178 protein-coding genes and 7 pseudogenes (2 of these 185 running past the window's edge) are annotated in these 230,686 nt (G+C 64.1%); 84 read left to right on the forward strand and 101 right to left on the reverse strand.

Going from position 1 to position 230,686, the window contains the following annotated elements:
- The 11 genes from ACUXVA_RS28810 to ACUXVA_RS28860 all read right to left on the reverse strand — a co-directional run.
- Positions 1 to 819 carry the 5' portion of an acetyl-CoA carboxylase biotin carboxylase subunit gene (locus ACUXVA_RS28810; RefSeq protein WP_445489621.1) on the reverse strand. Its footprint begins 567 nt before the window's first position, so 819 of the gene's 1,386 nt are visible here — the first part of the coding sequence; it begins with the start codon at positions 817 to 819; its stop codon lies beyond the left edge, outside the window.
- On the reverse strand, positions 816 to 1,058 hold the full coding sequence (locus tag ACUXVA_RS28815) for an acetyl-CoA carboxylase (RefSeq protein WP_445489623.1): 243 nt from the start codon (positions 1,056 to 1,058) through the stop codon (positions 816 to 818). The genes ACUXVA_RS28810 and ACUXVA_RS28815 overlap by 4 nt, the downstream gene beginning before the upstream one ends.
- Before the next feature lie 403 nt (positions 1,059 to 1,461).
- The gene (locus ACUXVA_RS28820) at positions 1,462 to 1,797 is read right to left on the reverse strand and encodes a Rieske 2Fe-2S domain-containing protein (RefSeq protein WP_445489625.1); all 336 of its coding nucleotides are present in this window, start codon (positions 1,795 to 1,797) and stop codon (positions 1,462 to 1,464) included.
- An 11-nt stretch (positions 1,798 to 1,808) separates the two neighbouring features.
- Positions 1,809 to 2,828 carry a 2Fe-2S iron-sulfur cluster-binding protein gene (locus tag ACUXVA_RS28825; protein WP_445489627.1) on the reverse strand — a complete coding sequence of 340 codons (1,020 nt, stop codon included), beginning with the start codon at positions 2,826 to 2,828 and terminating at the stop codon, positions 1,809 to 1,811.
- Positions 2,829 to 2,838: 10 nt separating this feature from the next.
- Positions 2,839 to 3,639 carry a toluene monooxygenase gene (locus ACUXVA_RS28830; protein WP_265082491.1) on the reverse strand — a complete coding sequence of 267 codons (801 nt, stop codon included), beginning with the start codon at positions 3,637 to 3,639 and terminating at the stop codon, positions 2,839 to 2,841.
- Positions 3,640 to 3,867: 228 nt separating this feature from the next.
- The gene (locus ACUXVA_RS28835; RefSeq protein WP_445493367.1) at positions 3,868 to 4,173 is read right to left on the reverse strand and encodes an MmoB/DmpM family protein; all 306 of its coding nucleotides are present in this window, start codon (positions 4,171 to 4,173) and stop codon (positions 3,868 to 3,870) included.
- An 11-nt stretch (positions 4,174 to 4,184) separates the two neighbouring features.
- Entirely contained in the window at positions 4,185 to 4,439 is a 255-nt protein-coding gene (locus ACUXVA_RS28840) for a toluene-4-monooxygenase system B family protein (RefSeq protein ID WP_265082489.1), read from the reverse strand.
- A gap of 26 nt (positions 4,440 to 4,465) precedes the next feature.
- A complete protein-coding gene (locus tag ACUXVA_RS28845; RefSeq protein ID WP_265082488.1) occupies positions 4,466 to 5,947 on the reverse strand; it encodes a YHS domain-containing protein in 1,482 nt (493 codons plus the stop codon).
- Positions 5,948 to 5,972: 25 nt separating this feature from the next.
- Positions 5,973 to 6,755, reverse strand: coding sequence for a hypothetical protein (locus ACUXVA_RS28850; protein WP_445489630.1), 783 nt, complete (start codon positions 6,753 to 6,755; stop codon positions 5,973 to 5,975).
- A gap of 213 nt (positions 6,756 to 6,968) precedes the next feature.
- The gene (locus ACUXVA_RS28855) at positions 6,969 to 7,760 is read right to left on the reverse strand and encodes a 5-oxoprolinase subunit PxpA (RefSeq protein ID WP_445489632.1); all 792 of its coding nucleotides are present in this window, start codon (positions 7,758 to 7,760) and stop codon (positions 6,969 to 6,971) included.
- A gap of 96 nt (positions 7,761 to 7,856) precedes the next feature.
- Positions 7,857 to 8,783, reverse strand: a complete 927-nt coding sequence (locus ACUXVA_RS28860; protein ID WP_445489634.1) for a LysR family transcriptional regulator — start codon at positions 8,781 to 8,783, stop codon at positions 7,857 to 7,859.
- A 205-nt stretch (positions 8,784 to 8,988) separates the two neighbouring features.
- Between ACUXVA_RS28860 and ACUXVA_RS28865 the strand changes: the two genes are divergently transcribed.
- Positions 8,989 to 10,088 (forward strand): IS3 family transposase gene (locus ACUXVA_RS28865; RefSeq protein WP_445489636.1). Its coding sequence is split into 2 segments (ribosomal slippage): positions 8,989 to 9,253 and positions 9,253 to 10,088, totalling 1,101 coding nucleotides; the frame shifts between segments, so codons are not numbered across the junction.
- A gap of 79 nt (positions 10,089 to 10,167) precedes the next feature.
- Here ACUXVA_RS28865 and ACUXVA_RS28870 read toward each other — a convergent pair.
- The 25 genes from ACUXVA_RS28870 to ACUXVA_RS28990 all read right to left on the reverse strand — a co-directional run bounded on the left by ACUXVA_RS28870 (position 10,168) and on the right by ACUXVA_RS28990 (position 57,004).
- Positions 10,168 to 23,169 (reverse strand): filamentous haemagglutinin family protein, encoded by a 13,002-nt coding sequence (locus ACUXVA_RS28870; protein ID WP_445489638.1) that lies wholly within the window; start codon positions 23,167 to 23,169, stop codon positions 10,168 to 10,170.
- A 192-nt stretch (positions 23,170 to 23,361) separates the two neighbouring features.
- Positions 23,362 to 24,336, reverse strand: coding sequence for a FecR family protein (locus ACUXVA_RS28875; RefSeq protein ID WP_445489640.1), 975 nt, complete (start codon positions 24,334 to 24,336; stop codon positions 23,362 to 23,364).
- 123 nt (positions 24,337 to 24,459) lie between these two features.
- A complete protein-coding gene (locus ACUXVA_RS28880) occupies positions 24,460 to 25,026 on the reverse strand; it encodes an RNA polymerase sigma factor (RefSeq protein ID WP_445489642.1) in 567 nt (188 codons plus the stop codon).
- Entirely contained in the window at positions 25,023 to 25,685 is a 663-nt protein-coding gene (locus tag ACUXVA_RS28885) for a TonB family protein (RefSeq protein WP_445489644.1), read from the reverse strand. The genes ACUXVA_RS28880 and ACUXVA_RS28885 overlap by 4 nt, the downstream gene beginning before the upstream one ends.
- A 662-nt stretch (positions 25,686 to 26,347) precedes the next feature.
- Positions 26,348 to 38,761: a filamentous haemagglutinin family protein gene (locus ACUXVA_RS28890; RefSeq protein WP_445489646.1), complete on the reverse strand. Its 12,414-nt coding sequence runs from the start codon at positions 38,759 to 38,761 to the stop codon at positions 26,348 to 26,350.
- Between the two features lie 155 nt (positions 38,762 to 38,916).
- On the reverse strand, positions 38,917 to 39,894 hold the full coding sequence (locus tag ACUXVA_RS28895; RefSeq protein WP_445489648.1) for a FecR family protein: 978 nt from the start codon (positions 39,892 to 39,894) through the stop codon (positions 38,917 to 38,919).
- Positions 39,891 to 40,499 carry an RNA polymerase sigma factor gene (locus tag ACUXVA_RS28900; protein ID WP_445489650.1) on the reverse strand — a complete coding sequence of 203 codons (609 nt, stop codon included), beginning with the start codon at positions 40,497 to 40,499 and terminating at the stop codon, positions 39,891 to 39,893. The genes ACUXVA_RS28895 and ACUXVA_RS28900 overlap by 4 nt, the downstream gene beginning before the upstream one ends.
- Complete coding sequence (locus ACUXVA_RS28905) at positions 40,496 to 41,092, reverse strand: secretin and TonB N-terminal domain-containing protein (protein ID WP_445489652.1); 597 nt, start codon at positions 41,090 to 41,092, stop codon at positions 40,496 to 40,498. Before ACUXVA_RS28905 ends, ACUXVA_RS28900 begins: the two co-directional genes overlap by 4 nt.
- A gap of 454 nt (positions 41,093 to 41,546) precedes the next feature.
- Positions 41,547 to 42,014 (reverse strand): hypothetical protein, encoded by a 468-nt coding sequence (locus ACUXVA_RS28910; RefSeq protein WP_265082472.1) that lies wholly within the window; start codon positions 42,012 to 42,014, stop codon positions 41,547 to 41,549.
- Between the two features lie 11 nt (positions 42,015 to 42,025).
- A complete protein-coding gene (locus ACUXVA_RS28915) occupies positions 42,026 to 42,820 on the reverse strand; it encodes a trypsin-like peptidase domain-containing protein (RefSeq protein ID WP_445489654.1) in 795 nt (264 codons plus the stop codon).
- 9 nt (positions 42,821 to 42,829) lie between these two features.
- Complete coding sequence (locus tag ACUXVA_RS28920) at positions 42,830 to 43,219, reverse strand: hypothetical protein (RefSeq protein ID WP_265082470.1); 390 nt, start codon at positions 43,217 to 43,219, stop codon at positions 42,830 to 42,832.
- 6 nt (positions 43,220 to 43,225) lie between these two features.
- A complete protein-coding gene (locus tag ACUXVA_RS28925) occupies positions 43,226 to 44,041 on the reverse strand; it encodes a lytic transglycosylase domain-containing protein (protein WP_445489657.1) in 816 nt (271 codons plus the stop codon).
- Between the two features lie 19 nt (positions 44,042 to 44,060).
- Entirely contained in the window at positions 44,061 to 44,573 is a 513-nt protein-coding gene (locus tag ACUXVA_RS28930) for a YbjN domain-containing protein (RefSeq protein WP_445489659.1), read from the reverse strand.
- Positions 44,574 to 44,584: 11 nt separating this feature from the next.
- Complete coding sequence (locus ACUXVA_RS28935) at positions 44,585 to 45,631, reverse strand: peptidylprolyl isomerase (protein ID WP_445489661.1); 1,047 nt, start codon at positions 45,629 to 45,631, stop codon at positions 44,585 to 44,587.
- Entirely contained in the window at positions 45,628 to 46,221 is a 594-nt protein-coding gene (locus tag ACUXVA_RS28940; RefSeq protein ID WP_265082466.1) for a hypothetical protein, read from the reverse strand. Before ACUXVA_RS28940 ends, ACUXVA_RS28935 begins: the two co-directional genes overlap by 4 nt.
- A gap of 2 nt (positions 46,222 to 46,223) precedes the next feature.
- Positions 46,224 to 48,092 (reverse strand): putative porin, encoded by a 1,869-nt coding sequence (locus ACUXVA_RS28945; RefSeq protein ID WP_445489663.1) that lies wholly within the window; start codon positions 48,090 to 48,092, stop codon positions 46,224 to 46,226.
- A gap of 59 nt (positions 48,093 to 48,151) precedes the next feature.
- The gene (locus ACUXVA_RS28950) at positions 48,152 to 48,868 is read right to left on the reverse strand and encodes a TonB C-terminal domain-containing protein (protein WP_445489665.1); all 717 of its coding nucleotides are present in this window, start codon (positions 48,866 to 48,868) and stop codon (positions 48,152 to 48,154) included.
- Positions 48,865 to 49,347 carry a hypothetical protein gene (locus ACUXVA_RS28955; protein WP_265082463.1) on the reverse strand — a complete coding sequence of 161 codons (483 nt, stop codon included), beginning with the start codon at positions 49,345 to 49,347 and terminating at the stop codon, positions 48,865 to 48,867. The genes ACUXVA_RS28950 and ACUXVA_RS28955 overlap by 4 nt, the downstream gene beginning before the upstream one ends.
- Positions 49,348 to 49,352: 5 nt before the next feature.
- A complete protein-coding gene (locus tag ACUXVA_RS28960) occupies positions 49,353 to 49,757 on the reverse strand; it encodes an ExbD/TolR family protein (protein ID WP_265082462.1) in 405 nt (134 codons plus the stop codon).
- A 5-nt stretch (positions 49,758 to 49,762) separates the two neighbouring features.
- Complete coding sequence (locus ACUXVA_RS28965; RefSeq protein ID WP_445489668.1) at positions 49,763 to 51,730, reverse strand: DUF2341 domain-containing protein; 1,968 nt, start codon at positions 51,728 to 51,730, stop codon at positions 49,763 to 49,765.
- A gap of 20 nt (positions 51,731 to 51,750) precedes the next feature.
- The gene (locus tag ACUXVA_RS28970; RefSeq protein WP_445489670.1) at positions 51,751 to 53,445 is read right to left on the reverse strand and encodes a ShlB/FhaC/HecB family hemolysin secretion/activation protein; all 1,695 of its coding nucleotides are present in this window, start codon (positions 53,443 to 53,445) and stop codon (positions 51,751 to 51,753) included.
- Positions 53,446 to 53,745: 300 nt separating this feature from the next.
- Positions 53,746 to 54,762, reverse strand: coding sequence for a FecR family protein (locus ACUXVA_RS28975; RefSeq protein WP_445489672.1), 1,017 nt, complete (start codon positions 54,760 to 54,762; stop codon positions 53,746 to 53,748).
- A gap of 217 nt (positions 54,763 to 54,979) precedes the next feature.
- Positions 54,980 to 55,522 carry an RNA polymerase sigma factor gene (locus tag ACUXVA_RS28980; RefSeq protein ID WP_445489674.1) on the reverse strand — a complete coding sequence of 181 codons (543 nt, stop codon included), beginning with the start codon at positions 55,520 to 55,522 and terminating at the stop codon, positions 54,980 to 54,982.
- Between the two features lie 103 nt (positions 55,523 to 55,625).
- Positions 55,626 to 56,363: an energy transducer TonB gene (locus ACUXVA_RS28985; protein ID WP_265082456.1), complete on the reverse strand. Its 738-nt coding sequence runs from the start codon at positions 56,361 to 56,363 to the stop codon at positions 55,626 to 55,628.
- A complete protein-coding gene (locus ACUXVA_RS28990) occupies positions 56,360 to 57,004 on the reverse strand; it encodes an STN domain-containing protein (protein ID WP_445489676.1) in 645 nt (214 codons plus the stop codon). Before ACUXVA_RS28990 ends, ACUXVA_RS28985 begins: the two co-directional genes overlap by 4 nt.
- A 322-nt stretch (positions 57,005 to 57,326) precedes the next feature.
- On the opposite strand from ACUXVA_RS28990, the pseudogene ACUXVA_RS28995 reads away from it, so the two are divergent.
- Positions 57,327 to 57,545 (forward strand): annotated as a pseudogene (locus ACUXVA_RS28995) (transposase); the annotation flags it as partial.
- A 761-nt stretch (positions 57,546 to 58,306) separates the two neighbouring features.
- Entirely contained in the window at positions 58,307 to 59,026 is a 720-nt protein-coding gene (locus ACUXVA_RS29000) for a hypothetical protein (protein ID WP_445489678.1), read from the forward strand.
- Between the two features lie 496 nt (positions 59,027 to 59,522).
- Here the strand turns inward: ACUXVA_RS29000 and ACUXVA_RS29005 are convergent, their stop codons facing one another.
- The 4 genes from ACUXVA_RS29005 to ACUXVA_RS29020 all read right to left on the reverse strand — a co-directional run bounded on the left by ACUXVA_RS29005 (position 59,523) and on the right by ACUXVA_RS29020 (position 75,168).
- Complete coding sequence (locus ACUXVA_RS29005) at positions 59,523 to 72,671, reverse strand: filamentous haemagglutinin family protein (RefSeq protein ID WP_445489680.1); 13,149 nt, start codon at positions 72,669 to 72,671, stop codon at positions 59,523 to 59,525.
- 148 nt (positions 72,672 to 72,819) lie between these two features.
- Entirely contained in the window at positions 72,820 to 73,842 is a 1,023-nt protein-coding gene (locus tag ACUXVA_RS29010) for a FecR family protein (protein ID WP_445489682.1), read from the reverse strand.
- Complete coding sequence (locus ACUXVA_RS29015; RefSeq protein ID WP_265082448.1) at positions 73,826 to 74,428, reverse strand: RNA polymerase sigma factor; 603 nt, start codon at positions 74,426 to 74,428, stop codon at positions 73,826 to 73,828. The genes ACUXVA_RS29010 and ACUXVA_RS29015 overlap by 17 nt, the downstream gene beginning before the upstream one ends.
- Positions 74,425 to 75,168 carry an STN domain-containing protein gene (locus tag ACUXVA_RS29020; RefSeq protein WP_445489684.1) on the reverse strand — a complete coding sequence of 248 codons (744 nt, stop codon included), beginning with the start codon at positions 75,166 to 75,168 and terminating at the stop codon, positions 74,425 to 74,427. The genes ACUXVA_RS29015 and ACUXVA_RS29020 overlap by 4 nt, the downstream gene beginning before the upstream one ends.
- Before the next feature lie 251 nt (positions 75,169 to 75,419).
- Here ACUXVA_RS29020 and ACUXVA_RS29025 point away from each other — a divergent pair.
- Positions 75,420 to 75,506: pseudogene (locus tag ACUXVA_RS29025) on the forward strand (transposase); the annotation flags it as partial.
- A 272-nt stretch (positions 75,507 to 75,778) separates the two neighbouring features.
- Here ACUXVA_RS29025 and ACUXVA_RS29030 read toward each other — a convergent pair.
- Positions 75,779 to 76,465: a GntR family transcriptional regulator gene (locus ACUXVA_RS29030; RefSeq protein ID WP_265082446.1), complete on the reverse strand. Its 687-nt coding sequence runs from the start codon at positions 76,463 to 76,465 to the stop codon at positions 75,779 to 75,781.
- 120 nt (positions 76,466 to 76,585) lie between these two features.
- Here ACUXVA_RS29030 and pxpA point away from each other — a divergent pair, with 120 nt between their 5' ends.
- The 11 genes and pseudogenes from pxpA (at position 76,586) to ACUXVA_RS29085 (ending at position 88,383) form a co-directional block, all read left to right on the forward strand.
- The gene (pxpA, locus tag ACUXVA_RS29035; RefSeq protein WP_265082445.1) at positions 76,586 to 77,305 is read left to right on the forward strand and encodes a 5-oxoprolinase subunit PxpA; all 720 of its coding nucleotides are present in this window, start codon (positions 76,586 to 76,588) and stop codon (positions 77,303 to 77,305) included.
- A 63-nt stretch (positions 77,306 to 77,368) separates the two neighbouring features.
- Entirely contained in the window at positions 77,369 to 78,451 is a 1,083-nt protein-coding gene (torT, locus tag ACUXVA_RS29040) for a TMAO reductase system periplasmic protein TorT (protein ID WP_265082444.1), read from the forward strand.
- Positions 78,448 to 79,983, forward strand: coding sequence for a sugar ABC transporter ATP-binding protein (locus ACUXVA_RS29045; RefSeq protein WP_445489687.1), 1,536 nt, complete (start codon positions 78,448 to 78,450; stop codon positions 79,981 to 79,983). The genes torT and ACUXVA_RS29045 overlap by 4 nt, the downstream gene beginning before the upstream one ends.
- A complete protein-coding gene (locus tag ACUXVA_RS29050; RefSeq protein WP_445489689.1) occupies positions 79,980 to 80,999 on the forward strand; it encodes an ABC transporter permease in 1,020 nt (339 codons plus the stop codon). The genes ACUXVA_RS29045 and ACUXVA_RS29050 overlap by 4 nt, the downstream gene beginning before the upstream one ends.
- A gap of 44 nt (positions 81,000 to 81,043) precedes the next feature.
- Positions 81,044 to 82,513 (forward strand): NAD-dependent succinate-semialdehyde dehydrogenase, encoded by a 1,470-nt coding sequence (locus tag ACUXVA_RS29055; protein ID WP_445489691.1) that lies wholly within the window; start codon positions 81,044 to 81,046, stop codon positions 82,511 to 82,513.
- 17 nt (positions 82,514 to 82,530) lie between these two features.
- Positions 82,531 to 83,913: an aspartate aminotransferase family protein gene (locus ACUXVA_RS29060; RefSeq protein ID WP_445489693.1), complete on the forward strand. Its 1,383-nt coding sequence runs from the start codon at positions 82,531 to 82,533 to the stop codon at positions 83,911 to 83,913.
- 31 nt (positions 83,914 to 83,944) lie between these two features.
- Positions 83,945 to 84,826 (forward strand): 5-oxoprolinase subunit B family protein, encoded by an 882-nt coding sequence (locus tag ACUXVA_RS29065; RefSeq protein ID WP_445489695.1) that lies wholly within the window; start codon positions 83,945 to 83,947, stop codon positions 84,824 to 84,826.
- Positions 84,823 to 85,797 carry a 5-oxoprolinase subunit C family protein gene (locus ACUXVA_RS29070; RefSeq protein ID WP_445489697.1) on the forward strand — a complete coding sequence of 325 codons (975 nt, stop codon included), beginning with the start codon at positions 84,823 to 84,825 and terminating at the stop codon, positions 85,795 to 85,797. Before ACUXVA_RS29065 ends, ACUXVA_RS29070 begins: the two co-directional genes overlap by 4 nt.
- 25 nt (positions 85,798 to 85,822) lie before the next feature.
- Positions 85,823 to 86,062 carry an acetyl-CoA carboxylase gene (locus tag ACUXVA_RS29075; RefSeq protein WP_265082439.1) on the forward strand — a complete coding sequence of 80 codons (240 nt, stop codon included), beginning with the start codon at positions 85,823 to 85,825 and terminating at the stop codon, positions 86,060 to 86,062.
- Between the two features lie 3 nt (positions 86,063 to 86,065).
- Positions 86,066 to 87,442 (forward strand): acetyl-CoA carboxylase biotin carboxylase subunit, encoded by a 1,377-nt coding sequence (locus ACUXVA_RS29080; RefSeq protein WP_265082438.1) that lies wholly within the window; start codon positions 86,066 to 86,068, stop codon positions 87,440 to 87,442.
- Positions 87,443 to 88,165: 723 nt separating this feature from the next.
- A pseudogene (locus ACUXVA_RS29085) lies at positions 88,166 to 88,383 on the forward strand (DNA-binding protein).
- On the opposite strand, the gene ACUXVA_RS29090 reads toward ACUXVA_RS29085, so the two are convergent.
- Entirely contained in the window at positions 88,348 to 89,442 is a 1,095-nt protein-coding gene (locus tag ACUXVA_RS29090) for an integrase arm-type DNA-binding domain-containing protein (protein WP_445489699.1), read from the reverse strand. The pseudogene ACUXVA_RS29085 and the gene ACUXVA_RS29090 overlap by 36 nt on opposite strands.
- Before the next feature lie 678 nt (positions 89,443 to 90,120).
- Here ACUXVA_RS29090 and ACUXVA_RS29095 point away from each other — a divergent pair.
- Complete coding sequence (locus ACUXVA_RS29095; protein ID WP_265082436.1) at positions 90,121 to 90,444, forward strand: hypothetical protein; 324 nt, start codon at positions 90,121 to 90,123, stop codon at positions 90,442 to 90,444.
- Between the two features lie 273 nt (positions 90,445 to 90,717).
- Here ACUXVA_RS29095 and ACUXVA_RS29100 read toward each other — a convergent pair whose 3' ends face one another.
- The 4 genes from ACUXVA_RS29100 to ACUXVA_RS29115 all read right to left on the reverse strand — a co-directional run bounded on the left by ACUXVA_RS29100 (position 90,718) and on the right by ACUXVA_RS29115 (position 92,051).
- Positions 90,718 to 90,852 (reverse strand): hypothetical protein, encoded by a 135-nt coding sequence (locus ACUXVA_RS29100; protein WP_265082435.1) that lies wholly within the window; start codon positions 90,850 to 90,852, stop codon positions 90,718 to 90,720.
- A gap of 14 nt (positions 90,853 to 90,866) precedes the next feature.
- Positions 90,867 to 91,073, reverse strand: a complete 207-nt coding sequence (locus ACUXVA_RS29105) for a hypothetical protein (protein ID WP_265082434.1) — start codon at positions 91,071 to 91,073, stop codon at positions 90,867 to 90,869.
- Positions 91,070 to 91,288 carry a hypothetical protein gene (locus ACUXVA_RS29110; RefSeq protein ID WP_445489701.1) on the reverse strand — a complete coding sequence of 73 codons (219 nt, stop codon included), beginning with the start codon at positions 91,286 to 91,288 and terminating at the stop codon, positions 91,070 to 91,072. The genes ACUXVA_RS29105 and ACUXVA_RS29110 overlap by 4 nt, the downstream gene beginning before the upstream one ends.
- Positions 91,289 to 91,877: 589 nt before the next feature.
- Positions 91,878 to 92,051 carry a DUF3606 domain-containing protein gene (locus ACUXVA_RS29115; protein ID WP_265082432.1) on the reverse strand — a complete coding sequence of 58 codons (174 nt, stop codon included), beginning with the start codon at positions 92,049 to 92,051 and terminating at the stop codon, positions 91,878 to 91,880.
- Positions 92,052 to 92,487: 436 nt separating this feature from the next.
- Between ACUXVA_RS29115 and ACUXVA_RS29120 the strand changes: the two genes are divergently transcribed.
- The gene (locus tag ACUXVA_RS29120) at positions 92,488 to 92,748 is read left to right on the forward strand and encodes a BrnT family toxin (RefSeq protein WP_445489704.1); all 261 of its coding nucleotides are present in this window, start codon (positions 92,488 to 92,490) and stop codon (positions 92,746 to 92,748) included.
- Positions 92,696 to 92,983 carry a BrnA antitoxin family protein gene (locus ACUXVA_RS29125; protein ID WP_445489706.1) on the forward strand — a complete coding sequence of 96 codons (288 nt, stop codon included), beginning with the start codon at positions 92,696 to 92,698 and terminating at the stop codon, positions 92,981 to 92,983. Before ACUXVA_RS29120 ends, ACUXVA_RS29125 begins: the two co-directional genes overlap by 53 nt.
- A gap of 51 nt (positions 92,984 to 93,034) precedes the next feature.
- Here the strand turns inward: ACUXVA_RS29125 and ACUXVA_RS29130 are convergent, their stop codons facing one another.
- Complete coding sequence (locus ACUXVA_RS29130) at positions 93,035 to 93,445, reverse strand: DUF805 domain-containing protein (protein WP_265082430.1); 411 nt, start codon at positions 93,443 to 93,445, stop codon at positions 93,035 to 93,037.
- Between the two features lie 551 nt (positions 93,446 to 93,996).
- Here ACUXVA_RS29130 and ACUXVA_RS29135 point away from each other — a divergent pair.
- Complete coding sequence (locus ACUXVA_RS29135) at positions 93,997 to 94,260, forward strand: hypothetical protein (protein WP_265082429.1); 264 nt, start codon at positions 93,997 to 93,999, stop codon at positions 94,258 to 94,260.
- Between the two features lie 31 nt (positions 94,261 to 94,291).
- Here ACUXVA_RS29135 and ACUXVA_RS29140 read toward each other — a convergent pair whose 3' ends face one another.
- The 5 genes from ACUXVA_RS29140 to ACUXVA_RS29160 form a co-directional block, all read right to left on the reverse strand.
- Positions 94,292 to 94,771 (reverse strand): RidA family protein, encoded by a 480-nt coding sequence (locus ACUXVA_RS29140; protein WP_413776455.1) that lies wholly within the window; start codon positions 94,769 to 94,771, stop codon positions 94,292 to 94,294.
- Between the two features lie 12 nt (positions 94,772 to 94,783).
- Complete coding sequence (locus ACUXVA_RS29145; protein ID WP_445489709.1) at positions 94,784 to 96,433, reverse strand: AMP-binding protein; 1,650 nt, start codon at positions 96,431 to 96,433, stop codon at positions 94,784 to 94,786.
- 141 nt (positions 96,434 to 96,574) lie between these two features.
- The gene (locus ACUXVA_RS29150) at positions 96,575 to 97,396 is read right to left on the reverse strand and encodes an alpha/beta hydrolase (RefSeq protein ID WP_265082427.1); all 822 of its coding nucleotides are present in this window, start codon (positions 97,394 to 97,396) and stop codon (positions 96,575 to 96,577) included.
- Positions 97,393 to 97,899 carry a MarR family winged helix-turn-helix transcriptional regulator gene (locus ACUXVA_RS29155; RefSeq protein ID WP_265082426.1) on the reverse strand — a complete coding sequence of 169 codons (507 nt, stop codon included), beginning with the start codon at positions 97,897 to 97,899 and terminating at the stop codon, positions 97,393 to 97,395. The genes ACUXVA_RS29150 and ACUXVA_RS29155 overlap by 4 nt, the downstream gene beginning before the upstream one ends.
- Positions 97,900 to 98,069: 170 nt before the next feature.
- Entirely contained in the window at positions 98,070 to 98,240 is a 171-nt protein-coding gene (locus ACUXVA_RS29160; RefSeq protein WP_265082425.1) for a hypothetical protein, read from the reverse strand.
- On the opposite strand from ACUXVA_RS29160, the gene ACUXVA_RS29165 reads away from it, so the two are divergent.
- The 6 genes from ACUXVA_RS29165 to ACUXVA_RS29190 all read left to right on the forward strand — a co-directional run bounded on the left by ACUXVA_RS29165 (position 98,229) and on the right by ACUXVA_RS29190 (position 103,505).
- Complete coding sequence (locus ACUXVA_RS29165) at positions 98,229 to 99,401, forward strand: ABC transporter substrate-binding protein (protein WP_445489712.1); 1,173 nt, start codon at positions 98,229 to 98,231, stop codon at positions 99,399 to 99,401. The genes ACUXVA_RS29160 and ACUXVA_RS29165 overlap by 12 nt on opposite strands.
- A 254-nt stretch (positions 99,402 to 99,655) precedes the next feature.
- A complete protein-coding gene (locus ACUXVA_RS29170; protein WP_265082423.1) occupies positions 99,656 to 100,576 on the forward strand; it encodes a branched-chain amino acid ABC transporter permease in 921 nt (306 codons plus the stop codon).
- An 11-nt stretch (positions 100,577 to 100,587) separates the two neighbouring features.
- Complete coding sequence (locus ACUXVA_RS29175) at positions 100,588 to 101,562, forward strand: branched-chain amino acid ABC transporter permease (RefSeq protein ID WP_265082422.1); 975 nt, start codon at positions 100,588 to 100,590, stop codon at positions 101,560 to 101,562.
- Positions 101,559 to 102,308 carry an ABC transporter ATP-binding protein gene (locus ACUXVA_RS29180; protein WP_445489715.1) on the forward strand — a complete coding sequence of 250 codons (750 nt, stop codon included), beginning with the start codon at positions 101,559 to 101,561 and terminating at the stop codon, positions 102,306 to 102,308. Before ACUXVA_RS29175 ends, ACUXVA_RS29180 begins: the two co-directional genes overlap by 4 nt.
- Positions 102,308 to 103,006 (forward strand): ABC transporter ATP-binding protein, encoded by a 699-nt coding sequence (locus tag ACUXVA_RS29185; protein WP_265082420.1) that lies wholly within the window; start codon positions 102,308 to 102,310, stop codon positions 103,004 to 103,006. The genes ACUXVA_RS29180 and ACUXVA_RS29185 overlap by 1 nt, the downstream gene beginning before the upstream one ends.
- Before the next feature lie 43 nt (positions 103,007 to 103,049).
- Positions 103,050 to 103,505 (forward strand): cupin domain-containing protein, encoded by a 456-nt coding sequence (locus ACUXVA_RS29190; protein ID WP_265082419.1) that lies wholly within the window; start codon positions 103,050 to 103,052, stop codon positions 103,503 to 103,505.
- Between the two features lie 227 nt (positions 103,506 to 103,732).
- Here ACUXVA_RS29190 and ACUXVA_RS29195 read toward each other — a convergent pair whose 3' ends face one another.
- The 5 genes from ACUXVA_RS29195 to ACUXVA_RS29215 form a co-directional block, all read right to left on the reverse strand.
- Positions 103,733 to 104,983, reverse strand: a complete 1,251-nt coding sequence (locus ACUXVA_RS29195) for a flavin-dependent oxidoreductase (protein WP_445489718.1) — start codon at positions 104,981 to 104,983, stop codon at positions 103,733 to 103,735.
- Between the two features lie 229 nt (positions 104,984 to 105,212).
- Positions 105,213 to 107,564 carry a bifunctional salicylyl-CoA 5-hydroxylase/oxidoreductase gene (locus tag ACUXVA_RS29200; RefSeq protein ID WP_265082417.1) on the reverse strand — a complete coding sequence of 784 codons (2,352 nt, stop codon included), beginning with the start codon at positions 107,562 to 107,564 and terminating at the stop codon, positions 105,213 to 105,215.
- Positions 107,565 to 107,833: 269 nt separating this feature from the next.
- A complete protein-coding gene (locus ACUXVA_RS29205; RefSeq protein ID WP_265082416.1) occupies positions 107,834 to 108,670 on the reverse strand; it encodes an enoyl-CoA hydratase family protein in 837 nt (278 codons plus the stop codon).
- A gap of 32 nt (positions 108,671 to 108,702) precedes the next feature.
- Entirely contained in the window at positions 108,703 to 109,464 is a 762-nt protein-coding gene (locus ACUXVA_RS29210) for an SDR family NAD(P)-dependent oxidoreductase (RefSeq protein WP_445489720.1), read from the reverse strand.
- A gap of 89 nt (positions 109,465 to 109,553) precedes the next feature.
- Positions 109,554 to 110,582: an AraC family transcriptional regulator gene (locus ACUXVA_RS29215; protein ID WP_445489722.1), complete on the reverse strand. Its 1,029-nt coding sequence runs from the start codon at positions 110,580 to 110,582 to the stop codon at positions 109,554 to 109,556.
- 257 nt (positions 110,583 to 110,839) lie between these two features.
- Between ACUXVA_RS29215 and ACUXVA_RS29220 the strand changes: the two genes are divergently transcribed.
- The gene (locus ACUXVA_RS29220) at positions 110,840 to 111,289 is read left to right on the forward strand and encodes a cupin domain-containing protein (protein ID WP_445489724.1); all 450 of its coding nucleotides are present in this window, start codon (positions 110,840 to 110,842) and stop codon (positions 111,287 to 111,289) included.
- Between the two features lie 112 nt (positions 111,290 to 111,401).
- The gene (locus tag ACUXVA_RS29225; RefSeq protein ID WP_265082414.1) at positions 111,402 to 112,904 is read left to right on the forward strand and encodes a flavin-containing monooxygenase; all 1,503 of its coding nucleotides are present in this window, start codon (positions 111,402 to 111,404) and stop codon (positions 112,902 to 112,904) included.
- A 25-nt stretch (positions 112,905 to 112,929) separates the two neighbouring features.
- Here the strand turns inward: ACUXVA_RS29225 and ACUXVA_RS29230 are convergent, their stop codons facing one another.
- Positions 112,930 to 114,099 carry an acyl-CoA dehydrogenase family protein gene (locus tag ACUXVA_RS29230; protein ID WP_445489727.1) on the reverse strand — a complete coding sequence of 390 codons (1,170 nt, stop codon included), beginning with the start codon at positions 114,097 to 114,099 and terminating at the stop codon, positions 112,930 to 112,932.
- 216 nt (positions 114,100 to 114,315) lie between these two features.
- On the opposite strand from ACUXVA_RS29230, the gene ACUXVA_RS29235 reads away from it, so the two are divergent.
- The 5 genes from ACUXVA_RS29235 (at position 114,316) to ACUXVA_RS29255 (ending at position 120,393) form a co-directional block, all read left to right on the forward strand.
- A complete protein-coding gene (locus ACUXVA_RS29235; RefSeq protein WP_265082413.1) occupies positions 114,316 to 115,146 on the forward strand; it encodes an alpha/beta fold hydrolase in 831 nt (276 codons plus the stop codon).
- Positions 115,143 to 116,426 carry an acyl-CoA dehydrogenase family protein gene (locus tag ACUXVA_RS29240; protein WP_265082412.1) on the forward strand — a complete coding sequence of 428 codons (1,284 nt, stop codon included), beginning with the start codon at positions 115,143 to 115,145 and terminating at the stop codon, positions 116,424 to 116,426. The genes ACUXVA_RS29235 and ACUXVA_RS29240 overlap by 4 nt, the downstream gene beginning before the upstream one ends.
- A 179-nt stretch (positions 116,427 to 116,605) precedes the next feature.
- Positions 116,606 to 118,126, forward strand: a complete 1,521-nt coding sequence (locus ACUXVA_RS29245) for a class I adenylate-forming enzyme family protein (RefSeq protein WP_445489730.1) — start codon at positions 116,606 to 116,608, stop codon at positions 118,124 to 118,126.
- A 192-nt stretch (positions 118,127 to 118,318) separates the two neighbouring features.
- Entirely contained in the window at positions 118,319 to 119,413 is a 1,095-nt protein-coding gene (locus ACUXVA_RS29250) for an NAD/NADP-dependent octopine/nopaline dehydrogenase family protein (protein ID WP_265082410.1), read from the forward strand.
- Positions 119,410 to 120,393 (forward strand): 3-hydroxybutyryl-CoA dehydrogenase, encoded by a 984-nt coding sequence (locus ACUXVA_RS29255; RefSeq protein WP_265082409.1) that lies wholly within the window; start codon positions 119,410 to 119,412, stop codon positions 120,391 to 120,393. The genes ACUXVA_RS29250 and ACUXVA_RS29255 overlap by 4 nt, the downstream gene beginning before the upstream one ends.
- Positions 120,394 to 120,585: 192 nt before the next feature.
- Here ACUXVA_RS29255 and ACUXVA_RS29260 read toward each other — a convergent pair whose 3' ends face one another.
- Positions 120,586 to 121,632 (reverse strand): peptidase M29, encoded by a 1,047-nt coding sequence (locus tag ACUXVA_RS29260; protein ID WP_445489732.1) that lies wholly within the window; start codon positions 121,630 to 121,632, stop codon positions 120,586 to 120,588.
- A 141-nt stretch (positions 121,633 to 121,773) separates the two neighbouring features.
- Here ACUXVA_RS29260 and ACUXVA_RS29265 point away from each other — a divergent pair, with 141 nt between their 5' ends.
- Positions 121,774 to 122,757 (forward strand): flavin reductase, encoded by a 984-nt coding sequence (locus ACUXVA_RS29265; protein WP_265082407.1) that lies wholly within the window; start codon positions 121,774 to 121,776, stop codon positions 122,755 to 122,757.
- Between the two features lie 80 nt (positions 122,758 to 122,837).
- Here ACUXVA_RS29265 and ACUXVA_RS29270 read toward each other — a convergent pair whose 3' ends face one another.
- Positions 122,838 to 124,541, reverse strand: coding sequence for a YHYH protein (locus ACUXVA_RS29270; RefSeq protein WP_445489734.1), 1,704 nt, complete (start codon positions 124,539 to 124,541; stop codon positions 122,838 to 122,840).
- 284 nt (positions 124,542 to 124,825) lie between these two features.
- Here ACUXVA_RS29270 and ACUXVA_RS29275 point away from each other — a divergent pair, with 284 nt between their 5' ends.
- Positions 124,826 to 126,181, forward strand: a complete 1,356-nt coding sequence (locus ACUXVA_RS29275; protein WP_445489736.1) for a malonyl-CoA decarboxylase — start codon at positions 124,826 to 124,828, stop codon at positions 126,179 to 126,181.
- A gap of 54 nt (positions 126,182 to 126,235) precedes the next feature.
- Here the strand turns inward: ACUXVA_RS29275 and ACUXVA_RS29280 are convergent, their stop codons facing one another.
- From ACUXVA_RS29280 to ACUXVA_RS29320, 9 genes are all read right to left on the reverse strand, one after another.
- Positions 126,236 to 126,997, reverse strand: a complete 762-nt coding sequence (locus ACUXVA_RS29280) for an ABC transporter permease (RefSeq protein ID WP_445489738.1) — start codon at positions 126,995 to 126,997, stop codon at positions 126,236 to 126,238.
- Positions 126,994 to 127,779, reverse strand: coding sequence for an ABC transporter permease (locus ACUXVA_RS29285; RefSeq protein ID WP_265082403.1), 786 nt, complete (start codon positions 127,777 to 127,779; stop codon positions 126,994 to 126,996). The genes ACUXVA_RS29280 and ACUXVA_RS29285 overlap by 4 nt, the downstream gene beginning before the upstream one ends.
- Positions 127,776 to 128,627, reverse strand: coding sequence for an ABC transporter ATP-binding protein (locus ACUXVA_RS29290; protein ID WP_445493368.1), 852 nt, complete (start codon positions 128,625 to 128,627; stop codon positions 127,776 to 127,778). Before ACUXVA_RS29290 ends, ACUXVA_RS29285 begins: the two co-directional genes overlap by 4 nt.
- Before the next feature lie 211 nt (positions 128,628 to 128,838).
- Positions 128,839 to 129,102, reverse strand: a complete 264-nt coding sequence (locus ACUXVA_RS29295) for a DUF3297 family protein (protein WP_265082402.1) — start codon at positions 129,100 to 129,102, stop codon at positions 128,839 to 128,841.
- Positions 129,099 to 129,575 carry a glutathione peroxidase gene (locus tag ACUXVA_RS29300; protein WP_265082401.1) on the reverse strand — a complete coding sequence of 159 codons (477 nt, stop codon included), beginning with the start codon at positions 129,573 to 129,575 and terminating at the stop codon, positions 129,099 to 129,101. Before ACUXVA_RS29300 ends, ACUXVA_RS29295 begins: the two co-directional genes overlap by 4 nt.
- Positions 129,576 to 129,592: 17 nt before the next feature.
- Positions 129,593 to 130,996 (reverse strand): amidase family protein, encoded by a 1,404-nt coding sequence (locus ACUXVA_RS29305; protein WP_265082400.1) that lies wholly within the window; start codon positions 130,994 to 130,996, stop codon positions 129,593 to 129,595.
- 656 nt (positions 130,997 to 131,652) lie between these two features.
- Positions 131,653 to 132,219 (reverse strand): c-type cytochrome, encoded by a 567-nt coding sequence (locus ACUXVA_RS29310; RefSeq protein WP_265082399.1) that lies wholly within the window; start codon positions 132,217 to 132,219, stop codon positions 131,653 to 131,655.
- Positions 132,220 to 132,299: 80 nt separating this feature from the next.
- On the reverse strand, positions 132,300 to 133,559 hold the full coding sequence (locus tag ACUXVA_RS29315) for a PQQ-dependent sugar dehydrogenase (RefSeq protein ID WP_445489742.1): 1,260 nt from the start codon (positions 133,557 to 133,559) through the stop codon (positions 132,300 to 132,302).
- A gap of 144 nt (positions 133,560 to 133,703) precedes the next feature.
- Entirely contained in the window at positions 133,704 to 133,955 is a 252-nt protein-coding gene (locus ACUXVA_RS29320; protein ID WP_265083607.1) for a DUF6894 family protein, read from the reverse strand.
- Positions 133,956 to 134,154: 199 nt separating this feature from the next.
- On the opposite strand from ACUXVA_RS29320, the gene pqqA reads away from it, so the two are divergent.
- The 14 genes from pqqA (at position 134,155) to ACUXVA_RS29390 (ending at position 148,351) form a co-directional block, all read left to right on the forward strand.
- Positions 134,155 to 134,235, forward strand: coding sequence for a pyrroloquinoline quinone precursor peptide PqqA (gene pqqA, locus ACUXVA_RS29325; RefSeq protein WP_265083606.1), 81 nt, complete (start codon positions 134,155 to 134,157; stop codon positions 134,233 to 134,235).
- A gap of 70 nt (positions 134,236 to 134,305) precedes the next feature.
- Positions 134,306 to 135,256 carry a pyrroloquinoline quinone biosynthesis protein PqqB gene (gene pqqB, locus ACUXVA_RS29330; RefSeq protein WP_265082397.1) on the forward strand — a complete coding sequence of 317 codons (951 nt, stop codon included), beginning with the start codon at positions 134,306 to 134,308 and terminating at the stop codon, positions 135,254 to 135,256.
- Complete coding sequence (pqqC, locus tag ACUXVA_RS29335; RefSeq protein WP_445489745.1) at positions 135,253 to 136,017, forward strand: pyrroloquinoline-quinone synthase PqqC; 765 nt, start codon at positions 135,253 to 135,255, stop codon at positions 136,015 to 136,017. Before pqqB ends, pqqC begins: the two co-directional genes overlap by 4 nt.
- Positions 136,018 to 136,026: 9 nt before the next feature.
- Positions 136,027 to 136,344, forward strand: a complete 318-nt coding sequence (gene pqqD / locus ACUXVA_RS29340; protein WP_265082395.1) for a pyrroloquinoline quinone biosynthesis peptide chaperone PqqD — start codon at positions 136,027 to 136,029, stop codon at positions 136,342 to 136,344.
- Entirely contained in the window at positions 136,341 to 137,549 is a 1,209-nt protein-coding gene (gene pqqE / locus ACUXVA_RS29345) for a pyrroloquinoline quinone biosynthesis protein PqqE (protein ID WP_445489747.1), read from the forward strand. The genes pqqD and pqqE overlap by 4 nt, the downstream gene beginning before the upstream one ends.
- On the forward strand, positions 137,539 to 138,534 hold the full coding sequence (gene pip, locus ACUXVA_RS29350) for a prolyl aminopeptidase (protein ID WP_445489749.1): 996 nt from the start codon (positions 137,539 to 137,541) through the stop codon (positions 138,532 to 138,534). Before pqqE ends, pip begins: the two co-directional genes overlap by 11 nt.
- 68 nt (positions 138,535 to 138,602) lie before the next feature.
- Positions 138,603 to 139,271 carry a DUF4286 family protein gene (locus ACUXVA_RS29355; RefSeq protein WP_265082393.1) on the forward strand — a complete coding sequence of 223 codons (669 nt, stop codon included), beginning with the start codon at positions 138,603 to 138,605 and terminating at the stop codon, positions 139,269 to 139,271.
- A 237-nt stretch (positions 139,272 to 139,508) separates the two neighbouring features.
- On the forward strand, positions 139,509 to 140,141 hold the full coding sequence (locus tag ACUXVA_RS29360) for a hypothetical protein (RefSeq protein ID WP_265082391.1): 633 nt from the start codon (positions 139,509 to 139,511) through the stop codon (positions 140,139 to 140,141).
- Positions 140,142 to 140,152: 11 nt separating this feature from the next.
- Complete coding sequence (locus ACUXVA_RS29365) at positions 140,153 to 140,602, forward strand: DsrE family protein (protein ID WP_265082390.1); 450 nt, start codon at positions 140,153 to 140,155, stop codon at positions 140,600 to 140,602.
- 243 nt (positions 140,603 to 140,845) lie between these two features.
- Positions 140,846 to 143,698 carry a bifunctional transaldolase/phosoglucose isomerase gene (locus ACUXVA_RS29370; RefSeq protein WP_445489751.1) on the forward strand — a complete coding sequence of 951 codons (2,853 nt, stop codon included), beginning with the start codon at positions 140,846 to 140,848 and terminating at the stop codon, positions 143,696 to 143,698.
- A 16-nt stretch (positions 143,699 to 143,714) separates the two neighbouring features.
- On the forward strand, positions 143,715 to 146,261 hold the full coding sequence (gene zwf, locus ACUXVA_RS29375; RefSeq protein ID WP_445489752.1) for a glucose-6-phosphate dehydrogenase: 2,547 nt from the start codon (positions 143,715 to 143,717) through the stop codon (positions 146,259 to 146,261).
- Positions 146,261 to 147,004, forward strand: a complete 744-nt coding sequence (gene pgl / locus ACUXVA_RS29380) for a 6-phosphogluconolactonase (protein WP_445489757.1) — start codon at positions 146,261 to 146,263, stop codon at positions 147,002 to 147,004. Before zwf ends, pgl begins: the two co-directional genes overlap by 1 nt.
- Positions 146,997 to 147,545 carry a gluconokinase gene (locus ACUXVA_RS29385; RefSeq protein WP_445489759.1) on the forward strand — a complete coding sequence of 183 codons (549 nt, stop codon included), beginning with the start codon at positions 146,997 to 146,999 and terminating at the stop codon, positions 147,543 to 147,545. Before pgl ends, ACUXVA_RS29385 begins: the two co-directional genes overlap by 8 nt.
- Positions 147,542 to 148,351: an HAD family hydrolase gene (locus ACUXVA_RS29390; RefSeq protein WP_265082385.1), complete on the forward strand. Its 810-nt coding sequence runs from the start codon at positions 147,542 to 147,544 to the stop codon at positions 148,349 to 148,351. Before ACUXVA_RS29385 ends, ACUXVA_RS29390 begins: the two co-directional genes overlap by 4 nt.
- Before the next feature lie 65 nt (positions 148,352 to 148,416).
- On the opposite strand, the gene ACUXVA_RS29395 is transcribed toward ACUXVA_RS29390, so the two are convergent.
- Entirely contained in the window at positions 148,417 to 150,219 is a 1,803-nt protein-coding gene (locus tag ACUXVA_RS29395) for a glycoside hydrolase family 15 protein (RefSeq protein WP_265082384.1), read from the reverse strand.
- A gap of 4 nt (positions 150,220 to 150,223) precedes the next feature.
- Positions 150,224 to 152,182, reverse strand: coding sequence for a 4-alpha-glucanotransferase (gene malQ / locus ACUXVA_RS29400; protein WP_445489762.1), 1,959 nt, complete (start codon positions 152,180 to 152,182; stop codon positions 150,224 to 150,226).
- 198 nt (positions 152,183 to 152,380) lie between these two features.
- Between malQ and ACUXVA_RS29405 the strand changes: the two genes are divergently transcribed.
- The 6 genes and pseudogenes from ACUXVA_RS29405 (at position 152,381) to treY (ending at position 166,430) form a co-directional block, all read left to right on the forward strand.
- On the forward strand, positions 152,381 to 154,333 hold the full coding sequence (locus ACUXVA_RS29405) for an alpha-1,4-glucan--maltose-1-phosphate maltosyltransferase (protein ID WP_445489764.1): 1,953 nt from the start codon (positions 152,381 to 152,383) through the stop codon (positions 154,331 to 154,333).
- A gap of 12 nt (positions 154,334 to 154,345) precedes the next feature.
- Positions 154,346 to 157,653, forward strand: a pseudogene (gene treS, locus ACUXVA_RS29410) (maltose alpha-D-glucosyltransferase).
- Positions 157,650 to 159,794, forward strand: a complete 2,145-nt coding sequence (gene glgB / locus ACUXVA_RS29415) for a 1,4-alpha-glucan branching protein GlgB (RefSeq protein ID WP_445489766.1) — start codon at positions 157,650 to 157,652, stop codon at positions 159,792 to 159,794. Before treS ends, glgB begins: the two are co-directional and overlap by 4 nt.
- Before the next feature lie 2 nt (positions 159,795 to 159,796).
- Positions 159,797 to 161,875, forward strand: coding sequence for a glycogen debranching protein GlgX (gene glgX / locus ACUXVA_RS29420; protein WP_445489768.1), 2,079 nt, complete (start codon positions 159,797 to 159,799; stop codon positions 161,873 to 161,875).
- On the forward strand, positions 161,872 to 163,638 hold the full coding sequence (gene treZ / locus ACUXVA_RS29425; protein WP_445489770.1) for a malto-oligosyltrehalose trehalohydrolase: 1,767 nt from the start codon (positions 161,872 to 161,874) through the stop codon (positions 163,636 to 163,638). The genes glgX and treZ overlap by 4 nt, the downstream gene beginning before the upstream one ends.
- Positions 163,638 to 166,430 (forward strand): malto-oligosyltrehalose synthase, encoded by a 2,793-nt coding sequence (gene treY, locus ACUXVA_RS29430; RefSeq protein ID WP_445489772.1) that lies wholly within the window; start codon positions 163,638 to 163,640, stop codon positions 166,428 to 166,430. Before treZ ends, treY begins: the two co-directional genes overlap by 1 nt.
- Before the next feature lie 235 nt (positions 166,431 to 166,665).
- On the opposite strand, the gene ACUXVA_RS29435 is transcribed toward treY, so the two are convergent.
- Positions 166,666 to 166,977, reverse strand: a complete 312-nt coding sequence (locus ACUXVA_RS29435) for a polyhydroxyalkanoic acid system family protein (protein ID WP_265082378.1) — start codon at positions 166,975 to 166,977, stop codon at positions 166,666 to 166,668.
- A gap of 161 nt (positions 166,978 to 167,138) precedes the next feature.
- On the opposite strand from ACUXVA_RS29435, the gene ACUXVA_RS29440 reads away from it, so the two are divergent.
- A complete protein-coding gene (locus ACUXVA_RS29440; protein ID WP_265082377.1) occupies positions 167,139 to 167,303 on the forward strand; it encodes a DUF3309 family protein in 165 nt (54 codons plus the stop codon).
- 182 nt (positions 167,304 to 167,485) lie between these two features.
- On the opposite strand, the gene ligD is transcribed toward ACUXVA_RS29440, so the two are convergent.
- Entirely contained in the window at positions 167,486 to 170,206 is a 2,721-nt protein-coding gene (gene ligD / locus ACUXVA_RS29445; protein WP_445489774.1) for a DNA ligase D, read from the reverse strand.
- Positions 170,207 to 170,345: 139 nt separating this feature from the next.
- Between ligD and ku the strand changes: the two genes are divergently transcribed.
- Together ku and ACUXVA_RS29455 are read left to right on the forward strand one after the other, a co-directional pair.
- Complete coding sequence (gene ku / locus ACUXVA_RS29450) at positions 170,346 to 171,233, forward strand: non-homologous end joining protein Ku (protein WP_265082376.1); 888 nt, start codon at positions 170,346 to 170,348, stop codon at positions 171,231 to 171,233.
- Positions 171,234 to 171,247: 14 nt separating this feature from the next.
- Positions 171,248 to 171,496 (forward strand): hypothetical protein, encoded by a 249-nt coding sequence (locus tag ACUXVA_RS29455; RefSeq protein WP_265082375.1) that lies wholly within the window; start codon positions 171,248 to 171,250, stop codon positions 171,494 to 171,496.
- 5 nt (positions 171,497 to 171,501) lie between these two features.
- Here ACUXVA_RS29455 and ACUXVA_RS29460 read toward each other — a convergent pair whose 3' ends face one another.
- The 13 genes and pseudogenes from ACUXVA_RS29460 to ACUXVA_RS29520 form a co-directional block, all read right to left on the reverse strand.
- On the reverse strand, positions 171,502 to 171,792 hold the full coding sequence (locus ACUXVA_RS29460; protein WP_265082374.1) for a DUF6496 domain-containing protein: 291 nt from the start codon (positions 171,790 to 171,792) through the stop codon (positions 171,502 to 171,504).
- Positions 171,793 to 172,013: 221 nt separating this feature from the next.
- A complete protein-coding gene (locus ACUXVA_RS29465; protein WP_265082373.1) occupies positions 172,014 to 172,703 on the reverse strand; it encodes a response regulator in 690 nt (229 codons plus the stop codon).
- Positions 172,700 to 175,420 carry a DUF4118 domain-containing protein gene (locus ACUXVA_RS29470; protein WP_445489778.1) on the reverse strand — a complete coding sequence of 907 codons (2,721 nt, stop codon included), beginning with the start codon at positions 175,418 to 175,420 and terminating at the stop codon, positions 172,700 to 172,702. The genes ACUXVA_RS29465 and ACUXVA_RS29470 overlap by 4 nt, the downstream gene beginning before the upstream one ends.
- 83 nt (positions 175,421 to 175,503) lie before the next feature.
- Entirely contained in the window at positions 175,504 to 176,106 is a 603-nt protein-coding gene (locus tag ACUXVA_RS29475; RefSeq protein ID WP_265082372.1) for a K(+)-transporting ATPase subunit C, read from the reverse strand.
- Between the two features lie 10 nt (positions 176,107 to 176,116).
- Entirely contained in the window at positions 176,117 to 178,237 is a 2,121-nt protein-coding gene (kdpB, locus tag ACUXVA_RS29480; protein ID WP_445489780.1) for a potassium-transporting ATPase subunit KdpB, read from the reverse strand.
- A gap of 21 nt (positions 178,238 to 178,258) precedes the next feature.
- Complete coding sequence (kdpA, locus tag ACUXVA_RS29485) at positions 178,259 to 179,962, reverse strand: potassium-transporting ATPase subunit KdpA (RefSeq protein ID WP_445489782.1); 1,704 nt, start codon at positions 179,960 to 179,962, stop codon at positions 178,259 to 178,261.
- A 13-nt stretch (positions 179,963 to 179,975) separates the two neighbouring features.
- A complete protein-coding gene (locus tag ACUXVA_RS29490; RefSeq protein WP_265078519.1) occupies positions 179,976 to 180,065 on the reverse strand; it encodes a K(+)-transporting ATPase subunit F in 90 nt (29 codons plus the stop codon).
- Between the two features lie 348 nt (positions 180,066 to 180,413).
- On the reverse strand, positions 180,414 to 181,184 hold the full coding sequence (locus tag ACUXVA_RS29495) for an SDR family NAD(P)-dependent oxidoreductase (RefSeq protein ID WP_265082370.1): 771 nt from the start codon (positions 181,182 to 181,184) through the stop codon (positions 180,414 to 180,416).
- A gap of 187 nt (positions 181,185 to 181,371) precedes the next feature.
- Positions 181,372 to 182,517 (reverse strand): pimeloyl-CoA dehydrogenase small subunit, encoded by a 1,146-nt coding sequence (pimD, locus tag ACUXVA_RS29500; protein ID WP_265082369.1) that lies wholly within the window; start codon positions 182,515 to 182,517, stop codon positions 181,372 to 181,374.
- Between the two features lie 189 nt (positions 182,518 to 182,706).
- Positions 182,707 to 183,897: a pimeloyl-CoA dehydrogenase large subunit gene (gene pimC, locus ACUXVA_RS29505; protein ID WP_445489785.1), complete on the reverse strand. Its 1,191-nt coding sequence runs from the start codon at positions 183,895 to 183,897 to the stop codon at positions 182,707 to 182,709.
- Between the two features lie 175 nt (positions 183,898 to 184,072).
- Positions 184,073 to 185,260 carry an acetyl-CoA C-acyltransferase gene (locus tag ACUXVA_RS29510; RefSeq protein WP_265082367.1) on the reverse strand — a complete coding sequence of 396 codons (1,188 nt, stop codon included), beginning with the start codon at positions 185,258 to 185,260 and terminating at the stop codon, positions 184,073 to 184,075.
- A pseudogene (gene pimA, locus ACUXVA_RS29515) lies at positions 185,257 to 186,940 on the reverse strand (dicarboxylate--CoA ligase PimA). The gene ACUXVA_RS29510 and the pseudogene pimA overlap by 4 nt, the downstream one beginning before the upstream one ends.
- A gap of 232 nt (positions 186,941 to 187,172) precedes the next feature.
- Complete coding sequence (locus ACUXVA_RS29520) at positions 187,173 to 189,260, reverse strand: 3-hydroxyacyl-CoA dehydrogenase NAD-binding domain-containing protein (protein WP_265082366.1); 2,088 nt, start codon at positions 189,258 to 189,260, stop codon at positions 187,173 to 187,175.
- A gap of 125 nt (positions 189,261 to 189,385) precedes the next feature.
- Here ACUXVA_RS29520 and ACUXVA_RS29525 point away from each other — a divergent pair.
- From ACUXVA_RS29525 to ACUXVA_RS29570, 10 genes and pseudogenes are all read left to right on the forward strand, one after another.
- Positions 189,386 to 190,253: pseudogene (locus tag ACUXVA_RS29525) on the forward strand (IclR family transcriptional regulator).
- A gap of 75 nt (positions 190,254 to 190,328) precedes the next feature.
- The gene (locus ACUXVA_RS29530) at positions 190,329 to 191,141 is read left to right on the forward strand and encodes an ABC transporter ATP-binding protein (protein WP_265082365.1); all 813 of its coding nucleotides are present in this window, start codon (positions 190,329 to 190,331) and stop codon (positions 191,139 to 191,141) included.
- Positions 191,138 to 191,851 (forward strand): ABC transporter ATP-binding protein, encoded by a 714-nt coding sequence (locus ACUXVA_RS29535; RefSeq protein WP_445489788.1) that lies wholly within the window; start codon positions 191,138 to 191,140, stop codon positions 191,849 to 191,851. The genes ACUXVA_RS29530 and ACUXVA_RS29535 overlap by 4 nt, the downstream gene beginning before the upstream one ends.
- A gap of 10 nt (positions 191,852 to 191,861) precedes the next feature.
- The gene (locus ACUXVA_RS29540; protein WP_445489790.1) at positions 191,862 to 192,740 is read left to right on the forward strand and encodes a branched-chain amino acid ABC transporter permease; all 879 of its coding nucleotides are present in this window, start codon (positions 191,862 to 191,864) and stop codon (positions 192,738 to 192,740) included.
- A gap of 2 nt (positions 192,741 to 192,742) precedes the next feature.
- Positions 192,743 to 193,777, forward strand: a complete 1,035-nt coding sequence (locus tag ACUXVA_RS29545) for a branched-chain amino acid ABC transporter permease (protein ID WP_445489792.1) — start codon at positions 192,743 to 192,745, stop codon at positions 193,775 to 193,777.
- A 185-nt stretch (positions 193,778 to 193,962) separates the two neighbouring features.
- On the forward strand, positions 193,963 to 195,192 hold the full coding sequence (locus ACUXVA_RS29550; protein WP_445489794.1) for an ABC transporter substrate-binding protein: 1,230 nt from the start codon (positions 193,963 to 193,965) through the stop codon (positions 195,190 to 195,192).
- Positions 195,193 to 195,342: 150 nt separating this feature from the next.
- Entirely contained in the window at positions 195,343 to 196,572 is a 1,230-nt protein-coding gene (locus ACUXVA_RS29555; protein WP_445489796.1) for an ABC transporter substrate-binding protein, read from the forward strand.
- Positions 196,573 to 196,720: 148 nt separating this feature from the next.
- Complete coding sequence (locus tag ACUXVA_RS29560; protein WP_265082361.1) at positions 196,721 to 197,950, forward strand: ABC transporter substrate-binding protein; 1,230 nt, start codon at positions 196,721 to 196,723, stop codon at positions 197,948 to 197,950.
- A 161-nt stretch (positions 197,951 to 198,111) separates the two neighbouring features.
- Positions 198,112 to 199,341, forward strand: coding sequence for an ABC transporter substrate-binding protein (locus ACUXVA_RS29565; protein ID WP_445489799.1), 1,230 nt, complete (start codon positions 198,112 to 198,114; stop codon positions 199,339 to 199,341).
- Positions 199,342 to 199,553: 212 nt separating this feature from the next.
- Positions 199,554 to 200,759: a CaiB/BaiF CoA transferase family protein gene (locus ACUXVA_RS29570; protein WP_445489801.1), complete on the forward strand. Its 1,206-nt coding sequence runs from the start codon at positions 199,554 to 199,556 to the stop codon at positions 200,757 to 200,759.
- Between the two features lie 62 nt (positions 200,760 to 200,821).
- Here the strand turns inward: ACUXVA_RS29570 and ACUXVA_RS29575 are convergent, their stop codons facing one another.
- The 3 genes from ACUXVA_RS29575 to ACUXVA_RS29585 form a co-directional block, all read right to left on the reverse strand.
- Complete coding sequence (locus tag ACUXVA_RS29575; RefSeq protein WP_265082359.1) at positions 200,822 to 200,980, reverse strand: hypothetical protein; 159 nt, start codon at positions 200,978 to 200,980, stop codon at positions 200,822 to 200,824.
- A gap of 53 nt (positions 200,981 to 201,033) precedes the next feature.
- Positions 201,034 to 202,566, reverse strand: a complete 1,533-nt coding sequence (locus ACUXVA_RS29580) for a hypothetical protein (RefSeq protein WP_445489803.1) — start codon at positions 202,564 to 202,566, stop codon at positions 201,034 to 201,036.
- Positions 202,567 to 202,640: 74 nt separating this feature from the next.
- Positions 202,641 to 203,582: a hypothetical protein gene (locus ACUXVA_RS29585; RefSeq protein ID WP_445489805.1), complete on the reverse strand. Its 942-nt coding sequence runs from the start codon at positions 203,580 to 203,582 to the stop codon at positions 202,641 to 202,643.
- A 184-nt stretch (positions 203,583 to 203,766) separates the two neighbouring features.
- On the opposite strand from ACUXVA_RS29585, the gene ACUXVA_RS29590 reads away from it, so the two are divergent.
- Positions 203,767 to 204,378, forward strand: a complete 612-nt coding sequence (locus ACUXVA_RS29590) for a glutathione S-transferase family protein (protein ID WP_265082356.1) — start codon at positions 203,767 to 203,769, stop codon at positions 204,376 to 204,378.
- A 185-nt stretch (positions 204,379 to 204,563) separates the two neighbouring features.
- On the opposite strand, the gene ACUXVA_RS29595 is transcribed toward ACUXVA_RS29590, so the two are convergent.
- From ACUXVA_RS29595 to ACUXVA_RS29610, 4 genes are all read right to left on the reverse strand, one after another.
- The gene (locus ACUXVA_RS29595) at positions 204,564 to 205,061 is read right to left on the reverse strand and encodes a TPM domain-containing protein (RefSeq protein WP_445489808.1); all 498 of its coding nucleotides are present in this window, start codon (positions 205,059 to 205,061) and stop codon (positions 204,564 to 204,566) included.
- A 2-nt stretch (positions 205,062 to 205,063) separates the two neighbouring features.
- Positions 205,064 to 205,921, reverse strand: coding sequence for a TPM domain-containing protein (locus ACUXVA_RS29600; RefSeq protein WP_445489810.1), 858 nt, complete (start codon positions 205,919 to 205,921; stop codon positions 205,064 to 205,066).
- Positions 205,922 to 205,940: 19 nt separating this feature from the next.
- Positions 205,941 to 206,558, reverse strand: coding sequence for a LemA family protein (locus tag ACUXVA_RS29605; protein ID WP_445489812.1), 618 nt, complete (start codon positions 206,556 to 206,558; stop codon positions 205,941 to 205,943).
- Between the two features lie 76 nt (positions 206,559 to 206,634).
- Entirely contained in the window at positions 206,635 to 207,636 is a 1,002-nt protein-coding gene (locus ACUXVA_RS29610) for an NAD(P)H-dependent flavin oxidoreductase (protein ID WP_445489814.1), read from the reverse strand.
- 68 nt (positions 207,637 to 207,704) lie between these two features.
- Here ACUXVA_RS29610 and ACUXVA_RS29615 point away from each other — a divergent pair, with 68 nt between their 5' ends.
- From ACUXVA_RS29615 to ACUXVA_RS29645, 7 genes are all read left to right on the forward strand, one after another.
- Positions 207,705 to 209,267 (forward strand): AMP-binding protein, encoded by a 1,563-nt coding sequence (locus tag ACUXVA_RS29615; RefSeq protein WP_445489816.1) that lies wholly within the window; start codon positions 207,705 to 207,707, stop codon positions 209,265 to 209,267.
- Between the two features lie 260 nt (positions 209,268 to 209,527).
- Positions 209,528 to 210,223 carry a winged helix-turn-helix transcriptional regulator gene (locus tag ACUXVA_RS29620; protein ID WP_320109718.1) on the forward strand — a complete coding sequence of 232 codons (696 nt, stop codon included), beginning with the start codon at positions 209,528 to 209,530 and terminating at the stop codon, positions 210,221 to 210,223.
- On the forward strand, positions 210,165 to 211,451 hold the full coding sequence (locus ACUXVA_RS29625; protein WP_445493369.1) for an MATE family efflux transporter: 1,287 nt from the start codon (positions 210,165 to 210,167) through the stop codon (positions 211,449 to 211,451). Before ACUXVA_RS29620 ends, ACUXVA_RS29625 begins: the two co-directional genes overlap by 59 nt.
- A gap of 120 nt (positions 211,452 to 211,571) precedes the next feature.
- The gene (locus ACUXVA_RS29630; RefSeq protein ID WP_445489819.1) at positions 211,572 to 212,957 is read left to right on the forward strand and encodes an MFS transporter; all 1,386 of its coding nucleotides are present in this window, start codon (positions 211,572 to 211,574) and stop codon (positions 212,955 to 212,957) included.
- A 185-nt stretch (positions 212,958 to 213,142) separates the two neighbouring features.
- On the forward strand, positions 213,143 to 214,564 hold the full coding sequence (gene glgA, locus ACUXVA_RS29635; protein ID WP_265082350.1) for a glycogen synthase GlgA: 1,422 nt from the start codon (positions 213,143 to 213,145) through the stop codon (positions 214,562 to 214,564).
- A gap of 150 nt (positions 214,565 to 214,714) precedes the next feature.
- Positions 214,715 to 214,888 (forward strand): hypothetical protein, encoded by a 174-nt coding sequence (locus ACUXVA_RS29640; RefSeq protein ID WP_265082349.1) that lies wholly within the window; start codon positions 214,715 to 214,717, stop codon positions 214,886 to 214,888.
- A 26-nt stretch (positions 214,889 to 214,914) separates the two neighbouring features.
- Positions 214,915 to 215,193 (forward strand): DUF1488 domain-containing protein, encoded by a 279-nt coding sequence (locus ACUXVA_RS29645; protein ID WP_265082348.1) that lies wholly within the window; start codon positions 214,915 to 214,917, stop codon positions 215,191 to 215,193.
- A 72-nt stretch (positions 215,194 to 215,265) separates the two neighbouring features.
- Here ACUXVA_RS29645 and ACUXVA_RS29650 read toward each other — a convergent pair whose 3' ends face one another.
- The 4 genes from ACUXVA_RS29650 to ACUXVA_RS29665 form a co-directional block, all read right to left on the reverse strand.
- A complete protein-coding gene (locus ACUXVA_RS29650) occupies positions 215,266 to 215,649 on the reverse strand; it encodes a RidA family protein (RefSeq protein ID WP_265082347.1) in 384 nt (127 codons plus the stop codon).
- A gap of 122 nt (positions 215,650 to 215,771) precedes the next feature.
- Positions 215,772 to 216,290, reverse strand: a complete 519-nt coding sequence (gene hutX / locus ACUXVA_RS29655; RefSeq protein WP_265082346.1) for a heme utilization cystosolic carrier protein HutX — start codon at positions 216,288 to 216,290, stop codon at positions 215,772 to 215,774.
- A 134-nt stretch (positions 216,291 to 216,424) separates the two neighbouring features.
- The gene (locus ACUXVA_RS29660) at positions 216,425 to 216,760 is read right to left on the reverse strand and encodes an antibiotic biosynthesis monooxygenase family protein (protein ID WP_265082345.1); all 336 of its coding nucleotides are present in this window, start codon (positions 216,758 to 216,760) and stop codon (positions 216,425 to 216,427) included.
- 95 nt (positions 216,761 to 216,855) lie between these two features.
- Entirely contained in the window at positions 216,856 to 219,186 is a 2,331-nt protein-coding gene (locus ACUXVA_RS29665) for a TonB-dependent hemoglobin/transferrin/lactoferrin family receptor (protein WP_445489823.1), read from the reverse strand.
- A 262-nt stretch (positions 219,187 to 219,448) separates the two neighbouring features.
- Here ACUXVA_RS29665 and ACUXVA_RS29670 point away from each other — a divergent pair, with 262 nt between their 5' ends.
- The 7 genes and pseudogenes from ACUXVA_RS29670 to ACUXVA_RS29700 all read left to right on the forward strand — a co-directional run bounded on the left by ACUXVA_RS29670 (position 219,449) and on the right by ACUXVA_RS29700 (position 225,352).
- Positions 219,449 to 219,655, forward strand: coding sequence for a hemin uptake protein HemP (locus ACUXVA_RS29670; protein ID WP_265082343.1), 207 nt, complete (start codon positions 219,449 to 219,451; stop codon positions 219,653 to 219,655).
- Positions 219,656 to 219,662: 7 nt separating this feature from the next.
- A complete protein-coding gene (locus ACUXVA_RS29675; RefSeq protein WP_445489826.1) occupies positions 219,663 to 220,628 on the forward strand; it encodes a heme/hemin ABC transporter substrate-binding protein in 966 nt (321 codons plus the stop codon).
- Position 220,629: 1 nt separating this feature from the next.
- Positions 220,630 to 221,727, forward strand: a complete 1,098-nt coding sequence (locus tag ACUXVA_RS29680; protein ID WP_265082341.1) for a FecCD family ABC transporter permease — start codon at positions 220,630 to 220,632, stop codon at positions 221,725 to 221,727.
- Positions 221,724 to 222,536 carry a heme ABC transporter ATP-binding protein gene (locus ACUXVA_RS29685; protein WP_265082340.1) on the forward strand — a complete coding sequence of 271 codons (813 nt, stop codon included), beginning with the start codon at positions 221,724 to 221,726 and terminating at the stop codon, positions 222,534 to 222,536. Before ACUXVA_RS29680 ends, ACUXVA_RS29685 begins: the two co-directional genes overlap by 4 nt.
- 75 nt (positions 222,537 to 222,611) lie before the next feature.
- A complete protein-coding gene (locus ACUXVA_RS29690; RefSeq protein WP_265082339.1) occupies positions 222,612 to 222,974 on the forward strand; it encodes a response regulator in 363 nt (120 codons plus the stop codon).
- Between the two features lie 79 nt (positions 222,975 to 223,053).
- Positions 223,054 to 224,342: pseudogene (locus tag ACUXVA_RS29695) on the forward strand (amidohydrolase family protein).
- A gap of 143 nt (positions 224,343 to 224,485) precedes the next feature.
- Positions 224,486 to 225,352, forward strand: a complete 867-nt coding sequence (locus tag ACUXVA_RS29700; RefSeq protein WP_265082338.1) for an IclR family transcriptional regulator — start codon at positions 224,486 to 224,488, stop codon at positions 225,350 to 225,352.
- A 15-nt stretch (positions 225,353 to 225,367) separates the two neighbouring features.
- Here ACUXVA_RS29700 and ACUXVA_RS29705 read toward each other — a convergent pair whose 3' ends face one another.
- Positions 225,368 to 226,714 (reverse strand): hypothetical protein, encoded by a 1,347-nt coding sequence (locus ACUXVA_RS29705; RefSeq protein WP_445489830.1) that lies wholly within the window; start codon positions 226,712 to 226,714, stop codon positions 225,368 to 225,370.
- Between the two features lie 22 nt (positions 226,715 to 226,736).
- On the opposite strand from ACUXVA_RS29705, the gene ACUXVA_RS29710 reads away from it, so the two are divergent.
- Positions 226,737 to 228,002, forward strand: coding sequence for a glycosyltransferase family 4 protein (locus ACUXVA_RS29710; protein ID WP_445489832.1), 1,266 nt, complete (start codon positions 226,737 to 226,739; stop codon positions 228,000 to 228,002).
- Here ACUXVA_RS29710 and ACUXVA_RS29715 read toward each other — a convergent pair.
- A complete protein-coding gene (locus tag ACUXVA_RS29715; protein WP_445489834.1) occupies positions 227,936 to 229,084 on the reverse strand; it encodes a glycosyltransferase in 1,149 nt (382 codons plus the stop codon). The two genes, ACUXVA_RS29710 and ACUXVA_RS29715, sit on opposite strands and share 67 nt — an antisense overlap.
- Positions 229,077 to 230,099 carry a polysaccharide deacetylase family protein gene (locus ACUXVA_RS29720; RefSeq protein ID WP_265082334.1) on the reverse strand — a complete coding sequence of 341 codons (1,023 nt, stop codon included), beginning with the start codon at positions 230,097 to 230,099 and terminating at the stop codon, positions 229,077 to 229,079. Before ACUXVA_RS29720 ends, ACUXVA_RS29715 begins: the two co-directional genes overlap by 8 nt.
- On the opposite strand from ACUXVA_RS29720, the gene ACUXVA_RS29725 reads away from it, so the two are divergent.
- The gene (locus ACUXVA_RS29725; protein WP_265083934.1) at positions 230,032 to 230,292 is read left to right on the forward strand and encodes a hypothetical protein; all 261 of its coding nucleotides are present in this window, start codon (positions 230,032 to 230,034) and stop codon (positions 230,290 to 230,292) included. The two genes, ACUXVA_RS29720 and ACUXVA_RS29725, sit on opposite strands and share 68 nt — an antisense overlap.
- A gap of 25 nt (positions 230,293 to 230,317) precedes the next feature.
- On the opposite strand, the gene ACUXVA_RS29730 is transcribed toward ACUXVA_RS29725, so the two are convergent.
- Positions 230,318 to 230,686 carry the end of an O-antigen ligase family protein gene (locus ACUXVA_RS29730; RefSeq protein WP_445489837.1) on the reverse strand. The gene runs 1,029 nt beyond the window's last position, so the window shows 369 of its 1,398 coding nt (coding positions 1,030–1,398); the start codon falls outside the window, past its right edge; its stop codon occupies positions 230,318 to 230,320.

A 230,686-nucleotide genomic window follows, 5' to 3' on the forward strand; every position in this document is an offset into this window, starting at 1 on the left:
GGTTCCGGCACCGCGATATTTCACTTCCCGCGCGAGTGCCACAGCGCTGGCGCAAAGCTCCTGGCGAACGCTGTCCGGGAGCAGGAAGGCTTGCGCTTCTTCCCACACCTTCTGGCGGCGGCGCTGCAGCGAGCATTCACGCTCGTAACAATGCACGACATTCTCGCCGTCGCCGAGTATCTGCACCTCGACATGGCGCGCACGAGCGATGACCTTCTCCAGATAGAGTCCGCCATCACCGAAGGCAGCCAGAGCCTCGGCCGACGCAAGCGGGTATTGGCTCTCGAGCTCGGCCATGTCGTTGGCAATGCGGATGCCGCGGCCTCCACCGCCGGCAGCAGCCTTGATCATGATCGGAAAGCCTGTCTTGTCGGCAATTTCCCGTGCGGCACCGATCCCGGATACGCGCCCATCGCTGCCGGGCACTGTGGGAACCCCGGCCCTTTTGGCGACTTCGCGTGCGGCGACCTTGTCGCCGAGCAGGCGGATTGCATCGGCCCTGGGGCCGACGAAGATTATCCCCGCCGCTTCGACCGCATCGGCAAAATCGGCGTTCTCGGACAGAAATCCGTAGCCTGGATGAATTGCGTCGACGCGGGCGCTCTTGGCGGCACCGATCACGGCGTCGATGTTGAGATACGACTTCTTGGCGGCCGGAGGGCCGATGTCGATCGCCTCATCGGCCAATTTCACGGCGAGCATGTCCGCATCGGCGGCGCTGTGGACCTGCACGGTCCTGATGCCGAGCGCCTGGGCCGCCTTGATGATGCGAACCGCGATCTCGCCCCGGTTCGCGACGAGAAGCGAGCGAATGGTCATTCGTCCACCTCGGCGATCACCTGGCCGGCCATGACGGGGTCTTCATTTTCGGCGACAAAGCGGATCGCCTTGCCATCGACGCCGGCATGAACGGCATGAAAGGTCTTCATGACTTCGATCAGACCGATCGTGTCGCCGCTCGACACGGCGTCGCTGTCCGACTTAAAGGGGGGCTGATCAGGGGCCGAAGAACGATAAAATGTTCCAGGCATCGGAGCTCGTATTTGCTTGGTGCTCATCAGACGATCCTCGGCTAATATGAGGTTGAAACGGTCGACCGGTTACCTTCGGCGCTTTCCGGAGCCGTTCATCCATGCGTCCCGCAGGGCGCAAGTCTCGTACGCATCCGTTCCCTGATCGGACGTCAGACGACATCGACATGCCGTTCGAGGACTCGCGGCCGGTGCAGGCATGCCGCCGATGAGGTCCCGGAGCTCCGGTCCACCCGCGGCTGCGTAATCCACCGCATCCGATGGCCCCGCTTCCAGCGCCATCCGGCTTTCACTTGGACCAGTCACCGCGATCTCCCATCTTGCACCTCATCACTCGCCGACCGCCCGGGCCTGGGCGCCCTTCGCAGTTACTCCGCCATTCTCCCGACGCGCGATTGGCCGATTTCCGTCAACTCGCGGGACCATGTGCTCAGGAATGCGCAAACTTCGGCTCCACGCCTTCGACGTCGACATACACAACGTCATCTTCGACCTTGATCGGATAGATCGCGAGCTCGGCATGATCGGGATTGATGCCCTTGCCCTCGACGACGTTGAACCGCCAGAGATGCGCGCGGCAGGTGAGGATGCAGCCGCTCAACTCGCCTTGCACCAGATCCACTTCCTGATGCGGGCACATCGCCTGCGTCGCGACCAGTTGCCCCGCGTCCGTATGCACCAGGAGGACGTCGATCCCACCCACGGTGTAGTTCATCATTTCGCCCTGCCAGAGGTCGTCGAGCGTACATACGCGTTGAAATGCCATTCTCGTCTCGTTCAGAAAAATCGATCGAAATGGATGCGTTCATGTGGGACCTGCTTCTCGATCACGAGCATCCGCAGGGTCGCGTCGACCATCGGTGGAGGGCCCGACAGGTAGTATTCGTTATCCGCCCAGGGGCCGCTGAAATCGCGGCCGACGACGTCGTGCACAAAGCCGGTGGGACCGCCCCAGCCCTGCGCGCTGTCCTCGGGCTCGGATACGACGATGATCTGGCGGAGTTCGCCGAGGTCCGGCGCGAGGTCCGAAACGTTCTTCAAGCTTGGGACATCGACGAGCCTCCGGCCGCCATAATAGAAGCGAAGCGTCCGGTCCTGCATCATGCCGGAAACAGCGAGGCCGCGCGCCACGGACAACATCTGCGAGAAGCCGGCGCCGCCGGCGATGCAGATGACGTCTCGGTCGATCTCCGGCCGCGCGTAGGCTGTGCCGTAAGGCCCGTCGACATGGATCCCGGTCCCGGTCGGCAAACGAAACAGCGGGTCGGAAAACGCGCCTCCAGGCACGCGCTTCACGATGAAACGCCATTCGCCACGGTTATTCGGCACGTTGGCCATCGAGTACACCCGCTTCGGGCCGTCCGCTGTCAGCGACAGCAGTGCGTATTGCCCCGCGCGAAATTCGGCAGGCGTTTCCGACAACAGGACAAACTCGCTCATATCGGGCGTGAGTTGGATGATATCGGAAAGCTGGGCTTCGAAGCGCCTCGGCAGATGTTGCGACACATACGTGTCGTCGGTTCGGACCTTGATCGTACAGGCGCTGCTTGCCGACACGCGGCAGGCAAGATAGCGCCCGCGAGCACGATCACGCTCCGATTCCGCCGGCGTAAGGTCGGCCGGCACGACGAGATTGCCGGAGATCAGCTGGAACTTGCAACTGCCGCAGGCCCCCGCGTTGCATTCGTAGGGAAAGCCCACCCCCGCGCGCAACGCCGCGCGGAGCACGACGTCGTCAGATCCGACGTCGAACCGGCCCTTGCCGTCAGCGATCTCAATCGGAACCACGTCTGCCACTCCTACCGTCCTACGCAGCCAAGCCGACGCTCGCCCAATATTGACGCATATTCGCCAGCGCCGTCTTCTTGGCGGTCGGGTTGTCCGGGATGGCGTCGCAATACGTGCTGATGGCCTTGTCGGCCAGCGGCACCCATTTCCTCTCCCATTCGTTCAGAACGGAGCGGTTTGCCGGCTCTTGCATCGCCATCTCGATCAAGGCCGAGGTCCAACGTTGCGAGCGCGCGCTATCCCGCATCTGGGCGTCCGTCAGCAGAGGCAGCAGAGCGTCCTGGTTTCGCCTGCCCCCGATCGCCAACTGCTTGAGTGCGGCCTCCTCAAGTGCTGGCTTGAAGATCGCGTTCATGACGAAGAAGTTCTGCCCCCAATCATAGGTCGCCAGCATCTTTTCAGCGAGCTCACGGAAGCCCTGCCATTCCGGCCCGGTCTCCCAGTTCTTGCGTTCGTCCCGCGCAAAGCCTGCGTAGGGATGGGCGTTGGCGAGCTCGCGCGTCCGATAGGCGATTCGGGACAACCATCGCAGTGCATCGCCGCCCTGGAACATCGCAGCACCGCAGATCGTACTGGCCGGCGCGATGCTGGCGAGATAGCCGCAATTCATTTGAATGGCGTGCAGCGGATAGCGCAGCGGCGTGTAGAGCTTCGCAAGCAGCGGCACCCAGGCTTGAGGCAAGGCGGCGTCGTGCTCGTCGCGGGCGAATTGCTCCAGCAGGCCGTCGACATATGATTCCTGCCCGTCCTGCTGGATATTGTAGGTCCGGTAGACCGTCTCGTCGGGGTCACGAAAGGCGTTCCAGTTCTCGTGCTTCAACGGCGATCCGAACAGGTTCTTCGTGAACCAGTCGCCCATGAAGCCGTCGACATCCCAGGGATGCTCGGCGTCTCTGGTGTGCCACAACAGATTCGTCGACACGATTTCGTACTCGCTGGGCCGCCGACGTTGTGTCGCGAGATGGCTCCAGGTCTTGAGCGGGCGCAGTTGTGCTACTTCGGGCATGTTTGATCCCTGTCAGTCTATGCGTTGGTCGGTGTCGGACGGTTAGAACGACTGCTCGTAGTAGAACCGGATTGAATCGTCGCTCGTCTCGACCTGCCCTGCAAACGATGGCATGTTCAATTCGATCTCATTCATCTGAAACGGGCGCCCCAGCTTTGACTGGATTGTCTCCCGCCGCAGAATGCATTCGCCCTCGAGTTCGATCCGTATGTAGGACGCTCGCGAGCTCACCAGGACCTGCTTGCCCGGATTGTCGTCCTGAACCGCCTCGACGATCGCGTCGGCCATCTCCCCGGCCTGAATGACGGGACCGACGAGATTGCGTGATTTCGGAGTTGTCATTGCCATCTCTCCTGCTTTCACGCGAAATAGAACTTGACGCAGTCCATCGGCTCGAGCCCGCTGTCTGACAACTTCATGTCCAACGGAAAGTGTTTGTCGCTGCCTTCCTTGCGGGCGTAGATCGTCTTCCCCGGCTGGTCGGCAATGTGAATGCCCACGGCGTTGACCGCCGCTGCCTGGCCCACCTCGGCCATCGTCTGCTCGGTGTCGACGGGAAGCAGCTTCAACACGAAATCGCCCTCGAAATTGCATACTAGCGGAAACAGTGCCACGATTGATCTCCTTGCCTTCGTATGACCTAGGCGGCCTCGCCCTTTTTGGCGGTAGCCCAGCTGAAATCGTGCGCGTCCTGGCCGCCGTCGCTGATGACGCCGAGGCCCATATAAGCGAGCACGCCATCCAGATTGGCCGGCTCGATGCTGCCCGACAGGAAGCGGTCCACGAGAGATTGGTGGCGGGCGTAGCGCTGCGGATCCTGCTCGAAGATCCATTGATCCACTTCCGAGCCGAAGTGATACTTGCGCCCATTGTAGGTGAGCTGGCGGTCCTGCAACGTCCTGCCGGGCGTACCGACGATCGGATTCTGAGAGATGTTGCAAATCACCGGCAACGTGCCTGGTACAGTCTTCTCGAAGCGGCCGGCCCTGACGTTTTCGCTGATGGTGTCCCAGCACTTGCCGAACGTATCGTTCCACCCCGGATACTTCTCCTCCAGCCAATCGCGCTCGTCGGGGCTCACGCCGGCGGCCGGCGACCACCACAGCGTCGGGCGCCACGACCAAGTGCCCAGCTGCTGACCGTGATGGTGCTCGTCAAGATCGCGCATGAAGATGTCCCAGTACCAGGGCTTCTCCAGACCGAGATCCTCCAGCGAGCGCGCGAATTGAGTGATGATCCACTCCTGCATGAACTCCTTGAAAGACCCCTCGCGCTTGTCGAGCGGCAGGTAGTAGTCCATGGGAATGCCGGTCAGGATCGCGAACAGGCGCGACGAGCGCCAGAACGAGATATCGACCATGCGCTGGGCTTCGGCCTTCTTGCCCTGCTCGATCAGAATCTTCAGCGTGGGCGTCCCGATTTGAGCATGACGCGCCTCGTCCGATTGGATGCTTTGGATCAGCTTGGCAAACTTGAAATCGCCAGCATGCGTCGCGTCGGACGCAAGGCCGATGAACTGAAGGTTGGTGAAGCCGGTCTCGAACGAGAAGTTCATCGCCAGCGAGGTATCGATGACGTTGCGGGTCATCATCATGTCGTCGAAGAAGCGGCGGGCTGCGAGCGTCACCCAATTGTTGGTGTTCATCGAGCGATGAGCCCAGTCGAACTGCCGATCCTTCGAGACGTACTCATGGGCGAAATAGAGCTGGATCTGGCCATGGCGGACTTCGTCCAACATGCCGAAGGTCGCCATGTTGCGCATGCCGCCCGCGCGGCCAAAGCGCAACAAGCGGGCGTTCTGCAGCGCGGCGTTATACTCGACCACGGAAACCGCTCCGTAGTGCTCCTTCAGCGTGGCGACCCAGCCCGGGTCTGCCGATGTGAACAGGTCCATGCGCTCCAGCGCGGCCTTGACCGAGTATGTGCCCGAATCCTTCTCACGCTGCATGCCGACATATTCGCGATACGTGACCTTGTAGGGCTCGTCATAGGTCGCCCAGATGTGCTCAGGGATGCCTCTGGTACCGGCATATTCCTCTGGAAAAAGCTCGCTTTCAGGGACGTATTTCGGAGTCCAGTTCGTGTCGCGGGCCAGGTCGTACCAGTCTGAACGTTCGAGCATCGTTGCTCCTCCGTAAGTGGGCTGTTCACACGCCGTGCGGTTTGGTGTTGAGCGGCCCTTCGCCGCCCGGGTAGCAGAACGTGATATCCGGCGAGTAGAAGCCGAAGGTCACATCGAGCGGCTGCTTGGGACGCAGCGCATAGACCGGATGCGACTTGTCGAGAAACTCGATCGCGTTAACCTTGAAGTCGACGGCGGCCTTCATCACGAAAGGATATCGGCCGCTCACCAGAACCCCATCGACGCGGGTGACGTATCGCAACTGACCGTTCGCGTGAGCGCCGGCACCGACCCTGGCGGTGCTGCTGGTGCGGATCACCGGTTTGCCGCCGACGAGGGTGGTTGCGATCAGCTCGTCGCCCTTCCATTCGAAAACCGTTTCGCCGGCGGCGGCCGGGACGCCACGCTGCAGAGCGTAGTCGATCATGTCCGGCGAGCTGTTGAAATAGTGGGTCCACCAGCGCCCTGGCGTACCGGGCTGCGCATCCAGCCCTTCCAGATCAACGCCGAGATAAGTCAGCGAATAGGCCCCGAAAGATCCTGGAAGCCCGCCATTGGACGTCTGCGCGGGATCGTCCACGATATACTGGTTCAGATAAACGCAGCCACGCGCTTCGGGCTTCAACCCTTCGGGAACGAGCGACCTGGTCGCTGCCGGATCCTCCGGGACCCAATCGAGGTACAACATCCGGGCATTTGCAATGAGTTGCGGTGCGACCAACGGATTGCTTGGCATCTTCCCGTCCTCTTCAGCGGCCTTGCTAGTTTGTTGCCGGAAGTAAACCTGAGGAACGCTGAAGCGGTCCAATCGTATTTTCAAATACCAGGTCGATGAGAGAAGCTATGAAACGCGTTTGACGAACTGGCTGCTAACTTTTTGATCGTGCGCGCTGAAAATCGATGCAAACCACGCAACGACGAAATCGCCCACGCCGTCGCTTCGGCTGGGCGATATCGTCTGTCAGATCTGACGACACGTCGTCAGGCGCGCGATGAGTTCAATCGATACGCGACACGCTGCTCAGGCAGCGCTCCGCGCTCCCGCTTTTCCTGGCGCGGCGATGGCGACGCCGTTCGCGGTGAGAGCCTCGCGGATCGCGACCAGCAGATCGACCGATCCAGGCGTGTCCGAATGAACGCAGATCGACTCGAATCCCACTTCGATTTCGGGACCATCGACGGGCTTGACCTTGCCCTCCAGACACGCGTGCACGACCCGCTCCGCAACCGATTTCGGATTGTAGTCGTCCGGCTTGCGCGTAAAAACGATCTTGCCGGTCGTGTCGTATTCCCGATCCGCGTAGAATTCACGGACGACAGGCTGCCCAAGCATTTTCGCGATCCTGTAGGTCTCCGACGCGCCCATGCAGTAGATAAATGCATCCGGCGCCACACGCCGCATCATCTTGACGAAACCTATCGAGGCGGCCTCGTTGGCTGCGAGCTCCATATAGAGTGCGCCATGCGGCTTCACGTGCTGAAGCGTTCCGGCATGCAGGCCGACGAATTCCCGTAAGGCGCCGACCTGATAGATGATGTCATTCACCATCTCTTCTGTGCTCTGAACGATGCGGCGGCGACCGAAACCCTGAAGATCGCGGAAACCCGGATGCGCGCCGATCGCGACGTTGTTCGCCGTCGCGAGACGGACTGACTGGTCTATCAGATTGGGATCGCCGGCATGGAAGCCCGCCGCGATATGGGCCGAACTGATCATCGTCATCAGTTTGGCGTCATCGGTAGCACCCAGCTGCCAATTTCCGAACCCCTCTCCCATATCGCAACCCAGATCGATCGTCGTTTTCCGGCTCATTGTCAGTCCTCCTGCTGAGGCAGAGATACACGGCCGGCATCGGGATTAACAATCAGAAGGGACGATCTTGAAATTCCGGAAAACTGATAATGAACGCTAATGCGGGTCAGCTAACGTGGCGTCTACGATGCCAGAACCATGCCGGCATACATCGCAGAACAGTTGAGCGTCGCGGTTAAGGCCCGCCGCACGGTTCCAGGCCAGCCCGATATCCATACTTGGTATCGGATCGGCAATATCCACGGCGACCAGCCGAACGCCATCGAGCGACCAGGGACGATAGACCATGTCAGAGAGCACGGCTACGCCGTGCCCCTCCGCAATCACGTTACGTATGGCCTCCATCGAGGAGGTCCGGAATATGACATTCGGCTCGAAACCGGCCCGCTCAAAATAGGTCTGCGTCGTCCGCTCAGCGTCATCGACCGTCAACATGATGTACGGCTCGCGCTCGATATCGCGCAAATTTACGACCTTACGCTCGATAAGCGGGTGATTGGCAGGAAGCCAGAGCCGCCGCTTTGACCTCACGAGTAGCTCGCTTTCGATTTCGCTGACGTGCTCGAGCGGCGACAGAAGGCAGGCCGCGATCTCCAATTCTCCGGACATCAGTTGGTGCTCGATCTTCGGCCGCTCCAGTTCGACCAGCTTTACTTTAATGCCGGGGAAGATCCGAGCAAATCGCGACAACAGTGGCGTGATGAAATAGCCTGCGACCGTATGCGTGCAGGCAAGCGTCAACTCGCCGTCCAGGTCACGGCGCACTTTCTGCGGGGCGAGCATCGCGTCCACGGCGACCGCCAGCACCTTCTGAGCGTGTTCGAGGAAGACGGCGCCCTCGTAGGTGAGGGATACGCCTCTCGGCGACCGACTGAACAGCTTGACGCCCACATCCATTTCGAGTGTCTTGATCGCCTCGGTGACCGCAGGTTGCGAGGTGAACAAGGCTGCGGCTGCCTTTGAAATCTGCCCGCTTTCGGCGACTGCTATAAAGACACGGAAGTGGCGTAGAGATACTCTCATTGAGTTGATCCCGTTTTTCAAAAATGACTCACGCCGACAAAATGAAGCCTCTGCAAATGTTATGCCGCCGCGCGGAGCGGAGGATGATCGAAGTAGGCTCGATCATGGGTGGCGCCGTCAAGGCTCTGACGTGCCCCCACCAAATTAGGCCAGTTTGATCTGGAATTTTCCATTTATGATCCCCTGACGGGGAGAGGAGAGTTCCATGAAGGCATCGAAGTTTTCAGAAGCGCAGATCGTATTCGTTTTGAAGCAGGCGGAAGATGGCTCGGCAGTCGCGGAGGTCTGCCGCAAGGCCGGGATCAGCGAGGCGACTTTTTACAACTGGCGGAAGAAGTATGCAGGCCTGATGCCCTCGGAGATGAAGCGCCTGCGTCGGCTGGAGGAAGAGAATGGTAAGCTGAAGCGGATCGTAGCTGACCTGTCGCTGGACAAGGCCATGCTGCAGGATGTGCTCTCAAAAAAACTCTGAGGCATGGCCGCAAGCGCGAGCTTGTCGACAGGGTGTGCGGCGACTGGAAGGTATCGATCAGGCAGGCCTGTTCGACGCTCCGGATCGATCGCGCACTTTACGTCTACAAGTCCAAGCGCGGCGACCAGGCCGCTCTCAAGAGCCGGATCAGGGAGATCTGCGAGACGCGGGTGAGATACGGCTATCGCCGGGTCCATGTCCTCCTGCTGCGTGAGGGCTGGGACGTCAACGTCAAGCGTGTCTACCGTCTTTATAGGGAGTTGAGCCTGCAATTGCGCCACAAAACGCCGAAGCGTCGCGTGAAGGCCAAGCTGCGTGAGGATCGAACAGATGCTGTCCAGGTCAACGAGACCTGGGCGATGGACTTCGTGCACGACCAGCTCGCCACCGGCCGCAAGATCCGCGTGCTGACGATCGTCGATACCTTCAGTCGTTTTTCGCCCGCCGTCGATCCGCGTTTCAGTTATCGCGGCGAGGACGTTGTGCTGACGCTGGAACGCATCTGCAAGACCGTTGGCTACCCCAAGACCATCCGTGTCGACCAGGGATCAGAGTTCATCTCCCGCGATCTCGATATCTGGGCTTACCAGAAGGGCGTCGTGCTGGACTTCTCGCGGCCAGGCAAACCGACGGACAACAGCTTCATCGAATCCTTCAACGGCAAGTTCAGAAGCGAATGCCTGAACACGCACTGGTTCCTGAGCCTTGACGACGCACGGCAGAAAATGGAGGATTGGCGTAGAGACTACAACGAGGTCCGGCCACATAGCGCGATCGGTAACAAGGCGCCGATATCGCTGTTGAATGGCTCATCGGCGCCCCCGCCGGCGTGAGCCTAACCCCGGAAAATTCCAGCTCAGGCTGGCCTAGTTTTGGGGAGCACTTCAGGGCGGCACCGAGACGATCATTCGGTCACGGCCTTTCATACTCGCGCTGTTCGGCCTCGGTGAGAGCTTTCTGCTGCTGCTCGTTCAATCGGCCGTTTCCGACCATCTGCAGATTTCCGCTCGGGTTATAGCTTCGCTCGTCACGCCGGGGCTGCTGCTGCCTGCCCTCCTCTTCGGATCCTCCTCCGTTGCCGCCGCCATAGCCCAGCACTTCGACGATGATCACCGAGGGCTGAGTGTTGCCGCTCCCTTGATTCGGTGTCGCCGTCTGTTGGGTCGCTGCCGTCGCATTCGACGTCGACAGGGCGGCGCTGATACTCGGCGCCTGCACGGTCGGGATACCCGACGACGTGCCCTGCACCTGGATATTCGCCGCATTCAGAATTTGTAGCGCCGCCAGATTAACATTGCCGGAGACGCGGATGCCCGCTTCGCCGGCGTCGATGGTGCCGAGCGGTGCGATCAGATCGACGTCGCCGGCTTTCACCTCCGGGATCGGGTTGAGCGTCGCGATGCCGGCGCCCGACGACGGCACCTGCGACGACAGGCTGACATTGCCGTAGCTGTCGTAGACGCGCCTCGGCGGGGTGTAGACCACGGTGGTCTTGGAGCCGCGCCCGGCATTGATGTCGCCTTCGGCAGACCAGGCGACGATGTTTCCGCCGAAGGTGGTCATGATGCGCGACAGACCGAGCAGGATGCTGCCCTTGCTGTACATCTGGATGTTGCCTTGGCCCAGCGTGACCAGCCCAGCCGACGCTGGCGGCACTTGTCCCTCGATGCCGATGATGGACCGTCCACCCGGTGAGAGCATCTGGATATCGCCGCCCTTCTGGGTGCGGACGCCGGAGCCGCCATACATGGTGATGTCGCCTGCACGCATGACAGGCTGTCCATTCCCATCCTGCCCCGGGAACAGCGCGGCGATGGCGTTGCGGCCGCGCAGATAGCTGCCGTAACGGGTGCTGGTGCTGTCGTTATATTCACGGCCGCCGGCGGTGAGTTCGGCGAAGTAGACCTGACGCAGGAAGATGCGCTGCCGCTCCGGCGCCAGGGTGCCAAAATAGGCCCGCGCCTCCGCGTCGGTGCCAGCAAAGCCGTAGCGATCCTTCAGCCAGGCCGCGAGCTCCTTCTGATAGGTCTTGGCGACCTTGCCGGGCTGCTCGGCCAGCGGCACACCTGCCACCGCCAGCCGGGCCGGATCGAGATAGAGCGACGCTAGGGCTTCGTAATCCGGTCCGGTCGCGCCGACGCCGGCCAGCAGCGCGATGCTGGCGCCCGGGCGGGTATCGCCCGCCGCGATCGCGCCGAGGCTGGTGATCGCACCCTTGTCGGCCTGGTACAGGTTGCGCCCCGCCGAGATTTCGAGCGCGCCGGGGCCGGCGATGTCGATATTGGCGTAGAGGATGTCGCGCCCCGCCGAAAAGATCGAGACGTCGTCGGGATCGCGGTGCACGATCAGGTTGCCGTGCGAAGCCCCGGTGATGGCGGTTCCATCTATCGTCACACCGGGCGCAAGGCCGGCAGCGACGATATCGCGGCCCGCTCGCACGACGACCGGCGCCGATGCATTGAGCCAGGTCGTGCCGCTCCGAAACGTCACCGTCTCGCCGGTGACGAGGCCGACGATGTCGCCTTGGCGGGCGTAGAAGCGCACGGGATCCGCATCGGCCGCGCGGTCGAGCGCGATTTTCGCATCGTTGGGGCCGAACACGAACAGCGACCCGTTGATCGGGTTGTTGGTGTTTGAGTTTGGATCTCGGATGCCGTTTGGCGACGCGTTGGTCACGATCAAGTTGATGTTGCCGTCAACGGCATTTTCGTAGCCTGCGAAGGCCGGATTGAACGGCGTCGGCAGTGCCGTGCCGGTACCGGACAGGCTGAACGCATATTGCCCGGCATAGATCGAATCCGACGCCAGCATCTCCAGCGAGCCATAGGCCGAGGGCGCCAGGGCGACCGTGACGACGGAGCTTACGAACGGCAAGGCGTCGCGTCCGTAATAGATGCTGCCGCCGAGCGCCGCCGCCCGCAGGATCGATGGATAGGTGAACCATCCGTCGGTGCTGTTCTGGTCGCTGTTTCGATTGGCAGAGCCGTTATAAATCCCCTCGGTGCTCGTCGAGGTGGTGGGCGTCAGATTGCCGCCTGCCGAGATCAGGTTGATCGCGGTGTGCTCGGTCCACAGCGTGAACCAGCTTCCGCCGCCGCCGGCGTAGTTGTTGCCGCCGGCCGAGAAGGCGGAATTGTTCGGCGTCACCGACCGGCCGGGATCGCCGGCGCCGCCGAGCACGAGATCGCCCCGGCTCTGCAGATAGACCACGGAATCGCCGGGGACCACCGTGATGCCGGATGTCGCCTGGGACCACGTCGCAGCATAGGGCTCGGCGCCCCGGATATCGGCGCTGTCGCGCACTCCGTAGATCAGGTTGATGCCGCCGATCGACGCCGCAGTGACGCTCATTGTGCCGCGCAGATTGATCAGCGAGCCGCCGAGGGCCTGCTTCTGGCTCGTGTAGTAGGTGATTGCGAGATTGGGATTGAGCGCGCCGGCAATCCGCATGTCGATGTCGCCGCCGCCGGTCAAGGCGAGCGATCCGTCGGCGCCGACGCGGCCGGTGCTGCCGACGGCAACCACCAGACCCTGGCTTCGATCCGCGCCGTTGGTCTCGCCGCCCGGGGCGCTGCGCTGCGTGATCGCGCCGGCATTGCCGCCGACGCGGACGGCGACATTGCCGCCGCCCAGCGCGCCGATGCCGGTGAAACCGACGAGATCGGGGATTTTGGAAATATAGCTCGTGTTCGGCGCGTAGGCGCCGAAATTGATCCACCACGAGGTCGCAATCGTATCTCTGACCGCCGCCGTGCCGCTGCCCTGGCGCCACAGCCAGTTGCCGGTCAGCACGCTCGACGGGCTTGCCCGGTTGGACTGACCGTAGATGTCGCCGATCAGATCGCCGCCCGCCGCGATCAGGACGTTGCCGCCGTGGTCCGGGTACCAGGCCTTATAGGACGCCAGTGCGGCGGTCGTGTAATCGTCATTGGAGCCGCCGAGCAGCGTGCCATCGGCCATAACGCCGCGGTCGAGCGTGTAGCTCGGATCGACCGCCGTCGCCGTGCCGGCGGTGTAGACGCCGTAGAGCGACTGCAATTTGACATTGCCGGCGGCGACCAGCGACAGGTCGCCGGCGCCGGTGCGGACCACGCTGAACGAGGGCGCGACCACCGTGGTCGTTGACGGCAGGCTGATCTTGCCGAGGTTCTTCTGATCATAATCCGCGAAATTGGATGGCATGCCGAAATCGGCCCAGGTGTAGTTGGAGTCGCCGTAAAGCGTGCCGATTTGGCGCATTGTCAGATTAACCAGTTGGCTCTGCTGATATCCGTCTGGCAGACCGTCGAACGCCACGATGGCCGCCACGCCCTGCGCGGTCAGGCCCAACTCGATATTTCCGAGCGAGGGATCCCAGAAATTGGCCGGCATCCCGTAGTAGAATACGATGTCCGACCATGGGCCGCCCAAGAGCGTCGCGATTTGGTCTTCCGACTTTCCAATCAGGTCGTTCAAGGTCAAATAACCGTAGTCGGCGCTGATTGCCGCGAAAAGAGCCTCCGCTCCCGCCTGGTTCAAATTGAGGACATCGCCAGCCGAGGCGTACCTCGCGACGTAGTGGGTGTCGGCCAGAATGATATCGCCCTTGCCGAGGGCGTTGCGCGCCCGCACATTGGCCGAGCCGAGATCGGCGCCGGCCACCAGCGTCAGGTCCGACGAGCTCGCGCCGGCGGCGAGCATCCGGGCCAGCGCCCAGTTGCGGCCCTGGCTGCCGTTGGTGGTCCCGCGCAGCTCCACCGCATTGCCGTCGACGAGCTTGACATTGGTCTGGGCCGGGATCAGCGACCCGGCGGCGAGCGTGATCTGCGCGGTGGAGGTCATATCCACCGGCAGCGGCACGCCCTTCGGCCAGACCAGCGCCGCAAAGCTGGCGGCGCTCGACAGCACCGTGCCGGCGCCGAGCTGCATGCCGGCGGAGAGCGTCACTGCATTCGGCAGGATCGTGCCGGCGGCATAGGCCACCGAGCCGTCGGCATTGTAGATGGTCGCCTGCACCACCGTGCCCGCCGACAGAGCCAGCGAACTGCCCAGGGTCGCGCGCACCGGCAGCACCGTGCCGGCCGGCAGCGGAATCGCGCCGGTCCTCTCGGTGCCGAAATAGGCCGCAAGGTCGTAATTGAGCGTGACGCCGGCCTTGAACTCCGTTCCGGCCTCAAGCGTGACCGCGGTGGGCAGCACCAGATCGCCGCCATAGGGCACAACGCCCTGCTCGAGCCGCCAGCCCTTGACGTCGTCGGGCGTCGTCGTCGGCGGCGCGAAGCCGTCATTGATGGCGCCGCGGATATTGAGATTGCCGATGGCGCGGAGGTTGAAGGCGCCGGGCTCGCCGAAGCCGCGCAGAGCGGGATCAATGCGGTTGGCGTTCGGCCCGTAGCGATAGCCGGACAGATCGAGATCGCCGGCCACCGTCAGGTCGCCGTTCGGATTATCGGCGCTGACCTTGCTGACGATATCGACGCCGGGACGCAGGTGATAGTTGCCGAGACCCGCGAGCCTGGCGCTCAGCGAAGTATTGGCGCGCGCGGCGGTGATGAAGGCTGTGTTATGCGGATCGATGCCACCGGCGATGATCTGGTCGGTCAGGGGATCGACGATACCGTCGAGATAAGCCTGCGTGATCTCCTGCGGCTTGTAGCCGGTGACGTCGGGCGCGGCAGCGAGCGGCGCGTCGTCATAGATACGGAACGCATTGACCGCGACGGTCTTGGCGCCCCGGATCAGCGGTGTGCCCTGCACATTGACGGCGACGTCATTGGCGCCGTTCCCGGCGCTATCGAGACCGCCCTGCCCGCCGCTGCCGCCGAGGCGCGGTGCGTTGAGCGTCAGCGTGCCGCGAGCAATTCCGTCATTGCGATAGGCACCTGCGCCGGACTCCACATTGGTGCCGGCGCGCAAATCGACGGCCGCATTACTCGTCAGCGTCAGCGTGCCCCTGCGCGTTGTCAGGTCTATGACGGCGCGGTTCGGCGCCTCGATGATCTTGCCATAGCTGTCGAAGCGCATCCCGCTGCCGTGGGCGTCGAGCGTGCCGTTGATGGTCAGGTCACCCATCGCAGCCAGCCGGATGGTGCCGACCTGATAGCCGCTGGCGTCGATGGTGCCGTTGACGGTGAGGCTGCCGCCGTCGAGCGTGATCTCGACGTCGCGCGCCTTGACCTCATTGCCGACGACGAGGCTGCCCTGCTTGATCTGGAAGCGGCGCGCGCCGAACAGCTCGCCGGCATTGAGCCGGGCATTCAGCCCCGCGAAATCGGCCAGCGTCTGCGCATAGACGCCGAGCTCGGCCGCATCGTAGGGCACATAAGTGCCGCCGGCGTCGTAAGTGCCGGTCGTGCCGCCGCGGAACGTGCCGGCGAGAGCGACATGGCCGGCGCTTGCGCCGAGCGCGGTGACCGTCGCCGCTCCGCCGCGATTGTGGCGCGCCGACAGATCGATCACCGATCCCGCCGCCTGGCTGATGTTGCCGGCGCGGCTGGTCATCGGCAGATCGCCGCCCCAGCCGTATTTGGTGATGTCGAAGAAGGCCACGGCGCGGCCCGACAGATCGAGTCGTGAATTGTCGCCGAGCACGATATCGCCCTCAGCCGTCATCTCCAGCCGCCCCGACGGCAGCACGACGCTGCTGTCGACGAAGACATTGGCGCCGGTCAGCTTCAGCGTCGCGCCGAGCGCATCGACACTCCCAGCTATGCCGCCCGATCCGACAACGCGGATATCGCCGCCGGCGGTGATGGTGTTGACCGAGCCGGCCGCGCCGGTGAATAGCGGCGTCGTGATCGTGAGATTGCCGCCGCTGTATTGATAGCCGGTCACCGCGTCATAGGCGCCCCGCCGGGCATAGACACCGAGCGTACTCTTGTTGCTCGAAGTCACAGAGCCTGCGGCCGCGATGTTGACGTTGGCGAAGCCGAGCGCGATGCGGTTGTCGACGACCGTGGTGCTGGGTTGGGTGTTGGGACCGTAACCGAACACGACCTGGTTCGCCACGATGTTGAGCGTACCGTCGCCGAGCCTATCGGCCATCGCCGCGCCCGGCGCCAGTGACGAGCCGGTCCAGACGAATTCACCGGCGCGGATCGTGGCGGTGCTGCCGGCCGCGCCGTAGCCGTAGATTGCCGGCGTCGTCAGCACCAGACGGCCCAGCGTCGATGCGTCGAGCGAGACGTCACCGAACACGTTGATCGCGTCACTCGCAGTGAGCGTGAGCGTCTCCAGCGCCGGCGCACCGATCGCGGTGTTGCCCGCCAGCAATCGCGCCAGCACGGCCTGGTTAAGGGTCAGCCCGGTCGGCAGGCGAGCGGCGGCCGCGGCTGTCGCAATACTCGCATCGGAGCCGAGATTGATCGCCGACAATCCCAGCACGAGATTGCGGGTTCCGTAGGAGACGTTGTCGGCGAAGGTGACGGTGCCCGCCGTCATCAGGCCGATGGTGCCTTCGGAGGCGATCGTCGTGATCCGGTTGCAGGCGGCGGTGACGCAGGCGCCGATCTTGATGTCGACGTCGGCCGACTCTGTCTCGCCCCGCAGCAACGTGATCACGCCATTGGACACGATCAGCGTGCCGGCGTCCACAACGTAGGGAGCACTGGTGTCGGTGCCCGGCGATCCGCGACCGATGGTGCTGATCGTCGCGCCCTCCTCGATCGTGATGGCGCCCCTCTCCTGGCGCCACGACCTTCCTCTCGAGTTGAAGACGATCTCGGCCGCCGACAGACGGGCGCCGCTGCGCAGGACGATATCGCCGAAATAGCCGTCGTTCAGCATCAGCCGCGCCGCGTCGAGCTTGCTGAGTTCGTCGGCGGAGACCGAGGCCGCCACCATGCCGGCGGTGGCTCCCTGGCCGGTCGCGAGGATTTCGCTGATGCCGGTGATCCCGACAGCCCCGCTATAGCCATTGCTGCCGGCCTTGGCCCGGATGCGCAGCGCGCCGTCGAACAGCAATTGCATGCGGTCATCGGCGCCGCGCGCCTTGGCGAGCTGCATGGTCAGCCCGCCGGCATCGGCTGTGATCCAGTCGCGCGAGACGCTGTTGAGCGCGGCATTCGCCAGCACGTAGGCGTTATAGGTCGTCTCATTGTAGGAGGAATGCGTGCGGACCTTGTCCGCCGCCGTGATGATGACCCGGTTCGGCAGCGAGGCGCGGATCGCCGTATTGGCGACGCCGAGATAGGCGCTGACGATGTACGAGCCGCTGCCGGTCGCAGCGACGCTGGTCGCGGCGGGATTGACGCTGCTCCCCAGCTCCACCCGATAGGCGCCCGGCAGCAGCGCATAGGTCGCGGGCATCAGCGTGTAGGTGCCGGCGGCAAGACCCGGCACGCCCTCGGGAATGCTGATCTGGCGGCCCACGGACGGCAGGCCGAAGCCCGCTTCCTGCACGACCGGCGCATAGCCGACCGAGCTGCTCGGCACGATCGCGTAGACCTGATTGCCCTTGGCGCTGTAGCTGTAACCGGGATTGGCATTGACCAGCGGCGTGGTCAGGATGTTCACTGAGCCGCCGCGCCCCGAGACGAAGCCGGCGCCGGTCAGGTCACCGCCGCCCGACAGGTCGATCAGCGAACCGGAATCGGCGTCGATATGCAGGCCGTTGAGGGTGATGGCCGGACCGGAAGCCGCGACCGTCGCGCCATTATAGGTGTAGCTGACGCCGTCGACCGTGCCGCCATAGGGCATCACCAGCCCGACGCCGCTGACCGAGGTGATGCTGCCCGGCAGCAGATGGATCGTATCCGTCTGCGGAACGCTCCCGCTCGAGACGCCGCCGAGCACGATTCGACCGAACGGCGCGCGCACCACGCCGCCCTGGTTGATCGTATCGGCGGCCAAAGTGAGGAGGCCGAAGGCGGAATAGGGCACGTCGGGATCGGTGTCGCCGTAGCGCAGAATATTCAGCACGCTGCCGACGAGAAGCTTGGCGTCGCTGCCGGCGATGTAGCCGGCGGTGATCGTCCCGGTTGCCCGGCTCGCCGGATAGATCTGGGCGGCCGTCACGGTGATATTGCCCGGCGTCTGCAGCAGGGCGCCCCGCGTCTGGGCTCCCGCGAGCATGCGGACATCGCCTCGGCTCAGAAGATCGACCAGCGCGAAGCCGCGGCGATCGAGGGTGTAGCTCTCGGCCTGGGTGTTGATGATCTTGTTGACGCCGAACACCACGCGGTCGCGGATATCGATGAGATCGGCGGCGACGGAGAAGACCGCGCTGCTCGACTGTTGCGACGGCGCGCCATAGCCCTCGTCCCACCGCACCGCGGGCAGCGTGTACATATCTTTGCCAATGCGCGTCACGCCGGCCAGCCGCACAGTGGGCGCCGCCAGCGAGACCCTTGAATCCGCGCCGGCATCGGCGCCGAGCGCGAAGGCGCCGGCATAGAGGCTCAGGCTCTGGTTCATGGCGAGCGTCACGTCGCCGTCGAACGAAATCAGGCCGTCCGACAGCAGCGACAGCGTGCCGAAGCCGCCGGCTTTGATGCGGTCGACGCCGAGCCGCGCAGTGCCGGTCACCAGGCCGGCTTTGGCCTCAGCCATCGAGCCGGCGCCGGCGATGGCGCTGTCGCCCTGAACGTCGGCGATGACCAATTCACGATGCCGCAGCACATCGCCGGATGTCGATAAGCTCAAATATTTCGCCGCCTCAAGCGCCAGCGCCAGCGTGCCGCCGGCGGCGTTCGCGCCGCCGGCCGCGGCTCGCAGCGCGCCGTCGAGATAGAGGCCGTTGCTGGACTTGATGACGATGCTGCCGCCGTTGCTGGCAACCGCGAGCGGCGTGCTGGCTCTCGGCAGCCCTGATCCGGCAATGTCGAGCACCGCGCTGGCGCCGGAGGCATCGAGCCGCGCGCCGGGCCGGATCACCACGAAGGCATTCGGCGTGAAGGATTCTCCGGTCGCCTCCCAGTCCACCGCGCCGCCGATCAGGATCGAGCCGCCATTGCCGACCACGCCATAGCGCTCGCCGCGCGCGTTGGTCGCCGTGACCGCGCGGGCCGCGACATCGAGCACGGCGTGTTCGCCGATCCAGAACAGGCCGGCTTTGTTGTCGCCGGTCCCCTGATTGAGGCTCGCCGCAGCCTGGGTCAGGCTGATGGTGCCGCCCGGCGCGGTCAGCGCGCCGTCGATGGTGAAGTTGGCGCCTTGCAGGCTGATCGACTGGCCGGCATCGACGCGGATCACAGCGCCGGTCTGAATGGTGATCGGGCCGCTCGCCGTCGTCAGGGTCCCCTCGCCGACATTGGAGCGCAAGGTCAGGCTGGCGCCGCCGCGCTGGGTCAGGCTGCTTTTGCCGGCGTCTTCGATCCATTCGGGCGGAGTCCAGACGCTCAGGGCGAGCGAGGGATCCTCGCCGGTGGCGACCGAGAAGGCCGCGTCCGTCAAGCGATAGACCGGCATCACCACATCGAGCCGGGCGCCGGCCGCGACCACGACACCCTGCCGGCCATTGATGTCGTAACTGGAGAACCCCGACTGCAACAGCGACGCGTCGATCTGCAGGATTTCTTTGACGGCCCCTGCGCGCTGGAGCACCGTGCCCGCCGCGATCAGCGTTCCGGCCGCGATCGTGCCGTCCGACGGCGCCAGCGTCCCGGCCGCCGCTGTCCGGGTGAAGGGGGTAACCGACGGCAGGCCATTCGGGAACGCCGCAGCCGGCAAGGTGTAGCCCGCCAAATAGCGCATATTGTTTGCAGCGATGCTGACGACCGTCCCCGCCGGGAGAGTCACGACCGTGTTACTGTAGATGTTGTAAGATGGGCCATTTTGGTTCGCGCCCGTTTTGATTGTGTAACTGTACATGCTTAAATTTGGCGCCGGTGGCGTCCAGTCCGCTGCCAGCGTCACGTATTGGATGCGCGCACCGCCGGTCAATGTATCGCCGGGCATGAACCAGGTGGCCTGATAGGAGTAACTCGCCGGCAGCACCTCGCCGGCCTTGACCAGATAGTCTTTGGCCAGCACCAGATCGGCCGGCGCCGTCTCGCCGGCGCCAAGCACGCCATTGGTCGCCAGCACCTTGCCGCCGATGGCGATCGCCGTGCCGGATTCGATCTTGAGCGTGCCGCCGCCGCTGACGCCATAGGCGCGGATCGTGCCATCGAGGGTCAGCAGGCCGTTGGCCGTCACCACGGAATTCTGCTGGTCGGCGATCAGCGTCACATCGCCGCCGCGGCCGCCCTTGGTCTTGCCGTTGGCGAGGATCGCCGCGCCCGACGAGACGTCGATGACGCTACCCGCCTGCAACGTCACGTCATGGGTCGAACGCAGCGTGACCGACCCGCCGTTGATGAAGGCCTGCTTCGGTTCGTCCTCAGAATCGAGCCCGGCGTTGACCCACAGGCCGCGCAGATCGAGCGTCGCGCCGGCTTCGAGGGTGATGGAAGACAGGCCATTCTTCAGCAGCGCCGCATAGGCGCCGCGGCCGCCGGCAGCGGCGCCCGCCAACACATTGTCGATCACCAGCGAGCCGCCGCGCGCGGTGACATCGGCCTTGATGTCGACCACCGCCGCGTTGAGGTTGATCTTGCCGCCATCGACGAGCGTGATCGGGCGATCGATGGTGATGCTGCCGGAGGTGCCGATATCGAGCCCGCCGAGATGGGCTGCATTGATGCGGTCGGCGTCGAACCAGGCGGTGTTGGCGCGGACCGACGGCAGCAGGTCGGAGGCGGACAGGCCGGCGCTGATATCAGCCACATCGGTGAAGCGGACATCCGAGCCGTAGGCGGCAACCTGATTTGGCGTCGCGTCATAGCGGGCGAGGCCGAGCGTACCTTGCAACGGCGCGGCATTCTGCGCCTGCTTATAGCCGTCAGAGAGGCCCGCGGCGCGCGCGCTCGACTGGCGTGCGCCCTTGACGACATCGGCAATGATCTCCGCTTCCATGATCGCGGTCGGCGTCGACAGGTTGAGACGGCCGGCATCGCGGCCGACGGTGTAGCCCTCCTCCCAGCGCCATGACGACGAACGGTCGAAGATCGAGGTCCAGATTTCGGTGAGTTGATCCGAGACCTTGCCCTGGATGTTGTGGGTGCGCACGAAACCGCCGGCGGCGGCGATGAACTTCATGCTGGCCGGCGCATTATCGAAACTGTATAGGCGACCGTCGCTGCCGATCAGCCTGGTCGAATAGATGCGACCGCCGTCATAGCTGACCGATCCGCCGGCAATGTTGAACTTTGCGCCCTGCTGCGCGATGACTTCCGGCGCTGCCAGCGTGACGGTGCCGCCGAGCGCCGCCCATTCGCCGATGGTGTGGGCGGTGTTGGCGAGATAGCCGCCGACTTCGAGCAATCCGCCTTTGGTGTAGTAGCGTTCACCGGTATAGCCGCCGGTGCCCGCGGGCACGAAAGTGAGATCGCGGACGTCGATCCAGACATTCTTGTTGACCAGGGCGCCGCTGTCGCGATTGACTGGCGAGTCACGGAGTTCATTGCCCTGGACGTTGACCAGCACCTGGTTGTCCGACATCGGCCGCACCACGCCCTGCACGCCGGAGACATCGACGATCGAACCGGCTCCGGCGAAGATGCGCGTGCCGGCGCTGACGGCGACCTGACCGCCTTGCGCCATGGTGAGCGAGCCGTTCTGGAAGTTGACCAGCCCCCCGGTGACGATCTCGACGCGCGACTGGTCGCGCCGATCGTTCGGTCCCGAGGCGGCGATTAGCCCATCGCGCTGCGCATTGAGCGCGGCATCCTTGGATTCCAGTTCCGGCACGATCCAGCTGAGACTCTTGCCGGTCATCGTCACGCTGCCGCCGGCATCGCTGGCTGCGTTCAACAGATGGATGGTGCCGCGCTGGTTGACCGACGTCGTGGAGAGCAGCACGCCGTCCTGCGTCACGCCCCGGCCGGCCAACGTGATGTCGCCCTGCTGCGACAGCACGATGCCCGTATTGGTCACGCGGCCGGCGGAACTGCCAGGCCGGATCGCCGGCGCGATCTCGCTGCCATTGGTGGTCGAGAACTGGTTGGCGTCGGTGCCGAAGCCCTTGCGCAGAATGAAATTATCGCCAGCCGCCAGGATGGCCTGCCCCTTCGGCGTGGTGATACCGCCGGCATTGCTGACCTCGCTGCCGATCAGCAAGACGTAGCCGCCGCCCGACGTCACCGAAGCGGGCGCCGACGTGGCGATCGAGGCGCCGGCCTCGACCACGACCTTGCCGCCGGCCGCCGTGAAGCTCGGCGCGTAAATGTTGTCGGTTTGCGTCGAATAGATGCCGCTGTTGCGGAACTGGGTATTGCTGAGATCGGCGGTCGAGGCGATCAATGAGCCGACATTGACCTGGCTGTTGCCGCCGAAGATGATGCCGCTCTGGTTGATGACGTAGACTTGGCCGTCGGCCTTGATGCTGCCGAGGATCTGGCTCGGGCCGGTCGATGCGTCGACGCGGTTGAGCGCGACCCAGTTGCCGTTGCCCTGCTGGTCGAAGGTCAGCGTGGTGCGGGCGCCGACATTGAAGGACGTCCAGTTCAGGATCGCCTGCTGCGTCGTTTGCCGGATATTGACCTGGGTCTGCCCCGCACCATCGATGCCCTGGGTCGGCGCATTGGCGCCTGACCAGGTCGCGAGATTGTTCGGCAACAGGCCACCGGCGCCGACGCCGTTCGGCACCGCGACAGGCGCGATCAGCGACGTCTGCTGCGCGGCCGCCGCCGACCGTGCGGCGGCCTGGATACCCTGCATGTCCTGTACTGCGCGCGCCGCGCGTGCCAGCGAATCCCGCGTCTGCTGCACCGCCGCCGCGGCCTGCTGCGCCGCTTGTGCCGCCGCGCCCGATGCGAGGTTCGGAGCCGAGACCGCGCCGGCGCTGCCTCCGCCATTCAGGGCGCGAGCATGAACCTCTGGCGACGCCGCCAGCATTGCAAGTGCGCTGGCGCCAACCATCAGCACCGCGCTGTGACGAAGAAGTCCATCAGACATGGACCGTATATGCCAAATCAACGCGACAGCCTCCCGAACAGAGGTTTGCGACTTGCGGTCACGACGGGACTTAGCTGGCATGCTGGCTCCAGAAGGCATGAGCTGTCCGACAACCCGTCAGCCCCTTATTAAGGAGACACCTCTCGACGCCGAACCCCTCAAGGATTTTTTCTAACGGATCTCGCGAACCAGCTAGCCGACCAACGCAAGGCCGCCGGGCAGATTCCGGACGCGCAGGCTGAAGGCTTTCTGAATCTGGGTAAGTGCCTGATCGGGCTCAACGATGTTGAAACGCCCGCTGACCGACAAGCGTCCGATGTCCGAACGGAACAACACGATCCGACCAGGACGGTAGCGATTCAGTTCATTCACAAAGTCCGACAGCGGCGTATTTCGGCAGATGATCAACCCGTCCTGCCAGGCCCCCGCGATGGCCGGGTCGACCGCGGCCACCTCGCCGAGGCCACGACTGTCGTAGATCACGCGCTCGCTTTGCTTGAGCCGAACGGTTTTCGCGTTCCGCGTCACTTCGATCTGATCGGAGAAACATGTCACGCAGACTGATGCGTCATCGAGTCGCACATCGAAACGTCCGCCGGCTCCGTGGGTCCGACCGTCGGCAGCGAGCACGTTGAACGACGACGCGTCCGCCGTGACACGAAACGAGGCCTCCCCGGCCACCAGCTCGACCGATCGGTCGTGGTCGCCACCCTTCATGACCAGGCTTGTCTTGGTGTTCATCTGAACCGATGCGACATCGGCAATGGCAATCTGCCGCTGTTCGCCCGTTCCGGTCCGAAAATCGGCTTCCAGTTCGGCAAGTGATGGCCACAGACGCAAAGGCGGGCGAACGATCGCGACGCCGGCGACCGATGCAGCGAGAGCGCCCCCCAGCACCATCCGGCGGGAAACATAATGGCGCGCGCTGCGATGCTTCGCCGCGCGCACCTCGTCCTCGCGCACTTGCAGTGCCGCGGCGCCGAAGGTTTTCCAGAGCTGCCGGGCGTCCCGAAAGGCTGTCTCATGCGCCGCGCTCTGTGCGCACCATTGGCGCAATCGTCGCGCATCCGCCGCAGTTGCTTCCCGCGAAACAATACGGCGAACCCAGGCATGCGCCTCCAACTCCAATGGAGTGACGCAGTCCATATCGGAGCGGCCATCAGACATTGTGGGTCACGTGCCCCTGAACTGCGTCGTCGCCACTCGCCGGCGAACTTTCAATAGTCGTCATATCAATGATATAGACACCTCTGACGCGGTGATCCCGCATGTTTTTCTCAAGGATTCGGTTCATTTTGCCCGGCCCGCCTTGAAGCGTCTCAGACAATACTCGTGCGCTGACCGAAGCTCTTTCTCGACCAGACTGAGGGAAATCCCGAGATGCGCGGCGATCTCAGACTGAGTTCGACCGTCGAGACGGACCGCGATGAGGATCTCTCTTGCTCGCGGTGACAACCCCATCAGGATCGCCTTGAAGCGCGCAATGTCCGACCGTCCTTCAATTATACGGAGCGAATCCGGATTCTCATCCGGAATTTCGAGAATGCCGTCGATCTCTGCATCGGACAGCCTTCGGCTCTCGGCCCGCCGCTGATTGAGTGCCGTGTTGATCGCAGCCCGCAGCAGATACGCCATGGGATTGCGGATCGTCTCGTTCGCATTTTCGCGGTCGAGCGTGAGGAACGTATCCTGCAGCGCCTCGTCGGCCCAATCACCGGAGCCAAGACGGCGTGTCAGGCTTTTTTTGAGATCGCCGTAACGATCGACTAGCAGTTCGCGCAGCGTCGATGAGTCGCGGGACGGGCCAGGCGTTTCCACGCCAGGTGCCGGAGCTCCGAATTTCGCGTGCTTGATCACCCTCGCCCCCCATCGCGCCAGGGACAACTCGGGCTGCCCCCCGGAGAATACGGCAGCACGACCATCGCAAACGGCTGTTGCATTCGAGCCGGTGGCGGCGCTTTGAGCGACACTTGAGCCGCGACCGCGACGATCGCCGCGTCGCGATCCGGATTTCCGGTGGAGCCCAAAAGCCTCACGCCGGTCAACGCGCCACCCGGATCGATCCGGAAACGCACGGCCGCTCGATAATCTCCCAGTTTCGTCCTACTGTCGGCGCAAAGCGCAGTTTCCACCGATCGTTGCAACAGCGCCGAATATCGGCGCTCGGATTCGTCCAATGACGATAGCGCAGCTCGCCCTATTTCAGCGGGATCGCGCCGAACTTGCCCAGTTCGGGGGGGCGTCATGACGACGAACGCATTGCTGGAGGTGTATTCGACGGTCAGCCCGGTTCCCTCCAGGAGCCTCCCGAGTGCAGCTTTCGGTGTCATCTCCCCCGTAACCGGAGACGACACACGACCATCGACGAGCTTGCCATCATAGGCGGCAAACATCCCCGTGTTGTTACAGAAGGATTCAAGCGCGGAGCTGAGAGACTGCGAGGGCAGATCGAATCGGCTGGTTTGTAGATCCCCGGCGAGGGCTGGTACGGTGAGAGCCACGAGCGAGAGCGACATCAGCGGAGCCGCCCCAAGCATAGCAGTTCGATATCTCACGCCAAATCTCTCGGTACAAATGCCGCTCGATCAGGTCGCGATTGTTCGCTCGAGCTACACGGGACCGTTGATAGCTCTTGATGACAATAGAATGACAATCGAGTGTCAAACAATCGAACCCGCTCGATCTACCGATCTGCGAGCTCCGGCGGCACGCCAACGCGAATAGCGGCGATAATGCATCCCAACCCGCCGGATACGATCAGATCGTACTGCTCGCGCACGTGTCCGTAAGCCTAGCGGTTGCGACAACGAGACGGCACCACGGGGGACCAACTAAAAACCGGAACTGTCCACCATGGTGTGACCGCTCAATACCAGCGCGACCGGCACGGGCACCCGCGGCATGATATCTGGCAATGGGCAAGCAGAATGACCGGCTCCATCTCCGGAACATCGGCCAAGGTCGGCATCAGTTCATCCACGCCGAGGCTCCGCCCCCTTCCCGCGAACTGCGCAGTCTTGTCGTCCCACCAATCATGCAACCGCCCGACAATATGATCATCCATCCACTGCGACGAGAGCAAGGTCGCTCAGTCTTCCCATTTCCTCAACGGACGAGCGGCCGGCTTGCGCCGACCGCGCGAAATGATGGCGCTTCGATACAATCCAGATAGACACCTTTAATTTCGTTGAACGACCAGCGCATCCAGCCTGTCGCGCTCTTCCTTGGTCAATCGCCTCCGCTGTTCATCGCTCACCGGGCCATTGCCGAGCATATGTATGGCGCTGTTGGGATCGTATTGATCTTCGCTGCTGCGCCGTCGTCGCTGGTCACCCGGAGCCGCGCCTTCGGCTCCGCCAGGGCCGCCAGCCCCCCCGCCATAGCCGAGCACTTCGACGATGATCACCGAGGGACTGTTGTTGGCCGCCGGCGCAGGGGTCGTCGTCTGCTGTGTCGCCGCCGTTGCGTTGGATGTCGACAGTGCAGCGCCGATGCTTGGCGCCTGCACCGTTGGGATGCCCGATGACGAGCCCTGCACCTGGATATTGGCGGCATTGACGATCTGCAGCGCGGCCAGATTGATGTTGCCGGAGACGCGGATGCCGGCTTCGCCGGCATCGATGGTGCCCCGCGGCGCGATCAGGTCGATGTCGCCGGCCTTCACTTCGGGGATAGGGTTGAGCGTGGCGATACCGGCGCCGGCGGAGGGCACCTGCGGCGCCAGCGTGACGTTGCCGTAGATGTCATAGACGCGCTTCGGCGGCGTGTAGAGCACCGTGGTCTTGGAACCGCGGCCGGCGTTGATGTCGCCGTTCGCCACCCAAGCGATGACGTTGCCGCCGAACGTGGTCATGATGCGCGACAGGCCCAGCAGCACGCTGCCCTGGCTGTAGATCTGGATATTGCCGGTGCCCTGCGTCACCAGGCCGGCCGTAGAAGGCGGCGCGACGCCTTCTACGCCGACCACCATCTTGCCCGATGGCGCCAGCAACTGGATGTCGCCGCCGAACAGGGTCTGCACGCCGGCGCCGCCGAACATGGTGATGTCGCCCGCCCCTGCCGCCGCATTCGGGAACAGCGCTGCAATCGCCGCACGGCCGCGCAGATAGCTGCCATGGCGGGGGCTGTTGGCGTCGTTATATTCACGGCCACCCGCTTTCAGTTCGGCGAAGTAGACGGAGCGCAGGAATATCTGCTGTTGCTCCGGAGCCAGCGCGCCGAACGCCGCGCGGGCCGCCGCATCGTTGCCTTTGAAGCCATAGCGCTGCGTCAGCCAGTCGGCGAGTTCCTTCTCGTAGGTTTTGGCCACCTTGCCGGAGCCGTCGAGCGGCGTTCCGGCCGGCAGCAGATTGGCCGGATCGAGATAGCGCAACAGCGCCTGATAGTCCGGCTCTGCCGCGCCGGCGCCAGCCAACATCGAGATGCTGGCGCCGGGACGGCTGTCGCCGGCGCTCACCTGGCCGACCGAGACCACGCCGGCCTTGTTGTCCATCTGGATGTTGCGGCCCGCGGTGATCTGCAGTGCGCCGGGGCCGACGACATTGAAGCTGCTGAAGATGATGTCGTGCCCGGCCTGCACCAGCGACAGATCGGTCTCGACATTGTGCACGAACAGGTTGCCGGTCGAGGAGAAGTAGGTTTGGAGATTGGTGTCCGCCACATCCTCGGTGGTCCCGAGCGCGGTGCCGCTGCCGACGATGTCGCGGCCGGCCATCATGCGCACCGGACCTGCGCCCTGATACCAGACCTGCCCGGCCCGCGTCGGATCGTTTTTGGTGAAGGTCAGGATGCGGCCGCTGCTGACGCCGACCAGATCGCCATTGACGGCGTAGAACCGCGCCGGATCGAGGTTACCCCATTCCGCGCTGGCGGTGTTGGGCCCGAAGGCGAACAGCGGATCGATGCCCTGGCTCTCCAAAGCCACGTTGCCCGCGGCCGAGAGATTGCTGAATGTCCTTGTGCCGGTTGTCGGATCGATGACGGTGAAAGCCGGATGGAACGGGGTCGCCAGCGACCCTGCCGATGCACTGGTCCGGGCCACGGTGTAGCCGCCCACATAGATCGATCCCGACGCCAGGAATTCGAGCTTGCTGTTGGCCGAGGGCGCCAGCAGCAGCGGCGAATAGACGGTCGCGATGGGGTCGTTTCGATTGGAGATCGCATTGCCATAGTAGAAGCTGCCGCCTGCCGCGACGGCGGTGAGGATCGACGGATACATGATCGCCGAGTCGGTGGAGGGCAGCTGGGTCCCGAGGCTGATCGGCACCAGGTCGCCGCCTGCAGAGAACAGGTTGATGGCGCTGTGGTCGGTCCACAGCGAGAACCAGGTTTTGCCGCCGGCCGCGCCGTCGCGTGCATAGGCTGGACCATAGGGTGAATCGATCACGGTGGTGACGCGGCCGGGATCGCTGGCGCCGGACAGCACCAGATCGCTGCCGGTGCTCAGCGTGAAGGTGGAATCGCCGGGCGCGAGGAGCAGACCGCCGAAGGCCAGTGCCCGCGACGCATTGAACACATCAAAGGCCCGGCTTTCGCGCGGCGACTGATCGATCGGCTGCACGCCGTAGGTCGGGCTGACCATGCCCAGGGAGGCTGCGGCGATGCCGGTGTCGCCGCGCAGGTTGGTGACGGTGCCGTTGAAGCTGGCGTCCTTGTACAGCGAGGCCGGGTTGAGCTTGCCGCCGACGCGCAGATCGAGGTCGCCGCCGCCGGTCAGCGTCAGGCTGCCATCGGCGCCGACGCGGCCGGTGCTGCCCACGGCCAGCACGAGACCCTGGGTGCGCTGGTTGCTGTACTGATCCTGCGCGCTTACGCCATCCGGTGAAACGACGTTCCTGCCCATCAGTGTGACGATGCCGGCATTGCCGCCGACATCGACGCGGAGATCGCCGCCGCCCAGCGTGCCGAAGCCGGTGAAGCCGACCAACGTGTCGGCCCGGGTGACGCCAAGGATCGACGGGGCGACGTAGCTGCCGAAATTGATTGACCAGGCGGTGGCTTGGTCGGCGCCGCCGCCGAGCGTGGAGCCGGTGCCCTGGCGCCACAACCAGTTGCCGATCGGCGCGCTGTTATAGCCGATATCTCGCGCGTTCGGACGACCGACCCCGCTCGTGAAGACCGGCAGGGTCATCAGATTGCCGGTGAGGTCACCAGCCGCCTTGATGGTCAGGTTGCCGCCACCGGTCGGATACCAGGCGCGCGCCAGGCTGTCCGTCCCGCCGTCGACGAGTTTCTCATAGCCCTTGTTGAGGTCGCCGAGCACCGTGCCCGACGCGGTCTTGGCCCGCGGCAGATTGTAGGGGTCGCTGGTGCTGGTCGGGGTCGAGGACGAGGACGAGGACGAGCCGGCGGTATAGACGCCGTACAGCGAATTCATCTGCAGGTTGCCCGCCGAGAGCAGGTCGAGATCGGCGGCGCCGGTGCGAACCACGCTGAAGCGCGTGCTTCCGGGCAGAAAGTCGAACGTAGGATTGGCGGACAATCCGCACGCAAGCGCATCGTCCGAACAAATGGTTGATCCGAGCAATTTGACCAGATCAGGATCAGTGATCGGCCTGCCGACAAAGTCGGCCGGATCGCCGTCAGCGATGTAGTTATCCCAGCCATATTGGGACAGGACGAAACTTTCCGGGGTAGGCTTGCCGTAGAGGCCGTAGTGATTGTCGGCCAATCGCAGATCGCCATACGTCGCATGCGGATCGGTCAGGCGACTGTCGGCCGCCTTGGTATCGGCGCCGGCGACCAGCCGCATCGACCACGACTGCGACCCTTCCGGCAGCATCGCCGCTACGCCGTATAATTTACCGGCAGCGCCGGGCCGTAGATCCACAGACGTCACGCCACCCGGCAGCAGGACATTGGTGCCCGCGGGCAAGATCGCGCCCAGCGGCAGCGCGAGATCGCCGTTCAGCAGGCCCGGTATCGGCAGCGCGACACCCTTCGGCCAGATCAGCGCCGCCAGCGACGCGGAGTCCGGCAGCTTCATGCCGGCGTCGAACTGCGTGCCGGCCGGCAGCGTGACGGGCGCGCTGACGATCGAGCCTGCCGCAAACAGCAGGTTGCCGGACGCATCGCGCACATTGGCACTCAGCACGGTTCCTGCGGCCAGATTCATCAGCGTGCTCAATGAACTCGCCGTCGGGATCACCGTGCCCGCACCGAAAGTCGCCGCTTGCATCGGCAGATCGAAATTCAGTGCCTTGCCGCTGATGAATGTGGTGCCGGTCGCGAGCACCACGCCGGTGCGCGGGATGGTGATATCGGCGCCGGTGAACTCCTTGCCGGGCAGCAACAGCCAGCCAGTGTCATCCTGCGTCCCTGGCGGCGTGGTGAACCCGTCGCTGATGCTGCCATAGATATTGAGGTCGCCGCCGGCACGGATCACCAGCGCGCCGGGTTCGCCCGAACCGTAGATGCCGGGCTGCACCTGGCTGTTGGGGTTGACGCTGGCATAACGATATTTGGACAGATCGAGATCGCCTGTCACGACCAGATCGCCATCCGGAGTCGCGCTGACGATTTCCACGCCGGGACGCAGATGGAAGGCGTCGGAATAAGCGCGCAGACCGGCGAGCTTGTTGTTCATCAGGTTGCCGTTAGCGAGCGCGGCCTTCATGAACAGCACACTTTGACCATCCTTGATATCGAGATAGTCCTGCGTGATCTCCTGATAGGGACGTCCGCTGGCCGCGGGACCGGTGATGGACTTCGCGTCGCTGTAGGTCCAGGTCGCGTTGACGGCGATCGAGCGCGCGCCGCGAATATCCAGCGCGCCACTGGCATCGATACGGACGTCGCCACTGGTCTCGCCGGTGCGCCCGGCGTTGAGCTCAAGCGTACCGCGCGGCAGGCCGTCATTCTGGTAAGCAGCACTTCCCGTCTTTGCATCGGTGCCATGGCGCAGATCGATCCGCGCACCCGACGCCAGGGTGAGCTGGCCATCGCGCGACGTCAGTTCGACGATAGCGCGGTTCGGGCTGTCGATGATCTTGCCGTAGCTGTCGACGCGGAGCACCGTGCCATGAGCATCGAGCACCGCCGATCCCGTCAGGGTCAGGCCGTTCTTGGCGGCGAGGCGGATGGTGCCGACGCTCTCGCCGCTGGCGTCGATGGTGCCGGCCACTGTGAGCGCACCGTTGTCGAGCGAGACATTGATCTCTCTGGCCTTCAGCTCGTTGCCGATGGTGAGATCGCCCTGCTTGATCTGGAAGCTGCGCGCGCCATAGACGCCGCCGGCATTGAGCCGCGCATTGAGCGCGGCGAAATCGCCGAGATTCTGCGCACGAACGCTAATGCTGCCGGCGCGATACGGCACCAGCGTGCCGCCGGCATCGTAGCGACCGAAGCTGCTGCCAAGAATTGCGCCCTGCAGATCGACGGTTCCGGCCACGGCATCGAGTGCGATCGCGGTGAGGCTGCCGGCATTGTTGAAACGCGCCGACAGATCGATCACCGAACCCGCCACCTGGCGGATGTTGCCCTTGCTGCTGTCGAGCGTGACGTCGCCGCCCCAGCTGTATTTCCTGACATCGTTGAACACGACCTCACGGCCGGCGACGTCGATCCGCGATGCCCCGGTCAGGGTAATGTCGTTGCTGGCCTTCAGCGTCAGCTTGCCGCTCGGCAGCACGATCGTGGTGTCGAGCGCGATGCTGTCGCCGCTCAAGGTGAGTTGCGCGCCGAGCGTGTCGGTGGCGACCGCGCCGGGCGTACCCGCGCCAAGCAGCCGCAATGCGCCGCCGGCGGTGATGCTGTTGACCGAGCCGCCCTCGCCGGTCACCAAGGGCGACGCGATGGTGAGGTTGCCGCCGCTGTAGCTGTAGCCCTGGCCGGCGACATAGGCGCCGCGCGACTGATAGACTGACAGGTTGCCCTGCTGGTTGGCGCTGACGCGGTCGGTCGCCGACAGATTGACATTGGCGAAGCCGAGCGCCAGCCGGCCGTCGACATCATTTCCGGTCGGGCGCGAATGGGCGCCGTAGCCGAACACGATACGCTCTGCATCGATGTTCAGCGTGCCGCTGCCGGTGCCCGCGCCACCCGCGACCAGTTCGCCCGGCGCCAGCGTCGATCCGCGCCAGATGAAGTTGCCGGTGCGGATGGTGGCGACGTCGCCGGCATTGCCGACGCCGTAGATCGCCGGGGTGCCGAGCACCAGATTGGCCAGCGTCGATTTGCCGGTGGCGGGATCGACGGTGTCCAGCGTCACGGTGCCGAAAATGTTGACGGCATTGGACGCCGACAGCGTCAGCGTCTCGAGCCCCGGCGCGCCGTAGCGGGTATCGCCGCGCAGCAGGCGATCGAGCAGCGCCTGGTTCATCGACAGCCCGCTCGGCAGGATATTTCGCGCTGCTGCGTCAATCAACACCGCGCTGTCGCCGAGATTGATCCGGCTGACCGAGAGCGTGAGATTGCGGGTGCCGTAACGCACGGCGTCGTCGAGCTGGAACTGGTTCGGCGTCACCAGCGCGATGGTGCCTTCCGAGTAGATTTCGGTCTGGCCGCTGCAATTGCCGCTGTCACAGACGCCGATGCGCACGCCGCTGGCCAGGATCGCATTCGCCGCCGCCGTGTTCGGCACCAGATCGAGCATGCCGTTGGAGACCATCACCTGGTTGCCGGTCGCGGCATAGACATAGCCGTCCCGCGAATCGTAGGCCGCCGCGCCCTTGCCGATGGTGTTGATATGGGCGCCCCGCTCGATGACGATGCCGCTTCCAGTTAGGGTGCTGCCGCTGTTGGCCATCAGGAAGACTTCGGGTGCCGACAGCAGCGAACCCGAACGCAGATAAATAAATTGTGTGGAGTCGGCGCTATCGACGAGCCGGCCGCCCTGCCCGTAAGTGACATACTGAATGCCGCCGACCACGATGCGCGACGCACCGAGCGAATTGAGCATCGATGAATCGATCGACAATCCGGCAAAGCCGGCCGTTGCGGTGCTGCCTGCCGCCACGATCTCGATATCGGAGCCGCCGCCGGAATTTGTCGCGACCATCACGGCGCCGCCATGGCCGCCCCTGGCCGCATCGAACCGCGCCGTGCCGTTGAAGCGCAGCGCGTCGATCCCGGCGCCGGGATTGAGGTTCAGAACCAGACTGCGCGCATCGACCGGCAACATCGCCCGCGGCACGCCAAGCTTCACCGCATCGGCGACCACATAATCGGCGAAGCTGGTTTCGTTGTAGGTCGAATAGGTGCGCAGCGCGGCGCCCGGCGTCACCACGATCTGGCTGGGGAGACTGTCTTTGATGGTCGTATTGGCAATGCCGAGTTGGCCCAAGGCCATATAGGAGCCGTTGCCGACCGCATTGGCCCCGGCGACGACGGCGCGCGATGGCTGCGCGCCGATCTCGATGCGGAACGCACCGGGCAACAGCGCATAAGTCGCGGGCATCAGCGTATAGGTGCCGGCCGGCAGCCCTGGCACGCTGCCGTCCAGGGTGATCTGGCGCCCGACAACCGGATCGTTCGCGGCATTTTCGGACCCCACCGGGGCGTAGTTGCCCTTGAAGCCCGGCACGATCGCATAGACCGTATTGCCGGGCGCGCTGAATCTGTTGCCGGGATTGGCGTTGGCGAACGCCGTCGTCCGAATATCCACCGAGCCACCGCGGCCACTGATGAAGCCCGCGCCGGTGAGATCACCGCCGCCGGACAGATCCAGCACCGCGCCGGATTCGACCACCGCGCTCTGCCCGCCCAAAGCGATACCGACTGTCGGTACGCCGCTGCCGCCCACGAAGCTCGCACCGCCGGCGCCGATCAGCATCACATTCTTGCCGTTGTAGCTGTAGCTCAGACCGTCGATGGTGCCGCCATAGGGCATCACCAGTCCGCGACCGCTGACCGAGGTCAGGCTGCCCGCCAGCAGGGTGACGCGCGTGGATTTGCTGTTGTTATAGCCGCCGGTTCCGATCGTCAGCTTGCCCAATGGCGCACGAACGACGCCGGCCTGCTCGACCACGGCCGCGGCCAGGGTCAGGTCGCCGAACACCGAGTACGGTACGCTCGGTATCTCGGCCGAGTTCGCCTCGATGCGCAGTGTCTGCGCGGGATCGTAGCCGATGACCCCGTTGCGATTGCCAAGGCCGACCTGGACCTGCGCGACCGTGCCGGTCGTCGGATAGACCTGCGCTGCGCGCAAGGTGACGCTGCCGGGGCTAAATAGCGACGTGCTGATCAGACCGACCATGGGCCGCACGCCCTGCACGAAGCGCAGATCGCCGTCGCTGTGCAGACGGGTCTTGCCGAAGGTCAGATTGACGGTGTCGCGAATGTCGATCAGTTGCGCGGCGACATCGAGTTGCACGTCGTAACGGGTCGGGTCGGCAGTGAAGACCGGCGTGCGGGATTTCTGCTGGTCCGGTTCCTTATAGACGTAGTTGATCTGGCCCAGCCGCGCATAGGCGGCGGCCAGCGAGATCCGGGCGTCCTGCGCACTGCCGCTCACCGGCATCATCATGTCGCTGTAGAGGTTCAGGTTCTGCCCGACCCGCAGGGTAACATTGCCGTCGAAGCCGATGGCACTGCTCATCACCGACAGATTGTCGAAGCCACCACGCGCCACGGTATCGGCACCGAGTCGCCCATAACCATAGGCCAGGGCCGGATCGGCCGCGCCGGCCTGCAGCCCGGCATTCAGCACCGAGTCACCCTGCCGATCGACGAGCACGATCTGACGCAACGCCCGATAGGCCGGATCGGCCAGCGGAAGATTCACCAGGTCACCGCTGGTGATGCGATATTCCAGCATCTGCAGCGCCACATTCAGGCTGCCGCCCGCGGCGCCGGCGCCGCCGGCGCGGGCCATCATCGTGCCGTCGAGGAACAACCCGTTGTTGGAGACCAGCGAGATGCTGCCGCCATTGCTGGCGACATCGACCGCGCCGAGGCCGGCGACATCGAGCGTCGCCGCAGTGCCGGAGGCGTTGAGCACCGCGCCGGGACGCACCACGATGAAGCTGTTCGAACTCGTCGCCTGCCCCAGCGCGCTATCGATCTCGCCGCCGATGACGATGCTGCCGCCGTTGACGACCAGCCCGTAGCGCCGGCCTTTTGCATCGAGCGCGGTGGCGGCCTGCGCCGCCACGTCGAGACGCGCGCTTTCGCCGATCCAGATCGAGCGGTTGTTGGTCGTCGCCGCAACCTGATCGACCTGCGGTCCCGCGAGATCAATGGTCCTGAGCGATATATTGCCGCCCGCGGCATGCAGCGTGCCGTCGACCGTCAACTGACCGACACTGCTCAGGGCGATCGACTTGCCGGGATCGACGGTGATGACGGCATTCTTGCCGATGGTTAGACCGACCGACGGCAGGTCGCTCGCCAGCAGCCGGCTGTTGCCCGCCTGCAGCGTCAGGCTGGCGCCGCCGCGCTGGGTCAACACGCCTGTCAGGCTGTTGGCGGTGTAAACCGGCGGCATCCACACTTCGAGGCCCGCTGTCGTCTGATCCGATGCCGGACGATAGGCGGGCATCGTGACATCCACGACGGCGCCATCGGCCACCGTCACGCCGCGATTGCCGATGATCGCGTAAGAGCCGAATCCCCTGGAAAAGAAATCCCCGGCCAGCGTAAGCATGCCGGCGGTGATGTCGGTGGCAGCGCCGATCGCGACGCGATCGGTCTGCAGGGTCAACGTGCCGCCGCCGTTCATGCCATAGCCGCGCACGTCGCCGGCAAGAGTCAGGTCACCGGTCGAACCGACGCCGTTGAGATTGGCCCTGAGCGTAACGGAGCCGCCCCGCCCGCCCTGGATCTTGCCCGTGCCGAGGATTGCAGCGCCCGACGACACGTCGATCAGCGCACGGTCCTCCAGCACCACGTCGCGGGTGGATCGCAGCGAAACCGAGCCGCCGTCGAGGTGAGCGAGCACATCCGGATCGAGACCTCGGGAGTCGAGGCTTTCGACGCCGCTGACATCGAGCACCGCGCCCGCCCGTACCGCGATCCGCGACACCCCGTTCGTATCAAGGTTGACAGTGCCCAGGACCGCGGAGGTGAACACATTGGTGGCGTCGATCGCGCCGCCATGGGCCGTGATATCGGCCTTGATCTCGACGATCGGCGCAATGAGGCCGAGCGTGCCGCCATTCGCCAGCGTGAGATCGCCATCGATGGTAATGGCCCCGCGGGTGCCGATCTGCAGACCGCCGAGCCTTTGCTCGGAAAGATGCCGAGCATCGAGCCATACGGTATTGGCGCGGCCTGCCGGCAGAGCATCCGCAGCACCGAGCCCCGTCGTCACAACCGGGATATCCCCGATCCGGACATCGCTATTGTAGAGATTGGGCTGACCGAGCGCGGTGTATTGCCCGATCCCCAGCGTGCCGGCCAGCGGCGCCGCATTCTGCACCTGCTTGTAGCCGTCGGTGACGGCCGCTGCGCGCGCGCTGGACTGGCGCTCGCCCTTGATGACATCGGCAATAATCTGCGCCTCGAACATCGCGGTCGGCGTCGACAGGTTGAGCCGGCCGGCATCGCGGCCCACGGTGTAGCCGGCCTCATAGCGCCACGACGACGAGCGGTCGAAGACGCTGCTCCAGATCTCGGTGAGCGAGTCCGCGACCTTGCCCTGAATGTTGTGCGTGCGGACGAAGCCGCCGGCAGCCGCGATAAACTTCATATCGGCCGGCGCGTTGTCGAAGCTATAGATCCGGCCGTCGGTGCCGATCAGTTTGGTCGAATAGATCCTGCCGCCGTCATAGCGCACCGAACCGCCGGAGATGTCGAATGTTGCGCCCCGCTGCGCGATCACGTCCGGCGCCGCCAGCGTAATGGTGCCGCCGAGTGCGGTCCATTCGCCGATCTTATGCGCAGTGTTGGACAGGTAGCCGCCGAGTTCGAGCAGACCACCCCTAGTATAGTAGCGATCGCCGGCATAGCCGCCGGTTCCGGCCGGCACCAGCACGAGATCGCGGATGTCGATCCAGACATTCTTGTTGATCAGCGCGCCGCTGTCGCGGTTGACCGGCGAATCCCTGAGCTCGTTGCCCTGGACGTTGACCAGCACCTGGTTGGCCGACATCGGCAGCACCGCGCCCCGCACGCCGGAGACGTCGATGCTGGAACCGGTTTCTGCAAAGACGCGCTTGCCGGCACTCACGGCAACCTGGCCGCCTTGCGCCATGGTCTGCGACTGGTTCTGGAAATTGACCGTGCCGCCGGTGACGATCTCGACACGCGATTGATCCTGTCGGTCGGCAAGAACCGACAGATTGTCGAACGCACCCACGGCGCTGCCGGCGCGCAGCAGATTGGCCGCCGCCGAGGCGGCAATCAACGCATCGCGCTGGCTGTCGAGCGCAGGCTCGCTGCTGTCGAGTTCGGGCTCGATGGCCGTCACGCTGCCCGCGGCAAGCGTGACGCTGCCGGCGCCGTCAGCGGCCGAATTGGCCAGGTGGATGGTGCCCCGGGTATTGGCCGAGCTGCTGGCGCGAAGAACCCCGCTCTGCGTCAGTGTCCGGCCGGCCAGCGTGATATCGCCCTCCGGGACGAGGATCAGGCCGCTGTTGCGGACGCTGCCGTTGGCGCTTCCGGCATTGATGGTGGTGGATATCTCGATGCCGCGCGTCGTCGATGTCGCGTTGCCTTCGGTGCCGAAGCCGGGGCGCAAGATAAAGCTGTCGCCGGCCGCGAGCAGCGTCTGCCCCTTCGGCGTCGAGATGCTGCCGGCATTCTCGACCTCGCTGCCGATCATCAGCACAGTGCCGCCGCCCGACTTCACCTTCAATGGCGCATGCGTCGAGATCTCGGCGCCGGATTCCACAACGACCTTGCCGCCGGCAGCGGTGAAGCTTGGCGCGTAGCGGCCGTTGCCGGTCTGGGTGCTGTAAATGCCGTTGCCGAGGAATTGCGCGTCGGTGATATCGGCCGACGACGCAATCAGCGAGCCGACATTGACCTGCGCGCTGCCGCCGAAAATGATGCCGCTCTGATTGATGACATAGACCTGGCCATCGGCCTTGATGGTGCCCAGGATCTGACTCGGCGCGATCACGTTGTTGACGCGGTTGAGCGCGACCCAATTCGCCTGCCCCTGCTGGTCGAAGGTCAGCGTGGTGCGCGCGCCGACGTTGAACGACTGCCAGTTCAGGATCGCCTGCTGCGTCGTCTGGCGGATGCCGACCTGGGTCTGGCCGGAGGCATCGACCGATTGTGTCGGCGTATTGGCGCCTTGCCATGTCGTCACCGCATTGGCGACGCCGTTGCGGGCCAGGCCGGAATCGGGCACCAGGCCGCCGGGCGCGAGACCGTTGGCGATGCCGAGCGGCGCCGTGGTGGACAATTCGCGCGCCTGCGCCGCCGCCCGCGCGGCGGCCTGCACCGCCTGCATCGCCTGCACCGAGCGGCTCAGCGCATCCTGGCTCTGTTTCGCCGCCGATACCGCCTGCTGCGCCGCCATCGACGCTGCATCGGCCGCAAAGTTCGGAGCCGAGAGGGATGGGTTGCCACCGTTCAAAGCGCGCGCAAGGACTGCCTTTGGCGCGACGGCCAACAGCGCTGCGGAGCAAACCCCCGCCAGCAATCTGACATGGCGGTTCTGGCGACCGGAAAAAGCGGCGCGAAAGTCAGGGCTGCGGTTCAGCATCGAATTCTCTCTCGGCAGGCGGACAAGTCCTAACGCATCGGCGCCCCTCCCGCGGAGGAGCAAACAGATGCCTCATCTTGTTTGACACCGGTCGAAAATCGAATCTGAACCAAAATCTTGATGACAGTTTTGTATCAACCCGCTCTGGCGAAATTTCAGCTCAACAGGATCACGCCTCCCGGAAGCGTGCGCGCGTTCGCGCCCGTTGCCCGTTCGATCCAGCCCAGGATTTCGTCCATGCGCTCCGTGCGGAAACGACCGCTAATCGTCTTCTGGCCGAGAGTTGCGTTGAGAACCATCACGCGCCCAGGCCGATAACGATTGATCTCCGCGACGGCGTCTGAAAGCGCCGTACCTCGGAACACGATGTAGCCGTCTTGCCAGGATGTCGCTTCCTGCAGATCGGCGGTGGCGGCAACGCGAAGGCCATCGCCGTCGTAGACAACCTGCTGTCCCTGACTGACCGTTGCCGAGCGCTCGCCCACCGTCACTTCGACATCTCCCGCGACGCAGGTGACGGACGTCTTCTCCGCGAGACACAGTACATCGAAGCGGGCTCGATCCGCGACGATCCGGCCATGTCCAGCAAGCACGGTTAGCGCCTGCGAAGAATGCTTCGGCATCGTGAAAGAGGCCTGACCGGAGATCAATCGAATACCGGGACCGGCCGATGGATCTGCAGTGACCGCAATGGCGGTCTGCGTGTTCAGCCGCACCGATATATCCGTGACGCTCACCAGCCGCTGCTCGCCGGTGGCCGTACGATAGTCGGCCCGCAGCTCCTCCAGTGACGGCCAAAGATCGAGTGGCGGCTTGACGACGGCAGTTGCTGCAATCGATGCCGCGAGCGCACTGCCGCCGACCAGAAGTGCGCGACGCGTGGTGATGCCAGCAGCCCGGCGCGACCAGACCGGCGCGCCATGCAAGTCGACAAATGCTCGCCCCCCGACGCCGAGCTGCCGCCATACACGGACCGCCTCGGCAAAGGCCGCATCGTGCGCCCTGCTCTGCATTCGCCAACGCTTCAACGCCTCGGCATCCACAGTCGTGGCGTCGCCCGAAACGAGCTGCCTGACCCAGCGCCGCGCATCCCGCTTCAACAGATCGACCTCTTCGTTCGCGTCGTTGTTCATCGATTTGCCGGCTTCCGCCGCATCGGCGCCTTGTGATCCAATCCAAACGCCTCCTGAACAGAAGACATTTCTCGCGGCTTCGATCTGAACCGGTCGGGCTTCATTTTTTCCAGCCGCGCCGCACAGTAGTCATGCGCCGCCTGAAGCTCCCGCTGCACAAAGCGTTCGGACACGCCGAAGCGCCTGGCAATGTCCCTTCGCGGCGTGCCTTCAAGTCGCGCGGCCAAAAAGATGGCTTGCTGCCGAACCGGCAGCTCCGCGATGATCTTCACCACCTCATCGAGTTCGTTGCGCGCATCCAGCACGCGCTCGGAATCCGGCGAGTCGTCAGCAACTTCTAGTAATTCTTCGATTTCGGATGCCGCCAGCCGGCGGCTTTCGGAGCGCCGGTTGTTGGACGCGATATTGATCGCGATACTGTAAAGATAGCTGTCGGCACTACGCACCGATGTCAATTCGCCGCCGCGTTGCAGCCGAAGCCACGTGTCGTGAAGGGCATCATTGGCGAGATCAGCGGACCCCAGATAGCGCGTCAACCGCTTCCTGAGATCGGTGTAGCGGGTCAGCATATGTCGCTGAAGGGCAGCCCAACCGACCTCCGTCATTGCGCCGTCCTCGCCGGTACTGCGCCGGGAACGCTGCATTGGGCGATCAGATCAGGCGTGACGAGGATGACGACAGGCTGCTTGAAACCGGGAGGCGGCGCCTCGCCCACCGCAAGTCGCGCCACAACGCTGCTGAAGGCCGCATCTGTTGCCGCGTCCCCCGTCGAGCCAAGCGGCGTCACGCGCGTAACCGTCCCCGATCCGCCGATCCAAAATCCGAGCGCGATCCGGTTGCCATTTGACCGGATGAGCTCATCCGCACAGAATTCACGTCGAAGGCCAGCCTGAATGCGTCCGTAATAGTCGCCCGCCGGCGATTTCGCTTCGAACTGCGAGACATTCTGCGCAGACCGCTCTGGAACCAGCATCACACCATCTGCGGTCATAAACTCCGCCGTCAAGCCGGTACCCGAGAGCAATTGGCTGAGCGCGGCGGCAGGCGGAAGGCGCCCCCTCACCGCGGTGGATCGGCGACTGACTGCAAGACCGGCGTCGTAGATCACTTGCCATCCCGACATCACGCTATAGGCTTCGATCGCGGATTCCAGCTTTTGGGCGGGAATTTCAAAAGTAATGGGCCCGTTCGGCACCATCGACGTCTCCCGAGACTGCGCTGCCACTGCAGGGCCAGACAAGCTTCCGCATGCAGCCAGAAGCAGTGACAGAACACCGAGGATTCTCTCGATAATCGCATTCGGTCGTAAGGTTCCATGCCGAATACAATAACGACACGTCAACAGCATCTTCTCCAAAGCGCTTCACAGCGAAGAACGCACGCTTAATGCCTCTTGCTGACAGTCTTGTGTCAAGAATGGAAAGCAACTGGACTGCTTCCGGCTCGATAGACAAGCCTGGCAGCAATCCGGTCCATATCTTCGCTGCTTACGGCCACGATGAACCGGAACTCTTCTCGGCGTGAACTCCTTCAATCAATTGGTCTCAAGAGCGCTGACGGAACATGTTGCTTTAGGGTAGACAATGGTCCGACAATTTGATGTCGCACTCATTGGCCAGGCGCGGGGGCAACCTGGCCGTTTCCGCCATGGATCAGTTCGCAATATTGAGCGAGAAACGCAGATTGATCGGCTGCAGCATTTCAGGCGGTGGCGCTTCGCCTATATTGCCGCGCGTCAGCACCGCACGCAGATCGGTATTGGCGCGCTCGTCCTTGAAGGCGGCAAACGACACCCGTTCGACCGATCCATCCGGATTGAGCCAAGCCTTCACGACCAGCGACGTTGGCGGTCCATCCTGCTTTCCGTTGGTTTCCTTCAGCCATGCACGAAACCGGTTGGCGACTGCGTCGTCGGCGGAGATCCATTCCTCAAAGCGATATTTGACCAGCTTCGCGAACTGCCCCCAGGCCGGCGGTGCCGTATCCGGGCTGCGGTAGTCCAGGCCCTGGGCAACCGGGCTTGATGCGGGGACGGACAGCAGTCCGATTGATGCGAGCAAAGCGTAGATCCGTGCAAATCGCGAACGCCGCGACGCCGATGGACCGCGAAACAAAGCCATGAAAAAACTCCTCAATTGACGCAAATGACGCGCGCCGAGATGCTGGCGGCACGGTGGGCGCGTGATGCAGATCCACTGATCTGCGGCCGGTCGTCCTGCTGGAAACGTATATCGCTCGCAGCCAGGAACGCCTTGGCGGCGGTCGAGCCGACGGCAAGCACGCGATTGATCGCCGTGCGCCGACTGACGACGCCCTCGATCAGGCCCCGCGAATCCAGGACGGGTGCGCCGCTGCTGCCGAAGGTCAGCGTCGACTGCAACGCGATATGCCCGGACTCGCCGCTGCCGGTGGCCGGACTGACCGATGCATTGGCGAGCACGCCGCCGCGCGCGAGCATCGTCGGCAGGCTCGCATAGTCGGCCGCGAACACGATGTCATTGGTCGATGTCACAATGCTGCGGGGAAACACCGCCGCCAAACCGCGGGTCTTCGCGGTGTGCAACAATGCAATATCGTAGGGCGTCGACACGGCAACGATGCGCGCCGAGCTCGTGCGCCCCTCTTTCTGAACCATGATACGGCTGCAATCCTGGACCACGTGTCGCGCCGTCAGCATGTGGCCGATGTCATCCACATAGAATCCGGTGCCGGCGCGCTCGCCACGATCGGTCGCAGGGAGCGCGGTGCGCGTTAACGGCTTCGGCGACGCATTCGGCGGTGCCTCGCCGCGCGTCGGCAGCAGCGGCTGCGATTGCGCAGGAGCGCCGCACATCAGCAGGAACGAGATGACTATCGTAACGGCGACGGACAGCCAGCAGCGGTAGCGAAGCCCCCGCTCCTTCGCATTGATGCAAAACACCCTCACGCGATACACCTAGCGGCGGTTGGTCGGCGAGGAAAAAGCCGGCGGCGGCAGGCGGAACGGAACCACGGAGCGACCGTAATTCTGCCCGTACTGCTGCTGTACGCCGGGCAGATTGACCACGCCGATCTTGGTGTCGCCCGAGCGGGCGTCGATTGGCGGAAGGTTGAGACTGGGATTGACCTTCTCGACATCGCGTTTCATCGTCTGGTTGAGACAGCCAAAGCTGCGCGAGCCGCCGATTTCGACATCGACGCAGCGCTCCTGGACCATCGGCCGCGGCGGCGGCTGCCCGCCGATGATGATCTCCGGCTTCTCCGGCTTGGGCGGTTCGGGCAGCTGCTGAGCCGCGACCGGAATCACTTGAAACAAGAGCGTCAACGCGATGAGTCCTGATTTCATGCTCGGCTACCTTGCCATCGGCTTCGCGCCGACCTGCATGACCATCTGCGTCAGCCGGTTGTTCAGCGCGGCGAAATCGACTCGGCCGGCGCCACCCAACGTAAGGCAGCGTCCACGGCAGCGCGCCATGGAGGCCATCGGCGAGCCGAACGTGGCGGTCGGCACGATGCCGGTCACCTGATATCCCTTCGCCACGAGCCGGGCGCGAGCGCGCAGGCAATATTCGACCGACAGATGCGAGAAGCGCGTCTCGCCATGGCCGGCACGATATTTCATCAGCGCGGTGCAGAGATCGCCGCCTGCCCTGTTCCAGGCCTGCGAGAGATACAGGATGCCGTAGCGGATATTGATCTCGGGCACGGCGAATTCCGCCATGCTGCCCGAAAAGCCCAGCATCCGCGCCGTGGCCGGCATCACCTGCATCAGGCCGATCTCGCCGTCGGCCCCGATCCGCGTCGGATCATAGCCGCTTTCCACACCCATCACCGCCTCTGCCACATCGGCCGGCAGGCTGGTGCTGCGCACTTCACGCTCGATGATGGAGCGATACAGCGCCCGGTAATTTCCGACAACCGGCGGCTTGGGCAACGCGACCAGCGCCGCCGTTCGCTTGTCGGCCGGCGGCGCATCATTGGTTGTAGCGGAGGTTTCGGCAGGCGCCTTGCCCGGTTGCTGGAGCGATGCGGGATCCGGCTCGGCAAGCGCAGGCGCGACGACCAAAGCAAGGCATGACGCCAGGCCGATCAGCCACGCCGATGCACACGCGCGCCGCCTGGCGGCGCCCGTGCGTCTAGCGTCGTTGCTGATCGGCCGTGCGTTCACCACAATCAATCCGATCGGGTCAAGCGACGCGTGCTTCGGGGGCTGGCGCATCGTCCGCCGGCGTTTCCGCGGTCGCCTGCGGTACCGCCGATCCGAGTTTCTGCAATTCGTCGCGCAAATACGGCACCAGCGCCTGCACCAGATGATCCCATATCTCCAATTGCGCCTTGATGAAATTCGGCATCACGCCGCCGATCATCGAGACGTCCATGACAAGCGCGAGAAAGCCCGGAACGACCTGCAGCCGGCCGAAGCGGCGCAGCGCATTCCAGCGGTTGACCACGTCGAGCGGCAGTTCGCCTTCGATGTTGAGCCAGGCACTGAAGGTGAAATCGACGAATTGATCCTTGCGCTCGGCGAGGCGATTGCCGGGGCGGATATCGAATGCGAAGCCGGCCGTCGACGAGCGCAGAATAGCGATGTCGCTATTGGCATCGGTGACGAGCTCGACGCGGTAACCTGCGCTTTGCAGGATGTCGCGCAGCGACTCCGCGGTGACGCTGGTGATGGCGCTCTCGGTGATGGCGGTCATGGCAGGTATCCTCAGTTACGAGATTTGTTGTCGAACAGCTTGGCGAGCGCGAGTTCGTTGATGATCGGAGGCTGCTGCTTCAGCAGTTCGGTGAGATAGGCCCGGCGCAAAGCGGCCGCGCGTTCGGTCCTGATCTGCCGGACCAACTGATCGCGCACCTCGGGAAGCGTGCGGGTATAGGACACCTTGGTATCGACCAGACGGATGACGTGGTAGCCGTCGTCAAGCTGGATCGGCTCGGAGACGGCGCCCTTGGCGAGACCGACAACCTGGCTGCGGATCTCCGGACGAATCTGGTCCTCCGGCAAGAGGCCGAGATCGCCACCACGTTCGGCACTGTCCGAGGCGGCACTATCCGAACGGGCAATGGCAGCGAAATCCGCGCCTGCCGTCTTCAGCTTCTTCTGGACCTCTTCGACCTTCTTCTTTGCCGCATCCGCCGTTGCCTTGTCGGCATCTTTGGCCAACGGCACGAAGATCTGCGCGAGCTGATACTGGCGCGGCACCAGCAAGGAGGCGCGATTGGCGTCATAGACCTTCTGCACCTCGTCGTCGCTGGGGAAGCTGGCGGGAGGCGTCGATACCGACTGCAGGTACAGCTCGACCATGGCGCTCTCGCGTACCCCTTCGAGCTGGGCAGCAACTGCCGGCTGCTGATCCCACTTCTTGGACGACAGCTCCTGAAGCACCAGGCGGTTGGACAGCAGCAAGCGCACCACCTGGCTCGGCTGAGCCGGATCCTGTGCAAGCGCGGCCTGCTCGCGCGGGCCCAGCGCAGCGATATAGGAGCGCATGTCGTCGGCGCTGACATCGTTGTTGCCGACCCGCGCGACGACCTCATCGGACGCACGTGCCGGTGCCGTTGCAACGGTCGGTGCCTGAGCGACCGCGGCCGCTACAGCCGGTGCAGCCTTCGGCTTGGCCGGGGCAACGCGCGGCGCTGCCGGGTGAGCCGGCTGCAGCGAGGTCTGGGCCGAGGCGGATGACAGCAGCAGAACCGAGATGACGACGACGCCGCCAGCCATCGTGAGTGCCGAAGAAGGGCGAAGACGCGTCATGGGGTCACCTTTTGCTCAAGCAATTTATCGTCGTAGTCCTGCAGTAGATTCTGGATCTGCACCCGCCGCTCGCCGATCAACGGTTCGTTGATGACCACCATGTCGCCAAACGAAATGCCTTCATAGCGGTGCAGCAGCTCGCGACCAACCTTGGTCAAGAGCTTGTTCTTTGCGACGCAGCTCTTGGTGCTCGCCTTGTACGCCGTCGCCTCGCCCTCGAACTTGGCGCGCTCGGCGTCCTTGGTGCGCGCCACTGTGGCAGCTTCCTCGTAGGCGCTCTTCCATTTCTCCAGCGTCTGGTTGCGATCTTCCAGACGCTGGTTGAATTCGTCCACCGCCTCGCGGTGGGTCTTTTCGATTTCCTTGACCTGGGCCTTGGCGGCGGCAACCTGCGCCGTCATGGCCGACTTCTCGCGCTCCGCATCGGCGATCTTGGCCTGCAGGGCGGTGCGCTGATCCTCCAGCGCCCGGGTCTGCGCTGTGGCGCTACGCAGCGCCTCACGCAGACGGTCGGTTTCGGTGTCGGCGTGCGCCTCGCAACCGGCCAGCGCGGCCAGCAGCAACGCTGAGCTGATAATACGTATCTTCATGATCAGAACTTCGCATTCAGGTCGACTTGCACGACATCGACGGCATAGGGCCCACCGGAGATATTGTTGGCGCTCATCCAGCGCAGCGAGGCCCAGACGTTGTCCGAAAGCCCCAGATTGCCGCCGATGAAGTAGCCCTTCAGGTTGGTGCCACCGAGACCGAAATCGGAATCGGCGAAGGCATCGATGATCGCGTCGGATTCAAGATACTTGTAGCCCGCATGGACATTCCAATCCCACAGATGCGTGACCTGTTTGTGACCGACGGTGACACGGCCCATCCAACCCTGGTTGCCACCGTTGAAAGGGCCAGCCGAACCGTCGGGTGTCGGGGCGGTGTTATTGGCAATGCTGCCACCCCTGGGGTCATTGACCGGGCGAGCAAGAATGGAATTGCGATCGAAGGCGATGTTGTTGACGTATTCGCCGTCGATGACGACGTGGACCGGATGGAAATCACCCAGATCGACCTGACCGCTGACAACGACAGGACGGAACTGACTGGCCAGCCCGAGGTACTGATAATACGGCTGGCTGGCGGGCGACGCCAGCGAGGTATCCGCAAGGATGTTACGCAGCGTCATATACGTATTGCCCTTCTGCGCGAAGGATGGACGTGTCTGATCCGTGTCGCAAACGTCGGCCGGTCCGACGGCGAAGCATGGCGACGAAACCCGGCCCTGCGTGTTCGTGAAGTCGTAATAAGCGACGCCCAGCCGGAAACTCGACTGCGGATCGAACTTCACGCCAACGCCCGCCTGAACGCCGAACATCCACTTGTCGTTGCTCGCATACTTTCCGGGAAGACCGTTCAAAAGATTCTTTTGATCGATGTTGTAACCGACATTCAGATCCGAGTTGAAAGTCGGGAACGCACCGGCCACCAGGAACGGCGTGACACCAGGCGCCACCTCGTGCCTGACCTGGGCAGCGAAGCCATCGAATCCGATGTCGCGATACCAGACCAGGTCGGTCGGCGACCAGAACGGATTGTCGAAACGACCCACCGAGAAGGACAGATCGTCCGAGGGCTGATAGCGCAGATAGGCCCGATCGATCCAGAGCGAATATTTCGAGAAGTTTCCGCCATTCCCTCCCAGCGTCTGGTTCAGCGACACTGGCGAGTTGCTATCGCCGCTGGCGAAGCGGAATCCGCCCATGAAGTTGTCGGCGATGTCGATATCGGCGCCGACCCGCAATCGGAAGCGCGCGCGCTCACGATCCTGGCTGCTATTCAGTGTCGGCGCAAAATAGGGATTATTCTGCGACAGTTCGTAAGGCGATCCCGTGTTGATCGCATTGAAGTTGACGAGCCGGGGATCGTTGCCGGTCGGGAAGAACTGGCCCTCATAGCGCGCACGCAGATCGCCGTAGAAACGGATGCGCTGGGCCCATTCCGGATACTTGCCGGGCGACGCCCAGTTTTCGCTCTGAGCCTTCGCCATAACATCGCGCTTGATCTCTTCGCGCAGCTGACGCTTGACGATCTCGGGCACGTAAGTGACGTGCTTGGTGCCCGGCGGCGACGCGACAGCCGCGGCGGCGGTGGCCGTCTTGGCCGCTTCTTCCGCGCGCAACGATGCGCCCTTGGCGGCTTCGCGCGCCACATAGGCTTCATCGTCGGCCTGCTTGATCAGCGCCTGCGCCTGATCTTCCTTCAGCACTCCCTGCTTCACCAGCATGTTGACGAGATTGATGGTCGCATTCGGCGACGTCGGCTTGGCGCGCGACACTGCCGGCCGCTTGGCCGATGTTGTATTGGCGCGATCGCCGGCATCCTGCGCGAGAGCGGGCATGCTGCAAACGAGTGCGCACATCGACACGACGAGCGGCGCGGAACGCCGGGCTGCATCGTTTTTTTTGTGAAACATCGGTATCAAGTCCCCTACTGGTCGATCGCTATGCGTGTTGTTGTCGGTGATGCGCCGGGCTAGGTCGGCTTGCGTGCGGTGACTCGCGTCACCATCGGCATCGGCATGTCGTTGGGTGGCGGCTCGCGCAGCGTCAGCCGCCCGAGCACGTCATTGCGAATGGTGGCATCCAGCTCGGCATTGCCGGTCGATGACACCAGCTCGACGCGACTGATGCGTCCGGTGGCGTCGGCCCATAGCCGCACCTGCAGCCGCATCACCGCGTGCTTGGTCTTGTCGTTGCCGCGCAGCGCTGCTTCGATCTGGGTCTGCACGATCGAGGCATACCACCCCCAGCGGCTGCCACCGCCGCCACGGCCGCCATAGGGGCTGCCGCCAACCTTGCTGCCAAGATTGAACAGATCGGCCGGACCGACGGCCTTGGCATCGAGCGCGAGCGGACCAGGAGGTTCCTCGTTCTTCGCGTCCTTCACCGGATCGTCGACGGGTTTCTCGACCGGCTTGTCTTCGAGCATCTCCTGCTCGACCATCTTCGGCTGATCGATCACTTTCGGCTGCTCGATCATCGGCGGAGGTGGCGGCGGCGGCGGGAGGATGTTGACCACCGTCAGCTCGCGCACCTGCTTGGGAGGCGGTGCATCGTTGCCCTGCCCCAGGAAGGCCACGACCCCGCCCACCAGCAGCGCGATAACGGCAAGCGCAGCCCCATAGCGCAACAGCGACTTGCGTTCGCCGGCCTGTTCGGAAATCTCAGGTTTGGCAGAGAACCGCTTCACGACGCGACCTCGAGACGCACGTTGTCTGCGAGGCGCTCGGACACATACTCCAACACGAATTTGACCACCGCGTCGAAGTCGAGCGTCTGCAGGATCAGACGGGTACCGCCCGGCGCCTCCATCACGAGTTCGAATTGCGACGACGTCGTGTCGAATTCCACATAGGAATCGCTGTCGATCACAAGCCGCAGATACGGCTGATGTGAGAGCGTGAGCGAGAGTTGGTTCGACATCGGCGCCAATTCATCGACGCGACGGCGAAGCTGATGCGCCAGTTTGACCAGCAGCGCCTCTCCACGAATCGGAAACGGAAGCAGCTTTCCCGCCACCGGCGGCAACGCCTGAACCGTTGCGACCGCCTCGGGCGTTGTCGGGTTCGCGCCGTTGGAAAGCACACGCGCTCCTATCCCGCGCAGCCAGGACCACAGCGTCCTGAACGCCTTGCTGGTATTGTCGTGAAAATGACCGGCGGTGTTCATCGGCGTTACTTCACAAGTGGTTTCGTCGCGAGGCCGACCTGCGACAGGCCGATGCGGCCGAGCATGTCGAGCACGTCCATCACGCTCTGGTACTGGGTCTGCGCATCGCCGCGCAGAACCACCGGGAATTCCGGCGTCAACGCCTTTTGCTGAATCAAACGCTGCTCGAGCTCCGGCAGTGTCACCGGTATGGTGTCGAGGAACAGCTTGCCGTCATTGGCGACGGTGATCGCCTTAGTCGTCTGCGTCGCCAGGCTCGGAGCCGCGGATGCCTTGGGCAGATTGACCTTCTGCCCCTGCACCGTCGCGGTAGTCATCACAATGAAGATGATGAGCAGCACGTAAGCCAGGTCCAGCATCGGCGTGATGTTGATGTCATCGTAAGGCTTGGACTTGCTCTGGACCTGCATGCCCGTTACTCCGCCGCCTGCCGGTGTTCGACCGGCAGATCCGAGGAATACGATTCGGCCATCCTGGTGACGAACTCGTCGATGAAGACCTGCATGTCGCTGGTGAGTTCGCCGATCCGCGTCACCAGGTAATTGTAGGCAAACAGCGCGGGGATCGCGACGACGAGGCCGGCAACGGTCGCAACCAGCGCCGCGGCGATGCCCGGCGCGATGGCATTGACGTTGACGTCACCGCTCTCGGCGATCGCGGCGAAGGTGATCATGACGCCGACCACGGTTCCCAGAAGGCCGAGGAACGGGCCGCCGGAGATGGCGATGGTGAGCACGACCATCAGCTTGTTGAGACGCTGGGTCTCCTTGACATAGACGCTGTCCAACGCGGCACGGATCGCCGAGATCGCCGGACCCGAGAGCCGCACCACCTTGTCACCATCGCCGAAGCGCTGGCTGATCTGCTCGGCACCGGCGTGATAGATCCGGTACAGCGACGACGCCCGGACCGTCTGTCCTTCTTCTTCGTCGAAGTGGCTGCCCAGCACGGCTGCGTCGTCAGCATTGCCACGATCGAGGGCTGTCAGGTTGGTGGCAAGCTTGCGGAAGCTTCTCATGAAGCGGTCGTTGGCCTTGGCCTGCCTGTTGAGGTAGCTGACGCGGTCGATGGTCACGATCCAGCTGGCAATCGCCATGATGATCAGCAGTCCGATGACGACCCAGCCATCGACCGTGACCGACTTCAAGATGATCGCAAAATAGCCGGTCAACCAGCTCGCGGTCTCTTCGTCGGCACCGAAGGCGATCAATTTGGCAGGCTCGCTGCCCTGTTCGATCGCGGCATATTTGATGAAGCCCGCTCCTCGCGCGACCTTCGAAATCTGCAGCTCGTCGATGTCACCGGCGAAGCCGACCATGGCGACCGCTGCGGGCGCGGCCTCCACTGCCGGGGCAGCCGTTCCGTCGGCTGCAGGTGCTGCAGCATCGGCGGCAGGAACGGCCGGTGCCGCCGCAGCGGCGGGCGCAACGTCGCCGCCGAGACGGGCGATGCCGTTCAGCGCCGGGAGTGTCGCGTTCAGAGTCGCATAGGGCTTGCCATCGAGATACACCGTGACGACGCCGCTTGCGGCGGCGACGGCCAGATGCCGCCAGCTGTTCGCAGCGACCGGCGCACCAGCGCCGCTGCGCTGGACGCCGGCCGCATTGCTGACCTCGACAAACGGGGCACCGTTGTCGAGACCGATAACAACGCCGTTCGCGCCATCGCGACGGCTATAGAGTGCGGCATTGGGCTGCAGGGCTGCCGGCTTGATCCAGGCCGACCAGGTGAACGGCGCGCCATCCGCCATCGTCAGGGATGGCGAAGCCGGCAGGGTCAGCGGCAGACGACCGTCGAGACGAAGGCCGGTACCGATCAGCGAGCCGTCGGCAGGCTGGCCAACGCTCTGCGCATTGCTCGCCCAGACCGTGGAGTCGATCGCCGGGGTTCCGCGCTCGGTGAAGTGATAGACGAGCGCGGTATCCGGATCGTAAGTGCCCTTGGCGTCGTTGGTCGCCACGGCTTTCTTGTTGCCGTAATACAGCCAGAACTCCGACTTGGCACCGGACTGCACGTTGGGGAGCGCCACCCAGACAAGCGCCTCGCCGAGCAGCGAGTCATACTTCTCGACATGATGCTTGAGCGGCGTCTTGTCGTCGCCGGCGACGAAGCGCAAGTCGCTGCCGTCATCCTTGGCTAGGCTGAAGCGGAAATTGCCGACATGCAGACGCACCAGCGTCGGCACCGTGCCGATCGGATCGGTGATGTTGGCACCGGTCGCGCTGGCATCGATGTTGATCTTCTTGCGCAGCCGCCACTCGTCGTTCCACCACGCCTGAGCGGAGGATGGGAGCAGCGATATTGCCGCGGTGATGCCCAGTACGAGTGCTGCGACCGTATTGGCCGCCCTTCGCCGCAAAGCCGAATGGCCGCTGCCGCTCATGTGATTCCACCCCATAGCCATCAGAATTCACCCCAAAGTCGAAAGTTGACGCGCGCCGAACCGGCATGCGTGTAAGCTTGGCTGACCATCGGCACGGAATAGGCGATCATGCCGTTGAAACCGTCGAACATCTTGAACCGCGTTCCCGCGCCGTAGCTCCAGACGTCGAATTTGGATTGCTGCTCGGGCAGCGGACGGCGGACGTTGACATGGCCGGCGTCGGCGAAGCCGAAGAACCGCCATTCATTGAACGTCGCGAAGCGCGGCGCGCCCTGCCCGGTCTCGTCCTTCATTTCCTTCTGCAGCATCGCTCCGACATCGGGAGTCCGCAGTTCGAGATTCCCTGCGATGCCATCGTCGCCGAGCACTTCGGATTCCAGATAGCCGCGCACGGTATCAAGGCCGCCGACGCTGAACTGCTCGCTGGACACCAGCGGGCCATCGGCAAGCTGTCCCTGAACCTTGCCGTAGAACTGGAACCCTTCCGGCAACTCGTGGGTATGGGACAGATCGAGGTTCAGATGCGAGAAGCTGGCGGAGGCGTAGGCACGCTTGTTGTCGAATGCGACCCAATCGCTGCTGGGCGTCCGCATGTTGTAGGTAAACCCGGCATTGAGCTGGGTGCTCGACTTCTCGGTCTGGAACGTCGCGCCGTAGCTGGCGACGAACGGATAATAGGTAACCGGGGTCGAGAAGCCCGCAACGCTGCTTCGTACGGTCTGATCGAAGTGCTTGTAGTCGAGGCCAAACGAGATCGTGTGGAAGAAATTCTCACGTGCCGGCAGGGTCACCACGGCGCGTCCGCCGATGATCTCACCGGGGCCGATGACGTTCATCCCGCCAATGGTCGCGACGTCGCTGCTCGACTTGACGCCGTAGAACAACAGCGACAGCCAATCGACGTCAGGAACACGCGCCATGTATGAGCCCGAGAACACCTCGGCATCGCTCTTGTTCTCCGGCGCAACCTGGTAGCTGAAGCTGAACGAATGTCCGAGCTGCCACAGGTTGTCGTAGCGCACCGTACCGAGCAGGCGCGTGGCCGACGTGTTGGGTGACTGGCGATTGTTGACCTCGAGGCTGGCATGCAGCGGCACCTTGTCCTCGACGTTGAGATCGACGTCGACCGTCCCGGGCGTGACGCCTGCGCGCAACGCCGGCGTGATGCGACGATCGGGCCATTGGTTCAGGCCGACGATGTCGCGTGTCACGTCGTTGAAGTTCGGCACGGTGCCCTGCTTCAGCGAGCCCGCACGCTCCTTGATTTTTTCCAGATCGAAGTAGCGCGAGTTCTTCACCCGCAACTGCCCGACCTTCAATTCCGAGACCTTGAGGATCACCGAGCCGGTGAGCGCATTCTGCTGCGGAACGGACACGCTGACAGTCTGAAAGCCCTTGTCGTGATAGGCCTTTTCGAGCGCAGCGCGGGCCTTTTCGACATCGTTGGCGGTGCGGTTGTGCCCGAGGAACGGATAGATCGCTTCCTCGACCTGGATCTGCGGCAGGGTCTCCGCGCCCTGCACGGCGAAATCGAAAATATCGAAGCGCTGCAAAGGCGCGGCCGGCGCGGGCTTCGATTCCGCGGGCGGGTTACCCGCCGCTTGTTTGGCCTGCGTTGCCTGCTTGGCCGCAACCTGCTCTCCAGCTTTGGCATCGGCACCCTTGGCATAAGCGACAGCCGGCACGCAACCGAACGCGCCAACGCTCATCAACATCAATGCTTCCGGCGCAGAACATTGCAAAAATCGCAGCTTCGACAAGCCCGCGCTGACGTCGTGACGAATTCCAAGAAGCATCTTTCAAACCCACAGAAGGCCCGACTGTCCGCGTGCAATCCGCCCGCGGTCAGGTCCCTATGTCCTGAAGACGTCTTGGAGCGCCCTAACCCGCAAAAGAAAATTAAGAAAATTCTGCAAACCGAATCGCGCGCATCCGAAACGCGCGACTGCGCAACGGCGCCTGGAGCGACGCAATACAATCGCCCGCACCGCATGATCGTTGCGGAAGTGAAGCAATCAGCTCAGCAGAACGATGCCGCCGGGCAACGACCGAACATCCGCACCGAACAGTTGCCGGACCTGAGCTACAAAGTCATCGAGCTTGTCGGTCTGGAAGGTGCCGTTAACGAGGCGCCGTCCGAGCTCGGAATTCATCACAACGATCTTGCCGGGACGATAGCGATTGACTTCGTTGACCACGGCGCCAAGCGGCTTATCCCGGAAAATCAACAGGTTATCGCGCCATGCGACCGCTTGCCCGGGATCGGCGACGGGCTGCGGCGCGCCCAGCAGATCGGCCGTCGAGTAGGACACCTGTTCGCCGCGGCCAAGCTGCACGCTGCGATCCCCCTGCGTCACCGTCACTGAGCCGTCCAGACATGTCGCCAGCACAACACCGTCGATGCAACGGATATTGAACTCGGCCGTGGCGGAGGCAATCCGGCCATTGCCGGCAACTAGTATCAGCGGCTCCGACGACGCACGCCTGGCATTGACGGCCGCTTCGCCGCTGATCAGCTCGATGCGCGACGCGCTTCCGTCGCCGCGGATCGACATGCTCGTCTGCGTGCTGAGCTTGATGGCGACATTGTCCGCAATCGAAACGTCCCGCTGTTCGCCCTTCGCCGTGCGATAGTCGGCGGACAACTCCTGAAGCGAGGGCCACATCGCCATTGGCGGATTCAGCAGCATATAGCCAGCGGCAGATGCGGCGATCGCGCCGCCGAGCAGTGCGCGACGGCCAAACACAGGCCGCGCCGATGGCGAAAGCTGCACCGGAAGTGAACGCGCGTTGCGCCGCTCGAGTTGCGCGCCCAAGGCACCAAGATCCCGAAACAATCGTACGGCTTGCGTGAACGCCTCTTCGTGCTGCAGGCTCTGTTGCCGCCATTGCTGCAGCGCCGCCGCGTCGTCGGTTGTCGCACTCCCGGAACGCAGCAGAACGACCCAGTCCATCGCCTGGTCCCGCATCGCGGCTTCGTCGGCCGGTTCTGTCACGAGACCACCGCTTGCTGCACGGCCGCGACCGAGCATTCGCGCACCTCAACGCGAACGAAAACCCGGGCATATCGCAGATCGTACATCATGGGTGGGACAAGGATTCGGACGTGGTTAAAAGGCGCAGGAAAACAACACCTCTAGAGTTCTAGACGGTTGAAGCAAGGCTATCCCGCAATCCCGGTCAAAAATAATTGAAAATACGTGGCGCGCGTGTCGCCGCAGCTCCCAAAACCGGTGCAGTGGGCAGCCGTCATGAACGCGGTCGGGGACCGCCGGCACGGCGGACCAACCTGCGGCCAAGCCGCTCTGCACAGTGTTTCAGGGCATTCTTCAGATCGATTTCGACCGTGCGGACGCTGACGCCGAGCAGCGTCGCGATTTCATGGTCCGGCAGCTTCCTGACCACTGCCGCCATGAAGACCTGGCGTGCCCGCGTGGGTAACTCTGCCAGCGCGCGGTCGAGCGCTTCGATATCCTGGCGGCTTTCGAGGATCGCTGCCGCATCGGGGGAATCGTCGGGAATATCGAGCAAGGCGTCGACGGCGTTCCCGCTAAGAAGGCGCCTATCGATCCGCCGATGGTCGGTCGCGACATTGAGCGCGATACGGAATAGGAATTCCTTGGGGCTATGCACCGGCACGTCGTCCGTCACGCGCTCAACCCGCAGGAACGTCTCCTGCAACGCATCGCCGGCAAGATCGGCAGAGCCCAATCGCCGCGTCAAACGCCTGAAAAGGCCGCCGTAATCAGCAGCCAGCACAGTGCGCAACGTTGTACGATTAACCCCGGTCAACGGCGACTGCCCCAGTACGCGCACAGACAAACCCAGAAACACCCACCGGTAGTTAACGACCGCACATGACAAATTGATTACGCGCTCGCGCCGCAGCTTCGGACTATCTCACCGATCGCGCATCGAACGCCACTGGCAGCAAGACCGTGAGCTGCTCGGGCATGTCGGCCGGGATTGGCGGCAGCGGCTGCGCCCGTCGCAGGGTCTCAAGTGCCTCGCGATCGAGCACCTGCCGCCCCGAACTCGACTTGACACCGACCTGCACGAGACTGCCGTCGCGGCGCATCGCAAACATCACGAGCACTGTGCCCTGCAGCCCGTCGCGCCGTGCTGCGTCGGGGTAGCGCCGAAAGCGCTCGATATGGGCAAGCAACTGGCGCTGAAAGCGAAACGCCGCGCCGCCGGGCGCCGGCTGCGCCTGACCGGTGTTGGCTGGCTCCTGTTTGGCAGACGGCGCGGCGCGCGCCGGAACGGCTTGCTGCCGCTGCGGCATTTCCGGCTCGACCGGCGGCTGTGCCGGCTCGGCCAAGGTCGGCGGAGTCCGAAAGTCGGCGATCGGCGGCGTGGATTGAACAGAGGCCTGCTTGAGCTCAGCCGTCGGCCCCGGCGTCGGGATCAGTTCGACATGGATGGTGGACTCGTTGCTGCGCCCGGTGATGCCCGCCGGCTGCTGGTGCAGCCAGTAAACGCCCGCCGCGAGCAACATCGGCACCAGGACGATACTGCCGATCAGCCAGCGCCACGGGCCGGACCAGTCCGCCGTCTCGCCATGAGGCTCGCTCGCGACCTCCGGCTGGCCCCTTCGGATCCCCTTCCACAGACCACGCGTCACGCCAATCACATCGATCTCACGGTAATCATCACCATGACCGGTTGCGGCGTATTGGCGGGGGGCGCCTGGCTGATCTGCAGCCCGTCAAGCAGACGGGAAATCACGACGTCCCTGTCCTGGTCGCCCGACGACCGGAACAATTCGGTTCGCCGCACCGTGCGGGGACCGTCGATCCACAACTTGATGCCAGCGCTGTAGCTGCCGTTGCGGGTCTTGGCGTCCTTCTTCAGTGCCTGCTGAATATCGCTCTGAATGACGCCGGCATAGGCGCGAAGCTCGGACGGATCGCTGCGTTCGGCCGACGGACGCACCCGCAACGTGTCGAGCGACAGATCGGCCTTCGCGAAAACGGCCGATGGCGGGCCGTCCAGGTCGGCCGATGCCGGCGCCAGTGTGATCGCATTGGCGCGTGTATAGTGAATCGTCAAATCGGTGTCGGCAAGCAGTTCGCGTAGCGCCGCGTCGCGCGACAGTTGGCCAACGACCTTGGTCGACATACGGCCGATACTATTGCTGCTCTCATAGAGCAATTGCACGCCGGTGATCTTGCTGTAGGCTTGCAGAGCCGACGCCAGCGGCTGACTCGGAATGTCGAAGTTCAACGCTGCCAGATATTGCCGCTCTTCGGCAGCAACGATCGCCGGGACCATGGCCCCAGTCGCCATGGCCGCAATAACGGCGCCAAGCATGCACCACCGCAGGCGCCCGAGCAACGAGGTCGGCCCTGCCCCTGCGGGGCCAAGCCGCAGCCGCCAGTCTGCTCTCTCGTACCGCCCGCTGATGCGCACTTGACCAACTTGTCTCACGGAATTCGAACGTCAGCGCGTTGTCGCGCTTCCACGCCGAGAACGACCAACAGGGCGTTCATATCCGCACGGTGGCGCTGCGGCAAGCACAGACAAACCCGCAGTCTTGATTGTCTAGCTGACCGTTCAGTCGCGCGAAAATATGAACTATTCGTGACAGTCCTGCGCGAGGGTGCAGTGGCGCAAGGTCGCCTATCAATTGCAGCTCACGATCCCGAAGCTGGCCAGGCTGATGCACGCGGCCAAGCCCGCCGTGCTGGCCTTCATGAGCTTTCCGGCGACGCATCGAGCCAAGCTGCACTCCACCAATCCGATCGAGCGCCTGAGCGGCGAGATCAAGCGCCGCACCGAGGCGGTCGGCATCTTCCCCAATGAGGCTGCCATCCAGGATCACCGGCGCGATCCAGCTCCCCGCGTTCAATAGTGCAATAAAAGCGATTCAAAACGCGAAAGTTGTGATTTACTGGTCAGGATTTACGTTACATTTTTTAACAGCGTGAGGCTTTCGGTCGGATCCGCGCGATATCGCGATTCCAACATTTGAACACCGCGCGCAACGTTTCCAGCATATTGCATAAGTTGGCATTCGCGCTTGCTTCACGTTCGCTGCAACTCGGTGCAAGTTTTACTATTTTTGAATAGAGTTACCGGCGACACAAATGCAGTTGCGCAATTTTGATTCAAAGTTCGAAAACACCGCTTCAAGACCCGCAATCATCGTTGCAATCTTCAATATCAACGTTGCTAAGTTCAGGAATTCCGATTCAGGCTGAAAGCAGCGGAACGTTGGCGGAACGACTACAGAGCGCCACCTTTAAAGACGGCAGCTTGCCGCTCAACTGTGAGGTCCGCTGCTCATAACAGGGCTTTCACCAGACGGCAGACGACCCTCGATTTTCTTTCTGCCTTTTCGAGCGCCGGCACGACGTCGATAGTTGTGACATGCGCGACGCCCGTCCACGTAACAGCGGAAAATCTGGACCCCCTCACTCTGGTCAGCCAAGCACTTTGATTTTCTCTCTGGCTGAAAATTCTTCGCCGGCGCAAATTTTTGGCTTGCTTCGATGGAGCTCAGACTTGGATGGCCAAAACCTGCGTTCCGCGTAGGTGCCGCCGCCGCAACCTCATTTATCCACAGGAGTAGAGATGACCAAACCGATCACGAGACACCGCGCTAGGCAGGCGGATTACCAACGCGCTTACCGAGTGCAACAAGAATATCTGCGCAAGCCCTCTCGTGACGATGTCGCGCGACTCTCCACGCAATACAACCTCAAGGCCGCCAGCCTCGACCTCCCGGCGTTGCAGGCCGAATGGACGGAAGCCTGCGCGTCCAATTTCGTCGTCCGATCCGGCCGCAAGAACAAGGTTCGTACAGTCTCTCAAGCCGTACTGCAGCGGGGAAGTGCCGGAAGACATCGGCCGCGATCTGGTCGTCCTGCAGGATCTCTCCTCGAGGCCCAACGGTGGTCGCGGCGAGCGCATCGCGATGAGGACCGCCACAATCGCCCGGTCACGATCTGCGTCCCCGGTCGAACTCAACAGCTCGACCCGGTCCAGACGCTCAGAGGAAGCGACCCAGACGTCCATTGCCAGGCGAAATTGCCCGGGCCTGGTGAGGCATTCCGGCACAAGGCGTTCAGGATCTCGCTTTGCAGCCTTGCATCGTATAGCTGCTGCTCCGACCGAACCGGAGGCGCGCCGCGTGCAACATCGCGAACGAGGATAGCGGCCTGCTGCGACGTGTACCGGGCGACCAAGCCCGATCCGTCGATTATTTCGTCCAACGCCGCGCGCGGCGCGAAAACGCCGTTGACCGATCTTGAAACGACGCTGGCAGACTCTTCGTCTGACAGAAGGATTTGATATCCACTGATGCTGCTGAACGCTTCCAGCGCTTCGGACAACGGTCTTGCCGGGATTTCAAAGGATCTCGGCTGGTCGTCCACCATGGTTCGCGGCGATTGCGCGACAGCATCGGCAATTCAGACTATCAGACCCAGCGACACAGACACGCGCGCGGCCACGAGCTTAACGCATCGGGTCGGCAATCTCTGCGCCTGATGCATCCTTTGCCGTTGACGCACACTTATTTCCAAACGCTTCGCGGCTGACATGCTGAAACATCGTCGCTTCGACAGACAGCAACCGTTCCGCTGAACTGAAATATACAACGTAACGTCTAGGTCGTGGATTATAACGGTTTGACGACGGCGGAAATCGGCTCAGCTCGAGGTTGTAATTAGCGTCGCAAGAGCACGGCGCGACTACTCCACCCGCGGCAGCCCAACCGCAGGCGGACGATTTGCCCCAACTCCCAACTGACCGATCGATGCCCGCGGCATCGACCGCGACTATTTACTCACTGAATCCCGGCAGACGCCCGCTTTTCGGCAGCGAGACCCGCCACCTGTTCGTCAGTCAATTCACCGACGCCGAGCACCTGGTACGGGCTGCTTGCGTCGTAGCTTTGCTGGCCAGGATTCTTGCGACGACGATCCGCATCGCCGTCATTCGGCGTCTCTCCGGTGCCACCGCCATAGCCCAACACCTCGACGATGATGACCGATGGACCGGCGGAACCGCTGCCCTGGCTCGGTGTCTCTGCCTGCTTGGCGGCGGCACCGGCGGTGTTCGACGCCTCGGTCAGCCCGGTGATGTTGGGCGCCTGGACGGTCGGCAGGCCGGTGGTGGCGCCGCTGACCTTGAAGTTGTCGGCATTGACGATGCGTAGGGCAGCGACCGAGAGATTGCCGGCGGAGCGCACGCCGGCATCGCCGGCATCGACGGCACCGCGCGGCGCCAGCAGATAGACGTTGGGCGCAGCGGTACCGACGTCGGGCGGCAGCGCGGCGATGCCGGCACCCGATGTCGAGCCGGCCTGGTCGGGCTCGGCATAGAGATTCTCGCCGATACGGATCTGCACCGGCGGGAAGTTCGGCGTAGTCTTGGCGCCCTGCCCGGCGTTGAGATCGGCATTCGACGACCACATGGTGATGTCGCCACCCTTCACCGTGAACAGCCGGCTCTGGTTGAGCAGGAAGTCGCCGTCGGTGAACGTGTTGATGGATCCACCGCGCTGGGTCAGAACACCTTCATAGCCTGGCGGGATCGCCTCGATGGACGATATGTTCGCTGCGGTGTTGGTGCCGGTGGAATGATATTGCGGGCTCTGCAGGCCGTAGGCCGCATAGTTGCGCCGCGCCGCCTGCTGCGCGGTGCTGACGACCGAGCCGGCCAGCACGCGCCCGCCGGGGCCGAGGATGTTGATATTGCCGCCATTGATGGTCTCGATGGCGGCCAGCCGCAGATCGAGATCGCCGGTATGGACGATGGCGCCGTCATTCGCGCCGCCTTCCAGGCCGTTGGCGGTATAGCCGAGCGAGGCCGGGAACAGCGTATTCACCGCGGCGTAACCGCGTGAATATTTCAGGTACGACGGCCCGCCCTTGATCGACGGCGCCCGCAGCTCGTCGAAATAGACCTCGTTGATCAGGAACAGCCGCTGGCGCAGTTCCGGGAGGGTCAGGAAGGCCTGATAGGCCTGCTGTTCGGTCACGTCGCCGGTGCCGAACTTGACCTTCAACACATCCGCGGCATGGCTCTTCATCCAGTCGACGAGCTTCTTACCGTAGTCGCCGAGCGCATTCGCCGCGGTGCCCGGCGCCACATAGGCGTCACGCAACCCGTCATAATTCGCGCCCTTGGCGGTGCCGAATTGCACGGTGATGTTGGCGCCCGCCGCCGGCAGATAGGGATTCCAGTCGTTGCCCACCGTGATGATCCCCTCGCCGAAGCGTAGCGTCGATCCCAGGGCTCTCGGAAAATCGCCGTTTCCAGTCCCCGAGAAGTTCCAGTCCTTGATCTCGGCGGAGTTCAGGAACGGTCCCATGTTGCGTCCGGCCTCGACCATCAGGTCGCCCGGCCCGCCGAGGATGAAGGTGTTGCCCTGCACCGCGGGCTTGGCCGGCCCCGTCACGAAAGAGACATCGCCGTTGGCGGCGCGGGTGAAGGTTTTCGCTGCGGCGAGCGTCGTGGTGGCGATCAGGTCGCGGCCGGCGACGATGCGCGTCACATCGGTCGGGCTGAGATTCTGGCCGAAGAACACCATGTTGACAATGTCGCGCCCGGCTTCGATCCGCGCCTGCTTGGGCACCGACAGCGTCACGCCCTTGACCGCCGTGCCGATATCGCCGTCCGCGTAGATGGTGACCGGCGTGGCGTCGCCGGCGTGGGTCGTCGCGGCGTTATGCAGCCGTTCGAGCTGCGCCTCGCTCTTGCTGGCAATCACCTGCGGAAAATCGAACTGGTAGTAGATATTGGCTAGACGTGTGGTGGGCACAACGGTCACGATATTCGCGCCGAGGGTGAAAAGCCCCGGCAGATAATAGGGGTCGCTGTCGAGCATGGCGATCTGCGTCGGCGCGATGTTGCCGCCGGCGAAGACGCCGAGTTGTCCGACCGTGCTCGGTGTCAGTAGGATCGCGCTCGGCGCATCGTAATTGTATTCCGGCAGTGCTTTGTTCGCGTCGCCAACAAAGCCGACAGGTGTCGCGAGCGTGCGCAGATTCACATCGCCCAGCAGCGAGGCCAGCGTCAGCGTACCGGGATAGATCGCATAGGCGCCGGTGCGGTAACCTGTCAGAGCAGGCGCCACCATGCCGGTGTTGGTGACGGTGATGGCTCCGTTGGCCACCATGTTCAACGCACTGCGATCCGAATAGAAGCCGTCGAGCTGGCCGATGCCCATGACGCTGATGCGGCCGCCCGCCGCCAGATCGACAGTGGCGTCATCGATCCGGAAGTGGGTTTCGCTGTTCAGCACGATCGGGACAACTGGCCAATGCCAATGGTTGGATGGATCCGAATAGGCGACCGTGTTCTGTCCGGTCACAACGGGAAGGTCGCCGATGGTCCCGCCTGCCGAAAGCCGTACCGCGCCGCTCGGCGCATCGATCCGCGCCCCCAGAATGTCGGACCCGGCACGGATCGCGACGTTGCCGCCGCCCATGGTGAGCAACACTTTGGTGGCGCTGCCGTTCGCCGGCGTCGCCACGCCGGTGACGAGCGACGTATCGGCAACCGCGAGGATGTCCGACGCCTTGCCGCCCGCATCAATGCGGATATTGCCGCCACCCAGCGCGCCGATGCCGGCGCGGAACAGTTGCGGATTGATGGACGCCGTCGTGGCGTCCTGCGTCACGCTGCCGATCCGCCAAGGCTGATCGTAAGCGAGAGCAGGCAGCGATCCGTTCAGGAAGGTCACCTTCCCGATCCACGGCGATAGCGGCCAGCTGGCGTTCCGATTGTTAGCAAGGATGCTGAACGACAGGTCGCGGCGGCCGAGCACGTCGCCCTGGGCAGTCACGCCGATATCGCCGCCGCCAACGAGTTGCATCGTGTCGGCGATCACCACGCTGGCGATGTCCCTTCTCCCGTCGGCGGCCGTCAGACCATAGGTGAACACCGGCGGCGCGCTGAAGATCGAGGTCGCCGATGCCAAAGCGGTGATCTGCACCGCGGCACCCGTCGCCGGGTCGGGCAGCACCTCGGAGATCGAAGCGACGGGATGGCCGGCCGTATAGACCACCGCGCCGCCCAACTGCCCTTTGCTGATATCGGGCGTGGTGTCGGCGCTGCCGTCGGGCTTAATGTATTGAATGGTGCTGCCGCCGGTCAGGTCGACATTGCCGGCAGCGGCCATGCGGATGCTGCCGGTGCCGGTCCGCACCACGGTCTGGGGAAGCAGCGGGATGGTGATGGAGCCGCCGCCGCCCGGGATACCGCCAGGAAATTGTTGCAGAAACTGCGAGAACAGGGCAACGGAGATCGTGACCTGATGGTCACTGTAGTTTGGGTCGGTACCGGTCCAGACCTTCACGTGCGCATTCGGATCTGCGGCGAGAGTCTGGTTGATGAAGGTGGCGAAGTCAGTCGGCACTGTCGATGCGTATTGCAGAGTGATCGCGGCATCGGCCGAAAGGCCGGGGATCAGAGTCTGCAAATAGGTTAAGAAACTGGTCGAGCCAGTCTTGAACACAGACCCGAACGATCCGCTAAAGTTGAGCGCATCGATCATCTTGACCGAGAAACTGCTGCCACCACCAACGACGACCGCCGAAACGCTCATCGTTGAAGGTTTGGGGCCATCGACGATGAGATTGCCAGCCGAGGCCGCGGCGATGCGCAGCGGATCGGCGCTAGACATCGCGGCTCCCGCCGTCAGCCGATAGTCGGATGACGCAACGATTTTGCCATTCGGCAGCAACGGCATGACCACGGCGCTGGCGAGCGGATCGCCTGCGCCGCCAGCCCCGGCGCCCTGGGCCGCCGGCGAATTCCCGACCACGCTGAAAGGCATGATCGGCTTCGGCAGCAGCGCGCCACTGGTTACACTTTGAGTAAGCTGATCGATATACTGGATCCCATCATACCAATGCGTATCGAAGATATTTCCTGTGCCGGCGCCATTCGGATCGAAGTTACCAATCGGATCGTTCAGATAGGTTTGCCAGCTCACATAGCTTCCGCCGTTCTTCAACTGCCAGGCGTCAAGGTTCAGGACTGTGCCTGAGCCAGTTCCGCGCTTGGCGTACAGATAGGATTGATACGTCGCGTCATATTGATCGCGGAACTGGAAGAAGCCATCAGTGAGGCTGCCCTGAAGATGCAGATCGCCGCCGGCGCGTAGCGAGATCAGGGGTGCTGCGCCGGTCGCTTTGCCGCCGACGCGATAGGTCATGGTGGTGTAGTTTGCCAGCAGGTCGGCCTCGCGGCCGGCGACGACATAATCCTGCCCGCTGAACGAATCGGTCGCCATCGCGCCCGCGGCCTTGGCGGCCGTCACATTGACCGTGCCGGCGCCGAGATTCCAGTTCGAGGCCAGAGTGATGTTGCCGTCGTGTTTCAACTCGACGCCGGGCCGCGCATTGAAATTGGCCTGCGCGTCGAGCCCGCCAAGATTTCCATAGGCCGCCGAGACGTCAAAACCCCGGACGAATTCGACCACGGTGCCGGCGCCGTTGTCGCCGAGGAAGTTGAGTCCGGCGACGGTGGCGAGCGTGCCGTCGGCATTGGCGGTGTCGAGGCCGGCCGTCAGATCGAGCGTGATCGCGTTGGTCGCGGCGGCGCGGGTGACTCCGCTGTAGAGACCGCTGGCGGCGACAGCCGCAAGATCCCAGCGCTTGAAACCTTCGAGATCGATGGCGCGTGCGCCCTTGATGCTGCCGGCCGAGGCGACGCTGACGTTCACCGTGTTCTTGCCATTTCCGTCGGTGACCACCGGCGCGCGGAAACTGACGATGCCGCCCTGGTCGCCCTGGACATACTGATAGTTCACGGTGCCGTTGCGCATGATACGCACAAGGCGGTTGCCAGGGCGGCTGGCCGAGGCGTCGACCGCCGCGCCCGCATCGATCTGGATGCTGCCGCTGTCGGCAACGGTGCCCTTGACGCTGCCGTCTGCCTGAATGACGCCGTGCCCGGTCAGGAAGTCGGTGCCGAGGGTGATGTTGCCGGCCTTGGCCTGCCGGGTATCGTCGGCGGCATAGCCGCTGGCATGGGTATCGAGTCGCGCGGTGCGTTCCAGTGTGACGCCGTTGACACCGTAGAGTTCAATGTCGCCGCCATTGACGCCTGACGTGTCGATGGTGCCGGCGATTTTGACTAAGCCGCCGTCGGCGGTCAGCTTGACCGAGCCCGATTTGAGAACCTGCCCAGCGGTGAGCTTGATGTCGCCGGTGCGGGTGCGCACGTCGAAGCCGCCAGTGAAGCCGTTGGCGACGACGCGGTCGTTCATGGCGACGAGATCGATGCCGCCATTGCTGTCGAGCGAGAATCTGCCGCCCAGCCCGCCCACACCACCCTTGCCGTTAAGGACCGCCGTGCCCCAGTCGACCGCACCATTCGGGGTCGCGAGCTTGAGATTGCCGCCATTGCCGCTACCGCCGCCGACCGACAGAAGCGCATCGCCGAGCGTAATGCCTGTGCTGCCGAGCGCGGTGAGCGCCAACGTGCCGCCGGGGGCTGCCACGGTCTGCGGATCGGCGGCGTCGCCGAAGGTTTTGCTGTAGCCCGGCGCTTCCAGCACCGCGCCGTTCGACAGCACGAGGTTGCCGCTCGCCGCCACGGTGAGCGAACCGGCGGTGGCACGCAGACGCGTTCCGGCGATCGAGATTCCATTGCCTGCGATGGTCAGCGATGAACCGGGAATGCCCGGAAGGTTGGCGACGTCGATGGCGGTTGTGCCGGCATTGCTGACGTTCACCGCGCCGGTCGTTCGCAGCGTCATCGCGGTCGCCGACTTCGCGGTCGTGCCGGCCACGGCGCGGTCGCCGATATAGGGCGCGATCAGGGCCAGGTTAGCTGAACCCACATCGATCACGCCATTGCTGGCGGTCGAGAACATGCCGTTCGCCGCGGCAAGGCTGACGCTCGCGAAATTGGCTGTAGCGAGCGTGCCGCTGCCGATCCAGATTTCGGTCGCGGCGATCGAGAGCGCGCCGGTGCCGGCGACCGGTGCGCCCGGAGCGCCGGAATTGGCCAATTGCAGGCGCGTGGCATTGATCGCAACAGCGCCGCCCTGCCGCGACTCCAGCGTCGCTGCGTCGAAGGTCATGGCGCCGAACGAATAGCTGCCGTCGTCGAAGCCGATCGAACCCTGCGAGCGCAGCGTCAGCGAACTGCCCTGCGACAGCACCGCCAGCAATTGCGGGGTGATCGCCAGCGTGCCGGCGGTGACGCTGCCGGAAGTAAAGGCCAGCGCGCCGGCGCCGAAGGCAATGTCCTGGCCGCGCAACTGCGCGCCGCTGGCGATCGAGGCATTGTGCGAGGTGTCGAGGCCGATCGCATTGCCCTGCAGGGTCGCGTTGCCGACATTGAGATTGGCGGCGAGCCCTGCCGGGCTGCCGGGATTGGTGGCGGATACCGGCGTGCGCAGCCGCTGCACCACGCGCTGCGGACCATTCGCGACCCGAACCAATGCACCGATCGCGATCTGCTTTGGGTTCACGAACATGTTCGAGCCGCCGCTATCCTGCGTCGCAGTAAGGGTGCCGTCGATGACATAAGCGCCGGCGCGCTGGTCGCTCAACGCGCCGGTGGCGACGATCGTGGCGCCATCATTCAGAGTGAGGCTCGATGCGATACTGCCGCTCGGGCCGTCATCGACCGCGAACAGGATTTCCGGTCCCACCAGAGGATTGGCCGCATCGTTCGCGACCAGGATGGTGCGGGCGGTGAGCGCAAGGCTGGTGGTGCCGTCGGCATTGTCGGTACGGATGCCGCCGATCAGCAGGCTTTCGGCATTGAGCCTGTTCAGGCCGGCGGCGGTGAGGTGGATGGCGCCGTCGTTCGGCGCACCGGCGAGCGACGACACGATATCGATGTTGCTGCCGCTGATATCGACCTGCGCGCCGCGCCCGCCGGGCGCCGCAGCAGCCATCACGGTCGCATCGATGCTCAAGGCCGTGATTGGATTGAGCACGAGCCGGCCGGCGTCGAGGCCGGTGCGCGGGACGACGGTGCCGTTGCTCGTCGCCTTGGCGATCGCAAAATTGTTGCCGGAGGTCAGCACGATTTTGGAATAGGACCTGATCGTGTCCTGCGACTGGACGCTGAACAGCCGGAGCTGGGATTGCGACCCGCCCGAGAGGGCGTCGCCATAGTAGCCGGAGGTCAGCAGCGAGCCGTCGGCCTGGGCCACCGAGAGACCCGCCATGACGTTCTTCGCGCCGGTCTGCTCGACCACCCGCATGCCGCCCGGCAGCATGGCATATTGCGCCGGCAACAATGTGTACCAGCCCGCGGCTACTCCGTTGCCGCCGGACAGATAGACCCGCTTCCCAACTTCGGAAGCAGCCGTCAGGCTGGCGTAATTGGCCGAATAGATCGGATCGTAGGCTGCGACCGGCGCATTCGAGACGCCCGGCACGATGGCATAGACCTGCCGGCCGTCGGGATATTGATAGCCCACGCCGTTGATCTTGTTGGCGCTGTACTGATCGGAGTTGAACTGGCTGAGAACATCGCGCGAGCCGCCGGTGCCGGGAACGAATTCATAGGCATAGACGTCGCCGCCGCCGGTGAGATCGATGGTGGCGCCGGCTCCCAGGGTAATGCTGCCGGCGTTCAGGCTAAGCACCTTGGTGGGCGGCGCGGTCAGCGCATCCTTCACGGTCGGCGCGAAGTACCACTCCATCGTATCGGTAGTGGTGCCGTAGGGAATCGACAGACCGTTGGCGGAGACCGAGGTGACGCTGCCGGCGGCGAGGACGACGCTTTTTGTTGCCGGCGCATAGGTGGTGGTGAAGTCGGTAGTGGTCGCGGTGGCGACTGCATTGCTGCCAAGCGTCAGGGTGCCGAACGGCACCCGGACGACGCCGCCCTGGATGATATTCGCCGCCTGGATCAGCAGATTGCCGCCCGCCGAATAGGGTGCCGCGGGTGTGTCCGTGCCACTGCGGCCGATGGCGATGGTGCCGTTGGCCGCCGCCGAGGTGATGGCGAAGCTGGTGCCGGTGGTTGGGTAGATCTGCCCGGCGACCAGCGCCAGATCGCCATTGATCGCGATCATTCCTCTGAGCGACGGCGTGCTGGCGGTGACGCCCGAATAGGTCACTTGCCACGGCACCACACCGGTCAGGCGGATATCGCCGCTCGCATTGAAGCTCGCATTAGTGACCGATTTATCGAACAGCACGGTGCCGGCGATGTCGATCTGGCTGGCGCGGAAGGTGACGCTGCCGCCGGCCGCCGTTCCGGTGGTGACCAGCGCGGCCTGATCGACCTGGTTCTGCAGCGCTATATAGGGCGCTTCGATCGCCAGCGCGCCGTCCGTGGAAATCACCGGCGTGAAGCTCGCGGCCTTGCGGGACTCGAGCCCGCTGAGAGGCTTGGGCAGCAGGAAAAACGCACGGTCGAGCACCACGCGTGCGTCGCCGCGCGACGTGATGTTGCCCATCGCAACGAAGGTATCGAACCCGGCCTGCGCGATCATGTCGGCCGAGATGACGTTCGCCATGGGCGTGGAAGGATCGTGCTGGGTGAAGATCGGGGTGGAAAATTGCAGCGTTCCACCCTGCGCGGCGGCGCTGCCGCCCTGGGCCCGGATGATCGCCCCGGTCAGCGTCCCCCCTGCTCCGGCAGACAGGGTACCGGCATCGCTCCAGACCGGTGTGCTGACATAGCTGGCGCGCTGGAAGGCGGCACTCGCGGTCAGAACATCGAAGGCGCCGGCGGCGCCGGACAGATCCAGCAGTGCGCCGGGACGCGCAATGAGAGCGCCGCCAACACGGATTGGCGAGGTGATCGAGGTACTATCGGTCGTCACCGTCGGCATGACCGCCAGCGAGCCGCCGCCGACCACGGCGCCGGCCGCAAACGCGTGGCCGAAACGATCGACGGCGCGCTGATTGAGGATCACCGAACCGGACAGATCGGTGACGCTGCCCGTGGCAAGCACCATGCCCTGGCCCTGGTCGAGAACCCCAACTTTGTAGATGGGGCGATTGGCGGCCAAAGTGAGGTTGGTGATCCCACTCAACTGGCTGGCATCGTTGAGATAGATTTTTCCGTCAGGCCGGATCGTGAAAATGTCGGACAGGGCGTGGATGCCGAACGATCCGCTGGTGGAGGACGTTGCGGCCAACGCGTAGATCCGCGGCAGCACCATTTGCTGGGTGATCGAGCCGCCGGCGATCCGGATCGAGCCCTCGTTCAACAGGGCGCCGACCGTCAGCGAACTGCCGGCCGCACCGGTGACGCTACCGCCTTGCGCGACCCGAAGCTCCAGCGCCCCGCCCAGCACCAGGCTGACCGCGCGCTGATCCCACGGACTGACGGCCACCGATGCCGTCAGCAAGCTGTTGACGTCGCCGCCGCTGTCCATGGCGAGTAACGCCTGGCTCTGGTCGGCGCTGAACATGTTCGGCAGCATCGACTGCTGCAGCGCGAGCGTCTGGCCCGCGCCGATGGTGATCGTCTGCACCGCCAGCAGCGCGTTGTTGCCGACGATTCCATTATTGAAGGTATTGGGTGTCAGCTCCGTCTTGGTCGAGGTGATGTTGTATTTGGCAAAGCCAGCGGTTGAAAAGAAATCGAACGGCAGCACCGCCCCCACCGAAGCCGGCTGGGTTCCCAATGCAAATTCAGGTGTAACCAGCGTGAAGGTGCCGCCGCCGCCGAGTCCGTGGGCAAGAATGGCCGTGGGGTCGAGTACCAGATGCGCATTGATGCGATCCGGGTTGATCGAGGTTCCTTCGAATTGATTGGGGCCGATGAACGCGTCGACCTGGAAGCCCGGGAAATGGTTGTCAGGATCCGTCTGATAGTAGCTGACATCCATCGACAGCGACAGGTTGCCGCCCCTTGCCGCGAGATCAACATTCCCCTTGCGATCAACCCGTCCCCCGCCCGACAGGTTGAGGGTGGACCCGGCGCCGACCAGAATGCTGCCGGAGATATCCCGCACCTTGGCGATATCAATGTCGGAGTAAGCCGCGGTGTCGACGGGCAGGTTGGTGACTGCGAAGGCGAGCCCTCTGTCGTCGAGCTTCTGCAGAATATTGGCCGCCGTCTTGATCGAGATCGCTCCGCCGTTGAGCCAGGCCTTGTTCTGGATGTAATCGAGCGGCGCGGTGTATTCATTGACCCATTGGCCGGCGACCGACAGATCGCCGGCAATGGAAATGTCAAAATCGCCTACCGCAGCAAGCTTGCCGGCGTTCGGACCGAGCAGCGTTCCGCTTCCGAGAATATAGGCGGTCTCCAGCGAAATCCGTCCTGAAGGTACCGTGACATCGCCGTTCACTGAAATGCGACGTCCTGCGGCCAACTGGAACAAGCCACCGGCATTAAGCGTGACGCTGGTACCGGACTCGACCGTGATTTTTCCAAGGGTGGACAGTGAGACCTGGCTGAGACCGGAATTCGACAGCTGACCGTCGGTCAGGACTATCGAACTGGCCCGGCTGGCAGGAATCACCGGCCCGGTGACCGGCGTCGGCGCGACGTATGTTCCAGTGTTGCCGTCGATCGTGCCGCGCGTCCACCCGTCGAAGGCGCTATCCGGCACGGCGGGTGCAGCGTGGGTAATCGTTGCATCGGAGATGCCGTTGACGATCAGCGCGCCGCCCGCGGGCAATTGACCGTTGGACGATTGCACGGCGCGCAGATCGCCCGCCACGCTCGACGTACCGGAGCCGGTCTTCGAATCGGCAAGCTGGCGCTTCCCCGCATAGACCTGAGTGGAAATCGCGGAGTCGATGATGAGTGCCGCTGCGGTTGCCGTCAGGACTCCGGCATCGCGGCCTTCGGTAAAGGCTGGAATGAACTGGCCGTTCAGCCTCAGCGTATCGGCCCAGGTCTCGCTGAAGCCCCAATGCGCGTGATTTCGGGTAAAGCCGCCGTTGGCGATCCCGACATAGACCACGCTCGGATCGGCATCGCCTATATCGACGCTCCGTCCGAATTGATCGAGCAGCCTGGTGGTGCGGATGGTGCCGGCCGCAAAGCTCGCCCAGCCGCCTGAGGCGTTAATGACCGACCCGGCCCTGAGATAGAGGTTGGGTGTGTTGAAGGTTTGCAGCCGCCCCGGCGTTCCGGGTGCCGACGGACCGAAGGCAACATTGCCGCCCTTGGTCATCAGCCGGTCGGCGCTGAGGCCGACAAGCTGGTAATAGGCCGTGGCATCGATCAGCGGCGAGCCGATCCAGGCCACGCCGTCGGCACGTACGCCGGATCGGCGCGGGTCGAGATAGATGGTGGCGCCATTGAGGAAGCCGTCGCGATACAGCGGGCTGTCGCGCAACTCGTTCTTCTTGGCCGGATCGATCACGATCTGGACCTGATTGATCGGCACCTGCACGTCGGTCAGACCGGCAACGTTGATTTCGGCGCCGGCGTTGATGACGATGGTCTGGTTAAGCGGCTCGCTGCTTGAGCCGCGAACCGCACTTGCGCCGAACTGCACATTCGCGCCCGGCGCGAACAGGAAGGCCCCCGACTGCATTTCGATATTGTTGGCATTGTCGCCGACCTTGATCGCCGAGGGCTTGAAGGCAGACAGCGATGTCGGGTCCTGCGGAATCGTTTCTCCCCCACGGTCGGGCAGGATCGAAAGAAGCGACCCGCTCCCGAGGCGAACGTCGCTGCCGTCGATGGCAATCGAACCATTGCGCGAGACGCTGGTCGTCGCGGACAGGGTTCCATCGTTGTAGCTGGCCCCGCCGACCGGGAAATAAGTGTTCCGGTTCGGACTGACGAGCGTAATGTTTCCCCGATCCGTCTCGATCAGGCCGCCGGCCTGGTTCCAGACGAAATAGCCCGCAGCGTTGGTCCCGCCCTGCACGAATGGCACCAGGCCGCGAACATTCGGGTCGGGCCTGGCGCCATACAGCGGCACCGCGTCTCCGGCCGCGCCGGTCGATGGCGTCAGCAGCAGAGCGGAGCCGGTCGCAGCCAGCAATACCTGTCCCGCAGGCGCGACAATCCGGCCGGCATTGCTGATTTGCGGGGCGGTGAGAAGAACGAGACCGCCGTTTGGGGCGGCGACGATCGAGGCACCCTGCCCCACGCTGATCGTCCCGGTGGTCGGAACGACGCTCGTCGGATAGTTGATACCGGGCTTGGTGTTGAGGACGCTGAACGCCGAGAATTGCGCGAAGGTCGAGAAGTCGCCGTTAAAGTTGTTCGGGCCTGTGGAGGCGTCGTAGCCCAGCAGCCCGTTCTGAAGAAAGTTCTGGTTACGCCAGGCGATGTCCGTCACCTTCGCTTTTTGAGCGCCGTTGACAGTGGTGTAGATCGCCGACGGTCCGACATCGAGCGTGCTGGCGATCAGGCTGCCGACGTTGATCTGGCTGCCTGCGCCGAAGATGATGCCGTTCGGATTGATCACCAGGACCGTGCCGTCGGCCTTGATGGTCCCGAGGATGCGGCTCGGCGCCAGCGCCGGGTCGATCACCCGGTTCAGCGCCACCCAATCGCGGTTGCCCTGCTGGTTGTAGCTGAGGTCGGTCTTCTCACCGATGTTAAACGTGCGCCAAGTCAGCACCGCATTCTTCTGCGTCTGGACGATATCAACCTTGATGCGATCGCCCTGCACCGCATCGGTCGGCGCACCGGCACCGATCCAGACCGCATCGGCGCCAGTCGCCCGGTCCAAACCGCCGGCTCGCAAGCCATTTACAATCCCGCTCGGCGCGCTGGCGAGCGACGCTGCTGCCGCATCGCGCGCCGCGGCCTGCATCTGCTGCAATGCCAGGATCGCACCGGTGGCGCGGCTCAACGCGTCCTGCGCCTTCCGCGCGGCTTGCGCGGCCCCGGCCGCCACAGCCTGCGACGCATCGATCGCGGCCTGCGACGGCGATGGCGATGGTCCCCCTGCGAGCGGTCGGGCACCGGCGTCCGGCATGGCGATCAACAACGCGACCGCGCTGACGCCTGCGAACAGCCAGGCGGGACGAGGAGCCCGCCCGAGGATTGGCGATTTCGAGTGAGCGTCGGAGCGGGTCATGGCATTCGGTTCCGGCATCAACATCAACAGGTGACGCGCCATGGCAGGCGGTCGCTGCTGGTAAGATGCATGAGGACGCCTTCGACCGAACGATTCCTTGCGAAAAAAATTAATGTGGCCGGGTTCTGACGTCTCGAGCGGTTGCCGGTCAGCTCAGAACAATGATGCCGCCAGGCAAAGTCCGCGCTTTTGCGCCGAAAATATGCACGATCTGGACAATGATCTTGTCGGTTTCAGTCGTCGGCAACTGCGCGGTCAGCAGCCGGCGGCCGATACTTTCGTTCATGAGCACGATCCGGCCCGGACGATAGCGATTGACCTCGGCAATGACCTGCGCGACCGGCATGCCGTCGAAGATCAGGGCGCCATGCCGCCATGCAGTTACCTGTCCAGGATCCACTGCGGTGACGGCGCTGATGACCTCATCTCCATAGCTGGCCTGCTGCGTGGCATCGAGCCGCGTGGCGATACCGGCCCGCTCGATGGTCAGGTTGCCGTTCAGGCAAGTGATAGAGACCTGTGAGCCGTCGCACCGAACATTGAAGTTCGAGCGCGTCGCGACGATCCGCCCGGATGCGGCGAGCACGGTCAAGCTGGACGACGCAGCGCCGGTGGAGAACGCCGCTTCCCCGGAAACCAGCTCCACCAGTGTGGTATCGGCCGTTTGCGACCGGACCGCAACACTCGTTTTGGTATTGAGATCGAGCGACGTGTTGTCGGCAAGCGTCACTTGCCGAAGCTCGCCCGCGCCGGTCCGGTAATCCGCCGTCAACTCGGAATAGGACGGCCAGAGACTCATGGGCGGCTTGACCACGGCATAGGCCACCGAAGCAGCCAGCGCCCCTCCAATAAATGCGCGACGCCCCATCGACGCGGGGGGCACAAGCCTTCCCACCGGTTCGCCGGTGACATTCCCACCTGCTCGCGTGCTTGCGACCGGACCGAGTGCGCCCCAGACACGCCGCGCATTTGCATAGGCCGCAGCATGGGCGGGGCTTCGCGCGTACCACACCTTCATCGCCTCGACCTCTGCCGAAGCCATGTCGCCGCCCATGAAGCGGACGATCCATTCATAGGCCTCGCGCTGAATCGGATCGACGCCGGCGAACGCTGCAACGTCCTCGTCTGCCGTTATGGGGATCATCGGCTCGAACTCATCGCGCTTCGTCATCGTACGTTTCAGGCGCCGCAATCGGCGTCCCTCGTTCCTTAGATGTTTGGGAGGCCCCGGGACCGAAACGCTGGACGACATCCCGGTTCAGACACGCCCCACATTGAAGCAGCGCAACCTTCAGCTCTTTCTCAACAAGCCGTTGCGAAACCCCCAACTGTTCAGCAATATCAGCGAGTCGCATCCCGACCACGCGCGCAGAGAAAACAATTTGGCGGCGTCGCGGCGTCAATCCGTCATATGCCTGTTGCAGCGCCTCGATTTGCTGGCGCGCCTCGAGCGTTTGCAGCGGACCTGGCAATTCATCGACAATACCGAGAGTGGCGTCAAGGTCCAGGATGCTGGTCGATCGCCGTTCGCGGCGAAGGCGCATCCTGGCGATGTTGGTCGCGATTGCCAGAAGATACTGTTTTGGAGCAGCGATGATACCGATCTGCGCCGGCCGCTCGAGCCGCAGGTAGGTTTCCTGCAACGCTTCCCCGGCCAGATCCTCCGAACCAAGCCGGCGCGTCAGCACTTTCTTCATCTCGTCGTATTGACTGACGAGCGCCTCACGCAACGTCGCGGCCTGCACTGCATCGCTCATGGGGCGTTGCCGTCGGATTGCGGACATTCCGCCGCTATTCGCGACGTCCGCGGCAAGACCATCAGCGTAACCGGTTGCGGCATTGCCGTAGGGGGCGCCTGGTCGATCACGAGCCTGCGCATCGCCGTTGCGTAGGCCAAATCTCTTTCTTCGGATCCCGTCGGCTGCAGGAGCTCCGCGCGCGCGACCGCTCCTGACTGCGAGATCCAAAGCCGGACGATGAGTTCTGACGGAACGAGCTGGATTTCAGGCGTTCGACAGAATGCAGCGCGTAGGCTTGCCTGGATACGTGTGAAGTAAGAAGAAAATTCAGCCGCCTTGCTCCTGAGAGCGGGCAGATCGCGCTCCGGTGCCACGGGCCGGCCGGGCAAAATTGTAAGGGTCCCCGGCTCAAAGGATGCCACAGACAAGCCGGTCCCTTTCAGAAGCCGCCTCAGCGCTACGTCCGGCAAGAATGCACCAACCACAGCCGACGATCTATGGGCCTCGATCAGGCTGCTTTCGTAATAGAGATCGTGATTTGTGACGGCCCTGTAGACCTTGAGCGACGCGGCGAGCGATTGCGAAGGGATATCGAACTGAAGCTGACCCGACGATTTGGGGGCCTGCGCACTTGCCGTTCCTTGTGGAACGAGAACCAGCGATGCTGCAATCACAAGCGCAGAGAGGTCGCCGAACAGACGATGTAGGCAATCAACACATGCTCCCCGGCCAGGCTCACACTCGGTTCTGCCACGCATGTTCGAAGCCCGCTCATGCCATTCAGACATTAATCCCAGCTTCAGACACGCACTAAGCTCAACGGCCTGAAGGCCAGACGGATTAGGTCTCCAGGGGACCGACAAGGAACGAGAGGTAAAGGGAGATTGCTACGATTTCAAGACAGCGGCCATGCGCCCACATTGGCCGCATTGACGTGCCCCCACCAAATTAGGCCAGTTTGATCTGGAATTTTCCATTTATGATCCCCTGACAGGGAGAGGAGAGTTCCATGAAGGCATCGAAGTTTTCAGAAGCGCAGATCGTATTCGTTTTGAAGCAGGCGGAAGATGGCTCGGCAGTCGCGGAGGTCTGCCGCGTTCAGAACGTTCTATTGCAGTTTGCCCGGCGCGACGGACACCGGTACATTGCTCCTGCCAGTTCACTTTCCTTCACCGACTGTCGGTTGTGTCGAAGCGAAAGGAGACCAATTTCATTATCGTTTCATCAAATGCGGTTGCGGCTGATCTCAGAAGTGCAGGTCGGTAGATATCCTCCAGTGGAGCGGCAGCATGTGCCTCTCCGTCGAATTCAAGGACTTTCTCAAATCCATCCGGCATCGCCTACGGCCGTATAAGCATGCTTTGCAGCTCAATACTCATTGCATTCCATGATATCCTCGCGAATGGCTGCGGCTGCGGCCACCGGATCACGCTCCGCGATAGCCGAACAGGCTTTCAGGTGATACTTCACCGCCTTGCGGATATGGGCCTGATCCGGTTTGGACTGGCGCACGACAGGGCCGATGCGCATCCACAGCGGTTCTAGCAAATTGCTGACGAAGGAGATCCTACTCATATCGGCGATCGCCATATGGAAATTGTAGTTCGCCTCGAGGAAGAGATCGAGATTGTGGGTGTCGGCAGCGGTTTCGATGTCCGTGCAATACCTACGCAGGTCCGCCAGTTCCGCATCGGTCCGCTCGATGGCGGCGCGTTCGGCCGCCGTTCCCTCGAGAAGCATGCGTAGCGTGCGAATATCCTGCAGTTCCTTTATCGAGAAGGAAGGAACCATCATCGTGCGGTTTGCCGTCGAGATCACGCAGCCGATGCTTTCCAGCCGCTGCAACGCATCGCGGACGGGCATGAGGCTCGTGCCCAGGCTGGCGGCAAGGCTCCTCAGCGGCAGCTTCTGACCGGGTGCAAACCGCCCCATCATCAGATTGCGCTTCAGGAGCGTAAAAATCTGCTCGTGCAACATCTCGCGCAGGACCGGTGGCAAGTCCAGCGCATCGGTCGGCAGAACGCCGGATGGCACCTGATCGTCGAAATTCGTCATCCTTGGTCCATTCTTACTTGATAAAGTGTTATAACACTAAACATCTTCTGTTGACAGGAAAAAGAATGGGCTGCAGATTGCTTTCCGTCGAGCGTTATAACACTGAACGAGAAAACGATCATGGTCACGCTGAACTGCGACATGGGAGAGAGCTTCGGGCCGTGGCGGTTCGGTGACGATGAGGGCATCATGCCATTCATCGACTGCGCCAACATCGCCTGCGGCTTTCATGCCGCAGATCCTCTCACAATGCGAAAGACCGTCGATCTGGCCGTCTCGCACGGCAAGGCTATCGGCGCGCATCCCTCGCTGCCCGACAAGGAAGGCTTCGGCCGACGCGAGATGCGGCTGACGCCGGACGAGTTGCGGGCTGCCTTCGTCTATCAGATCGGCGCTCTTTCGGGTTTCGTGCGCGCTGCCGGCACGACGCTCAGCCACGTCAAGCCGCATGGCATCGTATACGGCATGGCCGCTCGCGAGATGGAAACGGCCCTTGCCATTGCCGAGGCCGTCAAGGTTTTCGATGTGCCACTCTTCGGCATGAGCGGGACCTGCCACGAAGAGGCGGCGCGCACGGTCGGCGTGCCTTTTATTGGGGAGTTCTTCGCCGATCTTTCCTATAGCCCGGACGGGCGGCTGATCATTCCGCGCAGCCATTCGGCCATCGACCTCTCAAAGGCTTCCGCGCGCCTGGAAACCGCCCTTCTGGACAAGCAGGTCGCAGCGATAGACGGCACCATGCTGCCGATCTCCTTCGGCACGGTCTGCATTCATTCGGATCCACCGAACGCCCGCGATGTGGCAGCCGCGGTTCGCAGCGTCCTCGACTCGTCCCGGTGACATTGCTCGGGGGCAAAAGACCTCGAAACCACGGACGTTGAAGAACCAACAGAGGAACGGAACATGACGAAACAATTTCTGATGACGACCGCACTGGCTCTTGTCGCTGGCACCATGCTGAGCGCTGGCATCGCCCGAGCGGCTGATGCGCTCGAAAGTTTTCCGGTCGAACTCGTCAACGGTGACAAGAAGACGGATGCCGACTGGAAGCTGATTAAGGCCAACGAGATTACCAAGCCGTGGAACATCTGCGTGCTATTCCCGCATTTGAAAGACAGCTACTGGGTTGCGGCGAACTACGGCATCGCCGACGAAATCCACCGGACCGGTACGGCGATGACGCTTTATGAAGCCGGCGGCTACACCAATCTTTCGACGCAGCTCAGCCAGATGGACAACTGCATCGCCCAGAAATTTGACGGCATCATTCTTGGGGCCATCAGTGCCGACGGCGTCGGCCCGCTGGTCAAGAAGGCGACCGACGCGGGTATTCCGGTGATCGATTTCGTCAATGGTGTCAAAGAACCGAGCGTTTCCGGCCATGCGCTGGTGAGCTTCTACGATCTCGCCTTCACCACCGGCAAGTACATCGTCGAGCAGTCGAAGGGCGGGCCTCTGGTCGTTGGCTTCTTCCCGGGGCCGCAGGGTGCTGGCTGGTCGGACGACGCGGTGCGCGGTTTCAACGATGCGATCAAGGGGTCGAAGGTCGAAGTGGCCGTCACGCGCCGCGGTGACACCGGCCTCAACGTGCAGCTCGATCTCATTAACAATGCGCTTCAGACCTACGAAAACATGACCTGGATCGTCGGTGTCGACGTTGCGGCACAGGCCGCGGCCGTCGCGGTTCGCAACGCCAATCTCGGCGCCAAGGTCAATGTCGCGGCGTTCGATATCATCCCGCCGGTCTATGAGGACATCGCGGCCGGCGCGACCAAGGCCTCGCCGACCGACTTCACCTCGCTTCAGGGCCGCCTGGCCGTCGATATGGCCCTGCGGCTCCTCGAAGGCCAGACGCTGGCTGCCAAGCGCGCAGGCCCGAAACCTGCCATGGTCACTGCGGAAACGATCAAGGCGTACAACATGACCGACATGTTTGCGCCGAAGGGATACAGCGTCGAGTTCGCAATCAAAGCCACGAAAAAATGAGCGGCTCCCCTGACCGCGTGGAGGGTGAGGCCTTCGCCTCACTCTCCGGTGCATCCAAGTTCTATGGCAGCTATGCCGCGTTGAAGGACGTCAGCCTGACGCTCCGATGCGGCGAGGTGCATATGTTGTTGGGCGAAAACGGCGCCGGCAAATCGACGCTTGTCAGCCTTCTGACCGGCAGCAACATGATGGATGCCGGTGAACGGATGGTGCGGGGAAAGCCCTGCGCGACGCTAACGCCGCTCGAAGCACGCGAGGCCGGTATCAATGCCGTGTTGCAGGACTTCGCTTTGGCCCCGACGCTGACGGTTGCCGAAAACTATGCGCTCGGACGCGAGCGGACCCGAAGCGGGTTTCTCGACAAATCCGCGATGCGCAACGACGTGCTGGATGCCATGCGCACACTCGGCGTCCAGTTGGACCCCGATGTGCGCGTGGATACGTTGACGCGGGCCGAACAGCAATTACTGGAAATCCTGCGGGCACTTGGCGGCAAGCCCGGCGCGCTCATCCTCGACGAGCCAACGGCAACGCTTAGCCACGACGAATCCGAACATCTGTTTTCGGCCATTGCCGCCCTAAAGCAGGACGGCTGGGCCATTCTCTATATCAGCCATCGCATGGAGGAGATCCGCCGGCTCGGCGATGTCGTCACCATCCTGCGCGACGGCCGGCAGACGGGATTCCATCGTCTGGCCGACGTCACGAACGATCAGATGATCGCCGAGATGGTCGGCCGCGAAATGTCGAGCTTCTATCCGGACATCGCGCATGCGCCGGCGGGCATGGCGCTGGAGGTCAGAGGGCTGTCGTCCGGCGGCAAGCTCAAGGACGCCTCGATCACCGTGCGCTTCGGCGAGATCGTCGGGCTCGGCGGTCTCGTCGGCTGCGGCAAGGCCGAACTTGCCCGCGTCGTCTTCGGGCTGATGCCTATCGACGGCGGCGAGATCCTGGTCGAAGGCCAGTCTGTCACGGCCCCGACGCCGAAGAGCATGCTCAATCGCGGCCTCATCTATCTGCCGCAGGACCGGCGTGGCGAAGCCCTGGCGCTCAACCGGTCGATCGCCGATAACGTCGTTCTGGAAGTTCTCGGAGCGCCGGGTTCGACGCGCTGCGGCTTCGTGCAGACCGGCGTACTGTCGGCGCTGGTGAGCGATCTTCTTGCGCGTCTCAAGGTACAACCGGCCGAACCGCAGAAGAAGGTGCAGGAACTATCGGGCGGCAACCAGCAGAAGGTCGTTCTCGGCCGGGCACTCAGTCGTTCCCGCAAGATCTACATTTTCGACGAACCGACCGCCGGCATCGACGTCGGTGCGCGGCTCGATTTCTACCATCAACTTCAACAGCTATGCCGCGACGGCGCGGCCATTCTTCTCGTCAGCTCCGATCTCCAGGAGTTGGTGCATCTCTCGCATCGCGCCTACGTGATGCATGAGGGGGTCTGCGTGGCAGACCTTGGCCGCAAGAACATCACCGAGGATGTCGTCGTCGCCTATGCTTTTGGTGAGAAGCCGAAAGGACCCCTGCAATGACCGAACTTCGCTCCAGCGCCGGCACCATACCCTCGGCCACCACCAACATCGCCGCGAAAGTGCTGCGCTTCGGCGCCCTGCCGATCATTCTCCTGATCTGCATCGTCGTATTCCAACTGGGTAATCCGCGTTTTCTCAGTTCCGCCAATACGCTCAACATGGTGCAACAGGGCGTTTTCCTGATGCTCATCGCCTTCGGCCAGATGCTGGTGCTGCTGGCTGGCGGCTTCGACCTGTCGGTGGGCGCCGTGGTGGCGCTGACCTCCGTCATCGCGGCAAAGGTCATGGTCGCCGTGGCGCTCGCCTTTCCGGATGCCGCGTGGATGTCAGTCGGCGCAGGGTTTCTGGCAATGATTCTGACGGGCGCTGTCGCCGGGCTGGTCAACGGCTTCGGCGTGGCGATCCTGAAGGTCAATGCCTTCATCGTGACGCTGGCAACCGCCTCGATTTTTCGCGGCGTCACGCTGGTGATCTCGCAGGGCCAGCAAGTGAGCGGCCTGCCGAGGGATTTCGTCTACGGCATCGGCTCCGGCTTCTTCCACGGCATTCCGGTGTCCGCGATCATCGCGACGCCGGCCCTCGTCCTTGTCTATCTGCTCGTTCATCACATGAAATTCGGCCGATACGTCTATGCGATCGGCTCCAACATCCGTTCGGCCATCGTCGCTGGCGTCAACATCAATTGGTATCTGATCGCCAGCTACGTGCTGTGCGCCACCATGACCGCCTTTTCCGGCTGGCTGCTGACGGCTCGGGTTTCCTCGGGCGAACCGCTGCTCGGCGGCGAGTTTCCGCTCAACTCGATCGCTGCGGCCGTGATCGGAGGCTGCTCGCTACGCGGCGGCGAAGGCTCGGTCGCGGGCGTCTTCATGGGCGTCGTGTTCATCACCGTGCTGGCCAACGGTATGGACCTGATGCGGATCGGCTCGAACTATCAGATGATCGTGCTCGGTATCGTTCTGGTCGGCGCCGTCGTTCTCGATCGCTACCGCGCTGCCAATGCTGCCAGGCGCTGACGCAATCGCTTGTCTTACCTATTCAGAATAACAGGATACTAGTCATGCTCTCCCTCCCTTCATCCGCGGCAGCCCTCAAGTTCGAAAAGGGCTTCATCGACGGCAAATGGACCGATGCCGACGGCGGCAGTACCATCGACGTCGTCAATCCGGCCGATGGCAGCCTCGTCGGCCGGGTGCCGAACATGGGCGCCGCCGAGACGGAAAAAGCCATCGCCGCTGCCGAAGCTGCCCTGCCGGCATGGCGGGGGCTGGCTGCGAAGGAGCGGAGCCGGTATCTGCGCCGCTGGCATGACCTCGTCCTGGAAAACCAGGAAGCGCTGGCGCAACTCCTGACCTTTGAACAGGGCAAGCCGATCGCCGAGGCGCGCGGCGAGATCGCTTATGGCGCCACCTTCATCGAATGGTATGCCGAGGAGGCAAAACGGGTCTACGGCGATACGATCCCGGCACCGAAGGCCGGCAGCCGCATCATCGTTCAGAAACAGGCGATCGGGGTCGCGGCCGCGATCATTCCTTGGAACTTCCCCTCCGCGCTTTTCAACCGCAAATGCGCGCCGGCGCTGGCCGCCGGCTGCACGGTGATCGTCAAGCCGTCAGAGTTTACGCCATTCAGCGCCCTGGCGCTGGCCGAACTTGCCCACCGGGCCGGCATTCCGGACGGTGTGCTGAACGTCGTCACCGGCGATCCCGCCAATATAGGCAAATCCCTGACGGGCAGCCGCGCGGTCCGCAAGCTGAGCTTCACCGGCTCGACGCGGGTCGGCAAGCTGCTGCTGGAGCAGGCGGCAAAAACGGTCAAGAAGACTTCGATGGAGCTCGGCGGCAATGCACCGCTGATCGTCTTCGACGACGCCGATATCCCGACCGCCATCCAGGCCTGCATGAATTCCAAGTTCCGCAATTCCGGCCAGACCTGCGTCTGCGCCAACCGCATCTATGTGCAGGATGGTATCTACGATGCTTTCAGCATGGCACTGGTCGAGGCCGTGTCGAAGCTGAAGGTAGGTTCCGGGATCGAGAACGACGTCACGATCGGACCACTGATCAACATGGCCGCAGTCGTCAAGGTCGAGCGGCATATTGCCGATGCGATGGCGCATGGCGGCACCATCGTTCACGGAGGGGCGCGGCACGAAAAGGGCGGCACCTTCTTCCAGCCGACCGTCATCGCAGGCGCCAACGACCGCATGGAGCTGTCGCAGGACGAGACCTTCGGTCCCGTGGCGCCACTCTTCCGGTTTTCCAGCGAAAGCGAGGCGGTTACGCTCGCCAATGCGACCGACTACGGTCTGGCGGCCTATATTTTCACCCGGGACCTCGATCGGATGTGGCGGGTGACTGATGCGATCGAAACGGGGATGGTCGGCGTCAATGAAGGACTGATCTCCAACGAAGTGGCTCCCTTCGGCGGCATCAAGGAGAGCGGACTGGGTCGCGAAGGGTCGCGGTACGGCATCGATGAATATCTCGAACAGAAGTACATTCTGATTTCGCCGACCATCGCCGCCTGACACGCAAGGACATCGTCATGAATACGCTTTCAAACTCTCTCCATCATGCAGACATCACCACCACGCTGCATCCCTACACCGATGCGCGGGCGCATGAGAAAAAGGGACCTATCGTTATCGAACGTGGCAAGGGCATCTATGTCTACGACGATGCGGGGCGCGAATATATCGAGGGCCTGGCCGGTCTCTGGTCGGTCGGCGTCGGCTTTGACGAGCCGCGCCTGGTCGCGGCGGCATCAGCGCAGATGGCGAAGCTGCCCTACTACCACACCTTCAGCGACAAGGCGCACGAACCCTCCATCCGGCTCTCCGAAAAGCTGGTCGAAATAACGCCCGAGCAAATCACCCGCGTCTTCTTCACCAGCTCTGGCTCCGAGGCCAACGACACGATGGTGAAGATGGTATGGTACATGAACAATGCACTGGGCCGGCCGCGGAAGAAGAAGTTTCTCGCCCGCACCAAGGGTTACCACGGCATCACCGTCGCTTCCGGCAGTCTCACGGGCTTGCCTAACAATCACCGAGATTTCGACCTTCCGGCGATACCGGTCCGGCATCTGACCTGCCCGCACTTCTACCGCTTTGGCGCGGAAGGGGAGAGCGAGGCCGCCTTCACGGCACGGCTCGTTGCCGAAGCCGAGGCGGTAATCCTTGAGGAAGGCGCTGACACAATCGCAGCCTTCATCGGCGAACCTCTGATGGCCGCCGGCGGGGTCATGCCGCCGCCTGCGGGCTACTGGCAAGGGATCGAGGCGCTCTGCCGCAAATACGACATCCTGCTGGTTGCCGACGAGGTCATCAACGGTTTCGGCCGGCTCGGCAGTTCCTTCGGCGCCGTCCATTACGGCTTCAAGCCGGATATCATGATCGTCTCGAAGCAACTGACCTCATCCTACCTGCCGCTGGCCGCCGTGTTGTTTTCGGAAGCCGTCTATGACGCCATCGCCGACAACACGGCGAAGATTGGTACATTCGGCCACGGCTTTACTGCCTCCGGCCATCCGGTCGCCACGGCGGTGGGGCTGGAAAACCTGAAGATCATCGAGGAGCGCGACCTGATGGGCAACGCCGCCCGTATGGGCGCTATTCTCCAAGCAAAGCTTTCCGCGTTGTCGGACCATCCGCTGATCGGCGAGGTGCGTGGCGCCGGCCTGATCGCCGGCGTGGAGATGGTCGCCGACAAGGCCACCCGCCGGCCGTTCAGGACGCCCGGTAAGGTCGGCGCCTATGCCTTTGGCGCCGGTCACGAACACGGCCTGATTGTACGCGCAATCGGCGATACGTTGGCGCTGTGCCCGCCGATGATCATCACCGAAGAGCAGGTGGACGAACTCTTCCGGCGCTTCGTCAAGACGCTCGACCAGACGGCCGGCTGGGTGAAGGCGGAAGGCCTGAACTGACACCTGGCGGTACAGAGAAGGGAAGACGATTGTGATCTACGACCAGCCGAAATTCTTGCCCGCGGGCGACCGCTACATACTGATCGAATTCGGCAACGAGATGAACCTCGATCTCAACTTCATGGCGCAGGGGCTGGCCTCCGCGGTGGCCTCCGCCGGTATTGACGGCGTGATCGAAACGGCGCCCTGCTTTGCCTCGCTGCTGGTGCATTACGAGCCCGCCCGGATCACTTACTCCGACGTCGTGCGGGAACTGTCGGTCTTGGTTTCCTCGCTCGGATCGTCGGACGATATCGAACTGGAGAGCCGGCTGTTCTATCTGCCTGCGCTCTATCTCGATCCCTGGACCAAGGAGTGCGTCGAAGATTACTGCGCCAAAATCGCCCGGAAAGTGCCGGACCCAGAACTGATAATACAGGAAAACGGCCTTCAGGACGTCGATCATCTGGTACGGCTGCATTCCTCGTCGGAATACTGGGTTGCGGCACTTGGCTTCTGGCCGGGGCTTCCCTTCCTGATGGCGCTCGATCCGAGAGCACGGCTGACCGCGCCGAAATACAATCCGCCGCGAACCCACACGCCACAAGGGGCGATCGGTCTTGGCGGTGCCGCCAATTCGATCTATCCGGTCGCCACGCCCGGCGGCTATCAGATCTTCGGCCGAACGCCGGTACCCATCTGGGATTCCACCGGCAAGCGGGACGGCTTCGAGGGCGGGCTCTGCCTGTTCCGCCCCGGCGACCGGATCAGGTTCGTGCCGGTCACGCGCGAGGAATACGACGCGGCAGAGGCCGCGGTAAACGAGAACCGTTACCAGTACACCGTCGTCGAGTACCAGAAGTTCGTGGTCAAAAATTATAAGACCTGGACCGCCAAAGTTGGCGGCGGCGCAACGCAGGGAGCGCAGTCATGATCGAGGTCGTGAAAGCCGGGCTTGAAACGTCGATCCAGGATTATCCAGGCCGCATAGGATACTGGAACCAGGGTTTTCCGCCCTCCGGGCCGATGGACGGCTGGTCGTTCCGCATGGCCAATCTTCTGGTCGGCAATGCGCCCGGAACTGCCGGTCTGGAATGCCAGTTCCTCGGGCCAACACTGAGGTTCTCGGACAGCCGCACCATTGCCGTGACCGGCGCGGACATGCGCCCGACGCTTGACGGCGAGGCGCTGCCTTTCTGGCAATCGGTCGCGGTCAAGGCGGGCCAGACGCTGGCCCTCGGTGCCGCGCGCCTCGGTGCCCGCGGCTATATCGCGGTCTCGGGCGGCTTCGCCAATGACGCGAAGCTCGGTTCGCGCTCCACCTTCACCAAGGCGGGCGTCGGCGGCATTGGAGGCCATTCGGTCAAGCCGGGGCAGCACCTGCCGCTCGGAGAAGGCGGCGGAACGGCGGGCCTGAGCGTGCCGCCGGAGCATCGTCCGGCGATCCGTTCCGATAAGGAATGGGACATTGAGGTCTGTGCCGGTCCCAATGACGACTGGATCGATGCGGCCGGCCAGGAACGGTTCCTGTCATCCCCCTGGGTGCTCTCGGCCAAGTCCGACCGCACGGGTTTCCGGCTCGATGGGCCGGAATGGACATTCGCCGAAAAGGCAACGAACAAGCCCAGGGAACACGGTTCGCTGCCCTCCAACATCATCGACCATGGTTACCCCATGGGGGCGATCAACCTGGCCGGCCAGACGCCGATCATCCTCGTCAACGACGGTCCATCGATGGGCGGCTTCATCAATCCCTACACGGTGCCGTCGGCAGCGTTCTGGAAGCTCGGCCAGGCAAAGCCCGGCGAACGTTTTCATTTCAAGCTGGTGAGCGTCGACGAAGCGCAGGCGCTGGCGGCCCGGATGACGGCGCTCTGCGTGCCCGCCAGCCTGACCACCGTATAATTTCCAGAGATCGAGGATCACCATCATGGCAAAACAGACCCTTCGCGCCCCGCTTCCCGGCGTCTTCTTTCGGCGTCCGTCGCCCGACGAGGCGGTCTTCAAGGAAGCCGGCGATACGGTGGCGGCCGGGGACACGGTGGGACTGGTGGAGGCGATGAAGTCGTTCTTTCCGGTCGAGGCGGAAACCGGCGGCACGCTCGTGCGCTTTCTCGTCGAGGATGGCACGCCCGTCGACGCTGACGATGCGATCGCCGAGATCGAGTAACCGATGACTATCAGCAAACTTTTCATAGCCAACCGCGGCGAGATCGCCGTGCGTATCATCCGGGCTGCCAGGGCGCTCGGCATCCGGACGGTCCAGGCAGCCAGCGAAGCCGACACCGAGATGCTGGCATGCCGGATGGCCGACGAGGTGGTGGTGATCGGTGCCGCGCAGGCGGGCAAGTCCTATCTCGACATCGACGCTGTGGTGAAGGCGGTCAAGGACAGCGGCGCCGATGCGGTTCATCCCGGATACGGTTTTCTCTCCGAAAATCCACTCTTCGTCGAGGCGATCGAGGCGGCCGGCGTGACATTCGTCGGACCGGGTGCGGAAACGATCCGCACGATGGGCGACAAGGCGATGGCACGCGACGAGGCGATGGCAGCCGGCGTCCCGGTGGTTCCCGGCAGCAACGGCCGCATCGGCGATCTTGACGATGCTCGCCGTGTCGCCCGTGATATCGGCTACCCGGTAATGATCAAAGCTAGCGCCGGCGGCGGTGGGCGCGGCATCCGAGTCGTCGAGGACGAGGCTTCTCTCGAAAAACTGGTGCCGCAGGCGATGGCAGAAGCCCGGGCGGCTTTCGGTGACGACGGTCTCTACATGGAGCGCTATATCCGCCGGGCGCGGCATATCGAAGTGCAGATACTCGGCGATGGTACTGACGTCGTGCATCTGTTCGAGCGCGAATGCTCGCTGCAGCGCAAGCGCCAGAAAATCTGGGAAGAGGCGCCGGCGACGATGCTGCCGCTCGCAACGCGGCAGGCGCTCTGCGAATCCGCAGCCGCGCTGGCCCGTCGGGTCGGCTACAAGGGGGCCGGCACGCTCGAATATCTCTACGACGATCTGACCGGCGAGTTCTTCTTCATCGAGATGAATACCCGCATCCAGGTCGAGCATCCGGTCACCGAAATGATCACCGGCATCGATCTGGTTCAGGCGCAATTGCGCATCGCCGGCGGCGAAACGCTGTGGCTGACGCAGGACGACATCCGCCAGACGGGTCATGCCATCGAGGTGCGGATCAATGCAGAAAATGCGGCAAGGATGTTCATGCCGTCGCCTGGTCTGGTGACAGGGTATCAGGCCCCTGAGGGAGAGTGTGTTCGTTTCGACACTTTGCTCTATGAAGGCTACCGGGTGGTTCCGTTTTATGATTCCCTGATCGGAAAGCTGATCGTCTCGGGAGCGGATCGCGCCGAGGCCATCGAACGGCTGAAACGGGCGCTGGCGGATCTGCGGATCGAGGGGATCCACACGACCGCTCCGTTGCACGTGATGCTGGCCGACGATCCGGATGTCCGGGCCGGCAACGTCAGTACCTCTTGGCTCGAAGACTGGATGAAAACCAGCGGGAGCCAGCGGTCTGGCCCCAAACCTTGACCACAATGGATGCGGTTACCCGCTTTGGTCTTCCCTGATGACGCTCCGCCTCTGTCCGGTGTCGGCAGTGGCGCTGGGCACAAGATGGCGCGCACCATATGGGCGCTACCCGTTAAAAATGCTGATACCAAGCGCCGGCGATCATGCCAGCGCGAGCCAGTGAAATCTACCATCCACACCTCAATGACCGCTTCGCGCCGATAGCGTTGAAAACGTCGTGGTCGGCCCCGGTTCGGATTTTTCTAGTCTCACTGGTGAGCCTTGCGCATATTGACGTGAGGGACCATGTTGCATCTCGCAAAATCGATCACGGGTCAGCTAAGATCGGCTAAAGCCGCGTGCAGGGGGCGATTAGACCGAACCCGGGTCTTCGCGAAGAGTTTTAGGTCGATCGATTTTCGACTTTTTCAACCGTATCCACCACAAGCTACCATTCAAGAACGGCTTATTCCGCGTTTCGTGCATGAGCTTGCTTCGGCTCGGTGCCGACGCGCGTTCTGTGACCGGAGAAGCGCAGACATTCAGACTGGTGTATCGGAACGGTCGCAATCCGCTTACGGCGTTCTCCAAAACTGCAATCAGTCAATGTTTGATTGCAGACCGTCTTCTGCACTTACCGGAGTTTACTCGATGACCATCGATCCTAGCCTCACGTAAATTGGAACACGCAACAGCTCATTGCATAGTCTTGTCATCAGCCGCTCCTTCGTACCTCCGGCAGGTCTGGTGTTTCTCACCCTTGAGGAGGTGTTGAGCGTTACCGCGGACAGGTCAACGAGGGAACCCTTCGCAACTGGCGTTCGATTAGGGTCGGACCATCTTTCATCAAGATCGGCAAAGCCATTCTCTATCCGCTGGAAGAGCTCGATCGCTGGGATCGCAGAAATCTAGTTGTTTGCCGGCCTTCACGATCGCTCCCGTTGGAGGACGCTATATCGTGAAATCTGCCAGTCCGACAGTTGCCGCTGAGTGAGATGATCTGGCCTAGATAGATTCGATTCGGAATCCGTGCTACAATGTGTAGTGTGGGGTCTCGTGAAGGCAGGTGCATGATACTTCGGGTCTATCCCGATCTGTAACGAGGAACCAGCCCCAGCTACAACCTCATCAACGAGATGAGTGCGCGGCACGTCGTGATGCAGGCCCATCTTGGTCCACGCCGCATCGAAGGTGATGCGGTCATCCATGATGTGCTTTCGCCACTCAATGATGGTTGGCTCGCTGCGGCGTGGACCGCCGAGCAGGCACATGCGTACTAATTGTCCAAAAGCCCCGAGCTTGCCGGCCGCGTGCCAGACCTTGATGATCTCCTCATCCATCAGCGCGCGGCCCTTGGTTCGGCGCCCGCCCCTCTGCGCACGAGTTTCCTTGGGCGCGCGATAGCCGGCAAGCACGTTGTCCTCGACGTAACCTTCGCCGACACACCATTCGAGGAATGTGTGGGCGTGCTTGCGCAAGTCCCTTGCCGCACCGCGCTTACCGGCCTTGGTGATCTTATCCACCGCCGCCATGATTTGCCGGCGCGTCAATTCGCCGATGGCGACATCCAGATGATCCTTGAGACCGCGCCGCAGCGCGGACATCGCTGGCTTCCAGTTCAGGAATTGGCGTCCGGTCAGGGATGTCTGATAGGGGCCGTCTTCACGTATCAGGGCCACCAGCGTAGTGCACTGCATCTCGGCCAGTTGCTGGCGCTTGGCTTCGCGCTTGGCGTCGTTCGGATCGACCCCTGTGACCACCTCACCAGCGGCGATAGTGGCGGCCTTACGAGCCGCCCGCTCATTGAACCTTGGCCAGGCCCCGAGGGTCTTGCGCTGAGTGCCCCTCACTCCCGGCTTGGTGAACAGGTAGACCCAGGTCCGGCCGCCGGTCGCGCGCATGCGCAGCGCGAGACCAGGCAGCTTGTCGTCGTGGAGGTAATGCTGCGCCTTGCCCGGTGGCATTGTCGCGTCGCGGATGACCGTGTCGGTCAGCGTCAGATAGTTGATCGGCTCTCCCATGGTCCCTGCCCTTTTCGTTTTGTGCCCGCGCGGGAATGATCGGACCCGCAAGAACCGGGCCTCAGACCTTCCCTCGACTTTGTGTCCCAAGGGAAAATTCGCGGAGGGCACAACAGGGGCACACAAAATGGGCTATGGACCACTATGGTCTATAGTGGCCGCACATGACAAAAATGCCAGAATTATCAGTCGCTTCTACAAATTTACTATGGCTAGGGCTGGTTGGCTAGGGTCTACAGATTGTGGTTCACACGGGAGAGGTCCAAGGTTCGATCCCTTGTGCGCCCACCATTCCACCATTGACCGGCTGTCACCACCTCTGTCCGCCAGGACTGGGCGAAGCCAGGATTTGCTTAGGTCACAGATGGCGCAATCATTGGCAGCAAGCGTAGGGTCGGTTAGGCGCCCTTGCGCCGTAACCCACCATCGTGAGCCGCGATCCGGAGCCGGCGGGTTACGCGCTGGCGCGGCCGACGCTCCTCTGGCATCATCCGGACCGGCGGCTTGACGTTCATTAGAAGCGAGTAATCGGACCGGCGAAACAGCAGGCCCTCCCAATTGCAGTCCGGGCAGACGCCTCTCACCGTGTCCATGTGCTTTTTGTTCTTGCGGAGCATCTTCCTGGCCTTCAGCCAGAGATGGCAGGGATACACTGCGCTCGGCATGAGGAGGATAGGCATGTGGAAACAGCTTATTGTTTACGACCGCGCAAAAGGGCGGGAACGCTTTGAGGCACTCGTCGCCGACTATGCGACCTGGTCAAATTGGAAGCGGGCGTTTCTCGTGTTCTGCGTCGTCCTTGGCATCGTTGTCTTGCCATATGCCCATTACAGCAAGGGCGTGATGACTGTTGGATGGGATTCCATCGGACTGTCTCGCGACGTATCGCTGGCCGAAGATCCTTTCCTGTTTCATAGCATTTTCGCGTTCGGTGAAATCCTATCGCTGATTTCCCTCTTCGGCTTGATCAAGCTGCACCTCGCATATCGAGCATCGCGGTGAAACCGCCCTCTTAAATGCTTTGAAGTATACAACGCATTGAATCATGCTTGTCCCTACTCGTCACGTTAGCAAGCGCAGCGCGGGTTAGGCGCCCTTGCGCCGTAACCCACCATCGTGAGCCGCAATCCGGAGCCGGCGGGTTACGCGCTGCGCGCTAACCCGCCCTACGCGCTGCGTCGCCACGTCCGTTCACTCAACAGCGACTTCCGGCGACGTCGAGAGGCTGGGCATGCTCGCGGCGCCGCATCGGCGCTTCCACCTCAGCGACAAGGCTCACAGCAATTCGAACAGCAGCCGCAGGCTCGCGGTCGCGATTGCCGCCAATGCGACGGCCAGCGTGCCGTCGAGCACGGCCCCGATCGCCAAGCCGTTCGTTGTCTCCATCCATTGCGTGATTCTGGTCCACATAACGGCTCCCGCAATTATGAGTTGTCAGATTTCGGAGTTGTGTTCGCAAACATGGACGGCACGAAAATAGCTTTGGCCTCGGCGGCGTTACGGAGCATCCCGGCCTTCTTGAACGCATCGATACGCTCCGCGCCCGGGGGCATCGCTCGCGCCAATTCCAGGGCGTCATCTGCGCGTGTCTGCCAGTCGTGCATGTCGGGGCCGTTGATCGGACGCTTCATGGAATTCTCTCCGTTGGGGTGGCGAGGCCATTTGCTTCGAGCCACTTCTCGCTGCTGAAAAGCGCTCGGAGCGAGACGGCGATCTGGCGATGCTGGTTGCGGTCGGCGCCCACGGGCAGACCCCTTGCGAGCAGGATGGAGGCCCGCCGAAGATCGGCCAATTCCGTGGCGCTGTAGCGATGTTTGGAAATCGAAACGAGTTCGGCTTCTGACATAGCTCCCTCGCCAGGCGGGAGCATGACCGAACTCTCTGTCAGCGAATGCCAGGAAGACCGCCGATACCGAACCATACACCCGTCTATGTTCGAGAAGCGACTTAAATCGTTTGTCGCCTATCCGACATACAGCCGCCGGGAACTTCTCACCGGCATTGCCGTTGGGCCGCCCAACGTGATGGGCGCTATGGACAACTCAATATGTTGCCCACGCTGCGGATACCAGGTACCGATCCACGCGTCGAACGCGGGCCAGATCTGAACTACATTCGGTGCGCCGTGACATCGAGAAGCACGTCACCGCCGCCAGTCGTTCCGCTCTCAATTGCAGAATGAGATCAGACTCGGGTGCCATCGTATCGCCAGCTGCCCGGCGGCAACTTGCTTTCGGCAGAGGCGATCTTCGCCCTCTGCGCGGCTTTGACAATCCGCGCTCCGACAAACGGGATGCCCATTCTGCGGGCCTGATTCCTGACCGAGTTGCTGGGGCGATTGAAGGCGGCCGAGCATCTGGCCACAGATGCCCCCGACAGCACCATCTGCCTCAGCCGAACCAGCTCCTGCTCTGTCCAGCTCTTCACGATCGGTTTCATTGGCCGAGCTGCTTGCGAACGGCGGCGGCGCCGTTGCCGACTTTATCGACGGCCTTCTGTAGTTCGTCCTTTGAAACGCCGAGCTGTTTCGTCCAGTACTTGACCTCGTGATCTTCGTGCATATTGATCTTGCTGCGATCCTGCTGACCGGTCTTTTTGAGATCGTCCATGGTCGGGCTCCTCCGCGAAATACACTCCTTAAATGCGGCGAAGAAATTTAGGTTCCCCCAGTGCCGCAGGGGTTTTTTGTGTCGGGAACCGAACTCAGGAACCGTTTCGCCGACGCCAATCGCACAATCGGGAGATCACCTGTGCCGTCAATGCTCATCACGGCCGGCGCCGATCGACATGTCATCGACATCGCGCAGGTCCCGACTGGAACTAGCTCGGCGCGTCGTCCGCACGAGCGGAGCGCCATGCGGTATCAGCGGCAACAATCGAAACCCGGATATCGCTTCGCCCATCCGGGCTACGCCATCTACTGAGTATCGCCGCATTATGTCATGACATAATCCTCGACACCGCGCAATTTTGCCACTACATAAATCGGATGATCGCGTACGATCCGCGCCGTCACCACATCACTTGCGATCGCGCAAGCGCGCGGTGACGTTGCGCGAGCGCGGGCTGGATCTGGAAGCCGACGCCGACGCCGACGAAGCGTTCCGGGGGGACGTGGTGACAAAGGTCGATGACCGTTTCGACTATGGCGAGGTGCGCTACATCGCTGCCGGCCGCGTCCGGTCGAGGATGGTGTTGATCGTCTGGACCCCGCGTGGCGACGCCCGCCACGTCATTTCAATGAGATACTGCCATGCCAAGGAAGAAGCTCGTTGGCTCGCGCTCTTTCGGCGAGCCGCTGACTGATGACCCCGATGATGCGCCGGAAGTGCTCGATGAGTTCTTCCGGACCGGCGAGATCACCCAGGGCGCCAAGGTCATCCGGCGCGGGCGACCGCCGCTCGGCGACAAGCCGAAGGGCTCGGTGACGCTGCGGCTCGATGCCGACGTGCTGGAAACCTATCGCGCGCTCGGCAAGGGCTGGCAGGCCCAGCTCAACGCTGACCTGCGCCGTGCCCGCAAGCTGAAGAAGAGTGCGTGAGCGACCGCGCGTAACCGCATCGGCGAAACGACAGGCGGGATCGGCCATCTGCTACGCCGCGAGCGGCTCGGCGGCCTCCAGAGCTCCAAGGTCGATCATCGCCCAACCCAGAATCGCCAGAGCAAGCCCGTTCTGCAATATGCCGTCCGTTTGCGGGCCGACGGCCATCAGCGCCAGAACCGACGGCGCACCGTAATACAGGACGATCCAGAAGCCGGACTTGCCGCGGTCATGCAGCCGCCAGACGCCGATCACGACCAGCGCCACGCACGCCGCAACGAACATGAAAGCGCCTGCAATCGCCGCGATGGTGGCCGGGACATTCACCGGGCTCTGACTGGTCTGGTTGACCGTGCCGACGACCAGAACCAGCCCGACCATCGCGGCCAGTGCGCAAAGGCCGCTCCAGATCCAGTAGCGGGCCCGGCCCATACGGCCTTTGATGGCGGATGTGTTCTGCATGCGGATTGGTCGCGTGGCGCTTCGCGGGGTTCAATTGCGCGCCGCATGCATCATGTCCATGCAGCTTGCGTGCGATGCGTCATGCCCGGCAAAGCAGGCGCGCTCGCTGAATACCATGCGGGTCTTATTCACGCCCCGCTGCAACCAAATGCCCCGCCCGTCATTGTCAGGCGCATACGCCGGGTGACAGCCGGCCATAACGGGGATGTTGGACGCGGCGATTTTGCCGGCTTCTCGTCGCGACAGCAACGCATCGGTACGCGTCGCAATCTAACCCGTTCCCGGCGTATGCCCCTGTGGGCCCAGATCGTGTCGGTCATTTCCACGAGGACGTCGCATGCTCCACGACCTCATCACCCGGCGCCGGATGCTCGCCCCCGACCCGCGGAACTGGCGGCTGGTCGCGGCGCTCATGCTCGCGTTGCTGCTGGTGCTGGCGTTGGTCGCGCTCGCGTAACCCGTTAACTGCGCGTTAACCATCACGGCCCGGCCGCAGGAACGTGCCTTCGTCGCGCCCATTATCCCGGCGACCATGGAAATGGAGCTGACGCATGAAGGACGAGATCGCGAAAATCGACAAGGCTCTCGACGAGCTGCTGGTGAGTCTCGGCGGCATGGTGCTGCGACTGGCAAAGATCACCAAGACCGACGCGGAGACCCAGGCGCTGGCCCGCTCGGTGGACCAGTTCTCGACCTGTGCGCTCAATTCGACGGACGGCCGGGTGCTGACGCTGGCGGCGGAGCTTGAGGCGGCCCGGACCGCCGCCTGCACGACTCCCGCGAGGCCGCGGCTGCGCCTGGTGGTCAGCCGCTGAGGCGTGGCATCGCCACGCGCGCGCCGCGCACCTAGCGCGGCACCACCGCAGTGGCTTCGATTTCGACGCGGGCGGCGAGCTCGACCAGCCGCACCACCTGCACCAGCGCCATGGCCGGATAATGCGCGCCAAAGATCTCGCGATAGATCTTGCCGAGCGCTTTCAGGTTGCCGAGATATTCTTCCATGTCGACGACATACCAGGTCAGGCGGACCAGATGCTCGGGCTTGGCGCCGCCCTCGCTCAGGATCGCGGCGATGTTGCTCAGCGCCTGATGCACCTGGGCGGTGAAGTCGGCCGGCAGATGGCCGGCGGTATCCCAGCCGATCACGCCGCCGGTCACCACAATGCGGCCGTCGGCGCTCATGCCGTTGGCATAGCCCTTCGGCGCCGGCCAGCCTGAGGGCTGCAGCACACGCGGCGCCGACAGATGCGCATCGACCTTCGAACTCGGAACCACGGTCAGCGTGGGGCTCTTTGGCGCGGTCACCGGCAAATCTCCTTCGGACATAGATGTCTCATTTCATTCAGCAGCCGTCGCCATCTGGCGCAGCGCAAAGCGCTTCAGCTTTCCGGTCTCGGTCTTCGGCAGTTGCTCCACAAACGCGATGGCGCGCGGATATTTGTAGGGGGCGATCTCGCGCTTGACGTGGTTCTGCAACTCGAGGGTCAGCGCATCGTCTCCGGTAAAGCCCGGCGCCAGCACGACATAGGCTTTCACCAGCATGCCGCGCGCCTCGTCGGGCGAACCGACCACGCCGCATTCCGCCACCGCGGGATGGGTCAGCAGAGCGGCTTCGACGTCGGGGCCGGCGATGTTGTAGCCGGCCGAGACGATCATGTCGTCGGAGCGCGACTTGTACCAGAAGTAGCCATCCTCATCCATGATGAAGGTGTCGCCGGTCAGGTTCCAGCCGTTCTGCACGAATTTCGGCTGCCTGGGATCGGCGAGATACTTGCAACCGGTGGGGCCGCGCACGGCGAGCCGTCCCAGGGTGCCGGGCAGCACGTCGCGGCCCTCCTCGTCGATGATCTTGGCCTCATAGCCGGGCACCGGTCTGCCGGTGGAGCCCGGGCGAATTTCGTCCTCGGTGGCGCAGATGAAGATGTGCAGCATCTCGGTGCCGCCGATGCCGTCCATCAGCTTGATGCCGGTGGCCTTCAGCCAGGCGTCGTAGGTACCGATCGGCAAGGTCTCGCCGGCCGACACGCATTTGCGCAGGCTGGAGATGTCGTGGGTGCCCATCTTGGCGAGCATGGCGCGATAGGAGGTCGGCGCGGTGAAGCACACCGTGACCTTGAACTTCTCGATCGCCGGCGGCAACTCGTCCGGCCCGGCCTTTTCCAGCACCACGAAGGACGCGCCGATATGCAGCGGGAACAGCACGCCGCCGAAGCCGAAGGTGAAGGCCAGCGGCGCCGAGCCGATGAAGCGGTCGGACGGCTCGGCGCGTAGCACGTTGCGGGCAAAGCCGTCGCACACCGCGAGCATGTCGCGGTGAAAATGCATGGTGCCCTTCGGCTCGCCGGTGGTGCCCGAGGTAAAGGCGATCAGGCAGATATCGTCGGAGGCGGTATCGACCGCGGTGAAGTCCGGGCTGGCGTCGGCGATCAATGCCTCCAGCGACTCCGGCTTGCCGGTGCCCCAGTAGACGACGCGCTTCAGCTCGGGTGCGGCGGCTTTCGCCTTTTCCATTTCGTCGGACAGCTTGCCGTCGCACAGCGCCAGCGCGATCTTCGCCTTCTGGATCGGATAGGTCAGTTCCTTGGCGCGCAGCAGCGGCATGGTGGCGACGCAGACGCCGCCGGCCTTGATGACCGCGAGATAGGTGGCGACCATCATCGGATTGTTGGCGGAGCGCAGCATCACACGGCCGCCCGGCACCAGCCCGAGCTTGCCGACCAGCACGTTGCAGATCCGGTTCACCAGCGCCTGCAGCTCGCGATAAGTATAGCTGTCGGTGAGACCGAACATGCACGGCGCATCGCCGTGGCCCTCATCGACCCAGCGGTCGAGAAACGGCACCACGCAGTTGATGCGCGCGGGATATTGAAACTCCGGCCGGGTGAACAGAAAGTCCGGCAGCTGTTCGGGCGGCGGCATGTTGTCGCGCGCGAACGTATCGATATGGGCAGTGTAGGCCTTGGTGAGTCGAGCTTCGGCGACGGCCATTGCATGCTCCTGTCACGTCAAGACGCCCGGCAGCGTCATCTGAATATCATTTTAAACCTAAAACAAATTCGTGCAACTGGCACCAGCCGCCGGGTCGCGATTTTTTGCCCTGGCGGCGCGAGATGTTTAGGCAAACCCCGCCTAACGGCGCGCCAATTGCCTGATACGCAGCGTCATCGGCGATTGCGGATCGGCCAGCGGCGCGATCGCGGTAAAATGGTTGGCGTCGGGAATCACCTCAAACCGCGTCGCGATAGCACCACCCCACGCAGCGACGATGCTCTCGCTCTGGCGGAAATACTCCGCGCTCTCCAGAGCGCCGACCGCCGCGTCGAGGCTGCCGCGCACGGGCTTCGGCCACAGCAGCGGGCTCGCGCGCCGCGCCGCAGCATCATCCAGATGCAAGGCTGTGTTGATGCTGGTGCCGACCAGCGGCACCAGATCGAACAGGCCGGATATGGCATAGGCGGCGGCGATCAGATTGTCCGGCAACGCCGGATCGATGGCGCGCCAGTCGGTCGCCAGCATGCAGGCCGCAAGGTGTCCGCCGGCCGAGTGACCGCTGACCACCAAGGGCTGGCCGAGCTTTGCGAGTTCGCGCATCGCCAGCCGGGTCTGATCGATGATGTCGTCGACGGTGACCGTCGGGCAGAGATCGTAATTCGGGACGGCAACGCTGATGCCGTGGGCATTGAGGCCGCCGGCCAGATGGCTGAAGAACGAGCTGTCCAGCGCCTGCCAGTAGCCGCCATGGATGAACACGGCGATCGGCCCCTGCCCCTCGGCGGCAAAGAAATCGATGCTGTGGCGCGCGCCGGCACCATAGGGAATAACGTGCCAGCGCCCTGTCCGCGCCTCGCGATAGGCCTTGGCGTCACGCGCCCAGCCGGCGATCAGCGCCGGATTTTCCGGCACCCGCGCGCGGTTATTGTATTCGACCTCGTAATCGATCGCCACGTTCACGAGCCCTTGCCGGTTGCCGGCTTCTGCGCCGCCTTCTGCGCCGACGCCTTGGTCTTGGCCAGAAGCCGCATCAACTCGCGGACATCCTTCGGCGCCAGGTCGCCGAAGATTTCAGCGATCCACGTCTCGTGTTCTTCCGCCATCTTGCGAAACTCGGCGCGGCCGCTCTTGGTCAGGCGGATCACCTGCACGCGGCGATCGGCCTCCGAGGTGCGACGATCGATATGGCCGGACTCCACCAGCCGTTCGACCAGGCCGGTGACATTGCCGTTGGAGACCATCATGCGCTTGGAGACATCCGACAGCGTCATGCCGTCCGGCACCTTGTCGAGCTGCGCCATCAGGTCGAAGCGCGGCAGCGTCACGTCGAAGCGCTCGCGCAGGCGGCTGCGCACTTCGCCCTCGATGAGGGTCGTGCAGGTCAGAAGCCGCAGCCACAGCCGCAACTCGTCGCCGTGATCTTCGGAATGCTCGGAGGCCTTGGTTTCGGAATCGAGATCCATGATGCGATGTTACCTCCCGAGAACCTTCGCGGCAGCAACGGAGCGCAGCAATCCACAACTCGCCGCGCATGCGCCAGCCGATCCTTTTGACCTTCAAGGAATTCCCGGACGTCCGCAAGTCAAAACGCCGCAGCCACCCGACTGGCCTCCCCGGCAAACTTCTTTAAGGTTCAAAGAAATTGGCGCGCCGCTTGCATGGGGTTTCCGGTCGGGCTGCCCGCCTTTGGTTTGCTTGCGGCGGCAGCCATCATCGGAATAAGCTGCCGTCGAAGGCTGAATTTGGGTTGGCGGAATTTCGGCGCAATGCGCGGCCGAGCAGAGGAGAAGTCATGAAGCAGCATGTGAAACTCGCCGGACTTGCCGTCCTGGCAAGCGTGATCGCCGGACAGGCGATGGCGCAGGAGAAGATCAAGGTCGGCGTGATCGTGTCGCTGTCGGGCGCCGGCGCCGTGCTCGGCCAGCAGGCCCGCGACGGCTTCAACCTCGCGGTCAAGGATCTCGGCGGCAAGATGGGCGGCAAGGACGTCGAAGTCATCGTCGTCGACGACGAGCTGAAGCCCGACGTCGCCGTCACCAAGGTCAAGGCCCTGCTGGAGCGCGACAAGGTCGACTTCGTGGTCGGCCCGATCTTCTCCAACATCCTCGGCGCCATCCACAAGCCGGTGATCGAGAACAAGACCTTCCTGATCAGCCCGAATGCCGGTCCATCGAGCTTCGCCGGCAAGGAATGCAGCCCGTTCTTCTACGTCACCTCGTACCAGAACGACCAGATCCACCAGATCCTCGGCAAGGTCGCGCAGGACCGCGGCTACAAGAAGGTCTATCTGATGGTGCCGAACTATCAGGCCGGCAAGGACTCGGTCGCCGGCTTCAAGATGGACTTTAAGGGCGAGATCGTCGAGGAATCCTACATTCCGCTGGGCAACCTCGACTTCCAGGCCGAACTGTCCAAGATCGCATCGATGAAGCCCGACGCCGTGTTCACCTTCATGCCCGGCGGCATGGGCGTCAATCTGGTCAAGCAGTACAAGCAGGCCGGCCTGTCCGACCGCATTCCGTTCCTGTCGGCCTTCACCGTGGATGAATCCACGCTGCCGGCGCAGCAGGACGCAGCGGTCGGCATGTTTGGCGGTTCGAACTGGGCGCCCAACCTCGACACCGCCGCCAACAAGAAGTTCGTCGCGGAATACGAGAAGGCCTACAACAGCGTGCCCGCCACCTACGCATTCCAGTCCTACGACGCGGCGATGCTGATCAACAGCGCCGTCGTCGCCGTCAAGGGTGACCTGTCGGACAAGGCCAAGGTGAGCGCGGCCATGAAGAAGGCCGACTTCACCTCGCTGCGCGGCGGTTTCAAGTTCAGCGGCAACGGCTATCCGATCCAGGACTTCTACCTGACCAAGGTCGCCAAGCGCGCCGATGGCAAGTTCCAGACCGAGATCGTGGAAAAGGTATTCACGAACTACGCCGACAAGTACGCCAAGGATTGCGTCGCGCAGTAAGCAAGCACGATTGCGGAGCCGCCGCTTCTCCCTCTCCCCGTCCTTCACGGGGAGAGGGTCGGGGTGAGGGGCTCTTCCGATCCGCGAAGACCGCAGTTGAGTTGAGCGCGTGCCCGGCCCCTCACCCGGATATCGCGCTGCGCGCGACATCCGACCTCTCCCCGCAAGTGCGGGGAGAGGTTACTAAGCCCGGACGCGGCGACGGATTTCAGCCACGCGAACAGGTTCGCTGGCGCAATTGGTAACCAGGCCGCATGACGCTCACCCTTGCTCTTGTCCAGATCCTCAACGGCCTGCAGTTCGGGCTGATCCTGTTCCTGATCGCCGCCGGCCTGACGCTGGTGTTCGGCGTTATGGACTTCATCAATCTCGCCCATGGCGTTCAATACATGGTCGGCGCCTATCTGGTGGCGGCGTTCACGGCCATGACCGGAAGCTTCCTCGCCGGCCTGGCGCTGGCGCTGCCCACGGCACTGATCTTCGGCCTGCTGCTGGAGCTGCTGATCTTCCGTCACCTCTATGACCGCGACCATCTCGACCAGGTGCTGGCCACCTTCGGCGTCATCATCTTCCTCAATCAGGCGGTGAAGTTCATCTGGGGTGCGGCCCCGCTGAGCGTGCCGATCCCCGATGCGCTGAGCGGCGCCGTCGAGATCGCCGACGGCATGCTGTATCCGGTGTATCGCCTGGTCATCATCGCCGTCGGCCTCGCGGTCGGACTGGCCCTGTATCTCATCGTCAACCGGACCAAGCTCGGCATGCTGGTGCGCGCCGGTGCCAGCAATGCGGCGATGGTCTCCGCGCTCGGCGTCAACATCCGCCTGCTGTTCACCATCGTGTTCGGCGTCGGCGCCATGCTCGCGGGCTTCGCCGGCGCCATGGTGGCGCCGATCCTGTCGGTGGAGCCGGGCATGGGCGACAATGTGCTGATCCTCGCCTTCGTGGTCATCGTGATCGGCGGCATCGGCTCGATCCGCGGCGCGTTCATTGCGGCGCTGCTGATCGGCCTCGTCGATACGCTCGGCCGCTTCATGGCGCCGACGCTGCTGAAGATGCTGCTCGATCCGGCGGCGGCGAGCCAGATCGGCCGCGCCATTGCGCCGATGCTGATCTACATCCTGATGGCCGCGGTGCTGTTCTTCCGGCCGTCCGGCCTGTTCCCGACCAAATCATGACGGGACAACACGTGAGCAAGCTCATCGATCTCGAGACCGTCCCTGCACCCGCGCGCCGCAGCCGCGCCTTCGTGCTGCCGGCGGTCGTGTTCGCGCTGTTCGCGCTGCTGCCGCTGGCGGCCGTCTACGGGCCGCAGTCGTTCATCCTGGCGCTGGCGTCGCGGATCATGATCCTGGCGCTGGCCGCCATGTCGCTGGACCTGCTGATCGGCTTTGGAGCCATGATCTCGTTCGGCCACGCCGCCTTTATCGGCATCGGCGCCTACAGCGTGGCGATCCTGTCCAGCCACGGCATCAATGACGGCTTTGTCCAGCTCGGCACGGCGCTTCTGGTGTCGTTCCTGTTCGCGCTGATCACCGGCGCCATCTCGCTGCGCACCAAGGGCGTCTATTTCATCATGATCACGCTGGCGTTCGGCCAGATGCTGTTCTTCCTCGCGACGTCGCTCGCCGCCTATGGCGGCGACGACGGCCTCAGCGTGGCGTCGCGCAGCCTGCTGTTCGGATCGAACATCCTGAAGAACGACAAGGCGCTGTACTACCTCTGCTTCGCCCTGCTGCTCGGTGCATATCTGCTGCTGCGGGCGATCGTGGCGTCGCGCTTCGGACGCGTGCTGCGCGGCATCCGCGAAAATCCGGTGCGCATGGAGGCGATCGGCTTTGCGCCCTATCGCTACCAGCTCACGGCCTATGTGATTGCCGGGATGATCGCCGGCGTGGCCGGCTGCCTGCTCGCCAACCAGACCGAATTCGTCAGCCCCGCTTACACCGCTTGGCAGCGCTCCGGCGACCTGATCTTCGTCATCGTGCTCGGCGGCATCGGCTCGCTGCACGGCGCCATCATCGGCGCCGCGGTGTTCAGCCTGCTGGCGGAATTGCTGTCGCATTACACCGAGCACTGGGCGCTGATCTTCGGGCCCATCCTGATCCTCGTCGTGCTGTACGCGCGCGGCGGCATCGGCGGGTGGCTGGGGAGCAAGCCATGAGCACAGCACCGCTGCAGCTGAAGAACCTGTACAAGAGCTACGGCGCGCTGCGCGTGACCGACGACGTCTCGCTGGAGGTCGCGGCCGGCGAGCTGCACGCCATCATCGGTCCCAACGGCGCCGGCAAGACCACCTTGATCCACCAGATCTCCGGCCTCGCCTCGCCGAATTCCGGCAGCATCATCTTCCACGGTCACGACGTCACGCGGCTGCCGATGGCCGAGCGCGCCAAACTCGGACTGGTGCGCTCGTTCCAGATCACCTCGATCCTGCCGCGCTTCTCGGCGCTGGAGAATGTCGCCATTGCCGCGCAGGCGCAGCACGGCTCGAGCTTCCGCTTCTTCGGCAATGCCGCCGCCGAGGCCGATCTCAACGACATCGCCATGGGGCTGCTGACGCGCTTCGGCCTGGCCGCCCGCGCCCTGGTCCCGGCCGGGCAGATGTCGCACGGCGAAAAACGCCGGCTGGAGATTGCCATCGCGCTTGCCGCGAAGCCGAAGCTGCTGCTGCTCGACGAACCGCTCGCCGGCACCAGCCACGACGAGTCGCAGCGGCTGATCGCCACGCTGCAGGAGCTGCGGCGCGAACTGCCGATCGTGCTGATCGAACACGACATGGATGCGGTGTTCGCGCTGGCGGACCGCGTCTCGGTGCTGGTCTACGGCCGCATCATCGCCTCCGGTCCGCCGCAGAGCGTGCGCGACAATGCGGACGTGCGCGCTGCCTATCTCGGCGAGGAGGCCTGATGCTCGACGTCGCCAACCTGCAGGCCGCCTACGGCGCCGCCAAGGTGCTGTTCGATATCTCGCTGCGCATCGGCGCCGGCGAGGTGGTCACCCTGCTCGGCCGCAACGGCATGGGCAAGACCACCACCATCAACACCATCATGGGCCTGCTGCCGTCGACCGGCGGCAGCGTGACCTTCGATGACAAGCCGCTGACCGGCCTGCCACCCTACAAGATCGCGCAGGCCGGCATCGGACTGGTGCCGGAGGGACGGCAGATCTTCCCGACGCTGACGGTGGAGGAAAACCTGCTGGCAACCGCCGCCGTGCGCGAACCGCCGGCACGCTGGACGCTGGAGCGGATCTACGAGCTGTTTCCCCGGCTCAAGGAACGCCGCGGCAACATGGGCACGCAACTGTCCGGCGGCGAGCAGCAGATGCTGGCTGTCGGCCGCGCGCTGATGACCAATCCGAAGCTGCTGATCCTCGACGAGGCCACCGAAGGGCTAGCGCCCTTGATCCGCATCGAGATCTGGAATTGCCTGAAGAAACTCAAGGCCGAGCACCAATCGATCCTGGTGATCGACAAGAACGTCGACGCGCTGGCCGCCTTCGCGGATCGCCACGTCATCATCGAGAAGGGCCGCGTGGTGTGGACCGGCACCTCGGCCGAGTTGAAGGACGATCCTACCGTCAAGGATCGGTTCCTGCACGTTTAACAATGCGCCTCGCGGGGCGTCGTATCCAAGGGAAGGAAGCAACATGAAAACTGAAATCGCCGGCATCACCCGGGCCAACGAGGGCATGCAGGGCATCTCCTGGAGCATTCTCGGCCAGACCTACGTGCCGAAGAACTGCACAGAGGACTCGTTCTCGTGGCACGCCACCTTCCCGGTCGGCACCTTCGTGCCGCCGCACATCCATCCCGACCAGGACGAGTATCTCTACATCCTCGAGGGCAAGCTCGACTTCATGCTGGGCGACGGCGAGACCCAGGCCACGCCGGGCGACCTGGTGCGACTGCCGCGCGGCATCCCGCACGGCATCTTCAACAAGACCAGCCAGTCGGCCAAGGTGCTGTTCTGGGTGTCGCCGAGCCGGCGGCTCTACGACCTGTTCTGGGCGATCCACAACATGAAGGAGCAGAACCCGGCGGACGTGGTGGCGCTGGCCGCGGAATACAACATCCACTTCCTGCCGCCGCCTCCGGGGGCGTGAGCACTTCCCCTCTCCCCCAGCGCAGCAAAGCTGCGCGCCGCGGGAGAGGGGCCCGAACGAAGTGAGGGCGGGAGAGGGAAAGGCCGCAGGCTCCGACGCGAGTAAGAGCCCCCGTCTCGAACCGCTTCGCGGTTCGATCCACCCTCTCCCGCCAGACGCCGCTGCGCGGCGCCCGTGGGAGAGGGGAAGGAAGAGCAGTCGGCGCCGCTTACGCTCGCCGCTGCAGCCTACCCGCCCACCACCGACAAGCCAGGAAGCGCTGCAAAGCCCGCCTTGCTGGCGTAGCCGCGCACGATGGCCTCGCGCTGCGAATAGCTGAGCACGTTGTCGATGTGATCAAAACCATCCGGCGCGATCTGTTCGACGGCGTCGATGACGCCCTCGGGGCCGCCGCGGCGGTTGGCGCGGACGATCTCCGCGGTCATCGGCAGCCGCTTGCGCTCATAGGCCATCAGCGCCTGACGCGGATGCTCGGCATGGGCCAGGGAATCCGCCAGCGCGCGGGCATCGAGGATCGCCTGCGAGGCGCCGTTGGAGCCGACCGGATACATCGGATGAGCGGCGTCACCGAGCAAAGTGACGCGGCCGCTCGACCAGTACGGCAGCGGATCGCGGTCGCAGCACGGATATTCCCAGAATTCCGGCGTAGCCGTAATCAGCGCCGGCACGTCGACATGCGGTACGTTGAAGCGTGCCACATGCGGCATCAATTCGTCGCGCTTGCCGACCCGCGACCAGTCTTCGCGGCGCGGCGGCAGCGAGCCGCCCTCGCCGATCTTGACCAGCACCGCCCAGTTGGTGAGCCGGGTCGACGGGCTCGAGCCCTCGGCGATCGGATAGACCACCACCTTGGCATGCAGCCCGCCGGCGACGATCATCGAATTGCCGGTGAGGAACGCCGGCCAGTCGCGCGCGCCGCGCCACAGCATCAGCCCGTTCCAGACCGGTCCGCCCTCGTCGGGAAACAGCGTGCTGCGCACCTTGGAATGAATGCCGTCAGCGCCGATCAGGATATCGCCGCGCGCGGTTTCCACATGGGCGCCAGTGCGGTCGAAGAAATAGGCGGTGACACCGCCTTCGTCCTGGGTGAACGAGCCGAGCCGGCGTCCGGTATGGATCGCCTGCGTCCCGAGGCGCTGCTCGACCGCCTTGTGGATCACGCTCTGCAGGCGGCCACGATGGATCGAGAACTGCGGCACGTCGTGGCCGGCACCATGGCCGCGGCCCTCGCGCCAGACTTCCTGGCCGTGGCGGTTGAGGTAGTGCAGCTCGTCAGTGCGGATGGCGACCGCGTCGAGCGCATCGAGCAGGCCGAGGCCGGCGAGTTCGCGGATCGCATGCGGCAGCGTGTTGATGCCGACGCCGAGTTCGCGGATCGAGTCCGCCTGCTCGTACAATTCGCAATCGATGCCGCGCGCCCGCAGCATCAGCGCCGTGGTGAGACCGCCTACGCCGCCGCCAACGATGATTGCCTTCATCAGCCCTGCTCCACTTGGTTACTAGCGTACGAAACACCGGCCTGCCTCCACCTCTCCCCATCGGGGAGAGGTGAAGGCTTTCACATGCAAAGCATGTGGAAGCCGGGTGAGGGGGCAACGCGCCATCGAGAGTTCTGCGCCCCCTCACCCGCCCGGCTTCGCCAGGCGACCTCTCCCCGGTGGGGAGAGGTGTCCGCGCGCTCCATTTCCGTCAGCGTCGCATGACCGCTTATTCCGCTGCAAGCGGCTTGGCGGCTTCGGCGCGCAGCTCGGCGCGGGTCTTCGGCTTAGCCTTAATTTTCAGGTCCTCAAAATCCAGCTTGTCGCGGACGCTGTTGCGGAAGATCTGCTCCTTGCCGGGCATGTATTGCGGCGGGCAATAGGCATCCTTAGCGCCATACCAGGCGGCGGCCTTTATGGTGAATGACGGGTCGACCAGATGCGGACGGCCGAGCGCCACCAGATCGGCGCGGCCGGCCGCGACGATGGTATTGACCTGGTCCGCGGTCGTGATGTTGCCGACGCACATGGTGGCGACACGGCCCTCGTTGCGAACCTGTTCGGAGAACGGCGTCTGGAACATGCGGCCATAGATCGGCTGCGCCTCGCGCACTGTCTGGCCGGTGGAAATGTCCACCAGATCGACGCCGGCTTCGGCGAAAGCACGCGCGATCAGCACCGCATCGTCGCCGGTGATGCCGCCTTCGGCCCAGTCGGTGGCGGAGATGCGCACCGACATCGGCTTGTGCGCCGGCCACGCGGCACGCATGGCTGCGAATACTTCCAGCGGGAAGCGCAGGCGATTGTCCAGCGAGCCGCCGTAGTCATCGGTGCGCCGATTGGTCAGCGGAGAGATGAAGCTGGCCAGCAGATAACCGTGGGCCGCGTGCATTTCGAGCATGTCGAAGCCGCAGGCGTCGCCGCGCTCGGCTGCGGCCACGAACTCCGCCTTCACCGCATCCATGGCGGCGCGGTCGATCTCGCGCGGCACCTGGCTGTCGGGAAAATACGGGATCGGCGACGCCGATACGATGTCCCACGCGCCCTCGGCCAGCGGACGGTCCATGCCGTCCCACATCAGTTTGGTCGCGCCCTTGCGTCCGGCATGGCCCAACTGCAGGCAGATCTTCGTCGCCGAATTGGCGTGCACGAAATCGACAATGCGGGTCCACGCCGCCTGCTGTTCGTCGTTCCACAGTCCCGCGCAACCGGGCGTAATCCGCGCGTCGCGGCCGACGCAGGTCATTTCGGTGAAGACCAGGCCGGCGCCGCCGATGGCGCGCGAACCGTAGTGCACCAGATGGAAATCGCCGGGCACGCCTTCCTTCGCCGAGTACATGCACATCGGCGAGACCACGGCGCGGTTGGCCAGCACCATCTCGCGCAGCCTGAGCGGCTGGAACATTGGCGCCGCCGGCTTCTTCACGTCGACGTCAAAACCGCTGGCGCGGACCTGCTCCGCAAAAGCCTTGTCGACCTGCTTGACGAAGCCCGGAGCGCGCAAAGTGAGGTTGTCGTAGGTGATCGCCTTGGACCGCGTCATCACGCCGAAGGCAAACTGCACAGGGTCGAAATCCCAGAAGCGGTCGACATGCTCGAACCAGACCAGCGAGACGTCGGCGGAGTGCTGGATCTTCTCGGTCTCCTCGCGGCGGCCGTGCTCGTAATCGTCGAGCGCGGCTTCCACCGTCGGCGCACGGCCCATCGATTCATAGAGTGCGATGGCGTCCTCCATCGCCAGCTTGGTGCCGGAGCCGATGGAGAAATGCGCGGTCGCCTTGGCATCGCCGAGCAGCACCATGTTGTCCTTGACCCAGCGCTTGTTGCGGATCATCGGGAAATTGCGCCACATCGAGCGGTTGATCAGCAGTCTGTGGCCCTCGAGGAAGCCCGCGAAGATCTGCTCCATGCGCTCGGCCGATTGCTGCTCGCTCAGCCCTTCGAGGCCGGCGCGTTTGAAGGTCTCGGGATCGGTCTCGAAGATCCAGGTCGAGCGGCCCGCCTCGTATTGATAGGCATGGGCGATGAACGGACCCCATTCGGTCTCCTCGAACAGGAAGGTGAAGGCGTCGAGCGGCCGGGTCGACCCCATCCAGGTGAACTTGTTGGAGCGCAGATCCACCTCGGGCTGGAAGTGCTCGATGTACTTGTTGCGGAAGTGGCTGTTGATGCCGTCCGACAGCACGATCAGGTCGGCGTCGGCGAACCGGCTCTCGTCGGTGATATCGATCTCGAACAGCAGCTTGCAGCCGAGCTCGCGGGCGCGCTCCTGCAGGATCATAAGCAGGGTGCGGCGGGAGCAGCCGCAGAAGCCGTTACCGCCGACGCGGTGCACGGTACCGCGGAAATGCACGGCGATATCGTCCCAGTAGGCGAACTCCTGGGTGATGCGCTGGTAGCTCGGCAGGTCGTATTTTTCAAAGTTGTCGAGGGTCGCATCGGAGAACACCACGCCGAAGCCGAAGGTATCGTCGGGACGGTTGCGCTCGTAAATGGTGATGTCGGCCTGCGGCCGCTGCTTCTTCAGCAGGATGCCTGCGTAGAGGCCCGCCGGGCCGCCGCCAATGATTGCGATCTTCATAACAATCTCCGCGTCCTGAGCTTCAGACGAGATACTTTAACCTTAAAGTAATTAGGCGCAAGCCCGTTTGCGCGGCAGCCGGCGCCTTTTGACCCAGATCAAATCGCGGCCCCTGCCGGCGGAATGTTTCTGCCCCGGATGCGGCGCAATGCGCTGCCGAAGGCAGCGTAGTGCTCCGCAGAGCCGGGGCCGTCCGAAACGCCGGCGCTTGGTACGGTCCCGGACGCGGAGCGGCACAAGGGTGCCGCGCCGCGTCCGGGACAAGTGCGTCAATTGCCTTGAAACTGCGGCTTCACCTTGTTGGAAAACGCCTCGAAGGCGCGGGCGAAGTCCTCGGTGGTCATGCACAACGCCTGCGCCACCGCCTCGGCTTCGATCGCCTCCTCCACCGACATCGCCCATTCCATCGCCAGCATGCGCTTGGTCATGGTGTTGGCGAAGGTCGGGCCTTCGGAGATCTGTCTTGCGAGCAGCTGCGCCTGGCCGAGCACCTGCTCCGGCGACACGATGCGGCTGAAGAAGCCCCAGCGCTCGCCCTCCTCGGCCGTCATGAAGCGACCGGTATAAAGCAGCTCCGAGGCCCGGGACTGACCGATGATGCGCGGCAGGATCGCGCAGGCGCCCATGTCGCAGCCCGCAAGCCCGACCTTGTTGAACAGGAAGCCGACCTTGGCGCCGGTTGCGGCGAGTCGCAGGTCGGAGGCCATCGCCATGATGGCGCCGGCGCCGGCGCAGATGCCCTCCACCGCGGCGATCACCGGCTGCGGGCAGCCACGCATCGCCTTGACCAGATCGCCGGTCATCCGGGTGAAGGCGGTGAGGTCCTTGGTGTTCATCTGTACCAGCGGGCCGATGATCTCGAACACGTCGCCGCCCGACGAGAAATTGCCGCCGGCGCCGGTGACCACGATGCACTTGACGCTGTCGTCCATGGCGCAGGCGCGGAAGAAATCGGTCAGTTCACGGTAGCTCTGGAAGGTCAGCGGGTTCTTCCGCTCCGGCCGGTTCAGCGTCACCGTGGCGATGCCGTCGACCACCGCGAGCAGAAAATGTTGCGGCGTATAGTCGATCAGCGGCAGCGTGACCGGATTGGCGAACTTTTGCATGAGGGCTCCCTGCGATGCTTCTTGTTGATGGATCAGATTTCGCCGCCGGCCACCGCGATGGCCTGCCCGGTGATCGAACCGGCGCCGGGGCCGCACAACCACAGCACCGCGTCGGCAACTTCCTGCGGGGTGACGAGGCGGCCCTGCGGGTTGTGTTTTGCAAGTTCCGCCACTGCCTGCTCGCGGGTGCGGCCGGTCTTGCTCATGATGTTGTCGATGCTGCCGGCGAGCAGATCGGTCTCGGTGAAGCCCGGGCAAACCGCGTTCACGGTGACGCCGTTCTTCGCCACTTCCAGCGCCAGTGAGCGCACCAGGCCGACGACGGCGTGCTTGGCGGCGCTGTAGGCGCTGACATAGGCGTAGCCCTTGAGGCCGGCGGTCGAGGCCACCGCGACGATGCGGCCATGCCCGCGCTCGCGCATGCCCGGCAGGACGGCATGGGCGGCATGGACCACCCCCATGAAGTTGACGTCCATCATGCGCTGGAACAGCGCGGCATCGGATTTCAGAAAGGGCGCGGACTCGGCCGCACCGGCATTGGCCACCAGGATGTCGATGGGCTGACGCGCCGCCACCAATGCCAGCGCCGCACTGATCGCCGCCTGGTCCGACACGTCGGCAACCGCGGCGAAATGTGCATCGCCGGCGGCGACGACCTCGTCGAGCACGGCGCGGTTGCGGCCCATGACCGTCACCGTGGCACCCGCATTCACCAGCGACGCTGCGATAGCGCGACCGATGCCGCGACCGCCGCCGGTGACCAGCGCGTGGGAGGAGCGAGACAATCCAGACATGCGAGACCTTCCGCAGGCCCGCCATGAGCCTGTCCGGATATTATTTTAAACTTCAAGCTTTTGCAAGAAAGCGCCGGATCGGCCTGATGCTAGCGGCTGCGGCGCAGCGTCTCCGACGGGCTCTCGCCGTAACGGGAACGGTAGACCTCGGCCATCCGGCTTGGATGGGTGAAGCCGAGTTCAAAGGCCATGTCGATCACGCGCTCGCCCGGCGCGGCGCGCAATAAGCGGGCGTTTAACAGGCTCAGCCGGATATCGCGCAGCGCATCCGAAATCGACACGCCGAAGTGCTTTTGAAAACCGATCTGCAGCGACCGTATGCCGATGCCTGCGGCACGCGCCAGCCGGTCGAGGTCGAGCGGCTCGGTCGCATGGGCCTCGAGATAGTCCCGGGCCTTTCTCAGCACCGACGGCAGCGGGCCGACGCGCACCGGGATGCGGTCGATATGATCGGTGAGTGTATTTCGCTGGCCGGTGAGCAGCAATCCAATGAGGGAGTCGCGCAGTGTCGCCGTGATCGTCGGCGGGAGCTGACGCCCCGGCCCGCAGTGCTCGGCGAGATCGACGAGATATTCGATCTGGGAGCAGAGCGCGGCGCCGAACGGCGTATTCAGATCGACCTGGGGATCGAATTCGATGGCGATCCCTGGCTTTTCCGCCAGCGCTGCCGCGCGCTCCTCGACCAGCCGTCGCTCGACCAGCAGGATCAGCTTGGCGCAATCGTCGTGCCAGACCATCTGTGTCGGCATGGTCGGCGACAGCAACGACCCGGATTGCCCTGCCGACACCTCGATCGTCCGTCCGCCCGTATCGATCCGCGCGGCACCCTGCAGCGGGATCTGCAACAAAAAGAAGCGATCGAGGCAGCCCGGATCGATCGCAACGGAACCGCCGTAGGACACGTAGTTCACCGAGAAGCCATTGAACGCCGCGCAATTGTGCTGCGCGTGAAAATCCGGCCATGAGCGCTGCAACGGGTCCAGCGCATGGGGACAGAAGATGCGTCCAATGGACTCCGCGGCCTCATCGACGTCCGAGGTAAAAACGCGGGAGAAGGCCGCAAGCCTCGCGGCGCGGGTCGGTCGGGTAGTGCTCGATATGGCTGCGTCCAACACCATTATCCGATCCCGTGTACTTGGCGACCAGCCTAGCCATGTCGTGTCACGCCGCATAGCCGGCGCGCCGCCGAAAAAATTGCCGTGCCGCACAACGAATGCGCAGTCTCTGCCTGCAAATCGGGTGTGCAGCGCAGCACGCCTGCCCCCTCGCCTATGCCTGTAATTATTTCGTCGTGCGGATCGCGGATTCGTTCAGTGGCTTGAAACCGGTGCCCAAGTTACGCAGCATCGCGGCAGGCATCAAAAGGGAGCAGATCATGGCGGCACTCGAAAAAGGCATCACCCTGAACGGCACAGGATATGGCGGCACCACGTGGAATATTCTCGGGCAGGTCTATTTCCCGAAGGCCGTGACCGACTCCACCTTTGCCTTCGAGACCAACAGCGATCCCGGCCAGTTCGTGCCGGTGCATATCCATCCCACCCAGGAAGAATTCATCCTGGTGCAGGAAGGCGTGCTCGACCTCAAGCTCGACGGCGAGTGGGTCCGCGCCTCCGCGGGCGATCTGGTGCGGCTGCCGCGCGGCATTCCGCACGGTTACTTCAACAAGTCGGACAAGCCCGCCCGCGCCTTGTTCTGGGTCTCGCCGACACAGAAGCTCGAAGCGCTGTTCAAGCAGCCGCACAACATGAGCGACATCGAAGCCATCGTGCGCGTCTCGGCCGAGCATGAAGTGAACTTCCTGCCACCCGAAGCCAACGACTAGGGCTCAGCAGCCCGCACCTCGCTTTCACATGATGCGGACGGCGCGCAGCTTGCGGCTGCGTGCGTGAGACCGCACGCCTTCGATCAGCCGCCGCATCAACAGGAGACGAGCCATGGTCAGACAGAAGAACGTTTGCGTCATCGGCGCCGGGATCGCCGGCCTCGCCGCCGCCAAATCCTTCGGAGCAAGCGGACACAAGGTGACCGTGCTGGAACGGAGCGGCGACCTCGGCGGCGTCTGGGAGCCGGCCCGCTCATATCCCGGCGTGCAGACGCAGAGCCCCAAGGAGCTCTATCGCTTCACCGACAAGCCGATGCCGGCGAGCTATCCGGAATGGCCCAAGGGGCCGCAGGTCCACGCCTATCTGACCGACTACGCACGCGACTACAATCTGATCCCGCTGATGCGTTTCAGGACAACCGTCGTCAGCATGAACCGCCGCGACGATGGCCAGCCCGGCTGGAGGCTGGAGATCCGCGATGCAGCCTGCAACGCCACGCACGAAACCTTCGATTTTGTGGCGGTCTGCACTGGACAGTTCAACGAGCGCAAGGAACTGCACCATCCCGGCGAAGACGCATTCAAGGCCGGTGGCGGCGTCATCCTGCATTCGGCGGAACATACCGATCCGTCGATCGTCAAAGGCAGGAAGATCGTCGTGCTCGGCGGCTCGAAATCGGCCACCGATATCGCCGTACAGTCGGTCCATGCCGGCGCCAGCGCCGTCACCTTCGTCTATCGCGAGCCGGTCTGGCGCATTCCTTATTTCATCGGCGGCCTGATCAACTTCAAGCGCATCCTCTATATCCGCGCGCAGGAGGAGATGTTCCGCGGCTGGGGATTGAGCGCGCTGTCGCGGATCAACCATGCCATCGCCAAGCCGTTCATCTGGGCTAATTGGCGCGGGCTGGAAGCGCTGCTGAAGGCGCAGCTGAAACTCAAGAAATGCGACATGGTGCCGGAGGGGCGGATCGAGGACGGCGTCAACTGCTCGGTCCCGATTGCCACGCCGGGCTTTTTCCCGATGGTCGCCGACGGACGCATCAAGGCGATCCGCGGCACCTTCGATCACTACGACGGCAAGACCATCGTGATGTCGGGTGGCCAACGCGTCGACGCCGATGTCGCGGTGCTGGCCATCGGCTTCAAGCTCGGCGTGCCCTTCTTGCCGCAGGAATATCGCGACAGGCTGATCCAGCCCGACGGCCAGTACCGGCTGTACCGCGTGATAGCCAATCCGGATCTGCCCGACATGGGATTTGTCGGTTTCAACTCCAGCTTCTGTTCGGTGCTGACGGCAGAGATCGCCGCAAACTGGCTGGTGCGTTACGCGGACGGGCAGCTCGCCCGGCAGCCGACGAAGGCCGAGATGTACGAGAACATGGACATGATGCTTCAGTTCAAGCGCGTCGAACGCCCCGCCGCAGGCATCTATGGCGGCCTTTGCGTCGCCCCCTATCACTTCAAGCACCTCGACGAACTGCTCGCCGACATGGGCGCCACGCGCAACCGGCGCGGCGCCCTGGCGGAAAAGTTCTCACCGCCCGACGCCGACGCCTTTGCGCGCTATCTGGCCTCGGCGCCCGGCTACACCGCGGAGGCCGCGGGCGCCTGATCGCCGCGCAGGCTTACTGCGCTGCCTATGCCTGCGCGGACTTGATCAGGTCGCGGCCGATGATGACTTTCTGCACTTCCGTCGCGCCCTCATAGATCCGCAGCGCGCGGATCTCGCGGTACAGCTCCTCGACCTTGACGCCCGACTGCACGCCCATGCCGCCGAACACCTGCACGGCGCGGTCGATCACGCGCTGCGCCGCTTCGGTGGCATACATCTTGGCCATGGCGGCTTCGCGGGTGATGCGCGGCGCGCCCTGGTCCTTGGTCCAGGCGGAGCGATAGATCAGCAATGCGGAGGCGTCGATATCGGTCGCCATATCGGCAAGACCAGCCTGCGTGAGTTGCAGGTCGCCGAGCGTGTGACCGAACATTTTTCGCGTCGCCGAGCGATGGATCGCTTCGTCGAGTGCGCGACGGCCCAGTCCCAGCGCCGCCGCGCCAACGGTGGAGCGAAACACATCGAGCGTCGCCATCGCGACCTTGAAGCCTTCGCCATCTTTACCGATGCGGTTGGCCAGCGGCACCCGGCAATCCTCGAACTTCAGGGTCGCCAGCGGATGCGGCGCGATCACGTCGATGCGCTCGGCAATGGTCAGGCCGGGCGTATCCGCGTCGACGACAAAGGCCGAGATGCCGCGGCTGCCGGCCTCGCCGGTGCGCACGAACACCACATAATGGTCGGCGATGCCGCCGTTGGAAATCCAGGTCTTGGCGCCGTTGATGCGGACGTGGTCGTTACCGTCGGGCACCGCCGAGGTCGTCATCGCCGCCACGTCGGAGCCGGCATCGGTTTCCGAGAGCGCGAAGGCGGCAATCGACTCGCCCCTGGCGACGCGCGGCAGATAGCGCGCCTTCGTCTCGTCCGAACCGAACAGGCTGATCGGCCCGGTGCCGAGCCCCTGCATCGCAAAGGAGAAGTCGGCGAGCCCGCTGACATAGGCCAGGGTCTCGCGCACCAGGCACAGCGCGCGCACGTCGAAGCTCGGATAGAGCCCGCCATGGCTGGCCGGTACGGCGACGCGCAGCCAGCCGGCGTCGCCCATGGCGCGCACCAGCCGCCTGCACGAGCTATCGACGTCGTGGTGATCGACGAGGGCCGGCACATTGGCGACAGCCCATTGCGACAACTCCGCAGACAGCTTGCGGTGATGATCGTCAAAAAAAGGCCACGACAAAAACGATTGATCGGACATGGTTGGATTTCCCGCGTTCATTGTCCAATTGTTTTAAACCTAAAATGATTTTCGACAAGGGCATCGCGCATTTTCCAACGACGAAGGCTCGCGTTCGTGCGCCGCAGCATGCCTAGGCGCTAGGCAACGACTAGCCTTTTAAGTCTAAAACTATCGCTTTTCATGTAAATTCATCCTGCTAGGATCGATGCGTTGCCACAGCTCTGGGAGACCGCCGTGCCTGACTCTGCAGCGATGACGACGAAGGACGGCCGCTTCGGCTATCAGGCGGCCGGCGATGCATCATTGCCGCCCCTGGTTTTCCTGCACGGCATCGGCGGCGCGGGGCGCGGCTGGTGCAGCCAGATCGAGGCCTTCGGCGACCGCTATCACGCCATCGGCTGGGACATGCCCGGCTATGGCGGCTCCGCACCGTTGCCCACCGCCGCCAACATGCCGACGCTCGCCGACGCCCTGCGCGATTTCCTGCAGCAGGTCGGCGCCGTCAAACCGGTGCTGGTCGGGCATTCGATCGGCGGCATGATCGTCCAGCAGTTCCTGGTGACATATCCCGACCTCGCCGGCGCCGTCGTGCTGGCGCAGACCACGTCGGCCTTCGGCAGCTCCGACGGCGAATGGCAGAAGAATTTCCTCGACGCCCGGCTCGGTCCGCTCGACCGCGGCGAGACCATGGTGTCGATGGCCCCGACGCTGGTGCAGGGCCTGATCGGCGACGACGCCGATCCTGCGGGCATTGCGCTGGCCCGCGACTGCATGGCCTCGGTCAAGCCCGAAACCTATCGCTCCTCGATGAAGGCGATGATCGGCTTCGACCTGCGCAAGAACCTCGCCGACATCGAGGTGCCGACGCTGCTGCTGGCGGGCTCGAAGGACAACAACGCACCGGCTAAGACGATGGCGAAGATGGCCGGTGTCGTGAAAGGTTCGACCTATGTCGAGCTCGAAGGCGTCGGCCATCTCGCCAGTTTCGAGCGGCCCCATGAATTCAACGAAGTGCTCGCCGATTTCCTGTCCACCAGCCACAACCTTTCGGGGTCATCCTCATGAACATGCCTGCTGCAAAACTCGACCTCGACGGCATCGTGCTCGACCGACCGATGTTCGATCCCAAGGCCTACCGGCTCGATGACGAGCAGGCCGGATTGATTGCCAGGGCACGCGAACTGGCGCAATCGCGCTTTGCGGGCCGCGCCGACAAGTGGGATCGCGAAGCCACGTTCCCGATGGAGAACTACAAGGACCTGCACAAGGCCGGACTGCTCGGCATCTCGATTCCGAAGGCCAATGGCGGTTCGGGCGCCGGCTACCAGACCTATTCGCTGGCCGCGGCCGAAATCGGCCGCTATTGCGGCGCCACCGCGCTGACCTGGAACATGCACGTCTGCTCGACCCTGTGGTCCGGACCGCTGGCCGACGATCTCGACATGGATGCCGAGACGCGCGCCGCGCATGAGGCGCGCCGCGCCATCCACTACAAACGCATCGTCGATGACGGCGCGATCTATTCGCAGCCGTTCTCGGAGGGCGGCGCAGCGGCCGCGGGCGGCGTCGCCTTCGGCACCGAAGCGAGGCCCGTCGAAGGCGGCTGGATCGTCAACGGCAAGAAGATCTTTGCGTCGCTGGCCGGCTTTGCCGATTACTACGGCGTGCTGTGCACCGAGACCGTCGAGGGCGAAAAGGCCTCGCGCCGCAACACCCTCTATCTCGCGCTGCCGGCGACGTCCACCGGCATCACCGTCGTCGGCGACTGGGATCCGCTGGGTATGCGCGGCACCGTGTCGCGTACGCTGATCTTCAAGGACGTTTTCGTGCCGCACGATGCGGCGCTGATGCCACGCGGCGTCTACTTCCAGGCCGCGATGCGCTGGCCGCACATGTTCCTGACGCTGTCGCCGACCTATGTCGGCCTCGCCCAGGCCGCCTATGACTTCACCATCCGATATCTGCGCGGTGAGGTGCCGGGCATGCCGCCGGTGAAGCGCCGGATGTATCCGACCAAGCAGATCGCGGTGGCGCAGATGCAGATCAAGCTGGAGCAGATCAAGTCGATCTGGTTCCAGGCGGTCACCGAGGCCTGCGCCAATCCGACCAAGGAGCAGGTACTGCGCGCCTACGCCGCGCAGTATTCGGTGATGGAAGGCGCCAACGAGCTCGCGGCATTGGCGATCCGCACCTGCGGCGGCCAGTCGATGCTGAAGACGCTGCCGCTGGAGCGCATCTATCGCGACAGCCGCTGCGGCGCGCTGATGCTGCCCTGGACCGCCGAACTCTGCCTCGACCGTATCGGCCGCGAGGCATTGTATGAGCAGGGCGAAAAGGACGAGTAAGCTCAGTCATCGTCATCCTGAGGCGCTCGCCGACTTCGGCGAGCCGCGAAGGAGGCGGCGGCAGGCGACGGCGCTTGCAGCGCATCCTTCGAGGCCGTCGCAAGAGCGACGGCACCTCAGGATGACGGCGGAGGTTGCTGCGGCGTAATCGAGATCAACTCCAACCCGGATACACCACCTTGGATCTCTCGCATCTCATCGCCCGCAACGCGGCGTTTTCGCCGGACAAGCCCGCGATTCATTTCGAGGGTGCCACGCTCAGCTATGCCGCCTTCAACACGCGGATCGAGGCGACCGCGAAAGCCCTGAAGTCCGAATGCGGCGTCGGCCGCGGCGACCGCGTCGCTATCCTCAGCCTCAACCGGCCGGACTATCTGGTGCTGCTCTATGCCTGCGCCCGGCTCGGCGCGCTGCTGGTGCCGCTGAACTGGCGGCTGGCAGTGGCTGAGCAATTGTTCATTATCTCCGATGCCTCGGTGAAGGTGCTGGTGCTCGAACAGGCCTTTGCGGCCGTGCTGCCCCCGCTCGCGGCGGAGCTGCCCGACACCCGCGTGGTCGCACTCGACTTCGCCCCGCCGGCGCCCGGCCAGAGCCTTGACGCGCTGCTGGCGTGCGGCTCCGGCGACGGCCGCAACCCGCACACCGACCTCACCTGCCCGCTGCTGATCGTCTATACTTCCGGCACCACCGGCCGCCCCAAGGGCGCCGTGCTGCGCCAGGAGGCGCTGCTGTGGAATGGCGTCATGAGCCAGCACATGCATGGCCTGACCTCCGACGATCACGTGCTGACGGTGCTGCCGTTCTTCCATGTCGGCGGGCTCAACATCCAGACCACGCCGGCGCTGCATCATGGCGGCACCGTCACCATCCATGCGCGCTTCACGCCGGACGCGACGCTGGCAGCGATCGCCGAGGCCCGGCCGACGCTGACCGTGTGGGTGCCGGCGATCATCCAGGCGATGACCGACCATCCGGCGTGGGCCGCAGCCGACGTCACCTGCCTCAAGGCCGTCTCGACCGGCTCGCAGATCGTGCCGCCGCACCTGATCGCCCGCCTGCCCGCGCGCGGCATTCCGGTGCTGCAGGTCTATGGCTCCACCGAGACCTGCCCGATCTCCATCTACACGAGGCTTGGTGGCGATTTGACGCGAACCGGCTCCACCGGACTGCCAGGCCTGTGCTGCGAAGCCGCCATCGTCGACGACGCCGGCACCGAACTGCCGCCGGGCAGTGCCGGCGAGATCGCCATCCGCGGCCCCAATGTGTTCTTCGAATACTGGGGCAACGAGGCGGCAACGTCGGAAGCGCTGCATGACGGCTGGTACCGCACCGGCGACATCGGCACGCGCGATGCCGACGGCTATTTCTGGGTCCATGACCGCAAGAAGAACATGATCATCTCCGGCGGCGAGAACATCTATCCCGCCGAGATCGAGCGGGTGCTGCTGGAGCATCCCGATGTCATGGAGGTCGGCGTGGTCGGTCATCCCGATCCGAAATGGCAGGAGGTGCCGGTGGCCTATGTGCTGCTGCGCCCCGGTTGCGGCATCACCGCCGAGCTGCTCAAGGCCCATGTGCTGGGCCAGCTCGCCCGCTTCAAGGTGCCGCGCGACATCGTCTTCGTCACCGACCTGCCGCGCACCGCGCTCGGCAAGGTGCAGCATTTCAAGTTGAAGCAAGCCACGGACGCTTCGAAGTGATGCCGCCCATTCATCCCCTCATGGCGAGGAGGCGCCTCTCGGCGCCGTCTCGAACCATGGGCCGCAACCGACGTAATCACCCCACGCATCCTTCGAGACGCGCGCAAGTGCGCTCCTTCAGCCGAAACGCAATTGCGTTCCGGCGGGGATGAGGACGGGGTGTGAGATGATGACAACAAAGAAGGTCAGCGAATGAAAATAGCAGTTCTGGGCGGCGGCAACGGCTCGTTCGCTGCCGCCGGCGATTTCGCCCTTGAGGGCCACGAGGTCCGGCTGTGGCGTCGTGACGCCGCGGCCGTGGCAGCGCATCGGGATGCCGGTTCGCGCATCACCGTCAGGAACGCCAACGGCACCCACGACGTGCCGCTGGCGCTGGTGACATCAGACATCGCCGACGCGATCCGCGGCGTCGAGCTGATCCTCTGCCCGGCGCCGGCCTTCGCCCAGCACGACATCGCACGCCTGCTGGCGCCGCATCTCGCCGACGGCCAGGTGGTGTTCCTGCCGCCGGCGACCTTCGGCTCGATGATCTTTGCGCAGGCCGCCCACGAGGCCGGCAACCGCGCCGACGTCTCATTCGCGGAAACCGGCACGCTGCCGTGGCTGGCGCGCAAGCACGGCCCGTTCGAGGTCGCCATCACCATCCGTGCCAAGCGGCTGCCCACCGGCGTCTTCCCGCTGAGGAATGCCGCCCACGCCATCGCGGTGATCGACAAGGCATTCCCGGGCGTGGTCGAACCGTGCGGCGACGCGCTGTCCGGCGCGCTGATGAATGCCGGGCCGATCATCCATCCGCCGCTGATCGTGATGAACGCCGGCGCGCTGGAGCATTTCGAACGCTGGGACATCCACAAGGAAGGCACCCAGCCGGCGATCCGCCGCGTCACCGATGCGCTCGACGCCGAGCGCATCGCAGTGCGCGAAGCCTTCGGCTATGGCGGCGCGCATTTTCCGCTGGCGCATCACTACGCCAGCGAGGGCGAGGAATGGATGTACGGCCGCGGCTCCCATGACCGGCTCACCGATAGCGGCGACTGGCGCGAACACATCGTGCTGACCGAGCACCGCTACATGCGCGAGGATCTGCGCCTCGGCCTGTCCTTCATCGTCTCCTGCGGCCGACTGGTCGGCGCCGATACGCCGCTGGCGGAAGCCTTCCTGGCCATCGGCGGCGCCATCTGCGGTCAGAACTTCCTGACCGACGGCCGGACCCTGAAGAGCCTCGGCCTCGGCAACCTCGATCGCGAGGCATTGCTCGCCCTGCTGCGCGACGGATTCGCCGCATGACCGCATTTTCCGAAATCGCCTGCCTCGGCGCCGGACGCATGGGCCGCGGCATTGCCGTCGCCTTCGCCTATGCCGGACACTGCGTCGCCATCGTCGACTTCAAGGCGCGCGCCGCTGACAAGTTCGCGGCGCTGGAAGCCGAAGCGCTGGGTGAGATCAAGAAGACCTTCGCGTCGATGGCGCTGTTCGGCCTGCTCAAGCCTGATGACATCGATACGCTGATGACCCGCGTTCGCATCGTGCCGGAAGCCGAAGCAGGCGCCGCGCTGTCCGCTGCCGCCATCATCTTCGAAGGCGTCCCCGAGGTGCTCGACCTCAAGCGCGAGGCGCTGGCGCGCTGCTCCCAACTCGCCGGCCCCACGCCGATCATCGCCTCGACCACCTCGACCATCCTGGTCGACGATATCTCCGGTGCGGTCGAACATCCGGAGCGCTTCCTCAACGCGCACTGGCTCAACCCCGCCTATCTGGTGCCTCTGGTCGAACTGTCGCCGGGCGTCGCCACCGACCCCGCCGTCACCGCCCGCGTGAAAGCCCTGCTCGAAGGCATCGGCAAGGTGCCTGTGGTCTGCGCCGCCACGCCCGGCTATATCGTGCCGCGCATCCAGGTGCTGGCCATGAACGAGGCCGCGCGCATGGTCGAGGAAGGCGTCGCCTCTGCCGAAGACATCGACAAGGCCATCAAATACGGCTTCGGCTTTCGCTTTGCCGTGCTCGGTCTCCTGGAGTTCATCGACTGGGGCGGCGGCGATATTCTGCACTACGCCAGCAAGTATCTGACCGGCGCGCTCGGACATGACCGCTATGCCGCGCCGGAGATCATCGGCCGCAACATGGCCGAAGGAAAAGTCGGCCTGCGTACCGGCCAGGGCTTCCTCGACTACACCGGCATGGACGTCGACGCCTACCGCGAACAACGGCTGGCCGCGTTCGTGGACCTGCTGAAGCATTTTGGATTATCGAAGCCGCCGGTGCTTTGATCTTCACCTCTCCCCGCTTGCGGGGAGAGGTCGGAGCCTGGCGTCAGCGAGGCTCCCGGTGAGGGGGAGTTAGTAGTTGAAACTCCGGAGCCCCTCACCCGACTCGAACGCGCTTCGCGCCTTCGAGCCACCCTCTCCCCGCCTAGCGAAGCTTCGCTTCGCCGGGCGGGGCGAGGGAAGAAGCGACAGAGCTTACCCGAACACATCCTGCAGCACGCCGGCCTTGATCACCGCAACGCCGTCGAGTTCGATGGTGGTGCCGAACATCGGCAGGTCGAAATGCCCGGCGGTGTAGCGGCCGGCGAATTCGTTGGCGCCGGTGGAGAACAGGAAATTGCCGGCCACCGCGCGCAGTTCGGTACCATTGGTATCGCGCTGGTCGTACATGGTCAGCGCCTCGTAGCGCGCGCCGGGATTCATGCCCCAGCCCACATGCGACACCGCATAGGCTTCCTTGTCGCCCCACGCGGCCAGATAGCGCCGCATCATCTCGGCATCGGCGCCCTCGCCTTTGAGGTCGGTGACGTAGTCATCCTTCAGGGTGAGGCGGATCGGCGAGGTCAGATAGCGCTTGAAGGTCAGGTTGATATCCCCGGGCGCCATCACCAGCGTGCCGTTGATGGTGCCGCTCTTCGGGAAGCTCACCACGATGCCGCCCGGCCAGTGCGCCAGCGTGCCGGGCTTGTCGGTCCAGCCCCATACGCCGACCGTGGCCGCGCCCTCCATGTTGACGTCGAGATCGCTGCCCGCCGCCGAGGTCACTTTCATGTGCTTCGTGCCGCGCAGCATCTTCGCTGCCGCCCGCACGCGCTTCTCCAGCGCCGAGTCCGGCACCATGCGCTCCAGCGCTTCCGGATGTTCGTTGGAAATCACCAGGATGCGCGCTCCGGACTTCAGGATTTCCGGTGTTTCCTTGGCGTGCATCAGGCCTTCGATGGTGCAGTCCACCACGAAGCCGGCTTGCCGCAACGCCGACACCACCGGGCCGAGTTGCCCGATCGCCTCGGATGCGCCGGTGGAACGGATCGGCACCACCTGCGTATTGCGCGGCGTCGGCACGATGACATGGAACGGTTTTGCACCCATGCGCAGCAGGGCCAGCTCCGCCAAGCGGACATTCAGTGCGCGCGATTGCGTCTCGGAAAGGATGGCCGCGGTGTCGCCCGGCTTGACCGCGCAACGCGCAAAAATCTCGCAGAACGCGTCGATCCATTTTGCCTCGATGCGATCCGCCAGCATGCCGTTTCTCCGTATTTTAAAGCGATTATCGTTGGATGATAGGCGCGGCCATGTTACATGAAAAGGAATATTTTTAGCATTAAAGGAGCGTCCGGCGCGGCTTGCAAAAGCTCCCGGCCTCCCCTGTAGCGGGCGAATTCCATGACGGACGACAGGGTGGTCGCGGATGCTGCGCAAGGCGCGCTCAGCCCGGTATCGTTTCGCCAAGCGCTCGGCCAGTTTCCCACCGGCGTCACCGTCGTCACCGCAAGCCATGGCGGTCACCCGGTCGGCATGACGGCCAATTCGTTCTCCTCGGTGTCGCTCGATCCGCCGCTGGTGCTGTGGAGCGTGGCGAAATCGTCGCCGAGTCACGATCCGTTCGTGCAGGCCGATGCCTTTGCGGTGCATTTCCTCGGCGCCGATCACGGCGAGCTGGCATTGCGGTTCGGCAAGCGCGGCTCGGACAAGTTCGCCGGCGTCAAACATGAGCCCGGCATCACAGGCGCGCCGCTGATCGATGGCCTCGCGCCGATCTTCGAATGCAAGACCTGGGCACGCTATCCCGGCGGCGACCACACCATCCTGGTCGGCGAGGTCGTGCGCTTCGTCGAGCGCCAGCACGATCCGCTGGTGTTTCATTCCGGCGAGCTGCGTCGCATCGACAACACGCTCCGTCGGCCGCCGTCGCTGCCCAGCAACAGCTTTGCGCGCAACTACCTCGCTTATCTGTTGGCGCGGGCGAGCTTCATCGTCTCCAGCGAATTCCACGCCGAGTTGAAGAACTGGGACCTCACCGTCCCCGAGTGGCGCGTGCTGGCCTGCCTGATCGATGTCGAAGGCCTGTCGGTGGGCGAACTGGCGACGATGGCGCTGATGAAGCAGCCGGGCCTCACGAAAGTGCTCGACCGCATGGAGGCCGACGACCTCGTCCAGCGCAAGGGCACCGCCGACGACCGCCGGCGCGTCACCCTGCACCTCACCGCCAAAGGCCGCGCCCGCATCAAGCCCGCGCTCGCCGCGGCCGTGAAACACGAGACCGAACTGCTCAGCCAATTCACCGACGAGCAGCGCGCGACCATCAAATATGCGCTGGATCTGTTGATCGACACCGGCGTGTCAGGCCGGCACAAGCAGCATCCGTAGCGCCGTTTCACCTACGGTCACGAACGCCTGTCGATCGCATCGGCCCCGGTTCGCCCAAAAGCGAGCCGAGGCGACCTAACCTAATCCTCGCTCAATTTCTTTTGCCAGGCCTCAGGCACCGCGCCGCGCACCGGCTTCCCCTGATCGTCCTTTCCCGTCACGCCAACGTCAAAAATCGTCGTTGATGCGTTCGCACCATTCAAAAAGTAGGCGGTGCGCGCGCTGTTGTCGATCCTGGCATTGAACGGGTCCGGCACGCCCTTGTACTGGATGCCGACGAAGTAAGGAAAGCTGGCCGACGACAGACGGGCTTTGTCACGGACCTTTCCGGAAAAGGTCGCGACGTAATGATAGATGCTCGTGCCGTGTTCCGGCACTAAACTGTCGATGCCGTTGTAGAAGTCGAGGTCGCCATAGCCAGCGACGAATTCGTAATCCTCGGCGAAGGCGCCGATTTTGGCCTTGAAATAGAACTTGTCCTTGTCGGCGGCCTGATAGCTCGCAGGAAGGATCGCCTCGTCGATGTCCGGTCCCCACAGATCGGAGCTCTTCAGGAGGTAGTTCTTCGTGGCCACCTTCGATCCACCAGGAAGGGAGACGGGGCTTTCCCAATAGACATACCCTTGCGGGTCGCGCTTGAGACCGACCGAACCGGCCAGCAGCTTGATCTCGCCGGAGAGCCGCTCGTCCTTGCCCTCATACACGACAGGCCCGTCCGTCTTGCCATCGGCATACAACAGGTCCGACTTCGGCTTCTTGAACAGATTCAGCAGGGTCGTGCCGGTCGCATTGCTGTTGTCCCAGCCCACCACGGCCCACGCCGGAACCGAACTGCGATGATTGCTTCCCCGCATCGACGTCGTCGTCCAGGTCCGCTTGAGGTAGCTACTTTTCAGCGTCTTCAGCCCCGACGAGACGTCCTTCGAGGAATAGCCGAGCGGTCCGTAGATCGGATAGCTGTCGATCACAAACCCAACCAGCTTCGAATGCGCCAGGCGACCAGAAAAATACGGGTCCTTCAGCTCGTTCAACAGCCGGATTGACATCTGGTGGTTGTGGAAGATGCCACGGCTCTTCGGAAACTGCGGAAGATTGCTCGGTGTCGCATGCGAAATATCGGAATTGACGATCAGGGCTTCGGCGACATTGGCATCGTATGACCAGACACCCTTGTTGGCATAGGCGAAGGTGTCCGTATAATTGAACATGCTCACGCCATTGACGAAAATCCCGATCGCCCCCTTGTCGGCGAAGTCGTGCGTGGGCCGGGTATCGACGGTGGGCGCGGTCGCGACCCGGAAGATGCCGTAGGTATCGCCGGGCTTGAAGCTGGCGAACACCTTGGGCGTCTCGATGAGATACCCCGGCAGACCGCTGACATAGATGAGTGCAGCCGTCCGATCGGTATTGGTCTGCACGGCGAGCACGTTGGTCGGGATTCTCGACACGACCTTGGTCCATTCGGGCGTGTCGCTGAATCCGTAGCATGGCTTCTGCTTGTCGCGGTTGACCAGGAGCTGCGACGCGACGGTCTTCCAGACGGTCGTGCCCTGCAACACACGGAAACTTTCAATCTCGTTGAACGGTGCCGTCAAAGCTGCCCGCGACTTCGAAGACAGCGGGCCGGCGGTCGGACACGTGCGGTAGGAGCCGATCGAAGTGGACACCTGCTCGTGCGCAAGTGCCCCAACGGACCCGGCCAGACTGGCGGAGCCGAGCGCGAGCGCACAGACGGCTGCGAGGCATCTTACGCGGCTTGCCCGTCGACGCGCTTCAAATGGCATGTTCAACCTTCAAAATGAAAAAACAATCGTACTTCTATGGAACCGGAACGGTTGCGGAATCGTAAAAGACCGACCGTGGATCGTGTGCCCGCTATCAAGGCGATCGCCCGACCGTGCTCCAAGCGGTCGCGTCATTTGGGCTCCCATCACCTCTTGCCAAGAGGGCGCCCGACAGACACGATTATGTGCAGCCGTTCACGTTTCAAATCACCGCGCATTACGCGCGACAACCTGTTATATTCCACGCAACTGGCCGTGGGCTGCCAGCCGGGAATTGATCTGCCATGCCGAACGACTTCTTCTCCGACCTTCTCGCTTCGATCTCGGAACGCGGCCGCACCCTGCTGCGGCTCGGCCCTGCCTCGATCGATCCGCAGAATGCCTCCGACCTGATCGAGCTGTGCGGCGAATTATTGTCAGGGCGCGGCGAAGCGTCAGGCACGGTGATCGCACGCGGCGTGCTCGATCGCTATCACAGCCTCGATGCCGCCGGCCGGCTCGGATTCTTCGAAGCCCTCGCCCATCATTACGGCCCCGACCGCGACAAGCTCGATAGAGCCATCGCGGCGTGGCAAGCAACGCCCGACGATATGGACCCGGGCGATCTGCATTTCGCCTCCGAGCCGCAGCGGCAGGAGCTGTTTCGCCGGCTGAACCGTGCGCCCGGCGCCACCAGCGAATTGGTGGCGATGCGCGCCGATCTGCTCGACCTCAAAGACAGCCAGAAGGATCTCGGCGCCGTCGACCGCGATCTCGTCCATCTCCTGGCATCCTGGTTCAACAGGGGGTTTCTCGTGCTGCGCAGGATCGATTGGTCGACGCCGGCCATTATTCTCGAAAAGGTGATCAAGTACGAGGCAGTGCACGAAATCCACGACTGGGCCGACCTTCGCCGCCGCATCGATCCCGCCGACCGCCGCTGCTACGCATTCTTCCATCCCGCCCTGGTCGACGAGCCGCTGATCTTCGTCGAGGTCGCGCTGACCGAGACCATTCCCGGCGCCATCGCGCCGCTTTTGGCCGAGGACCGCGAGCCGGTCGCCGTCGCGCGCGCGCGAACGGCGGTGTTCTATTCGATCTCCAACTGCCAGCGTGGCCTCGCCGGCATTTCCTTCGGCAACTTTCTGATCAAGCAGGTGGTCGAGGAACTGCGTCGCGAACTGCCGAAGCTGGAAAACTTCGTTACCCTGTCGCCGGTGCCCGGCTTCATGAAATGGCTGAAGCGTGCGCCCGACCTGCCGGTCACCGAGGAAGAGCGCGCATTGCTGGTCCACCTCGATACGCGGGAGTGGATCGAGGACGCGCCGCTCGCCGCGCAACTGCGCACAGTGATCGAGCCGCTGGCCGCGCACTACTTCCTGAAGGCCAAGATGCCGCGCGGCGCGCCGGTGGATTCCGTGGCCCGCTTCCATCTCGGCAACGGCGCGCGGCTGGAGCGCGTCGACTGGCTCGGCGACGTCTCCGACAAGGGCCTGCGCGAATCCGCCGGGCTGATGGTCAACTATCTCTATCGCCTCGACGATATCGAGAAGAACCACGAGGCCTATGCCGACCATTACGAGATCGCTGCGTCCAGCGCGGTGAAGAAGATGCTGAAGACCGAAGGCGGCCGACGGCTGCTTGATATGCGGCTGGGATAGTAGTGTTCTCATCCTTCGAGACGCATCGCTACGCGATGCTCCTCAGGATGAGGGTCACACCTCCGAAAATCCCCTGAGCAGATACGTCCGCAGGCCGTGAAGCAGGCCGTTCAGGATCAGCCCGAGCATCGAGATGGTGATCAGCGGCACGAACATGTCGACGGTCTGGAAGGTGCGCGCCGCCTGCACCAGCATATGGCCGAGGCCATCCGTCGAGGTGATCATCTCGGCCAGAAATACCACGATGCAGGAGATGACGAGGCCGATGCGGCAGCCGGTGAGGATCGAGGGCATCGCCGCCGGCAGCACGACCTTGAACAGGATCTGCCAACGCGACGTGCCCGCGGCCATCGCCGACCAGATCAGCTTCTGCTCGACCATCGAGGCGCCGTAATAGGTCGACAGCAGGATCGGGAACAGCGCATCGGCCGTCACCAGCGTGATCTTGGACGCATGGCCGAAACCGAGGATCAGCAGCAGCGCCGGATACAGCGCGACCTTCGGGATCGGCGCCAGCACGCGCACCAGCGGCTTGACCACTGCATTAATTGCCGGGCTGACCGCGGCGGCAAGGCCGATGGAGACGCCGAGCACCACGGCGATGCCGAAGCCGGCGAACAGCCGGAACAAGGTGGCGGCGATCCCGTGCAAGAAATCGCTGGTCAGCAACTGCTGGCCGAGCCGCAGGAACACCGAGCCCGGCGCCGGCAGCAAGGTCACCGGCGCATAGCCGAACGACACCAGCGACTGCCACAGCGCAAGGAACAGCACGATCGGCGTGACGCCCAGCAGCGCCTTGTTGATGCCCGCGCTCATGTGAAGCTCAACGGCATGTCGTGGCGCGGCTGCGACCATTTCACCAACGCAAAGCGCAGCTTCTCGAAGGCGGCATCGAGAATGATGCCCATGGCGCCAATCACGATGATCATCGCGAATACGGTGTCGTACTGCGCCATGTCGAGGGCGTTGAACAGGATGTTGCCGGCACCGGACTGCCGCGCGATCATCTCGGAGGTCACCATGGTGATCAGCGCCAGCACCAGCCCGGTGCGGCAGCCGGTGAGGATTTCCGGCAGCGCCGCCGGCAGCACGATGCGGAACATGCGCTGCGCCGCGGACAGGCCCATGGCCGCGCCGGACCACAGCATTTTCTCTTCGACGGCTTTGCCGCCCTGGAAGGAGTGATAGATGATCGGCAGGCTGACGCCGAGAAAGATCACCAAGATCTTGGAGAATTCGCCGACGCCCATCCACAGCATAATGATCGGCATCAGCGCGGCTTTCGGCACCGGATAGACGATCATCAGCAGCGGATTGAAGAACGACGCCACGCTCTTCAGGCGACCCATCAGGAGCCCCAGCGGAATCGAGAACAGCACCGCGAGACTGAAGCCGATGGCCATGCGGCGCAATGAGGCGCCGATGTTCACCAGCGATTCCTTGTCGCCGAGAATCGACGGCACCGCGCGCAGGGATTCCCAGGCTGTCGGGAAGCTCTCGGTCTCAAGCCTCATCGAGGCCACCTGCCAGAGGCACAGCAGGCCGATGCAGGCCAGCAGCGGCGCGGACTTCGCGAGCAGCGCGCGCGGCGTGATCATGCGTGCAACCCGTCGTCGCCGGTGTCGTCGATCATCTTCTCGATGTCGACGACGTATTTCTGATAGCGCGGGTCGAGCAGCAGTTCGGCGCGCTTGCGAGGACGCGGCAGGTCGATGTCGACGACCACCTTGATGCGGCCTGGCGAGCGCGTCATCACCACCACCTTGTCGGACAGGAAGACGGCTTCCTCGACCGAGTGGGTGACGAACAGCACGGTCTTGCGGTCGCGCTCCCAGATGTTGAGCAGGTCGTTCTGCAAGCGCGTGCGGGTATGCGCATCGAGCGCACCGAACGGCTCGTCCATCAGCAGCACTTCGGGATGATAGGCAAGCGTGCGCGCGATGGCCACGCGCTGCTTCATGCCGCCGGAAAGTTCTTTCGGATAAAAGTTCTCGTAGCCCTTGAGGCCGACCATTTCGAGCAGGCGGCGGCTCTGCGTCTCGGCTTCGGCGCGCTTCACGCCCTGCTGGCACAGCCCGTACATCACATTGCCGAGCACGTTCTTCCAGGGAAACAGCGCGAATTCCTGAAACACCGGACCGCGATCGGGACCAGGTCCGGTGATCGCCTTGCCCTTGACGCGGGCGACGCCTTCGGAGGGCTGCACGAAGCCGCCGACGATGTAGAGCAAGGTCGACTTGCCGCAGCCCGATGGCCCGAGGATGGAAACGAAGGCGCCGTCCTCGATGCTGAGGTTGATGTCCGACAGCGCCAGATGGCTTTGCCGGCCGGAGGTCTGGAAGGTCTGCGAGACGTGATCGATGTCGATCATCGCCGGCGCCGCGGCGCGACCGACCAACGGATCCGACCCGGCCTGAACATCCGAACGCAGCGTCACCACCTTCATTCCCGGTCCTTCATTGGTCATGAACGCATTGCAACCATGACGGCTCGGGCGAGTCCATCCCGTCTGCCGCCGCAGCATAGCGGGAAACCGCCATTGCTTTAAGCTTCAAATTTATGCGGGAGCCGCCTTTTTGCTAGCCAACGGTCGCTTCTGTCGTTCCGGGCTCGCGACCGGCTCACGCCGTCGCGCCCCGGACTGACAGTTTGGCCGCTCAGGCCTCGTCGCGGAAATATGGCTCCACCGGGCCGCTGAGCTTGATCATCAGCGGATTGCCGTAGCGGTCCTTGGCGGCGCCGGCGGGAACGCGGACCCAGCCTTCGCTGACGCAATATTCCTCGACATTGGTGCGCTCGACGCCCTTGAAACGAATGCCCACATCGCGCTGCAGTACCTCGGCGTTGTAGAACGGGCTGCGCGGATCGGTGGAGAGGCGGTCGGGCAATTCGACGGTAACGGCTTCGTTGTTCTCGGTCATAGCAGCGCCTCGATTTCTTCTTTTAGCGATTCAGGTTTGGTGGTCGGCGCATAACGCGCGATCACCTTGCCGGAACGGTCGACCAGGAATTTGGTGAAATTCCACTTGATCGCCGCGCCCAGCAATCCCGGCTTTTCAGATTTCAGGAAATTATACAATGGATGCGCGTTGCCGCCATTCACCTCGATTTTATCGAACATGGGAAAGGTAACGCCGTAGGTGCCGGCGCAGAACTCCCCGATCGCGCTCGCTTCGCCCGGCTCCTGGCCGCCGAACTGGTTGCACGGGAAGCCCAGCACCGAAAAGCCGCGCGGCGCAAGGCTTTCCTGCAGCGCCTGGAGGCCGCGATATTGCGGCGTGAACCCGCAGGCGCTGGCGGTGTTGACGATCAAGAGCACCCTGCCCTCATAGGCCCTGAGCGAGACGTCCTGACCGGCCAGGCTGCGGGCCGAAAAATCGTAGATGCTCGCCATCGCCGCGCTCCTGTCGCTCACGCCAGGACCGGATCGGCCACCGACACGGCAGGTCCACCCGCCTCGATCGCCTCGCCGGCCGCGAGGCAGAGATCCTCGCGGTAGCGGCCGGCCACCACCTGCACGCCGACCGGCACGGGCCCGACCATGCCGGTGGACACCGCCAGCGCCGGCAGGCCCATGAAGGGAATGCCGATCTGCGGCATCTGCGCCCGCCACACCCGCTCGAACGCCGCGTCGCCCTGCAGGTCGAGCCCGTCGGGGAACGGCAACTCGCCGGACACCGGCATCAGCACCACCGCATAGGTCTGCAGGAACAGTTCCCAGTCGCGCACGAAGGTGGAGCGGCGCACCAGCGCCCGCGACAACCCGCCATTCTCGAAACCCTCCAGCTTGCGCTTCTGGCCGCGCAGGCAGGCGATCGCGCCGGGATCGCCCTCGCGCTCGGCAGCATCGACCATGCCCTGGTAGCCGTCGCCGAACCAGATCTGGGTCTGCAGGTCGGCGGCCTCGCGCAGCGCCGGCGTATTGCCGACCTCCTCGACGATCCAGCCGGCCGCCTGCAGCCGCTGGCCGGCGTCGCGCACGGCGGCTTCGACCTCGGCTGATATTTCGAGTCCGTCGGGCCGCAGGCACAGGGCCGCGCGCTTGTCGCGTGCGGGGCCGACAAGCGGCGCCGGCACCCACCAGGGATCGCGCACGTCCGGCTGCGCCATCGCCGCCAGGCCGAGCCTGACATCGTTGATGGTGCGCGCCAGCGGCCCGGACACCGCGGTGATCTGCCCGGAGATGATGCGCTCCGGCAGCGCGGCGTTGTAGGCGGCGATGCGGCCGAGCGTCGGCCGCAAGCCATGCACGCCGCAGGCATAGGCGGGATAGCGGATCGAACCGGCGATGTCGGTGCCGTGGGCGATATGCCCGATGCCGGCGGCAACCGCGGCACCTGCGCCACCGGACGAACCGCCCGGCGTCAGCGAGGGATCGCGCGGATTTTTGGTATCGCCGTAAATCTGGTTGGTGGTGAACCAGCGATAGGAGAAGGCCGGGCAATTGGTGCGGCCGAGGATCACCGCGCCGGCCTTGTGCAGATTGTCGATCACCGGACTGTTGGCGGTCGGCAGGATGCCGCGCTGGATGTTGACGCCATTGGTGGTGGCGTAGCCGGCATAATCGATATTGACCTTCACGGTCACCGGCACGCCGCCGAGCGGCCCGACATCGTCGCCACGCGCGATCGCCGCGTCGATCGCCTCGGCCCGCGCCATCACCTCGTCCGGGCGATGCTCGACCACGGCGTTGATCGCCGGATTGACCGCGTCGAGCCGCGCCAGGCCCGCGATCGTCGCTTCCTTTGCCGAGACCTTGCGGTTGCGAATCAGCGCGGCCAGGTCGGTGGCCGACAGACGCCAGAGATCGTTCATGCAGTGCTCCTTGCTCGATGGGTTGTTATCGCAGCCGGGGCGAGAAGGCCAATCGGCCAAGCTCCCGCATTCTCGCGGCGCATGATGCGTCCGAGGTATGAGCAGTCCTCCCCTCGGGACATGAGGGGAGCGGGGCGCCGGCAGGCGCGGTTGTGGTGGTTGGGACGCGAGCCGCATTACTGCGGATCGCGGCGCCTGCGGGCGCGCCACCGCGGGGTTTATGGCTGAGGGACCGTTCTTCCGGGACAGTTTTCAGCGGGCTTTCCCCGCCTTGTCACTGTCCACGTCCAGCCGACACAGAGCGGCAGAGCCCCCGTAGTAGGGCCCGGACGGTGACCTCCAGCCTCCCGGGGTGTGCTTGCGAGGCACACGCGCGGGACACCGCATCCTGCTCCACCCTCAAGACGCCTCATGACAGCGCCCCTCGTTGAGCAGGACGAGAAACTAATAGTCCTAAATAGGATTTATATCAAGAGATTTTTTGAGTGGGTAGCCGCCACCAGACGCGATGTCATCGCCCGGCCTGGCGCAATTGCGCGCCAGGACCGGGCGCCCCAGTCAACACAGGTGCGTGAGCTTGGATCGCTGGCGCCTGTGTTTACTGGGTCCCCGCTTTCGCGGGGACGACAGACTGAGCGCGGACGAAGTGGCGACGTCTACTTCACCCTTGCCAGAAAATACGCGAGATCATCGATCTGCACCTCAGAGACCGACTGCATCACGTCGGCCATGGTGGCATCGTAGCCGTGGCGGCTGTTGTCCTTGTAGGCGCGCAGCGTTTTGTTGAGATAGTCCTCGCGCTGATTGGCGATGCGCGGAATGTTGTCGCGGCCGGCAAAGTCGGCGTTGTGGCAGGAGTCGCAGTGAAACTGCACGGTCAGTGCTTTCGCGCGCTGCATCCGTGCCGGCTCGCCGGCCTCGGCCGGCGGCTGCGGCTTCGGCAGCGTGGCAATGAAATCCGAGAACAACCGCAGGTCGTCGTCGGTGAGCGCCTTGGCCATGTCGTTCATGGGATCGGCAAGGCGCAGCCGTTCGCGAAACATATAGAGCTGGATCAGCGTGTAGGCCGGCTGCTGCGCGCCGAGCGAGGGGATGTTTTCGGTTGGCGACGTGCCGCTGTCGCCGTGGCAGGCGAGGCACGGCGCGGCACGTTCGGCGATGGTTGCGGCGTGGAGGGACGATGTTGAGATGAAGGACAGGACGAACGCAAATAGCAGACGCATCGATTGAACTTTCGGCTGGCCAAGCGGGTGCACCGGCGGTGCGCTCCCTCTCCCCGCAGGCGGGGAGAGGTGAAGGAGCCCTACTGCCCCGCCACCTTCGGCTTGCCGTAGGTGATGCGATAGATCGCGCCGTTCCAGTCGTCGGACACCAGCAGCGAGCCGTCCTTCAGCGGCAGCACGTCGACCGGACGGCCGAGATAGTTGTTGTTGTCGAGGAAGCCGGTGAGGAACGGCTCGACGGATTTTACCGTGCCGTCCTTGTTCAGCTTCGCCACGACCACGTCGCCGCCGAGCTTCTGCGACTTGTTCCAGGAGCCGTGGCGCGCGATGAAGATCGCGTTCTTGTAGGCGGCGGGAAACATCTTGCCGGTGTAGAATCGCATGCCGAGCGCCGCGGTGTGGGCACCGAGCAGCGCCACCGGCGCGGTGTAGTCGGCGCAGGACTTGCCCCAGCCGAATTCCGGATCGAGGATATTGCCCTGCAGGCAATAGGGCGCGCCGAAATTCTCGCCGTCCTTGCTGTCGCGATTGAGTTCGTCCTCCGGCACGGTTTCCGACACCCAGTCGCGACCGTTATCGGTGAAGTACATCTGCTTGGTTTCGGGATTCCAGTCGAAGCCGACGCTGTTGCGCATGCCGCGCACCACCACTTCGGCGCCGGAGCCGTCGAGGTTGATGCGGCGGATCTGGCCGTGGGCGTCGTCATGCAGCACGTTGTTGCCGGGCTGGCCGACCGGGACATAGAGCTTGTTGTCCGGGCCGATGCCGATGAACTTCCAGCCATGGGCCTCGTCCTTCGGCAGGTCGTCGTAGATCACGCTCGGCTTCGGCGGATTCTCGAGGACGTCCTCGACCTTGTCGATCTTCGAGATCTTCGACAGTTCGGCAATGTACAGCGTGCCGTCCTTGAAGGCGAGACCGTTAGGCCGGTACAGGCCCGAGGCCAGCACCTTGACCGACCGTTTGCCGTCCTTGTTGATGACCGCATAGACCTTGTCGACGAGCCGGGAGCCCACGAACACTGTGCCCTTATCGCCTTCACGCAGGGTGCGCGCATTGGCCATGCCGGCGGCGTAGACCTCGATATTGAAGCCCGGCGGCAGCTTCAGTTTGGCGGTGGGCAGCTTGTCGGCGGCGGAGGCAATCGGCGGCGGCGCCACCGGCGCCAGTTTTGCGGCGGCCGGGCTGTCGGCGGGACGGCCGATCAACGGCGATCCCGGCGGCAGCGCCGCGGGCGCGGCTGGCACATTGGCCGGCTGCTGCGCCGCGGCGCCGAGCGCAAACAGGCTGATGAAGGCGCTGGCAAGCAGAGCCAGACGCGCGGTCGCGTGAATTGACATCGGTTCCTCCCATCAAGGTGCCCATTGCTTGAGACGGCACGCATGCCGACCCCGGGGGCGGAGGGACTTTCCGATATTCCGACGCCGACGCACAGCCGAAAAATATATTGCGGCGCGGTGCGCCCGCAGCGCCGCGGCATGACGTCAGTGGCGCGTCTGCTGCGGAAGATCCAGCAGGGCTTCGCTGAATGGAAACTCAAGCACGATCTCGCCGTGCTCATCGGTCACCTCCAGCGCGGCACTCAAAAGCTTGGCGTCGGTGGCCTCGGTCTGCAGCAACTCCCGGATCATGGCGCGCGCGACCTTCCAGGCCTGATCGGGATCGCGCAACAATTCGCCTTCGGTGTCGGGGACCAGATCGTCGCCGAGACGGGTATTGAAGAAATAACGGGGCATGGGCACGGGACTTTGCTGGTTGGGGGCGCGCTTCCGCCATATGTGCGGTGCAAGAATATTTGCAATAAGGCAACGGCAAGGCGCGCTTATTGTGCGACGCAGCGTGACCGAATTTGTGATGAAACAGGTGACGAACTACCGGCCGGGTATTAGAGTTATGGTCTGCAGCGTATGGCTGCAGAACATGTGGGAGATAATGATGGCCTGGAAAGCACCTAAGATCGTTGAAGTGCAAGTCGGCATGGAAATCAACATGTACGCCTGCGCAGCGCGCAAGTAAGTCAGACTGCGCGGAACAGACGCCTTCACGACCTGAAGACGTCCTGTCGCTGAGGCCCCGGAGCGATGTTATGTTGAATGTTGTCGTTCTCGGGGCCGCAGCGGGCGGCGGGGTTCCGCAATGGAATTGCGGATGCGCCAATTGTGTCGCGGCGCGTGGCGACCATCGCAATCACAATGAATTGCACAACGCATTGCGCCGCACCCAGGCGTCCATCGCGGTCAGCGCCGACAATCAGAACTGGTTCCTCATCAACGCTTCGCCGGATCTGCGCCAGCAGATCACCGCGACGCCGCAGCTGCATCCGAGACCGGGCCATCTGCGTCATAGCCCGATTGCCGGCGTGATCCTGACCAATAGCGAGGTCGATGCTGTCGCCGGCCTCTTGTCGATGCGCGAAGGCTCGCCATTTACCGTCTACGCACATGATCGCGTGCTGGCGATCCTCAAGGACAACAGCATTTTCAACGTGCTCAGCGAGACCAACGTGCGCCGCAAGCCGATCCGCATCGACGAGGCGTTCGAGCCGACTTTGGTCGATGGCTCGGCCTCCGGCCTCGAAGTGCTGCCGTTCGCGGTGCCCGGCAAGGGCGCCTGGTATCTCGAAGGCAAGGCGCATCCGACCGGCGGCGACGACGCCGGCGACACGCTCGGCCTGCGCATCGCCGACAAGAGCAGCGGGCGCCATCTGTACTTCATCGCCGCCTGCGCGCGGGTCTCGCCGGAACTCGCGGCACGGTTGGACGGTGCGCCGCTGGTGTTCTTCGACGGCACGGTCTGGCGCGACGACGAACTGATCGCGCAGGGCCTCGGCCACAAGACCGGGCAGAACATGGGGCACATCGCGATGTCCGGCGACGATGGCGCCATCGCCGCATTGGCCCAAGTCAATGTCGAAAGAAAGATTTTCCTGCACATCAACAATTCGAATCCGGCGCTTCGTCCCGATTCCGTCGAACGCGCGGTGGCCGAGGGCGCCGGTTGGCAAATTCCTGCAGACGGGATGGAGATCACGCTGTGAACGCAACCACCGCCTTTTCACTGGACACCTCCACCCGGCTCAACAGCGCCGAGGATCTCGAAGCGACGCTGCGACAGATCGGCGCAACCCGCTATCATAACCTGCATCCGTTTCACGGATTGCTGCATGGCGGCAAACTCAACAAGAGCCAGGTGCAGGCCTGGGCGCTCAACCGCTATTATTACCAGAGCAGCATTCCCATCAAGGACGCCGTGGTGATCTCGCGCTTCCGCGACCGCGCCACAAGGATCGAATGGCGGCACCGCATCGAGGACCATGACGGCGATGCCGACAGCGAAGGCGGCATCGAGCGCTGGCTGAAGCTGACCGAAGGACTCGGCCTCGACCGCGCCTATGTGGAATCCGCCGAGGGCATCCTGCCAGCGACGCGATTTGCAGTGGATGCCTATGTGCATTTCGTCCGCGACAAGAGCCCGCTGGAGGCGATCGCCTCCTCGCTGACCGAACTGTTCGCGCCGAACCTGCACGAAGAACGTATCGCCGGCATGCTGAAGCATTATGACTTCGTCAATCCGGAGATCATGAGCTATTTCAAGCGCCGGCTGACCCAGGCGCCGCGCGACGCCAATTTCGCACTGGACTATGTCAAGCAGCACGCCAGGACGCCGGCCGAACGCGAGGCGGTGTGCAACGCGCTGATCTTCAAGACCAACGTGCTCTGGGTGCAGCTCGATGCGCTGCATCATGCCTATGTCAACGGCCACGTGCCGCCGGGCGCCTTCGTGCCCGCGGCCAGCTAAAGAGACGCCATGACCGAACCGCGCAGCCGCCGCATGCAAGTTGACGAGGCCAGCCGGCCCGTGCTGCCGCGCCATGCCAGGCTGAAGTTCGACGATACCAGGCAGCGCTGGGTAATCCTGGCACCGGAACGCGTGCTGGCGCCGGACGACATCGCGGTGGAAGTCCTGCAATTGTGCGACGGCGCCCGCAGCGTGGCCGACATGATCGACCTGCTGGCGGCGAAATATGCGGCGCCGCGCGAAGACATCGGCAACGACGTGATCGCCATGCTGCAGGACCTCGCCGACAAGGGATTTTTGACGCAAGCGAAGGAGAAGACGGCATGAGCCCGACTCTCACCGATGCCAGTCCTGTTTTCGCAGACCCGACCGACGGGCTGGCGATCATGGAGAGGAGCCGCTCCACCGCGGAAACGTTCGGCATTCCGCTGGCGGTGCTGGCCGAGATCACCCATCGCTGCCCGCTGCAATGCCCCTATTGCTCCAATCCGGTGGAGCTGGAGCGCTCCAGCAACGAACTGACCACGGACGAATGGAAGAAGGTTCTGACGGAGCTCGCCGAGATCGGCGTGCTGCAGATCCATTTTTCCGGCGGCGAACCTACCGCGCGAAAAGACATCGTCGAACTGGTGCAGCACGCCACCGACGTCGGGCTGTATTCCAACCTGATCACATCGGCAGTTTTGCTGACGCGCGAGAAACTCACGGCGCTGGCCGATGCCGGGCTGTGCCATGTGCAGATCAGCTTCCAGGGCAACGAGCCGATCGTCGCCAACCGCGTCGCCGGGCTGAAGAACGCCCACGAGAAGAAGCTCGAGGTCGCGAAATGGACCCGCGAGCTCGACCTGCCGCTCACGGTGAATGCGGTCATGCACCGGCAGAACCTGCATCAGCTCGCCGACATCATCCAGATGGCGGTGGACCTCGACGCCGACCGGCTGGAAGTCGCCAATGTGCAATATTACGGCTGGGCGCTGAAGAACCGCGCCGCCCTGATGCCGACGCTCGCGCAGATCGAGGAGACCAGCCGCATCGTCGACGACGCCGTGGTCAGGCTGAAGGGCATTCTCGATATCGACTATGTGGTCCCGGATTACTACGCGTTGCGGCCGAAGAAATGCATGGGGGGCTGGGGCCGGCAGTTCTTCAACATCTCGCCGACCGGCAAGGTGCTGCCGTGTCATGCCGCCGAGACCATCACCGGACTCGACTTCGAATCGGTGCGCTCCAATCATTCGATCGCCTGGATCTGGCAGAATTCCGAGGCCTTCAACCGCTATCGCGGCACCGGCTGGATGCCCGAGCCCTGCGCCGGCTGCGCGTTCAAAGAGATCGACTTCGGCGGCTGCCGCTGTCAGGCCTTTGCGCTGACCGGCGATGCCGGCAATACCGACCCGGCCTGCACGCTGTCGCCGATGCATGCACAGATCTTCAAGATGGCCGAGACCGAATCCGCCGCCGACAACACGCGCTTTCTGTATCGCAATTTTGCCGGCGGCACGCTGGAGACGGACGACGACCATGGCGCCTGACGCCGACCCGCGCAAAGCAGCCAGCCTCGCCGACGATCCCTTTGCTCCCCTCACCACGCAGCATCTCGCGGTCGGCGACGGCCACGAGATCTATGTGGAGAGCGTCGGCCGCGGCGACGGCATCCCCGCGGTCTATCTGCATGGCGGCCCCGGCTCGGGCTGCCAGCCGGATCATCGCCGGCTGTTCGATCCACAGCGTTTCCACACCGTGCTGTTCGACCAGCGCGGCGCCGGGCGCAGCCGCCCGAAAGGCCTGCGCGAGGCCAACACGACAGCGCACCTGATCGCCGACATGGAGACGATCCGCGAACGCTTCGGCTTCGCAAAATGGCTGGTGGTCGGCGGCTCCTGGGGCGCGACGCTGGCGCTGGCCTATGCGCAAGCGCATCCCGACCGCATCAGCGGCATCGTGCTGCGCGCCACCTTCCTCGGCACGGCGCAAGAGCTGGACGGTGCGTTCCTCGACGTGCTGCCGCGGCATTATCCCGGCCTGTACGAGGATTTTCTCAGCGTGCTGCCACCGGACGAGCGCGCCGCGCCGTTGCCGAATTATTATCGCCGCATCCTCGACGCCGATCCGGCCATCCACACGCCTGCGGCCCGCGCCTGGCACGGCACCGAGAGCATCCTGTCGGAACACGCGCCGGCGCGCACCCGGCTCGACCTGCCGGCGCTCACGAATTCCGCCCGGCCATTGCCGTCGACGCCGATCATGGAGGCACATTACTTCCAGCACGGCTGCTTCATGCGGCCCGGCCAGTTGCTGGCCGAGGCCGGAAGGCTCGCGGGCATCCCCGGCCTGATCGTGCAGGGCCGCTTCGACTTCCTGTGTCCGCCGTCGACCTCGCATGCCCTCGCCGCGGTGTGGACGGATGCGCAGGTGCGGATGGTTGAGGGCGCCGGCCACACATTGTACGACCCCGGGGTGCGCGACGCGGTGATGAAGGCCGTGGCGGATATCGCGTCGCAACTGAAATCATATTAATCCGCCAGCCCTAACCGCTATTGCGGCGGAATACGCTTTGCTGTTCCGCCCTACTGAAAGACCGCACGATGCCGATGGCCGGACTGGGAATGCTGATGACGTCGATGGATATCGACCCGGCCCATGAGGCCGAATTCAACCAGTGGTACGACCGCGAACATCTTGCCGAGCGCGTCGCGATCCCCGGCTTTCTCGAGGCCCGGCGCTATGTCGCCGTCGACGCGGCGCCGAAATATCTCGGCCTGTATTCGACCGCGACTTTCGACGTCTTGAACAGCGATGCCTATCGCACGGCGCTGGCCAACCAGACCGCCTGGTCGAAGACCAATATCGGCCGCTTCCGCAACATGCTGCGCTCGGTGGCGCGGATTACCGTGAGCCGCGGCACCGGCCGCGGCGCGGCGCTCGGACTGGTGCGGATCCGCCCGCCGGAGCGCGAGATCTATGCGCTGCGCGACGGCATCGCCGCCCTGCTCGACCCCGGCATGATCCATGGCATCATTTCGATGCATCTGATGGAGAGCGACCCGGCGCTGTCGAAGCCGCTCACCGACGATCCCGCCGCGCCCAACCCGGCGGCGCGCGACTGGTATGTGCTGATCGACGGCACCGATCCGGATGTCGTGGCCTGGCTGATGGCGGGCCGCTTCAATGCGGTCATTGCCGCGACCGGCGCGACGCTGATTTCCAGCGGGACGTACCGGCTGATGTGGGATCTGGCGAAGGCGGATCTCTGACGCACCGGGCACTTGTCCCGGACGCGATGCAGCGCGCTTGCGCTGCTTCGCAGATCCGGGACCCATACGCCCAGCAAAGACAGAGTGGGTCCCGGGTCTGCGGCGCACCACTATCGCTGCGCGATAGCAGTGCACCGCGCCCGGGACACGAGATTTTGCGACGATTGAACGCTTTCCGGCATCGCCGCGACCAAGGTGAGACCTGCCCCACGAGGCATCCATCCTGCGGATCGCATCATGCCACGCTCCTGCCTCAAGCTGCTCACTGCCGCGTTGCTGATGGCCGTTATCGGCAGCAGCGCCGCCCGCGCCGAGGACGAGCCGAAACAGATCGATACCGCGGCAAGCGCGGCCTTCGACGCAAAGCTGTTCGCAGGCACGATGGACGCGGACATGACCTATGCCTGCTTCGAGCGGCGCTACGATACCGCGCATCTGGCGCAGCATGGCCGGCAGAAGGTCAGCGCCATGAAGCTGCTGGTCATCGCGCGAAGACCTTCGGCCGAGAACCGCGAGCCCTACTCCTTCAAGCTCGGTTTCAAATATCGCGACCGCAAGGGCGACTGGGATTCCAGCGGTTACTGCAACCGTGCCCAGAACGAATATACCGACGGCGAGCTGCGGATGACCTGCAGCGTCGAATGCGACGGCGGCGGCATCAGCGTCGGCCTGCCCAAAGACGGCGACGGCGCGCTGGTGCGGGTCGAACGCGTGCGGATCTGGCAGAACGCCAAGCCCGACGACGAAACAAGCCAGCAACTGGAAGGCGGCAGCGACGACAGGATGTTCCGGCTGCAGCGCACCGCGCTGAAGGGATGCGAATCATTGGTCGAAGATGCCGACGAGCGCGCCGCGATGCGGCAGAAATAGCGGAGCGGATCATGAACCGGCGCGGCATGCTGTGGGCGGCGATATCGGCCATCGGCGCCGGCCTTGCGACCCGCGCCAGCGCGGCGACGACGGATGCGACGCCCGCGAGGAAGCTCAAGGTGGTCTACCACCTCAACGATCTCGACCGCGTCAATTTCGTGCTGGGCAATATCCAGAACCATTATGATGGCGTGGGCGGGCCGGCGAACGTCACCCTGGCGCTGGTGGTGCACGGCCCGGCGCTGCGCGCCTTCCACCTGGCCTCCGCCAATCCCGACCTCACCGCGCGTCTTGGACATCTTTCCAAAGCCGGGCTCGACATGGCCGCCTGCGGCAACACGATGAAGGCGCAGAATGTGACGCTGCCGCAGTTGCAGCCCGGCTTCGTCACGGCCGATTCCGGCGGCGTGGTGCGCATCGCCGAACTGCAGGCGCAGGGCTATCTCTATCTGCGGCCGTAGTGCCGGTCATCGGCATTTCGGGCGCGACCCGGCTGCCAATTTTGTGCGCATTTCCGACGTCATCCGGCGCACACGCAAACGCGATATTGTGATCCCTGCCGGGATGGAACCCTTTGGCTTGCAAGACGTCATGTTTTGGGGCGATCATCAGGTACGGACTGGCGGTACTTGCGCCGTCATGGTCCGCGGCGTCCCCTCCCCGATGGACGCAGCCGACCATCAGATCGAACAGAACAAGGCATCATGAACCCTGTCAAAGCACTTGAATCGCATGGTCAAGCTATCTGGCTCGACTTTCTGGCCCGCGGCTTCGTCGCCAAGGGCGACCTCAAGAAGCTGATCGACAGCGACGCCGTCAAAGGCGTGACGTCCAACCCCTCGATCTTCGAAAAGGCGATCGGCAGCTCGGACGAATATGACGCGCCGATCGCCAAGGCGCTGCAATCCGGCGACCTGCCCGTGGCCGACCTGTTCGAGCGCCTGGCCGTGGAAGACATCCAGCACGCGGCCGACGTGCTGCGCCCGGTCTATGACCGCCTCGATGGCGCCGATGGTTTCGTCAGCCTCGAAGTGTCGCCCTATCTGGCGCTGGATACCAAGGGCACCATTGTCGAGGCCGAACGGCTGTGGAAGGACGTGGCCCGCCCCAATCTGATGGTCAAGGTGCCGGCGACCACCGAAGGCGTGCCGGCGATCAAGCACCTGATCCGCGAAGGCGTCAGCATCAACGTCACGCTGCTGTTCGCGCAGCAGTCCTACCGCAATGTCGCCGAAGCCTATCTCGCCGGGCTCGAAGCCCATGTGGCCGGCGGCGGCGATCCCAGCCGCATCGCCAGCGTCGCCAGCTTCTTCGTCAGCCGCATCGATGCGCAGGTCGACAAGCAACTCGACGAGAAAATCGCCAAGGCCAACGATCCCTCGGAGAAGGCGCGGCTCGCCGCGCTGAAGGGCAAGGTTGCGATCGCCAACGCCAAGCTGGCCTATCAGGACTACAAGAAACTGTTTTCCGGGGCTCGCTGGGACAAGCTCGCCGCCAAGGGGGCAAAGCCGCAGCGGCTGCTGTGGGCCTCCACCGGCGTCAAGAGCAAGGACTATCGCGACACGCTCTATGTCGAGGAGCTGATCGGGCCGAACACGGTCAACACCGTGCCGCCGGCAACGCTCGACGCCTTCCGCGACCACGGCCTGATCCGCGACAGCCTCGAGGAGAATGTCGGCGAGGCCCGGCAGATTCTCGCCGATCTCGAAAAGACCGGGATCTCGCTGGACAAGATCACCACCGATCTGGTGACCGACGGCGTCAAGCAGTTCGCCGACGCCGCCGACAAGCTCTATGGCGCGGTGGCGCACAAGCGCGCCGCCTCGATGGCCGACGCCATCGATGCGCAGAAACTGTCGCTCGGCGACGGCATCGGCAAGTCGGTCGCGGCCTCGACCGAGGAATGGCGCAAGTCGGCCAAGATCCGCCGTCTCTGGCAGAAGGACAGATCGGTCTGGACCGGCAGCGACGAGGACAAGTGGCTGGGCTGGCTGCATAGCGTCGCCGCCGAGACATCAAAGCTTGCCGACTATGACGGCTTTGCCGGCTGGGTGAAGGCGCAGGGCTTCAGCGACGCAGTCGTGCTCGGCATGGGCGGATCGAGCCTCGGGCCGGAAGTGTTGGCGCAGACCTTCGGCAAGATCACGGGCTTTCCCCGGCTTCATGTGCTCGACTCCACCGATCCGGCGCAGGTCCGCGCCATGGCTGCCGCGGTGAAGCTGGAGAAGACGCTGTTCATCGTCTCCAGCAAATCCGGCGGCACCACCGAACCCAATGTGATGAAGGACTACTTCTTCGCGGAAGTGACCAAGGCGGTCGGCACCGAAAAGGCAGGCTCGCACTTCGTCGCCGTCACCGACCCCGGCTCAGCGCTGGAGAAGGCCGCCAAGGCGCAGGGCTTCGCCCGCATCTTCCACGGCGATCCCTCCATCGGCGGCCGCTATTCGGTGCTATCGCCGTTCGGCATGGTGCCGGCCGCCGCAGCCGGCATCGATCTCAGGAAACTGCTCGACCTCGCATCATCCATGGTGCGCTCGTGCGGACCGGACGTGCCGCCGTCGGAAAATCCCGGCGTGCAGCTTGGCCTCGCGCTGGGCAGCGCCGGCCTGGAGGGCCGCGACAAGGTGACGATCCTGTCGTCGCCCGCCATTGCCGATTTCGGTGCCTGGGCGGAGCAGCTGATCGCCGAATCCACCGGCAAGGACGGCAAGGGCCTGGTGCCGATCGATGGCGAGACGCTGGGCGCGCCTGATGTCTACGGCCAGGATCGCTTCTTCATCGACCTGCGCACCGCCGGCGAGACCGATGCGGCACACGACAATAAGCTCGCCGCACTGGAGAAGGCCGGCCATCCCGTGGCGCGCATCGTCATGAAGTCGATCGACCACATCGGCCAGGAGTTCTTCCGCTTCGAGATCGCCACCGCGGTGGCGGGCTCGCTGCTCGGCATCAACCCGTTCAACCAGCCCGACGTCGAGGCCGCCAAGATCAAGACCCGCGATCTCACGGCATCGTTCGAGAAGACCGGCACTTTGCCGCCTGAGACGCCGGTGATCTCGACGCCGCAAGTCGACCTCTACACCGACGAAAAAAACGCCGCCGCGCTGCGCAAGACCGGCGCCAACGGCGATCTCGGCTCATGGCTGAAGGCCCAACTGGCCCGTGCCGGCACCGGCGATTACGTGGCGCTGCTGGCCTATGTGGACCGCGACGCCGCGCACCGGGAGACGCTGGAGCATATGCGCATGGCGGTGCGCGACAGCCGGCATGTCGCCACCGTCGCCGAATTCGGCCCGCGCTTCCTGCATTCCACCGGCCAGGCCTACAAGGGTGGACCGGACAGCGGCGTGTTCCTGCAGATCACCGCGGAAAACGCCGCCGACCTTGCGGTGCCCGGTCAGAAGGCCAGCTTCGGAATCATTAAGGCGGCGCAGGCGCGCGGCGATTTCGACGTGCTGACCGAGCGCGGCCGTCGCGCCTTGCGCATCCATCTCAAGGGCGACGTCAATGCCGGGCTGGCGATGCTCGACAAGGCGATCGCCGCCGCACTCAATTAATAACAAGGATAGTCAGATGCAGCTCGGCATGATCGGCCTCGGCCGGATGGGCGGCAATATCGTCCGCCGCCTGATGAAGAACGGCCACACCAGCGTGGTCTACGACCGGGACCCGAAGGCGGTGGCGGCACTGACGACAGAAGGCTCGGTCGGCGGCGCGTCGCTGGCGGAGTTTGTCGGCAAGCTCGGCAAGCCCCGCACGGTGTGGGTGATGCTGCCAGCGGGCAAGATCACCGAGACAACCATTGAAGAACTGACCAAACTGCTGGAGCCCGACGACGTCATCATCGACGGCGGCAATACGTTCTGGCAGGACGACGTCCGCCGCGGCAAGGCGCTGAAGGAAAAGGGCATCCATTACATTGACGTCGGCACCTCCGGCGGCGTGTGGGGCTTCGAGCGCGGCTACTGCATGATGATCGGCGGCGACAAGCAGGTCGTCGACCGGCTCGACCCGATCTTCGCCACGCTGGCGCCGGGAATCGGCGACATCCCGCGCACGCCGGGCCGCGACAACAGCGACCCGCGCGTGGAGAATGGCTACATCCACGCCGGCCCGGTCGGCGCCGGCCACTTCGTCAAGATGGTCCATAACGGCATCGAATACGGGCTGATGCAGGCATATGCCGAAGGTTTTGATATCCTGAAGAATGCCGATCTCGACGTGTTGCCGGAGGCGCATCGCTTCACGCTCAACCTGCCGGACATTGCCGAAGTGTGGCGCCGCGGCAGCGTGATCCCGTCCTGGCTGCTCGACCTCACCTCCTCGGCACTGGCCAAGAACGAAACTCTCGATACCTATTCCGGCTATGTCGAAGATTCCGGGGAAGGGCGCTGGACCGTCAATGCGGCGATCGACGAGATCCGTGCCGGCCGAGGTGCTGACCGCCGCGTTGTTCGCCCGTTTCCGCTCGCGCAAGGAGCATACCTTCGCCGAAAAGATCCTGTCGGCGATGCGCGCCGGCTTTGGCGGCCACAAGGAGCCGGAGCAGCATCCGCACCCCGTGCGCCAGAACGCGCCCGACATCGTCAAGCCGAAGGCAGATTAGACGTGACAGACGCAAAGACCGACACCACCAAACCGGACCCCTGCTCCTTCGTGATTTTCGGCGTCACCGGCGACCTCGCCCACCGGCTGGTGATGCCGGCGCTGTACAATCTCGCCGCATCGAACCTGCTGCCGGACAAGTTCTGCGTGGTCGGCATCGCACGCAAGGCGATGTCCGCCGATGAGCTGCGCGAGGGCCTGCTCGCCGGCCTGAAGAAATTCGCCACACGTCCCGTGGACGACGCCATCGCCGAGCGGCTGCTGGAATGCGTCACCAGCATCGAGGCCGATCCGCAGGACCCGGCGTCGTTCGACAAGATGCGCGACGAGCTCGATGCGCTCGAGAAGCGGCGCGAGACCGCGGGCAACCGGCTGTTCTATCTGGCGACGCCGCCCGATGGTTTCGCGCCAATCGCCCGCCAGCTCGGCCGCACCGGCATGCTGCAGGAGAACGGCGCATGGCGGCGGCTGGTGGTGGAAAAGCCGTTCGGCACCGACCTGGAGTCGGCCAAGAAGTTGAATGCCGAACTGCTGGAGATTCTCACCGAGCACCAGATCTACCGGATCGATCATTATCTCGGCAAGGAGACGGTGCAGAACATCCTGGTGCTGCGCTTTGCCAACGGCATGTTCGAACCGATCTGGAATCGCAACCACATCGATCACGTCCAGATCACCGTCGACGAGAAGCTCGGCGTCGGCCACCGCGGCAGCTTCTACGACGCCACTGGCGCGCTGCGCGACATGGTGCCGAACCATCTGTTCCAGTTGCTGTCGCTGGTGGCGATGGAGCCGCCGACCCGCTTCGACGCCCATTCCGTTCGCGCCGCCAAGGCCGATGTACTGGCGGCCATCCAGCTCGAAAGCGAGACCGAGGCGCTGCACAACTCCGTGCGCGGGCAATATCTCGGCGGCACCATCGGCGACACCGTGATCGAGGACTATCACAAGACCAAGGACGTCGCCAACGGCAGCACCACCGAGACCTATGCGGCGCTCAAGCTGGTCATCGACAACTGGCGCTGGGCCGGCGTGCCGTTCTATCTGCGCACCGGCAAGGCGCTCGGCATCAAGCGCACAGAGGTGGCCATCAAGTTCAAGCAGGCGCCGTTCGCCATGTTCCAGGGCACGCCGGTGGAGGCGTTGGCACAGAACTATCTGGTGATCGGCGTCGAGCCGACCGAGGGCATCGCGCTGCAGTTCAACACCAAGATCCCCGGCCCCGCGGTGCGGATCGACGGCGTCGAGATGAAGTTCCGCTACAAGGACTACTTCAAGGCCGAGCCATCCACCGGCTACGAGACGCTGATCTACGACTGCATGATCGGCGACAACATCCTGTTCCAGCGCGCCGACAGCGTCGAGGCCGGCTGGCGCGCGGTGCAGCCGTTCCTGGATGCGTGGGCGAACGCCGGCTCCGACGGCCTGAAGAGCTACAAGGCTGGCAGCGAGGGACCGCGCGAAGCCGATGAGCTGATGAAGCGCGACGGCCGCGCCTGGCGCAAGCTGAGCTGATGGTCGCACGCGTACGCCACACCATCGAAGTGAGCGATGCGGCCGCACTCGCTGCCGCGGCAGCGGAACGCGTCATCGCCCGCATCGACGACAATCCGGACCGGATCGCCATCTGCCTCACAGGTGGCTCCAGCCCGAAGCAGCTTTATGAGCTATTGGGCAAGGAGCCTTACCGAGCCCAGATCCCGTGGGATCGCGTGCACTGGTTCATCGGCGACGACCGTTTTGTCAAAGCCGACGATCCGCTCAACAACATGAACATGGCGCGGCAGATCTTTCTCGATCGCTGCGCGCCCGCGACTAACATCCATCCGATCACGACGGAGTCGGCGAGCCCCGACGAAGCCGCGCGGCTGTATGAGGAAAAGCTGAAAGGCTTTTATGGCGCCGACGCCCTCGATCCGGCCAAGCCGCTATTCGACCTGGTGCTGCTCGGCGTCGGGCCGGACGGCCATGTCGCCTCGCTGTTTCCCGGCTATCCTGCCGTCGACGTCACAGATCGCTGGGTGGTCGGCGTGCCGGAGGCGCACGTGGCGCCATTCGTGCCGCGGGTCAGCCTGACGCTGCCGACGCTGGCATCGTGTCGCGAGATGCTGTTCGAGTTGAGCGGCGCCGACAAGCGCCCGATCCTGACGCGCATCCTCGCCGGCGAGGACCTTCCCGCCAACCGCGCGCGGGCGACGGACGGCGAGACCATCTGGCTCTGCGACAGCGCGGCACTGCCGGAGAATTTTCATGGATGATCGCCAGGCGCCCTGCGCGCTGATCGTGATGGGCGTGGCGGGATCGGGCAAGAGCACCATTGGCGAATCCCTCGCCGCGCGCCTCGGCTGGACCTATGAGGACGCCGACCGGTTCCACCCGGCCAGCAACGTGGCGAAGATGAGCGCCGGCCATCCCCTGACCGACGACGACCGCTGGCCATGGCTGCGGGCCATCGCCGCGGAGATCGGCCGGATGTGCGGGAGCGGCGGCCATCTCGTTGTCGCCTGCTCGGCGCTCAAGCGCGCCTATCGCGACGTGCTGCTCGCCGGCCGCGACGATGTCCGTTTCGTCTATCTCGACGGCAGCCGCGCGCTGATTGCGCAGCGCCTGGGCGCGCGAAAAGGCCACTTCATGCCGCCGGGCCTGCTCGACAGCCAGTTCGCGACGCTGCAGCCGCCGGGTCCCGACGAAAACCCGATCCAAGTCTCGATCGATGCCTCCGTTGAGGCGATCGTCGATGCTATCATTGCCCAGTTGCAGCTCGGCACGGCCGGCGCGCCTAACAGGAAGAACCCATGACCCGCATCGCACTGGTCGTCTCGGATGTCGACGGCACCCTGGTGACCAAGGACAAGCGCCTGACCGACAACGCCAGAGCGGCAGTGCGGCGGCTCCGCGACGCCGGGATCGGCTTCACCATCACCTCGAGCCGGCCCACCGTCGGCATGCGGTTTCTCGTCGCGCCGCTCGGCCTCGCGCTGCCAATCGGCGCGTTCAACGGCAGCTCGATCGTCACCCCCGAGCTGCAACCGCTCGAACAGCATCTGATCCCGGCACCCGCGGTGCAGACCAGCCTCGACGTGCTCAACGAATTCGGCGTCGACATCTGGCTGTTCACCAACGACGCCTGGATGATCCGCCGCGACGACGGCAAATACGTGCCGCACGAACGCGACACCATCCAGCACGATCCGGTGGTCGTGGACGAATTCGCGCCCTACCTGGACGGCGCCTGCAAGATCGTCGGCGCCAGCGCTGACTTCGATCTGCTGGCACGTTGCGAGGCGGCGATTCAGAAGTCGCTCGGCCAGACGGCCGTCGCGGTGCGTTCGCAGAACTATTATCTCGACGTCACGCCGCCCGGCCAGGACAAGGGCACTTTCGTGCAGGCCATGGCGAGGCGCCTCGGCATCGACACCTCAGCCATCGCCACCATCGGCGACATGCAGAACGATCTGCCGATGTTCAAGGTGTCAGGCCTGTCCGTCGCCATGGGCAACGCGACCGACGAGGTCAAGGCGCGGGCGACCGATGTCACCACTTCGAACGAGGACGAGGGCTTTGCCGGCGCGGTGGATCTGATCCTGAAGAAGAGCAAGGGGTGAGCTGAGCTTGCTTTTCCCTCTCCCCGCCCGGCGAAGCGAAGCTTCGCTAGGCGGGGAGAGGTTAATTACTTCGACCTTTGCATTACCGGCTTGTCGGCCTCGCGTTTGGCATTGCTGAGGTTGTGCGCAGTGTTGATCACGGCGATATGGGTCAGCGCCTGCGGAAAATTGCCGGTCTGGCGTTTGGCAACCGTATCGTATTCCTCCGCCAGCAGACCGACGTCGTTGGCGATGCCGAGCACGCGGTCGAACAGCGCTTCCGCCTTGGCGATCTCGCCGGTGAGCACATAGGCATCGGCGAGCCACAGGCTGCAGGCGAGGAAGGCGCCCTCGATCGGCTGCACTTCCGTCGTCACCTCGCGCGGGTCGTGGCGCAGCACAAAGCCGTCGGGCATCATGTATTTTTCGAAGGCCGCCAACGTGCCGAGCACGCGCGGGTCCGACGGCGGCAGGAATCCGACTGCAGGCAGCAGCAGGATGCTGGCATCCAGCACCCGTGAACCATAGGACTGCACAAAACTGTTCTGCTCGGCGTCAAAGCCCTTCTCGCAGACATCGTGATGGATGGCGGCGCGGATCGCCCGCCACTTCGACAGCGGCGCCTGCAGGCCGAACATCTCGGCGCTGCGGATGCCGCGATCAAACGCCACCCAGCACATCACTTTCGACGACACGTAGTGTTGGCCGTCGCCACGGCGCTCCCAGACGCCGTGGTCCGGCTGGCTCCAGACCGAGGCCAGATGCTCCAGCACCTCGCGCTCCACCGCCCAGGTGCCGTCGTCAAGCTTCAGCTTCGCCGCACGCGACTGATGGAAAGCGTCGATCAGTTCGCCGTAGACGTCGAGCTGCAGCTGGGCGTGGGCGGCGTTGCCGACCCGCACCGGCCGCGCACCCTCATAGCCCGGTAGCCAGTCGGCCTCCCATTCCAGCAGCCGGCGCTGGCCCATGATGCCGTACATGATCTGCATGTTGGCCGGCGCGCCGGCGGCGGCGCGCAGCAACCAGTTGTGCCAGGCCACAGCTTCATCAGTGTAGCCGCTGTTCATCAGCGCCAGCAGCGTGAAGGTGGCGTCGCGCAGCCAGCAGAAACGGTAGTCCCAGTTCCTGTCGCCGCCAAGCTTCTCGGGCAACGATGTCGTGGGCGCTGCAACGATGCCGCCGGACGGCGCATAGGTCAGGGCCTTCAGCGTGATCAGCGAGCGCATGACGAGGTCGCGAAGGGCGCCCTCATGGTTGCAGCGGCTCGACCATTCCGACCAGAAGTCCTCGGTGTCCTTCAAGGCGGCGAAGGGATTGATCTCTGCCGGCACCTTCAGGTGCGATGGCCCGTAGGTCAGCACGAACGGCACGGTCTCGCCGGCAGTGACGGTGAACTCCGCCACCGTGGTCATGTTCTCGCCGTGGGTCTCGATCGGCGTATGCAGCACGGCCATGTCCGGCCCGCAGATCGCAAGCAGCGCGCCGTCGTCCGTCCGCTTGACCCATGGAATGGCGATGCCGAAGCCGAAGCGGATCACCAGATCCATGCGCATGGCGACGCTGCCGCGCTCGCAGCGTACCAGCCGCACGACGTCGGAAGCGACGCCGCGCGGCGGCATGAAGTCGATCAGGGTGACAACGCCGTCGGCAGTCTCGAAGCGCGTCTCCAGGACCAGCGTGTCGCCGCGATAGCGGCGCGAGCAACGGATCACCTCCGCCGCCGGCGCGATCTGCCAGCGGCCATTGCTCTCGTCGCCGAGCAGCGCGCAGAAACAGGCATCGGAATCGAAGGCCGGCCAGCACAGCCAGTCGATCGAGCCGTTGCGGTCGACCAGCGCCGCGGTCTCGCAGTCGCCGATCAGCGCGTAATCCTCGATAAGGCCCGGCAACGGTTCAGGCCGCCTGCGCGGAGCGATCGGCGACCGCCGTCCGCAGTGCCGAGAGGTCGATCGCAGCCACGATATCATCGATCGCCACCGGCAGCCGCTGCCGCCAGTTCGGGTGCTCATCGATGGTGCCGGGAATGTTGGGCTGGTCGATCACCCCCAACAGATCCTCCAGCGCAATCGCCAGCAATCGCGTCCGGGTCCGTGCCAGGAACTGCGCAACCGCATACAGGCCCTCGTTGGAAATACCCTGTTGACGCAGTGCGTCGCCGAGCATCGACAGCGCATAGCTGCGGGCATCGTCGCTCTCGCCGGGATCAATGCCCAGGCCGCGCTTCATCACCAGGTCGGCATAGCTGCGCCAGCCGGCAAAGGTCGGCAGGTCGTGGGTGTTGAACGTCACGAGCGCGTCGTGCGCATAGTGATCGATACCGCGGAACGCGCCGCGGTCGTCGCGCTCGAACATCATCACCATATACGACCAGATCCCCCAGTCGCGCAGCTCTTCGCGAAAGCCATCCGGCACGGTGCCGAGATCCTCGCCGATGACCACGCAGCGGTTTGCCACGCTTTCCTGGGCGGTGACCGCGAGCAATGCCTGCAGCGGCATCTTCACATAGGCGCCGTTGTCGGCGGCGTAGCCGTGCGGCACCACATAGAGGCGGTTCAGGCCGAGCACGTGATCGAGCCTGATCGCGCCTGCGTAACGCATCGAGGCCCGCAGCATGTCCTTGAAAGGCGCGAAGGATTGCACCTCGAGCCCGCCGCCGTTGAAGCCGGCGAGACCCCAGTTCTGTCCGGCCGGCTGCAGCGCATCGGGCGGCGCGCCGATCGACAGATGGCGGGACACCGCAATCTGTTCGTTCCAGGCATCGAAGCCGCCGCTCTGCACGCCGACGGCGACGTCGAGATAAAGCCCGACCTTCAACCCCAGCGCATGGCCGTGATCGCGGGAGGCCTGCGGCTGCTGATCGGCGCACCATTGCACGAATTTGACGAACTCGATTTCCGAAGCGTCGGGCCCGGAATGGAGCTCCGCCATCTTGGCATCATCCGGCTGCTGCCATTCGGCCGGCCAGTCCCACCAGGCGCAGTTGAATCTGTGGCGCAGCACTTCGAAACATGCGAAGCGCGACAACGTGACGCCGTGCTCGGCCCGAAACTTGGCGAACGCCTGGCTTCGCTTGGCGTCCGGCCGGCTCTTGAAGGCCGCGAAGGTCGAACGCAACGCACGCCATTTGAGCTCGGCGACAGCCGAATAGTCCACCACCGGCGCCTGGCGCAGCCGGGCCAGCGTTTCGGCGTCGCCGGCGATCATGTCGGCCGAGAATTCCGCGATCTTTTCGACGTCGATATAGAGCGGATTGAGAAACAGCCGGCTGTTCGGGGAATACGGGCTGCAATCGGTCGGACGGTCATCGAACAACACGTGCAGCGGATTGAGGCCGACGCCTTCGGCGCCAAGACTTGCCGCCAGTTCGAGCAGCCGGTTCAGGTCCGTGAAATCGCCGATGCCCCAGTTGCGCTCCGAGCGCAGGCCATAAAGCTGTGCCGCCAGAATCCAGGAGCGGTCGAATTCGCCGCGAAACGCCTTGGCGGGCGCCACGATGACAGGCGCCTCCTCGGAGAACAGCGAGGCGTCGGTGAGGCGCAGACGCCAGACGCCGACTGGCAGGTCGAGCGGCCACAGGATGCTGCGATCGCCGGTCTCGCCCTCGGCGATGACGTTGGCGCCATCCAGGATCTCCCATTTCAGCGGCAGGCTCGTTGCCTCGGTGAGATAGGACCGCTCGGCCCGCCCTGCCCGCACCACCACCGTCCCGTCGAGAAACCGGTGCGGCGCGCGCACTGGCATGGCATCCAGGATGATCTTCAGGGCTGCGGCATCGGTGGTATGCCAATGCCCCTGTCCGTCGTGAAATCCGGTCTGGATTCCGAGTTCTGCGGCTTTGCTGAAAAGGTCCATAAGGCACGCCGTTTGCATCGCAACACGCTGTCAACGCTGCGAAAAGATGAATTTTACGAAGAGGATAGCCGTTTTCAACGCACGTGCTTAAGCTGAGTTCCCGTTGGAACTAACGCCCGTCACAAGGCTTTGTATATGATCGGACCGTCTCTCTTCCGCAACCGAATTGGGACGACACTCATAGTTGATGGCACCCCTGTGAACAAAACCACGCAAATTGTGGAAAGCGTCGCCACCAGCGGAGCTTTCCAGATCGAAAATATTTATCCGCTCGTTGATGGCGGTCGCTTTCCCGTGAAACGGATCGTCGGCGAGCCGATCGAGGTTTGGGCCGACATCTATCGCGACGGGCACGAAATCATCGCCGCGGCGCTGGTGTGGCGGCTGGAGACGGAGCGCGCCTGGAAGCGGGCGCCGATGACCTTCGACGTCAACGATCGCTGGGGTGGCTCCTTCACCCCCGACGCGCCGGGACGCTACGTCTTTGCCATCGAGGCGTGGACCGACGAATTCGCCACCTGGCGCCACGGTTTCGAACTGAAGCTGAAGGCCGGCCAGGACGTCACGCTGGACGCGCTGGAAGGCGCGGGCATGATGACCAAGGCACAGGCCGGCGGCCCCGACGCCTCGGCGATCATCGTGCGCCATTGCGAAGACTATTTGCAGAGCGGCGACACCGAGCCGCTGCTTGCGCCCGAGCTGCAGGCGGCCATGGCGGAGAGCCAGTTGCGCCCGGACCTGACCCGTTCGCCACTGCTGCCGCTGACCATCGACCGCGTCCGGGCCCGCGACGGCGCCTGGTACGAAATGGTGCCGCGCAGCCAGAGCACGGTGCCCGGCCAGCACGGCACGTTCCGCGATTGCATCGCCCGGCTGCCGGACGTGGCGGCGATGGGTTTTGACGTGGTGTATTTCACGCCAATCCATCCGATCGGGGTGAAGAACCGCAAAGGGCGCAACAATTCGCTGACAGCGGAGCCCGGCGATGTCGGCAGCCCCTATGCCATCGGCGGCAAGGAAGGCGGTCACGACGCCATCCATCCCGAACTCGGAACCATGGAAGACTTCCATGCCTTCGTGGAAGCCTGCAAGACGCTGAATATGGAAGTGGCGCTGGACATCGCCGTGCAGTGTTCGCTCGACCATCCCTGGCTGACGGAACACCCTGACTGGTTCAGGCGCCGTCCCGACGGCACCATGAAATATGCCGAGAATCCGCCGAAGAAATACGAGGATATCGTCAATCCCGATTTCAGCTGCGAGGATGCCGGCTCGCTGTGGAACGCGCTGCGCGACGTGATCCTGTTCTGGGTCGACCACGGCGTGAAGATCTTCCGCATCGACAATCCGCACACCAAACCGCTGCGGTTCTGGGAATGGACGATCCACGAGGTCCAGCTCAATCACCCCGACGTGCTGTTCCTGGCCGAGGCCTTTACCCGCCCCAAGCTGATGAAGGGCCTCGCCAAGCTCGGCTTCTCGCAGTCCTACACCTATTTTACCTGGCGCATCCAGAAGTGGGAGATCGAGCAGTATCTCGTCGAACTCACCGGCTATCCCGAGCGCGAGTTCTACCGGCCCAACTTCTTCGTCAATACACCTGATATCCTGCCCTTCCATCTGCAGAGCGGCGAGGCCTGGATGTTCAAGGCGCGGCTTGCGCTCGCGGCGGCTATGTCATCGACCTATGGCATCTACAACGGCTTCGAACTGCTCGAACACGACCCGATTCCCGGAAAGGAAGAGTACCTCAACTCCGAGAAGTACGAGATCAAGGTGCGCGACTGGGACCAGCCGGGCAACATCAAGCCGTACATCCGCGACATCAACAATGCCCGCCGCGCCAACGCGGCACTGCAGCAGACCAGCAACCTGCGTTTCCTGCCGGTCGACGACGGCAACGTCATCGGCTTCGTCAAGGAATCCGTCGACCAGCACAATACCGTGGCGGGGGCGATCTCTCTGTCGCGCGACGTCCACGAGTTCTGGTTGCCGATCAATTCGCAGGTGATGGTTGACGGCGAACGCCGCGACATCGCCGCGGTGGAGAACCTGATCACAGGGGAGCGCCATCCCGTGGAATGGGGCGGACTCCGCGTCCGCATCGACCCGATGCGCGATCCTGCCGTGTTCTTCCGCTGCCTCGCCTGAAAGCACTGAGTTATGAATGTCATGCCAGCCATCGACGCGACTGTCTCGCCGGGCGCAGAGAAAGACGATTACCTGTGGTACAAGGACGCGATCATCTACCAGTTGCACGTCAAGGCGTTCGCCGACAGCAATAATGACGGCATCGGCGACTTTGCCGGGCTGACGGAGAAGCTCGACTACCTGCAGGATCTCGGCGTGACCGCGATCTGGCTGATGCCGTTCTATCCGTCGCCCGGTCGCGACGACGGCTACGACATTGCCGACTACGGCTCGATCCATCCCGATTTCGGCACCATGAAGGATTTCCGCCGCTTCATTCACGAAGCGAAGCGGCGCGGCCTGCGTGTCATCACCGAGCTGGTGATCAACCACACGTCCGACCAGCACGACTGGTTCAAGCGCGCCCGCCGCAGCCCGGCCGGATCCAGCGCCCGCGACTGGTATGTGTGGAGCGATACCGACCAAAAGTACGACGGCACCCGGATCATCTTCACCGACACGGAGAAGTCGAACTGGACCTGGGATACCGAGGCCAAGGCCTATTACTGGCATCGTTTCTTCTCGCACCAGCCGGATCTGAATTTCGACAATCCGCGCGTGGTGTCGGCGGTGGTGCAGGTGATGAAGCGCTGGCTCGACGCCGGCGTCGACGGATTCCGTCTCGACGCGATCCCCTATCTCGTGGAGCGCGACGGCACCAACAACGAGAACCTGCCGGAGACCCACAAGATCATCAAGCACCTGCGTGCCGAACTCGACGCCTATGCTCCCGGAAAACTGTTGCTGGCCGAGGCCAACCAGTGGCCCGAAGACGTGCAGCAATATTTCGGCGACAGCGATGAATGCCACATGGCGTATCACTTCCCGCTGATGCCGCGCATGTACATGGCGATCGCCCAGGAAGACCGTTTCCCGATCACCGACATCATGCGCCAGACCCCGGACATCCCGCAGGACTGCCAGTGGGCCATGTTCCTGCGCAACCATGACGAATTGACGCTAGAAATGGTCACCGATGTCGAGCGCGACTACCTGTGGTCGACCTACGCCAACGACCCGCGCGCGCGCATCAATGTCGGCATCCGGCGCCGCCTGGCGCCGCTGATGGACAATGACCGGCGCAAGATCGAGCTGATGAACTCGATGCTGATGTCGTTCCCCGGCACGCCGATCATCTATTACGGCGACGAGATCGGCATGGGCGACAACATCTATCTCGGCGACCGCAACGGCGTGCGCACGCCGATGCAGTGGACGCCGGACCGCAACGGCGGCTTCTCCCGCGCCGACCCCGCACGGCTCTATGCCCCCACCATCATGGATCCCGTCTACGGCTACGAGTCGGTCAACGTGGAGGCGCAGTCGCGCTCGCTGTCGTCGCAGCTCTCGGCCACCAAGCGGCTGATGTCGGTGCGCAAGTCGACGCTGGCCTTCGGCCGCGGCACCATGCTGTTCATCCGCCCGAGCAACCGCTCGGTGCTGTGCTACATCCGGCAACTTGGCGACGAGGTAATCCTCTGCGTCGCCAACCTGTCGCGCTCGGCGCAGGCCACCGAGCTCGACCTGTCGCCTTGGAAGGAGCGCGTGCCGCTCGAGATGCTCGGCCGCACCAAATTCCCGCCGATCGGCGAATTGCCCTACATGATCACGCTGGCACCCTATGGCTTCTACTGGTTCCGGCTGGAAGAGCGCGACGTCTCCGAGCATGTGCTGCCGACAGCGGTGCCGGAATTCGAGACTCTGGTGGTGCCGCTCGGCTCCTCCTGGTTGTCGCTCGGCCGCACCCGCGGCGTGTTCGAGCGCGACGTGCTGCCGGCCTATCTGTCGCGCACGCGCTGGTATCCGGAACGCTCCGCCAAGGCGATCCAGCCGCGCCTGACCTCGGCGGTGCCGTTCTGCGACATCGGCGACAACCGCCCCTGGCTGGCCTTCTTCGAAACCACGCAGCGCGACGGACGACGCGCTACGTGCTGCCGATGCGGATCGAGTGGGTGCGCTTCGACCGCGAGCGCTACAATCAACGCGCCTTTGCCGCCGTGCGCCAGGGTGCCCGCGAGGGCACGTTGCTCGACGTCGCCACCGACCAGATCTTCATCGAGCTGTTGCTCTACAACCTGCGCAAGGAATTGACCGTCGAGAATGAAGACGGCTCGCAGGGCGGGCGCCTCGACTTCCGTCCGACCGCCCGCTTGCTGGACATGCCGGTCAAGCCGCTGCAGCACATCCGCGCGGTGGAAACCGAGCAGTCCAACAGCACGTCGCTGGTCGACAGCGACTATGTGGTGAAGATCTATCGCAAGCTGCAGTCCGGCATCAATCCGGAGATCGAACTCGGCCGCTTCCTGACGGACGTCGCGGGCTTCGCCAATACGCCGGCGCTACTCGGCAGCGTCGAGCTGATCGAGGGCGACCAGCAGAGCGCGATCGGAATCGTCCATGCCTTCGTGCAGAACCAGGGCGACGCCTGGACGGTGACCGCGGCCTATCTCGACCGTTTTGTCGACGAGCAGAAGTTGCTCGCCAACGGCACCGAGACGGCAGAGAGCGAAGAGCAGGTGCCGTACCTGCGCTACATGTCGCAGACCGGCCGCCGCGTGGCCGAGATGCATGTCGCGCTCGCCGCACACGACGAGATCCCGGACTTCAAGCCGGAGCCGACCACGCCGGACGACACCCGGCTATGGACCGGTGAGATCCTGAAACGCGCCGACCATGTGTTCGACAGCCTGCAGCAGGCCCGCACGGCAGCGAAAGAATCCGACCGGACGCTGATCGATCGGCTGCTGGCGCAGAGCGATGCGCTGCGCGGCCGCCTGCTCGCGCTGCTGCCTGCCGATATCGATACCGCAAAGATCCGCCATCACGGCGACTTCCATCTCGGCCAGATGCTGATCGTCAAGGATGACATCTTCATCATCGACTTCGAGGGCGAGCCGCGCCGTTCGCTGGAGGAGCGCCGACGCAGGGCGCCCGCCGCGCGCGACGTTGCCGGGCTGATCCGCTCGATCGACTATTCGGCGACTGCCGCGCTGGAACGCGCGCTCAAGGTCGCCCCCGACGAGACCGGCAAGCTCGCGGCGGCGCTGGACAGCTGGCGCGAACGCGCCACCACGGCCTTCCTCGCCGCCTACAAGGAATACATGACCGACGCACGGCTGTGGCCCGCCGACCCCAAAGCCGCCGACGACATGCTCAACTTCTTCCTGCTTGAGAAGGCATTTTACGAGATCGAATACGAACTGGCGCATCGGCCGGACTGGTTAAGAGTCCCGCTGGCCGGCACGCTTCGCATTCTGTCCCAGTACCCGGAGGTCTCATGACCAAGTTAACCGCGGAAGCCTATGCGATCGTCGAAGGACGACACGCCGATCCGTTCCACTATCTCGGTCCCCACAAGGAGAACGACCACACGGTGGTGCGCGCGTTCCTGCCCGAAGCCTCCAAGGTCGACGCCATCGATCAGGACGGCAGCGCCGCCGCCCTGGAGCGCGTGCACGATGCCGGTCTGTTTGTCGGCACGCTGGCCAACGGCTCGAACCGCTATCGGCTGCGCGCGCGTTACGGCGACAACACGGTGGATCTCGAAGACCCCTATCGCTTTCCGCCGATCCTGAGCGAATTCGATCTCTATCTGCTGGGCGAAGGCACCCACCAGCGGCTCTACGACAAGCTCGGCGCCCATCCGATGACGCTGGAAGGTGTGGCCGGAGTGGGCTTCGTGGTATTCGCGCCGAATGCGCGGCGCGTCAGTTTGGTCGGCGACTTCAATTTCTGGGATCCGCGACGGCACCCGATGCGCGTGCGCGGCAACGGCTACTGGGAGCTGTTCGTGCCCCGCGCCACCGCGGGCGATCACTACAAGTTCGACATCATCGGCCCGCAGGGCCAGCAACTGCCGCTGAAGTCCGATCCCATGGCCTTCGCCGCCGAGTTACGCCCCAGCACCGCTTCGATCGTCCTCGACGAGAGCAAGTTGCCCCATCCGCGCCCCGCACCGGCCAACGTCAATGCGCTCAACAAGCCGATGTCGGTCTACGAGGTCCATCTCGGCTCATGGCGGCGCAAGAACGGCAATGAGTGGCTGACCTATCGCGATCTCGCGGACGTCCTGCCACGCTATGCCCGGGACCTCGGCTTCACCCATGTGGAATTCCTGCCGGTCAACGAGCATCCGTTCGATGGTTCGTGGGGCTATCAGCCCACCGGCATGTATGCGCCGACCAGCCGCTTCGGCACGCCGGAAGATTTCTGTGCACTGGTGGAGGCCTGCCACGTCGAAGGCCTCGGCGTTCTGCTCGACTGGGTGCCCGGCCATTTTCCGGACGATCCGCACGGTCTCGGCATGTTCGACGGTACCGCGCTGTACGAGCACGCCAACCCGCTGCAGGGCCGGCACATGGATTGGGGCACGCTGATCTACAATTACGGCCGCACCGAAGTGGTCAACTTCCTGGTGTCGAACGCGCTGTTCTGGCTGGAGCGCTATGGCGTCGACGGGTTGCGCGTCGATGCCGTGGCCTCAATGCTTTATCTGGACTACAGCCGCGACGCCGGCGCGTGGATTCCCAACAAGTACGGCGGCCGCGAAAATCTCGAGGCCATTGCCTTCCTGCGCCGCTTCAACACCGAGGTCTATGCGAAATTCCCCAACGCCACCACCGCGGCGGAGGAATCCACCGCATGGCCGCAGGTGTCGCGGCCGGTGGAATTCGGTGGACTCGGCTTCGGCTACAAGTGGAATATGGGCTGGATGCACGACACGCTGAACTACATCAGTCAGGATCCGATCTACCGCAAATACCATCACGGCAGCATCCTGTTCGGGCTGCAATATGCGTTCTCGGAGAACTTCGTGCTGCCGCTGTCCCATGACGAGGTGGTGCACGGCAAGAAATCGCTGATCGGCCGCATGCCGGGCGACGACTGGCAACGCTTCGCCAACCTGCGGGCCTACTACGCCTTCATGTTCGGCCATCCCGGCAAGAAGCTGATGTTCATGGGCTGCGAATTCGCCCAGGAGCGCGAGTGGAATCACGATCGTTCACTTGATTGGCATCTGCTGGAACAGCCGAAATATGCCGGCATCCATTCGCTGGTCCGCGACCTCAACGAGCTCTATCGCAACCAGCCGGCGCTGCACGAGCTGGATTGCGAGCCGGCCGGGTTCGAATGGGTGATCACCGAAGACGCCGCCAGCAACGTGTTCGCCTGGCTGCGCAAGGGCGCCAACCCGCGCGCGCAGTGCCTTGTGGTGGTGAACTTCTCGCCCAACGTCTACCGCGACTACAAGGTGCGGGTGCCGTTCCCCGGCAAGTGGCGCGAGGTGCTGAATTCCGACGCCGCACATTATGGTGGCAGCAATGTCGGCAATGCCGGCGAGGTGCAGACCGTCGGCCTGGTGCCGGAACTGACGCTGACCCTGCCGCCGCTGGCCGCCATCTTTCTGATCCCGGAATTCTAGACATGCGCGTTACCGCCGGAACGAACTTTCGCCTCGGTGCAAGCTGGGACGGCAGGGGGACCAACTTCGCCCTGTTTTCAGCCAATGCCGAGAAGGTCGAACTCTGCCTGTTCGACAGCCAGGGCCGCCGCGAGCTGGAACGCATCACGTTGCCTGAGCGTAACGAGGACGTCTGGCACGGCTACCTGGCCGACGTTTCGCCCGGCCAGCTTTACGGCTACCGCGTTCACGGGCCCTACGAGCCCGAACACGGTCATCGCTTCAACGCCCACAAGCTGCTGCTTGATCCCTACGCCAAGCGGATCTCGGGCCGGCTGGTGTGGAGCGATGCGCATTTCGGCTATCGCACCGGCTCGTCGCGCGAGGACCTGTCGTTCGACCGCCGCGACAATGCGCGCGGCATGCCGAAGGCCGTGGTGGTCGACGAGACCTTCAACTGGGGCCGCAAGGAATCCCGGCCGAGCATTCCGTGGGAAGACACCATTATCTACGAAGCCCACGTCAAGGGCCTGACCCAGATGCGCAAGGACGTGCCGCCCGGCCTGCGCGGCACCTATCGCGGCCTGTCGTCGCCGGCGATGATCGATCATCTGAAGCGGCTCGGGGTCACCACCGTCGAACTGCTGCCGGTGCACGGCTTCGTCGACGATCGCCGCCTGGTCGAGCTGAAGCTGGCGAATTACTGGGGCTACAACACGCTGAGCTTCTTCGCGCCGGAGGCCCGCTACGGCATCGACAATCCGCTGGATTCCTTCCGCACCACCGTGGCGCGGCTGCATGACGCCGGCATCGAGGTGATCCTCGACGTTGTCTACAACCACACCGCCGAGGGCAACCATCTCGGCCCGACGCTGTCCTATCGCGGCATCGACAACGCTTCCTACTACTGGCTGATGCCGGACAACCCGCGCTACTACGACGACTTCACCGGCTGCGGTAGCTCAGTCAACCTCACCCATCCGCGCGTGCTGCAGATGGTGATGGATAGCTTGCGTTACTGGGTGGAGGTCTGCCACGTCGACGGCTTCCGCTTCGATCTGGCGACCACCCTGGCGCGCGGCGCCAACGGCTACGACCGCAACCACGGCTTCCTGATGGCGGCGCGGCAGGATCCGGTGCTGGCCTCGGTCAAGATGATTGCCGAGCCATGGGATCTCGGCATGGGCGGTTATCAGGTCGGTGCCTTCCCCTCGCAATGGTCGGAATGGAACGACAAGTACCGCAGCGCGATGCGGCGCTACTGGAGCGGCGAAGGCAGCCTGATCGGCGAGGTCTCCGGCCGCATGACCGGCTCGTCGGATGTGTTCAACCACAGCGGCCGCAAGCTGCGCGCCGGCATCAACCACGTCACCGTGCATGACGGTTTCACGCTCGCCGACCTGTTCAGCTACAACGAGAAGCACAACGAGGCCAATGGCGAGGACAATCGCGACGGCTCCAGCGACAATCTCAGCAACAATTTCGGCGTCGAGGGACCGACCACCGATCCGGAGCTGCTGGCGCTGCGGCGGCAGCCGCGCAAGAACCAGCTGGCCTGCCTGTTGCTGGCGCAGGGCGTTCCGCTGATCCTTGCCGGAGATGAGGTCGGCAACACCCAGCACGGCAACAACAATGCCTATTGCCAGGACAACGAGATCGGCTGGGTCGGCTGGCAAAATCTCGGCCACAAGGACGACGATCTCACCGACTTCATCGGCGAGATGACGCAGCTGCGGCAGCGCTTCCCGCAGATCCGCGCCCAAGGCTGGCTCGACGGCCGCCGCGCCGATGGGACCTATGGCGTGCTGTGGCTGACCCCGGCTGCCGAGGAAATGACCGAGCAAGACTGGGCGTTTCCGGATGGCCGCTTCCTGGCCTATGTGCTCGGCCCCTGCGAGAACAACGACAACCCGATCTTCATCGTGCTCAACTCGGCGCCGGCGGGCATCGCCTTCACACTGCCGAAACTGCCGGAATACAAGCACTGGCGGCAGGTGCTCAACACCGCCGATGGCGCGCTGTCCATCGACGTGCTGCCGTCCGGCAGCGAGTTGCAGGCGCCGCCCCGTTCCGTCCTCGCCTTCGCAGGATCCGCCTCATGACTGACCGAAGCTTTGGCGCGCGGCTGACCCCGGCCGGCGCGCTGTTCCGGCTGTGGGCGCCCGCTGCCAACCGCGTCGATGTGATGCTCGACCGCCTTCATCCCCTGACCCGCGGCAAGGACGGCTGGTTCTCTGCCGAGATTGCCGGCGTGAAGGCCGGCGCCACCTATCGCTTTCACATCGACGGCGCCAACAACGTGCCCGACCCGGCCTCGGCCTTCCAGCCCCAGGACATCGCCGGCCCCAGCGAGGTGATCGATCACGCCGCCTATGCCTGGCGCGCCACAGATTGGCGCGGCCGGCCGTGGGAAGACACCGTGCTGATCGAGACCCATGTCGGCAGCTTCACGCCGGAGGGCACCTACCGCGCCATGATCGAGCGCCTCGACCATCTCGTCGACACCGGCATCACCGCGCTGGAATTGATGCCGCTGGCGGATTTCGCCGGCCGTCACAACTGGGGCTATGACGGCGTGCTGTGGTATGCGCCGGATGCCGCCTATGGTCGTCCGGAAGATCTCAAGGCGCTGATCGACGAGGCGCATTTGCGCGGGCTGATGGTGTTTCTCGACGTCGTCTACAACCACTTCGGCCCGGAAGGGAATTACCTCGGGCAGTATGCTCCCGACTTCTTCTCCGACGCGCATACGCCGTGGGGCAGCGCGATCAACTACCGCATTCCGCAGGTTCGCGCCTTCGCCATCGAGAATGCGCTGTACTGGCTGCGCGAGTATCGCTTCGACGGGCTGCGGCTGGATGCCGTCCACGCCATACCCGAACAGGGCGAAATCCCGATGCTGCACGAGCTGAGCCGCGAAGTCGGCAAGCTGGCCGCGGACACCCACCGCCATATCCACCTGGTGCTGGAAAACGACGACAACCGCGCCGCACTGCTCGATCCCAAGACCGATCCGCATCGCGGCCAGTACCGCGCGCAATGGAACGACGACTATCACCACGCCTGGCACGTGCTGCTGACCGGCGAGCACACCGGCTATTACAGCGACTATGCGCCGAAGCCGATCGATCACATCGTGCGCGCGCTGGCATCGGGTTTTGCCTATCAAGGCGAGCCGTCGCCACATCGCGACGGCGCATTGCGGGGCGAGCCGAGCGGCAAGCTGCCGCCCGCTGCGTTCGTCAATTTCCTGCAGAACCACGACCAGATCGGCAACCGCGCGCTGGGCGACCGGCTTGAAAGCCTCGCTTATCCCAAGGCGATCGAGGCGGCGCTGGCGATCACTTTGCTCGCGCCGATGGTGCCGATGCTGTTCATGGGCGACGAATGGGGCTCCAAAGCGCCGTTTCCGTTCTTCTGCGATTTCAAGGGCGACCTCGCGGAAGCCGTGCGCAACGGCCGCCGCAAGGAGTTCGCCTGCGCCTACGAGAAGTTCGGCGACGAGATTCCCGATCCGCTGGATGAATCCACGTTCGAGTTGGCGGTGCTCGACTGGAAAAATCGCGACAGCACATCCGGCCAGCAGCGGCTGACGCTGGTACGCGAGCTACTGGGCCTGCGGAAGCAGCACATCGTGCCCCGGCTCGCTGGCGCGCGGTTCGGCCACGCTGCGGCGGACGACAACGGCCTGCTCACGGCGCACTGGCAGATGGGCGACGGCGCGAGGCTGCATCTCGAAGCCAATCTGTCGGACAATCCGATTGTCCGCGAACCTCTGCCGTCCGGCGGCGTTACGATCTGGGGCGGCAATGCGACCGGAGTGGTCGCGCCATGGTCGGTGCACGTCCGTCTCGGAGACGAATGATGCCACCAGTGATTCCCGTTGCCACCTACCGCGTCCAGCTGACCGGCGAGTTCACCTTCGATCATGCCGCGGCGATCGTGCCTTACCTGAAGTCGCTCGGCATCACCCACCTCTATGCGTCGCCCTTCATGAAGTCGCGGGCCGGCAGCACCCACGGCTACGACATCGTCGATCACACGAAGCTCAATCCGGAGCTCGGCGGCGAAGACGGGTTTGAACGCCTGAGCGCCGCGCTGAAGGCCAACGACATCGGCCTGATCCTGGATTTCGTGCCAAACCATGTGGGCGTGCATTTCGCCGACAATCCGTGGTGGCTGAGCGTGCTGGAATGGGGACCGGCGTCGCCGCATGCAGTGTCGTTCGATATCGACTGGGATACCCTGCCTTACCGCGCCCGCGGCGGCGTGCTGCTGCCGATCATCGGTACCTCCTATGGCCAGGCGTTGGACGGCGGTGAGATCGAGCTGAAGTTCGACGCCGCCGAAGGCAGCTTTTCGGCCTGGTATTTCGAACACCGGCTGCCGATCGCGCCGGAGCGTTACAGCGAGATCTTGCGCACCGTCGTCAAGGAAGCCGATGCGGCAACCACGGCAGCCGGCAAGCAGATCCTCGACCTCGCCTCGCGCTACAAGGGCCTGCGTCATCCGAACCTCGAAGAGGCACCCGGCTTCAAGAAGGAGCTCGCGGCCGTCGCCGGCGGCGCCGAACTGATCGCCCGCGGGCTCACGGCCTATCGCGCCGGGCCGGACCGGCCGGCGCAGATCCAGACCCTGCACAACCTGCTGGAACGCCAGCACTACAAGCTCGGCCAGTGGCGCCTTGCCTCCAGCGAAATCAACTATCGCCGCTTCTTCGACGTCAACACACTGGCGGGCCTGCGCGTCGAGGATGCCGGCACATTCGATGCCATCCACACGCTGGTGAAGCGGCTGATCGCCGAAGACAAGCTGCAGGGCCTGCGGCTCGACCATATCGACGGGCTGCGCGATCCCGCACAATATTTTCAGCGGCTGCGCCGGCTGATCGGCGACGCCCAGGGAAAGAAGTCAAAGCCGTTCTACGTGGTGATCGAAAAAATCCTCGGCGAAGACGAGAAGCTGGTGAAACTGGCCGGCGTGCATGGCACCACCGGCTACGAATGGCTCAACACCATCACCCAGGTGCTGGTGGCGGACACCGGCCTCGAGCCGCTCGACGAGATCTGGCGCCAGGTCAGCAATACCTCGCCGAAATTCGACCCGGTGCTGAAGGCGGCCAAGCGCCGCGTGCTGGAGACTCTGCTGCTCAGCGAGTTCACCGTGCTGACGCGCCTGCTGGCGCGGATCGCCAACGGGCACTATTCGACCCGCGATTTCTCGGCCGACACGCTGCGCCAGGCGTTCGAGCTCTATGTGCTGCATTTCCCGGTCTATCGCACCTATCTCACCGGAACGGGTCCCTCGGCGCTGGACCGCAAGCTGATCGCAACCACCATCGAGAAGGCCCGCGCCGACTGGTTCGGCGCCGATGAAGGACTGTTCGACTTCCTGCGCGATGCACTCACACTGGATCTCCTGAAACCCGGCCGCCCCGCGCACAGCAAGCCGCGGGTGCGCCGCTTCGCCCTCAAGGTGCAGCAATTCACCGGGCCGACCATGGCCAAGTCGCTGGAGGATACCGCTTTCTATCGCTACCACCGACTGCTGGCGCTCAACGAGGTCGGCGGCGATCCCGCTGCCAAGGCGCTGCCACGCTATCACTTCCACCAGATGATGACGGCCCGCGCCAAGGACTGGCCGCACGGCATGACGGCTACGGCCACCCACGACACCAAGCGGGGCGAGGATGCGCGGGCCCGGCTGCTCGCGCTCGCCGAGATGCCCGGCGAATGGGCCACCGCGGTCAGCCGCTGGAAGGTCCTGAACGCGCCGCATCTGGTCGTGGACGGCGAGATGCGGGCGCCATCCGCGGCGTTCGAATATGCATTGTACCAGGCACTGCTTGGCGCCTGGCCGCTCGGCGCGCGCGATGCGTCGTTCCTCGAGCGCATGCAGGCCTATGCGCTGAAAGCGTCGCGCGAAGGCAAGCAGGAGACCAGCTGGCTCAATCCCAATGCCGCCTACGAGAACGGCGTGCACCAGTTTCTCGAACGAATTCTCGATCCCGCGCAGGCCGGCGAATTCCTCGCATCGCTCGAACTGTTCGCCAAGCGCACCTCGCTGCTCGGCGCGCTGAACTCGTTGAGCCAGACCACGCTCAAAGCCACCATGCCGGGCGTTCCCGACTTCTATCAGGGCACCGAGTTCTGGGATTGCTCGCTGGTCGATCCGGACAACCGGCGCCCGGTGGACTTCGCCGAGCGCGCGAAGGCGCTCGCCGCATTGCAGCAGCCGGACTGGGCGAGCCTCGCCCGGCACTGGGAAAACGGCCACGTCAAACTGGCCTGGACGCGGGAGCTGATCAAGGCCCGTACCGACCTCGCCGACCTGTTCGCGCACGGCGATTACCAGGCGCTGGAAGTTACGGGGCGGCACAGCGATCATGTCATCGCCTTTGCGCGACGACACAACCGCGATGCGGCGATCGTTGCCGTGGGGCGATCCATGGCGGCGCTGACCGATGGCGGCCGTGCCTGGCCGGCAGCAGATGCATTCGACGCGACCATCGTCGCGCCGGGTTATGCGGTGGAGGGCGTGACTTCGCGCAAAGGCGTGCTCGAACTGCCGGTAGCCGGCCTGTTCAGCACGCTGCCCGTGGCCCTGCTGAAAGCGCGCTCCGCGCCGATTCGGCTGCGGTCAACGTGCCTGCAATAGAACTTTCAGTAGATATGGAAAGGCCGTCCGGGATCGACGGCCGGACGGCCTGGCGGTAGTCGTGCCGACTCGAATCATGTTCGGTTCCCTTCTCCGCACCACGTTATCTGGCCACACAATTATTGATCATGCGTTGACGAAAATTCTGTGTAGGGCGGTGGGGTTCCATCGACGTTTTCTATGCTGCAGCACAGCACCAATTCGCTTAGTGCATTGCAGCAGAACTGCGCAATCGTCAGCTCTTCTTGGTCAGCAGCAGGTTGCCGCGCGCCTTGATCGCCGCCTGCGCCGCTTGAGCAAAGCGCTGCAACAACCAGGGCAGCATCACCTCGACGCGCACATGATCTTCATCGACATCAACATGGCCGCTGGCCGCCTGCCCGAGCGCGCGGACCCGAAAGATCATCCGGTCGCCGTCCCACCGCTCCTCGTCGACCTTCAGCACCGGCACGCTGGACGCCGCGCGGCTCAGTCCTGTTCTCAAACGGCGCACGGCCTCGTCCCGACCAAGACGATGCGGAATGGAGACGACGAGCGGCGCGGCCATGACTGAAAATCCTTTGTGTTCAACTTCATGTGGGACGGCGCGCGCAAAAAGAAAGAGCAGAAATCGGGTTTCATCGGAGGGAACTTAATGAGTTGCGGCACGTTTTTCCCGGCATGAAGGCAGCGGCGATATGTCCCGCCTGCCGGGCTGAGGAGAAATACATGTCAATCGGAACAATCATTCTTATCATTCTCGTGATCGCTCTGCTCGGCGGTTTCAGCGGCATCGGCGGCGGCCCGTTCTACGGCACCGGCTACTACGGCGGCGGCGGCCTCGGCTTGATTGTCGTGATCCTGCTGATCCTTCTGCTGCTCGGCAAGCTGTAACAGCTCCCGAAACTGAGCGCGCGATCCAGCAATGGATCGCGCGCTTTCTTGTGTCTTTCTCGATTGTCATCGCCCGCGAAAGCGGGCGATCCAGTAAATGCAGAAGCTGATTTCAATCATGAACGACCGCGTTTACTGGGTCGCCCGGGCAAGCCGGGCGATGACATGTTTCGTTGTGTTATCTACGAACCCCGCTTTCTGATCGCGGGCTTCAACGAAGCCGCCGCCTCATCGTAGTCCGCCCATGCCTTCGAGCGCGCCAGCAGCGCCGGGACCGTTCGGACCGTGAACTTCTTCGGATCGAGATCGCTGCGCGGCTGCGTCCAGGTCAGCGGCATCGACACGGTGGCGCCGTCGCGCGCCCGCGGCGACAGCACCGCCACCGCGGTCGACATCCTGTCGTTGCGCAAGTAATCGAGGAAGATCTTTCCGGCGCGCAGCTTCTTCGACATGTTGATCAGGTAGCGCTCCGGATCGTCATCGGTCATCTGCTGGCACACGCCCTGCGCAAATGCCTTGGCGGTCTTCCAGTCGACCTTGTCCTTCGCGCCATGCCGCAGCGGCGCCACCACATGCAGGCCCTTGCCGCCGGTGGTCTTGCAGAAGCTTTCCAGCCCAAGCGCCGTCAGCCGCTCGCGCATCTCGCGCGCAGCGTCCATTACCGCGGAGAATTCCACATCCGGCGCAGGATCAAGATCGAAGATCAGCCGGCCGGGCACTTCCGGCTGATCGGGCGCGCAATTCCACGGATGCAGTTCGAGCCCGCCGATCTGCGCCACCGCCGCCAGCCCTTCGACGCGGTCGACCTGCAGATAGGGTTTTCGGTCGCCCGACACTTTCACCAGTTCCAGCAGGTTTGAGGTGCCCGGCATGGCATGGCGCTGGAAGAATATCTGGTTGCCCTTGATGCCATCGGGCGCGCGTACGATGGAGCATGGACGGCCTTTGATATGGCCGATCATCCAGCCGCCCACGGCTTCGAAATAGCGGGCGAGATCGAGCTTGGTCACCGGCTCGCCATCACCCGCGTCGGGCCACAGCTCCTTGTCGGGCTTGGAGATCACTACGCCCATGACGTCGGATACGCCGGCCGATGCGTTCGCGGCAGGTTTGGCTTTCGCGGCCTTCTTCGCACCGCGCTTCGGCTTCGGCTCGGCCAGCGCAGTCTTCTTCGGAACCTCGGCCTCGACTTCATCGGCCGGCTTGTCCTGACGCAATCCCTTGAACGCCGCTTGGCGCACCATGCCGGCACCGGTGAAGCCGGCAAACTCGATCTCCGCCACCAGCTCCGGCTTCAGCCAGTGCACGTCGCGGCCGCCCGGCGGGGTCTCCTTGCCGCCGAACGGGCTCTGTTTCGCCGCCGCCGCCTTCAGCGCCGGCATCAGTGCCTTGACCTTGTCCTGGCCGTAGCCGGTGCCGACCACGCCGACATAGGCCAGATGATCGCCGCGATTGACGCCGACCAGAAGCGAGCGGAATTTGCCGGCATTGCTCTTCCAGCCGCCGATCACGACCTCATGGCCGGCGCGGCATTTGGCCTTGGTCCAGCTCTCGGAACGACCGGAGCGATAGGGCGAATCCAGTTTTTTGGAGACGATGCCCTCCAGCGACAGCTTGCAGGCGGATTGCAGGATGGCGTCGCCGCCGGTCTCGAAATGCTCGACATAGCGGATCAGGCCTTCCTTGCGCTTGCCGCGCGCGGCCAGCAGCAGTTCTTTCAGCCGCGCCTTGCGGTCCGCCAGCGGCAGTTTTCGCAAGTCCTCGCCGTCGGCGAACAACAGGTCAAAGGCAAAGAAGATCAGCGCATGGCTGTCGCCATCGGACAGCGCCGCCTGCAGCGCAGCAAAATCCGGGGCGCCGTGCTTGTCCAGCGCCACGATCTCGCCGTCGATCATTGCATCCGGCAGTGCTGCGGCCTCATCGGCAATGGCCTGAAACTTGGCGGTCCAGTCCAGCCCCTTGCGGGTCTTCAGCGTCGCCGCGCCGTCCTCGACGCGCAGCTGGACGCGGTAGCCGTCGAACTTGATCTCATGCGCCCAGCCGGCGCCACCCGGCGGCCGGTCCACTGAGGTGCACAGCTCCGGCGCGACGAAATCAGGCATCGCCGCAGTCTTCGAAGGCTTTGCGGATTTCACCGCCGTCTTTTTTGCAGTTTTCCTGGCTTTCTTCTTCGCCGGCGTCTGCTTCGCCTGGGTGACATCTGCGTTGGTCTTCCCTATCTTGCCTGCGCGTTCATCCGCCGCCAGACCCTTGTTCGAATCCCACACCGCATCGGCCTTGGTCTTCGCCGACTTGCCGGTCATGAAAGGCTTTGGCGATCGCCCCTTGCCGGCGGCGATATCGGCCATGGCGCGGCCGGAGGCCACCGACGCATCCGCGTCGAGCACCGTGTTGGCCTTGCCCTCTTTGGCGTATTCATCGCGATGCTTGATCAGCAGCCAGTTGGTCCGCTTGCCGCCATTGCGATCATGGCGCATCCGCACCAGTACCCAGCCGCCATGCAGCTTCTCGCCTTCCAGCGTGAACTTGAGATCGCCTTTCTTGAATCCGCGCTCCGGATCTTCGCACTCCCAGTAGCCGCGGTCCCACAGCTGCACCGTGCCGCCGCCATACTGCCCCTTGGGAATGGTGCCTTCGAAGTCGCCATAGTCCAGCGGATGGTCCTCGACCTCCACGGCAAGGCGCTTGTCGGCCGGGTCCAGCGACGGGCCCCGCGTCACGGCCCAGGACTTGAACACGCCACCCCATTCCAGCCGCAGGTCATAGTGCAGCCGGGTGGCGTCATGTTTCTGGATCACGAAGCGCCGCCGGTTCGACGGAGCGATGGCGGTCTCGCCCGATGGCTCGCTGGTCTGCTCGAAATCGCGTTTCTTGCGATAGACAGACAGTTGTTTGTCGACCACGGCGAACCCCACTCACTTGCAAATGCCGCTCATCCGGCCCCGGAACCAAAACCGGCAATTGTCGTTGAAGTTCCCGAAAGCCCGTGCGTTGCGTGAATTGCGACCGGGAAAGGCAACATGCGTACCGCAGGAGAATTTGATGGCCCCGCCGCGTGCCTATTGGAAGGGCTCCCTGAAGCTCTCCCTCGTCTCCTGCCCGGTGGTGCTGTATCCGGCCTCCACCACGGTCGAAAAAACCCGCTTTCACATGATCAACACCGAGACCGGCAACCGGCTGAAGCAGCAGATGGTCGACGCCGAGACCGGCGACGTGGTGGAGAAAGACCAGAAGGGCCGCGGCTACGAGATCAGCAAGGGTGAGTTCGTCCCGATCGAGAAGGACGAACTGGAAGCCGTGCAGATCGAGAGCAACCACACCATCGACATCGACAACTTCGTGCCGCGCGACGAGATCGACAAGCGTTTCCTCAACCATCCGTATTACATCGCCCCGGACGGCAAGGCCGGCATCGACGCCTTCGCCGTGATCCGCGACGCCATGAAGGACAAGGACCGCGTCGCCTTGGCGCGCATCGTGCTGACCAACCGCGAACACATCATCGCCATCGAACCGCTCGGCAAGGGCCTGCTTGGGACCACTCTGCGCTATCCCTATGAGGTGCGCGACGAGAACGACTATTTCGAGGACATCAAGAGCCCGAAAATCTCCAAGGACATGATCGACCTCGCCGTGCATATCCTGGACAGCAAGGCGTCGCACTTCGATCCGTCGAAATTCAAGGACGAATACGAGAACGCGCTGAAGGCGCTGGTCAAGCGCAAGGCCGCCGGCAAGTCGATCAAGACCGTCGAAAAGTCCGAGAAGCCCGACAATGTCATAAGCCTGATGGACGCGCTGCAGCAGAGCCTGAAGGGCGGAAAGGCGGCGCCCGCCAAGCGCGCCTCTGCCGCAACGTCGCGCGCCGCAAGGTCGCGTCCCGCCAAGAAGGCGCACCGATCCACGGCTCGCCAGCGCAAGGCGAGCTGATGTACGGATTGTGGTTGACTTCCTTCCTGCTCATCGCGATGGCGCTGTCGATCGGGGCCGCGGGCGCCCAGACGACCCTGCAAACGCGGGACTGCACCGCTGCCAACATCGCCGCCACCGCGGAAACCATCGGCAAGATGAAGGACAGCAAGCAGAAGGCAACTGCGTCCGAGGAAATCGGCGCTGCCAATGAGGCGCTGGCGCAGGGCAAGAGCGAGGAATGCAAGGCGCACCTGTTGAAGGCCACCCTGCAGACCAAATAGCGCGATTATCGTTTGCTGGATTTCCGCTTGCTCTTCTTGGCGGACTTTTTCTTCGCCGTCTTCCTGGCGGTCTTCTTCACCGACTTCTTGGCGGCTTTCTTTGCGGTCTTTTTGGCCGTCTTCTTCTTCGGCACCTTCTTGCCTTCGGCGCGCGCCTCCGACAGTCCGATGGCAATGGCCTGCTTGCGGCTGGTGACCTTCTTGCCGGAGCGGCCGCTTTTCAGCTTGCCAGCCTTCTGCTTCTTGACTGCACGTTCGACATCCGACGATGCCGCCGTGGAATATTTTCGAGCCATGATCTGATCTCCTGTGGCCGGAAATAATATCCGCGGCGATTGATGGTTCCTGAGTTGACCGGACTCCACCGTCATCCTGAGGCGCCGTCGCACTTGCGACGGCCTCGAAGGATGGGCAGCAAGCGTCTGTGGCCGCATCCTTCGAGGCTCGCCAAGAGGCGAGCGCCTCCAGCCTGAACGCAATTGCGTTCAGGCGAGGATAACGGCGGCTGTGTATCTTGCTAATCCGCCGCCTTCAACCGGTAGCCGATCCCGGTTTCGGTCAGCACATATTGCGGGCGTTCGGGATCGGGTTCGATCTTCTGCCTGAGCTGACGGACATAGACGCGCAGGTATTGCGCGTCTGTGAGTTCGTCCCACAATTCCTTGAGGAGGAAGCGGTGGGTCAGTACTTTGCCGGCGTGCTGCACCAGCACGCGCAGCAGTTCATATTCCTTGGGCGACAGTTTCACATCGCGATCGCCGACCTTGACCAGCCGACGCACCAGATCGACCGACAACTCGCCCGACTTGAACACCGGCCGTTCGCCATGCACCTGCAACTGGTGGCGCAGCGCGGCGCGCATCCGCGCCAGCAATTCGTCCATGCCGAACGGTTTTGTCAGGTAGTCGTCGGCGCCGAGATCCAGTGCCTGCACCTTGCCGGCCTCATCGCCCCTGCTCGACAGCACCACGATGGGCACGCTGTCGTTGCGGGCGCGGATCATGCGCAGCAGGTCGTGGCCCTGGATGTCCGGCAGGCCGAGGTCGAGGATGATCAGCGCCGGATCCTGCGCCAGCAATTCGAGCGCCAGCGTGCCATTGGACGCTTCGAGAATTTCGTAGCCCTGGGTGCTCAACCCCATGCGCAGCAGCTTGCGGATCGGCGGTTCGTCGTCGATGACCAGGACCTTGATGGCGGCGGCATTCATGCGGCGGTGTCCAGGGCTTCGGTGGCCGGCGGTATCGGCAGCCGGATGATCATGGCGGCACCGCTGCGGTCGGTGCGGTTGGTGGCGGAAATGGTACCATGCATGGCTTCGATGAAGCCGCGCGAGATCGCGAGCCCAAGCCCGGTGCCGGCGCGGACGTGATCGCCCTTCTGCACCCGGTAGAACTTGTCGAACACGCGCTCGAGATCCGCGGGGGGAATGCCGGCGCCCTCGTCGAGGATCTGCAGCACCACGGAGTCCTTGTCGCGCTGCGCCCGAATGGTGATGGCGGTGCCCGCCGGCGCGTATTTGGCGGCATTATCGAGCAGGTTGAACAGCACCTGCTCGAACAGCACGGCATCCAGCTCCAGCATTGGCGGATCGGTTGCCAGGTCGAGCACAACTTTGTGGTCGCCGAGGATCTTAATGGCGCGGCGCAACGCGCTGCCGATGATATCGCCGAGATCGTGCAGCGCGCTGTTCGGCACGATGGCTCCAGCCTCCAGCTTGGTCATGTCGAGCAGGTTGGCGATGAAGCGATTCAGCCGCTCGGATTCGTCGATGATCGTGCCGAGCAGGTCGGCGCGCTCGCTGTCGGACAGCTTCGGCAGCAGATCCCGCATGGTCGTCGCGGCACCCAGCACCGAGGCAAGCGGCGTCTTGAGGTCGTGCGAGATCGAGGTCAGCAGCGCCTGGCGCAGCCGGTCGGATTCGATGCTGCGCTGGGCGCGGTCCATGTCCTCCACCAATTGCACGCGTTCGATGGCCAGCGCGCCCTGGTCGACCAGCGCGTCGAGCAGCCGGCGCTGGTCCGGTGTCAGCAACGGTCCGGTGCGGTCGTCATCGATACCGATCACGCCGATCGACCCGCGACCGGTCCGCATCGGCAGGAACAGTCGCTTGGCGCCCGGCAAGGTGTCCGAGCCCCGCCCCGCTGGGCGATCGTTGGCCCAGGCCCAGTTGGCGGCCGCGAGATCCGCCTTGTCGAGCTCATCCTCCGGCGGATAGCCGGCCTTCACGGTGATGACGCCCTGCTCCGGCAGCAGCAGCACCACGCGCACCTTGAGCATCAGAGCGGTCTGGTACGCGGTGGCCCACAGCACATCGTCCAGCGCGGCGGTACCGGCCAGCTTGCGGCTGAAGGCGTAGAGCGATTCCGTGGTGCGCACCCGGCCCATCGCCGCCACCGCCTGGCTGCGCACGCGTGCGGCGAGATTGGAGACCAGCAGCGCGATCAGCATGAAGAAGAAGAATGCCGCGACATTGGTCGGGTCGGTGATGGTGAAGGTGTAGACCGGCGGCAGAAAGAAGAAATTGTAGCACAGGGATGCCACCACGCTGGCCAGCAGCGACGGCCACAGCCCGTAGCGTACGGCCACGCTGACCACGGCGGTGAGGAACACCAGATCGACATTCTCGATGCCGAACATCGGCTGGATCAGCTTGGCGACGCCAAGCGCCACCGCAACCACGGCCAACGCGGCGAGATAGGGTTTGGGATCGAACGGCTCGCTACGCTCGGCCGCCTGCACAGACTTCTTCGCCACGGCGCCGGTGGCGTCATCGCCGGCGATGACATGCACGCTGATGTTTCCGGCGCGCCGTACCAGGTCGTGCACCACGGAGCCACGCAGCAGCTCGAACATCCACGACCGCGACGCCTTTCCAGTGACGATCTGCGTGACGTTGTTGGCTCGCGCGAAGCCCAGCACGTCGTCGGCAATGCGCCGCCCGGCGCCGGGGACGGTCAGCGCTTCGGCGCCCAGCGCCTCCGCCAGCCGCAGCGTGTCGGCCAGCCGGTCGCGCTGCTCCTCGCTGAGTTGCAGGCTGCGTCGGGTCTCGATGGAAATCGCGGTCCACGGAGCATGCAACCGATCCGCCAACCGCTTGGTATAGCGAACGAGGCCTGCAGCGCGCGGATCCTCGCTGACGCAGACCAGGATGCGTTCGCCGGCAGCCCAGGGGCCCGCAATGGCATTGGCCTGCATGTGGGTGAGCAACTGCTCGTCGACCCGCTCCGCGGTGCGGCGCAGCGCCAGTTCGCGCAGGGCGGTCAGGTTGCCGGGCGAGAAATAGTGCTCCAGCGCGCGCTCGGCCTGCCGGGGCACATAGACCTTGCCTTCCTTCAGGCGCTGGATCAGGTCGTCCGGGGTGAGGTCGATCAGCTCGATGGCGTCGGCACCGTCGAACACCGAGTCCGGCACAGTCTCGCGCACCCGCACATGGGTGATCTGCGCGACGACGTCGTTGAGGCTCTCGATGTGCTGGATATTGACGGCGGTATAGACGTCGATGCCGTGGCTCAACAGCTCCTGGACGTCGAGGTAGCGCTTGGGATGCCGGCTGCCCGGCGCATTGGTATGGGCGAGTTCGTCGACCAAAGCGATTTGAGGATGCCGGGCGATCAGCGCGTCGAGGTCCATCTCCTCGAGCTGCTGCCCCTTATGGTCGAAGCGGCGGCGCGGGATCACTTCCAGCCCGTCCAGCAGCGCCTCGGTCTCGGCGCGGCCGTGGGTCTCCACCACGCCGACCACCACATCGACACCGGCCCTGCGCTTGGCATGGGCGCTCTGCAGCATCTCGTAGGTCTTGCCGACGCCGGGCGCAGCACCGACGAAGATCTTCAGCCGGCCTGCCCCATTGTCTTCCCGCCGGGCGGCTTCCAGGAGCGCTTCCGGCGAGGGGCGATGTTCACTGTCGCGGCGCTGATTTGCCATACGGCTTTATAGTCTCCGCGTGGTCTCCGGGCTACCGTCACCTCTCCCCGCTCTTCCGCGGGGAGAGGTGACGCAAGGTTGCTTTATTTCGCCGCCGCATCCAGCGCCAGGTTCAGCGCCAGCACGTTGACGCGGGGCTCGCCGAGCAGGCCGCCGAAGCGGCTTTCGGTCTGCGCCGTCACCAGCGCGCGGACGTTGTCCTCCGGCAGTTTTCGCGCCTTGGCGACGCGCGGCACCTGAAACAGCGCGCCCTCCGGCGAGATGTTCGGGTCGAGGCCCGAGCCCGACGTGGTGACCAGATCCACCGGCACCGGCATCGCGCGGTTCTCCGCCTTGAGCTTTGCCACATCGTCCTTGATGCGGTCGTTGAGCGCCTGGCTGGTCGGGCCGAGGTTGGAGCCCATGGAATTGACGGCGTTATAAGGCGCCGGCACGGTCTTGGTGGCGTCCTGCGGATCGGCCATGGTGGTAGCCGACGGACGGCCGTGGAAATAGCCGTCGTCCTTGAACTCCTGGCCGATCAGCCTGGAGCCGACGACCTTGCCGTCGCGCTCGATCAGGCTGCCCTGGGCCTGATTCGGGAATACGGCTTCGGCGATCCCGGTCATGGCTAGCGGATAGGCGGCGCCGGTGATGACGGTGAGCGCCAGCAGGATGACGATGGCCGGGCGAATTTCTTTCAACATGACTTTCTCCTCAAACCAGATGAAGGGCAGTGACCACGAGGTCGATCGCCTTGATGCCGATGAACGGAACGATGATGCCGCCAAGGCCGTAGATCAGCAGGTTGCGGCTCAGCAGCGCGCCGGCGCCGATCGGACGATAGGCGACGCCCTTCAGCGCCAGGGGGATCAGCGCGATGATGATCACCGCGTTGAAGATGATGGCCGACAGGATGGCGCTCTGCGGGCTGTGCAGCCGCATGATGTTGAGCGTCTCGAGCTGCGGATAGAACGCCAGGAAGATCGCCGGGATGATGGCGAAATACTTGGCAACGTCGTTGGCGATCGAGAACGTGGTCAGCGCGCCGCGGGTCATCAGGAGCTGCTTGCCGATTTCCACCACCTCGATCAGCTTGGTCGGGTTGGAATCGAGGTCGACCATGTTGCCGGCCTCGCGTGCCGCCTGGGTGCCCGTGTTCATGGCGACGCCGACATCGGCCTGCGCGAGCGCCGGAGCATCGTTGGTGCCGTCACCGCACATGGCCACCAGCTTACCCTTGGCCTGCTCGTCGCGGATCAGTTGCAGCTTGTCCTCCGGCGTCGCCTGCGCCAGGAAGTCATCGACCCCGGCTTCGGCGGCGATGGCCGCAGCCGTCATCGGATTGTCGCCGGTGATCATCACGGTGCGGATGCCCATGCGGCGCAGCTCGGCGAAGCGTTCGCGGATGCCGCCCTTGACGATGTCCTTGAGGTGGATGACGCCGAGCAGCTTGCCGTCGCGGGCCACCGCCAGCGGCGTGCCGCCGCCCTTGGCGATCTCGTCGGAAATCGCCTGGATCTCCCGCGCCGTGTCGCTCATGGCGGCGGGCTGCATGGCCCGCGCGGCGTTGCCCGACGTCACGGCATAGGTGCTGCCGCCGTTGACGTAAGCGAGGATCGAATCCACCGCACCCTTGCGCACCGACGAGGTGCCGGTGTCGACGCCGCTCATGCGGGTCTGCGCCGTGAACGGCACGAAGGTGGCGCCGAGTTCGGCCATGTCGCGGCCGCGGATGTTGTACTTCTCCTTGGCGAGCACGACGATCGATCGGCCTTCCGGCGTCTCGTCTGCCAATGACGCCGGCTGTGCCGCATCGGCCAGTTCCTGCTCGGTGACGCCGCGCACGGGGCGGAAGGCGGTCGCCTGACGGTTACCCAGCGTGATGGTGCCGGTCTTGTCGAGCAGCAGCGTGTCGACATCGCCGGCGGCTTCTACCGCACGGCCGGACATCGCCAGCACGTTGAAGCGTACCAGCCGGTCCATGCCGGCAATGCCGATGGCCGACAGCAGCGCGCCGATGGTGGTGGGGATCAGCGTCACGAACAGCGCCACCAGCACGACAACGGAGATCGAGCCGCCGGCGTAAGCGGCATAGCTCGGGATCGTCACCGTGGCGAACACGAAGATGATGGTGAGGCCGACCAGCAGGATGTTAAGCGCGATTTCGTTCGGCGTCTTCTGCCGCTCGGCGCCTTCCACCAGCTTGATCATGCGGTCGATGAAGGTAGAACCCTGCGCCGCCGTGATCCTGACGCGGATCCAGTCGGACAGCACCTGCGTGCCGCCGGTCACCGCGGAGCGGTCACCCCCGGATTCGCGGATCACCGGCGCGGATTCACCGGTGATGGCCGCCTCGTTGACCGAAGCGACGCCCTCGATCACCTCGCCGTCGGACGGGATGTTGTCGCCGGCTTCCACCAGCACCACATCGCCGACCTTCAGGCTGATACCCGAGACCATGCGGTAGGACCTGTCGCCAGCACTGCCGGTCAGCAGCTTGGCCTGGCTCTCGGTGCGGGTCTTCTTCAGCGATTCCGCCTGCGCCTTGCCGCGACCTTCGGCAACGGCTTCGGCGAAGTTGGCGAACAGCACCGTGAACCACAGCCACAGGATGATCTGGAACGCAAAGCCCAGATCGGCGCCTCCGGTGAACAGGTTCTTGACGAAGATCACCGTGGTCAGCGCCGCGACGACCTCGACGACGAACATCACGGGGTTCTTGATCATCAGCCGCGGATCGAGCTTTGCGAAGGCCGACCCGATCGCCGGCACCACGATTTTCGCATCGAGCATCGCCGACATCGGCACCCGCTTCTGCAGTTTCAACGTTTCCATGGGAGTACTCCGGGTCATCGATCAGAACAGGGTGTGGGCGGACATCGCGAGGTGCTCGACGATCGGTCCGAGCGCGAGCGCCGGGAAGAAGGTGAGGCCGCCGATGATCAGGATGACGCCGACCACCAGGCCGACGAACAATCCGCCGGTGGTGGGCAGGGTGCCCGCCGAAGCCGGGATCGACTTCTTTGCCGCCAGCGAGCCCGCCAGCGCCATGGCCGGAACGATCATGAAGAAGCGGCCGACGAACATCGAGCTGGCGAGCGTCAGGTTGTAGAAGAAAGTGTTGCCGGTGAGACCGCCAAACGCCGAACCGTTGTTGCCGGTCGCCGAGGTGAAGGCATAGAGCACCTCGGAGAAGCCATGTGGACCAGCATTGGCCATCGAAGCCACTGCCGAGGGCAGCACCACCGCCACCGCGGTCCAGCCGAGATACATCAGCGGCAGCACCAGGATCGCCAGCATGGCCATCTTGACCTCACGCGACTCGATCTTCTTGCCGACATATTCCGGCGTGCGGCCGACCATCAGGCCGGCGACGAAGATCGCCAGCACCACGAACAGCAGCATGCCGTAGAGGCCGGCGCCGACGCCGCCGATGATGATCTCGCCGAGCTGCATGTTGATCAGCGGGATCATGCCGCCGATGGCGGTGAAGGAGTCGTGCATGGCATTGACCGCGCCGCACGACGCGGCCGTGGTGATCACTGCGAACAGGCTGGAGGCCACGATGCCGAAGCGGACTTCCTTGCCCTCCATGTTGCCGCCGGTCAGGCCGAGATCGGCCATCATGCTGGTGCCGGAGGCTTCGGCGCCGTAGGTGATGGCGACGCCGGCGATGAACAGCACGCCCATCACGGCGAGGATCGCCCAGCCCTGCTTCTGGTTGCCGACCATGCGACCGAACACGTTAGTCAGGCCGGCACCCAGCGCAAAGATCGAGATCATCTGGATGAAGTTGGACAACGCCGTCGGGTTCTCGAACGGATGCGACGCGTTGGCATTGAAGAAGCCGCCGCCATTGGTGCCGAGCATCTTGATCGCCACCTGCGAGGCCACCGGGCCGACTGCGATGGTCTGCTTGGCACCTTCAAGAGTGGTCGCATCGACATAGGCACCCAGCGTCTGCGGGATACCCTGCCATACCAGGAACAGCGTGTAGACGACGCAGATCGGCAGCAGCACATAGAGCGTGCAACGGGTCACATCGACCCAGAAATTGCCGATGGTGCGCATCGACGAGCGCGAGAAGCCGCGGATCAATGCCACCGCGAGCGCGATGCCGGTGGCTGCCGACAGGAAGTTCTGGTGCGTCAGGCCGATCATCTGGGTCAGATAGGACAGCGTGCTTTCTCCGCCGTAGTTCTGCCAGTTGGTGTTGGTGATGAAGGAGATCGCGGTGTTGAACGACAGATCCGGCGCCACCGCCGACTGATCCGCCGGATTGAGCGGCAGGAATGCCTGCAGCCGCAGCACGGCATAGAGCACCAGGAAGCCCCCGACGTGGAACAGCAACATGGCCACCGTATAGGTCAGCCAGTGCTGCTCGCGTTTCTCATCGACGCCGCCCATCCAGTACAGACCGGCCTCGACCGGCCGCAGCACCGGTGACAGAAAGGTGCGCTCGCCGTTGAAGACTGCTGTCATGTACCAGCCCAGCGGCGTCACCAGTGCGACCACGATCGCACAGAATAAAATGATCTGAATCCAGCCAACGAATGTCATGGTCGTGTTCCCTTCAGAACCGCTCGGGACGCAGCAAAGCGTAAGTGAGGTAAAACAGCAGTCCTGCCGAGACGAGGCCGGCGAGTGTGTAGTCGAACATCATGGTCGTTCTCCTCAGAGCCGTTCGCAGGCGTAGGCGTAGCCGACCGTCAGGACGAAGAAGCCCAGACCGAGCGCCAGCATCAAAATGTCCAGCATGAGTTGCTCCTGTTGCGAGATGTTTCGGGGGCATCATCACAGCCCGCGAGTTGAAGACCTTGCGCCACATCAACCTGCGGGCGAATTCGATCCCGCGGCGATCCATTGGCATGGTGATCAAGTGCCACCCGGCGCATAGGTTTTCGAGACGGCGGGGTGGGCGAACTTATAGGAATCCCATAAAGACGCGGGCGCGCAGCCGGCGTCGCACGCTTCGTTTCCCGTCGCGCGGGGGACAGGGAAAAAGAGGGACTTACACCGCTGCGGTGGTGACGCCGCCGTCGATCACGATGGTCTGGCCGGTCATGAAGGTGGCAGCATCGGAGCCGAGATAGGCCACCGCGCCGGCGATTTCATGCGGTTCGCCAATGCGACCCAACGGCGTGGTGGCGGTGCGGCGCTTGAGGTTCTCGGGGTCTTCCCACAGCGTCCGGGCGAAGTCGGTCTTCACCAGGCCCGGCGCGATGCAGTTGACGCGCACGCCCTTCGGCCCCCATTCGCCGGCGAGGCTGCGGCACAGGGAGAAGTCCGCGGCCTTGGAGATGCCGTAGGCGCCGATCACCGTGGAACCGCGCAGGCCGCCGATCGACGAGACGATGATCACCGATCCCTTGCCGCGCGCAGCCATCAGCGGCATCGCCTGGGCGCACAGCCAGATGTTGCTGCGCACATTGGAGCCCATGATCTTGTCGAAGGCTTCATCGGAAATATCGAGCAGCGGGCCGTAATACGGATTCACTGCGGCGTTGCAGACAAGGATATCGGGGGCGCCATAGTGCTTGACGGTGCCGGCGATCAGGGCCGCGATCTCGTCCTTGCGCGAGATGTTGCAGGGAATCACATGGGCGTCGCCGCCCTCCGCACGAATGCCCGCGGCAACCTCCTCGCAGGCGTCTGCCTTGCGGCTGGAGATCACCACTTTGGCGCCGAGTTTTGCCAGCAATTCGGCCGAAGCGCGGCCAATGCCGCGGCTGGAGCCGGTGACGACCGCTACGCGGCCGGTGAGATCGAAGGGGTTTTGCACGGAGCGCTCCCTGGCGTTCGATTATTGTTATCAGCGCGCCGGCTGTGCGCTTCCTCGCCCCGCTTTTGCGGGGAGAGGGCTGGGGTGAGGGGCGCTTGCGAGCAAAGCACCAACCGCCCCTCACCCGCCCTTCGCTTCGCGAACGGCGACCTCTCCCCGCGAAGGGCGGGGAGAGGTGAAGAAGCGACTAGCTGTTCAGCCCGCCGGCTTCGGAGACGCGCCGGAGATGGAAGTCGACGTCGCCAAAGGTGTTCTCGATCATGGTCAGGCGCTTGAAGTAGTGGCCGATGCTGGCTTCCATGGTCATGCCGATGCCGCCGTGAAGCTGAATCGACTGCTCGCCAACGAACTTCAGCGACTTGCCGATCTGCACCTTGGCTGCGGACACCGCGTTGGCGCGTTCGCCGGCATCGTCGAAGTCGCTGGCCATGGTGGCGAACATCGCCATCGACCTCGCCTGCTCCACCGCGACGAACATGTCGGCCGCGCGGTGCTGCAGAACCTGGAAGCTGCCGATGGCGACGCCGAACTGCTTGCGGGTCTTGAGATATTCCACGGTGCGATTCAGCGACTCGTCCATCTCGCCGACCGCTTCGGCGCACAGGGCGATGCGGGCGTCGTCGACCACGGTCTCGATCAGCGACAGGGCATTCGCGGGATCGCCGATCGCCGCGTCCGCGCCGACCTCCACCGCGGTGAAGCTGATGTCGGCGGCATGCAGGCCATCCTGGGTCGGATAGCCCTTGATGCTGACGCCCTTGGCATTGGCCGGCACCAGGAACAGGCCGATGCCGCCCCGGTCGCGCTGGCCGCCCGCCGTGCGCGCACTGACGATCAGCGTGTCGGCGCTGTCGCCGTTGAGCACCACGAACTTCTCGCCGTCGATGGTCCAGCCATTGGCCGTTTTCTTGGCGGAGGTCGTGACGTCGCTGAGGTCGTAGCGTGAGTTCTTCTCGAGCTGCGCGAAGGCCAGTGTCTTCGATCCGTCGATAATGGCGGGAATATAGGCCGCCTTCTGTTCGGCCGAACCGCCGCGGCGCAGAAAGCCGCCGCCGAGCACCACAGTGGCGAGATAGGGCTCGACCACCAGCGCCTTGCCGAGCGCTTCCATCACGATCATGGTTTCCAGCGCGCCGGCGCCGAAACCGCCGTCCTCCTCGGCGAACGGCAGGCCGAGCAGCCCCTGCTCCGCCAGCTTGCTCCAGATTGTCCGGCTCCAGCCGCCCTTTTCGGCGCGGTACTTCTTGCGGCTATCGAAATCATACGAGGCCTTCAGCAGGCCATCGACGCTGTCCTTGAGCAGACGCTGCTCCTCCGACAAATCAAAATCCATGTTGTTTCTTCCTTGGATCGCGCGTCATGCGCGCTTGAAGCAGATGTTGCGTCCGCAGGATGGGTAGAGCGCAGCGAAACCACTGCTGCGATCCGGGGCATGCGATGGGTTTCGCTTCGCTCTACCCATCCTACGAAGTTTCCATTTCATCTCCGGAGTCCGGGGCGCACGCGCCCCGGAACGACGATGTCAAAGTCCCAGCACGGCCTTGGTGATGATGTTGCGCTGAATCTCGTTGGAGCCGCCGTAGATCGAAACCTTGCGGTTGTTGAAATAGCTCGGTGCGATCTGCGCGGTCCAGTCCATGGTCTCGTTGCTGCCGTCGTCGCCATGCTCGTCATAGGGCGCGGCGAACGGGCCGATCACTTCCATCAGGAGTTCGGTGGTCGCTTGCTGGATTTCCGAGCCCTTGATCTTCAGCACCGACGACGCCGGATTGGGCTTGCCCTTGCCGTGCTTGCCCTCGTCGGCGACGACACGGAGCTGGGTCAGTTCGAGCGCCTTCAGCTCGATCTCCACCAGCGCCAGCTTCTCGCGGAACTTCTGGTCCTCGATGATCGGCTTGCCGCCGGACTCCACCTTGGCCGCGAGCTCCTTGATGCGGCGGATGCGCTCCTTGGACACTCCGACGCGGGCGATGCCGGTGCGCTCGTTGCCGAGCAGGAATTTTGCGTAATCCCAGCCCTTGTTCTCCTCGCCGACGAGATTCTCGTAGGGCACCTCGACGTCATCGAAGAACACTTCGTTGACTTCGCGACCGCCGTCGATGGTGACGATCGGGCGCACGGTGATGCCCGGCGACTTCATGTCGACCAGGATGAAGGAGATGCCCGACTGCTTCTTGGCGGCGGGGTCGGTGCGGCACAGGCAGAAGATCCAGTCGGCATATTGCGCCAGCGTGGTCCAGGTCTTCTGGCCGTTGATGATCCACTTGTCGCCCTTGCGCTCGGCCTTGGTCTTCAAGGATGCGAGATCCGAACCGGAGCCGGGCTCGGAGAATCCCTGGCACCAGAAATCCTCGACGCTGGCAATGCGCGGCAGGAAGCGCTTCTTTTGCGCCTCGTTGCCGAAGGTGTAGATCACCGGGCCGACCATGCTGACGCCGAAGGCGAGCGGTGCCGGCGCCGGCGCCAGCCGCAGTTCCTCGTTGAAGATGTAGTGCTGCACGGAGCTCCAGCCGGTGCCGCCATATTCCTCCGGCCAGTGCGTCACGCCCCAGCCCTTGTCGTTGAGGATACGCCACCAGGCGACCATCTCGTCCTTGCCGAGGTGACGCCCCTCCTGCATTTTCAGCCGCGTCGCCGCCGGCACCTTCTCCTTGAAGAACGCCCGCACTTCGTCGCGGAACGCCACTTCTTCCTTGCTGAACTTGAGATCCATCGGACCCTCCTGTGAGCGTAAAATTACTTTGAAGTCGAAACTCGGACCGCGCGCCCCCTCTCCCCGTTGGGGAGAGGGATGGGGAGAGGGGGCGCCGGCCCATCGACTGTGCCCGGCCCCCTCACCCGGATCGCAAGAGCGATCCGACCTCTCCCCAAAGGGGAGAGGTGAAGAATCAGTGCACGATCTCGAACAGGCCGGCGGAGCCCATGCCGCCGCCGACACACATGGTGACGACCGCATACTTGGCCTTGCGGCGACGGCCCTCGATCAGTGCGTGGCCGGTGAGGCGCGCACCCGACATGCCATAGGGATGGCCGACCGAGATGGCGCCGCCGTTGACGTTGAGCTTGTCGGGATCGATGCCGAGCTTGTCGCGGCAATACAGCACCTGCACGGCGAAGGCCTCGTTGAGCTCCCACAGATCGATGTCCTCGACCTTCAGGCCATGGCGCTTCAGGAGGCGCGGGACGGCAAAGACCGGACCGATGCCCATCTCGTCCGGCTCACAACCGGCGGAGACGAAACCGCGGAAAATGCCGAGCGGCTTGAGGCCCTTCGACGCTGCCATCTTGTCGGTCATGATCACCGTGGCGCTGGCGCCGTCGGACAGTTGCGAGGCGTTGCCGGCGGTGATCGAATAGCCGTCGCCGCGCACGGCCTTGAGGCCGGCGAGACCCTCGGCGGTGGTTTCCGGGCGCGGACCTTCATCCTTGGACAGCGTGATGTCCTTGAAGCTGATTTCGCCGGTCGCCTTGTCGACGACGCCCATCTTGGTGGTGATGGCGGCGATCTCGTCGTTGAACTTGCCGCCCTGCTGGGCTGCGGCGGTGCGGCGCTGGCTTTCCAGCGAATACTCGTCCTGGCGCTCGCGCGAGATGCCATAACGCTTGGCGACAGTCTCGGCGGTATCGAGCATCGGCATGTAGACATCCGACTTGATCTTCATCAATTCGGGATCGACCGCGTGGAACGTGTTCATCTTGTCGTTCTGCACCAGGCTGATCGACTCGCCGCCGCCACCGACCGCGATCTCGACGCCGTCGAACAAGACCGAGCGCGCTGCCAACGCAATCGCCTGCAGGCCCGAGGCGCATTGGCGGTCGATGGTGGTGCCGGCCACCGAGACCGGCAGGCCGGCGCGCAGCAATGCCTTGCGGGCAATGTTGCCGCCGGTTGAGCCCTGCTGCAGCGCGGCGCCCATCACGACGTCCTCGATTTCCTTCGGGTCGAGCCCGGCGCGCTTGACGGCGTGCTCGATGGCGTGGCCGAGCAGCGTCGCACCCCCGGTGGCGTTGAGCGCGCCGCGATAGGCCTTGCCGATCGGCGTACGCGCGGTGGAAACGATGACGGCCTCGGTCATGGGTGACCTCCTGTTGCTGTTTGTTGTTGGTTGATGGACGATTGTTGCAGGTTGCGTAGCGCGTGTCGCGATAGTTTTCCGACCGTGGTGCGCGGCAGGTCGTCGACGAAATCCAGTGCCGCCGGGAGCTCATGCTTGCCGAGCTTGCCGGCGAGGAACACGCGCAGTTCCTCAAGGCTGAAGGCATGGGCGCCGTGCTTGAGCTTGACGAAAGCCTTCGCCGCCTCGCCGCGGTAGGGGTCGGCAACTCCGATCACGATCACCTCGTGCACCCCCGGATGCTCATAGATCGCCTGCTCGATCATCTGCGGATAGACGTTGAAGCCGCCGGAGATGATCATGTCCTTCTTGCGGTCGACCAGGAAGAAATAGCCGTCTGAATCCATGTAACCGATATCGCCGGTGAGGAAGCGGTCGCCGACGAAGGAGTCTGCGGTTTCCTTCTCGCGATTCCAGTAGCCTCGGGTCACATTGGGACCCTTGATGCGAGATCTCGCCGGTCTCACCGACCGGCAACACCCGCGTCGGATCGTCGGCACTGACCACATCGAGTTCGACACCGGGCATCATCAGCCCGATCGAGCCGGGCTTGTCCGGCCCGGCGAGCGGATGCGCGGTGCCCGGCGAGCAGGTTTCGGTCATGCCCCAGCCGCTCTTCAGCTTGAGACCGGTCTTGCTCTCGAAGATCCGCGCCACTTCCACCGGCAGCGGCGCGCCGCCGGAGCCGGCCGACACCAGCGAGGACAGGTCGCGGGTCTCCAGCGACGGATCGCCGGCGATGGCGATCCACATGGTCGGCACTCCCGGAAATACGGTGGCGCGCTTTCGCTCGATGTCGTCGAGCACGCTGTCCACCGCAAACCGCTGATGCAACGAGATGGTGTCGCCAAGGCTCAGGCGGCTGAGCAGGATTACCGTCAGCGCGTAGATGTGGAACAGCGGCAGCACGCAGATCACGCGCTCGATCTGGTTGCGCTCGGCGCGCGCCGGCGCCCCCCAGGCGCTATAGATCGCCACCGCCGAGGTCAGGTTGCCGTGGCTGAGCATGGCGCCCTTGGGCAGGCCGGTGGTACCGCCGGTATATTGCAACAGCGCCACGTCATCGGGAGAGATCGCAGGCCACTGCGCGGGCGGTGTCGCGCCACTGACGAATGTCCTAAATGTGACGACGCGCGGATCGCTGGGCAGCGGCAGTTGCGGATTGCCGACAGCGCCCCAGTCGTCGTCCTCGCAGACGATCAATCGATCGAGCAGGCCCTTGTCGAGAAACTTCAGCGCCATCGGCAGCAGCGTGGCGACGTTGCTGGTGACCAGCACCCGCGCGGCGGAATCGCTGAGCTTGTGCGACAGCGCGCGCTCGCCGTCGAGCGGCGACAGATGCACCAGCCGCGCGCCGGCCTTCAGCGCGCCAAAGAAATTCACCGGATGATCCGGGGTGTTGCCGAGGAACAGCCCGATCGAGGCCCCCTTGCCACAGCCCACGCGCAGGAAGGCTGCGGCTGCCATCTCGGCTTTCGCTTCGAGCGCATTGAAACCCAGCGGCCGGTCGCGGAATTCGATCGCCGTGCGATCACCGAAATCAGCGGCGGCCTTCTTCAGAAGATCAGGCAGCGTACCGCGCGCGATCGGCGCGTCCCAGCGCACGCCGGGCGGATAGAATTGTTCGCCGGGATGGGTCATGCGTGGTGCGCCTGCACGGATTGATCGATATTCGCTGCGAAGCACGTTTCCCTCGCCCCGCTTGCGGGGAGAGGGTGGCTCGAAGGCGCGAAGCGCGTTCGAGTCGGGTGAGGGGGAGCCAGCGCGTAAAACACCGGTTCCCCCTCACCCGAAGCCCTCGCTTCGCTCAGGCTCCGACCTCTCCCCGCAAGCGGGGAGAGGTTAAGAGACGAGTGCAGCGAGGCCATTGCCATCACGCAGACTTCGCCAGCGACGCAAATGTCTTGCCTTCGTCGGCGAGGCGCTTGAGCAGTGCCGACGGCTCCAGCGACGGATCGTTGGTCTGCTTGGCGTAGAACGACAGCCGCTCGGCGATGTGCTTGAGACCAACCTGGTCGGCGTAGAACATCGGGCCGCCGCGATAGATCGGCCAGCCGTAGCCGTACAGCCAGATCACGTCGACATCGCTCGGCTTCGACGCCACCTTCTCCTCGAGGATGCGGGCACCCTCGTTGATCATCGGATACATCATGCGCTCGAGGATCTCCTCGTCGCTGACGACACGGCGGGTCAGGCCGAGGCTCCTGCAGGTGTCGTCGATCAGCTTCTCGACTTCCGGATCCGGAATCGCCGCGCGCGAGCCGGCTTCGTACTTGTAGTAGCCCTTGCCGGTCTTCTGGCCGTGGCGCCCGGCTTCGTACAGCGCGTCGGCAATCGGCGACTTGATGCCGCGGTCCTGGCGCGAACGCCAGCCGATGTCGAGGCCGGCGAGGTCCCCCATGGCGAACGGCCCCATCGGCATGCCGAATTTTGTCACGACGGCATCGACCTGCTGCGGCAGCGCGCCTTCGAACAGCAGTTTCTCCGACTGCTTGGAGCGGGCCGCCAGCATGCGGTTGCCGACGAAGCCGTCGGACACCCCAACCACCGCCGGCACCTTGGCGATTTTTCGCGCGATGGCCACAGCGGTCATCAGGGCGTCCGGCGCGGTCTTGTCGGCGCGGACGATCTCACACAGCTTCATGACATTAGCCGGTGAGAAGAAGTGCATGCCCAGCACGTCTTGCGGACGCTTGGTGACTTTCGCGATCTCATCGATGTTGAGGTAGGAGGTGTTGGAAGCTAGCACGGCACCGGGCTTGGCATAGGCGTCGAGCGCAGTGAACACTTCCTTCTTGATCGCCATGGTCTCGAACACCGCCTCGATGATCAGATCGGCGTCCTTGACGTTCTCCAACCCGACCACGCCGGTGATCAGCGCCATGCGCTTGGCCGGCGCATCGGCTGGAATGCCGCCCCGCGCCGCGGTGGCCTCGTAGTTCTTCTGCATGATGCCCATGCCGCGCTTCAGCTGCTCCTCGCCGGTCTCGATCAGCGTGACGGGAATACCGGCATTGACGAACGACATGGCGATGCCGCCGCCCATGGTGCCGGCGCCGATCACCGCAACGCGCGCGATCTGGCGCGGCTTGGTGCCTTCGGGAATGTTCTGGACCTTGGCGGCTTCGCGCTCGGAGAAGAACGCGTAACGTTGCGCCTTCGACTGGTCGCCTGCGACCAGGCGCAGGAAGCTCTCGCGTTCCTTCTTAAGCGCCTCATCGAAGGGCAGGTCCAGCGTCCAGCTCACCGCCTCGGCGCAGGCCAGCGGCGCATCGAGGCCGCGGTTCTTCTTGTTGGCTTCGGCTGCCGCCTTGGTGAAGATCGAACGATCGGCCTTGGCCGCCGCGAGCTTGGAATCGTCGTTGCGCAGGATGTGCAGCGGCCGCTTCTCGGCGAGCACCTTGCGCGCGAAGGCTTCACCGCCCGACGCCGGGCCTTCGACGATTTCCTCGATCAACCCGTTCTTCAGCGCCGCTTCGGCGCCGATCGGCTCGCCGGTGACGATCATCTTGACACCGAGTTCGGGACCGACCGCGCGCGGCAGCCGCTGGGTTCCGCCGGCGCCCGGCAGCAGGCCGAGCTTCACTTCCGGCAGGCCGAGCTTGGCATCCTTGGTGGCGACGCGGAAATGACAGCCGAGCGTGATCTCGAGACCGCCGCCGAGTGCCGTGCCGTGGATCGCGGCGATCACCGGCTTGCCGCAATTCTCGATCTCCGCAATCACCTCGTTGAGGCCGGGCGACTGCGGCGGCTTGCCGAACTCGGTGATGTCGGCGCCGGCGATGAAGGTGCGGCCGGCGCAGGTCAGCACGATCGCCTGCACCTGCGGATCGGCGGCGGCGGCCTTGACGCTGTCGAAGATGCCGCGGCGAACAGCCGCACTCAGCGCGTTCACCGGCGGGCTGTCCACCGTGATCACGGCAATCACATCATGACGTTCGAGCTTGACCACTTCGTTCACGCGGCTCTCCTTGGATATTGGATACTGTTCTTGTTGATTTCGCACTGCGAAATTTAATTCCACATCTTGACAGCGAGGGTTATTTTGAAGAGCGTCCGTTGTCAACGAGGGTTGCTCTTCCATCCATGAAACGTCCAGGCAAGACAGTCGCGACAGATCGCAGTTTCGTCGTGGCGCTCGCCCGCGGCCTCGACGTATTGCGCGCCTTTCATCCCAATGACGGGCTGCTCGGCAATCAGGAGATCGCAGCCCGCACGAAATTGCCGAAGCCGACCATCTCGCGGCTGACCTATACGCTCACGAAACTCGGTTACCTTACACAGGTGCCGCGCTTCGAGAAGTATCAGCTCGCACCGGCAGCCATGGCCCTGGGGTATGCCGCACTTGCGAACCTGGGCGTGCGGCATCTGTCGGAATCCTATCGCAACGAATTGATGCGGCAGACCGGCGGCGCCTGCGCCATCGGCGCGCCCGATCGCCTGAGCATGATCTATTTCGGACAAAGCCGCAGCGAATTGACGGTCGGCGTGCAGCTCGACGTCGGATCGCGCGTGCCGATCGCCACGACGGCCATGGGCCGCGCCTACTTCTGGGCGTTGCCCGCGGAAGAACGCAGCGTGCTGTTGCGCGAACTGCGCGAACATTACGGCCAGCGTTGGGCGAAGGTGCGTGACGGACTCGAGCGCTCCGGCGAGATGGTCGCCAAGCACGGCTTCGCGATCTCGGCCGGCGAGTGGCACGACGATATTCATGCCGCCGGTGTCGCGCTAACGCTCAACGACGGCACTGGTCCGTATGCCTTCAACTGCGGCGCGCCGGCATTCCGCTTCACGGAAGAGCGTCTGCGCGACGACATTGGACCTCGTCTGTTGGCGATGGTAAGGAAGATCGAAACGGCGCTGGGCGGAACTGCGCAGCCGTACGAAAAAAACAAGTTCAGAAAAAATTAAATCAGGAGGGAAAGTTGCTCGTTTGGTTGAGGGGATTCGATAACCTTCGTCATCGCTGCTCTCGTCGTCATGGCATCCGGCTGAACGCGCCGATCCGTGCCACCGAGGGCGATTGCAGATGATGCAGGCACAGCTCGCGCAACAGGCGCCCATCGCTTCGGCGATGCCGCTGCTCACAGTTCGCGACGTCAGCGTCGTGTTCGGCGGCATCGTCGCATTGAACGGCGTATCGTTCGACATGCAGAAAGGCCAGATCCTCGGCCTGATCGGCCCCAACGGCGCCGGCAAGACCACCTTGTTCAACTGCCTCAGCCGACTGTACCAGCCGAGCAAAGGCGACATCCTGCTCGAGGGCGACAGCATCCTGAAGCGTCCCGCGCACAAGATTTCCGAAATCGGCATCGGCCGCACGTTCCAGAACGTTGCGCTGTTTCCCAACCTCTCGGTGCGCGACAACGTTCGCGTCGGCACCCACGCCTCGACCAACAGCGATATCGTAAGCGATTCCCTGCAATTGCCCTGGGTGCGCCGTGGCGAAGCCGCGCTCAACAAGCGCGTCGATGAGATTCTCGACTACCTCGATTTGCAGAGCGTCGCCGGCATCGTCGTCGCCGGCTTGCCCTTCGGCACCCAGAAACGCGTCGAACTCGCGCGTGCGCTCGCCGCGAAGCCGAAGATCCTGCTGCTGGATGAGCCCGCCGGCGGCCTCAACCACGAGGAAGTCTACATTCTCGGCGACCTGATCCGGCGCATCCGGGACGACCGCGGCGTCACCGTACTGCTGGTCGAACATCACATGGGCCTGGTGATGTCGATCGCCGACCATGTGGTGGCGCTGAATTTCGGCAAGAAGCTTGCCGAGGGCACGCCCGCGCAGGTCCAGAAAGACCCGGACGTCATCAAGGCCTATCTGGGGAGCAAGGACACATGACGGCGATGCTGAATGTGAAGGACCTGCGCGCCTATTACGGCCAGGTCCAGGCGCTGCATGGTCTAGAATTCGCGCTCAACGAAGGCAGCATGACCACCCTGCTCGGCGCCAACGGCGCGGGCAAGACCACGACGCTGCGTGCAATCTGCAACATGATCCGCTCCACCGGCTCGATCGAGTTCGAAGGCAAGAAGCTCGACAACGCCTCGACAGAGAACATCGTGCGGCTGGGCATCGCCCACGTGCCGCAGGGCCGCGGCACCTTCACGACTATGACGGTCGAGGAAAACCTGCAGCTCGGCGCCATCACCCGCAAGGACAGCAAGGCGATCAGTTCCGATATCGAGCGGATGTACGATCACTTCCCGGTGCTGAAGCAGCGCCATCTGCAGCAGGCCGGCACCTTGTCCGGCGGTGAGCAGCAGATGCTCGCCGTGGCCCGCGCATTGATGCTGCGTCCCAAGCTCATGCTGCTCGACGAACCGTCGTTCGGCCTGGCGCCGCTGATCGTACGTGACCTGTTCCGGATTCTCGGCAAGATCAACAAGGAGGACAAGGTGTCCATCCTGGTGGTCGAGCAGAATGCGCAGCCGGCGCTGGAACTCGCCGACAAGGCCTATGTCATCGAAACAGGACGCATCGTGATGTCCGGCTCCGCCGACGAGATCGCGAACAACGAAGACGTCCGCAAGTCATATCTGGGATATTGAGGAAATAGCCATGGAGCTTTTTACCAATCAAGTCCTGGCTGGCATCGCCACCGGCGCGATCTACGCCTGCATGGCGCTCGCCGTGGTGATGATCTATCAGGCGATCGACCATCTCAATTTCGCCCAGGGCGAAATGGCGATGTTCTCGACCTTCGTTGCCTGGCAGCCGATGCAGTGGGGCCTGCCCTACTGGGTCGCCTTTGTGCTGACGCTGGTGTTTTCCTTCGCCGGCGGCATCGTCATCGAGCGGCTGTTGTTCAAGCCGCTCGCCAAGGCACCGATCCTGACCCACGTCGCCGGCTTCATCGCGCTATTCGCCATCATCAACAGTGTCGCCGGCCTGGTGTGGGACTTCACCATCAAGCAGTTCCCGACGCCATTCGGCTCCTCGCCGTTCCTCGGCAGCCAGCTGATCTCGACCCATCAGGCCGGCATGATCGCGGTCACCCTGGTGTTGCTGGCGCTGCTGTTCGGCTTTTTCCGCTACACCCGGGTCGGCCTCGCCATGCGCGCAGCCGCCTCGATGCCTGAATCGGCGCGGCTGGTCGGCATCAACACCGGCTGGATGATCGCTCTGGGCTGGGGCATGGCCGCGGCGATCGGCTCGATCGCCGGCATGCTGATCGCGCCGGTGGTGTTCCTTGAGCCCAACATGATGGGCGGCGTGCTGATCTACGGCTTTGCCGCGGCCGTCGTCGGCGGGCTCTCCAGCCCGCTCGGCGCGGTGGTCGGCGGCTTCCTGGTCGGCATCTTCGAGAACCTCGTCGGCACCTATATTCCCGGCGTCGGCAACGAGCTGAAGTTGCCGATCGCGCTCGCGCTGATCATTACAGTGCTGGTCGTCAAACCCAATGGCCTGTTCGGCCGTGCCATCGTGAAGCGAGTTTGAGCATGAGCGCCGTTCAAGAAGCCGTTTCGGAAGCCCCGGTGATCGAAGACGCGATTCCGAAAAAAGCCATGGCGCTCGGGCCGATGGCATCGCTCGTGATCCTTGCGCTGCTGCTCATCACGCCGCTGTTCGTCAAGAACTTCATCATTTTCCAGATGACCATGTGGCTGATCTATGCCATCGCGGTACTGGCGCTGAACATCCTGACCGGCGCAAGCGGCCAGTTTTCGCTCGGGCAAAGCGCCTTCTACGCGCTCGGCGCCTACACCTCGGCAATCCTGATGGAGCACGGCAACATCAACTACGTGCTGACGCTGCCGGTGGCCGGCATCATCTGCTTTGCCGCAGGCTTCCTGTTCGGCCTGCCCGCGCTGCGGCTGTCCGGTATTTACCTGGCGCTGGCGACCTTCGCGCTGGCCACCGCCATGCCGCAACTGCTGAAGCTCGGCGTGTTCGAGCACTGGACCGGCGGCGTGCAGGGTCTCGTCGTCACCAAGCCCGACGCGCCGGAGATTCTCGCCTCGCTCGGCCTCAAGGTGTCGCAGGACATGTGGCTGTATTACTTCACGCTGTTCGTCTCGATCATGATCTACGTCTTCTCGGTCAACCTGCTGAAGTCGCGGTCCGGCCGCGCCATGATGGCGATCCGCGACAACGAGATCGCGGCCTCGGCCATGGGCGTCGACGTCTCGCTGTACAAGACGCTGGCGTTCGGCGTCAGTGCGGGGATCACCGGCGTCGCCGGCGGCCTCGGCGCCATCGCCGTGCAGTTCGTCGCACCCGATGGCTACACCATCCAGCTGGCGATCGCGCTGTTCCTCGGCATGGTGGTCGGCGGAGTTGGCTGGCTGCCCGGATCGCTCGCTGGGTCGGCCTTCATCGTCTTCGTTCCCAACATCGCCGAAGGCATCTCCAAGGGACTGTCGGGCGCGGTGTTCGGCGTGATCCTGATCATCATCATCTTCGTGGTTCCACACGGCGCGCGACAGCTCGCCTATGGGGCGCAAAGCCTGATCGGGAAACTGCGCAGAAACTGACCGCACAACAGGCAGGCGGAACTTTTTCGCACCGCTGCCAACGTTCACGATGCTCAATAAATCAGCCCCTTGCGATCATATCGCGAGGGGCTTTTTCTTGATCACTGTCGCGGAAGAACGTAATCAACGGCCGGGATCAAAGACCGGTCCGACAACAAGACGTCCATCCATTCGGGAGTTCTGAAATGCCTTCGACACGTTCGCGTGCAGCCGCTTTATCCGCTGCCGCGGTTCTTAGCATTGCCATCAACGGCAGCGCCTTCGCCCAGAAAAAATACGACACCGGCGCCTCGGACACCGAGATCAAGATCGGCAACATCATGCCCTACAGCGGCCCGGCTTCGGCCTATGGCGTGATCGGCAAGATGGAAGAAGCCTACTTCAAGATGATCAACGAACAGGGCGGCATCAACGGCCGCAAGATCACCTACATCAGCTACGACGACAGCTACAGCCCGCCCAAGGCCGTTGAGCAAGCCCGCAAGCTGGTGGAGAGCGACGAAGTTCTGTTCATCGCCAGCCCGCTCGGCACCGCGTCGAATTCGGCGATCCAGAAGTACATGAATTCCAAGAAGGTGCCGCAGCTGTTCGTCGCCACCGGCGCGACCAAGTTCGGCGAGCACAAGACCTTCCCCTGGACCATGGGCTGGCAGCCGGCCTACCAGAGCGAAGGCCGCATCTATGCTGCGCACCTGCTCAAGGAAAAGCCCGACGCCAAGATCGCGGTGATGTTCCAGAACGACGACTTCGGCAAGGACATGCTGAAGGGCCTGAAGGACGGTCTCGGCGCCAAGGCGGCAACGATGATCGTCGCCGAGGAAAGCTACGAAGTGTCGGAGCCGACCATCGAGTCCCACATCGTCAAGCTGAAGTCGACCAACGCCGACACGTTCTTCAGCATAACCACGCCGAAATTCGCCGCGCAGGCGATCAAGAAGGCCGCCGAACTCGGCTGGAAGCCAATGTACTTCCAGGCCAATGTCGGCGCGTCCGTCGGCAGCGTGATGAAGCCCGCGGGCTACGAGAACGGCCAGGGCATCCTGACCGCGCACTACGCCAAGGACGGCGCGGATACCGCCTGGGACAATGACGAGGGCATGAAGAAATTCTACGCCTTCCTCGCCAAATACGCCCCCGGCCTCGACCGCAACGACGCCTCGGTGGCCTATGGATATGGCGAGGCCCAGACCATCGTGCAGGTGCTCAAGCAGGCCGGCGACGACCTGACCCGCGCCAACATCATGAAGCAGGCTGCGAGCCTCAAGCAATTCGCACCGGACACCCTGCTGCCCGGTGTCACCATCTCCACCAGCGAGACAGACTTCTACCCGATTGATCGGCTGCGCATGCAGCGCTTCACCGGCGAGAAGTGGGAGCTGTTCGGCCCGGTGATCGCCGGCAATCTCGGCGGCTGACCTTCTGAACACGCTGAACGCAACGAGGCCCCGTGCGACTCGATCGCGCGGGGCCTTTGTCTTGATGCGCCGGCCGGAAAGGTGTTCTGTCCGCGGCTCTGCTGGCCAAAAATGCCGCCACCGCCTGCCGTTACTGTCGAGGACACACCGATGATCGCCCTGCGTTTCCCTGTCGCCACATCGCCAGCAGCCGCACTCCTGCTGCTCGCCGCCGCCACCTGCGCAAATGCCGAAACGCGCTACGATCCGGGCGCCAGCGACACCGAAATCAAGATCGGCAACATCATGCCCTACAGCGGCCCTGCTTCGGCCTATGCTGTGGCCGGGACCATTGAAGCCGCCTACTTCCAGATGATCAACGACCAGGGCGGCATCAACGGCCGCAAGATCAATTTCATCAGCTATGACGACGCCTACAATCCCGCCAAGGCGGTCGAGCAGGCGCGCCGGCTTGTCGAGAGCGACGAGGTGCTGGCGATCTTCAACCCGCTCGGCACGCCCTCCAACACCGCGATCCAGAAATATCTCAATGCCCGGCACGTGCCGCAATTGTTCGTCGGCGCCGGTTCGGAGAATTTCGGCAATCCGTCGTCCTTTCCGTGGACCATGGGATGGCAGCCCCCCTACCGCAGCGAGGGCCGGATCTATGCGCGCTATCTGCTGGCGCAGAAGCCTGAAGCGCGGATCGCGGTGCTGTACCAGAACGACGATCTCGGCAAGGAGGTGCTGAAAGGCCTGAAGGAAGGTCTGGGCGCACGCCTCTCGATGATCGTGCGCGAGGAGAGCTACGAGATTGCCGAACCGACCATCGATTCGCATATCCTGAACCTGAAGGCGAGCGGCGCGGACACGGTGCTCAGCGTCACCACGCCGAAATCCGCCGTGCAGAGCATCCGCAAGGTCGCCGAACTCGGCTGGAAGCCGCTGTATATCCAGAGCTATGCCAGCGCCTCGGTCAACTCGGTGATGAAGCCCGCCGGTTTCGACAATGCGCAGGGCATCCTGTCGGCCTATTACGCCAAGGACGGCGCCGATCCGCAATGGGACGAGGACGAGGGCATGAAGCGCTTCACCGCCTTTCTCGCTCGCTATGCGCCGACCGCCAGCCGCAGCGACATCTCGGTGGTCTATGGCTACGGGGCCGCGCAGGCCATGGTACAGGTGCTGCGGCAGGCCGGCGACAACCTGACCCGCGCCAACCTGATGAAGCAGGCAGCCAGCCTGCGGAACTTCACGCCCGACACCGTACTGCCGGGGGTGACGATCAATACATCGGCGACGGACTTCTTCCCGATCGAGCAGTTGCAGATGATGCGGTTCGAGGGCAGCCAGTGGACCACGTTCGGCCCGGTCATCGACGGCGGTGGGAGCGCCGACTGAGGCCGGAGCCCTTCTTAAGTAGCATATCGAAAACAGCCCCTGCGGACATGCCGCAGGGGCTTTTTGTTGATGCGACGCCGCAAACGGTGTTCAATCCGGCAGGCCACAAGGCCGCCAAAAAGCCGTCAAAAAATTCGGGAGTTCTGAAATGCCTGCTATTCCGTCGCGCGCAATTTCGCTATCGATTGCCGCAGCCCTCAGCATCGTCGCGAGCGGCCATGCCTTCGCGCAGAAGAAATACGACACCGGCGCGACCGACACCGAGATCAAGATCGGCAACATCATGCCCTATAGTGGTCCGGCCTCGTCCTACGGGCTGATCGGCAAGACCGAAGACGCCTATTTCAAGATGATCAACGACCAGGGCGGCATCAACGGCCGCAAGATCAACTTCATCAGCTATGACGACGGCTACAGCCCGCCCAAGGCGGTCGAGCAGGTGCGCAAGCTGGTGGAGAGCGACGAGGTTCTGCTGGTCTTCAATTCGCTGGGAACTCCGTCGAACACCGCGTTCCAGAAGTATATGAACACCAAGAAGGTCCCGCAGCTGTTCGTGGCGACCGGCGCCAGCAAGTGGAACGATGCGAAGAACTTTCCGTGGACCATGGGCTGGCAGCCTAGCTACCAGGTCGAGGCGCAGATCTACGCCAAATATCTGATGAAGGAAAAGCCGGACGCCAAGATCGCCGTGCTCTACCAGAACGACGATTTCGGCAAGGATTACCAGAAAGGCTTCCGCGAGGCGCTCGGCAGCAAGGCCTCGATGATCGTCACCGAGGAGAGCTACGAGATCTCCGAGCCGACGGTGGATTCCCACATCGTCAAGATGAAGTCTCTCAACCCCGACGTCGTGATCAGCTTCACCACGCCGAAGTTTGCCGCGCAGACCATCAAGAAGATTGCCGAGCTCGGCTGGAAGCCGCTGCAGCTCGTCACCAATGTCAGCGTCTCCGTCGGCGCGGTGATGCAGCCCGCCGGCTTCGAGGCGGCCCAGGGCGTGCTGTCCGCAGACTATCGCAAGGACGGCGCCGATCCGCAGTGGAAGGACGATCCCGGCATGAAGAAATGGTCGGCCTTCGTCGACAAGTACATGCCCGGCGCCGACCGCTCCGACAACAGCCTGCTGTACGGCTATGGCGCCGCCCAGACCATGGTCAAGGTGCTGCAGATGTGCGGTGACGATCTGACCCGCGCCAACGTCATGAAGCAGGCCGCCAGCCTCAAGGACTTCGAGGTCGACACCCTGCTGCCCGGCGTCAAGATCACCACCTCGGCCACCGACTATGCGCCCATCCAGCAGTTGCGCATGATGCGCTTCAACAACGGCAAGTGGGACCTGTTCGGCGACGTCATCAACGCCGATATGACGACGAACTGACACCCTCCGATACCGTCACTTGGAAACCAAAGGCCCTTCGCATCATGCGGAGGGCCTTTGTGTTGAATGGCTGTCTCAAATCATGTTCAATCCCTGCAGGAGCCGGCACGAGCTCCGTGAAAAAACAGACACGACACATCATTTTCCCAGGGAGAAAACGAATGCCCAAGTCAAGCTTGCGCGCGGCCGCGCTTCCGGCTGCCCTGCTTCTGCTCGCCGTCACCACGACGGGCGCGATGGCGCAGAAAAAATACGACACCGGCGCGACCGATACCGAAATCAAGATCGGCAACATCATGCCCTACAGCGGACCTGCGTCCGCCTATGGCGTGATCGGCAAGACCGAGGAAGCCTACTTCAAGAAGATCAACGCCGAAGGCGGCATCAACGGCCGCAAGGTCAACTTCATCAGCTACGACGACGCCTACAGCCCGCCGAAGACCGTCGAACAGGCGCGCAAGCTGGTGGAGAGCGACGAAGTCCTGCTCATCTTCAATTCGCTCGGCACGCCGTCGAACTCGGCGATCCAGAAATACATGAACAGCAAGAAAGTGCCGCAACTGTTCGTGGCCACCGGCGCCACAAAATGGAACGACCCCAAGGACTTTCCCTGGACGATGGGCTGGCAGCCCAGCTACCAGAGCGAAACCCAGATCTACGCCAAGTACCTGTTGAAGGAAAAGCCGGGCGCCAAGATCGCCGTGCTCTTCCAGAACGACGATTACGGCAAGGACTATCTGAAGGGGCTGAAGGACGGCCTCGGCGCCAAGGCCGCCTCGATGATCGTGATGGAGGAAAGCTATGAAACCTCCGAGCCGACCATCGACAACCACATCGTCAAGCTGAAAGCGACCAATGCCGACGTGTTCGTGAACATCACGACGCCGAAATTCGCCGCGCAGGCGATCAAGAAGATCGCCGAGATCGGCTGGAAGACCACCCACTTCCTCAACAACGTCTCCGCCTCCGTCGGCAGCGTCATCAAGCCCGCCGGCTACGAGGCCTCCCAGGACATCATCTCGGCGGCCTATCTCAAGGACGCATCCGATCCGCAGTGGAACGACGATGCGGGCATGAAGGCGTTCTATGCCTTCATGAAGAAGGATTTCCCGGAGGGCAACGTGCTCGACGGCGGCACCGTCGTCGGCTACGGCGTCGCGCAGACGTTGGTGCAGATCCTCAAGCAATGCGGCGACAACCTGACCCGAGAAAACGTGATGAAACAGGCCGCCAGCCTCAAGGACTTCCGCACCGAGGTGCTGCTGCCCGGCATCAAGATCAACACCTCCGCGACCGACTTCGCACCGGTCAGCCAGTTGCAGCCGATGCGATTCAAGGGCGAGAAGTGGGAGCTGTTCGGCGACGTCATCAGCGCCGACGTCGGCGGATAGGCGCCGGCATTCCACAGCGCGGCAAGGCTACCGCCGATCAACATCCCTTCGCGCAGCCGCGCGGAGGGCTTTTTCTTGCACATGCGGTCATGCACGCTGCGGCGGTTGCATCGCCGCGCCAAGCCGGGTCAAATGCAGCATCGGAATTCGTTGCCCTGCCCTCAATTCCGTCACGCGAACAAGAACAACGGAATCCACGGGAGCGACGTTACATGGAAGATGGCATCTTCAAGGGCCTCAAGGTTCTCGATTGCGCGAGCTTCATCGCCGCACCGGCCGCCGCCACCGTGCTGTCCGATTTCGGCGCCGACGTCATCAAGATCGAGCCTCCGGGCGCCGGCGATCCCTATCGCAACCTGCCCAACCTGCCGGGCTATCCCCGCAGCGAACACAACTACGCCTGGATGATGGAGAGCCGCAACAAGAAGAGCCTCGCGCTCGATCTCGCCAAGCCGGAAGGTCAGGCGGTGCTATACAGGCTCGTCGCAGAATCCGACGTGTTCATCACCAACTTTCCGCCGCCGGTGCGCGCGCGGCTGAAGATGGCTTACAACGATCTGGCGCCGCTCAACGACCGCCTGATCTATGCCTGCTTCACCGGCTATGGCGACCGCGGCGCCGAGGCCGACAAGCCGGGCTTCGATTCCACCGCATGGTGGGCGCGCTCGGGGATGATGGACCTGGTGCGCGCCGACGACGACACAACGCCGGCGCGCTCGGTGGCCGGCATGGGCGACCATCCCTGCGCCATGGCGCTGTACGGCGCCATCGTCACCGCGCTGTACAAGCGCGAGCGGACCGGCAAGGGAAGCCAGGTGAAATCCAACCTGATGGCCAACGGCGTGTGGGCCTCCAGCGTGCTGGCGCAGGCCAAGCTGGTCGGTGCCACCTTCGAGAAGCGACGGCCGCGCGAGCGCGCGCTGAACGCGCTTGCCAATCACTACCGCTGCCGCGACGGCCGCTGGATCATGCTGTCGCTGCTCGCCGAGGACCGGCAATGGCCGATCCTCGCCCGGTGCATCGGACGCGAGGAACTGGCTGATGACGCGCGCTTCGCCGCCAAGGCCGGCCGCCATGCGCGCTCGCTCGAACTGATCGCGATCCTCGACGACGCCTTCGCGCAGCGGGATCTGGCCGAATGGCGCACCTTACTCGACGGCAAGGGACTGGTGTTCGGCTTTGTCGGAATTCTCGACGACATCCCGAACGACCGGCAGATGATCGACAATGATGTGCTGGTGCCGTTCGAGGACTCCGACATCATGACCATCAACAGCCCGATCTGGATCGACGGCACCCGGAAGAAGAAGCCGCGACTGCCACCCGGCATCGGCCAGCACAGCGACGAGATCCTGCGCGACGCCGGCTTCGACGACGAAGCAATTGCGGCGCTGCGGGCGGCCGGCGCAGTGGCATAGTCGTCATTCCGGGTTCACTCACGCTTTCGCCGTTCGGGCCCCGAACGACGACAAATCGAGATCTACCGCATCAGCACCCATCCGAACGCCACCACGCCGATCAGCGCGGCGACCCCAACTGCCCAGACACTGACACGAATATCACCCGTGGTTTGCTGCGCGCTCTCATTCTCGGCAATGGCACGGTCGCGTTGCTTCGTGGTCTTTTCCGCCTCGTTCATCACGTGGCTCCCGCCGATAGAACTGACGCGCTATCCGGTGAACGTTCGCTCGGCTACTTGGTTCCGACGAAACACATTCCCAGCCGCGACGACCCCGCCTCGCCGGTCGGCTGGCACGACAGACCTTTTGCGCAGGTCCATGACGCAAAGCTTATGTCCATATCTGCGGCTGTAGCGCCGGGCCGCAAACAGGTCGCGCCCCAGCCGTCGAGATGTTCGCTGCCGGCCAGCATCGCACTGCGGTGCTCCTGCGGGCGGTCGGAGAAGCCGCGCGAAAAGTCCGGCGCCCTGCCCGCGCGCATCGCCATCGCGATATCGCGGCGGCGTGGCTGATCGCCGACGAAATGAGGCGACGCTGGCACGTTGGCCGCGTTGGGGTGTGCCCTCGACGTGTCTACGCCGGGAAAGTGGAAGCCCCCGATCCCGCGGATCTGATGGCAGCCGCCGCAACTGATATCGTTGAGACGGCGTTCGAAGCCGGCGGGCGAGCGGATGTTCTGCAATGCGATGCCCTGCGCCGCGGCGGCCTGCAAGGCGGCGACAACATCGCTCGCGGTGAATACCGCCGACGTGCTGGCTTCGTCCGAGGCCATCAGGCCAAATGCCGGCTGCAGGCTGGAGCGCACGAAACCGACCGGCGTTGCGGCGACCGAAGCCGTGGCAAGGAATTGGCGGGGGATCAGCAGCGTGCCGCGATCAAGCTCAGCAAAATGCCGCGGGTCGAGCAGCCATTCCCGAAGGGCGCGGCGCAGGCCGTCGTCGGCAAGAATGCGGTCACGGTCGATCTGGTTTTCCAGCGGCGCCTGTTCGAACTTGCCGGTCTGCGCATCAAGGCGGAAGACCTTTTGCAGATAGTGCGTTCGGAAATCGCGCAACTCCGATTTGGGCGTGTGCGCGATCTGCAGGTTGATCTCGATGCGATCGATGTGGTCCGGCGTCACCAGCGCCAGCGCGCCGTCCGGCGCCGTCAGCCGTGCCGCGAGGTCGGCACCGCCGTTCGGCAGGTCGACGACCGCAAGCCAGCGCCGCGCGATCTCGGCGCAGTCGATCGCCGTGTCGGCAGCGCTCCGGCCATTGAGCACAAGGTTCAGCGTCATCGGCAGCCGCGCCGGCCCCGCCGCGCTATCCAACCGCATCAGGCGGTACAGCAGCCGAACCTCGCCACACGTTTCAGGCGCGATAAAAGCGCGGTCCATCCGGCTGACGATTCCCGACAGGACAAAACGCATCGCGCCGGAGTCGAGCGCCGCGCGATCGAACAGTTGCACGGCATGGCCAGGGCCGACGCCGATCTCGTCGGCTCGGTACCCGGCGACGAAGCGTGCGAATTCGGTATCGAGAGCAGTGCGCATGCCGGCCATGGCCGGCCGTGCGAATAATGCGTCGTTGGCAATGGGAGCGGCGCCCGCAGCGGCGGGATCAAGCATGCGGCCGATGCCGAAGCCGGGATGCGCGGCGTCGCCGGCGTCGAGCTGGCGCAGCGCCACGGGATCGGTGATCGCCAGCGGTTTCGGCGGCTCGGCACGAGCGAAGCACGGCAGGACAAGGCTGCCGAGCAGGACGATCAGCGCAAGACGGATTGGCACGGCGTGTTCCCGGTGGCTTCGGACCGCGGCCCGCATAACACCGGAAAACCTAGCCGAAAATCAGCCGCGCCGCATCAGCGCGCGACGATCAGGCCCTTGCTGGTGACGACAACCCAACGGCCATCCTGCTTGCGGATGGCGTCGATGCGGCCGAGGCCTGGGACCGGATCGCCGGCATAGACCTCGAAGATGCCCTGGCGGCCTTCGATGGTCGCGCCGCCGTCGGACACGTCATGCAACACCCAGCCATCGACGGTGGGCAGGCGCGCCAGTTCCGGCTTCGGCGCGGGAGCCGGCGGCGCGATTGAGCCGGTCACTTCCTTGGGCTGCACGGATGCAACGGGCGCCGCCACCGGCGCGGGCGGCTTCTGCAGCTTTTCGACGGCCTCGCCGAGCTTGGCGACGCTATCGCCGAGTTTCGCCAGCTTGGCGGCGGGCTCGGCCTGCGCCTTCTCGATCTTGTCGAGACGGTCGCCGGTCTTGCTGAACGCGCTGGTGGCCTGTCGGCTGGTCCGCTCGGCACCGATCTTCAGCGCGGCGACATCGGCGTCCAGACGCGCGACGGTCTCCTCGAGGGCGCGGGTCTGGGCGACGGCGCTCTTGCTGTCGTCATTACCGAACAGATGTCCGAACCCGGCGGTGGCCAGCGATCCCCCGGTCGCGCCGGTCAGCGCCGCCAGCAGGACGACCGCGGTGACCGCGGACATCCGTCGCTTGCCGGTCCCCTCGGGACGCTGTTCGTGCTCGGCCTGCGCCTCGGCATCCACATAGTCTTCCCACGAGCGTTCGCGCTGCGGCGACATGATCATGATCTTGCCGGGACCGCGCGACGCCTCGGCGCGCGACGCCCCGATCCTGGCGACATCCGGCTTGACGACTTCAGACTTGGCGCCATCGCCATGCTCCGGCGCCAGCTTGGGAGACTCGACGGTGACGGCATCGGTGGCGGTTTCGCCGGTCGAGGCCTTGATTTCAGCGTCGCTGGCGCTGTTGTGGTTGGTGGGGTGCTCGCTCACGGGCGCAATTCTCCGGAATGGGTTGACCTTTTGGTAACTTTCATTGCTTGCCAAATCCTTACCGCCGACGCTGGTTACGGAAATTTCACCTGTTGTTCCGGCGGATGAACGGCTTGACAGGAAGTCCGACAATCCCGTCAAACCCATTTGAAATGAACGTCACGGACGTCAGGAGAAACACGGCATGCGACTTTACGATTCAATCGGGCCAAACCCTCGCGTGGTACGGATGTTTCTCGCCGAAAAGGGCCTGACCATTCCCGCCGAGACCGTCGACCTCGCCGCCGGCGAAAACCGCCAGCCACCGCATCTGGCGCGCAATCCCCACGGCCAGATGCCGACACTGGAACTCGACGACGGCAGTTACATCTCGGAGACCGTGGCGATCTGCGAATATATCGAGGAGATCCACCCGGCTCCGCCGCTGATTGGGGCCACCGCTGCGGAACGCGCAGAATGCCGGATGTGGCGGCAGCGCATCGACCTCAACATCTGCCAGCACTTGGCCAATGGCTATCGCTTCGCCGAGGGCTTGAAGCGATTCGAGAGCCGCATCGTCTGCGTCCCAGAAGCGGCGCCCGGCCTCAAGCGCATTGTCGCCGACCGGCTGCGCTGGCTCGACGGCCAGATCGCCGGCAAGGATTTTCTGTGCGGACCACGCTTCACGATGGCGGACATCGTGCTCTATTGCTGGCTCGATTTCGGCGGCAAGGTCGGCCAGCCCATGGATCCAGCGAATTCGAGTATCGCGGCGTGGTTCGCACGCGTGGGCGAGAGAAAGTCGGTAGAGGCTTGAACTTCACGGTTCGAGGACGTCCCCTGCTGTCATCGCCCGGCCTGGCGCGCAATTGCGCGCTTGGGACCGGGCAATCCAGTAAACGCAACAACCTGTGATCAAAATGTCGACAGCGATTGCTGGATCACCCGCATGCGCGGGTGATGACAGCCGGCGTGATCGCGTCCCAACTACAAATACAACGACTAAAGCACCACCGGCGCATCCGGCAGTTCGTTGTCGCCGCGGCCCCGCTTCGGAAAATGCCGCACCAGATGCTGCGTGACAGCGTGGATACCGGCGAGCACACCGCGCTCGAAATGGCCGGCGCGGAAGTCGGCCTCCATCGCACGGCAGATGGCCTCCCAGCCGTCGGCGCCGACGTGCGCGTGGACGCCGCGATCGGCAACGATTTCCACATCACGGTCGGCGAGCAGCAAATAGATCAGCACGCCATTATTGTGTTCGGTGTCCCAGATCCGCAGATTTGAAAACACGTCGAGCGCGCGCGCCCGCGCCGATTGATTGCGGAACAATGGCGCGCCGTCGAGCGCGCCTTCAACGACAAAGCGGATCTGGCCTGCGTGGCCTTGCTCGGAGGCCTTGATGGCCTGCTCGATCGCCGCCAGCGCATGCGGCGGAAACGCCTTGCGAACCCGCGAGCGGTTGGCAACGAGATGCCTGCTGATCCGCCCAATCGACATGATCACCACTTTCCCGAGGCGCCGCCGCCACCGAAACTGCCGCCGCCGCCGCCGAACCCGCCACCGCTGCTGCTCGACGAACTGCCCGATGACCACGAGCCGCGACTGCCGCCCCCACCGCCTGAAATCAAGGCATCACCGATCAGGGTGAAGAAAAAAGCGATGATGCCCAGAGCCGCCGAGACCAGCGCGGTGCCAACGACGAACCAGACGACCACCGCCACCAGGCCGCCAGTGATGAGCGAGCCGAACAGCCGACCGAACAGCCGGCGCAGCATGCCGCCGAAAACGAGCACGCCGACCAGCAGCAGCGGCGCGTATTCCCCGATCGCGTCGAAAACCTTGGCGCTCACCAGCGGCTCGTCCGGCACCGGCAGCGGCTCGCCGTCGATCACCTTGAGGATGCGGTCCACGCCGTCGATGATGCCGCCAGCGAAATCGCCGGCCTTGAATTTCGGCACGATGACTTCGTCGATGATGCGTTTCGACGTGAGATCTGTGAGTGCGCCTTCCAGGCCATAGCCGACCTCGATGCGGAGCGTGCGGTCATCCTTGGCGATCACCAGGATGGCGCCGTCGTCGACCTTCTTGCGGCCGATCTTCCAGGCTTCTGCGACGCGGATCGAGAACAGTTCGATGCTCTCCGGCGCCGTGGTCGGCACGATCAGCACTGCGACCTGGCTGCCCTTGCGGGCCTCGAATTCGCGCAGCGTCTGGTCGAGGCCCTCGCGCTGCGCCTGCGTCAGCGTCATGGTGCGATCGACCACCCGACCGCTCAGCGCCGGCACGGCGACATCGGCCGCGGCGGCACCGCCCCAGCACAGCAGCAGCGCCAGCAGCGCAGCCTTGATCATGGTCATGGCGGCGCCGACCGGCGTTTTACTTCGCCGGCGCCGCGGGCGCCGGTGCCGGGTTGAAATCGACCTTGGGCGCGGTGGAGATCTCGTTCTCGTTGGCGACCGAGAAATTCGGCTTTTCCTTGTAGCCGAAGATCATCGCCGTCAGGTTGTTCGGAAAGGTGCGCACGCCGACGTTATAGTCCTGCACCGTCTTGATGTAGCGGTTGCGCGCCACGGTGATGCGGTTCTCGGTGCCCTCCAGCTGCGTCATCAGATTCTGGAACAGCGCGTCGGACTTGAGCTGCGGATAATTCTCGGTGACCACCAGCAGCCGCGACAGTGCGCCGGACAACTCACCCTGCGCTGCCTGGAATTTCTGGAAGGCGGCGGGATCATTCAGTACCTCGGGAGTCGCCTGGATGCTGCCCACCTTGGCGCGGGCGTTGGTAACGCCGAGCAGCACGTCCTTTTCCTGCTGCGCGAACCCCTTCACCGAATTGACCAGGTTGGGCACCAAATCGGCGCGCCGCTGATACTGATTGACCACCTCGGACCATGCCGATTTGACCTGCTCGTCATTGGTCTGGATCGCGTTGTAACCGCAATTGGTCAGGCTCAGCATGGCAAGCGCCGCCAGCACGTTCAAAAATTTACGCATCAAATTCTCCTGAAAACCTTTGGCTGGGTCCGCCGTGAGCAGGCTGTAGCATAACGCGATGAACGGCAGGCAACAATCAGCCGCGATACTCAATGGCTGTGTGGCCGACCAGTTCCGCGACCGACACGATTGAGTTCACGCCCGACGTGGACTGGCCCGCACTCCAGATGTCGCGCCAGCGCGCCGGACGGCCGTCGCGGGCGCCGACGTCGATATCCTCCGCGATGTCGATGGCGCCGCGCGCCGGCAGCGCCTCGGGATCGAGGCCGGCTGCGACGATGGATGGCCGCAGCATGTTGGTCTGCAATCCGGTAAACGCCGTGGTCAGCAAGATATCGTCGGCGCTGCTGACGACCAGCATCTCCTTGTAGCGAGTGTCCGCCATGCTCTCGTGGGTGGCGATGAACCTGGTGCCCATGTAAGCGAGATCGCAACCCAGTGCCTGCGCCGCACGCAGCGCGTGTCCGTCGCAGATGCCACCGGCCAGCACCACTGGCCCGTCGAAGAACTGTCGGACAGCGCGGACGAATACGAACGGGTTGAGCCAGCCGGTCTGGCCCCCTGCCCCCGCGGTCAGCAGCACCAGTCCGTCGGCGCCGGCTACGACCGCGCGCTCGGCATGGCGAATGCTGGCGACATCGGCGAACACCAATGCCCCGACGTCGTGGAGCTGCGCAAGCACCGGCGCAGGCGAACCCACCGAGGTGATCACCAGTTCGGGCGCGTGGCGCAGCACCACCGCGAGGTCGTCGGCGAGACGGAGGTTGGAGCGGTGTACGATTAGGTTGGGGCACACCGGCGCCGCAGCCTGCCCCGTCGCGTCGGCATGCGAGCGCAGACGCTCGCTGATTTCGCCGAGCCAGCCATCGAGTTGTTCCGCCGTACGGCAATTGGCTGATGGAAACGAGCCGATCACGCCGTTGCTGCAGGCGGCCACCACCAACTCGACGCCGGAGACCAGAAACATCGGCGCGGCGATCAGCGGCAGGCTGAGGCGATCGCGAAAGCGCGCCAGGCGATCGGGAGCTTGCAAGATGTTTCCTCGCTTGCCGCGGGTTTGTGTTTCCCCGCGACGCATTCGTTGTTAGCCTTTGCGCAAATATTGGCACGAACGAAGGCCAATGCAAAACCAGCGGGGAGGATCACATGGGCGATTGGCTCAATACATTTCCGACGGTCGGCAGCCAGACCTTGCGGGCGCTGGCGCGCTATCCCGAGCGCATTGCCTTCAGCTGGCCGGGCGGATCGATCAGCTATCGCGGCACCGCCGACCTGATCGGACAATTTCAGAAGGTGTTTATGAGCCTCGGCGCGCAGCCCGGCACCCGCGTGGCGCTGCTCACTGCCAACCGCGCTGACACCTGGTGCGCCGGCGTCGCCGCACAGCCGTCGCGCTTCGCCATCTCCTGGCTGCATCCGCTCGGCTCGCTGCAGGACCAGATCGACCAGATCGAGGATGCCGGCTCGGAGATCCTGGTGATCGATGCCGACACCTTCCTGCTGCGCGGCGGCGAGTTGGCGGCACGCGCGCAGGGCCTGCGCCATGTCTTCACGCTGGGCCGCGCCGACTACGGCATCGACCTGCTGCTAGCGGCCGACGCCGCCGGCAGCGCCACGCCCCGGGACTTCGCCGGGCCCGACGACGACGCGGTGCTGAACTACACCGGCGGCACTACCGGCAAATCCAAGGGCGCGCTGCGCCAGCACCGCCAGGTCGCAGGCTTTGCCAGCGCCATCCTCGCCGACTTCGAGATTCCCGACACGCCGCGCTATCTGACCGTCGCACCGATCAGCCATGTCGCCGGCACCAAGGTGCTGCCGGCGCTGATCCGCGGCGGAACGGTGCACATGCTCAAAGGCTTCGATCCCGAGGCCGTATTCAGAACGATCGAGCGCGAGCGCATCAATTTTACGCTGTTCGTGCCTACCATGATCTACATGCTGCTCGACCATCCGGCCTTACCGAAGACTGACCTCACGTCGCTCGAACTGTTGCTGTATGGCGCGTCGCCGATGTCGCCGAGCCGGCTGCTGGAAGGCATGGAGCGGATCGGGCCGGTGTTCTCCCAGCTTTACGGCCAGACCGAATGCTATCCGGTGTCGGTGCTGCGCAAGACCGATCACGACGCCAGCCGGCCGGATCTGTTCCTGTCCTGCGGCTTTCCGATCTCGGCTTGCGATGTCAGGATTCTCGACGACGACGATCAGGAAGTCGCCCCCGGCGAGGCCGGCGAGATCTGCGTCCGTGCACCGCACGTCATGGCGGAATACTGGCAACGGCCGGAGCAGACCGCCGAGACCCTCAAGAACGGCTGGCTGCATACCGGCGACATCGCCCGCGCCGACGAGCGCGGCTACATGTTCATCCTCGACCGCAAGAAGGACATGATCGTGTCCGGCGGCTTCAACATCTTTCCGCGCGAGGTCGAAGATGTGCTGACCCAGCACCCGGATGTGGCGATGTGCGCGGTGGTGGGCGTGCCCGACGACAAATGGGGCGAGGCGGTCACCGCCATCATCGTCGCCCGCGATGGGGCGCGCCCCTCGGCAGAGGAACTGATCAACCTGGTGAAGACCCGCAAGGGCTCGGCGCACGCGCCCAAGCACATCAAGTTCGTCAGCGAACTGCCGCTCACCGGCGTCGGCAAGATCGACAAGAAGTCGCTCCGTGCCAGCTTCTGGGTCGGCCGCGAACGCATGGTGGGATAGCCCGCACGACCGCTTCGCAACGCATCGCCGCCGCACACTTAGCCGTCATCTCAGCCGAAACGCAATTGCGTTTCGGCTGGAGGCGCTCGCCGACTTCGGCGAGCCGCGAAGGATGGCCGCCCGCCGTCGCCCTTCGAGGCTCGCAAGGGCTCGCTCCTCAGGGTGACGGCTCAGACAACGAAAACCCTCTCCACGACACCGAACGGCCGCTCTCCAATCTGTGACTTGCATGATGATAGTCACACGACCATAATGAATGGATGCAGCGCAAGAACTTTGGAAACATGGAATGCCCGGTCGCCCGCAGCCTTGAGCGCGTCGGCGAATGGTGGAGCATCCTGATCCTGCGCGACGCCATTTATGGAATGACACGGTTCGACCAGTTTCAGAAGAACCTCAATATTGCGCCCAACATGCTGACCCGCCGGCTCAATGCCCTGGTGGACGCCGGGTTGCTGGAGCGACGGCGCTATTGCGAGCATCCGCCGCGCGACGAATACATCCTGACCCCGCGCGGCCGCGATTTCCGCCCGGTGCTGCTGTCGCTGCAGGCTTGGGGCAACCGGCATTTCGCGCCGGAGGGCGCCAGCGTGCAGTTGGTCGACAGCGCGACCGGCCTGCCCGCCGACCCGATCCTGGTGGACCGCAATACCGGCAAGCCGATCACCGACGCCACCCATCGCAACGCCGCCGGCCCCGCAGCGGGACCGCAGGTGCAGAAGCGGCTCGGCCGCAAGTCCACCGCACCCCCCAGGACACGCCCCGATGAAGCTCGATCCGCCCCAGGCCATCGTCGCCGCAGCTGCCACGCACGAAATGAATCCGCGCACCAAGATACTCCTGCATGCGCCGATCGTGCCGACGCTGCTGCGCATGGCGTGGCCGAACCTGCTGGTGATGCTGGCGCAGGCCTCCACCGGACTGATCGAGACCTGGTGGGTATCGAAGCTCGGTAGCGATGCGCTGACCGGCATGGCCGTGGTGTTTCCTGGCTTCATGATGATGCAGATGCTGTCCGCCGGTGCCATGGGCGGCGGCATCTCCTCGGCCATCGCCCGCGCGCTCGGCGCCCGCCGCCACCACGACGCCGAGGCGCTGGTCATGCATGCGGTAGGCATCAACGTCATCATCGGCCTGGTCGGCGCCGCGATCTTCCTGATCTGGGGCCGGCCGCTGTACCACGCCATGGGGGCCGACGGCGCGGCGCTGGACGCCGCCATGCAATATTCCAACGTCGTGTTCGGCGGCAGCGTGCTGGTCTGGCTGATGAATGCGCTGGCCAGCATCATCCGCGGCACCGGCAACATGCTGGTGCCGTCGCTGGCCGTGTGCGTCGGCGTGGTCTTGCTGGTGCCGTTGTCACCCCTGCTGATCTTCGGCTACGGCCCGGTTCCCGCGCTGGGCATCGCCGGCGGCGGCTGGGCGGTGGTGGTGACCACCGCCATCGTCACCGCCGTGCTCGCCGGCTACATCCTGTCCGGCCGCTGCATGGTACAATTCAAGCCGGCGCGGCCGCGCTGGGATCTGTCGGCGGACATTTTGCGCGTCGGCGCCATCGCCGCGGTGGTGTCGCTGCAGACCAGCCTGACGGTGCTGTTGACCACCGGCCTGGTCGGTGCGGCCGGCGGCGGCGACGCCGTGGCCGGCTATGGTACCGGTGCCCGGCTGGAATATCTGATGATCCCGCTGGCGTTCGGCTTTGGCGGCCCGCTGGTGGCGCTGGTCGGCACCAATATCGGCGCCGGTCAGAACGACCGGGCCCTGCGCGGCGCGCTGATCGGCGGCGCCATGGTGTTCGTCATCACCGAAACCGTGGGCCTCGTCGCGGCAATCTGGCCGGCGGCCTGGCTCGGCCTGTTCGGCAACGACCCGCAGATGATCGCCACCGGGAGCACCTATCTGCGCATCGTCGGCCCGGCCTATGGCTTCTTCGGCCTCGGCCTGTCGCTGTATTTTGCCTCGCAGGGCGCCGGCCGGATGATCTGGCCGCTGGTGGCGGGCCTGGCGCGCCTGGTCATCTCCATCGGTGGCGGCTGGCTGGTGCTGCGGCTGACGGGGTCGCTGACCTGGCTGTTCGTCGCGCTCACCGTGGCGCTGGTAATCTATGGCAGCACCATCGCCATCGCGGTGGCCTCCGGCAGCCTGGTTCAGGCCGCGGCTCCCGCGCCCCTGACCCCGAGCTGACCGTTGCAGCCGGACGCGCATATGCCATATGCAGATCGCCGTCTGCAGGATCGCGGCTTTCCGTACTAGATAGCGCGCTCTGGCGATCGTTCCGGCCGCCGCTTCAGGAACCTATCCCTCATGGCTCAAGGAATTGCGGCGCCGTTGCCGACCGACGGACTGCCGCCGGAGCAGCGCCGCTGGGCCGCCGCCGCGATCTTCACCGCGATCTCAATGGCGTCGCTCGACACTGCGATTGCCAACATCGCGCTGCCCGCCATCGCCAGCAACCTCAGCGCCACTCCCGCCGACGTGATCTGGGTAGTCAACGTCTACCAGATCGCCATGGTGGCGACGTTGCTGCCGCTGGCCGCGCTGGGGGAAATCATCGGCCACCAGCGCGTCTATCTGGCCGGGCTGCTGCTGTTCACCATCGCCTCGGTCGCCTGCGCGCTGGCATGGTCGCTGCCCACTCTGCTGATCGCCCGGGTCCTGCAGGGCCTGGGCGGCGCCGGCATCATGAGCGTCAACACGGCGCTGATCCGCTTCGTCTATCCGCAACGCATGCTGGGCCGCGGCTTCGGCCATAACGCCCTCGTGGTCGCCACCTCCTTCACCCTCGGGCCGACCATCGCTTCCGGCATCCTGTCGGTGGCGACCTGGCCGTGGCTGTTCGCCGTCAACCTGCCGTTCGGGGTGATCGCCATGCTGATCGGCATGAAGACGCTGCCGAAAACCATGCGGGCCAGCCACACCTTCGACTTTCCGGGCGCCGTGCTGGCGGCCGGCTGCCTCGGCCTGCTGATCCTCGGCATCGGCAGTGCGGCACATCACGCCACCACAGGCATCGTGGTCGGCGAGATCGTCGCCGGACTGCTGTTCGGCTGGCTGTTGCTGCGCAGGCAGGCCGGCCATCCCGCCCCCATGCTGCCCATCGACCTGTTCCGCCTTCCTGTCTTCGCCCTGTCGGCAGCCACCGCCATCTGTTCCTTTGCGGTCCAGGGCCTCGCCTTCGTGTCGCTGCCCTTCTATTTCGAGGAGATCCTGCACCGCTCGCAGGTCGAGACCGGCTTCTTCATGACCCCGTGGCCGCTGGTGGTGGCGATCATGGCGCCGATCGCCGGCCGGCTGTCCGATCGCTACTCCGCCGGCCTTCTCTGCGGCCTCGGCCTGGCCATGCTCGGCATCGGCATGGTGCTGCTGGCCACGCTGCCGCCGGAACCCAGCGTCGCCAACATCGTCTGGCGGACGGTCCTGTGCGGCGCCGGGTTTGGATTTTTCCAGACCCCGAACATGAAGGCATTGATGTCCAGCGCGCCGCCAGGCCGCAGCGGCGGCGCCAGCGGCATCGTCGCCACCGCCCGGCTCACCGGCCAGACCACGGGCGCGGCGTTGGCTGCCTTTTGTTTTGGCCTCATTGGCCACGAGGGCGCCACACTGGCATTGGCACTGGGTGCTGGCTTTGCCGCCGTCGGCTGCGTGATGAGCCTGCTGCGCGTCGCGGTAAAGTCGACACCCCTGGGGTGATCGTAAAAGAATCTCACGCTAGTGTGGGAATTTCGCAATAGCGTATTAAGTCACGTGCTATACTGCACTGCAGAGAGACTTATCGCACTGCCAACTAACAAACTTGGTTCCGTGAGTTCCAAAGCCGAGGAAACGCTGGACCGGGATTTGCATAGTAGCAGGTGCTGCTGGCACGAGGGCACGTCTTGAGGGTTCTGTTCGTCACTCCTGAGATTGACGACTTCATTCGGGTGGGAGGCCTCGCGGCTGTTTCTGCCGCCCTGCCAAGGGCTTTACGGCTGTGGACCGATGTCCGCGTCATCCTGCCCGGCTACCGCGCCGTGGTCGCCCAGTTCGAAAGCATCGAGGTGGTCGGCGAATGCCCTGCGCTGGCGGAGATGCCCGCCTGCCAGCTCGGCCTGGCGGCGACCAAGGACGGGATGCCCGTCTATATCTTGCTCTGCCCGCAGCTCTACGACCGCACCGGCAATCCTTATGGGGACGCCGGCGGCCAGGACTGGCCAGACAACGATATCCGCTTTGGCCGCTTCGCCTCGGCTGCCGCGCTGCTGGCGGCCGGCAAGCTCGACCCGAACTGGTCGGCGGATCTGGTGCACGCCAATGACTGGCCATCGGCGCTGGTGCCGGCCTATCTGGCCTGGAACCAGATCAAGATCCCGACCATCCTGACCATTCACAACCTCGCTTATCAGGGCCTGTTTCCCAAGGAGACGCTGCGTCGCATCGGCGCACCGGCGGACTCCTTCCACATCGATGGCCTCGAATTCTACGACAAGCTGTCGTTCCTCAAGGGCGGCCTGATCTATTCATCGCACCTCACGACCGTGAGCGAGACCTACGCCCGCGAGATCACCACGCCAGAGCTGGGCTGCGGGCTGGAAGGCCTCTTGCGCAAGCGCTCCAACGCCGCGCAGCTCACCGGCATCCTCAACGGCATTGACGAGAGCTGGGACCCCCGGGTCTGCGCCGAGCTGATGCGCCCGTTCGGCGCCGGCGACTGGGAGGCCAAACGCGCCAATGCCGACGGCGTCCGCCAGCAATTCGGGCTCGCGCTGTCGCGCGGGCCTATTTTCGGTCTGGTCGCCCGCCTGGTGCACCAGAAGGGCGTCGACCTCGTGCTGTCCGCCGCCGATGCCATCGTCTCCGCCGGCGGCCAGATCGTCGTGACCGGCACCGGCGAACCCGAGATCGAGCGCGCGCTGATGGATGCGCATCGCCGACGGCCCGATGCCATCGGCGTGGCCATCGGCTTCAACGACCGCGAAGCCCGTCGCATCTTCGCCGGCAGCGATTTCACGCTGATGCCGTCCCGCTTCGAGCCCTGCGGCCTGAGCCAGATGTATGCCCAGCGCTTCGGCTCCTTGCCGATCGGTCACCAGACCGGCGGCCTCGCCGAAACCATCGTCGATGGTGAGACCGGCTTCCTGTTCACCAAGCCGTCCACGGAATCCCTGCTCGGTGGCATCCTGCGCGCCTTCGCCACCTTCGGCTCCAAGGACCGGCTGAACTCGATGCGCCGCAGCGCCATGTCGAAATCCTTCAGCTGGACCATCTCGGCGGCCAGCTACAGCGCGCTGTATCGCAAGACGATGACCGCCGGCGCCTGACGTCGGAGACCACCCTTTCGCGCGTTGCCGATAGGGCAAGACCGCAGCCGGACGCGACGTCGGCGTGCGATTCCCGACAGATGTTTCCGATTGGCCATGGCTATTCGCCCTGAAAGGGCGCACCCTGACATTCAACCTCAGGGAAAATTCATGGAAATCCTCACGTCGCGGCATGTTCAGGCCGCAGAGTCGCTTCGTCTCGGTGTCGAATCCGGCTGGTATATCACCAAGATCAGCGGCACGTTCGTCACGGGTCCGATCGCGACCGAAGCCGCCTGCGCGACCAAGCTCACCGAGCTCAATCCGCCGGCCAAGCGCAAGTAGTGACTGCCGCTGAAGGAGCACGGATCATGGCGCTGACGGACGCTGGCTTCACCGAATACGATATCGACCGCTCGGTCGTGCTGTTCACGATGATGGACAACACGACCAGCGTGCCCTGCGCCATCAGCACCGACGCAATGGACCAGATCGAGGGCGTGAAACGCACGGCCGCAAGCCAGCGCGAGCAGCAATTCCTGCGCTTGCGCGACAGGATCGGCGAATGCGCCTCGCGCAAATTCATCGCAGTCGAACTCGAAGGCCGGCCGCCAGGCATTATTCTGCGGGCGATCGACTTTCGTGGGTAGAACAGGTTGTCATTTCGGGTTCGCGGTCCAGCGGCTTCGCCGCTGTCTCGCGCCCCGGACTGACAGCTTCGATCAGCCTTCGCTGATGGCGATCGCCTCGATCTCGACCAGCGCATCCTTCGGCAGCCGTGCGACCTCGACGGTCGAGCGCGCCGGGGGATTTTCCGGGAAATAGGTCGCGTAGACCGCGTTCATCGCGGCGAAATCGTTCATGTCCTTCAGGAACACGGTGGTCTTCACCGCCGATGCCAGGCTGGCGCCGCCGGCCTCGAGCACGGCCGCGACATTCTTCAGGGACAGGTGAGTCTGTTCTTCGATTGTCGCGGGCAGTACGCCTGCCAGATCCATCGGCAGCTGTCCGGCACAGAACACCAGGTTGCCTGTGCGCACGGCCTGCGAATAGGGCCCGGCAGCCGCCGGCGCCTTGGACGTCGCGATAATGATCTTCTTGGTCATGACCCATCCTTCACTCGGATGGTCCATTGCCGCCGTCCGATCGGCGGCACCATAGGAGAAATCATCCCTTCGTCAATTGCCGCAGCGGGCAAGACACCGCGGCTTTTCGGGGCGACGGAACGTCAGGCGACCGCGACGCCGCAGATCGTGGCCGACAACTCCCTGAACCGCTCCAACTGGTCCGGCCTGAGCGCCCTGCTCTCGTCACGGCCGACGAACACCTTGAACATCACCCCGCCATCGACATTGAGGAAGGCGACGAAGGCCGATGCCTTGCCCATGAACGGCCGCTCGACGAAGGCGATGCCGGCGCAGCGCTCATGGCGCAAATGGCCGTGCAGGCCGGTGGGATGGCTCAGATTGAAGTAGCCGCGGCCGACTGCGCCAGGCGCGACGGGATCGGTGACCTCGAAAATCCCGTCGCCGGTATGGACGATCAGGGTCACGATACCCCAGGTGGCGATGTCCTGCATCGCCGTCACGAAGGCGTCGGCGCCGCCGCCGATCCTCACCATCTCCGCCGGCAAGGCCTCGATCACGGCGCGCGCCGTGACCTTGCGGTCACGCGCCACGTCCTCGATCACCGCACCCGGGTTCTCGCGCATGTAGGTGGAGAGATCATCGAGCATGGCGGCGGTCATGATTAGGTCCTCAAGGTCTGCAACAGCGTGTAGCCCGGATGAAGTTGGCCCGCGCGCAGCGCGGGACGACGCAATCCGGGACAGTTTTCGTCGTCGGTGGGTCGGCCCCGGAATGGCATCCGGGCTACAGACCTTTAAGCCGCGGCGCTGGTCTTGCGTTCGGACTGGATCACTTCAAAACCCTCGAACTTCGGATGGCCGAGATACAGGCTCTCGCCAGTCTTGTTGTCGGCGCGGGCATGCGCCTTGCGGAATTGCTCGGACTTGGTCCAGGCCTCGAAATCCGCCTTGCTGGCCCAGGTGGTGTGCGACGAGTACAGCGTGTGATCCTCGGCGACGGGCCCCTTCAGCAGATGAAATTCAACGAAGCCCGGCAGTTCGCCGAGATAGGACTCACGCGTCGCCCAGACGGTTTCGAACGCCTGTTCGGAGCCGGTTTTAACCTGGAAGCGGTTCATGGCGATGAACATGGAATATCTCCTTCTGATTGCTGGCAGTCATCATACTGAAAATCGCGCCCGAACATGAGCGCGATTTTCTCACACGTGGTTGTTCCGTGACGCGATCATGCGCCGCCGAAATGGATCTTCAGGCCGCCCTTGTAGACGATGCCAGGGCCCGCACTGGTCCACAGCGCATCGTTCTGGGTCGTGCCATCCACCGAATTGCCGGGAATGGCATAGGGGCGATAATACTGGTTGAGCAAGTTATCGACCGAGAAGTTCAGCGTGATGTCCTGGGTCGGCTGGTAAGCCACGTAAAGGTTGACCAGGTCATATGCTGTAGAGGGCTGGTAGCCGACGGGAATGTCGGTATTGGCGGCCACCGAAGCCCATTGCGCTGAGATGGTCAGCTTGCGATCCAGCAATCGGACGCCGCCCGACGTGGTGACCTTGCGCGGCTGGATGGTGGCCAGACCGACATTGGTCTGGGTGTTCTTGCCACGCTGCACGGTGGCGCCGACGCCGACGAACCACAGGCCGGCATCGTAAGCGGTTTCCGCCTCGAAGCCTTCGATCCTGGCATTGGCGATGTTCTGGTACTGGTAGTTGCGGCTGAACGGACCGAAGTTGGTGCGCTCCGGCGCCGAGGCAACCAGATCGATGTAATCGTCGACATCGTTGCGGAAGAAGTTGAACTTGGCGCGGACGCTGTCACCAGTCGTAAAAATGTCGTTGTACTTCAGGTTCACGCCGATTTCCTTGTTCTTGCCGACCTCGGCCCGCAGGTTGGGGTTCGGCAGGAAGCAGAACAGGCCGGCGGTGCCGTCGGCGCAGGTGAAGAACGCCGGGCCGCCGCCCGTCGCATGGGCGCCGGCAATCAGGGTTTCGGTGATCGACGGAGCGCGATAGCCTTCGGCATAGCTGACATAGGGCGTGAAGCCCGTCACCGGGGTGACGCCGACCGTTATCTTTGGCGACAACCGGTCACCGCTGGACGAGGTACTGCCGCCGGTCAGGCCGGCAGAATTCAGCTCGTAGTGATCATAGCGCAGCGCGCTGATGACTTCGAGCCAGGTGGAGTAGTTGTTTTTCGGCTGAACGAAGCCGCCTGACACGGTGCGCTCGCCGCTCGGTGTGGTGATGTTGGAGTTGCCGCGCGAATCGAAGGTCGTGACCTTGTCGTTAAAGGCGTCGAAGCCGTAGGTTACAGCGTTGCGCCAGTCGCCGAAATTGAACCGCGAGGTATTGTTGACGTCGATGCCGATGGTGTCGAGCAAATAGCTGCGCCTGTCGCCGACGCAGCCCGAGATATTGTTGCCGAAATTTCCGGCGCCGCACAGCGCAGCGCCCGAGGTCGAATAGTGGTAGGTCTTGGTCTGGTCGTTATCGACGCGGTTGCCATACAGCGACACGTTGAAGTCGAACAGCATGTCGTCCGGCCGCGAATACTTCCAGCTCACGGTGCCCGTGTAGTTCTTGGCGGTGGACCCATAGACCGACGAGCCCTGGTTGAGCGCAGCCAGCGCCGTGGTGTTGGTGGGGCCGCGGTTCATCTGGCCGACCGTATACTGATAGTCCTGGAACACGCCGCCGAACTTGACCTCGTGGCCGTCGGCGGGCCGCACGGTTACCTTCATCAATCCGGCAGCGATGTCGTTACCGGTGTTGCCGATCTCCGTGCCGGCACCATCAGTGTAGTTGCCCTGGCTGCGGTACACCGCGCCGCCGAACACATCGACCGTCGGATCCACGCGCACACCGCCGAACACCGAGCCGAGCCCGCGATTGTTGTTGGAGCCGTAGGATCCGCTCATGTCGACGCCCCATCGCTCATTGGGCCGCAACACGTCCTGGATGTCCTTGGTGCGGAACGAGGCGACGCCGCCGATTGCGCCGGAGCCGTAAACGTTGGCGGTAGGGCCACGCGTCACGTCCACGCCGCCGACCAGTTCGGGGTCGAGAAAGAACGAGCCGTTGGCGTTGTGCCCCGATCGCTGATAATTCTGGCGGGCGCCGTCGACCAGCACTGCCACGCGACCGAAGTCCTGCAGACCGCGAATGTTGATGGCGGTGGAAGCATCGTCTCCGCGATCCTGCATCCAGACGCCGGGCATGTTGTAGAACAGGTCGCTGAGCCGCTTCGGCTGCTGCAGTTGGATCTGCTCCAGCGTCACGACGCTCACCGGGGCCAGCGCATCGATAGCGCGTTCCTGCGTCTTCGATGCCGATACGGTGATTTCATCCAGCGATTGACTGTTGCCTGCAACCTGCGCGCGGGCATCGCGAAGCTGTTGGACAGCGGCAGGCGCCGCCTGCGCAGCGCGCTTCTTCTTGGCAGGTTTCGGCCTCTGCGGCTGGACTGCCCCATGCGGTGGCTCCTGTGCCAAGCCTGGCTGCGACACCAGCAACCCCAATGAAACGATCGACGCACCCAGCAACAAGCCGCGCGTCATCCTGGCCCCGAAAACCATCCTAATTCCCCCAGCGCAAAGTTCAACAGGCATGGCTGGCTGGCGCTGCGGAAACGCAGGGGCTTGCTGGCTTTCGAAAAGACATCCGACGGCATTTGCCATCGTACTGCCATTTTCAATTACGTAGAGGGAACAAACCGGTCAAGCAATCGCGCGGCTGTTTATATCAATTGTAGATTGCCTCGCTTGGCGAAGCCGGCCAATAAAAACTATAAGTCGGAGGCACAAAGGATAGTTCGACCGAATGACGACAGCCCCTCGCGACGAAACCCACGACGGCCCCCAAGCTCCGGCGGCGACCAGCGGCGCCGAACGCCACATTTCCGTACAGGCCAACCGGATCGATAGCGGCGACCTGTTCGAGACCGGCCGTGAAATCACGATTGCTCATGGCCACGAGACCTATCGTCTGCGGCTGACGTCGCAGAACAAGCTCATCCTCACCAAGTGATGCCCTCATGACATCCCGCCGCAGCCGCTTCCGCCTGATGACGCTGCTCACCGCGGCGACCTGCCTGATGTCGATCGCGTCCGCCAGCGCCGAAGACGTCATCGTGCACGATGCGCGCGGCCACGATGTGACCATTGGCCATCCGACCCGCATCGTCGCCGTCGGTGGCGCCCTCACCGAGATCCTCTATGCGCTGGGGGTCGAGGATCGCATCGTCGCTATCGACAGCACCAGCCTCTACCCGCCGCAGGCGATGGCCGACAAGCCCAATGTCGGCTACATGCGCCAGCTCTCCGCCGAGGGCATCCTCGGACTGCACCCGCAACTCGTGCTGGCGATCGCCGGCTCCGGGCCGAAGGAGACCATCGACGTCATCGATGCCGCCAAGGTACCGCTGATCGTCGTCCCCGAAACGTTCAGCGAAGACGGCATGCTGCAGAAGATCCGCATGGTGGCGCGCGTCGCCGGCGTCGAGGCGCGGGGCGAATGCCTTGCCGACGCGGTCGCGCAGGATCTCGGCTGGCTGCGCCGGTTGCGCGCCAAGGTGACGACGCCGCCACGCGTGATGTTCGTGATGTCGCTGCTCGACGGCCGCGCCATGGCGGCCGGGCGGCATACGGCCGCCAACGAGATCATCACGCTTGCCGGCGGCGTCAATGCGATCGACGACTTCGACGGCTACAAGATCATCAATGAAGAGGCGATCGTCGCGGCGCGCCCGGACCATGTGCTGGCGATGGAGCGCGGCAAGGAACAGCTCAAGGCCGAAGCGGTGTTCGCCAATCCGGCCTTCGCCCTAACACCGGCGGCGCGCGCCAGAAGCTTCGTCGCTATGGACGGCCTCTACCTGCTGGGATTCGGCCCGCGCACGGCCGCGGCGGCGCGCGATCTTGCCGCCAGGCTCGATCCGGCATTGGCGGCGGAGGCGGCCCGCTTCAAGCCGGCATCGCTGACCATCAATTGCCGCCAGTGACATGACAATGGCCGACGCCCAACGGATGGCTGCGGTGACGCTGGCCCGGCGCGCGCACCGGCCACGCGCGCTGCCGGTGCTCGGCGTGCTGCTGTTGGCGCTGCTGCTGGCGATGCTGCTCGCCGCAGCGATCGGCGCCGCCGGCATTCCGCTGGCGCGGCTGCCCGCCGCGCTCGGCCTTGTCAGCGCATCGCCCGGTGACGCCTTGGCGGCACGGGATCAACTGATCCTGTGGTCGATCCGGCTACCGCGGATCGCCATCGCGGCAATGATCGGTGGTCTGCTCGGCTCCGCCGGCACGATCATGCAGGGGCTGTTCCGCAATCCGCTGGCCGATCCGGCGCTGGTCGGCGTCTCCAGTGGCGGCGCTTTCGCTGCCGCTGCCGCCATCGTCGTCAGCGACGGCCGTTTCGCCAGCCACCTTGCGGTGCTGCAACCGGTGCTGTTGCCCATGGCTGCCTTCATCGGGTCACTCGCGACGACGATCGTGTTGTACCGCATCGCCAGCCGCAGCGGACGGACCTCGATCGCCATCTTCCTGCTCGCGGGCCTTGCCATCGCCGCCATCGCCAATGCCGGCATCGGCCTCCTGGTGTTCGTCGCCGACGACCGCCAGTTGCGCGACATCACCTTCTGGCTTCTCGGTTCGCTCAGCGGCGCCACCTGGACCAAGGCAGCCACGCTGGCGCCGATCATGGCCGTCGCGCTGGTGGCGATGACATTCATCCATCGCGGCCTCGACATCCTGATCCTCGGCGAATCCGAAGCCTTTCATTCCGGCGTCGATGTCGAACGGCTGAAACGGATCTGCATCGTGCTGGTCTCCGCAATGACCGGCGCCGCAGTGTCGGTGTGCGGCGTGGTCGGCTTCGTCGGAATCGTGGTGCCGCATCTGTTGCGGCTGGTGATTGGCCCCGGCCATCGCCTGCTGCTGCCGGCCTCGGTCGGGCTCGGCGCGACCCTGATGATCGGCGCGGATACCATGGCCCGCAGCATCGTCGCGCCGGCGGAGATGCCGATCGGCATTCTCACCGCCGCGGTGGGCGCGCCGATATTCCTGCTGATCCTGCTGCGCCAGCGCGGGCTGGTCGGGCTGTGAGCGCCGCGCTCGAGACATCGCAACTGTCGATGGCCGTCGGCCGTGCCACATTGCTCGACCGCGTCGATCTGTGCATCCGCGGCGGCGAGACGCTGGCCATCGTCGGTCCCAACGGCGCCGGCAAATCGACCTTGCTGCGCCTGCTGTCGGCGGATCTGGTGCCCAACGCCGGCGCCGTCCGGCTGCAAGGCCGCGCACTCTCCTCTTACGCGCCTGCCGAACTGGCGTTGCGGCGCGCGATGCTGTCGCAACACGTCACGGTGAGCTTTCCCTTCACGGTGCGCGAAATCGTCGCCATGGGCTGCAGCAACAGGCCGGGTGCAGCGGTGCAGGCGCTGGTGGATGCGGCCATCGACGAGGTCGGGCTGGACGCGCTGCGCAACCGCGAACTGCCGACCCTGTCGGGCGGCGAACAGCAGCGCGCCCATCTCGCCCGGGTGCTGGTGCAACTGGCCTGCGGCGAGCGCGTCCATGGACCGGGCATCCTGCTGCTCGACGAGCCCACATCGAGCCTCGACCTGCGCCACCAGATTGCGCTGGTCGAGATCGCGCGACGCCGCGCGCGCAACGGCACGGCGGTCGTGGCCGTGCTGCACGATCTCAATCTCGCCGTGCGATTCGCCAACCGCATCCTCGTGCTCCACGGCGGCAAGGTGGCGGCTGAAGGCACCCCCGTTGAGACGATCAGCAGCGCAATCGTCAGGCGCGCCTTTGAAATCGACGTTACCGTAGAGCGCACCACAGAGGGGCTACCGTTTGTATTGCCGCAGAGCATGCGGCAGGTTTCCTCGCCAGGCGCCCATTTTTAAGTGCGGAACCTGACTTTTTTTCTGAACCGCTGAAGTGCTCGGGCATTGCCTCCGTGAACAACCACGGAGAAAACCATGGGTCATCATCGCGGTACCGCGCTTGTCGTCGAGAACGATGAAATGCAGCGCATGCTTGTCAGCGTGCTGCTGGAAGAGAGCGAGATGGAGGTCATCCAGTGTGAAAGCGGCGAGGCAGCAATGCTGGTGCTTGCCTCCGCAGGTGACAGCGTCTCGCTGGTGTTCACCGACGTGGAACTCGCCGGACTCATGGATGGCATCGAACTGGCGCATGTCGCGCACACGCAATTTCCTGATGTGCGCATCGTGGTCACGTCCGGGGCGCCACGCGCCCGCGAACTGCCCGACGGCACCACCTTCATGGCCAAGCCGTGGAGCCCGATCGACCTGCTGCGCGAGGCCGAGAAGTCGATACACTGACAACACCGGCGACTTGCAATGATGCTGTGCTGCGGCGATAGTTCCGCACACTGCTTCTTGCAACGGTCTGGTATCGCGCATGACATTCGATCTTCTGATCCGCCACGCCAACCTCCCCGACGGCCGGACGGATCAGGACATTGCCATCGGTGGCGGTCGCATCCTGGCCGTGCAGCCGGCCATCGTCGGCGGCGCCACACGCGTGATCGACGCCGCCGGCTACCTGGTGTCTCCCCCGTTCATCGACGTCCACTTTCACATGGACGCAACATTGTCGCTAGGCCTGCCCCGGCTGAACGTCTCCGGCACCTTGCTGGAAGGCATTGCGCTGTGGGGCGAGTTGAAGCCGCTGCTCACCTATGAGGCTCTGGTCGAACGCGCGCTACGCTATTGCGACCTTGCGGTTACCCAAGGCCTGCTCGCCGTGCGCAGCCATGTCGACATCTGCGACGACAGCCTGCTCGCCGTCGATGCGCTGCTCGACGTCAAGCGCCAGGTCGCACCGTATCTCGATCTCGAACTTGTGGCGTTTCCGCAGGATGGCTATTTCCGTTCGCCGACCGCGGCGGCCAATCTCGCCCGCGCCCTCGACAAGGGCGTATCCGTGGTCGGGGGCATCCCGCATTTCGAACGCACGATGGCCGACGGCGCCGCCTCGGTGAAGGCGCTGTGCGAGATTGCAGCAAAGCGAGGCCTGCGCGTCGACATGCATTGCGATGAAAGCGACGACCCGCTGTCGCGGCATATCGAGGCGTTGGCCTATGAGACGCAGCGGCTCGGCCTGCACGGCCGCGTCGCCGGCTCGCACCTGACCTCAATGCATTCGATGGACAATTACTACGTCTCGAAGTTGCTGCCATTGATGGCCGAAGGGGGGTTGCTGCGATTGCCAATCCGCTGATCAACATCGTGCTGCAGGGCCGCCACGACTCCTATCCGAAGCGCCGCGGCATGACGCGGGTGCCGGAGATGCGGCCCATGGGCATCAACGTCGCGTTCGGCCAGGATTGCTGCATGGATCCGTGGTATTCCCTGGGCTCCGCCGACATGCTGGAGGTCGCCCATATGGGACTGCACGTGGCGCAGATGACCAGCCGCGAGGCGATGCGTTACTGCTTCGAGACCATCACCACCAATCCGGCGAAGATCATGGGCATCGAAGGCTACGGCCTCGATGTCGGCTGTAACGGCGATCTGGTGCTGCTGCAGGCCCGCGATCCCATCGAGGCGATCCGCCTCAAGGCCACGCGCCTCGCCGTGGTCCGCCGCGGCCGCGTCATAGCAGAAACGCCGGCCCGGATCGGCCGTCTGGCCCTCGACGGGCGCCCCTCCGGCGTTGATCCCGCCGCTTACGCGCCGCCGGCATAGTCCGGGTATCGGACTGCACCGGCGTCACAAAAATCGGGCATCTCGTTCATTGCGCGTTAACGCAAGGCAGACAGCCGGCGATCCCTGGCGGCTTCTCAATTGCTGGGAATGCCGTCTTGGACTAGAAGCATGACGAGATATCAGTGCCCGACGGCATGGAGGACAGTCCCGTGGGGATCACCGGCGACCCGGATTCGACCGAGGACTTGGTGCCAACCATACGAACGGCTCCGAAGGCCGGGCGCCGGGCTCGGCCCGCTGCAGCCGCAGACGGCAGTTCACGAAAGATCCTGCGCGCATTGCTGGCATTCTCCGTCGAAAGACCCCGACATTCCGCGGAAAGCCTCGCCGAACAGATCGGCCTGCCACTGTCGTCGACCTATCGCTATCTGGCCATCCTGCGCGAGGCCGAACTGATCGATGAAGACGGACGCGGATCCTTCGTGCTGGCGCCGCGCGTGATCGGCCTCGCGCAGGCGGCGCGCGCAGGCACCGACCTCGCGTCAGTGGCTCGCCCGCACATGAAACGATTATCGCAGGAGACCGGTGAGACCGTGATCCTGGTGCGCCGGTCCGGCGACCGCGCCGTCTGCATCGAGCGGGTCGAGTCGTCGTCGCGCATTCGTCTGACCTTCGACGTCGGCACAGCCCTGCCGCTGCATCGCGGCGCGGCGCCCAAATTACTGCTCGCGCATCTGTCGCCAGCCGAACGCGATACGGTGCTGGATGAAGTGGTTTCCCGCGATCCCGGTTTCGGTCCGCACCGCAAGGCGCTGGTGAACGAGCTCGCGGTGATCCGGGAACGCGGGTGGTCGGAGTCGCATGCCGAGATCAGCTCGCATGTCTATGCGGTGGCGGATGGCATCAAGGATGCGAACGGCATCGTGGCTGCGCTGTCCATTGTCGCCCCGGCGTTTCGGACGCCACGCGCGGCACAGATCAAATTGCGCGGCCATCTGGAGGCCGCGACGCGTGACGTCACCAAAGCCTATATCGCAGTGACGTTCTGATGCGCAGTCGAAAAACTATCGACGCGGCTTCGGCAGGCGCAGCATGTAAGTCTCGTTGCCGGCGAGGCCGCTGATCACCGCCTTGCCGGCGCTGACGCGGATATCGCGGCGCTTGCCGTCCCAGCCCCAGAGTTCGGCGCGCTCGGCCCATTCGGGCAGTTGCACCTCCCATACCGTGCCTGGCGTCTCGGTCCATCCCGGCAGGTCCTGCCAGACCATGAGTTGCGCGCTGTCGTTTTCGAGCGTGAACCGACCGGCACGGACGTCCAGTGCGGTGAACGTCATGTCACCGGCGAGAGCAAGGACCGTGCGCAACGTCTTGGCACGTGAATCCGGCTTCCACGGGGCTTCCGAAGCCGCCATCGCATAGCCGGGCCCTTCGAACCTGCCAGTGTCGCCCAGATTCCACGGCAACGCCAGCACTGTCGCCGACCGTTTCCCGTCGGAACCGACAACACCCACCTCGTCCCAGAACGCGGTCAGGAACAGGCGCGCGGCAAGATTCGGATCTTCCCATGCGCCATCGCGCGAAACATTGAATTCGGTCGCGTAGAAATTGATATCACGCTTCAGCGCCATCGCCGCCTTGACGCGATCGAAGCACGTCTGCGCGGAGAATTCGCGGCCCCGGGTCAGCGGGTACCACTTCGCGTTGTAATAGGTGTGCAGATCGATGCCATCGAGGCGCCCGTCCTCAAGCAGGCCGGCGATCGCCGGACCATAGCCACGCAGCGTCGCATCGGCAGCCGAATTGCAGGTTGCGAAGCCCCCCGGCACCACGCGCAACGTGGCATCGATGCTGTGCACGCCGTCGGCGAAGCCGGCCAGCGCATCCCGGTAGTCATCACGCGGAATATTGGCCAGCACGTCCGGCTCGTTGATCGCGGTAAACACCGTCGCACCCCATCCGTATATACCGTTTTCACGGGCCCATTCACCATTCGGACGAAAACGTCGCGAAAGAACCTGTCCGGCGGCGAACCAGTCGTCGTACGATCCGATCGGTTGCGGCCGCTCCAGGAATTGGTAGCTGCCATCATATTCGAGCAGAATAATCGGGGTGATGCCGTGTCGGTGGGCTTCACGCATCGCGGCATCGAAATTGCGAGGAGTCGGCTTGCGATCGAGATCCCGCCAGCCATATGAGTTCACCCGTCCAAGCTTGGCGCCGACGCCGCGGAGCGCCTGGTACATTTGCGCCGTCGGAGCACCGGTCAAATGTGTCACGATGTTTCCGCCCCCGACGCGATCACGCAGCGTTGAATTCTGCGCGGTTGCGTCGACTGCGAAAGCCTGCGAGCCCATCAAAAGCGCGGCGAGAACAATTGCGACGGCGACCGGATTTTCTCGAAGCTGAGACATTTTCCCTCTTAGGCTACGGACCATGACATTCGAGATCGTCCAAATTGTGCAGGAGTTGAGTACGGTCGGCGGCGTCGAAACCGTAGCCTTCGAATTGGCGCGCGCTTTCGGCCGTGCCAAGATCCCGAATACCGTGCTGGCCAGCGCAGTGGACGGTCCGGTCGCCAGCGGCACCACCATCGAGCGGATCGCGCCCTGGTTGTCGCACATTCCCACCCGTGGCGTATTGCGACACCTCGGTCGCCTGTTCGTCGTACCTATCTTCACCATCCTGGCCACCCGCGCCATCGCCAGACATCCCAACGCGGTAGTCCTCAGCCATGGTGACAGCCTGAAGGGCGACGTGCTGGTGGTCCATGCCGTCAACGCCCAAAGCCTTGCCGAAAAGCGCAACGCCAACATCTGGTGGTGGTTGCTCAATCCCATGCATCTGTGGATCGGCCTGCGCGAGCGGTGGATGATCGGTGGCCTGCGCTACCGGATGTTCGTGGCTGTGTCGCCCCGCGTATCCACCGAACTGCAATCTCTCTATTCGGTGCCGCTGTCGCGCATCCGCATCATTCCCAACGGCATCGATATAGGCCGCTTCAGGCTGGACCCGGATGCCCGGCTGTCCATTCGCAGGGAGTTCGGCATTCCCGCCGACGCCAGGCTGCTGCTGTTCGCCGGACATGAATTTCGACGCAAGGGGCTGGCCCATGCGATCGGCGCGCTGGAGCGTCTCGGTTCCGATGTCTGGCTGCTTGTGGTCGGTTCGGACAACCCCGCTCCCTATCGCAAGCTCGCCCCCACCGCCGGCAGTCGCCTTGTGTTTGCCGGCCCACGGTGCGACATGCCGGCGCTGTATGCCGCAGCCGACGCGCTGTTGCTGCCCACCGCCTATGAGACCTTCTCGCTGGTCTGCATGGAGGCGATGGCCTGTTCGGTGCCGGTGTTCGCCACTCCGGTCGGCGGCATCGAGGACTATCTCGTCGACGGCGTGAATGGCTATCGGATTGCCAGGAATGCCGATGACATTGCCGGCAAGATCGGTCGCGCATTTTCCGACGCCGCGTTGATGGAGCGCATGCGCGACGGTGCGCGCGCCACATCGCTGAATTACGGCTGGGACCACATCGGCGCGCAGTACATCGAACTGCTGAAGCAGGTGCATGCTGCCAAACCAAATCCTGTCGCGACCGCGGTTGCGGTCGGCAGCCGAACCCAAGGCTGCCGGCGCCGCTATGACTGCCCCCTGCCGGCGGCGGCGAGGCAGGCCGACGCCAGGACATGCGATACCGCCTCGTAGGTGAACCGGGCCTCGACATTGTGCCGCGCCGCGGTCCCCCGAGCGCTACGCAGCGCGGGATCGTCGGCGACCTGTTCGAGCAGCTTCGCCAGTGCCCCGGGATCGCGCTCGGGCACGATCCAGCCGCCATCTCCGACCACGCTGGGAATGGCGCCGCATTCCGAGCCGATCACCGGAATGCCGCAGGCCTGCGCCTCGACGATGACCCGGCCGAATTGCTCGCGTACGGATTTGGTTGTCCGCGTGAGGAGTACCATGATGTCGAGGCTGCGCATGAATGACGCGACCTCGGCGGGCGTTCCCCAGCCCTGGAAGCTGACACGCTCGCCGAGGCCGAGTTCCGTCACGCGCTGCCGCAGCCGGTCCTCATGCGGGCCTTCCCCCATGATCGCCAACGAGACCGGGACCGCCGCGCGCGCCATCGCATCGAGCGCATCGTCGAGGCCCTTTTCCTCGATCAGCCGACCGACATAGCCGATGCGCAGGCCGGATCGCATGGATTCTGCAACCGGCATATCCGGTGCGGGGAAGAAGCTGGTCAGGTCGACGCCGTAGCCGATCGGAGTGACCGGACCGCGATAGCCGCGGGCGCGCACCACCGCCGTGGCGTCCGGACTGCGGGACAGCACGTGATCGGTATGCTGCAGCACCTGCTTGCGGATAGCCTCGAACGGCGGCGGCAGGCGCTTGAGGATGTTCTGGTCGACCTCCATCACCAGCGCGGCGCGCCCCTTCAGCACGCGCGCCTGCAGCGCCACGACGCTCCACGGCTCCTCCCACAGATGCACCACATCCGGATCGATTTCGCGGATCAGCCGGCGCAGGCCAGGATAGAAATGCAGATACCACCCCATCGGGCCGGCCCGCGGCAGCCGGATCGGTAGCACATGAATCTTCAGCGCGGGATCGTCGGACGGCGTACCGACGAAGCTGCGGCCAAACTCCTTCCAGACGGCGGGCACCACAAGATGGACGTCGACATCGTCGCGCGCCGCCAGCGAATGGTAGCGCAGGCGACCGCCTTCGCTACTCACCGCCGGATGGGCGATCGACAGAATTTTCAGACGAGCTTGTCTAGACACGCCCGGTCATCCGCGCCGCGGCGCCGGTCACGCCCGTCAGATGAAGCTCCATCGTCGCCAGACTGCGATGGCCGCCATTGATCGTGTTGCGCGGCAGCTCGAACGGTTGCTGTCCGCTGCGTACCAGCCCCTTGCGCGTCGTTGCCGCGCTGGCAAATCCGGCCCGGCGGGCGATGTCGAAATCGCGCGGCCCGCAATCAAAGGCGCGGCCATAGGGAAATGCAAAGTGTCGGGCCGCGACGCCGAGCCGCTCGATCAACCGTTCGCGGCTGCCCTGCAATTCGGCCAGCGCATCCGCTGGCGCCAGCGACGAAATCCGGGCGTGGCTGACGGTGTGTGCGCCGATCTCGACCAGCGGATCGTCGCGCAGCGCTTCCAGCATCTCCCAGGAAATCGCGTGCTTCCAGTGCATCGCCTCGATGTCGATATCGTTGCGTTTGCAGAACGTTGCATATTCTCCAGCGGCCTGCGGACCGTCCCATGCCGCCGCGATGCGGTGAAAGGCCGCCTGCTTGCGCTCCGGCGTGCTGACGTCGATATCACCGTCCTCCAGCGCCACCCGATCGTGCCGCAGCAGCACATCCTCGAGTCCGGCGGCCCACAGCGCCAGCGTTGCGTCGGGAATGCCGGTAGTAACAAACAGGGTCACCGGAACGCCATGGCGGCGAAACAGCGGGACCACCTCCTCGAACGTATCGCGGTAGCAGTCATCCACCGAGAAATTGACGAAACGGTCATTCGGCTTGCCGAGCTGGGCGCGACGCAGCGCCTCCTCCATCGTCACCACATCCCAGCCGCGCTCCGTCAGATATGAGAGGAAGGTGTCGAGAAAATCGAGATCGAGATAGAAATCGCGGTTCGGCAGGGTCTCCCAAACCTTTGAAGGCGCGGCACGATGAAACGTCATCAGGCAGCCACGCGTGCCGGTGAAAAGGTCGGCAGCCATCGTGATCGGCCGGACCAATGTCTCGGAGGCCGCCATCCGTTTCGCCATCGCTGACAATATCTGCTTCATTGACGAGCTTCCCGAGCCGAAACCGGCTGCCTATCCCGAATACAAACGATCAATTCAAACAACCCCGGCGAGCAGCATCCTATCACGCGCCGCCGCGTCGAGGCCGAGCGACAAAATGTCCGAAGCGCCGCATTCGGCAGATATCGACGAGAAGGTTAATCGCGACATTCGCATCACCGGCGCCAAATGGTGACGGCCACTCGAAATTCCGTTCATTGTTAAGAAATCGTCTCTGCATCCCCGCCGTGAAGGAAGCGCGGCGCCGACGACAGCAGCACCGCAAAGGTCCAGAAGAAGAAGCCATTCTCACCGGACGTGATATTGGCCAGCGGCAGCCGCACCAGCGCGCCGCAGCCGAGCGCGCCGATGACGATCGCCTCCGCTCCGCCGTCCTGCCACGCCACCCACAGCGTTGTCAGCGCCGCCCAGACCAATGCGGTCAGGCAAACCAGGCCGACCACAATGCCCATCATGAGCCAGCAAGCCACGATCATGCCGTCGACCGGCATCGCTCCCGCGCTGCCGACATCGGTGGTGGTGAAGCCTGAGCCGATCAGCGAGCTGTCCGGCATGTTCCACAGCGTGAC

It is taken from the genome of Rhodopseudomonas sp. RCAM05734 (assembly GCF_052658035.1).

Coding starts and splice junctions, on each gene's coding strand:
- ACUXVA_RS29360 (WP_265082391.1), top strand. CDS start 139,509: ATGCCACGCTCCTGCCTCAAGCTGCTCACTGCCGCGTTGCTGATGGCC.
- treY (WP_445489772.1), top strand. CDS start 163,638: ATGCCACCAGTGATTCCCGTTGCCACCTACCGCGTCCAGCTGACCGGC.
- ACUXVA_RS29055 (WP_445489691.1), top strand. CDS start 81,044: ATGCTCTCCCTCCCTTCATCCGCGGCAGCCCTCAAGTTCGAAAAGGGC.
- ACUXVA_RS29465 (WP_265082373.1), bottom strand. CDS start 172,703: ATGAATGCCGCCGCCATCAAGGTCCTGGTCATCGACGACGAACCGCCG.
- ACUXVA_RS29365 (WP_265082390.1), top strand. CDS start 140,153: ATGAACCGGCGCGGCATGCTGTGGGCGGCGATATCGGCCATCGGCGCC.
- ACUXVA_RS29355 (WP_265082393.1), top strand. CDS start 138,603: ATGCCGATGGCCGGACTGGGAATGCTGATGACGTCGATGGATATCGAC.
- ACUXVA_RS29690 (WP_265082339.1), top strand. CDS start 222,612: ATGGGTCATCATCGCGGTACCGCGCTTGTCGTCGAGAACGATGAAATG.
- treZ (WP_445489770.1), top strand. CDS start 161,872: ATGACTGACCGAAGCTTTGGCGCGCGGCTGACCCCGGCCGGCGCGCTG.
- ACUXVA_RS29530 (WP_265082365.1), top strand. CDS start 190,329: ATGATGCAGGCACAGCTCGCGCAACAGGCGCCCATCGCTTCGGCGATG.
- ACUXVA_RS29165 (WP_445489712.1), top strand. CDS start 98,229: ATGAAGCAGCATGTGAAACTCGCCGGACTTGCCGTCCTGGCAAGCGTG.
- ACUXVA_RS29390 (WP_265082385.1), top strand. CDS start 147,542: ATGACCCGCATCGCACTGGTCGTCTCGGATGTCGACGGCACCCTGGTG.
- ACUXVA_RS29205 (WP_265082416.1), bottom strand. CDS start 108,670: ATGCAAAAGTTCGCCAATCCGGTCACGCTGCCGCTGATCGACTATACG.
- ACUXVA_RS28935 (WP_445489661.1), bottom strand. CDS start 45,631: ATGACGCGTCTTCGCCCTTCTTCGGCACTCACGATGGCTGGCGGCGTC.
- ACUXVA_RS29260 (WP_445489732.1), bottom strand. CDS start 121,632: ATGCTGGCGGATCGCATCGAGGCAAAATGGATCGACGCGTTCTGCGAG.
- pgl (WP_445489757.1), top strand. CDS start 146,261: ATGGTCGCACGCGTACGCCACACCATCGAAGTGAGCGATGCGGCCGCA.
- pqqB (WP_265082397.1), top strand. CDS start 134,306: ATGTTGAATGTTGTCGTTCTCGGGGCCGCAGCGGGCGGCGGGGTTCCG.
- ACUXVA_RS29565 (WP_445489799.1), top strand. CDS start 198,112: ATGCCCAAGTCAAGCTTGCGCGCGGCCGCGCTTCCGGCTGCCCTGCTT.
- ACUXVA_RS29595 (WP_445489808.1), bottom strand. CDS start 205,061: ATGTCGATTGGGCGGATCAGCAGGCATCTCGTTGCCAACCGCTCGCGG.
- ACUXVA_RS29285 (WP_265082403.1), bottom strand. CDS start 127,779: ATGATCACGCCGCGCGCGCTGCTCGCGAAGTCCGCGCCGCTGCTGGCC.
- ku (WP_265082376.1), top strand. CDS start 170,346: ATGGCCCCGCCGCGTGCCTATTGGAAGGGCTCCCTGAAGCTCTCCCTC.
- ACUXVA_RS29220 (WP_445489724.1), top strand. CDS start 110,840: ATGGCGGCACTCGAAAAAGGCATCACCCTGAACGGCACAGGATATGGC.
- ACUXVA_RS29045 (WP_445489687.1), top strand. CDS start 78,448: ATGAGCGGCTCCCCTGACCGCGTGGAGGGTGAGGCCTTCGCCTCACTC.
- ACUXVA_RS28895 (WP_445489648.1), bottom strand. CDS start 39,894: ATGAACAACGACGCGAACGAAGAGGTCGATCTGTTGAAGCGGGATGCG.
- ACUXVA_RS29570 (WP_445489801.1), top strand. CDS start 199,554: ATGGAAGATGGCATCTTCAAGGGCCTCAAGGTTCTCGATTGCGCGAGC.
- ACUXVA_RS29560 (WP_265082361.1), top strand. CDS start 196,721: ATGCCTGCTATTCCGTCGCGCGCAATTTCGCTATCGATTGCCGCAGCC.
- ACUXVA_RS29015 (WP_265082448.1), bottom strand. CDS start 74,428: ATGAGCGATGCAGTGCAGGCCGCGACGTTGCGTGAGGCGCTCGTCAGT.
- ACUXVA_RS29095 (WP_265082436.1), top strand. CDS start 90,121: ATGTGGAAACAGCTTATTGTTTACGACCGCGCAAAAGGGCGGGAACGC.
- ACUXVA_RS29545 (WP_445489792.1), top strand. CDS start 192,743: ATGAGCGCCGTTCAAGAAGCCGTTTCGGAAGCCCCGGTGATCGAAGAC.
- kdpB (WP_445489780.1), bottom strand. CDS start 178,237: ATGGAAACGTTGAAACTGCAGAAGCGGGTGCCGATGTCGGCGATGCTC.
- ACUXVA_RS29665 (WP_445489823.1), bottom strand. CDS start 219,186: ATGACGCGCGGCTTGTTGCTGGGTGCGTCGATCGTTTCATTGGGGTTG.
- ACUXVA_RS29630 (WP_445489819.1), top strand. CDS start 211,572: ATGGCTCAAGGAATTGCGGCGCCGTTGCCGACCGACGGACTGCCGCCG.
- ACUXVA_RS29555 (WP_445489796.1), top strand. CDS start 195,343: ATGATCGCCCTGCGTTTCCCTGTCGCCACATCGCCAGCAGCCGCACTC.
- ACUXVA_RS29440 (WP_265082377.1), top strand. CDS start 167,139: ATGTCAATCGGAACAATCATTCTTATCATTCTCGTGATCGCTCTGCTC.
- ACUXVA_RS29190 (WP_265082419.1), top strand. CDS start 103,050: ATGAAAACTGAAATCGCCGGCATCACCCGGGCCAACGAGGGCATGCAG.
- ACUXVA_RS29475 (WP_265082372.1), bottom strand. CDS start 176,106: ATGTTGAAAGAAATTCGCCCGGCCATCGTCATCCTGCTGGCGCTCACC.
- ACUXVA_RS28820 (WP_445489625.1), bottom strand. CDS start 1,797: ATGGCATTTCAACGCGTATGTACGCTCGACGACCTCTGGCAGGGCGAA.
- pimD (WP_265082369.1), bottom strand. CDS start 182,517: ATGGATTTTGATTTGTCGGAGGAGCAGCGTCTGCTCAAGGACAGCGTC.
- ACUXVA_RS28835 (WP_445493367.1), bottom strand. CDS start 4,173: ATGGCAATGACAACTCCGAAATCACGCAATCTCGTCGGTCCCGTCATT.
- ACUXVA_RS29310 (WP_265082399.1), bottom strand. CDS start 132,219: ATGCGTCTGCTATTTGCGTTCGTCCTGTCCTTCATCTCAACATCGTCC.
- ACUXVA_RS29135 (WP_265082429.1), top strand. CDS start 93,997: ATGAAGGACGAGATCGCGAAAATCGACAAGGCTCTCGACGAGCTGCTG.
- ACUXVA_RS29020 (WP_445489684.1), bottom strand. CDS start 75,168: ATGCGTGGCAGAACCGAGTGTGAGCCTGGCCGGGGAGCATGTGTTGAT.
- glgB (WP_445489766.1), top strand. CDS start 157,650: ATGACCAAGTTAACCGCGGAAGCCTATGCGATCGTCGAAGGACGACAC.
- ACUXVA_RS29275 (WP_445489736.1), top strand. CDS start 124,826: ATGCCGAACGACTTCTTCTCCGACCTTCTCGCTTCGATCTCGGAACGC.
- ACUXVA_RS29125 (WP_445489706.1), top strand. CDS start 92,696: ATGCCAAGGAAGAAGCTCGTTGGCTCGCGCTCTTTCGGCGAGCCGCTG.
- ACUXVA_RS29185 (WP_265082420.1), top strand. CDS start 102,308: ATGCTCGACGTCGCCAACCTGCAGGCCGCCTACGGCGCCGCCAAGGTG.
- ACUXVA_RS28885 (WP_445489644.1), bottom strand. CDS start 25,685: ATGTCGCTCTCGCTCGTGGCTCTCACCGTACCAGCCCTCGCCGGGGAT.
- ACUXVA_RS29265 (WP_265082407.1), top strand. CDS start 121,774: ATGACGGACGACAGGGTGGTCGCGGATGCTGCGCAAGGCGCGCTCAGC.
- ACUXVA_RS29460 (WP_265082374.1), bottom strand. CDS start 171,792: ATGGCTCGAAAATATTCCACGGCGGCATCGTCGGATGTCGAACGTGCA.
- ACUXVA_RS29255 (WP_265082409.1), top strand. CDS start 119,410: ATGACCGCATTTTCCGAAATCGCCTGCCTCGGCGCCGGACGCATGGGC.
- ACUXVA_RS29590 (WP_265082356.1), top strand. CDS start 203,767: ATGCGACTTTACGATTCAATCGGGCCAAACCCTCGCGTGGTACGGATG.
- ACUXVA_RS28900 (WP_445489650.1), bottom strand. CDS start 40,499: ATGACGGAGGTCGGTTGGGCTGCCCTTCAGCGACATATGCTGACCCGC.
- ACUXVA_RS29540 (WP_445489790.1), top strand. CDS start 191,862: ATGGAGCTTTTTACCAATCAAGTCCTGGCTGGCATCGCCACCGGCGCG.
- ACUXVA_RS29005 (WP_445489680.1), bottom strand. CDS start 72,671: ATGACCCGCTCCGACGCTCACTCGAAATCGCCAATCCTCGGGCGGGCT.
- ACUXVA_RS29145 (WP_445489709.1), bottom strand. CDS start 96,433: ATGGCCGTCGCCGAAGCTCGACTCACCAAGGCCTACACTGCCCATATC.
- ACUXVA_RS29225 (WP_265082414.1), top strand. CDS start 111,402: ATGGTCAGACAGAAGAACGTTTGCGTCATCGGCGCCGGGATCGCCGGC.
- ACUXVA_RS29305 (WP_265082400.1), bottom strand. CDS start 130,996: ATGAACGATCTCTGGCGTCTGTCGGCCACCGACCTGGCCGCGCTGATT.
- ACUXVA_RS29270 (WP_445489734.1), bottom strand. CDS start 124,541: ATGCCATTTGAAGCGCGTCGACGGGCAAGCCGCGTAAGATGCCTCGCA.
- hutX (WP_265082346.1), bottom strand. CDS start 216,290: ATGACCGCCGCCATGCTCGATGATCTCTCCACCTACATGCGCGAGAAC.
- ACUXVA_RS29030 (WP_265082446.1), bottom strand. CDS start 76,465: ATGACGAATTTCGACGATCAGGTGCCATCCGGCGTTCTGCCGACCGAT.
- ACUXVA_RS29490 (WP_265078519.1), bottom strand. CDS start 180,065: ATGATGTTCGACTACACACTCGCCGGCCTCGTCTCGGCAGGACTGCTG.
- pqqD (WP_265082395.1), top strand. CDS start 136,027: ATGACCGAACCGCGCAGCCGCCGCATGCAAGTTGACGAGGCCAGCCGG.
- ACUXVA_RS29625 (WP_445493369.1), top strand. CDS start 210,165: ATGCTGGCGCAGGCCTCCACCGGACTGATCGAGACCTGGTGGGTATCG.
- ACUXVA_RS29610 (WP_445489814.1), bottom strand. CDS start 207,636: ATGCGTCGCGGGGAAACACAAACCCGCGGCAAGCGAGGAAACATCTTG.
- pip (WP_445489749.1), top strand. CDS start 137,539: ATGGCGCCTGACGCCGACCCGCGCAAAGCAGCCAGCCTCGCCGACGAT.
- ACUXVA_RS29550 (WP_445489794.1), top strand. CDS start 193,963: ATGCCTTCGACACGTTCGCGTGCAGCCGCTTTATCCGCTGCCGCGGTT.
- ACUXVA_RS28960 (WP_265082462.1), bottom strand. CDS start 49,757: ATGCAGGTCCAGAGCAAGTCCAAGCCTTACGATGACATCAACATCACG.
- ACUXVA_RS29215 (WP_445489722.1), bottom strand. CDS start 110,582: ATGGTGTTGGACGCAGCCATATCGAGCACTACCCGACCGACCCGCGCC.
- ACUXVA_RS29070 (WP_445489697.1), top strand. CDS start 84,823: ATGATCGAGGTCGTGAAAGCCGGGCTTGAAACGTCGATCCAGGATTAT.
- ACUXVA_RS29010 (WP_445489682.1), bottom strand. CDS start 73,842: ATGACGAAGCGCGATGAGTTCGAGCCGATGATCCCCATAACGGCAGAC.
- ACUXVA_RS29115 (WP_265082432.1), bottom strand. CDS start 92,051: ATGGACGATCTCAAAAAGACCGGTCAGCAGGATCGCAGCAAGATCAAT.
- malQ (WP_445489762.1), bottom strand. CDS start 152,182: ATGGACCTTTTCAGCAAAGCCGCAGAACTCGGAATCCAGACCGGATTT.
- ACUXVA_RS29060 (WP_445489693.1), top strand. CDS start 82,531: ATGAATACGCTTTCAAACTCTCTCCATCATGCAGACATCACCACCACG.
- ACUXVA_RS28975 (WP_445489672.1), bottom strand. CDS start 54,762: ATGCTCGGTCGCGGCCGTGCAGCAAGCGGTGGTCTCGTGACAGAACCG.
- ACUXVA_RS28875 (WP_445489640.1), bottom strand. CDS start 24,336: ATGTCTGATGGCCGCTCCGATATGGACTGCGTCACTCCATTGGAGTTG.
- ACUXVA_RS28815 (WP_445489623.1), bottom strand. CDS start 1,058: ATGAGCACCAAGCAAATACGAGCTCCGATGCCTGGAACATTTTATCGT.
- ACUXVA_RS29575 (WP_265082359.1), bottom strand. CDS start 200,980: ATGAACGAGGCGGAAAAGACCACGAAGCAACGCGACCGTGCCATTGCC.
- glgX (WP_445489768.1), top strand. CDS start 159,797: ATGCGCGTTACCGCCGGAACGAACTTTCGCCTCGGTGCAAGCTGGGAC.
- ACUXVA_RS29250 (WP_265082410.1), top strand. CDS start 118,319: ATGAAAATAGCAGTTCTGGGCGGCGGCAACGGCTCGTTCGCTGCCGCC.
- ACUXVA_RS28910 (WP_265082472.1), bottom strand. CDS start 42,014: ATGGCTTTGTTTCGCGGTCCATCGGCGTCGCGGCGTTCGCGATTTGCA.
- ACUXVA_RS29660 (WP_265082345.1), bottom strand. CDS start 216,760: ATGTTCATCGCCATGAACCGCTTCCAGGTTAAAACCGGCTCCGAACAG.
- ACUXVA_RS28845 (WP_265082488.1), bottom strand. CDS start 5,947: ATGCTCGAACGTTCAGACTGGTACGACCTGGCCCGCGACACGAACTGG.
- ACUXVA_RS28855 (WP_445489632.1), bottom strand. CDS start 7,760: ATGAGCCGGAAAACGACGATCGATCTGGGTTGCGATATGGGAGAGGGG.
- ACUXVA_RS29090 (WP_445489699.1), bottom strand. CDS start 89,442: ATGGGAGAGCCGATCAACTATCTGACGCTGACCGACACGGTCATCCGC.
- ACUXVA_RS28970 (WP_445489670.1), bottom strand. CDS start 53,445: ATGTTGATGAGCGTTGGCGCGTTCGGTTGCGTGCCGGCTGTCGCTTAT.
- ACUXVA_RS29705 (WP_445489830.1), bottom strand. CDS start 226,714: ATGTCTCAGCTTCGAGAAAATCCGGTCGCCGTCGCAATTGTTCTCGCC.
- ACUXVA_RS29210 (WP_445489720.1), bottom strand. CDS start 109,464: ATGTCTGGATTGTCTCGCTCCTCCCACGCGCTGGTCACCGGCGGCGGT.
- ACUXVA_RS28920 (WP_265082470.1), bottom strand. CDS start 43,219: ATGAAATCAGGACTCATCGCGTTGACGCTCTTGTTTCAAGTGATTCCG.
- ACUXVA_RS29385 (WP_445489759.1), top strand. CDS start 146,997: ATGGATGATCGCCAGGCGCCCTGCGCGCTGATCGTGATGGGCGTGGCG.
- ACUXVA_RS29605 (WP_445489812.1), bottom strand. CDS start 206,558: ATGCGTAAATTTTTGAACGTGCTGGCGGCGCTTGCCATGCTGAGCCTG.
- ACUXVA_RS29510 (WP_265082367.1), bottom strand. CDS start 185,260: ATGACCGAGGCCGTCATCGTTTCCACCGCGCGTACGCCGATCGGCAAG.
- ACUXVA_RS29075 (WP_265082439.1), top strand. CDS start 85,823: ATGGCAAAACAGACCCTTCGCGCCCCGCTTCCCGGCGTCTTCTTTCGG.
- ACUXVA_RS29000 (WP_445489678.1), top strand. CDS start 58,307: ATGACCAAACCGATCACGAGACACCGCGCTAGGCAGGCGGATTACCAA.
- ACUXVA_RS29290 (WP_445493368.1), bottom strand. CDS start 128,627: ATGAAGGTGGTGACGCTGCGTTCGGATGTTCAGGCCGGGTCGGATCCG.
- zwf (WP_445489752.1), top strand. CDS start 143,715: ATGCAGCTCGGCATGATCGGCCTCGGCCGGATGGGCGGCAATATCGTC.
- pqqE (WP_445489747.1), top strand. CDS start 136,341: ATGAGCCCGACTCTCACCGATGCCAGTCCTGTTTTCGCAGACCCGACC.
- ACUXVA_RS29535 (WP_445489788.1), top strand. CDS start 191,138: ATGACGGCGATGCTGAATGTGAAGGACCTGCGCGCCTATTACGGCCAG.
- ACUXVA_RS28860 (WP_445489634.1), bottom strand. CDS start 8,783: ATGAGAGTATCTCTACGCCACTTCCGTGTCTTTATAGCAGTCGCCGAA.
- ACUXVA_RS29180 (WP_445489715.1), top strand. CDS start 101,559: ATGAGCACAGCACCGCTGCAGCTGAAGAACCTGTACAAGAGCTACGGC.
- ACUXVA_RS29050 (WP_445489689.1), top strand. CDS start 79,980: ATGACCGAACTTCGCTCCAGCGCCGGCACCATACCCTCGGCCACCACC.
- ACUXVA_RS29470 (WP_445489778.1), bottom strand. CDS start 175,420: ATGGCAAATCAGCGCCGCGACAGTGAACATCGCCCCTCGCCGGAAGCG.
- ACUXVA_RS28890 (WP_445489646.1), bottom strand. CDS start 38,761: ATGCTGAACCGCAGCCCTGACTTTCGCGCCGCTTTTTCCGGTCGCCAG.
- ACUXVA_RS28955 (WP_265082463.1), bottom strand. CDS start 49,347: ATGAACACCGCCGGTCATTTTCACGACAATACCAGCAAGGCGTTCAGG.
- ACUXVA_RS29670 (WP_265082343.1), top strand. CDS start 219,449: ATGACGACAGCCCCTCGCGACGAAACCCACGACGGCCCCCAAGCTCCG.
- ACUXVA_RS28930 (WP_445489659.1), bottom strand. CDS start 44,573: ATGACCGCCATCACCGAGAGCGCCATCACCAGCGTCACCGCGGAGTCG.
- ACUXVA_RS29295 (WP_265082402.1), bottom strand. CDS start 129,102: ATGACCGAGAACAACGAAGCCGTTACCGTCGAATTGCCCGACCGCCTC.
- ACUXVA_RS28905 (WP_445489652.1), bottom strand. CDS start 41,092: ATGGTGCCGAACGGGCCCATTACTTTTGAAATTCCCGCCCAAAAGCTG.
- ACUXVA_RS29620 (WP_320109718.1), top strand. CDS start 209,528: ATGCAGCGCAAGAACTTTGGAAACATGGAATGCCCGGTCGCCCGCAGC.
- ACUXVA_RS29315 (WP_445489742.1), bottom strand. CDS start 133,559: ATGTCAATTCACGCGACCGCGCGTCTGGCTCTGCTTGCCAGCGCCTTC.
- ACUXVA_RS29140 (WP_413776455.1), bottom strand. CDS start 94,771: ATGTCCGAAGGAGATTTGCCGGTGACCGCGCCAAAGAGCCCCACGCTG.
- ACUXVA_RS29300 (WP_265082401.1), bottom strand. CDS start 129,575: ATGGCGAGCATCTACGATTTTTCGGCCCGCAGCCTGGCCGGTCAGGAC.
- ACUXVA_RS29195 (WP_445489718.1), bottom strand. CDS start 104,983: ATGAAGGCAATCATCGTTGGCGGCGGCGTAGGCGGTCTCACCACGGCG.
- ACUXVA_RS29435 (WP_265082378.1), bottom strand. CDS start 166,977: ATGGCCGCGCCGCTCGTCGTCTCCATTCCGCATCGTCTTGGTCGGGAC.
- ACUXVA_RS29320 (WP_265083607.1), bottom strand. CDS start 133,955: ATGCCCCGTTATTTCTTCAATACCCGTCTCGGCGACGATCTGGTCCCC.
- ACUXVA_RS29645 (WP_265082348.1), top strand. CDS start 214,915: ATGGCGCTGACGGACGCTGGCTTCACCGAATACGATATCGACCGCTCG.
- ACUXVA_RS29615 (WP_445489816.1), top strand. CDS start 207,705: ATGGGCGATTGGCTCAATACATTTCCGACGGTCGGCAGCCAGACCTTG.
- ACUXVA_RS29280 (WP_445489738.1), bottom strand. CDS start 126,997: ATGAGCGCGGGCATCAACAAGGCGCTGCTGGGCGTCACGCCGATCGTG.
- ACUXVA_RS29130 (WP_265082430.1), bottom strand. CDS start 93,445: ATGCAGAACACATCCGCCATCAAAGGCCGTATGGGCCGGGCCCGCTAC.
- kdpA (WP_445489782.1), bottom strand. CDS start 179,962: ATGACATTCGTTGGCTGGATTCAGATCATTTTATTCTGTGCGATCGTG.
- ACUXVA_RS29170 (WP_265082423.1), top strand. CDS start 99,656: ATGACGCTCACCCTTGCTCTTGTCCAGATCCTCAACGGCCTGCAGTTC.
- ACUXVA_RS29600 (WP_445489810.1), bottom strand. CDS start 205,921: ATGACCATGATCAAGGCTGCGCTGCTGGCGCTGCTGCTGTGCTGGGGC.
- ACUXVA_RS29110 (WP_445489701.1), bottom strand. CDS start 91,288: ATGTCAGAAGCCGAACTCGTTTCGATTTCCAAACATCGCTACAGCGCC.
- torT (WP_265082444.1), top strand. CDS start 77,369: ATGACGAAACAATTTCTGATGACGACCGCACTGGCTCTTGTCGCTGGC.
- ACUXVA_RS29240 (WP_265082412.1), top strand. CDS start 115,143: ATGAACATGCCTGCTGCAAAACTCGACCTCGACGGCATCGTGCTCGAC.
- ACUXVA_RS29370 (WP_445489751.1), top strand. CDS start 140,846: ATGAACCCTGTCAAAGCACTTGAATCGCATGGTCAAGCTATCTGGCTC.
- ACUXVA_RS29710 (WP_445489832.1), top strand. CDS start 226,737: ATGACATTCGAGATCGTCCAAATTGTGCAGGAGTTGAGTACGGTCGGC.
- ACUXVA_RS29200 (WP_265082417.1), bottom strand. CDS start 107,564: ATGAAGATCGCAATCATTGGCGGCGGCCCGGCGGGCCTCTACGCAGGC.
- ACUXVA_RS28965 (WP_445489668.1), bottom strand. CDS start 51,730: ATGAGCGGCAGCGGCCATTCGGCTTTGCGGCGAAGGGCGGCCAATACG.
- pqqA (WP_265083606.1), top strand. CDS start 134,155: ATGGCCTGGAAAGCACCTAAGATCGTTGAAGTGCAAGTCGGCATGGAA.
- ACUXVA_RS29080 (WP_265082438.1), top strand. CDS start 86,066: ATGACTATCAGCAAACTTTTCATAGCCAACCGCGGCGAGATCGCCGTG.
- ACUXVA_RS28870 (WP_445489638.1), bottom strand. CDS start 23,169: ATGTCTGATGGACTTCTTCGTCACAGCGCGGTGCTGATGGTTGGCGCC.
- ACUXVA_RS29680 (WP_265082341.1), top strand. CDS start 220,630: ATGACAATGGCCGACGCCCAACGGATGGCTGCGGTGACGCTGGCCCGG.
- pxpA (WP_265082445.1), top strand. CDS start 76,586: ATGGTCACGCTGAACTGCGACATGGGAGAGAGCTTCGGGCCGTGGCGG.
- ACUXVA_RS29160 (WP_265082425.1), bottom strand. CDS start 98,240: ATGCTGCTTCATGACTTCTCCTCTGCTCGGCCGCGCATTGCGCCGAAA.
- ACUXVA_RS29675 (WP_445489826.1), top strand. CDS start 219,663: ATGACATCCCGCCGCAGCCGCTTCCGCCTGATGACGCTGCTCACCGCG.
- ACUXVA_RS29105 (WP_265082434.1), bottom strand. CDS start 91,073: ATGAAGCGTCCGATCAACGGCCCCGACATGCACGACTGGCAGACACGC.
- ACUXVA_RS29230 (WP_445489727.1), bottom strand. CDS start 114,099: ATGTCCGATCAATCGTTTTTGTCGTGGCCTTTTTTTGACGATCATCAC.
- ACUXVA_RS29640 (WP_265082349.1), top strand. CDS start 214,715: ATGGAAATCCTCACGTCGCGGCATGTTCAGGCCGCAGAGTCGCTTCGT.
- pimC (WP_445489785.1), bottom strand. CDS start 183,897: ATGGATCTCAAGTTCAGCAAGGAAGAAGTGGCGTTCCGCGACGAAGTG.
- ACUXVA_RS28940 (WP_265082466.1), bottom strand. CDS start 46,221: ATGAAGATACGTATTATCAGCTCAGCGTTGCTGCTGGCCGCGCTGGCC.
- ACUXVA_RS28945 (WP_445489663.1), bottom strand. CDS start 48,092: ATGTTTCACAAAAAAAACGATGCAGCCCGGCGTTCCGCGCCGCTCGTC.
- ACUXVA_RS28990 (WP_445489676.1), bottom strand. CDS start 57,004: ATGGTCCCGGCGATCGTTGCTGCCGAAGAGCGGCAATATCTGGCAGCG.
- ACUXVA_RS29155 (WP_265082426.1), bottom strand. CDS start 97,899: ATGGATCTCGATTCCGAAACCAAGGCCTCCGAGCATTCCGAAGATCAC.
- ACUXVA_RS29650 (WP_265082347.1), bottom strand. CDS start 215,649: ATGACCAAGAAGATCATTATCGCGACGTCCAAGGCGCCGGCGGCTGCC.
- ACUXVA_RS29100 (WP_265082435.1), bottom strand. CDS start 90,852: ATGTGGACCAGAATCACGCAATGGATGGAGACAACGAACGGCTTGGCG.
- ACUXVA_RS29720 (WP_265082334.1), bottom strand. CDS start 230,099: ATGAAGCAGATATTGTCAGCGATGGCGAAACGGATGGCGGCCTCCGAG.